This is a genomic window from Caulobacter sp. UNC358MFTsu5.1, from assembly GCF_000712075.1.
Taxonomy (GTDB): domain Bacteria; phylum Pseudomonadota; class Alphaproteobacteria; order Caulobacterales; family Caulobacteraceae; genus Caulobacter.
Genome location: NZ_JONW01000006.1, coordinates 52880 through 277346 on the forward strand (window position 1 = coordinate 52880; position 224467 = coordinate 277346).

The 224467-nt window shown below is 69.9% G+C and carries 206 protein-coding genes, 3 tRNA genes, 1 pseudogene and 2 riboswitches; of the genes and pseudogenes, 130 read left to right on the plus strand and 80 right to left on the minus strand.

Going from position 1 to position 224467, the window contains the following annotated elements; translation table 11 throughout:
- Positions 1-64 precede the first annotated feature (64 nt).
- Positions 65-1543, plus strand: a complete 1479-nt coding sequence (dnaA, locus tag BR39_RS0108980) for a chromosomal replication initiator protein DnaA (RefSeq protein ID WP_029910205.1) — start codon at positions 65-67, stop codon at positions 1541-1543.
- A 178-nt stretch (positions 1544-1721) separates the two neighbouring features.
- Here dnaA and BR39_RS0108985 read toward each other — a convergent pair whose 3' ends face one another.
- Entirely contained in the window at positions 1722-2342 is a 621-nt protein-coding gene (locus BR39_RS0108985; RefSeq protein ID WP_029910208.1) for an alpha-ketoglutarate-dependent dioxygenase AlkB, read from the minus strand.
- Between the two features lie 125 nt (positions 2343-2467).
- Here BR39_RS0108985 and BR39_RS0108990 point away from each other — a divergent pair, with 125 nt between their 5' ends.
- The 6 genes from BR39_RS0108990 to BR39_RS0109015 all read left to right on the plus strand — a co-directional run bounded on the left by BR39_RS0108990 (position 2468) and on the right by BR39_RS0109015 (position 14869).
- Complete coding sequence (locus BR39_RS0108990; protein WP_231499425.1) at positions 2468-5089, plus strand: M1 family metallopeptidase; 2622 nt, start codon at positions 2468-2470, stop codon at positions 5087-5089.
- A 408-nt stretch (positions 5090-5497) separates the two neighbouring features.
- Positions 5498-7396 (plus strand): molecular chaperone DnaK, encoded by a 1899-nt coding sequence (gene dnaK / locus BR39_RS0108995; protein ID WP_029910214.1) that lies wholly within the window; start codon positions 5498-5500, stop codon positions 7394-7396.
- 139 nt (positions 7397-7535) lie between these two features.
- A complete protein-coding gene (dnaJ, locus tag BR39_RS0109000; protein WP_029910217.1) occupies positions 7536-8687 on the plus strand; it encodes a molecular chaperone DnaJ in 1152 nt (383 codons plus the stop codon).
- Between the two features lie 124 nt (positions 8688-8811).
- Entirely contained in the window at positions 8812-9090 is a 279-nt protein-coding gene (locus BR39_RS0109005) for a hypothetical protein (RefSeq protein ID WP_231499426.1), read from the plus strand.
- 170 nt (positions 9091-9260) lie between these two features.
- Positions 9261-11960, plus strand: coding sequence for a DNA mismatch repair protein MutS (gene mutS, locus BR39_RS0109010; RefSeq protein WP_029910221.1), 2700 nt, complete (start codon positions 9261-9263; stop codon positions 11958-11960).
- Between the two features lie 83 nt (positions 11961-12043).
- Positions 12044-14869 (plus strand): [protein-PII] uridylyltransferase, encoded by a 2826-nt coding sequence (locus tag BR39_RS0109015; RefSeq protein WP_029910224.1) that lies wholly within the window; start codon positions 12044-12046, stop codon positions 14867-14869.
- Positions 14870-14875: 6 nt separating this feature from the next.
- On the opposite strand, the gene BR39_RS0109020 is transcribed toward BR39_RS0109015, so the two are convergent.
- Positions 14876-15154: a hypothetical protein gene (locus tag BR39_RS0109020; RefSeq protein ID WP_029910226.1), complete on the minus strand. Its 279-nt coding sequence runs from the start codon at positions 15152-15154 to the stop codon at positions 14876-14878.
- A 309-nt stretch (positions 15155-15463) separates the two neighbouring features.
- On the opposite strand from BR39_RS0109020, the gene BR39_RS0109025 reads away from it, so the two are divergent.
- From BR39_RS0109025 to BR39_RS0109040, 4 genes are all read left to right on the plus strand, one after another.
- Positions 15464-16318 (plus strand): alpha/beta hydrolase, encoded by an 855-nt coding sequence (locus tag BR39_RS0109025; protein ID WP_029910228.1) that lies wholly within the window; start codon positions 15464-15466, stop codon positions 16316-16318.
- A 207-nt stretch (positions 16319-16525) separates the two neighbouring features.
- Positions 16526-18163 (plus strand): murein biosynthesis integral membrane protein MurJ, encoded by a 1638-nt coding sequence (gene murJ / locus BR39_RS0109030; protein WP_029910231.1) that lies wholly within the window; start codon positions 16526-16528, stop codon positions 18161-18163.
- A 253-nt stretch (positions 18164-18416) separates the two neighbouring features.
- Positions 18417-19451, plus strand: a complete 1035-nt coding sequence (gene trpS, locus BR39_RS0109035) for a tryptophan--tRNA ligase (RefSeq protein WP_029910235.1) — start codon at positions 18417-18419, stop codon at positions 19449-19451.
- Between the two features lie 160 nt (positions 19452-19611).
- Positions 19612-21462: an acyltransferase family protein gene (locus BR39_RS0109040; protein ID WP_029910239.1), complete on the plus strand. Its 1851-nt coding sequence runs from the start codon at positions 19612-19614 to the stop codon at positions 21460-21462.
- On the opposite strand, the gene BR39_RS0109045 is transcribed toward BR39_RS0109040, so the two are convergent.
- The gene (locus BR39_RS0109045) at positions 21459-22739 is read right to left on the minus strand and encodes a cytochrome P450 (RefSeq protein WP_029910242.1); all 1281 of its coding nucleotides are present in this window, start codon (positions 22737-22739) and stop codon (positions 21459-21461) included. The two genes, BR39_RS0109040 and BR39_RS0109045, sit on opposite strands and share 4 nt — an antisense overlap.
- A 133-nt stretch (positions 22740-22872) precedes the next feature.
- Between BR39_RS0109045 and BR39_RS0109050 the strand changes: the two genes are divergently transcribed.
- The 16 genes from BR39_RS0109050 to trmB all read left to right on the plus strand — a co-directional run bounded on the left by BR39_RS0109050 (position 22873) and on the right by trmB (position 35895).
- The gene (locus tag BR39_RS0109050; protein ID WP_029910244.1) at positions 22873-23442 is read left to right on the plus strand and encodes a NifU family protein; all 570 of its coding nucleotides are present in this window, start codon (positions 22873-22875) and stop codon (positions 23440-23442) included.
- 131 nt (positions 23443-23573) lie between these two features.
- Positions 23574-24161 (plus strand): malonic semialdehyde reductase, encoded by a 588-nt coding sequence (locus BR39_RS0109055; protein WP_029910248.1) that lies wholly within the window; start codon positions 23574-23576, stop codon positions 24159-24161.
- 181 nt (positions 24162-24342) lie between these two features.
- Positions 24343-24990 carry a DUF1131 family protein gene (locus tag BR39_RS0109060; protein WP_029910250.1) on the plus strand — a complete coding sequence of 216 codons (648 nt, stop codon included), beginning with the start codon at positions 24343-24345 and terminating at the stop codon, positions 24988-24990.
- Positions 24991-24994: 4 nt separating this feature from the next.
- Positions 24995-25666, plus strand: coding sequence for a hypothetical protein (locus BR39_RS0109065; RefSeq protein ID WP_029910252.1), 672 nt, complete (start codon positions 24995-24997; stop codon positions 25664-25666).
- A complete protein-coding gene (gene tsaB / locus BR39_RS0109070) occupies positions 25663-26316 on the plus strand; it encodes a tRNA (adenosine(37)-N6)-threonylcarbamoyltransferase complex dimerization subunit type 1 TsaB (protein WP_029910254.1) in 654 nt (217 codons plus the stop codon). The genes BR39_RS0109065 and tsaB overlap by 4 nt, the downstream gene beginning before the upstream one ends.
- Complete coding sequence (gene rimI / locus BR39_RS0109075) at positions 26313-26765, plus strand: ribosomal protein S18-alanine N-acetyltransferase (protein ID WP_029910256.1); 453 nt, start codon at positions 26313-26315, stop codon at positions 26763-26765. Before tsaB ends, rimI begins: the two co-directional genes overlap by 4 nt.
- A gap of 46 nt (positions 26766-26811) precedes the next feature.
- Positions 26812-27219 (plus strand): Fur family transcriptional regulator, encoded by a 408-nt coding sequence (locus tag BR39_RS0109080; protein WP_029910257.1) that lies wholly within the window; start codon positions 26812-26814, stop codon positions 27217-27219.
- 176 nt (positions 27220-27395) lie between these two features.
- A complete protein-coding gene (miaB, locus tag BR39_RS0109085) occupies positions 27396-28748 on the plus strand; it encodes a tRNA (N6-isopentenyl adenosine(37)-C2)-methylthiotransferase MiaB (RefSeq protein WP_029910258.1) in 1353 nt (450 codons plus the stop codon).
- Complete coding sequence (locus BR39_RS0109090; RefSeq protein WP_029910259.1) at positions 28745-29689, plus strand: PhoH family protein; 945 nt, start codon at positions 28745-28747, stop codon at positions 29687-29689. Before miaB ends, BR39_RS0109090 begins: the two co-directional genes overlap by 4 nt.
- 19 nt (positions 29690-29708) lie before the next feature.
- The gene (gene ybeY, locus BR39_RS0109095) at positions 29709-30167 is read left to right on the plus strand and encodes an rRNA maturation RNase YbeY (RefSeq protein ID WP_197026691.1); all 459 of its coding nucleotides are present in this window, start codon (positions 29709-29711) and stop codon (positions 30165-30167) included.
- Between the two features lie 11 nt (positions 30168-30178).
- On the plus strand, positions 30179-31111 hold the full coding sequence (locus BR39_RS0109100; protein ID WP_029910263.1) for a hemolysin family protein: 933 nt from the start codon (positions 30179-30181) through the stop codon (positions 31109-31111).
- Positions 31108-32688 (plus strand): apolipoprotein N-acyltransferase, encoded by a 1581-nt coding sequence (lnt, locus tag BR39_RS0109105; RefSeq protein ID WP_029910265.1) that lies wholly within the window; start codon positions 31108-31110, stop codon positions 32686-32688. Before BR39_RS0109100 ends, lnt begins: the two co-directional genes overlap by 4 nt.
- A gap of 51 nt (positions 32689-32739) precedes the next feature.
- A complete protein-coding gene (locus tag BR39_RS0109110) occupies positions 32740-33171 on the plus strand; it encodes a helix-turn-helix domain-containing protein (protein ID WP_029910267.1) in 432 nt (143 codons plus the stop codon).
- A gap of 245 nt (positions 33172-33416) precedes the next feature.
- The gene (metK, locus tag BR39_RS0109115) at positions 33417-34640 is read left to right on the plus strand and encodes a methionine adenosyltransferase (RefSeq protein WP_029910270.1); all 1224 of its coding nucleotides are present in this window, start codon (positions 33417-33419) and stop codon (positions 34638-34640) included.
- 3 nt (positions 34641-34643) lie between these two features.
- Complete coding sequence (locus BR39_RS0109120) at positions 34644-35180, plus strand: SMI1/KNR4 family protein (protein WP_029910273.1); 537 nt, start codon at positions 34644-34646, stop codon at positions 35178-35180.
- A 34-nt stretch (positions 35181-35214) separates the two neighbouring features.
- The gene (gene trmB / locus BR39_RS0109125) at positions 35215-35895 is read left to right on the plus strand and encodes a tRNA (guanosine(46)-N7)-methyltransferase TrmB (RefSeq protein WP_029910276.1); all 681 of its coding nucleotides are present in this window, start codon (positions 35215-35217) and stop codon (positions 35893-35895) included.
- A gap of 1 nt (position 35896) precedes the next feature.
- Here the strand turns inward: trmB and BR39_RS0109130 are convergent, their stop codons facing one another.
- On the minus strand, positions 35897-36808 hold the full coding sequence (locus BR39_RS0109130; RefSeq protein ID WP_029910278.1) for a LysR family transcriptional regulator: 912 nt from the start codon (positions 36806-36808) through the stop codon (positions 35897-35899).
- 126 nt (positions 36809-36934) lie between these two features.
- Here BR39_RS0109130 and BR39_RS0109135 point away from each other — a divergent pair, with 126 nt between their 5' ends.
- Positions 36935-37606: a hypothetical protein gene (locus tag BR39_RS0109135; RefSeq protein WP_029910281.1), complete on the plus strand. Its 672-nt coding sequence runs from the start codon at positions 36935-36937 to the stop codon at positions 37604-37606.
- Between the two features lie 78 nt (positions 37607-37684).
- Here the strand turns inward: BR39_RS0109135 and ppa are convergent, their stop codons facing one another.
- Positions 37685-38218, minus strand: coding sequence for an inorganic diphosphatase (gene ppa, locus BR39_RS0109140; protein ID WP_029910284.1), 534 nt, complete (start codon positions 38216-38218; stop codon positions 37685-37687).
- Positions 38219-38363: 145 nt separating this feature from the next.
- Here ppa and BR39_RS0109145 point away from each other — a divergent pair, with 145 nt between their 5' ends.
- The 8 genes from BR39_RS0109145 to BR39_RS0109180 all read left to right on the plus strand — a co-directional run bounded on the left by BR39_RS0109145 (position 38364) and on the right by BR39_RS0109180 (position 47403).
- Entirely contained in the window at positions 38364-38873 is a 510-nt protein-coding gene (locus BR39_RS0109145) for a hypothetical protein (protein ID WP_029910287.1), read from the plus strand.
- A 152-nt stretch (positions 38874-39025) separates the two neighbouring features.
- Complete coding sequence (rimP, locus tag BR39_RS0109150; protein ID WP_029910290.1) at positions 39026-39649, plus strand: ribosome maturation factor RimP; 624 nt, start codon at positions 39026-39028, stop codon at positions 39647-39649.
- Between the two features lie 2 nt (positions 39650-39651).
- Positions 39652-41334, plus strand: coding sequence for a transcription termination factor NusA (gene nusA / locus BR39_RS0109155; RefSeq protein ID WP_029910293.1), 1683 nt, complete (start codon positions 39652-39654; stop codon positions 41332-41334).
- Between the two features lie 67 nt (positions 41335-41401).
- Positions 41402-42052, plus strand: a complete 651-nt coding sequence (locus tag BR39_RS0109160; protein ID WP_029910296.1) for an RNA-binding protein — start codon at positions 41402-41404, stop codon at positions 42050-42052.
- Positions 42053-42240: 188 nt separating this feature from the next.
- On the plus strand, positions 42241-45312 hold the full coding sequence (infB, locus tag BR39_RS0109165) for a translation initiation factor IF-2 (protein ID WP_029910299.1): 3072 nt from the start codon (positions 42241-42243) through the stop codon (positions 45310-45312).
- A gap of 133 nt (positions 45313-45445) precedes the next feature.
- Positions 45446-45958 (plus strand): DUF2939 domain-containing protein, encoded by a 513-nt coding sequence (locus BR39_RS0109170; RefSeq protein ID WP_029910301.1) that lies wholly within the window; start codon positions 45446-45448, stop codon positions 45956-45958.
- A gap of 8 nt (positions 45959-45966) precedes the next feature.
- Positions 45967-46533 carry a hypothetical protein gene (locus tag BR39_RS0109175; protein WP_029910303.1) on the plus strand — a complete coding sequence of 189 codons (567 nt, stop codon included), beginning with the start codon at positions 45967-45969 and terminating at the stop codon, positions 46531-46533.
- A gap of 69 nt (positions 46534-46602) precedes the next feature.
- The gene (locus BR39_RS0109180; RefSeq protein ID WP_029910306.1) at positions 46603-47403 is read left to right on the plus strand and encodes a dienelactone hydrolase family protein; all 801 of its coding nucleotides are present in this window, start codon (positions 46603-46605) and stop codon (positions 47401-47403) included.
- Between the two features lie 11 nt (positions 47404-47414).
- Here BR39_RS0109180 and BR39_RS0109185 read toward each other — a convergent pair whose 3' ends face one another.
- Positions 47415-47843 carry a VOC family protein gene (locus BR39_RS0109185; RefSeq protein WP_197026669.1) on the minus strand — a complete coding sequence of 143 codons (429 nt, stop codon included), beginning with the start codon at positions 47841-47843 and terminating at the stop codon, positions 47415-47417.
- A gap of 224 nt (positions 47844-48067) precedes the next feature.
- Here BR39_RS0109185 and rbfA point away from each other — a divergent pair, with 224 nt between their 5' ends.
- The 4 genes from rbfA (at position 48068) to pnp (ending at position 52156) form a co-directional block, all read left to right on the plus strand.
- Positions 48068-48520, plus strand: coding sequence for a 30S ribosome-binding factor RbfA (gene rbfA / locus BR39_RS0109190; RefSeq protein WP_029910310.1), 453 nt, complete (start codon positions 48068-48070; stop codon positions 48518-48520).
- Between the two features lie 3 nt (positions 48521-48523).
- A complete protein-coding gene (truB, locus tag BR39_RS0109195) occupies positions 48524-49456 on the plus strand; it encodes a tRNA pseudouridine(55) synthase TruB (RefSeq protein WP_029910312.1) in 933 nt (310 codons plus the stop codon).
- A gap of 14 nt (positions 49457-49470) precedes the next feature.
- The gene (gene rpsO / locus BR39_RS0109200) at positions 49471-49740 is read left to right on the plus strand and encodes a 30S ribosomal protein S15 (protein ID WP_029910315.1); all 270 of its coding nucleotides are present in this window, start codon (positions 49471-49473) and stop codon (positions 49738-49740) included.
- Positions 49741-50005: 265 nt separating this feature from the next.
- Complete coding sequence (gene pnp / locus BR39_RS0109205; RefSeq protein WP_029910318.1) at positions 50006-52156, plus strand: polyribonucleotide nucleotidyltransferase; 2151 nt, start codon at positions 50006-50008, stop codon at positions 52154-52156.
- Between the two features lie 256 nt (positions 52157-52412).
- On the opposite strand, the gene BR39_RS0109210 is transcribed toward pnp, so the two are convergent.
- Together BR39_RS0109210 and BR39_RS0109215 are read right to left on the minus strand one after the other, a co-directional pair.
- The gene (locus tag BR39_RS0109210; protein ID WP_051695349.1) at positions 52413-53159 is read right to left on the minus strand and encodes a ribonuclease T2; all 747 of its coding nucleotides are present in this window, start codon (positions 53157-53159) and stop codon (positions 52413-52415) included.
- A gap of 196 nt (positions 53160-53355) precedes the next feature.
- On the minus strand, positions 53356-53988 hold the full coding sequence (locus BR39_RS0109215; RefSeq protein WP_029910323.1) for a LysE family translocator: 633 nt from the start codon (positions 53986-53988) through the stop codon (positions 53356-53358).
- A gap of 19 nt (positions 53989-54007) precedes the next feature.
- A riboswitch (ZMP/ZTP riboswitch) is annotated at positions 54008-54087 on the minus strand.
- Between the two features lie 263 nt (positions 54088-54350).
- Between BR39_RS0109215 and BR39_RS0109220 the strand changes: the two genes are divergently transcribed.
- The 4 genes from BR39_RS0109220 to BR39_RS0109235 all read left to right on the plus strand — a co-directional run bounded on the left by BR39_RS0109220 (position 54351) and on the right by BR39_RS0109235 (position 62212).
- Positions 54351-56735: a TonB-dependent siderophore receptor gene (locus BR39_RS0109220; protein ID WP_029910325.1), complete on the plus strand. Its 2385-nt coding sequence runs from the start codon at positions 54351-54353 to the stop codon at positions 56733-56735.
- Between the two features lie 188 nt (positions 56736-56923).
- Positions 56924-57607 carry a Fe2+-dependent dioxygenase gene (locus BR39_RS0109225; RefSeq protein ID WP_029910328.1) on the plus strand — a complete coding sequence of 228 codons (684 nt, stop codon included), beginning with the start codon at positions 56924-56926 and terminating at the stop codon, positions 57605-57607.
- Between the two features lie 87 nt (positions 57608-57694).
- Positions 57695-60379: a PAS domain S-box protein gene (locus BR39_RS0109230; protein WP_029910330.1), complete on the plus strand. Its 2685-nt coding sequence runs from the start codon at positions 57695-57697 to the stop codon at positions 60377-60379.
- 174 nt (positions 60380-60553) lie between these two features.
- Positions 60554-62212 (plus strand): MFS transporter, encoded by a 1659-nt coding sequence (locus tag BR39_RS0109235; RefSeq protein WP_029910333.1) that lies wholly within the window; start codon positions 60554-60556, stop codon positions 62210-62212.
- 64 nt (positions 62213-62276) lie between these two features.
- Here BR39_RS0109235 and BR39_RS0109240 read toward each other — a convergent pair whose 3' ends face one another.
- A complete protein-coding gene (locus BR39_RS0109240; RefSeq protein ID WP_029910334.1) occupies positions 62277-63155 on the minus strand; it encodes a bifunctional precorrin-2 dehydrogenase/sirohydrochlorin ferrochelatase in 879 nt (292 codons plus the stop codon).
- A 146-nt stretch (positions 63156-63301) separates the two neighbouring features.
- Between BR39_RS0109240 and BR39_RS0109245 the strand changes: the two genes are divergently transcribed.
- From BR39_RS0109245 to BR39_RS0109275, 8 genes and pseudogenes are all read left to right on the plus strand, one after another.
- Positions 63302-63859: a (2Fe-2S)-binding protein gene (locus tag BR39_RS0109245; RefSeq protein ID WP_029910337.1), complete on the plus strand. Its 558-nt coding sequence runs from the start codon at positions 63302-63304 to the stop codon at positions 63857-63859.
- Positions 63856-66048 carry a xanthine dehydrogenase family protein molybdopterin-binding subunit gene (locus BR39_RS0109250; protein ID WP_029910340.1) on the plus strand — a complete coding sequence of 731 codons (2193 nt, stop codon included), beginning with the start codon at positions 63856-63858 and terminating at the stop codon, positions 66046-66048. Before BR39_RS0109245 ends, BR39_RS0109250 begins: the two co-directional genes overlap by 4 nt.
- 133 nt (positions 66049-66181) lie before the next feature.
- Positions 66182-66361: pseudogene (locus tag BR39_RS27430) on the plus strand (response regulator transcription factor); the annotation flags it as partial.
- 124 nt (positions 66362-66485) lie between these two features.
- A complete protein-coding gene (locus BR39_RS0109255) occupies positions 66486-66746 on the plus strand; it encodes a hypothetical protein (RefSeq protein ID WP_029910343.1) in 261 nt (86 codons plus the stop codon).
- Positions 66747-66751: 5 nt separating this feature from the next.
- A complete protein-coding gene (locus BR39_RS26705) occupies positions 66752-66889 on the plus strand; it encodes a hypothetical protein (RefSeq protein WP_197026697.1) in 138 nt (45 codons plus the stop codon).
- A 73-nt stretch (positions 66890-66962) separates the two neighbouring features.
- Positions 66963-67310 (plus strand): hypothetical protein, encoded by a 348-nt coding sequence (locus BR39_RS0109265; protein WP_029910346.1) that lies wholly within the window; start codon positions 66963-66965, stop codon positions 67308-67310.
- A gap of 62 nt (positions 67311-67372) precedes the next feature.
- Complete coding sequence (locus tag BR39_RS0109270; protein ID WP_029910348.1) at positions 67373-67597, plus strand: hypothetical protein; 225 nt, start codon at positions 67373-67375, stop codon at positions 67595-67597.
- Between the two features lie 72 nt (positions 67598-67669).
- On the plus strand, positions 67670-68086 hold the full coding sequence (locus tag BR39_RS0109275) for a hypothetical protein (protein ID WP_029910351.1): 417 nt from the start codon (positions 67670-67672) through the stop codon (positions 68084-68086).
- Between the two features lie 4 nt (positions 68087-68090).
- Here the strand turns inward: BR39_RS0109275 and BR39_RS0109280 are convergent, their stop codons facing one another.
- Complete coding sequence (locus BR39_RS0109280; RefSeq protein WP_029910354.1) at positions 68091-68729, minus strand: NTP transferase domain-containing protein; 639 nt, start codon at positions 68727-68729, stop codon at positions 68091-68093.
- Positions 68730-68758: 29 nt separating this feature from the next.
- Here BR39_RS0109280 and moaA point away from each other — a divergent pair, with 29 nt between their 5' ends.
- The 5 genes from moaA to moaC all read left to right on the plus strand — a co-directional run bounded on the left by moaA (position 68759) and on the right by moaC (position 71601).
- Positions 68759-69793 carry a GTP 3',8-cyclase MoaA gene (moaA, locus tag BR39_RS0109285; protein WP_035018287.1) on the plus strand — a complete coding sequence of 345 codons (1035 nt, stop codon included), beginning with the start codon at positions 68759-68761 and terminating at the stop codon, positions 69791-69793.
- A 2-nt stretch (positions 69794-69795) separates the two neighbouring features.
- On the plus strand, positions 69796-70035 hold the full coding sequence (locus BR39_RS0109290) for a MoaD/ThiS family protein (protein ID WP_029910361.1): 240 nt from the start codon (positions 69796-69798) through the stop codon (positions 70033-70035).
- The gene (locus BR39_RS0109295) at positions 70032-70487 is read left to right on the plus strand and encodes a molybdenum cofactor biosynthesis protein MoaE (RefSeq protein WP_029910364.1); all 456 of its coding nucleotides are present in this window, start codon (positions 70032-70034) and stop codon (positions 70485-70487) included. The genes BR39_RS0109290 and BR39_RS0109295 overlap by 4 nt, the downstream gene beginning before the upstream one ends.
- Positions 70488-70565: 78 nt before the next feature.
- Positions 70566-71117: a molybdenum cofactor biosynthesis protein B gene (gene moaB / locus BR39_RS0109300; protein ID WP_029910367.1), complete on the plus strand. Its 552-nt coding sequence runs from the start codon at positions 70566-70568 to the stop codon at positions 71115-71117.
- A gap of 13 nt (positions 71118-71130) precedes the next feature.
- Positions 71131-71601 (plus strand): cyclic pyranopterin monophosphate synthase MoaC, encoded by a 471-nt coding sequence (gene moaC / locus BR39_RS0109305; RefSeq protein WP_029910370.1) that lies wholly within the window; start codon positions 71131-71133, stop codon positions 71599-71601.
- Here the strand turns inward: moaC and BR39_RS0109310 are convergent.
- Both BR39_RS0109310 and BR39_RS0109315 read right to left on the minus strand, forming a co-directional pair.
- Positions 71598-71855 (minus strand): hypothetical protein, encoded by a 258-nt coding sequence (locus BR39_RS0109310; RefSeq protein WP_051695351.1) that lies wholly within the window; start codon positions 71853-71855, stop codon positions 71598-71600. The two genes, moaC and BR39_RS0109310, sit on opposite strands and share 4 nt — an antisense overlap.
- Positions 71855-72862 carry an XdhC family protein gene (locus BR39_RS0109315; RefSeq protein WP_051695355.1) on the minus strand — a complete coding sequence of 336 codons (1008 nt, stop codon included), beginning with the start codon at positions 72860-72862 and terminating at the stop codon, positions 71855-71857. The genes BR39_RS0109310 and BR39_RS0109315 overlap by 1 nt, the downstream gene beginning before the upstream one ends.
- A 100-nt stretch (positions 72863-72962) precedes the next feature.
- Here BR39_RS0109315 and BR39_RS0109320 point away from each other — a divergent pair, with 100 nt between their 5' ends.
- Both BR39_RS0109320 and BR39_RS0109325 read left to right on the plus strand, forming a co-directional pair.
- Positions 72963-73838 carry a bifunctional regulator KidO gene (locus BR39_RS0109320; protein WP_029910379.1) on the plus strand — a complete coding sequence of 292 codons (876 nt, stop codon included), beginning with the start codon at positions 72963-72965 and terminating at the stop codon, positions 73836-73838.
- A gap of 65 nt (positions 73839-73903) precedes the next feature.
- On the plus strand, positions 73904-74608 hold the full coding sequence (locus BR39_RS0109325; RefSeq protein WP_029910383.1) for a glycosyltransferase family protein: 705 nt from the start codon (positions 73904-73906) through the stop codon (positions 74606-74608).
- 36 nt (positions 74609-74644) lie between these two features.
- On the opposite strand, the gene ald is transcribed toward BR39_RS0109325, so the two are convergent.
- Entirely contained in the window at positions 74645-75757 is a 1113-nt protein-coding gene (ald, locus tag BR39_RS0109330; RefSeq protein WP_029910386.1) for an alanine dehydrogenase, read from the minus strand.
- Positions 75758-75877: 120 nt separating this feature from the next.
- Here ald and BR39_RS0109335 point away from each other — a divergent pair, with 120 nt between their 5' ends.
- From BR39_RS0109335 to BR39_RS0109365, 7 genes are all read left to right on the plus strand, one after another.
- Positions 75878-76351 carry an Lrp/AsnC family transcriptional regulator gene (locus BR39_RS0109335; protein WP_029910389.1) on the plus strand — a complete coding sequence of 158 codons (474 nt, stop codon included), beginning with the start codon at positions 75878-75880 and terminating at the stop codon, positions 76349-76351.
- 83 nt (positions 76352-76434) lie between these two features.
- Entirely contained in the window at positions 76435-77268 is an 834-nt protein-coding gene (locus tag BR39_RS0109340) for a carbonic anhydrase (protein WP_029910392.1), read from the plus strand.
- A gap of 79 nt (positions 77269-77347) precedes the next feature.
- Complete coding sequence (locus BR39_RS0109345) at positions 77348-82393, plus strand: alpha-2-macroglobulin (protein ID WP_029910395.1); 5046 nt, start codon at positions 77348-77350, stop codon at positions 82391-82393.
- Positions 82394-82546: 153 nt separating this feature from the next.
- Entirely contained in the window at positions 82547-84595 is a 2049-nt protein-coding gene (gene pbpC, locus BR39_RS0109350) for a penicillin-binding protein 1C (RefSeq protein ID WP_029910398.1), read from the plus strand.
- A gap of 52 nt (positions 84596-84647) precedes the next feature.
- Positions 84648-85061: an MbcA/ParS/Xre antitoxin family protein gene (locus BR39_RS0109355; RefSeq protein WP_029910401.1), complete on the plus strand. Its 414-nt coding sequence runs from the start codon at positions 84648-84650 to the stop codon at positions 85059-85061.
- On the plus strand, positions 85058-85786 hold the full coding sequence (locus BR39_RS0109360) for an RES family NAD+ phosphorylase (protein ID WP_035018288.1): 729 nt from the start codon (positions 85058-85060) through the stop codon (positions 85784-85786). Before BR39_RS0109355 ends, BR39_RS0109360 begins: the two co-directional genes overlap by 4 nt.
- Positions 85787-85833: 47 nt before the next feature.
- Complete coding sequence (locus BR39_RS0109365; protein WP_029910403.1) at positions 85834-86463, plus strand: hypothetical protein; 630 nt, start codon at positions 85834-85836, stop codon at positions 86461-86463.
- Positions 86464-86468: 5 nt separating this feature from the next.
- Here the strand turns inward: BR39_RS0109365 and BR39_RS0109370 are convergent, their stop codons facing one another.
- The 3 genes from BR39_RS0109370 to BR39_RS0109380 are packed head-to-tail and all read right to left on the minus strand — an operon-like array spanning position 86469 to position 88417.
- A complete protein-coding gene (locus BR39_RS0109370) occupies positions 86469-87095 on the minus strand; it encodes a carbonic anhydrase (RefSeq protein ID WP_029910406.1) in 627 nt (208 codons plus the stop codon).
- The gene (maiA, locus tag BR39_RS0109375; protein ID WP_029910410.1) at positions 87088-87729 is read right to left on the minus strand and encodes a maleylacetoacetate isomerase; all 642 of its coding nucleotides are present in this window, start codon (positions 87727-87729) and stop codon (positions 87088-87090) included. Before maiA ends, BR39_RS0109370 begins: the two co-directional genes overlap by 8 nt.
- 10 nt (positions 87730-87739) lie before the next feature.
- A complete protein-coding gene (locus BR39_RS0109380; RefSeq protein ID WP_029910413.1) occupies positions 87740-88417 on the minus strand; it encodes a fumarylacetoacetate hydrolase family protein in 678 nt (225 codons plus the stop codon).
- 190 nt (positions 88418-88607) lie between these two features.
- On the opposite strand from BR39_RS0109380, the gene BR39_RS0109385 reads away from it, so the two are divergent.
- From BR39_RS0109385 to BR39_RS0109395, 3 genes are read left to right on the plus strand one after another with little or no spacing between them, the layout of a single operon-like run.
- Positions 88608-89486: an ABC transporter ATP-binding protein gene (locus tag BR39_RS0109385; RefSeq protein WP_029910416.1), complete on the plus strand. Its 879-nt coding sequence runs from the start codon at positions 88608-88610 to the stop codon at positions 89484-89486.
- Positions 89487-89496: 10 nt separating this feature from the next.
- The gene (locus BR39_RS0109390) at positions 89497-93108 is read left to right on the plus strand and encodes a M1 family aminopeptidase (RefSeq protein ID WP_029910419.1); all 3612 of its coding nucleotides are present in this window, start codon (positions 89497-89499) and stop codon (positions 93106-93108) included.
- Entirely contained in the window at positions 93105-93542 is a 438-nt protein-coding gene (locus BR39_RS0109395; RefSeq protein WP_029910422.1) for a PaaI family thioesterase, read from the plus strand. Before BR39_RS0109390 ends, BR39_RS0109395 begins: the two co-directional genes overlap by 4 nt.
- A gap of 33 nt (positions 93543-93575) precedes the next feature.
- Here BR39_RS0109395 and BR39_RS0109400 read toward each other — a convergent pair whose 3' ends face one another.
- Complete coding sequence (locus BR39_RS0109400; protein WP_029910424.1) at positions 93576-94175, minus strand: DUF4142 domain-containing protein; 600 nt, start codon at positions 94173-94175, stop codon at positions 93576-93578.
- A gap of 134 nt (positions 94176-94309) precedes the next feature.
- Here BR39_RS0109400 and BR39_RS0109405 point away from each other — a divergent pair, with 134 nt between their 5' ends.
- Both BR39_RS0109405 and BR39_RS0109410 read left to right on the plus strand, forming a co-directional pair.
- Positions 94310-95506 (plus strand): CaiB/BaiF CoA-transferase family protein, encoded by a 1197-nt coding sequence (locus BR39_RS0109405; protein WP_029910427.1) that lies wholly within the window; start codon positions 94310-94312, stop codon positions 95504-95506.
- 1 nt (position 95507) lies between these two features.
- Positions 95508-95921, plus strand: coding sequence for a GFA family protein (locus BR39_RS0109410; RefSeq protein ID WP_029910430.1), 414 nt, complete (start codon positions 95508-95510; stop codon positions 95919-95921).
- A gap of 89 nt (positions 95922-96010) precedes the next feature.
- Here BR39_RS0109410 and BR39_RS0109415 read toward each other — a convergent pair whose 3' ends face one another.
- Complete coding sequence (locus tag BR39_RS0109415) at positions 96011-97936, minus strand: HWE histidine kinase domain-containing protein (RefSeq protein WP_029910433.1); 1926 nt, start codon at positions 97934-97936, stop codon at positions 96011-96013.
- 196 nt (positions 97937-98132) lie between these two features.
- Between BR39_RS0109415 and BR39_RS0109420 the strand changes: the two genes are divergently transcribed.
- The 3 genes from BR39_RS0109420 to BR39_RS0109430 all read left to right on the plus strand — a co-directional run bounded on the left by BR39_RS0109420 (position 98133) and on the right by BR39_RS0109430 (position 99622).
- On the plus strand, positions 98133-98519 hold the full coding sequence (locus BR39_RS0109420; protein ID WP_029910436.1) for a hypothetical protein: 387 nt from the start codon (positions 98133-98135) through the stop codon (positions 98517-98519).
- Between the two features lie 59 nt (positions 98520-98578).
- Complete coding sequence (locus BR39_RS0109425) at positions 98579-98911, plus strand: hypothetical protein (protein WP_231499427.1); 333 nt, start codon at positions 98579-98581, stop codon at positions 98909-98911.
- Between the two features lie 96 nt (positions 98912-99007).
- Positions 99008-99622 carry a superoxide dismutase gene (locus BR39_RS0109430; RefSeq protein ID WP_347349852.1) on the plus strand — a complete coding sequence of 205 codons (615 nt, stop codon included), beginning with the start codon at positions 99008-99010 and terminating at the stop codon, positions 99620-99622.
- A gap of 13 nt (positions 99623-99635) precedes the next feature.
- Here the strand turns inward: BR39_RS0109430 and BR39_RS0109435 are convergent, their stop codons facing one another.
- On the minus strand, positions 99636-100487 hold the full coding sequence (locus tag BR39_RS0109435) for a metallophosphoesterase (RefSeq protein ID WP_029910444.1): 852 nt from the start codon (positions 100485-100487) through the stop codon (positions 99636-99638).
- Positions 100484-101347, minus strand: coding sequence for a diacylglycerol kinase family protein (locus tag BR39_RS0109440; RefSeq protein WP_029910446.1), 864 nt, complete (start codon positions 101345-101347; stop codon positions 100484-100486). Before BR39_RS0109440 ends, BR39_RS0109435 begins: the two co-directional genes overlap by 4 nt.
- 132 nt (positions 101348-101479) lie before the next feature.
- On the opposite strand from BR39_RS0109440, the gene BR39_RS0109445 reads away from it, so the two are divergent.
- The 4 genes from BR39_RS0109445 to BR39_RS0109460 all read left to right on the plus strand — a co-directional run bounded on the left by BR39_RS0109445 (position 101480) and on the right by BR39_RS0109460 (position 103167).
- Positions 101480-101821, plus strand: coding sequence for a glycine zipper domain-containing protein (locus tag BR39_RS0109445; RefSeq protein ID WP_029910449.1), 342 nt, complete (start codon positions 101480-101482; stop codon positions 101819-101821).
- A gap of 84 nt (positions 101822-101905) precedes the next feature.
- Positions 101906-102370 (plus strand): OmpA family protein, encoded by a 465-nt coding sequence (locus BR39_RS0109450; protein WP_029910452.1) that lies wholly within the window; start codon positions 101906-101908, stop codon positions 102368-102370.
- A 324-nt stretch (positions 102371-102694) separates the two neighbouring features.
- Positions 102695-102904 (plus strand): hypothetical protein, encoded by a 210-nt coding sequence (locus BR39_RS0109455; RefSeq protein WP_231499428.1) that lies wholly within the window; start codon positions 102695-102697, stop codon positions 102902-102904.
- 11 nt (positions 102905-102915) lie between these two features.
- Positions 102916-103167, plus strand: a complete 252-nt coding sequence (locus tag BR39_RS0109460) for a hypothetical protein (RefSeq protein WP_029910459.1) — start codon at positions 102916-102918, stop codon at positions 103165-103167.
- Between the two features lie 84 nt (positions 103168-103251).
- Here the strand turns inward: BR39_RS0109460 and BR39_RS0109465 are convergent, their stop codons facing one another.
- Positions 103252-104052, minus strand: a complete 801-nt coding sequence (locus BR39_RS0109465; protein ID WP_029910462.1) for a response regulator — start codon at positions 104050-104052, stop codon at positions 103252-103254.
- A gap of 245 nt (positions 104053-104297) precedes the next feature.
- Between BR39_RS0109465 and BR39_RS0109470 the strand changes: the two genes are divergently transcribed.
- From BR39_RS0109470 to BR39_RS0109490, 5 genes are all read left to right on the plus strand, one after another.
- Positions 104298-104483, plus strand: a complete 186-nt coding sequence (locus BR39_RS0109470; protein WP_028040104.1) for a NepR family anti-sigma factor — start codon at positions 104298-104300, stop codon at positions 104481-104483.
- A gap of 2 nt (positions 104484-104485) precedes the next feature.
- Positions 104486-105091: a sigma-70 family RNA polymerase sigma factor gene (locus BR39_RS0109475; RefSeq protein ID WP_028040105.1), complete on the plus strand. Its 606-nt coding sequence runs from the start codon at positions 104486-104488 to the stop codon at positions 105089-105091.
- Entirely contained in the window at positions 105088-106800 is a 1713-nt protein-coding gene (locus BR39_RS0109480; protein ID WP_029910466.1) for a sensor histidine kinase, read from the plus strand. The genes BR39_RS0109475 and BR39_RS0109480 overlap by 4 nt, the downstream gene beginning before the upstream one ends.
- A gap of 69 nt (positions 106801-106869) precedes the next feature.
- Complete coding sequence (locus tag BR39_RS0109485; protein WP_029910469.1) at positions 106870-107004, plus strand: entericidin A/B family lipoprotein; 135 nt, start codon at positions 106870-106872, stop codon at positions 107002-107004.
- A 290-nt stretch (positions 107005-107294) separates the two neighbouring features.
- Positions 107295-108356 (plus strand): hypothetical protein, encoded by a 1062-nt coding sequence (locus BR39_RS0109490; RefSeq protein WP_029910472.1) that lies wholly within the window; start codon positions 107295-107297, stop codon positions 108354-108356.
- Positions 108357-108359: 3 nt separating this feature from the next.
- Here the strand turns inward: BR39_RS0109490 and BR39_RS0109495 are convergent, their stop codons facing one another.
- From BR39_RS0109495 to chpT, 3 genes are all read right to left on the minus strand, one after another.
- Positions 108360-109172 carry a protein-glutamate O-methyltransferase CheR gene (locus tag BR39_RS0109495; RefSeq protein ID WP_029910475.1) on the minus strand — a complete coding sequence of 271 codons (813 nt, stop codon included), beginning with the start codon at positions 109170-109172 and terminating at the stop codon, positions 108360-108362.
- The gene (locus tag BR39_RS0109500) at positions 109169-109546 is read right to left on the minus strand and encodes a response regulator (RefSeq protein ID WP_197026670.1); all 378 of its coding nucleotides are present in this window, start codon (positions 109544-109546) and stop codon (positions 109169-109171) included. Before BR39_RS0109500 ends, BR39_RS0109495 begins: the two co-directional genes overlap by 4 nt.
- Positions 109547-109629: 83 nt before the next feature.
- Complete coding sequence (gene chpT, locus BR39_RS0109505; RefSeq protein WP_029910481.1) at positions 109630-110307, minus strand: histidine phosphotransferase ChpT; 678 nt, start codon at positions 110305-110307, stop codon at positions 109630-109632.
- Between the two features lie 96 nt (positions 110308-110403).
- Between chpT and BR39_RS0109510 the strand changes: the two genes are divergently transcribed.
- The gene (locus tag BR39_RS0109510; protein ID WP_029910484.1) at positions 110404-110589 is read left to right on the plus strand and encodes a DUF3553 domain-containing protein; all 186 of its coding nucleotides are present in this window, start codon (positions 110404-110406) and stop codon (positions 110587-110589) included.
- Positions 110590-111366 (plus strand): 3'(2'),5'-bisphosphate nucleotidase CysQ, encoded by a 777-nt coding sequence (gene cysQ / locus BR39_RS0109515; RefSeq protein ID WP_029910487.1) that lies wholly within the window; start codon positions 110590-110592, stop codon positions 111364-111366.
- Here cysQ and BR39_RS0109520 read toward each other — a convergent pair.
- Together BR39_RS0109520 and BR39_RS0109525 are read right to left on the minus strand one after the other, a co-directional pair.
- Positions 111363-112313 (minus strand): EF-hand domain-containing protein, encoded by a 951-nt coding sequence (locus BR39_RS0109520; RefSeq protein WP_029910490.1) that lies wholly within the window; start codon positions 112311-112313, stop codon positions 111363-111365. The genes cysQ and BR39_RS0109520 overlap by 4 nt on opposite strands.
- Positions 112314-112372: 59 nt before the next feature.
- Positions 112373-113203, minus strand: a complete 831-nt coding sequence (locus BR39_RS0109525; RefSeq protein ID WP_051695361.1) for a helix-turn-helix domain-containing protein — start codon at positions 113201-113203, stop codon at positions 112373-112375.
- A 123-nt stretch (positions 113204-113326) separates the two neighbouring features.
- On the opposite strand from BR39_RS0109525, the gene BR39_RS0109530 reads away from it, so the two are divergent.
- Entirely contained in the window at positions 113327-114310 is a 984-nt protein-coding gene (locus BR39_RS0109530; RefSeq protein WP_029910497.1) for an alpha/beta fold hydrolase, read from the plus strand.
- A 147-nt stretch (positions 114311-114457) separates the two neighbouring features.
- On the opposite strand, the gene BR39_RS25265 is transcribed toward BR39_RS0109530, so the two are convergent.
- The 3 genes from BR39_RS25265 to BR39_RS0109545 all read right to left on the minus strand — a co-directional run bounded on the left by BR39_RS25265 (position 114458) and on the right by BR39_RS0109545 (position 115918).
- On the minus strand, positions 114458-115033 hold the full coding sequence (locus BR39_RS25265; protein ID WP_051695364.1) for a hypothetical protein: 576 nt from the start codon (positions 115031-115033) through the stop codon (positions 114458-114460).
- Between the two features lie 149 nt (positions 115034-115182).
- A tRNA-Ala gene (locus BR39_RS0109540) sits at positions 115183-115258 on the minus strand.
- Positions 115259-115450: 192 nt separating this feature from the next.
- Positions 115451-115918: a TIGR02300 family protein gene (locus BR39_RS0109545; protein WP_029910500.1), complete on the minus strand. Its 468-nt coding sequence runs from the start codon at positions 115916-115918 to the stop codon at positions 115451-115453.
- A 116-nt stretch (positions 115919-116034) separates the two neighbouring features.
- Between BR39_RS0109545 and aroA the strand changes: the two genes are divergently transcribed.
- The 6 genes from aroA (at position 116035) to mscL (ending at position 122909) form a co-directional block, all read left to right on the plus strand.
- Entirely contained in the window at positions 116035-117366 is a 1332-nt protein-coding gene (aroA, locus tag BR39_RS0109550; RefSeq protein ID WP_029910502.1) for a 3-phosphoshikimate 1-carboxyvinyltransferase, read from the plus strand.
- Positions 117367-117370: 4 nt separating this feature from the next.
- Entirely contained in the window at positions 117371-118021 is a 651-nt protein-coding gene (gene cmk / locus BR39_RS0109555; RefSeq protein ID WP_029910504.1) for a (d)CMP kinase, read from the plus strand.
- A gap of 134 nt (positions 118022-118155) precedes the next feature.
- Positions 118156-119865, plus strand: a complete 1710-nt coding sequence (rpsA, locus tag BR39_RS0109560) for a 30S ribosomal protein S1 (protein ID WP_029910506.1) — start codon at positions 118156-118158, stop codon at positions 119863-119865.
- A gap of 142 nt (positions 119866-120007) precedes the next feature.
- Positions 120008-121975 carry a DUF3857 domain-containing protein gene (locus tag BR39_RS0109565; protein ID WP_029910508.1) on the plus strand — a complete coding sequence of 656 codons (1968 nt, stop codon included), beginning with the start codon at positions 120008-120010 and terminating at the stop codon, positions 121973-121975.
- 144 nt (positions 121976-122119) lie between these two features.
- Positions 122120-122404 carry an integration host factor subunit beta gene (locus BR39_RS0109570; protein ID WP_007676040.1) on the plus strand — a complete coding sequence of 95 codons (285 nt, stop codon included), beginning with the start codon at positions 122120-122122 and terminating at the stop codon, positions 122402-122404.
- Positions 122405-122489: 85 nt separating this feature from the next.
- Complete coding sequence (mscL, locus tag BR39_RS0109575) at positions 122490-122909, plus strand: large-conductance mechanosensitive channel protein MscL (RefSeq protein ID WP_029910513.1); 420 nt, start codon at positions 122490-122492, stop codon at positions 122907-122909.
- A gap of 148 nt (positions 122910-123057) precedes the next feature.
- On the opposite strand, the gene BR39_RS0109580 is transcribed toward mscL, so the two are convergent.
- The 8 genes from BR39_RS0109580 to BR39_RS0109615 form a co-directional block, all read right to left on the minus strand.
- Entirely contained in the window at positions 123058-124290 is a 1233-nt protein-coding gene (locus tag BR39_RS0109580; RefSeq protein WP_029910517.1) for an NAD(P)/FAD-dependent oxidoreductase, read from the minus strand.
- A 25-nt stretch (positions 124291-124315) separates the two neighbouring features.
- Positions 124316-125134 (minus strand): TIGR00730 family Rossman fold protein, encoded by an 819-nt coding sequence (locus BR39_RS0109585; RefSeq protein ID WP_029910520.1) that lies wholly within the window; start codon positions 125132-125134, stop codon positions 124316-124318.
- A gap of 93 nt (positions 125135-125227) precedes the next feature.
- Positions 125228-128098, minus strand: coding sequence for a pitrilysin family protein (locus BR39_RS0109590; protein ID WP_029910523.1), 2871 nt, complete (start codon positions 128096-128098; stop codon positions 125228-125230).
- Between the two features lie 73 nt (positions 128099-128171).
- Complete coding sequence (locus BR39_RS0109595) at positions 128172-129824, minus strand: DUF4166 domain-containing protein (protein WP_029910526.1); 1653 nt, start codon at positions 129822-129824, stop codon at positions 128172-128174.
- 10 nt (positions 129825-129834) lie between these two features.
- Positions 129835-130284 (minus strand): thiol-disulfide oxidoreductase DCC family protein, encoded by a 450-nt coding sequence (locus tag BR39_RS0109600; RefSeq protein ID WP_029910530.1) that lies wholly within the window; start codon positions 130282-130284, stop codon positions 129835-129837.
- Complete coding sequence (locus tag BR39_RS0109605) at positions 130281-130886, minus strand: SRPBCC family protein (protein WP_029910532.1); 606 nt, start codon at positions 130884-130886, stop codon at positions 130281-130283. The genes BR39_RS0109600 and BR39_RS0109605 overlap by 4 nt, the downstream gene beginning before the upstream one ends.
- A 35-nt stretch (positions 130887-130921) precedes the next feature.
- On the minus strand, positions 130922-132862 hold the full coding sequence (acs, locus tag BR39_RS0109610; RefSeq protein ID WP_029910536.1) for an acetate--CoA ligase: 1941 nt from the start codon (positions 132860-132862) through the stop codon (positions 130922-130924).
- Positions 132863-133081: 219 nt separating this feature from the next.
- Positions 133082-133741 (minus strand): peroxiredoxin, encoded by a 660-nt coding sequence (locus BR39_RS0109615; RefSeq protein ID WP_029910539.1) that lies wholly within the window; start codon positions 133739-133741, stop codon positions 133082-133084.
- A gap of 124 nt (positions 133742-133865) precedes the next feature.
- Between BR39_RS0109615 and BR39_RS0109620 the strand changes: the two genes are divergently transcribed.
- A complete protein-coding gene (locus BR39_RS0109620; protein WP_029910542.1) occupies positions 133866-134615 on the plus strand; it encodes a creatininase family protein in 750 nt (249 codons plus the stop codon).
- Between the two features lie 43 nt (positions 134616-134658).
- Here BR39_RS0109620 and BR39_RS0109625 read toward each other — a convergent pair whose 3' ends face one another.
- From BR39_RS0109625 to tsaD, 6 genes are all read right to left on the minus strand, one after another.
- On the minus strand, positions 134659-135441 hold the full coding sequence (locus tag BR39_RS0109625; RefSeq protein ID WP_029910544.1) for a class I SAM-dependent methyltransferase: 783 nt from the start codon (positions 135439-135441) through the stop codon (positions 134659-134661).
- Between the two features lie 58 nt (positions 135442-135499).
- A complete protein-coding gene (locus BR39_RS0109630) occupies positions 135500-136000 on the minus strand; it encodes a hypothetical protein (RefSeq protein WP_029910547.1) in 501 nt (166 codons plus the stop codon).
- 61 nt (positions 136001-136061) lie between these two features.
- Positions 136062-136430: a Rieske (2Fe-2S) protein gene (locus BR39_RS0109635; RefSeq protein WP_029910550.1), complete on the minus strand. Its 369-nt coding sequence runs from the start codon at positions 136428-136430 to the stop codon at positions 136062-136064.
- Positions 136431-136582: 152 nt separating this feature from the next.
- On the minus strand, positions 136583-136864 hold the full coding sequence (locus tag BR39_RS0109640; RefSeq protein ID WP_029910553.1) for a YciI family protein: 282 nt from the start codon (positions 136862-136864) through the stop codon (positions 136583-136585).
- Positions 136865-136963: 99 nt separating this feature from the next.
- Positions 136964-137959, minus strand: coding sequence for an NAD(P)H-dependent glycerol-3-phosphate dehydrogenase (locus tag BR39_RS0109645; protein WP_029910555.1), 996 nt, complete (start codon positions 137957-137959; stop codon positions 136964-136966).
- Entirely contained in the window at positions 137956-139071 is a 1116-nt protein-coding gene (gene tsaD, locus BR39_RS0109650) for a tRNA (adenosine(37)-N6)-threonylcarbamoyltransferase complex transferase subunit TsaD (RefSeq protein WP_029910558.1), read from the minus strand. Before tsaD ends, BR39_RS0109645 begins: the two co-directional genes overlap by 4 nt.
- Positions 139072-139142: 71 nt before the next feature.
- Between tsaD and hemC the strand changes: the two genes are divergently transcribed.
- The 9 genes from hemC to BR39_RS0109695 all read left to right on the plus strand — a co-directional run bounded on the left by hemC (position 139143) and on the right by BR39_RS0109695 (position 150163).
- Entirely contained in the window at positions 139143-140099 is a 957-nt protein-coding gene (gene hemC, locus BR39_RS0109655) for a hydroxymethylbilane synthase (RefSeq protein WP_029910561.1), read from the plus strand.
- 5 nt (positions 140100-140104) lie between these two features.
- Positions 140105-140812: a uroporphyrinogen-III synthase gene (locus BR39_RS0109660; RefSeq protein WP_029910564.1), complete on the plus strand. Its 708-nt coding sequence runs from the start codon at positions 140105-140107 to the stop codon at positions 140810-140812.
- Positions 140813-140855: 43 nt separating this feature from the next.
- Positions 140856-141800 (plus strand): COG4223 family protein, encoded by a 945-nt coding sequence (locus tag BR39_RS0109665; protein WP_029910567.1) that lies wholly within the window; start codon positions 140856-140858, stop codon positions 141798-141800.
- Complete coding sequence (locus BR39_RS0109670; RefSeq protein ID WP_029910570.1) at positions 141797-143356, plus strand: heme biosynthesis protein HemY; 1560 nt, start codon at positions 141797-141799, stop codon at positions 143354-143356. The genes BR39_RS0109665 and BR39_RS0109670 overlap by 4 nt, the downstream gene beginning before the upstream one ends.
- A gap of 95 nt (positions 143357-143451) precedes the next feature.
- Positions 143452-143527 (plus strand) — tRNA-Thr (locus tag BR39_RS0109675).
- Between the two features lie 611 nt (positions 143528-144138).
- Positions 144139-144609 (plus strand): hypothetical protein, encoded by a 471-nt coding sequence (locus BR39_RS0109680; RefSeq protein ID WP_231499429.1) that lies wholly within the window; start codon positions 144139-144141, stop codon positions 144607-144609.
- A gap of 83 nt (positions 144610-144692) precedes the next feature.
- Positions 144693-145952: an outer membrane beta-barrel protein gene (locus BR39_RS0109685; protein WP_029910575.1), complete on the plus strand. Its 1260-nt coding sequence runs from the start codon at positions 144693-144695 to the stop codon at positions 145950-145952.
- A gap of 40 nt (positions 145953-145992) precedes the next feature.
- A complete protein-coding gene (locus BR39_RS0109690; protein ID WP_029910577.1) occupies positions 145993-148209 on the plus strand; it encodes a GumC family protein in 2217 nt (738 codons plus the stop codon).
- A complete protein-coding gene (locus tag BR39_RS0109695; RefSeq protein WP_081916650.1) occupies positions 148199-150163 on the plus strand; it encodes an O-antigen ligase in 1965 nt (654 codons plus the stop codon). The genes BR39_RS0109690 and BR39_RS0109695 overlap by 11 nt, the downstream gene beginning before the upstream one ends.
- Positions 150164-150253: 90 nt before the next feature.
- On the opposite strand, the gene BR39_RS0109700 is transcribed toward BR39_RS0109695, so the two are convergent.
- On the minus strand, positions 150254-150907 hold the full coding sequence (locus tag BR39_RS0109700; protein ID WP_081916652.1) for a sugar transferase: 654 nt from the start codon (positions 150905-150907) through the stop codon (positions 150254-150256).
- A gap of 189 nt (positions 150908-151096) precedes the next feature.
- Between BR39_RS0109700 and BR39_RS26435 the strand changes: the two genes are divergently transcribed.
- The gene (locus BR39_RS26435; RefSeq protein ID WP_156035672.1) at positions 151097-151255 is read left to right on the plus strand and encodes a hypothetical protein; all 159 of its coding nucleotides are present in this window, start codon (positions 151097-151099) and stop codon (positions 151253-151255) included.
- Positions 151256-151451: 196 nt separating this feature from the next.
- Here the strand turns inward: BR39_RS26435 and BR39_RS0109710 are convergent, their stop codons facing one another.
- Complete coding sequence (locus tag BR39_RS0109710; protein ID WP_231499430.1) at positions 151452-152180, minus strand: transglutaminase-like cysteine peptidase; 729 nt, start codon at positions 152178-152180, stop codon at positions 151452-151454.
- A gap of 354 nt (positions 152181-152534) precedes the next feature.
- Here BR39_RS0109710 and BR39_RS0109715 point away from each other — a divergent pair, with 354 nt between their 5' ends.
- The 5 genes from BR39_RS0109715 to BR39_RS0109735 all read left to right on the plus strand — a co-directional run bounded on the left by BR39_RS0109715 (position 152535) and on the right by BR39_RS0109735 (position 161110).
- Entirely contained in the window at positions 152535-153329 is a 795-nt protein-coding gene (locus BR39_RS0109715) for a metallophosphoesterase family protein (protein WP_029910588.1), read from the plus strand.
- 77 nt (positions 153330-153406) lie between these two features.
- The gene (locus BR39_RS0109720; RefSeq protein ID WP_029910590.1) at positions 153407-153991 is read left to right on the plus strand and encodes a polysaccharide biosynthesis/export family protein; all 585 of its coding nucleotides are present in this window, start codon (positions 153407-153409) and stop codon (positions 153989-153991) included.
- Positions 153992-154538: 547 nt separating this feature from the next.
- Positions 154539-155063, plus strand: a complete 525-nt coding sequence (locus BR39_RS0109725; RefSeq protein ID WP_029910594.1) for a hypothetical protein — start codon at positions 154539-154541, stop codon at positions 155061-155063.
- Positions 155064-155089: 26 nt separating this feature from the next.
- Entirely contained in the window at positions 155090-157108 is a 2019-nt protein-coding gene (locus BR39_RS0109730) for a TonB-dependent siderophore receptor (RefSeq protein ID WP_051695370.1), read from the plus strand.
- Positions 157109-157327: 219 nt separating this feature from the next.
- Positions 157328-161110, plus strand: coding sequence for a LamG-like jellyroll fold domain-containing protein (locus BR39_RS0109735; RefSeq protein ID WP_029910599.1), 3783 nt, complete (start codon positions 157328-157330; stop codon positions 161108-161110).
- Between the two features lie 189 nt (positions 161111-161299).
- Here BR39_RS0109735 and BR39_RS0109745 read toward each other — a convergent pair whose 3' ends face one another.
- From BR39_RS0109745 to BR39_RS0109760, 4 genes are all read right to left on the minus strand, one after another.
- Complete coding sequence (locus BR39_RS0109745; protein WP_029910602.1) at positions 161300-161941, minus strand: hypothetical protein; 642 nt, start codon at positions 161939-161941, stop codon at positions 161300-161302.
- Positions 161942-162202: 261 nt separating this feature from the next.
- Positions 162203-164401 (minus strand): 3-hydroxyacyl-CoA dehydrogenase NAD-binding domain-containing protein, encoded by a 2199-nt coding sequence (locus tag BR39_RS0109750; protein ID WP_029910604.1) that lies wholly within the window; start codon positions 164399-164401, stop codon positions 162203-162205.
- A 5-nt stretch (positions 164402-164406) separates the two neighbouring features.
- On the minus strand, positions 164407-165213 hold the full coding sequence (locus BR39_RS0109755; RefSeq protein ID WP_029910607.1) for a hypothetical protein: 807 nt from the start codon (positions 165211-165213) through the stop codon (positions 164407-164409).
- A gap of 18 nt (positions 165214-165231) precedes the next feature.
- A complete protein-coding gene (locus tag BR39_RS0109760; RefSeq protein WP_029910610.1) occupies positions 165232-166437 on the minus strand; it encodes an acetyl-CoA C-acetyltransferase in 1206 nt (401 codons plus the stop codon).
- Between the two features lie 81 nt (positions 166438-166518).
- Here BR39_RS0109760 and BR39_RS0109765 point away from each other — a divergent pair, with 81 nt between their 5' ends.
- A complete protein-coding gene (locus BR39_RS0109765; protein ID WP_029910613.1) occupies positions 166519-167451 on the plus strand; it encodes a phytanoyl-CoA dioxygenase family protein in 933 nt (310 codons plus the stop codon).
- A gap of 15 nt (positions 167452-167466) precedes the next feature.
- Here the strand turns inward: BR39_RS0109765 and BR39_RS0109770 are convergent, their stop codons facing one another.
- The 5 genes from BR39_RS0109770 to BR39_RS0109790 form a co-directional block, all read right to left on the minus strand.
- Positions 167467-167853: a hypothetical protein gene (locus BR39_RS0109770; RefSeq protein ID WP_029910616.1), complete on the minus strand. Its 387-nt coding sequence runs from the start codon at positions 167851-167853 to the stop codon at positions 167467-167469.
- Positions 167853-168224, minus strand: coding sequence for a hypothetical protein (locus BR39_RS0109775; protein ID WP_029910619.1), 372 nt, complete (start codon positions 168222-168224; stop codon positions 167853-167855). The genes BR39_RS0109770 and BR39_RS0109775 overlap by 1 nt, the downstream gene beginning before the upstream one ends.
- A 2-nt stretch (positions 168225-168226) precedes the next feature.
- Complete coding sequence (locus BR39_RS0109780; protein ID WP_029910622.1) at positions 168227-169390, minus strand: acyl-CoA dehydrogenase family protein; 1164 nt, start codon at positions 169388-169390, stop codon at positions 168227-168229.
- Between the two features lie 2 nt (positions 169391-169392).
- Positions 169393-171183 (minus strand): acyl-CoA dehydrogenase C-terminal domain-containing protein, encoded by a 1791-nt coding sequence (locus BR39_RS0109785; protein WP_029910625.1) that lies wholly within the window; start codon positions 171181-171183, stop codon positions 169393-169395.
- Between the two features lie 104 nt (positions 171184-171287).
- Positions 171288-171767, minus strand: a complete 480-nt coding sequence (locus tag BR39_RS0109790) for a MerR family DNA-binding transcriptional regulator (protein ID WP_035018330.1) — start codon at positions 171765-171767, stop codon at positions 171288-171290.
- A 186-nt stretch (positions 171768-171953) separates the two neighbouring features.
- Here BR39_RS0109790 and BR39_RS0109795 point away from each other — a divergent pair, with 186 nt between their 5' ends.
- On the plus strand, positions 171954-172604 hold the full coding sequence (locus tag BR39_RS0109795) for a helix-turn-helix transcriptional regulator (RefSeq protein ID WP_029910633.1): 651 nt from the start codon (positions 171954-171956) through the stop codon (positions 172602-172604).
- A gap of 14 nt (positions 172605-172618) precedes the next feature.
- Here the strand turns inward: BR39_RS0109795 and BR39_RS0109800 are convergent, their stop codons facing one another.
- From BR39_RS0109800 to BR39_RS0109825, 6 genes are all read right to left on the minus strand, one after another.
- The gene (locus BR39_RS0109800; protein ID WP_029910636.1) at positions 172619-172828 is read right to left on the minus strand and encodes a hypothetical protein; all 210 of its coding nucleotides are present in this window, start codon (positions 172826-172828) and stop codon (positions 172619-172621) included.
- Positions 172829-172947: 119 nt separating this feature from the next.
- Positions 172948-173373, minus strand: a complete 426-nt coding sequence (locus BR39_RS0109805; protein WP_029910638.1) for a hypothetical protein — start codon at positions 173371-173373, stop codon at positions 172948-172950.
- A gap of 8 nt (positions 173374-173381) precedes the next feature.
- Complete coding sequence (gene galE / locus BR39_RS0109810; RefSeq protein WP_029910642.1) at positions 173382-174371, minus strand: UDP-glucose 4-epimerase GalE; 990 nt, start codon at positions 174369-174371, stop codon at positions 173382-173384.
- 112 nt (positions 174372-174483) lie between these two features.
- Positions 174484-176139 carry a lysine--tRNA ligase gene (locus BR39_RS0109815; RefSeq protein WP_029910644.1) on the minus strand — a complete coding sequence of 552 codons (1656 nt, stop codon included), beginning with the start codon at positions 176137-176139 and terminating at the stop codon, positions 174484-174486.
- Between the two features lie 172 nt (positions 176140-176311).
- Positions 176312-177949, minus strand: a complete 1638-nt coding sequence (pgm, locus tag BR39_RS0109820; RefSeq protein WP_029910646.1) for a phosphoglucomutase (alpha-D-glucose-1,6-bisphosphate-dependent) — start codon at positions 177947-177949, stop codon at positions 176312-176314.
- Between the two features lie 135 nt (positions 177950-178084).
- Positions 178085-178963: an isoaspartyl peptidase/L-asparaginase family protein gene (locus BR39_RS0109825; RefSeq protein ID WP_029910649.1), complete on the minus strand. Its 879-nt coding sequence runs from the start codon at positions 178961-178963 to the stop codon at positions 178085-178087.
- Positions 178964-179047: 84 nt separating this feature from the next.
- On the opposite strand from BR39_RS0109825, the gene BR39_RS0109830 reads away from it, so the two are divergent.
- The 6 genes from BR39_RS0109830 to BR39_RS0109855 all read left to right on the plus strand — a co-directional run bounded on the left by BR39_RS0109830 (position 179048) and on the right by BR39_RS0109855 (position 185807).
- Positions 179048-180046 carry an NADPH:quinone oxidoreductase family protein gene (locus tag BR39_RS0109830; RefSeq protein WP_029910652.1) on the plus strand — a complete coding sequence of 333 codons (999 nt, stop codon included), beginning with the start codon at positions 179048-179050 and terminating at the stop codon, positions 180044-180046.
- Positions 180047-180252: 206 nt separating this feature from the next.
- Positions 180253-181170 carry a WecB/TagA/CpsF family glycosyltransferase gene (locus BR39_RS0109835; RefSeq protein ID WP_029910656.1) on the plus strand — a complete coding sequence of 306 codons (918 nt, stop codon included), beginning with the start codon at positions 180253-180255 and terminating at the stop codon, positions 181168-181170.
- The gene (locus BR39_RS0109840) at positions 181167-181361 is read left to right on the plus strand and encodes a hypothetical protein (protein ID WP_029910660.1); all 195 of its coding nucleotides are present in this window, start codon (positions 181167-181169) and stop codon (positions 181359-181361) included. The genes BR39_RS0109835 and BR39_RS0109840 overlap by 4 nt, the downstream gene beginning before the upstream one ends.
- Positions 181362-181470: 109 nt before the next feature.
- Positions 181471-182358: an SDR family NAD(P)-dependent oxidoreductase gene (locus tag BR39_RS0109845; protein ID WP_029910663.1), complete on the plus strand. Its 888-nt coding sequence runs from the start codon at positions 181471-181473 to the stop codon at positions 182356-182358.
- 49 nt (positions 182359-182407) lie between these two features.
- Positions 182408-183301, plus strand: a complete 894-nt coding sequence (locus BR39_RS0109850; RefSeq protein ID WP_035018332.1) for a DMT family transporter — start codon at positions 182408-182410, stop codon at positions 183299-183301.
- A gap of 70 nt (positions 183302-183371) precedes the next feature.
- Complete coding sequence (locus BR39_RS0109855; RefSeq protein ID WP_051695372.1) at positions 183372-185807, plus strand: bifunctional diguanylate cyclase/phosphodiesterase; 2436 nt, start codon at positions 183372-183374, stop codon at positions 185805-185807.
- Positions 185808-185813: 6 nt separating this feature from the next.
- Here BR39_RS0109855 and BR39_RS0109860 read toward each other — a convergent pair whose 3' ends face one another.
- On the minus strand, positions 185814-187358 hold the full coding sequence (locus BR39_RS0109860) for a helicase HerA-like domain-containing protein (RefSeq protein ID WP_029910674.1): 1545 nt from the start codon (positions 187356-187358) through the stop codon (positions 185814-185816).
- 131 nt (positions 187359-187489) lie between these two features.
- On the opposite strand from BR39_RS0109860, the gene BR39_RS0109865 reads away from it, so the two are divergent.
- The 4 genes from BR39_RS0109865 (at position 187490) to BR39_RS0109880 (ending at position 196453) form a co-directional block, all read left to right on the plus strand.
- Positions 187490-188635 carry an AI-2E family transporter gene (locus tag BR39_RS0109865; protein ID WP_029910677.1) on the plus strand — a complete coding sequence of 382 codons (1146 nt, stop codon included), beginning with the start codon at positions 187490-187492 and terminating at the stop codon, positions 188633-188635.
- A gap of 269 nt (positions 188636-188904) precedes the next feature.
- A complete protein-coding gene (locus BR39_RS0109870; RefSeq protein ID WP_029910691.1) occupies positions 188905-193746 on the plus strand; it encodes an NAD-glutamate dehydrogenase in 4842 nt (1613 codons plus the stop codon).
- A gap of 82 nt (positions 193747-193828) precedes the next feature.
- Positions 193829-195148, plus strand: coding sequence for an MFS transporter (locus BR39_RS0109875; protein ID WP_029910694.1), 1320 nt, complete (start codon positions 193829-193831; stop codon positions 195146-195148).
- A 75-nt stretch (positions 195149-195223) separates the two neighbouring features.
- Entirely contained in the window at positions 195224-196453 is a 1230-nt protein-coding gene (locus tag BR39_RS0109880) for a DUF418 domain-containing protein (protein WP_029910697.1), read from the plus strand.
- 13 nt (positions 196454-196466) lie between these two features.
- Here BR39_RS0109880 and BR39_RS0109885 read toward each other — a convergent pair whose 3' ends face one another.
- The 10 genes from BR39_RS0109885 to BR39_RS0109930 form a co-directional block, all read right to left on the minus strand.
- Entirely contained in the window at positions 196467-196811 is a 345-nt protein-coding gene (locus BR39_RS0109885; RefSeq protein WP_029910700.1) for a hypothetical protein, read from the minus strand.
- Entirely contained in the window at positions 196808-197272 is a 465-nt protein-coding gene (locus BR39_RS0109890) for a hypothetical protein (RefSeq protein WP_051695375.1), read from the minus strand. The genes BR39_RS0109885 and BR39_RS0109890 overlap by 4 nt, the downstream gene beginning before the upstream one ends.
- 88 nt (positions 197273-197360) lie before the next feature.
- On the minus strand, positions 197361-198116 hold the full coding sequence (locus tag BR39_RS0109895) for a dienelactone hydrolase family protein (protein WP_029910707.1): 756 nt from the start codon (positions 198114-198116) through the stop codon (positions 197361-197363).
- A gap of 120 nt (positions 198117-198236) precedes the next feature.
- A complete protein-coding gene (locus BR39_RS0109900; protein ID WP_029910710.1) occupies positions 198237-199733 on the minus strand; it encodes a phosphomannomutase/phosphoglucomutase in 1497 nt (498 codons plus the stop codon).
- A gap of 61 nt (positions 199734-199794) precedes the next feature.
- Positions 199795-201384: a bifunctional phosphoribosylaminoimidazolecarboxamide formyltransferase/IMP cyclohydrolase gene (gene purH / locus BR39_RS0109905; protein ID WP_029910713.1), complete on the minus strand. Its 1590-nt coding sequence runs from the start codon at positions 201382-201384 to the stop codon at positions 199795-199797.
- Between the two features lie 32 nt (positions 201385-201416).
- A riboswitch (ZMP/ZTP riboswitch) is annotated at positions 201417-201497 on the minus strand.
- A 66-nt stretch (positions 201498-201563) separates the two neighbouring features.
- A complete protein-coding gene (locus BR39_RS25270) occupies positions 201564-203291 on the minus strand; it encodes a PAS domain S-box protein (protein ID WP_035018295.1) in 1728 nt (575 codons plus the stop codon).
- A 103-nt stretch (positions 203292-203394) separates the two neighbouring features.
- The gene (locus BR39_RS0109915; protein WP_029910716.1) at positions 203395-205173 is read right to left on the minus strand and encodes a heparinase II/III family protein; all 1779 of its coding nucleotides are present in this window, start codon (positions 205171-205173) and stop codon (positions 203395-203397) included.
- A gap of 9 nt (positions 205174-205182) precedes the next feature.
- The gene (gene rpe, locus BR39_RS0109920; RefSeq protein ID WP_029910718.1) at positions 205183-205842 is read right to left on the minus strand and encodes a ribulose-phosphate 3-epimerase; all 660 of its coding nucleotides are present in this window, start codon (positions 205840-205842) and stop codon (positions 205183-205185) included.
- Positions 205843-205972: 130 nt separating this feature from the next.
- Positions 205973-207253 (minus strand): RsmB/NOP family class I SAM-dependent RNA methyltransferase, encoded by a 1281-nt coding sequence (locus tag BR39_RS0109925; protein WP_029910720.1) that lies wholly within the window; start codon positions 207251-207253, stop codon positions 205973-205975.
- Between the two features lie 41 nt (positions 207254-207294).
- A complete protein-coding gene (locus BR39_RS0109930) occupies positions 207295-207699 on the minus strand; it encodes a hypothetical protein (protein WP_029910723.1) in 405 nt (134 codons plus the stop codon).
- 98 nt (positions 207700-207797) lie between these two features.
- Between BR39_RS0109930 and BR39_RS0109935 the strand changes: the two genes are divergently transcribed.
- Positions 207798-208013 (plus strand): DUF1674 domain-containing protein, encoded by a 216-nt coding sequence (locus BR39_RS0109935; protein ID WP_029910727.1) that lies wholly within the window; start codon positions 207798-207800, stop codon positions 208011-208013.
- Between the two features lie 50 nt (positions 208014-208063).
- Here BR39_RS0109935 and pyrF read toward each other — a convergent pair whose 3' ends face one another.
- Positions 208064-208753, minus strand: coding sequence for an orotidine-5'-phosphate decarboxylase (gene pyrF, locus BR39_RS0109940; protein WP_029910734.1), 690 nt, complete (start codon positions 208751-208753; stop codon positions 208064-208066).
- An 85-nt stretch (positions 208754-208838) separates the two neighbouring features.
- Between pyrF and BR39_RS0109945 the strand changes: the two genes are divergently transcribed.
- On the plus strand, positions 208839-209534 hold the full coding sequence (locus BR39_RS0109945) for a MarC family protein (protein WP_029910736.1): 696 nt from the start codon (positions 208839-208841) through the stop codon (positions 209532-209534).
- A gap of 80 nt (positions 209535-209614) precedes the next feature.
- Here the strand turns inward: BR39_RS0109945 and BR39_RS0109950 are convergent, their stop codons facing one another.
- Complete coding sequence (locus tag BR39_RS0109950; RefSeq protein ID WP_029910738.1) at positions 209615-210415, minus strand: SDR family oxidoreductase; 801 nt, start codon at positions 210413-210415, stop codon at positions 209615-209617.
- Positions 210416-210600: 185 nt separating this feature from the next.
- Between BR39_RS0109950 and BR39_RS0109955 the strand changes: the two genes are divergently transcribed.
- The gene (locus BR39_RS0109955; protein WP_029910743.1) at positions 210601-211452 is read left to right on the plus strand and encodes a hypothetical protein; all 852 of its coding nucleotides are present in this window, start codon (positions 210601-210603) and stop codon (positions 211450-211452) included.
- A gap of 171 nt (positions 211453-211623) precedes the next feature.
- Here the strand turns inward: BR39_RS0109955 and BR39_RS0109960 are convergent, their stop codons facing one another.
- Positions 211624-212229 carry a flavodoxin family protein gene (locus BR39_RS0109960; protein WP_029910746.1) on the minus strand — a complete coding sequence of 202 codons (606 nt, stop codon included), beginning with the start codon at positions 212227-212229 and terminating at the stop codon, positions 211624-211626.
- A 321-nt stretch (positions 212230-212550) separates the two neighbouring features.
- On the opposite strand from BR39_RS0109960, the gene BR39_RS0109965 reads away from it, so the two are divergent.
- Positions 212551-213762, plus strand: a complete 1212-nt coding sequence (locus BR39_RS0109965; protein WP_231499431.1) for an MFS transporter — start codon at positions 212551-212553, stop codon at positions 213760-213762.
- Positions 213763-213890: 128 nt separating this feature from the next.
- Here the strand turns inward: BR39_RS0109965 and BR39_RS0109970 are convergent, their stop codons facing one another.
- On the minus strand, positions 213891-214328 hold the full coding sequence (locus BR39_RS0109970; protein ID WP_029910754.1) for an Rrf2 family transcriptional regulator: 438 nt from the start codon (positions 214326-214328) through the stop codon (positions 213891-213893).
- Between the two features lie 171 nt (positions 214329-214499).
- Here BR39_RS0109970 and BR39_RS0109975 point away from each other — a divergent pair, with 171 nt between their 5' ends.
- The 3 genes from BR39_RS0109975 to BR39_RS0109985 all read left to right on the plus strand — a co-directional run bounded on the left by BR39_RS0109975 (position 214500) and on the right by BR39_RS0109985 (position 218182).
- Positions 214500-216458: a potassium transporter Kup gene (locus BR39_RS0109975; protein WP_029910755.1), complete on the plus strand. Its 1959-nt coding sequence runs from the start codon at positions 214500-214502 to the stop codon at positions 216456-216458.
- 3 nt (positions 216459-216461) lie between these two features.
- Complete coding sequence (locus BR39_RS0109980; RefSeq protein WP_029910756.1) at positions 216462-216824, plus strand: DUF1648 domain-containing protein; 363 nt, start codon at positions 216462-216464, stop codon at positions 216822-216824.
- Between the two features lie 128 nt (positions 216825-216952).
- Entirely contained in the window at positions 216953-218182 is a 1230-nt protein-coding gene (locus BR39_RS0109985; RefSeq protein WP_029910758.1) for an argininosuccinate synthase, read from the plus strand.
- 54 nt (positions 218183-218236) lie between these two features.
- Here BR39_RS0109985 and BR39_RS0109990 read toward each other — a convergent pair whose 3' ends face one another.
- Positions 218237-219187 carry a hypothetical protein gene (locus BR39_RS0109990; protein WP_029910760.1) on the minus strand — a complete coding sequence of 317 codons (951 nt, stop codon included), beginning with the start codon at positions 219185-219187 and terminating at the stop codon, positions 218237-218239.
- Between the two features lie 228 nt (positions 219188-219415).
- Here BR39_RS0109990 and BR39_RS0109995 point away from each other — a divergent pair, with 228 nt between their 5' ends.
- Positions 219416-220174, plus strand: coding sequence for a hypothetical protein (locus tag BR39_RS0109995; protein WP_029910762.1), 759 nt, complete (start codon positions 219416-219418; stop codon positions 220172-220174).
- A gap of 13 nt (positions 220175-220187) precedes the next feature.
- Here the strand turns inward: BR39_RS0109995 and BR39_RS0110000 are convergent, their stop codons facing one another.
- The 4 genes from BR39_RS0110000 to BR39_RS0110015 form a co-directional block, all read right to left on the minus strand.
- On the minus strand, positions 220188-220574 hold the full coding sequence (locus BR39_RS0110000) for a hypothetical protein (protein WP_029910765.1): 387 nt from the start codon (positions 220572-220574) through the stop codon (positions 220188-220190).
- A 22-nt stretch (positions 220575-220596) separates the two neighbouring features.
- A complete protein-coding gene (locus tag BR39_RS0110005; protein WP_029910768.1) occupies positions 220597-221049 on the minus strand; it encodes a hypothetical protein in 453 nt (150 codons plus the stop codon).
- 60 nt (positions 221050-221109) lie between these two features.
- Complete coding sequence (locus BR39_RS0110010; protein ID WP_231499432.1) at positions 221110-223326, minus strand: penicillin acylase family protein; 2217 nt, start codon at positions 223324-223326, stop codon at positions 221110-221112.
- A 140-nt stretch (positions 223327-223466) separates the two neighbouring features.
- Positions 223467-223542: transfer RNA gene (locus tag BR39_RS0110015), tRNA-Ala, on the minus strand.
- 124 nt (positions 223543-223666) lie between these two features.
- Between BR39_RS0110015 and BR39_RS0110020 the strand changes: the two genes are divergently transcribed.
- Together BR39_RS0110020 and BR39_RS0110025 are read left to right on the plus strand one after the other, a co-directional pair.
- Positions 223667-223996 carry a YggT family protein gene (locus BR39_RS0110020; RefSeq protein ID WP_029910775.1) on the plus strand — a complete coding sequence of 110 codons (330 nt, stop codon included), beginning with the start codon at positions 223667-223669 and terminating at the stop codon, positions 223994-223996.
- Positions 223997-224000: 4 nt separating this feature from the next.
- Complete coding sequence (locus BR39_RS0110025; protein WP_029910780.1) at positions 224001-224303, plus strand: DUF167 family protein; 303 nt, start codon at positions 224001-224003, stop codon at positions 224301-224303.
- Positions 224304-224467 lie beyond the last annotated feature (164 nt).

The window sequence follows — 224467 nt, forward strand, 5'->3', positions numbered from 1 at the left end:
GACGCGGTCGTGCGCCATGGGGGGCGGCGATCGGGGATGACACGACATATCGAGGCGGTGACCGATGACGACCAAAGGCGGGGTAGTGACCCAAGAGTTTTCGGCTGCGTTCTCCACTGTCGCCGGCGAGCCCGCGGGCGTCGTCTGGAACAAGGTGTGCGTCGTGCTGAAACGCGAACTGGGTGACGCCGCCTTCGGTTCGTGGATCGCGCCCGCCGCCCTGCGTGAAGGCCAGGCCGGCGACGTCGTGGTGGTGACTCCGACCGGGATCGCGCGCGACTGGATTCGCCGCAGCGCGTGGCGTCGCGTCAGCGAGCTGTGGGCCGCCAACGACCCGACCGCCCGTCGCCTGGACCTGAAGTCGCGCCTGGAGTTCGAGGCCGCCGGCGGCGCCGTGAGCGCGCCCGCGTCCTATGAAGCCAAGGCCGAGCCGATCGAGATCGTGCTGCCGGTGTCCAGCGACGTGCCCGCCCTGACGCCCGCCGCCGGCGCCAAGGCTTCGCCCGTCCAGGGCCTGCAGGAACGCTTCACCTTCGACACCTTTGTGCCGGGTCCGGCCAACGAGTTCGCCCACGCCGTTGCGCGCCGCGTCGCCAGCTGGGCCGACGGCCACTTCAATCCGGTGCTGTTCCACGGCCCCTACGGCTTCGGCAAGACCCACCTGCTGAACGCCCTGGCCTGGGAGGCCATGCGCCAGGCCCCGACCAAGCGCGTGGTCTACCTGACCGCCGAACGCTTCCTGTCGACCTTCGTCCGCGCGGTGATGGATCGCCAGACCGCGGCCTTCAAGGAAGAGCTGCGCGGCGCCGACCTGCTGATCATCGACGACGTGCACTTCATCGCCGGCAAGCAGTCCAGCCAGGAAGAGCTGTTCCACACCCTGACCGCCCTGGTCGAGGACGGCCGCCGGGTGGTGTTCTCCTCGGACCGCGCCCCGGCGGCGATGACCGAGATGGACGCCCGCCTGCGCTCGCACCTGCAGGCCGGCCTGGTCTGCGGCCTGGAGCCGGCCGACCGCGCCCTGCGCATCGGCATCCTGGAGCGCAAGCTGCAGGCGCTGTCGCGCCAGCACGGCTTCGACCCGACCCTGCGCACCGAGGTGATGAACTTCCTGGCCGACCGCTTCACCGACAGCGTCCGCGAACTGGAAGGCGCGCTGAACACCCTGTCGGCCCGGGCCGGCGAAGGCGTCTCGCGCCTGACCCTGGACGAGGTCCAGGCGATCCTGCGTCCGCACCTGCGGGCCGGCGAGAAGCGGATCACCATCGACGACATCCAGAAGGCCACGGCCGAGCACTACGGCATGAAGCAGGCCGACCTGCTCAGCGAGCGCCGCAACCGCGCCATCGCCCGTCCGCGCCAGGCGGCCATGTGGCTGGCCAAGCAGCTGACCACCCGCTCGCTGCCCGACATCGGCCGGCGCTTCGGCGGCCGCGACCACACCACCGTCCTGCACGCCGTGCGCCGCATCGAGGCCCTGCGCGCCGAGGACCCGGCCCTGAGCCAGGACCTGGAGACGATCACCCGCAAGCTGCGGGGGTGAGGGTTTTCGAACGCTGACATGACAAGGGGCCATCCTTCGGGGCGGCCCTTTTGTTTGTGCGGTGAGCACTTGCCCCCTACGGACCGCTTCGCGGTCGTCTTCCCCCGCAGGGGGAAGAGCGCGAGGCTCCGCCCCCTGCGGGGGCGGACAGGCGGCGAAGCCGCCAGGTGGGGGCAAGTCAGCGAGCCGCCGTCGCCCGTCTCAGCGTGATGTTCACCCGCCCTCCCCCCGGCACGAGGCTCGACGAGCCCGGCAGGATCCGGTCCACCCCGTGGAAGGCCAGCCGCGCCGGTCCCGACAGGCGGCAGACGTCGCCCGACGACAGCCTCAGCGACTTGGTCGGGTCCTTGCGGCTGGTCCCGCCGATCCGGAACACCGCCGTGTCGCCCAGCGAGATCGACAGCACCGGGAAGCGCGGGTCGGCCTCGTCGCGGTCCTGGTGCAGGCCCATGCGGGCGTCGCCGCGATAGAGGTTGATCAGGGCCGAGTCCGGCGGCGTCCCGGGATCGCCCAGCTCCGCCCACAGATCGAGCAGCGCCCGGGGCATGGCCGGCCAGGGCCGTCCGGTGCCCGGATGGCGGTCGGCGTAGCGGTAGCCGGTCTTGTCGCTGGTCCAGCCCAGCGGGCCGAAGCTGGACATGGCCACGCTCATGGCCTTGCCGTAGGCGGTCTCGTAGTGGGCCGGCGGCGCGACGTCGCAGGCCGCCAGGGCCAGGCGCGTCAGATCGTTCTGGGCCTTGGGGTCCAGCAATCCGGGCCAGAGGTCGAAACCCGGTAGAACGCTGATCGGCTTAATCATTACGGAGATTTAATGCGCCAGACGCCGTGGGACAGTGTTGGTTTGCGCCCGGGGGCATCCTGCCGAACAATTTTTGCAATCCAAGGCCGTTCATGCGTCGACTTCTCTCCTCCGCGGCTGGCGCCGTGCTCGTTTTTGCCGCCGGTTCGGCCCTGGCCGCCGCCGCTCCCCCCCAAGCCCCGGCGAAGTCGGCCGTCACCGCCGCCAACGTCACGACCCAGCTGCCGCGCGGCGTGGTCCCGACGCACTATGATCTGGCCTTCACGCCCGACGCCGACAAGCTGACCTTCACCGCCTCGGTGAAGATCGCCGTCGAGGTGGTCAAGCCGACCACCACCATCACCCTGCAGGCCGCCGACCTGGAGTTCGTCAAGGTCGAGATGGCCGGGGTCGGCGCGGCCAAGGTCAGCGTCGACGCCGAGGCCCAGACCGCCACCTTCACCTTCGACAAGCCCGTCAGCGCCGGCGCCCACGTCCTGGCCATCGACTACAGCGGCAAGATCTACAAGCAGGCCGCCGGCCTGTTCGCCCTGGACTACGACACCGACCAGGGCAAGAAGCGCGCGCTCTACACCCAGTTCGAGAACAGCGACGCCCGCCGCTTCATCCCCTCGTGGGACGAGCCGTTCTTCAAGGCCACCTACGACGTCCAGGTGACGGTCCCGACCGGCCAGATGGCCATCGGCAACATGCCCATCGCCAAGACCGAGGAGCTCCCCGGCGGCAAGTCCAAGGTGACCTTCGCCACCTCGCCCAAGATGTCGACCTACCTGCTGTTCTTCGGACTGGGCGACTTCGACCGCGCCACCGCCAAGGTCGGCGACGTCGAGATGGGCGTGATCACCAAGAAGGGCGACCTGGCCAAGGCCGACTTCGCCCTGAAGTCCTCGGGCCCGATCCTGCAGTGGTACAACGACTATTTCGGCGCGCCCTATCCGCTGCCGAAGCTGGACCACATCGCCGCCCCCGGCCAGAGCCAGTTCTTCAGCGCCATGGAGAACTGGGGCGCGATCTTCTACTTCGAATACGCCCTGCTGGACGATCCGGCGATCTCCACCCAGGGCGACCGCCAGAACATCTACACCACCGTGGCCCACGAAATGGCCCACCAGTGGTTCGGCGACCTGGTCACCATGCAGTGGTGGGACGACCTGTGGCTGAACGAGGGCTTCGCCTCGTGGATGGAAAGCCGGGCCACCGAGCACTTCCACCCCGAGTGGAACAGCCAGCTGGGCTCGGTCGCCAATCGTGAATACGCCATGGGCCTGGACTCGCTGGCCACCACCCACCCGGTCGTCCAGCACGTCGAGACCGTCGACCAGGCCAGCCAGGCCTTCGACGCCATCACCTACGAGAAGGGCGAGGCCGTCATCCGCATGCTGGAGGGCTATGTCGGCCCCGAGGCCTGGCGGTCCGGCGTGCGCGCCTACATCAAGGCCCACGCCCACGGCAACACCCAGACCGACGACCTGTGGATCGAGGTCGAGAAGGCCGCCGGCAAGCCGATCACGGCCATCGCCCACGACTTCACCCTGCAGCCGGGCATCCCGCTGATCACGGTCGACGCCGGCGCCTGCGCCGCGGGCAAGACCCCGGTCACCCTGACCCAGGGCGAATTCAGCCGCGACAAGCCGACCAAGACCCCCCTGGCCTGGCGCGTGCCGGTCTCGGCCCAGGTCGCCGGCTCCAGCAGCGTGGCCAAGACCCTGGTGGTCGGCGGCAAGGGCTCGCTGACCGTCGACGGCTGCGGCCCGGTGGTCGTCAACGCCGGCCAGTCCGGCTACTTCCGCACCCTCTACACGCCCAAGGCCTTCGCCGGCGTCTCGGCCAACTTCGCCAAGCTGCCGGCCATCGACCAGCTGGGCGTGATCTCCGACGCCTGGGCCCTGGGCCTGAACGGCCAGCAGGCCGTCACCGACGCCCTGGACCTGGTCATGGCCACCCCGGCCGACGCCGATCCGCAGGTGTGGGGCAAGGTCGCCGGCGTCCTGACCAATGTCGACGGCATGTACGAGAGCGCGCCGGCTGACCGGGCCGCCTTCCGCAAGCTGGCCATCGCGCGCCTGGCGCCGGTGTTCCAGAAGGTGGGCTGGACGGCCCAGCCGGGCGAGGCCGCTCCGGTGGCCACCCTGCGCACCACCCTGATCAACGCCCTCAGCATCCTGGGCGACCCAGCGGTGATCGCCGAGGCCAAGCGCCGCTACGCCGCCGACAAGACCGACCCGACCGCCGTGCCCGGTCCGCTGCGCAAGGTGATCCTGTCCTCGATCGGCCGCAACGCCGACGCGGCCGCCTGGAACGCCCTGCGCGAACAGGCCAAGGCCGAGAAGACCCCGCTGATCCGCGACCAGCTCTACACCCAGCTGGCCTCGGTCCAGGACGAGGCCCTGGCGGCCAAGGCCCTGGACCTGGCCCTGAGCGGCGAGCCCAGCGAGACCCTGGCGGCCAACATGGTCTCCAAGGCGGCGCAGCTGCACCCCGACCTGGCCTTCGACTACGCCGTCGCCCACAAGGACGCGGTGAACGGCAAGGTCGACGCGGCCTCGGCCACCAAGTTCATCCCAGGCCTGGCGCGCGGTTCGGCCGATCCGGCGATGATCGGCAAGGTCCGCGCCTATGCCGAGGCCAACCTGCCGGCCGGCTCGCGCGGCGAGGCGGAAAAGTCGGTGGCCTCGATCACCGACCGCATCAAGTCCCGCAAGGCCGCCCTGCCGGCGATCACCGCCTGGGTCGCCAAGAAGGGCTGAAAACCCTTGGAAACCTCGGGGGCGAACATGGTCCCTGAGTGGATTCAGCGAACGCGAGGTGAGGCTTTCGGGCCGCTCTTGGCGTCTATCTGACGGAAGGGCCGCGCTTTTTCGAGCGCGGCCCATTTCGTCGCAGGTCAAGATTCCCCTTCATTCGCTGCGGGATTGGGCTTGCAGGCTGGCGCCTATCCCCCATATCGGCTTTCGAAGCGGGGTTGACGGGCTCGTCAACTTCGATTGAACGAACGCTTTCCCTTCGTACGTCGTTGTGTAGACGCCGTCTGGAGGGTGAGGATTTGGATCAACCGTTAGAACGCGACCAGACGGGGACGGCTCGAGAAAAACCGGGGCGCTTGCCTTAAGGCCCTTGTCACCGCCGTCCGCCAATCAGGAGCTGCAGGTCTCAACATGAGCAAGATTATCGGTATCGACCTTGGCACCACGAACTCGTGCGTGGCCATCATGGACGGTAAGACCCCGAAGGTGATCGAGAACGCCGAAGGCGCTCGCACCACCCCGTCGGTCGTCGCCTTCCTCGAAGACGGCGAGCGCCTTGTCGGCCAACCCGCCAAGCGCCAGGCCGTCACCAACCCCACCAACACGCTGTTCGCGATCAAGCGCCTGATCGGCCGCAACGCCAGCGACCCGGTGGTGGAAAAAGACAAGGGCATGGTGCCCTACGAAATCGTCAAGGGCCCGACCGGCGACGCCTGGGTCAAGGCCCACGGCAAGGACTACAGCCCGCAGGAAGTGTCGGCCTTCATCCTGCAGAAGATGAAGGAAGCCGCCGAGACCCACCTGGGCGAGCCGGTGACCAAGGCGGTCATCACGGTTCCGGCCTATTTCAACGACGCCCAGCGTCAGGCCACCAAGGACGCCGGCAAGATCGCCGGCCTTGAGGTCCTGCGCATCATCAACGAGCCGACCGCGGCGGCCCTGGCCTACGGCCTCGAAAAGAACGACGGCAAGAAGATCGCCGTCTACGACCTGGGCGGCGGCACCTTCGACGTCTCGATCCTGGAGATCGGCGACGGCGTCTTCGAAGTGAAGTCGACCAACGGCGACACCTTCCTGGGCGGCGAGGACTTCGACCTGCGCGTCGTCGACTACCTGGCCGACGAGTTCAAGAAGGAACAGGGCGTCGACCTGCGCAAGGACAAGCTGGCCCTCCAGCGCCTGCGCGAAGAGGCCGAAAAGGCCAAGAAGGAGCTGTCGTCGACCGCTCAGTACGAAGTGAACCTGCCCTTCATCTCGATGAACGCGTCGGGTCCGCTGCACCTGAACATCAAGCTGTCGCGCTCCAAGCTGGAAGCCCTGGTCGAAGACCTGATCGCCCGCACCATCGGTCCGTGCGAACAGGCCCTCAAGGACGCCGGCCTGAAGAAGAGCGACATCGACGAAGTCATCCTGGTCGGCGGCATGAGCCGCATGCCCAAGGTGCAGCAAGCCGTGCAGGACTTCTTCGGCCGCGAACCCCACAAGGGCGTGAACCCCGATGAAGTCGTGGCCCTGGGCGCCGCCGTCCAGGCCGGCGTGCTGCAAGGCGACGTCAAGGACGTGCTGCTGTTGGACGTGACCCCGCTCACCCTGGGCATCGAAACCCTGGGCGGCGTGTTCACCCCGCTGATCGAGCGCAACACCACCATCCCGACCAAGCGCTCGCAGACCTTCTCGACCGCCGACGACAACCAGTCGGCCGTGACGATCCGCGCCTTCCAGGGCGAGCGCCCGATGGCCGTCGACAACAAGTTCCTGGGTCAGTTCGACCTGCAGGGCATCCCGCCGGCGCCGCGCGGCGTGCCGCAGATCGAGGTCACCTTCGACATCGACGCCAACGGCATCGTCAACGTCCACGCCAAGGACAAGGCGACCAACAAGGAGCACTCGATCCGCATCCAGGCCAACGGCGGCCTCTCGGACGCGGACATCGAGCGCATGGTCAAGGAAGCCGAGGCCAACAAGGCTTCGGACGAGAAGAAGAAGGCGCTGGTCGAGGCCAAAAACCAGGGCGAGGCTATCGTGCACTCGACCGAGAAGGCCCTGGCCGAGCACGGCGACAAGGTCGGCGCGGCCGAGAAGACCGCGATCGAGACCGGGCTCACCGATCTGAAGAGCGCTTTGGAAGGCGAGGACGTCGAGGCCATCCAGGCCAAGACCCAGGCCCTGATCCAGGCGTCGATGAAGCTCGGCGAGGCGATGTACAACGCCCAGCAGGGCGGCGCTGAAGGCGGCGACGAAGCCGCCGCCGATGACGGCGTCGTCGACGCTGAATTCGAAGAAGTCGACGACTCCAAGCCGTCGGCGTGACCATGGGTCGCGGGGCGGTGCGCGTGACTTCGGTTCCCTCCGCCCCCACCTTCGGGGACAAGGCTTCCGCCTGCCGCTTGCGGCCGGGCGGGAGCGCTCCCACCTCTCTTTCCAACATGGCTAGTGATCGACCCTGACGATGCGCGACTATTACGAAGTCCTGGGCGTGGCCCGTGGCTGCGATGACGCCGCCCTCAAGGCCGCCTTCCGCAAGATGGCCATGGAGCACCATCCTGACCGCAACGGCGGTTGCGAGAACGCGGCTGGTCGCTTCAAGGAAATCAACGAAGCCTATTCGGTGCTGTCGGACGCTCAGAAGCGCGCCGCCTACGACCGCTTCGGCCATGCCGGGGTGAACGGTCCGCAGGGCGGGCCCGGCGGCTTCGGCGGCGCCGACGCCAGCGATATCTTCAACGACGTCTTCGGCGACGTCTTCGGCGAGATGTTCGGCGGCGGCCGCCGCCAGTCGAACGGTCCCCAGCGCGGCCAGGACCTGCGCTACGACCTGGAGATCACCCTCGAGCAGGCCTATGCGGGCGCCGAGGTCGAGATCAAGGTTCCGGCCGCCATCACCTGCGAGGTCTGCGACGGCTCGGGCGCCAAGCCCGGCACCAGCCCGACGGTCTGCGGTTCGTGCGGCGGCGCCGGCCGCGTGCGGGCCACCCAAGGTTTCTTCGCGGTCGAGCGCGCCTGCCCCCGCTGCGGCGGTTCGGGCCGCCTGGTGCTCGACCCCTGCCAGAGCTGCCACGGCCACGGCCAGGTGCGCCGCGAGCGCGTGCTGTCGGTGCGCATCCCGGCCGGCGTCGATGACGGCGCCCGCATCCGCCTGGCCGGCGAAGGCGACGCCGGGGCCCGCGGCGGTCCGCGCGGCGATCTCTACCTGTTCCTGTCGGTGATCCCGCACGAGCTGTTCGAGCGCGACGGCCTGGACCTGCTGTGCACCGTGCCGGTGCCGATGACCGTGGCCGCCCTGGGCGGCGAGATCGAGGCCCCCTGCCTGCTGGGCGGCGAGAACTGCGACGGCAATAGCCGCCAGACCGTCAAGGTCCCGGAAGGTTCGCAGACCGGCAAGACCGTCCGCCTCAAGGGCCGCGGCATGCCCTCGCTGCGCAGCCGGCAGCGCGGCGACCTGGTGGTCGAGCTGTTCGTGGAAACCCCGACCCACCTCTCCGCACGGCAAAAGGAGCTCCTGCAGGAGCTGGCCGGCCTGTGCGGCGAGAAGCAGAACCCCAAGTCGGCCAACTTCGTCGGCAAGGCCAAGCGCTTCTGGGAAGAAGTGACGGGCAACTAGCCCGACGCGCGCGACCGACGTCTCCGATACAAATTCGGGTTGCAAAACCTGAAGATGCATACTCCCATGGCGTGCGCATTCGGCGCAGTGTCAAAGGGGTTGTTCAGTGAAGATTCGTCGGAAATTGGCGTTGTTCGGTGTCGCCGTCGGCCTGGCCGCGGGCATGTCCATGGTCAGCGCGCCGGTCGTCGCCGCGCCCACCTACTGCCAGCAACAGGCCTGGTGGTTCTGCGATCCGTCCTACACCCGCGGCACCACGGAATGGTGGGCCTGCGTCGACAACTACATCGCCAACTGCGTCTACAACGGCTGCATCGAGAACGGCTCGAACCAGTGCGTCGCCAACCGCATGCCCAAAGCCCTGCCGCTGCAGAAGCTGAAGAAGCTCCAGAAGGCCGCCTAGGCTTTCGACGGCCGCCGCCCCCGCGGCGGCCGTCACCGCCCTCGACATCGGCGATCACGGGGTCCGCAAGGCCGATCTGGTGGGTTTTCGCGGGATTAGTCCCCAGGGCTTGTGGATATCCCTTGCCGAAGTCTTAACGGAACGCGCGACGCTCTGTACCTTCCGGCCCGATGAACGCCCCCGCCTCCCCCACCGTCCAGACCTATGACGCCACCGGCGCGACGCCGGTGATGCAGCAGTTCTTCGAGATGAAGGCGCGGCAGCCCGACGCCCTGATCTTCTTCCGCATGGGCGACTTCTACGAGCTGTTCTTCGACGACGCCTACAAGGCCGCCGCCGCCCTGGGCATCAGCCAGACCTTCCGGGGCACGCACAACGGCCAGCCGATCCCGATGGCCGGCGTGCCGCAGCACGCGGCCGAGGCCTATCTCTCCAAGCTGATCCGCATGGGGTTTAAGGTCGCCGTCTGCGAGCAGATGGAAGACCCGGCCGAGGCCAAGAAGCGCGGCTCCAAGTCGGTGGTCCGCCGCGATATCGTCCGCGTCGTCACCCCCGGCACCCTGACCGAGGACGGCCTGCTGGACGCCCGGGGCGCCAACCGCCTGGCCGCCGTGGCCGTGCGGGCCGGCCAGGCGGCCGTGGCCGCCGTCGAGCTGTCCACCGGCGAGGTCGAGTGCTTCCTGGTGGCCAAGGACGCCGTGGCGGCGATCCTGGCCGCCCTGGCCCCGTCCGAGACCCTGGTCGCCGACCGCCTGCTGTCGGACGAGCACCTTTCCCAGACCCTGAAGATCTGCGGCGGGCTGATCCAGCCGATGCCCTCGGCCCTGTCCGAGCCCCAGGCGTCGGAGACCCGCGTCAAGCGCCTGTACGGCGTCGACACCCTGGACGGGTTCGGCGGGCTGTCGCCGGCCGAGATCGGGGCCCTGGGCCTGATCGCCGCCCACCTGGAGATGACCCAGGCCGGCAAGCTGCCGGCCCTGCGCGCCCCGCGCCGCGCGGCCGAGGCCGACGTCATGGCCATCGACCCGGCCACCCGTGGGAGCCTGGAGATCGACCGCACCCAGGGCGGCGACCGCAACGGCTCGCTGCTGGCCGCCATCGACCGCACGGTGACCGCCGGCGGCGCCCGCCTGCTGGCCTCGCGCCTGGCCCGGCCGCTGCTCGACCCGGCCGCCATCGACGCCCGCCTGGACGCGGTGGAGTGGTTCGTCGACCACCGCAGCCTGCGCGAACGCCTGCGCGAGGTGCTCAAGGGCGCCGGCGACATGGCCCGCGCGCTTTCCCGCCTGGCCCTGGGCCGGGGCGGCCCGCGCGACCTGGGCTGCCTCAAGGACGGCCTCAAGACCGGCGAGAAGCTGGCCGGCATGGTCGGCGGCTCGGGCGACCCGCTGTCGCCGCCGCCCGCCGAGCTGGAAGGGGCGCTGAAGGCCCTGACCCCGTCGCTGCAGGAGGGCCTGTCGCGCCTGCTGGCCCAGCTGGAGCAGGGCCTGGGTCCCGACCTGCCGGCCCTGGCCCGCGACGGCGGCTTCGTGGCCCCCGGCGTCCGTCCCGAGCTGGACCAGGCCCGCGCCCTGCGCGACGACAGCCGCCGCGTGGTGGCCGCGCTGGAAGCCCGCCTGATCCAGGAAAGCGGCGTGCCGCTGAAGATCCGCCACAACGGCGTGCTCGGCTATTTCGTCGAGGCCACGGCCGGCAAGGCCGATCCGCTGTTCCAGCCGCCGCTGAACGCCACCTTCATCCACCGCCAGACCCTGGCCAACCAGGTGCGGTTCACCACCGTCGAGCTGGCCGACCTGGACGCCCGCATCGCCCAGGCCGCCGAGCGGGCCCTGGCCATGGAGGTCGCGGCCTTCGAGGACTGGCGCGCCGAGGCCGTGGCCCTGGCCGAGCCGATCCAGCTGGCCGCCGAGGCCCTGGCCCGGCTGGACGTCGCCGCCGCCCTGGCCGAGTGGTCGGAAGACGCCGGGGCCGTGCGCCCCATCGTCGACCGGTCCCTGGCCTTCGACGCCAAGGCCGCCCGCCACCCGGTGGTCGAAGCCGCGGTCAAGCGCGCCGGCGACCCCTACACCCCCAACGACTGCCGCCTGGACGCGGCGGGCGACATCGGGGCGCGGCTGTCGATCGTCACCGGCCCGAACATGGCCGGTAAGTCGACCTTCCTGCGCCAGAACGCCTTGCTGGCCATCCTGGCCCAGTCGGGCTGCTACGTGCCGGCCAAAAGCCTGCGTCTCGGCGTGGTCGACCGCCTGTTCAGCCGCGTCGGGGCCGGCGACGACCTGGCCCGGGGCCGCTCGACCTTCATGATGGAGATGGTCGAGACCGCCGCCATCCTGACCCAGGCCAGCCCGCGCAGCCTGGTGATCCTGGACGAGATCGGCCGAGGCACGGCCACCTATGACGGCCTGGCCATCGCCTGGGCCTGCGCCGAGGCCCTGCACGACGTCAACCGCTGCCGCGCCCTGTTCGCCACCCACTATCACGAGCTGGCCACGCTGGAGACGCGGATGGCCCACGTCTCGAACCTCAGCCTGCGGGCCAAGGAGTGGAACGGCGACCTGGTCTTCCTGCACGAGGCCGCCGCCGGCCCGGCCGACCGCTCGTACGGCGTCCAGGTGGCCAAGCTGGCCGGCGTGCCGCCCCAGGTCGTGGCCCGCGCCAAGGAGGTGCTGGACCGGCTGGAGAGCAAGACCGAGTCGCCGGCCAAGCTGGACGAGCTGCCCCTGTTCGCCGCCTCCGCGCCCGTCGCGGCGCCTGTTCAGGCGGCGCCCAGCCGCACGGACGCGGCGCTGGAGGAGCTGGACGTCGACGGCATGAGCCCGCGCGAGGCCCTGGACGCCCTTTACCGTCTTAAGGCTCTGCTCAAGGCTTGAGATCATATAGGTAGGGCGCGGGTCGCCTCGCCGGGTTTTTGGTCGGGTTCGGCGATCGCGTTCCGCAAGCCTATATTGGTGCCATGCCCCGTCGCCTTCGCCCCACCCCGCTGGAACATGTCGTCGACGGCCACGCCCTGCGCGCGCGCCTGTCGGCCGCCGCCCTCGACCTGATCGGCGACGAGGCCGGCCAGCGGGCCCGCGCCATCGAGATCCTGAAACAGGCGCTGTTCCGCGGCCGGATGATCGCCAAGGAGCGGCTGGAGAACGGGGCCGGCGGCCTGGAGACGGCCCGCCTGCTCAGCGGCGTCACCGACGAGGTGATCACCGCCCTCTACGACTTCACCACCGTCCACGTGTTCCGGGCCCGCAACCCCACCGAGGGCGAGCGCCTGTGCCTGCTGGCCGTGGGCGGCTACGGCCGGCGCACCCTGGCGCCGTTCAGCGACATCGACCTGCTGTTCCTGCGCCCCTACAAGCAGACGCCGCACGCCGAAAGCGTGATCGAGTACATGCTGTATGCGCTGTGGGACCTGGGCTTCAAGGTCGGCCACGCCTCGCGCACGGTCGAGGAGTGCGTCAAGCTCTCCAAGGAAGACTACACGATCCGCACCTCGATCCTGGAGGCCCGCCGGCTGACCGGCGACGAGCGCCTGGGCGAGGAGCTGAAGAAGCGCTTCCGCGACGACGTCATGAAGGGCACCGGCGCGGCCTTCGTCGCCGCCAAGCTCAAGGAGCGCGACGACCGCCAGGCCCGGGCCGGCGCCAGCCGCTACATGGTCGAGCCCAACGTCAAGGAGGGCAAGGGCGGCCTGCGCGACCTGCACACCCTGATGTGGATCGCCGAGTACCTGCACCCGGTCGACCGGCCCGAGGACGTGTTCAAGCTGGAGGTGTTCGACCGCCGGGAGGCCAAGGGCTTCATCCGCGCCTTCGACTTCCTGCACGCCGTGCGCGCCCACCTGCATTTTGCCACCGGCCGTCCGGAAGAGCGCCTGACCTTCGACCTGCAGCCCGAGATCGCCCGCCGCATGGGCTACGGCGACCGCGGCGACGCCCCGGCGGTGGAGCGCTTCATGCGCCGCTACTTCCTGGTGGCCAAGGAGGTCGGAGCCCTGACCCGCGCCTTCTCGGCCAAGCTGGAGGCCGAGCACTTCAAGCACGAGCCCCGGGGCATCTCGCGGTTCCTGCCCGGCGGCGGCAAGCCCAAGCGCAAGGCCCTGGACGTGGCCGGCTTCTACGAGGACGGCGGCCGCCTGAACATCGACGGCCCGCAGGTGTTCGAGGCCGACCCGGTCAACCTGATCCGCCTGTTCAAGACCGCCGACGACCGCGATCTGGACCTGCACCCGGACGCCTTCACGGCGGTGACCCGCAACCTGCACCTGATCACCTCGAAGGTCCGCCGCGACCCGCTGGCGACCCGGGCGTTCCTGGACCTGCTGGCCTACGGCAAGCGCAGCTACCGCACCCTGACCCTGATGAACGACGCCGGCGTGCTGGGCCGGTTCATCCCCGAGTTCGGGCGGGTCGTGGCCCAGATGCAGTTCAACATGTACCACTCGTACACGGTGGACGAGCACACCCTGCGGGCCGTGGGCCTCATCGGCGACATGGCCGCCGGCCGCCTGGTCGACGACCACCCGCTGGCCGTCTCCATCATGCCGCTGATCGAGGACCGCGAGGCCCTGTTCCTGGCCATGCTGCTGCACGACACCGGCAAGGGCGGGGTCGGCGGCCAGGAGAAGGCCGGGGCCCGCAGCGCCCGCAGCGCCTGCGAGCGCCTGGGCGTGGAGCGCACCAAGGTCGAACTGGTGGCCTGGCTGGTCGAGAACCACCTGGTCATGAGCGACTTCGCCCAGAAGCGCGACGTGGCCGATCCGGGCACCGTGGCCGCCTTCGCCCGCATCGTCGAGAATCCCGAGCGCCTGCGCCTGCTGCTGGTCATCACCGTCGCCGACATCCGCGCCGTGGGGCCGGGCGTGTGGAACGGCTGGAAAGGCCAGCTGCTGCGCGAGCTCTACAACGCCACCGAAGCGGTGTTCCGAGGCGGTCGCGGCAGCGACGCCGCCGCCAGCGTCCAACGCCACCAGGAGGCCGCCGCCGAGCAGGCCCGCGACGTGCTGGTCCAGGCCGACCCCGCCGCCCAGGGCTGGGCCCAGGCGATGGAGGCGGCCTATTTCGGCGCGTTTTCGCTGGACGACCTGAAGGCCCACGCCGAGTTGGCCCGCCGCGCAGCGATCCAGGGCGGGGCGGCCGCCGAGGGCCGGGTGCCGGCCGGCGCCAACGCCGCCGAGATCGTCATCGCCGCCAAGGACCGGCGCGGCCTGTTCGCCGACCTCGCCCTGGCCATCTCCTCGCTGGGCGGCAACGTCGTCGGCGCCCGGGTCTTCACCTCGCGCCAGGGCCAGGCCCTGGACGTCTTCCATGTGCAGGACGTGACCGGCGCGGCTCTGGGCTGCGAGAACCCCCGGGCCCTGCGCCGCCTGGCCGACGCCCTGGAGGCGGCCGGCCGCGGCGAGCCGGTGGCCGTCGAGCCCCGGCGCGGCGCGGAGCTGTCACGCACCGCCGCCTTCTCGATCGCCCCGACCGTGGTCGTCGACAACGAGGCGTCCAACGAGGCCACGGTGGTCGAGGCCTCGGGCCGCGACCGGCCTGGTTTGCTGCAAGCTTTGGCCCGCACCCTGGCCGACAACGGCCTGTCCATCCAGTCGGCCCACATCGACGGCTACGGCGAGCGGGCGGTCGACGCCTTCTACGTCCAGACGTCCGAGGGCGGTAAGGTCGAGGACGCCAAGAAGGTCTCGGCCCTGAAGGCCGACCTGCTGGCGGCCTTGGAGCAGAACGAGGCCGGCGCGCCGAACACCCGCCCGGGCCTGAAGCGGGCGCGGGCCAGCGTGGCGCGGTAGCAGAGGCTAGACGATCTCGACCGATACGACCTTGAATACGCCGTCGTCGCTGATCTCTCCCAGATGAATAAATGCGGAGAGGCAATCCGAGAACTCGTCGGATAGAGCTAACCCTTCTTTGTCGTAGTCATTTACCGCGACGAGCGTCAGTACGCCGTCGTTGAAGGAACAAGTGACCTGCTGATGCCAGGTCCGTTCCTCGCGAAAATGCTGCTCGATGTCTTGTGCCGCCTCCGGGCCGGCTGCCGCGCTGATGCCCCCGGCGATCATCGTGATCTTGAACATGCTTACCTTTGCTTCGCGCGAGCCAGCATCCGTCCCGGATGAGACCGCGCCTTAAATCCTTGGTGGATCGGAGCTCTGGCGTCTGACCGTGTCAAGGACGACGCCGGCAAACTCGGCTTTCCCTCCCCCTTGTGGGGAGGGTGGACGCGAAGCGGACAGGTGGGGGATCGGTGCAGGGTGGTGGGGAGCTTGAATTGCTGAGCCGGCAGGCCCCATTCGACCCCGGCCGCCAGGGTCACCCTCCCCACGAGCGGGAGGGAAACGCCCAACTTGCTTGCTCAAGCTTGCCGCACCGCTAACATCGCCGCCATGAAGCGCTTCGCTCCCCTGGCCCTGGCCGTCGTCGTCGCCTCCAGCCTGGTCCTGGCCCTGGGGTTCGACGCCCGGGCGCAGATCCATCGGCAGATCTACCCCGCCCCGACCGCGCCGCTCAGCCTGTCGGGCCTGCCCGAGGGGGCGGCGTTCGTGACGGTGACCACGGCCGACGGCGTGGTGCTGAAGGGGATCGAGGTCCCCCCGCGCGACGGCAAGCCGACCTTCCTGATGTTCCACGGCAACGGCTCGGCCGCCTCGCGCAGCATCGACTGGCTGGCGCCGCTGATCGCCGAGGGCTACGGCGTGGTCGCGGCCGAATATCGCGAGTACAGCGGCAATCCGGGCCGGGCCAACGAGACGGGCCTGGCCGCCGACGCGGACGCCTTCTACGCCCGGGCGCGCACGGTGGCCGGCGGCGGCAAGCTGATCGTGGTCGGCCACAGCCTGGGCGGCGGGGTGGCCCTGGGCCTGTCGCGGCGCCAGACCCTGGACGCCCTGGTGACGATCGGCACCTTCTCCAGCCTGAGCGACATGGCTCCGGCCTTCGCCCGCCCGCTGCTGACCGACCGCTACGACAACAAGGGCGCCGTCGCGATGCTGGACGAGCCCTATTACCTGGTCCACGGCGACGCCGACGAGGTGGTGCCCTTCGCCCAGGGCAAGGTCCTGCAGGCGACGGCCGTGGCCGACCATCGCCGGGGCGCGATGTTCACGGTCCACGGCGCCGGCCACGCTCCGGACACGCCGACCGTGGCGGCGATCCTGCGGGCCGTGGTCGCCAAGACCGAGGCGAACGGCGGGGCGATCAAGGCCGAACTGCCCGGTTCGGTGGCGCTGGCGCCGTTCTAGGGTCGGCGGCGCGCCCTCCTGCCCCCACCTGACGGCTTCGCCGTCTGTCCGCCCCCGTAGGAGGCGGAGCCTCACGCTCTTCCCCCTCCCGGGGGAAGACGACCGCGAAGCGGTCCGTAGGGGGCAAGTGGGCGGTGCACGGAAAACCCTCGGCGAATCCCCAAGCCCTCGCTTGACGGCCCACCATCCAGCCCGCAGAAGCCATTCGTGACCGACAGCGCCCCCCCGAACGCCCCCACCCCGCAGACCGCCCCCGCCAAGAAGGCCGGCGGGCTGCTGAAGTCGTCGATGATCTATTCCGGCCTGACCCTGATCAGCCGGTTCATGGGCTTCGCCCGCGACCTGGCGGTCTCGTACCGGATGGGGGCCAGCGCCACCCCGGCGGCCGACGCCTACAACGCCGCCCTGGCCTTCCCGAACCTGTTCCGCCGGTTCTTCGCCGAGGGGGCCTTCGCCGCCGCCTTCGTGCCGGCCTACGCCAAGTCGCTGCAGCGCGACGGCGAGGAGAAGGCCGACATCCTGGCGGCCGACGCCATGGCCACCCTGGCGGCCTCGACGATCATCATCACCGTGATCTGCCAGCTGGCCATGCCCTGGCTGATGATGCTGATCAGCCCCGGCTTCGGCTGGGGCACCGAGAAGTACAAGCTGGCGGTGCTGCTGACCCAGATCACCATGCCCTACCTGCCGTGCATGGCCATCGTGGCGCACCTGTCGGGGGTGCTGAACGCCCGCGACCGCTTCATCCTGTCGGCCGGCGCGCCGATCCTGCTGAACATCTTCACCCTGGCTTTCATCCTGCCGCAGACCAGCGCCGTGGGGGCCGCGACCTGGGGCTCGGCGGGCGTGGTCGTGGCCGGCGTCGCCCAGGCGGCCCTGCTGACCTGGGGCGTCAACAGGTCCGGCGCCCAGGTGCACTGGCGGCTGCCGCGCCTGACGCCCGAGGTGCGCGAGCTGATCGGCAAGGCCATCCCCGGCGCCCTGGCGGCCAGCGCCACCCAGGTCAACATCTTCATCTCCGGCAACCTGGCCAGCCACGTGCCCGGCGGCCGCTCGTGGCTGGCCACCGCCGACCGCCTGTACCAGCTGCCGCTGGGCCTGGTGGGGGTGGCGATCGGCGTGGCCCTGCTGCCGCGCCTGTCGCGGGCCGTGAACAGCGGCGACGGCGACGACGCCCAGAGCGCCATGGACCAGGCGATCACCCTGGCCATGGCCCTGACCATCCCCGCCGCCGCGGCCCTGGTCGCCATGCCCGGCTTCCTGTCGGACGCCCTCTACACGCGCGGCCAGTTCACCCCCTTCGACGCCAGCCAGACGGCGGCGGCGCTGTTCTTCTACGGCCTGGGCACCCCGGCCTTCGTGCTGCAGCAGCTGTATTCGCGGGCCTTCTTCGCGCGCGGCGACACCAAGAGCCCGATGCGCTTCGCCCTGATCTCGGTGGCGCTGAACATCGGCCTGGGCATCGCCCTGTTCAACCTGATGGGCGTGAAGGGCATCGCCGCGGCCACGGCCGTGGCCTCGTGGATCAATGTCGGCCAGATGGCCTTCGGCCTGTCGCGCAAGGGGCACTACAACCCCTCGCTCCAGACCTGGTCGCGGGTGAGCCGCATCCTGGCGGCCAGCGTGGCCATGGGCGGGGCCCTGGCGGCGGCCTCGCACTGGCGGCCGCTGATCGAGGCGCCGCTGCGCGAGCTGGGCCTGCGCGGCCACACCCTGGGCGCCAAGGAGTTCGCCCTGCTGCTGACCGTGCTGGTCGGCGGGGCGCTCTATCCACCCCTGGTCCTGCTGTTCGGCGGCGTGACGCCGTCGGAGGTCAAGGGCCTGCTCAAGCGGGGCAAGGCGTAGGATCGGGGACATGCCCTCGGGCGTGTCCCCAAGTCCTGGCTCGGTGCGCGAACATGGGGACACGCGACGAGCGCATGTCCCCGGCTCGGGCCTTGCCCTTCAAGCCCCGGCCCGGTAACCAGCGTGAATGGCTCCGATCGGTTCTTCCGCGCCGCGATGGCGCAGCTTCCTCTGATCCCGACCGCCGCGTTCCGCACGCGGCTCGCGTTCCCACGCGTCCGCCATACCGCTTTCGATATCCAAGGCTGAAGCCATGACCGACCACACCCCTGTCCCCTACACGGGCCCCACCCGCGTGCTCTCCGGCGTCCAGCCGTCCGGCGCCCTGCACCTGGGCAACTATCTCGGCGCCCTGGTGAAGTTCGCCCGCCTGCAGCACGAGATGGACACCTTCATCTTCGTGGCCGACCTGCACGCCATCACCGTGTGGCAGGAGCCCGAGGCCCTGGCCCAGCAGACCCGCGAGATCGCCGCCGCCTACCTGGCCGCCGGCCTCGACCCGAAGAAGGCGACGATCTTCCCGCAGTCGGCGGTGCGCGAGCATTCCGAACTGGCCTGGATCTTCCAGTGCGTGGCCCGCCTGGGCTGGCTGGACCGCATGACCCAGTTCAAGGAGAAGAGCGGCAAGCACAAGGAGCGCAGCTCGGTGGGCCTCTACACCTATCCGGTGCTGCAGGCGGCCGACATCCTGGTCTACAAGGCCACCCACGTGCCGGTGGGCGAGGACCAGAAGCAGCACCTGGAGCTGACCCGCGACATCGCCGGCAAGTTCAACCACGACTTCGGGGTGCAGGGCTTCTTCCCGCAGCCCGAGCCGCTGATCCAGGGCCCCGGGGCGCGGATCATGAGCCTGCGCGACGGCTCGGCCAAGATGAGCAAGTCCGACCCGTCGGACTACAGCCGCATCAACCTGACCGACGACGCCGACGCCATCGCCGGCAAGGTCAAGAAGGCGCGCACCGACCCGGAGCCGCTGCCCGAGACCCTGGACGAGCTGTCGGCTCGCCCCGAGGCCGACAACCTGGTGGGCATCTTCGCGGCGCTGTCGGGCCGGACGAAGGCCGAGGTGCTGGCCGACTACGCCGGCAAGGGCTTCGGGACCTTCAAGCCGGCCTTGGCCGAGCTGGCGGTCGAGAAGCTGGCCCCGGTCGGCGAGACCATGCGCCGCTACCTGGCCGATCCGGCCGAGATCGACGCCATCCTCAAGGCCGGCGCCGAGCGGGCCTCCGAGGTCGCCGCGCCGACCGTGGCCGAGGTGAAGAAGCTGGTCGGGTTCTGGGGAGCCTGAAGACCGTCACGCGGCAGGCCCAGCTTCAAACCTGGGCGCCGCGTGAAGCTTCCTTGAAATCGCCATGGCCACGCTTGCAAGGCGTGGCCGGGCGCGACTAGGACCTGTCGCAGGGTCGGGGCTTTTTAGCGATCGCGTGAGCGTGTCGCAGGAGCGCTCGATGCTGCATCGTAACGATATCGATGGCCTGCGGGCCGTCGCCATCCTCCCGATCCTTCTCTTCCACGCCGGCCTGACCCAGATGTCGGGCGGATTCATCGGCGTCGACATCTTCTTCGTCATATCCGGCTTCCTGATCACCTCGATCATCGTCCGGGAGGCCAAGACCGGCGCGTTCTCGCTGGCGACCTTCTACAAGCGGCGGGTGGTGCGAATCTTCCCCGCGCTGTTCGTCACCCTGGCGCTGGTGCTGCTGGCCGGCTGCCTGCTGATGCTGCCCAGCGAGGTCGCGCCCCTGGGCGAGAGCGCGGCGGCGGCGGGCGGCTTCGTCTCCAACATCTACTTCTGGAAGACGGCCGACTATTTCGCCGGCTCGGCCGACCTGAAGCCGCTGCTCCACACCTGGTCGCTGGGCGTGGAGGAGCAGTTCTACATCTTCTACCCGCTGATGATCATGTTCGTGCTGCGCTTCCTCAAGCGCTGGCTGGCCCTGGCCATCGGCCTGGTGACGCTGGGCTCGTTCGCCGTGAGCCTGGTGCTGGTGGTGATCGGCCCGAACGCCGCCTTCTACCTGCTGCCCAGCCGGGCCTGGGAGCTGGGGATCGGCGGCCTCGTCGCCGTCGGCGCCTTCCCTGTCCTGCGCGGGGCCTGGCTGCGGGCCCTCGCGCCGCTGCTGGGCGCGGTCCTGATCGCGGCGGGCCTGGCCTTCATCCGCGCCGACAGCCCGTTCCCGGCCCCCTGGGCCCTGCTGCCCTGCCTGGGCGCGGCGCTGATCATCGCCTATGGCGAAGGCTCGTTCGTGGGGCGGGCGCTGTCGATCCAGCCGCTCCGCTGGATCGGCGCGATCTCGTATTCGCTGTACCTGCTGCACTGGCCGATCATCGCCTTCTATCGGCTGCAGACGGGCATCAGCCTGACCCCGGTGGAATCGTCCTGCCTGGTGGCGGCCAGCATCGCGGCGGCGGCCCTGTCGTACTACCTGGTCGAGCAGCCCGTCCTGCGCCGGTTCCGGAGCGGCCCGGCCGGCAAGATCCTGGGCGTCGGGACCGTCGCCCTGGCGGCCGGCCTGGCGGCGTCGGCGGTGGTGGCGGTCAACGCCGACAACTGGCGGACCTATACCCCCGAGGCCAAGCGGATCATGAGCTACGCACGCTATGTCGGCACCGAGGAGCACACCTACCAGTACCGTCCGGACCGGTGCTTCATCGAGAGCACCAGCCGCCGCGGCTTCGATCGGGCCTTCTGCCTGAAGCACAGCCCCGACAAGCCCAACCTCGTCGTCCTGGGCGACAGCCATGCGGCCCAGTACTGGCGGGCGATCGCCCTGCGCTTCCCCGACAAGAACGTGATGCAGGCCACCGCCTCGGGCTGCCGTCCGACCCTGCACACCCAGGGCGAGAAGCGCTGCACCGACCTGGTGGGCTACGTGCTGGGCGACTTCCTGGCCCGGGGCGGCGCCGACGCCGTGGTGCTGTCGGGCCGCTGGAAGGACAGCGACGTGGCCAACCTCGTGGAGACCGTGCGCTTCCTGAAGTCCAAGCACATCCCGGTCACCGTCATCGGCCCGACCGTGGAATACGACGGCGAGTTCCCCGAGATCCTGGCCCGCGCCCTTCTGCAGGACGGGCGCGGGTCGGTCTCCACCCTGCGCCTGACCCAGCCCAAGACCATGGACGAGAAGCTGGCCGCGCTGATGAAGGCCGAGGGCGTGCCCTATGTCTCCGAGCAGAACATCGAGTGCCCCGCCGACCGCTGCATGGCCTTCGCCCCCGGCGAGGTGCCGTTCCACTTCGACTACGGGCACATGCCGCTGAGCGCGGCGCGCTACGTGATCTCCAGGGCCAACATCTAGAGCCGGCCGGGAATCCGCACCGGCAGGCTCTCGTAACCCTTCACGAAGCTGGAATAGACCCGCTTGGGCTCGCCCATGACCTCGATCTTCGGGAAGCGCTTGAGGATCTCCTCCCAGATGATCTTCAGCTGCAGCTCGGCCAGGCGGTTGCCCACGCAGCGGTGGATGCCGAAGCCGAACGACAGGTGGCGGCGGGCCTGCGGGCGGTCGATCAGGAAGGCATTCGGGTTGTCGATGACGGTGTCGTCGCGGTTGCCCGAGACGTACCACATCACGACCTTGTCGCCCTTCCTGATGGTCTTGCCCGACAGCTCGAAGTCCTCGATGGCCGTGCGGCGCATGTAGGCCAGCGGGGTCTGCCAGCGGATGATCTCCGAGACCATGTTGGGGATCAGCGACGGGTCGGCCCGCAGCTTGGCCTCTTCCGCCGGGTTCTGGCTGAGGGCCAGCAGGCCGCCGGTGATCGAGTTGCGGGTGGTGTCGTTGCCGCCGACGATCAGCAGGATGATGTTCCCCAGGTACTCGAACGGCGGCATGTTCCGCGTGGCCTCGCCGTGGGCCAGCATCGAGATCAGGTCGTTGCCCGGCTCGGTCGAATTGACCCGCTGGTTCCACAGCTCGGTGAAATAGGCCAGGCACTCCATCAGCTCGGCCCGGCGCTGCTCCTCGGTGTCGACGATGCCGGCGCCCGGCACGGCGGTGGAGACGTCGGACCAGCGGGTCAGCTTGCGGCGCTCCTCCCAGGGGAAGTCGAACAGGGTGGCCAGCATCTGGGTGGTCAGTTCGATCGACACCTTGTCGACCCAGTCGAAGGTCTCGCCGATCGGCAGGTTGTCGAGGATCCCGCCCACGCGTTCGCGGATCGTGCCCTCCAGCAGCGCCAGGTTCACCGGCGAGACGATCGGGCTGACGGTCTTGCGCTGGATGTCGTGCTTGGGCGGGTCCATGGCGATGAACATCGGCAGGACGAAGTCCTCGTCGAAGTTCCTGATCGTGATGCCGCCGAAGCTGCTGTCCGACGAGAACACCTGGTGGGTGGTGTCGACGGTCATGATGTCGTTGTAGCGGGTGATCGACCAATAGGGGCCGTGCTCGCTCTGCGCGCAGTAGTGCACCGGGTCCTCGGCCCGCAGCCGCTCGAAGAACGGCCAGTGGGCGTCGGCCTGGAACAGGGCGGGATCGGCGACGTCGATCTCCTCCAGGGGCATCGAATAGGCCCGGGCGCGCGCCGCCTCCTTCTGGGCGTCGGCCGACAGATCGATGGCTCCGTCGCTCATGGCGACCTCCCAAGAAAATGAACAAGCAAACAACTGTTTCGAGGATGGAGCCATAACGCGGTTCGTTTGTCACGATGACGCAAGCGGCACCCGGCCTCTTGCCCGGGGGGCGCCGAAGGTCCATTTCTCCGGCATGTTCATCCAGACCGAAACCACGCCCAACCCCGAGGTCCTGAAGTTCCTGCCCGGCCGCGAAGTGCTGGGCGAGGGCGCTCGGGAATTCCGCACCGCCGAGGAAGGCGACGCCTCGCCCCTGGCCGAGGCCCTGTTCCGGCTGGGCGACGTCGACCGCGTGTTCTTCGGCCCGGACTTCCTGACCGTGACCAAGGCCGAGGGCGCGGAGTGGCCGCACCTGAAGGCGCCGATCCTGGCCGCCATCATGGACCACTTCACCAGCGGCCGCCCCCTGCTGCTGGACCAGATCGAGAGCGGCCACGACGAGGACGGGGTCTACGACGAGGAGACCTCGCAGATCGTCGCCGAGATCAAGGACCTGCTGGACACCCGCATCCGCCCGGCCGTGGCCCAGGACGGCGGCGACATCGTGTTCTCCAAGTTCGAGCCGGCCACCGGCGTGGTCTGGCTGCACATGCGCGGCGCCTGCTCGGGCTGCCCGTCGTCCTCGGCCACGCTGAAGGCGGGCGTCGAGAACATGCTCAAGCACTATGTACCCGAAGTGACCCGGGTGGAGCAGACGCTCTAGGACCCTCGGCGTGCGCGCGCCTATCGTGCGCGCCTGGGCAAGGGAATGCGTCCTGGGCGCCTTGCCAGCGCGGTCCCGCGTCCTTATCGTAACTGTATAAGTTGCAATTATATCGCCCATAAGGATCGCTGATGGCCAAGCTCGCCGACACGGCTCTCGACCAACTGTTCACGACCGCCCGCACCCGCAACGGCTGGAGCGACACGCCCATCCCCGAAGCGGTCCTGCGCGAGCTGTACGATCTGGTGAAGTTCGGTCCGACCGCCGCCAACAGCACGCCGGCGCGCTTCGTGTTCGTGCAGAGCCCGGACGCCAAGGCCCGGCTGGCGGCCCTGTCGTCGGGCTCGAACGGGGCCAAGATCCTCAAGGCGCCGGTGACGGTGATCGTCGGCTACGACCTGGACTTCCCCGAGACCCTGCCCAAGCTGTTCCCCAACGCGCCGGGGGCCAAGGACTGGTTCCCCGATCCCGTGACCAAGGAGTGGGGCGCGCTGCGCAACAGCTCGCTGCAGGGCGGCTACTTCATCCTGGCCGCGCGGGCCCTGGGCCTGGACACCGGCCCGATGTCGGGTTTCGACAACGCCGCCGTCGACAAGGAATTCTTCGCCGGGACGAACATCAAGTCGAACTTCATCGTCTCGATCGGCTACGGCACCGAAGAAAACCTCTTCCCGCGCAACCCGCGCCTGGACTTCGAGGAAGCTGCGAAGATCGTCTGATCCCGCTCTGAGCATCCAATCGTTGTCATCCCGGAAAGCGCGGAGCGCTTGTCCGGGACCCAGGTGAGCCGCAAGGCGTCAGCCCAGTCCCCTGGGTCCCGGACAGCCCCTGCGGGGCTTCCGGGATGACAACCGTTTGTGCTGGTGGCGAACCCTCGGGGCTGGGTGCTAGAACGCACCCATGACCCAGCGCCTCGCCCTGATCGCCGCCCCGCTGCTGCTGCTCGCCGCCTGCGGCCCCGCCAAGCAAGCCGACAAGGCCCCGCCGGCCGCCTCGAGCGCCGAAGTCCCCAAGTCCGGCCCCGTCGCCGTCGCGGTCACCCCCTATGTCGGCGGGCCGCTGCACGTGCGCGCCGACGGCGTGGGGCCGATCACCGGCGAGACGGCCTTCGACGAGGCCACCATCAAGGCCCTGTTCCCCAAGGCGGTGGTCAAGAGCGCCTTCATCCACACCGGCGAGGGCCCGCCCGGACCGATCCTCACCCTCGAGCAGGACAACACGCCGCTGCTGGAGATCGGCAAGGGCGCCGAGGGCGGCATCGGCGAGATCCGCCTGGCCGGCGGTCCCGTCGAGGGCCCCAAGGGCGAAGCCCTTCTCGCGAAGTGGGGCGACCTCGGTTTCGACATCGTCCAGTGCCGGGCCGGAGAGGGCCGCACGGTCAACCAGGCCGTCTGCGTGCGCCCCGAGGCCCCGACCGTGGCCTATGTGTTCGGCGTGCCCGGCTGGACCAAGGGCGGCCTGCCGCCGGTCGAGGTGCTGAAGGCCAAGGGCCAGCTGAACGAATTCGTCTGGCGTCCGGCCGAGCAGGCGGCCGTCGGCGCGGCCTGATCCGATGTTCCGACGCCTGATCCTCGCCGCCCCGCTGCTGGCCCTGGTCGCCTGCGGCCCGGCGGGCAACGCCCAAGCCGACAAACCGCAAGCCGGCAAGGCCGCCTCGTCGGCCGCGCCCGCGCCCGCCGTGGTGACGCGCAAGGCCGCCGACGGCGCGGTCGACCGCTTCACGCCCTATGCGGGCGGGCCGCTGGCCCTGGACGAGTTCTCGGTGGGGCCGATCATGGCCCAGACGGAGTTCTCGCTCGACGCCATCCAGCAGCGCTTCCCCAAGGCCAAGGTCACGCCCTGGAACCTGGCCAAGGACCCCGGCGCGCCGTCCTACCTGGCGGCCATCAGGGTCAGGCAGGACGACGGGCTCGTGGAGGTCTCGGCCAATCCCGGCACGCGCACCGTCGGCGATATCCGCATCACCGGCGGCACGCCCCAGGGCCCGCGCGGCGAGACCCTGGGCATGAAGTGGGCGGACGCCGACATGGACTATCCGCGCTGCTGGATGGGCAAGGACCTCGACGCCCACGCCGTGATCTGCACCCAGCCCGGCGAGCCCGTGCTGCGCTACATCTTCGCCGTGCCCGGCTGGACGCAGGAGACGATGCCGTCCGAGGCCGTGCTGCGCGAGAAGGCGACGCTGCGCGCGTTCTTCTGGCGTGGCGGGGCGCCCGTCCAGTGATCCTCTCGATAGACACCTGCCTGGCCGCCAGCTCGGTCGCCATCCTGGACGGCGACACGGTCCGCGCGGCCCGCAGCGAGCCCATGACCCGCGGCCACCAGGAGCGCATCGCCGTCATCGCTCGCGAGGTCGCGACCGAGGCGGGGGTGAAGTTCGCCGGCCTGACCCGCATCGCCGTCACCGTCGGCCCCGGCTCGTTCACCGGCCTGCGGGTGGGGCTGTCGTTCGCCAAGGGCCTGGCCACGGCCCTGTCGATCCCCTGCGTGGGGGTCAACACCCTGGAGGCCCTGGCCGCCTCGGCCCCAAGGGAGAATGGCGTCTCCGGCTTCGTGGCCGGCGTGCTCGACGCCAAGATGGACCAGGTCTATCTGCAGGTCTTCGACGGCGGCACGGCCCTGATGGCCCCCGACGCCCTGGAGGTCGGCGTGGCCGCCGCGCGCCTGGCCGAGCTGTGGTCCGGCGGTCCGGCGACGCTGGTCGGCTCGGGCGCGCCGCTGGTCGCCGAGGTGCTGCCGGGCGCGACCGTGCTGACCCCGGCCTTCGCCGACCCCGTCGCGATCGCCCGCCTGGCCGCCGCCCGTCCCGTCCCGACCCATTCGCCCCGGCCGCTCTATCTGCGCGCGCCCTACGCCGTGGCGCCGGCGGCATGATCCTGCGTCCCGTCGGGCTGGAAGCCTGCTTCACCCTGGCCGACCTTCACGATCGCGCCTTCGACCGGCCCTGGTCGGCGGACGAGTTCGAGAGCCTGCTCAAGAGCCCCGGCGCCTTCGCCGTGCTGGGCGAGGCGGGCGAGCCGGAAGAGGCCAAGGGCTTCATCCTGTGCCGCGCCGTGGCCGGCGAGGCCGAGATCCTGACCGTGGCCGTCGATCCGGCCGCCCGCCGCCGCGGCTGGGGCGCGGCCCTGGTCGAAATGGCCGTCGGCGTCGCCAAGGAGGCCCGCGCCTTCGAGATGTTCCTGGAGGTCGCGGCCGACAATATCGCGGCGATCAAGCTCTACGAAGCCACCGGTTTTGAGCGTGTCGGCCTGCGAAAGGGTTATTATCCCCATCCGGATGGGGCCAAGGACGCCGTGGTGATGCGTCGGGCGCTTAACAGCTAGCGACCAAGCCCCTATCTTGCCCGCGAATCTTGCAGGAGACGCCACAGTGGATCGCCTCGAAAAGCTCTGCATCGAAAAGGGCATGCGCATGACCGACCAGCGTCGGGTCATCGCCCGCGTGCTGTCGGCCGCCACCGATCACCCGGACGTCGAAGAGCTGCACCGTCGCGCCCACGCCGTGGACCCGCACATCTCGATCGCCACGGTCTACCGCACCGTCCGGCTGTTCGAGGAAAGCGGCATCATCGAGCGCCACGACTTCCGCGACGGCCGCTCGCGCTACGAAGAGACGCCCGACCACCACCACGACCACCTGATCGACATGAAGACCGGCAAGGTCGTCGAGTTCGTGGACGAGGAGATCGAGGCCCTGCAGAACGCCATCGCCAAGAAGCTGGGCTACAAGCTGGTGGACCACCGGCTGGAGCTTTATGGCGTGCCGATCGAGGAGTGATCCTCGCACTTGCCCCCACCTGACCGCTTCGCGGTCTGTCCGCCCCCTTAGGGGGCGGAGCCTCGCGCTCTAGGCTCTTCCCCCTCTGGGGGAAGACGACGCGAAGCGGTCCGTAGGGGGCAAGTGTGGCGCCCGCGTCCTTGCATGCAGGGCCCCTCGCGCTCATAACGCCCCGCATGAGCGAGACCCCGAAAAAGCGCCTCTATATCAAGACCTACGGCTGTCAGATGAACGTCTACGACAGCGAGCGCATGGCCGATGTCCTGCGTCCGCTGGGCTATGGCGTGGTCGATGACCCCGAAGGCGCCGATCTGGTGGTGCTCAACACCTGCCACATCCGCGAGAAGGCCACCGAGAAGGTCTATTCGGAGCTGGGCTACATCAAGCAGATGAAGGGCCGCAAGGCCGAGGCCGGCGGCAAGATGACCATCGCCGTGGCCGGCTGCGTGGCCCAGGCCGAGGGCAAGGAGATCATGCATCGCCAGCCGGCGGTCGATCTGGTCGTCGGCCCGCAGGCCTATCACCAGCTGCCCGAGCTGATCGCCCGCGCTCACCGGGCCACCGGCGAGCGCCTGTCGGCCGACTTCGCGGCCGACGAGAAGTTCGACGCCCTGCCGGCCGAGCGCCACGTGACCGGCGTGACCGCCTTCCTTACCGTGCAGGAGGGCTGCGACAAGTTCTGCACCTTCTGCGTGGTGCCCTACACCCGCGGCGGAGAGTGGTCGCGGCCGCCGCAGGACATCGTCGAGGAGGCCAAGCGCCTGGCCGACCAGGGCGTGCGCGAGGTCACCCTGCTGGGCCAGAACGTCAACGCCTATGACGGCGGCGGCGAGACCCTGGCCAAGCTGGTGCGCCGCCTGGCGAAGATCGATGGGCTGGACCGCATCCGCTACACCACCAGCCACCCGCGCGACATGGGCGAGGACCTGATCGAGGCCCACGGCGAGCTGCCGCAGCTGATGCCCTATCTGCACCTGCCGGTGCAGGCGGGGTCGGACAAGATCCTCAAGGCCATGAACCGCGACCACACGGCCGAGAGCTATGTGCGGCTGATCGAGAAGATCCGCGCCGCGCGGCCCGACATCGCCATGAGCGGCGACTTCATCGTCGGCTTCCCCGGCGAGCGCGACGGCGATTTCGAGAAGACCCTGGACCTGGTCCGCGAGGTCGGCTTCGCCTCGGCGTTCTCCTTCAAGTACTCGCGCCGCCCCGGCACCCCGGCCTCGGCCATGCCCGGCCAGGTGGACGAGGCGGTCAAGGCCGAGCGCCTGGATCGGCTGAACGCCCTGCTCGACGAGCAGCAGAAGACCTTCAACGCCGCCCAGGTCGGCAAGGTCCTGGCGGTGCTGTTCGAGAAAAAAGGCCGCAACCCCGGTCAAATCGTCGGCCGCAGTCCCTATCTGCAAGCGGTCCACGCCGTCGGGTCCGATGACCTGATCGGCAAGATCGTTCCCGTCCGCATCGAGTCGTCGGCCAAGATGAGCCTTGGCGGCGTGCTCGAGAGCCAATCCCAGCTGGAGTCCGCTTGAGCCGCACGCCTGAGTTCCTGCCCCTGTCCGACACCGCCGTCCGCGCCGTTTCCGGCCCGAACGGCCGTCACGCCGCCCTGATCGAGGACGCCTTCAAGGTGTTGATCGAGACCCCGGGCGGCGGGGTGACGATCACCGGCGACGTCAAGGCGCGGGCCGGCGCCAAGCGGGCGATCCAGGCCCTGGCCCACCGGGCCGACGCCGACGACGAGGTGGTCGAGGCCGATGTCCGCGTGGCCGTCGGCGAGGCCCACAGCGCGTCCGGCCAGGCCTCGCCCCGCGCCGTGCGCAAGGGCAGCGTCTCGCCCAAGACCAAGGGCCAGGCCCGCTACATGGAGGCCATGGCCAGCCATCCGCTGTGCTTCGGCCTGGGCCCCGCCGGCACCGGCAAGACCTTCCTGGCCGTGGCCCAAGGGGCGGGCATGCTGCTGCGCGGCGAGGTCGATCGCCTGATCGTCACCCGCCCCGCCGTCGAGGCCGGCGAGAAGCTGGGCTTCCTGCCGGGCGACTTGAACGAGAAGGTCGATCCCTACATGGCCCCCGTCTGGGAGGCCCTGACCGACATCATGGGCGCCGACCAGCTGCGCCGCCGCCGCGAGAAGCTGGAGATCGAGGTCGCCCCGATCGCCTTCATGCGCGGCCGCACCCTGAGCCACGCCTTCGTCATCGTCGACGAGGCCCAGAACTGCTCGCGCCTGCAGATGAAGATGGTCCTGACCCGCCTGGGCGAGGGCGCGCGGATGGTGGTGACGGGCGACCCGACCCAGGTCGACCTGCTGAACCCCCGCGACTCCGGCCTGGCCCACGCGGTGTCGATCCTGGAAGGGGTCGAGGGCGTGGCGGTGTCGCGCTTCACCTCGGCCGACGTGGTGCGCCACCCGCTGGTCGAACGCATCGTCAAGGCCTACGACGCCGACGCCCTGCAGACGACGACCCGCTAGAATGACCATCACCGTCGACATCGAGATCGAGGACCAGGCCTGGACCCAGGCCGAGCCGGAGGTCGAGGCCCTGGTCTGGCGCGCCGCCCAGGCCGTGCTGGACGCCCACGAGGACATCGAAGGGCAGGGGATCGTCATCCTGCTGGCCGACGACGGCAGCGTCCAGGCGCTGAACCGCGACTTCCGCCAGAAGGACTACGCGACCAACGTCCTGTCCTTCCCTTCGCCGCCCAATCCGGAAGGCCAGATCGGCGACATCGCCCTGGCGTTCGGGGTCTGCGCCCGCGAGGCGGCCGAGCAGGGCAAGCCTCTTGCGCACCATTTGCAACATCTGGTGGCGCATGGGGTGCTTCATCTCTTAGGATACGACCATCAGGACGACGGCGAGGCCGAGGCCATGGAAGCGTTCGAGCGCGAGATCCTCGCGGGCTTGGACATTCCCGACCCCTATGCCGAACCCGCGTCGACCGAGGGATAACCAAGCAGGGCATGCCCAGCGACGACCAGAGTTCCCCGCCCGCCGGTTCGACTCGCTTGAGTCGGGGCGTGCGGGCGTTCTTCCGTAAGATGCGCAAGGACCTTGCCGGCCGGCGGGTTCCGGGCCTGGCCGAGGCGACGCGTCCGGCCGATCCCGCCCTGGCCCACGAGGTCGACCTGGTCGACCAGGCCGAGGCCTTCCAGAGCCTGCGGGTGGCCGACGTGATGACGCCGCGCGCCGACATCGTCGCCGTCGAGGTGAGCACGCCGTTCGAGGCGCTGGTGGCCCAGTTCACCGAGGCCGAGCATTCGCGGATGCCGATCTACCGCGAGACCCTGGACGACCCGGTCGGCGTGATCCACGTCAAGGACGTGTTCCGCCTGCTGGCCGCCGACGACAGGCGGCCGGGGCCGTCGGACCAGATCCTCCAGCGGCTGCGGCGCGAGGCGCTGTACGTGCCGGCCTCGATGCGGGCCGCCGACCTGCTGCTGCGCATGCGCACCAGCCGCATCCACATGGCCCTGGTCATCGACGAGTTCGGCGGCACCGACGGCCTGGTGACCATGGAGGACCTGATCGAGGCGGTGGTCGGCGAGATCGACGACGAGCACGACGACGCCCAGGTCTCCAACATCGTCGCCCGTCCGGGCGGCCTGTTCGAGGTCGACGCCCGCGCGCCCCTGGAGGACCTGGAGGCCGCCCTCGACACCGATCTGGCCCCGCCGGACATGGAAGAGGACATCGACACCGTCGCCGGCCTGGTCGTGGCCCTGGCCGGCCGCGTGCCGCAAAGGGGCGAGGTGATCGCCCACCCGGCGGGCTTCGACCTGGAAGTGGTCGAGGCCGACCCGCGTCGCGTGCGCCGGGTGCGGGTGCGTCCGGCCGTGGCCCTCGAGTCTGGCGTGGAAGCGGCCGAGCCGCCCGGCCGCGTGGCCGCTTCGTGAACCTGCCGGCCCTGCCGAAGCCGACGCCCTGGCGGGTGCGCGGCCTGGCGCTGCTAGCGGGCCTGGCCGCCGCCCTGGCCCATCCGCCGTTCGGGGTCCTGCCGGGCCTGCTGGGCTACGCGGTCCTGCTGTGGCTGCTCGACACGATCGACGGCCCCCGGCCGCTGCGCTCGGCCTTCCTGCGCGGCTGGCTGATGGGGCTGAGCTATTTCGCCCTCTCCACCTGGTGGATCGCCGAGGCCTTCATGGTCGACGCCGCCAACCAGGGCTGGATGGCCCCGTTCGCCGTGGCCGCCATGGCCGCCGGCATGGCGCTGTTCTGGGGGCTGGGAGCGTTGCTCTACCGCCTGATCCGTCCCGCGGGCGTGCGGCGGGTGCTGGTGTTCGCCGGCGCCTTCGCCCTGCTGGAATGGACCCGCGGCCACATCCTGACCGGCTTTCCCTGGAACCTGCCGGGCGAGACCTGGCGGGCCGGCTCGGCCGTGTCGCAGTTCGCCGGCGTGGTCGGCGCCTACGGCCTGACCTGGATCACCCTGGCCATCGCCGCCGTCCCGGCGGTGTGGCGCGACGGCAAGCGCGGCCGGATCGCGGTCGGCGCGGCCGTCGTCGCCCTGGTCGGGCTGTTCGTCGGCGGGTCGCTGGCCCTGTCCCGGCCGCCGTCCGCGCCGGGGCCGGCCCTGACTGTCCGCGTCGTCCAGGCCGACATCCCCCAGGAGTCGAAGTGGGACGCCCAGCGCTTCGCCCAGATCGTCCAGGCCTATGTCTCGCTGACCGCCAAGCCCTACGCCGGCAAGCCCGCCGACATCGTCGTCTGGCCCGAGGGCGCCCTGCCGCTGGCCATCAACGACTACATGGTCCCCGGCAGCTGGGTGCGGCAGGACATCGTCGCCGCCCTCCGGCCCGGTCAGCTGATGCTGCTGGGCGGCTACCGCTACGAGGGGCCGCCCGATAAGCCGGTCTACTACAACAGCCTGGTCGCCCTGCGCCGCACGGCCGACGACGTCGTCGTGGTCGGGATCTACGACAAGCACCGGCTGGTGCCGTTCGGGGAATATCTGCCCGCCGACGCCCTGATGACCAGGATCGGCTTCAAGAGCATGGCCCACCTGGGCGACGGCTTCGCCACCGGGCCCAAGCCCGCGCCGCTGCGGGTGGCGCCGGACCTGCTGGTGCAGCCGCTGATCTGCTACGAAAGCCTGTTCCCGCGCCTGGCCAAGCCGGTTCCCGGGGTGCGGGCGATCGTCAACGTCTCGAACGACGCCTGGTTCGGAGTCACCTCCGGGCCGCTGCAGCACCTGAACCTGGCCAGCTATCGCGCGATCGAGACCGGCCTTCCGCTGATCCGCGCCACGCCCACGGGCGTCTCCGCCCTGATCGACGCGCGGGGAAGAATTTTGCCCGGCGCCCGCTTGAAACTTGGCGAATCAGGGGTGATCGACGGTAAGGTTAGCGAAGTCGGTTCGCCGACCCTGTTCTCCAAGCTTGGGCACTGGCCGTTCGGACTGCTGCTTTTGGTTTCATTCCTCGCCGCGATTCGCGTTCCAGGAGGTCGAGGCTTGGAAAAAGGTCTAAACTGAAACAGACAAGCTTTCAGATACCCGTGGCTTCCTCCCAGTGATTGAAACGGCATGAACACGATTCCTGAAGAACGTTCCCCCAATCCGGTCGATCTGCACGTCGGCGCCCGGATTCGCATGCGCCGCAAGATTCTCGGCGTCAGCCAGGAGCGTCTGGCGGACGACCTGGGCCTGACCTTCCAGCAGGTGCAGAAGTACGAGCGGGGGGCCAATCGCGTCAGCGCCTCCAAGCTGTACGAGATCGCCAAGAGCCTGCAGTCGTCGGTGTCCTACTTCTTCGAGGGCTTGGCCGATCCGACCGACCTCGAGGGCTTCGAGGAAAACGGCTCGGAGCAGTTCGTGCACGACTTCCTGATGACCCCGGAAGGTCTGGAACTGGCCGCGCTGTTCCCGCGCATCGGCAAGTCCCGCGTCCGTCGCCGCATCCTCGACCTCGTCCGCTCGATGGCCGAGGACATGATCGACGAAGACGCCGAGGCCTGATTTCAGGCCGATCTGGACCTGGGCGGCGCAGGCCGCCAGGGCGTGGTCGCCGGAAGCGCTTGTCGGTTTCGGCGTCCGCCACGCCCTAAAGGCTTGATTCAGGGCCTTTTTGGACGCCTCACGGGGTTCCATGTGAGGCTAAAAGGCTCCGGGGCGTCTTGCGGACATAAACTTATCTTTATATGTTCCGCCTAGTCCCTCGGGCAGACCGTCCGCGTGGGCGACGTCATGTCCGGAGCTGACCCTTGAGCCGTTCTTCCTACATCTTCACCAGTGAAAGCGTTTCCGAAGGCCATCCGGACAAGGTCGCCGATCGGATCAGCGACACCGTCGTCGACGCCTTCCTGTCCGCCGACCCCGAAGCGCGTGTCGCCTGCGAGACCCTGGTCACCACCAATCGCATCGTCCTGGCGGGCGAAGTGCGCGCCGGCAAGCCGGGCGGCGACAAGGCCGCCAACAAGCAGCTGACGAAGGACATCATCAAGTCGCTGGAGCCCAAGGTCCGGGCCGCGATCAAGGACATCGGCTACGAGCAGAAGGGCTTCCACTGGGAGAAGGCCAAGTACGCCTGCTACCTGCACGGCCAGTCGGCCCACATCGCCCAGGGCGTGGACGCTTCGGACAAGAAGGACGAAGGCGCCGGCGACCAGGGCATCATGTTCGGCTACGCCAGCACCGAGACCCCGGAGCTGATGCCGGCCACCCTGCAGTACAGCCACAACATCCTCAGCCGCCTGGCCCAGCTGCGTCACAGCGGCGAGCTGCATGAGCTGGAGCCCGACGCCAAGAGCCAGGTGACCCTGGAATACGACGCCAGCGGCAAGCCGGTCCGCGTCGTCTCGATCGTCGTGTCGCACCAGCACAAGAAGAAGATCGACGGCAAGTCCGCGACCTCCAAGCGCGTGCTGGACCTGATCAAGCCGCACATCCTGCCGATCTTCCCGGAAGGCCTGATCACCAAGAAGACCCAGTGGCTGGTCAACCCGACCGGCCGCTTCGAGATCGGCGGCCCGGACGGCGACGCCGGCGTCACCGGCCGCAAGATCATCGTCGACACCTACGGCGGCGCGGCCCCGCACGGCGGCGGCGCGTTCTCGGGCAAGGATCCGACCAAGGTCGACCGTTCGGCCGCCTACGCCTGCCGCTACCTGGCCAAGAACGTCGTGGCCGCCGGCCTGGCCGAGCGCTGCACCATCCAGATCGCCTACGCCATCGGCGTGGCCCAGCCGGTCTCGTTCCACGTCGACCTGCACGGCACGGGCAAGGTCGATCCGGCCCAGCTGGAAAAGATCCTGCCGCAGCTGATCGGCGGCGCCACCCCGCGCGCCATCCGCGAGCACCTGCAGCTGAACAAGCCAATCTACGCCCGCACCGCCGCCTACGGCCACTTCGGCCGTACGCCGGACAATCAAGGCGGCTTCTCGTGGGAGAAGACCGACCTGGTGTCGGAGCTGAAGGGCCTGGCGTAAGCCATGAGCGGCCCCCGGAGAGAAATCTGGGGGCCGTCCTATACCGAAGCCGAACTCGACGCCGCCCAGGCGCGGTTCGGCTTTTTCTTTCCGCCCGACCTGCGGGCGCTGCTGCTGAAGCACCGGATCGCCGGCGCCCTGGACTGGACCCGCGATCACGAGAAGCTCGCCGAGAGCTTCGCCTGGCCCTACGAAGGCCTGCTGTTCGACGTGGAGGAAAGCGACCTCTGGTGGCCCGAATGGGGCCCGCGTCCCGCTGATCCCGCTGAGCGGGCGGCCGTGCTGCGCCGGGTCGTGGACGCCGCGCCCAGGCTGATCCCCGTCTACGGCCATCGTTACATGCCCGAGACGCCGCGCGAGGCGGGCAACCCGGTCTTCTCGGTCTATCAGGCCGACATCGTCGTCTATGGCCGGGACCTGGACACCTATATCGACCACGAGTTCTTGACCGATCCTCTGGATTTCAATCTGGAGGACGAGGGCAGGACGATCCCGTTCTGGTCGGAGATGGTCCGCCGGGGATATTCGACGGCGCCCTAGCTCCCGGGCCGGTCAGGCGCTAAGACCCCGCCCCATGACCAACCCCCAGCAACCCCACGGGCCGCTGCGCTCGTTCGGCCGCCTGAAGTCGCGGCCGGTGAAGCCGCGCCAGCAGGCCCTGCTCGACAGCCTGCTGCCGACCATCGCCGTGCCCCAGGCCCCGTTCCAGCCGCGCGACCTGATGCCGGAGGCCACGGAAGTCTGGCTGGAGATCGGCTTCGGCGGCGGCGAGCACATGGCCGCCCAGGCCGGCAAGCGCCCCGACGTGCTGGTGATCGGCGCCGAGCCCTTCGTCAACGGCGTGGCCAGCGCCGTGCGCCATGTCGAGGAGCAGGGGCTGAAGAACGTCCGCATCCACGAGGGCGACGCCCGCGACGTGGTGGGCTGGCTGCCCGACACCTCGGTGGACCGGCTCTTCATCATGTTCCCCGATCCCTGGCACAAGGCCCGCCACAACAAGCGCCGCCTGATCCAGCCGGCCTTCGTGGCCGAACTGGCGCGGGTGCTGAAGCCGGGCGCGGCCTTCCGCTTCGCCACCGACTGGGCCGACTATGCCGAGTGGACGGTCGAGCGGGTGCTGGCCGACCCAGCCTTCCGCTTCGCCGACGCGGACGCCGACCGCAACGCCGCCCCGGCCGACCATGTCACCACCCGCTACGAGGAAAAGAAGCTGGGCGACTGCGCGCCGGTGTTCCTGGATTTCGTGCGGACCTAGCCTACCAGCGGTCCAGCCCCGAGCGGTCCGGCGTCTCGCGCATGCTGGCGGTCAGGTGCGGCACGATGAAGTCGATGAAGGCCCGGATGCGCGGGACCTGCCGCAGGTCCTGACGGGTCAGCACCCAGAACGAGGCCTGGCCCGGGATGGTGACCGGCTGGCACCAGACCAGGTCGGGATGGCGGTCGCCCAGGCCCGAGGGCAGGGCGGCCAGGCCCAGCCCCGCCGCCACGGCGTTGACGATGTTGTTCATGGTGCTGCAGCGCAGGGGCCCGGCGCCGCCCGCGGCCTCGCGCAGCCAGGTCAGGGGCGGCAGGTCCTTCAGGGCGCCCTCGCCGTCGACCACGGCGTGGCCGGCCAGGGCCTCGCGGGTGGTCGGCGCGCCGTGCGCGTCGGCGTAGGCCCGGCTGCAGAACACGCCCCAGTAGTCGTCGGCGACCTTGCGGGCCACCAGGCTCGAGGATTCCAGGCCGTAACTGGCGCGCAGGGCGATGTCGGCCTCGCCCTTCTCGATGTCCAGGAAGGCGTCGGTCAGGACCAGGTCGATCTGGATGTCGGGATAGAGGCGGCGGAACTCGCCCAGGGCCGGCACCACGCCGATGGTGGCCAGGGCCTCGCTGGTGGTCAGGCGCACCACCCCGGCCATCTCCCGGCGCCGGGCGGCCAGGCGATGCTCGACGGCGAGGGCGGCCTTCTCCACCGCCTCGGCGTGGGCCAGCAGGTCGGCGCCCGCCTCGGTCAGGTTGGCCCCGGCCCGGTCGCGCTCGAACAGCTTGACCCCGCCGGCGGCCTCCAGGGCGTCCAGCCGCCGCGCGACGGTGGTCTGGTTGACGCCCAGGCGCTTGGCGGCCCCCAGGGTGCTGCCGGCCCGGGCCACGGCCAGGAAGTGGCGAAGATCGTTCCAGTCGAACATCCGGCCATTCTGCGAAATCGCAGAGCCGGTTTGCAAGAACACTGATCGCCGAATGTCGCGCGCGCCGCTAGTGGGACGCCCTTGTTTCCCCCGCAAGGCCGCCCGCCCCGGGCCGCAGGAGCTCCGATGTCCTATCTTCCGGCCCACGCCGCCGCCCACGATCTCTATGGCGCGATCCACAAGGGCCTGCGCTACGCCCACGCCCGCCTGCTGACCCGCCTGGGCGCCGTCGCGCCGGACGACGGGGCGGCCGTGGCCGAGCTCCTGGCCGACCTGCGGGCTCATCTGGGCGCCCGCGCCTGCCAGATCGACTTCGAGCGGCGCGAGATCCTGGTTCCCCTGGAGACCCGCGCGCCGGGCGCGGTCACCGAGCTGGCCGAGGGGCACGCCCGCCGCCTGGCGCACCTGCCGATCCTGGAGACGCTGGTCGCCGAGGTCGAGCTGGCCCGGCCCCGCCAGCGCGACGCCGCCCTGCACGCCCTCTACCTGGCCTTCTCGCGGTTCGTGGCCGAGGACCTCGTCCAGATGGCCGAGGAGGAGGAAGAGTTCTCGCCGGTGCTGCAGGCCCTGTTCACCGACGCCGAGCTGGTCGCCATGGAAGCGCGCATGCGCGGCGCCCTGCGCGACGAGGACCTGATCGACTTGGCGCGGATCATGGCGCCGGCCGCGCGGCCGAACGAGCGCCTGGCCCTGCTGCGGGCGGTGCGCGCGGACATGGTGCGCCGGGCCGACCCGCCGGAGGGCTTCGCCGCGCTGCTGGCCCTGGGCGTGCGGCCCGCCCTGGCCCCCGCCGACTAGGCGGTGCTGGAAGCGGGTCTCGCGGCTTGAGGCGCGCGAACGAAAAAGGCCGGTCCCTGGGGACCGGCCTTTGGTGTCTCAGTAGCTCTCGTCGTGGCGCTTGATCGCGGCGCGGATGATCTCGGCGGTCTCTTCCGGATCGGCCCAGCCGGTGATCTTGGTCGACTTGCCCTTTTCCAGGTCCTTGTAGTGCTGGAAGAAGTGGGCGATCTGCTCGGTCAGGATCACCGGCAGGTCGCGCCAACTGGTCACGCCCGTGTAGAACGGGTGCAGCTTGTCGACCGGCACGGCCAGGATCTTCTCGTCCGACCCGGCCTCGTCGACCATCATCAGGGCGCCGATCGGGCGGCAGCGGATGATCGCGCCGGGCACCACCGGGGTCGGGCCCACGACCATGATGTCGGCCGGGTCGCCGTCGTCGGCCAGGGTGTGCGGGATGAAGCCGTAGTTGGCCGGATAGAACATCGCCGTGTGCAGGAAGCGGTCGACCATCAGCGCGCCGCTGGCCTTGTCGATCTCGTACTTCACCGGCTCGCCGCCTTGCGGGATCTCGATGACGGCGTTCAGGTCGTACGGCGGGTTCACGCCGACGGCGATCTTGGAGAGGTCCATTGTGACTCTTCGTTTGGGAAAGGTCCCGCGGGGAGGCGGGCCTGCGCGGGGGCGCTTATAGGCCACAAGTGCTGCGGTGCGGAAGAGGCGACGAACTTGACGCGAGGCCGGATGCGTCCGAAGCCTTCCGGAGGAGGCGCTGTGGATGATGCTGCGGAGATGTATGGGCTTTGCCTCGGCGATCGGCGTCGTCCTTTTGTCGGATCCTGCGTTTAGTCAGGCGTCGGACTATGTTCGGACCGATCCCCACGTCAGACTGAGAACACAGGCGGGCTTGCCCGTCGCAAGTGCGGTCGGCGATATCCGCATTCTCAACGAGGCCTATCTCGCCGGCGGTGGCGCGAGCAGCCTCGTCGCGCGTCGCGGGCGGTCGGGACGTTGGACGGTGTCGTTTGTCATCCAGAGGCCCGGCGATCCGACCCAGTCCTGGACCTTGGGGCGAACGACAGCGGCCGCCCTGGAAAAGGTGCTGGACGATCCGGGCGCCTTCGCGCCTCAACCTGCCCCCGCCGAGTTCGCCAGCTGCCTGGACCCGCCCTTCACCCGCACGGAGGTGAGCTGGAAGGGGCGAACGGAGGTCATCCAGCAGGACTGCGGGACCTGGGGCGCGGTCGCCCGTATCCAGAATCTTCTGGAATCTGGCATGCCGGACTAGGGGCTTCCAACCGCCCGAACATCGCGCTATATAAGCCCTACATCGTCCGTTAGCGCTGATTGGCGCTTTCGAGCGGCGGCCCGAAAGGCTGCCGCTTTTTCTTTGGCCGCTCGCCAGCTTGAGCGTGTCGGCCCCAGTGAGTTGAGACAAACGTGCGCGGCAAGACGCGGGAAGACCTGGACCTGATCGAGCTGCTCGATCCTGTCGCCGACAGCGTCGGCTACGAGATCGTGCGCCTTCGCCTGATGGGCGGCGCCGAGCAGCGTCGCCTGCAGATCATGGCCGAGCGACCCCTCCTCGAGGATGGGACGGGCGGCGACATGAACGTCGAGGATTGCGCCAAGCTGTCGCGCGCCATCTCCGAGGTGATGGACGCCGCCGACCCGATCGCCGGCGAATACACCCTGGAAGTCTCCAGCCCGGGCGTCGACCGCCCGCTGACCCGGCTGAAGGATTTCGACACCTATGCGGGCCTCGAGATCCGTATCGAGCTGGACCGCGTCGCCGAGGGCCGCAAGCGCTTCAAGGGCGAGCTGGCCGGCGTCGAGGACGGCCAGGTGGGCCTGAACATCGAGGGCGAGGACGACACCACCGTCTATTTCCCGTTCGACTGGATCGTCGAGGCCAAGCTGGTGCTCACCGATCAACTGATGAAGCGGGGCGCCGAACAGCGCGCCGCCCGCGTCAGCGCCGAAGGCGATGACGCCGACCAAGATGATGTCGGAGCCGAGGGCGACGACAGCGATATTGACCTGTCCGAAAGTGAAGAGGACTGACCATGGCCATCGGCATTTCCGCCAACCGCCTCGAACTGCTGCAGATCGCCGACGCCGTCGCGCGCGAAAAGGGCATCGAGAAGGAAGTCGTCATCGAGGCGATCGAGGACGCCCTGCAGAAGGCCGCCCGGGCCCGCTACGGCGCCGAGCACGATATCCGCGTCAAGATCGACCCGCGCACCGGCGAGACCACCCAGAAGCGGGTGATCGAGGTCGTGCCGGACGACTTCGAGCTGGAAGGCGAGATCGGCAAGGTCCAGCTGTCGTCGGCCAAGCGCACCTGGCGCGACGCCGAGGTGGGCAAGATCTACGAAGAGGCCCTGCCGCCGTTCGAGATCGGCCGCGTCCAGACCCAGATGGCCCGCCAGGTCGTCATGCATAAGGTCCGCGAAGCCGAGCGCGAGCGCCAGTACGACGAGTACAAGGACCGCGCCGGCGAGATCGTCAACGGCAGCGTCAAGCGCGTCGAATACGGCAACGTCATCGTCGACCTGGGCCGCGGCGAAGGCATCATGCGCCGCGACCAGTCGATCCCGCGCGAGAACTTCAACGTCGGCGACCGCATCCGCGCCTACATCTACGACGTCCGTCGCGAGACCAAGGGCCCGCAGATCATGCTGTCGCGCGCCCACGGCGGCTTCATGGCCAAGCTGTTCGCGCAGGAAGTGCCGGAAGTCTACGACGGCGTCATCGAGATCCGCGCCGTGGCCCGCGACCCGGGCTCGCGCGCTAAGATGGCTGTGATCTCCAACGACTCCAGCATCGACCCGGTCGGCGCCTGCGTCGGCATGCGCGGCTCGCGCGTCCAGGCCGTGGTGGCCGAGCTGCAGGGCGAGAAGATCGACATCATCCAGTGGTCCGAGGACGAGGCGACCTTCATCGTCAACGGCCTGGCCCCCGCCGAAGTCTCCAAGGTCGTCATGGACGAGGAAGACGAGCGCGTCGAAGTGGTGGTGCCGGACGAGCAGCTGTCGCTGGCCATCGGCCGTCGCGGCCAGAACGTCCGCCTGGCCTCGCAGCTGACCGGCTGGCAGATCGACATCATGACCGAGAGCCAGGAAAGCGAGCGCCGCCAGCGCGAGTTCTCCGAGCGCACGGCCCTGTTCCAGGAAGCCCTGGACGTCGACGAAGTCATCGCTCAGCTGCTGGTCACCGAAGGCTTCGCGGCCGTCGAGGACGTGGCCTATGTCGAGCCGCACGAGATCGCGGCCATCGAGGGCTTCGACGACGAGACCGCCGAGGAACTGCAGACCCGCGCCCGCGAATTCTTGGAAAAGGAAGCCGCCGCCCTGGACGCCAAGCGTCTGGAGCTGGGCGTCCAGGACGAGCTGCTGACCATCGAGGGCGTGACCCTGCCGGTGGCCGTGGCCCTGGGCGAAGGCGACGTGAAGTCGATCGAGGACCTGGCCGGCCTGATCCCGGACGACCTGCGCGGCTGGTTCGAGACCAAGGACGGCGAGCGCGTGCGTGAAGCCGGCATCCTGGACAGCTTCAACCTGTCGCCGGAAGACGCCGAGGCCCTGATCATGCGCGCCCGCATCGTCATGGGCTGGGTCGAGGCCCCGCCGGAACCGGAATACGTCGAGGAAGAGGAAGGCGAGTTCGAGGAAGAGGCGGGCGACGAGCCGGCCGAGGCCTCGGAGGAAGAAGCCCCCGAAGCCGAAGACGAAGCCAAGGAAGACTGATCTGGATCCCGGGCCTCCGACGCAAGTCGGAGGCCCGGCGCCTTTAGAGACCCCCAACCAAGCCCTGATGACCGACGCGACCGCCCCCAAGACCCACGCCGAGGCCAGCCGCCAGCGCAAGGACATCGTCCTGGGCTTGGCGACCGACGAGGCGCGCCTGGTGCGGTTCGTGGCGGGCCCCGACGGGACGGTGGTCCCGGACGTGGCGCGCAAGCTGCCCGGCCGCGGCATGTGGGTGGACGCCACCCGCGAGGCGGTGACGACCGCCGCCAAGAAGGGCCTGTTCTCGCGCTCGGCCAAGGCCAAGCTCACCGCGCCGGGCGACCTGGCCGACCAGGTGGAACGGCTGCTGGTCCGGCGGGTTCTGGACGGGCTGGGACTTGCACGGCGCGGCGGAACGATTATCTCAGGCTTCGAAAAGGTCTCCTCGGCCCTGGCCTCGGGACAGACCGCCTGGCTGATCGAGGCGTCCGACGGCGCCGCTGACGGTCGCCGGAAGATCCTCACCGCGGTCCACAAGGCCCCGAACAGCCCCAAAATCTGCGGGATGTTCACGTCCGACGAATTGGGTTTGGCCTTGGGTGGGGAGAATGTGATACACACGGCGCTCCTTGCCGGGCGCGGCACTGATCGCTGGACTTTGGACGTCGAGCGGTTATCAGGCTTCCGCCCACTCCTTCCCTCGAGTTGGTCGGCGAGTTGGCGCGAGGAGCCCTAGGCCCCTGGCCTCGACGAATGGCTTTCATTCGTCGTCGACAGAGGTCTGGAACTTGAAATGAGGAGCGTGATCCGCTCCTGAGCGAAGGGTCGGGAAACGCGCTTTCTTCGGAAAGTACGTCCAGGCCCCTTTCTCGTATGGATCGAACGTTTTTTGGCCGGCCCCCCGGCGGAAGTACAAGCGAGCGCATGAGCGACGAGAACGATAACGGTCGGCCTGGTTCCAACCCCGGCGGGCGAGCGCCCATCACGCTGAAGCCCCGTCAGGGCTCTGTCAGCGCCGGCGTCGTGAAGCAGAGCTTCAGCCACGGCCGCACCAAGACGGTGGTGGTTGAAACCAAGCGCGTGCGCCCGCACGCGCCGCCGACCGGCAACCTGGCCGCGCCGTCCTCGGCCGAACGCCGGCAAGGCGACGCCCCGCGTCAGCCGTCGTCGTCGCAAGGCGGCGGTTCGGCCGGCGGCCTCTCGCAAAGCGAGATGGTGGCCCGCCAGCGCGCCATCGAGGCCGCCCGCGAGCAGCAGGAGCGTCAGGCGGCCGACCGCCGCGCCGCCGAGGCCCGCGCCGCCGCCGACGCGGCCGCGGCTCGCGAAGCCGCCGCCAAGGCCGCCGCAGCCGCCAAGGCCGCCGCCGCGCCGCCCCCGGCTCCCGAAGCGCCCGCCGCTCCGGTCGCCCAGGCTCCAGCCGCCCCGGCTCCGACCCCCGCTCCGGCGGCTCCCGCGCCGCAAGCGCCGGCGACTCCGGCTCCCGCCGCGCCGCCGGTGCGCGCCGAGGCTCCGCGTCCGGCGCCGGCTCCGGGCCAGACCCGCACCTACGAGCCCAGCCGCGACCGTCGCGACGACCGGGCCTCGACCACCACCTACCGCCCCGGTCCGGGCGCCCAGGGCGATCGCCCGCAGGGCGACCGTCCCCAAGGCGACCGTCCCAGCTTCGCGGACCGGCCGTTCAACCAGCGCGCCCCGCGCCAGGACGGCCCGTACAACCAGCGCACGCCGCGTCCCGACGCCGGCGCGCCGCGTGGTCCGCGTCCCGAGGGCGGCTTCCGCAACGACCGCCCGCAAGGCGACCGGCCCCAGGGCGATCGTCCGCAGGGCGACCGTCCGGCCCAGACCGTGCGCTATTCGGCCCTGGCCCCGCGCCCGGCGCCCGGCGCCCGTCCGGGTCCCGGCGGTCCGCGCGGCGCCCGTCCGGGCGTCCCGGCCTCGGCTCCTGCCACGCCCGAAATCCAGCGCGCCACGCGCTCGGCCCCCCGCCCCGGCGGCGACGTCAGCCGTCGCCCGGACGAGGAGGACGATCGTCGCAAGGCCGCGGCTCCCGGCAAGGCGGTCAGCCGCGCCAAGGGCGCCCCGCAGCGCCGCGAAGGCCGCCTGACCATCCAGACCGTGGCCGGCGACGGGGACTCCGCCGACCGCATGCGCTCGCTGGCCTCGGTTCGCCGGGCCCGTGAACGCGAAAAGGAAAAGCGCCGCGGCGGCGTGGCCGAACAGGCCCGCGTCTCGCGCGAAGTGGTCATCCCCGACGTCATCACCGTGCAGGAACTGTCCAACCGGATGGCCGTGCGCGGCGTCGACATCATCAAGTTCCTGATGCGTCAGGGCGTGATGCTGAAGATCAACGACGTCATCGACAACGACACCGCCGAGCTGGTGGCCACCGAGTTCGGCCACACCGTCAAGCGCGTGTCGGAAGCCGACGTCGAAGAAGGCTTCATCGGCGCCGAGGACATCGACGATCACCTGGAGCCCCGGCCCCCGGTCGTCACCGTCATGGGTCACGTCGACCACGGCAAGACCAGCCTGCTGGACGCGCTGCGCAAGGCCGACGTGGCCGGCGGCGAGCACGGCGGCATCACCCAGCACATCGGCGCCTACCAGGTGCGTCTGGAAAACGGCCAGAAGGTCACCTTCCTCGACACCCCGGGCCACGCGGCGTTCTCGCAGATGCGGGCGCGCGGCGCGAACATCACCGACATCGTCATCCTGGTGGTGGCCGGTGACGACGGCGTCATGCCCCAGACGATCGAGGCGATCAAACACGCCCGGGCCGCCGAGGTCCCGATCATCGTGGCCGTCAACAAGATGGACAAGCCGGGCTCGGATTCGACCCGGGTGACCAACGAGCTGCTGCAACACGAGATCGTCGTGGAAAGCCTGGGCGGCGACACCCAGATCGTCGAGGTCTCGGCCAAGACCGGCCAGGGCCTGGACGAGCTGATCGAGCGCATCCTGCTGCAGGCCGAAGTGCTGGACCTGAAGGCCAACCCCGACCGCACCGCCGACGGCGTGGTGATCGAGGCCAAGCTGGACAAGGGTCGCGGCGCGGTTTCGACCGTCCTCGTCAATCGCGGCACGCTGAAGCGCGGCGACATCGTCGTGGCCGGCAGCCAGTTCGGCCGGGTCCGCGCCCTGCTGAACGAACGCAACGAGCAACTGACCGAAGCCGGTCCCGCCACCCCGGTCGAGATCCTCGGCCTGGACGGCGTGCCGTCGCCGGGCGACAGCTTCGCGGTCGTGGAAAACGAAGCCCGCGCCCGCGAGCTGACCGAGTACCGCATCCGCCTGAAGCGCGAGAAGTCGATGCATCCGGTCGGCGCGGGCGCCACCAGCATGGCCGACATGATGGCCAAGCTGCAGGACAAGAAGCTGCGCGAGCTGCCGCTGGTCATCAAGGCCGACGTGCAGGGCTCGGCCGAGGCGATCATCGGCTCGCTGGAGCAGATGGCCACCGACGAGGTCCGCGCGCGGATCATCCTGTCGGGCGCCGGCGCCATCAGCGAGAGCGACGTGATGCTGGCCAAGGGCGCCGGCGCGCCGCTGATCGGCTTCAACGTCCGGGCCTCGGCCCAGGCGCGTGCGCTGGCTGAACGCGAAGGCGTCGAGATCCGCTACTACGCGATCATCTACGACCTGCTGGACGACATCAAAGGCGTGCTCTCGGGCATGCTGGCGCCGATCCAGCGCGAAACCTTCCTCGGCAACGCCGAAGTCCTGCAGGCCTTCGACATCTCCAAGGTGGGCAAGGTCGCCGGCTGCCGCGTCACCGAAGGCGTGGTCCGCAAGGGCGCCAAGGTCCGGATCATCCGTCAGGACATCGTGGTGCTGGAACTGGGCACGCTGCAGACGCTCAAGCGCTTCAAGGACGAGGTCAACGAGGTCCCGTCCGGCCAGGAGTGCGGCATGATGTTCGCGGGCTTCCAGGACATCAAGGTCGGCGACACCATCGAGTGCTTCACCGTCGAAGAGATCAAGCGCCAGCTGGACTAAGGTCCGCCGGAGCTTTGACGAGACAGAGGGCGCGGACCGCGAGGTCCGCGCCCTTTTTCCTTCTCCCGCGTGGGAGAGGGCCCGCGTGACGCCGGACTGGAAATCGCCCGATTTCAGGCCTAACCCTAGCGCCATGCGCATTCGAGCCCTCTTCGCCGTCGCCCTCGCCGCCGTCTCGCTGTCGGCCTGCGCCACGGCCACCCGCTACGACGCGGCCGGCGACGTGCACGCCCTGCTGGTGGCGATCCGCAACAACGACCACGCCGCCTTCGACGCCCGCGTCGATCGTCCGGCCCTCAAGGCCGAGATCGAGAGCGAGCTGGTGCGCAAGGCGCGCGCCTCGAACCTGGGCGGCTGGCAGGCGGCGGCTATCGCCCTGGCCGGCCCCGCGGCCAGCCTCGCCGGCGACGCCCTGGTCCAGCCCGAGACCTTCCGCTACGCGGCCGATTATTACGGCTACACCCCCGACCGGCCGATCCCCGACCGCATCAGCATCGCCGCCGGCCTGCGCTATGTCGGCTCCGACCAGGTGTGCGCCGCCAAGGACAAGAACGGCCCGTGCCTGCTGACCTTCACCCTCGAGAACGGAACCTGGCGGCTGTCGGGCTTCGATCCCGAGATCGCCAAGCGTCACCTGAAGCTGTGAGGCGAGGGGTGTCGGGGGCGGCCCGCGGGACGGGCCTGAAGGTCGCTCTGGGCCTGGTCGTCGCCTGCCTCGCGGCGGGGACGGCCCATGCCGAGCGCAAGATGTACTCCTATGATCCGGTCTCGGCCGACGCCAAGCGGCTGACCGGGGCGGGCCTGACCGTGCTGTTCGACAAGAAGCTGACCAGCACGCGGGTCCAGAAGGTGATCGCCACGGGCGTGAAGGTGCAGGGCCGGGTGACCGACGGCCGCGAGAAGGACCTGGGCCCGGGCGGGCTGAAGACGGTCCAGGGCGCCGATCCCGACCTGTCGCTGTACGAGATCGATCCCAAGTACGAGCAGGGTCGGATTTTCATCCGCGCCTTCTGTCCGGGCTCCACGCGGCTGTGGCTGAGCTTCAGCCGGCTGGCGGTGTATCGCGACCTGCGCGTCCAGGCGTTCGGCGACGACCCCAAGGGCGGCCCCGCCCGGCTGTGCGGCACGCTGGACTTCTCGTACCGGGGCGAATGGAAGCTGCCGGGCGGCAACCTGCCCGACCCGATGGAGGACTGGACCGGCGGCAACGGGCCGGGCTGAGCCCGTACGGTTTTCTTTGAGAACGGCGTTCGCCCTGTGTCATGCTCGCCAAGAGAGCAGGGGGCGGGCATGGCGAAGATCCACGACGACGCGCTGGCGGGGTTCACGAAGTTCGACTTCCACGACGGGCGCTGGACGCGACCGGTCTACCGCATCGGGTCCGGCCCGGCGGTGATCGTCATCCATGAGATCCCCGGCCTGCACCCCCAGGTGCTGCAGTTCGCCCGCGACGTGGCGGCCGAGGGGATGACGGTGTTCTGCCCCAGCCTGTTCGGCAAGCCGGGCAAGCCCGCCTCGAACGGCTACGTCACCGCCACCATGCTGAAGCTGGCCTGCGTGGGCCGGGAGTTCGCGATCTGGGCGGGCGGCCGCTCCAGTCCCATCGTCGACTGGCTGCGGGCTCTGGCGCGAAAGGCCCACGCCGAATGCGGCGGCAAGGGCGTCGGCGCGGTGGGCATGTGCTTCACCGGCGGCTTCGCCCTGGCGATGATGACCGAGCCGTCGGTCGTGGCCCCGGTCCTGGCCGAGCCCTCCCTGCCGGCGGGCCGCAAGAAGGGCGGCGAACTGGACGTCTCGCCCAAGGAACTGGCCGTGGCCAAGGCGCGGATGGAGGCCGAGGACCTGTCGCTGATCGCCCTGCGGTTCGAGGGCGACGTGCTGGTCCCCTGCGCCCGCTTCCAGACCCTGGAGCGCGAGCTGGGCGCCCGTGTCGAGGCCATCACCCTGCCGGACGCCGTGGCCAAGCAGGGCACGGGCCGCGATCCCCACTCGGTTCTGACCATCCACCTGGACCGCGACGACCCGGCCGGCGAGACGATGAAGGTCCACCGCAAGGTTCTGGACTTCTTCAAGGCGCGGACGGGGGCCTGAGATCCGGAAGCCTATTCAGGCTTGGGCTGCCATAGCTCGATCTTGGTGCCGTCGGGATCGAGGATCCAGGCGAACTTGCCGCTGGGGTCGGTGTCGTCGCGCTTGAGGACGGTCACGCCCTTGGCCTCCAGGCGAGCGAGGAAGGCGTCCAGGTCGTCGACGGCGAAGTCGATCATGAACTCCCGTGTCGACGGACTGGTGTAGCTTGAAGCGCTGGGAAGGGCGTTCCAGGCGACGGCGGGCGGATGTCCCGGTGCGTCGTATCGCAACGCCGCCCCGCCCCAGGGCTCGACCGCGATGCCGAGCACGTCGCGATACCAACGGGCCAGGGCCTTGGGGTCCTTGCTCTTGACGAAGACGCCGCCGACGCCGGTGATGCGTCCGGCGGGCTCGGCGTGAACCGCCGACGACGAGGCAAGCGTGAAGAGTAGGGCTGACAAAATCAGGCCCGCGCGCCGCAACACCATCCTTCGCCCCTCCGACGCAGCTCCCGGCCCAGCCTAGCGCTCAGCGTCCGACGCGTCCAACGGCTGAGAGGCCGCCCGCGGCCAAGACCTTTCCCGCACTGGACTTTTCCGCCCCACGCGCCTAGACACCCCGCCTTCCATTTCTCCCCGCGCTACCGGCGTTCGATCCGCCGGCCGGGCATCGAGGCGACCGCGCCATGAAGCGCCACACCGAAAACAAGAAGGGCGGACCCGTCGGTCCGTCGCAGCGCCAGCTCCGCGCCGGCGAGCTGATCCGCCACGCCCTGGTCGACATCCTGCGCGAGGAGGAGCTGGCCGATCCCGCCCTGGCCGGCGTGTCGGTGACGGTGTCGGAGGTGCGCATGAGCCCCGACCTCAAGCACGCCATCTGTTTCGTCGAACCCCTGGGGGCCGGCGTCACGGGCGAGACCGAGCAGCACATCGACGCGATCATCAAGGCGCTCAACCACGCGGCCAAGTTCCTGCGCGGGCGCCTGGGCAAGTCGATCGACATGAAGTTCACGCCCGACCTGAAGTTCATCCACGACGAGAGCTTCAATTCGGCCGCCTACATGGACCGCCTGTTCGAGGATCCGCGCGTGCAGGCCGACGTGCGCCGCCTGTCCGACGTCATGGATGACGAGGACTAGGCCATGGCCCGCCGCAAGAAGGGCGACGCCGTCTCGGGCTGGGTCTGCCTGGACAAGCCCTACGACCTGACCTCGACCAGCGCCGTCAGCCGCGTGCGCCGGGCGTTCAACGCCCAGAAGGCGGGGCACGCCGGCACCCTTGATCCTCTGGCGACGGGCATCCTGCCCTTGGCCCTGGGCGAGGCGACCAAGACCGTCCCGTTCCTGATGGACGCCGACAAGGCCTATCGCTTCATGATCCAGTGGGGCCGCTCGACCACCACCCTGGACCGCGAGGGCGAGACCACCGACAGCAGCGAGGTGCGCCCCACCCGCGAACAGGTCGAGGCCGCGCTGCCGGCCCTCGTCGGCGAGATCGACCAGGTGCCGCCCAACTATTCGGCCATCAAGGTCGACGGCGAGCGCGCCTACGACCTGGCCCGCGAGGGCGTCGAGTTCGAGCTGAAGACCCGCAAGGTCACCGTCCACGCCCTGCGCGTCACCGCCGCGCCGGACGCCGACCACATCGAGCTGGAGATGGAATGCGGCAAAGGCACCTATGTCCGCGCCGTGGTCCGCGACCTGGCCGCCGCGCTCGGCGCCTGCGGCCACGTCGACCAGCTTCGCCGGACGCGAGTCGGCCGGTTCAGCGAGGATTCGGCGATAGGCCTGGAAACCCTCGAGAATTTAAGCTATGAGGCCCGGCTGTCGGAGGCATTGCTTCCGGTCGAGACCGCGCTGGACGACATCCCGGCGGTGGCCGTGACCGATGAAGACGCCTTCCGGCTTGCGCAAGGACGCGCCATCGTTCTGCTCCCAAGGCAGGTGGAACAGCTGAAAGCCGAGCTCACGCCCGGCGATCGCACCGTTTCCGCCATGTCCGGAGAGAGGTTGGTGGCCTTGTGCGAGATGCGCGCCGGAAAGCTCAATCCGGTGCGGGTCTTCCAACTCACCTGAGCGGAGACAAACCGATGTCGATCACTGCCGAGCGCAAGAGCGCTCTTATCGTCGAGCACGCCCGCACCGCGGGCGACACCGGCAGCGCCGAAGTCCAGGTCGCGATCCTCTCCGAGCGCATCGCCAACCTGACCGAGCACTTCAAGACCCACAAGAAGGACAACCACAGCCGTCGTGGCCTGCTGAAGCTGGTTTCCCAGCGTCGCTCGCTCCTCGACCACCTGAAGAAGTCCGACGAAGGCCGTTACGCGGCCCTCATCGAGAAGCTGGGTCTGCGCCGCTAAGACGCAATTCCGCCGTCCTACTCGCGTAGGGCGGCGGAACGCTTTTCAGGCTTTTGGTTTCGAGACAGGCCGAGACCAACAGTCGATCCGGGTCGCTTCCATTCAGGATAAGCATCCGACGTACGTCCGAGGGTTTTCCATCCTCAAACCCGCCTGTCGAACTGGATGAGGATCATCGGGCCGCTCCAACTGCTTTTGTAAGCACGGCCGTCCGCCCCTGTCCGCCCCCGATGGGAATCCGCCCACGGGAACCGAAAGAAGAAAAATGTTCGACATCAAACGCAAGACGATCGAGTGGGGCGGCAAGACGCTGGTCCTCGAAACCGGTCGCATCGCCCGTCAAGCCGACGGCGCCGTTCTGGCCACCATGGGCGAAACCGTCGTCCTGGCCACCGCCGTGTTCGCCAAGAGCCAGAAGCCGGGTCAAGACTTCTTCCCGCTGACGGTCAACTATCAGGAAAAGACCTTCGCGGCCGGCAAGATCCCCGGCGGCTTCTTCAAGCGCGAAGGCCGTCCGTCGGAAAAGGAGACCCTGGTCTCCCGCCTGATCGACCGTCCGATCCGCCCGCTGTTCGTCAAGGGCTTCAAGAACGAAGTCCAGGTGGTTTGCACCGTGCTGCAGCACGACCTCGAGAACGATCCCGACATCCTGTCGATGGTGGCCGCCTCGGCCGCCCTGGTCCTGTCGGGCGCCCCGTTCATGGGCCCGATCGGCGCCGCGCGCGTCGGTTACGTTGACGGCGCCTACGTGCTGAACCCGACGCTCGACGAGCAGAAGGACAGCAAGATGGACCTGGTCGTGGCCGGCACCGCCGACGCCGTGATGATGGTTGAATCTGAAATCCAAGAGCTCTCGGAAGAGATCGTGCTGGGCGGCGTCAACTTCGCCCACAAGGAAATGCAGACGGTGATCGACGCGATCATCGAGCTGGCCGAGCACGCCGCCAAGGAACCCTTCGAGTTCGAACCGGAAGACACCGACGCGGTGAAGGCCGAGATGAAGGGCATCGTGGGCGCCGACATCGCGGCCGCCTACAAGATCCAGAAGAAGCAGGACCGCTACGAAGCGGTCGGCGCCGCCAAGAAGAAGGCCGTCGCGGCCCTCGGCCTGTCGGACACCAACCCGGCCGGCTACGACCCGCTGAAGCTGGGCGCCATCTTCAAGGAACTGGAAGCCGACGTCGTGCGTCGCGGCATCCTGGACACCGGCCTGCGCATCGACGGCCGCACCGTCGACAAGGTCCGTCCGATCCTGGGCGAAGTCGGCATCCTGCCGCGCACCCACGGCTCGGCCCTGTTCACCCGCGGCGAGACCCAGGCGATCGTGGTCGCCACCCTGGGCACCGGCGACGACGAGCAGTTCATCGACGCCCTGGAAGGCACCTACAAGGAATCCTTCCTGCTGCACTACAACTTCCCGCCCTACTCGGTCGGTGAAACGGGCCGCATGGGCAGCCCGGGCCGCCGCGAGATCGGCCACGGCAAGCTGGCCTGGCGCGCCCTGCGCCCGATGCTGCCGGCCAAGGAAGACTTCCCCTACACCATCCGCCTGGTCTCCGAGATCACCGAGTCGAACGGCTCGTCCTCGATGGCCACGGTCTGCGGTTCGTCGCTGGCCATGATGGACGCCGGCGTGCCGCTGGTCCGTCCGGTCTCGGGCATCGCCATGGGCCTGATCTTGGAAAAGGACGGCTTCGCCGTCCTGTCCGACATCCTGGGCGACGAAGACCACCTGGGCGACATGGACTTCAAGGTGGCCGGCACCAGCGAGGGTCTGACCTCGCTGCAGATGGACATCAAGATCGCCGGCATCACGCCGGAAATCATGAAGCAGGCCCTGGCCCAGGCCAAGGACGGTCGCGCCCACATCCTGGGCGAGATGAACAAGGCCATGGACGCCCCGCGTGAAGAGGTCGGCGACTTCGCCCCGAAGATCGAGACCATCACCATCCCGACCGACAAGATCCGCGAAGTGATCGGCACCGGCGGCAAGGTGATCCGCGAGATCGTCGCCACCACCGGCGCCAAGGTCGACATCAACGACGAAGGCATCGTGAAGGTCTCGGCCTCGGACGGCGCCAAGATCAAGGCCGCCGTGGACTGGATCAAGTCGATCACCCAGGAAGCGGAAGTCGGCGCGATCTACGACGGCAAGGTCGTCAAGGTCGTCGACTTCGGCGCCTTCGTGAACTTCTTCGGCGCCAAGGACGGCCTGGTCCACGTCAGCCAGATCAGCAACGAGCGGGTGGCCAAGCCCTCGGACGTGCTGAAGGAAGGCCAGATCGTGAAGGTCAAGCTCCTGGGCTTCGACGATCGCGGCAAGACCAAGCTGTCGATGAAAGTCGTCGATCAGGAAACCGGCGAAGACCTGTCCAAGAAGACCGAAGTGACCCCGGAGGAAGCCGTCAACACCTGAGGGTGATGGCGTCTCCATCGTGAGGCTTCAGCAGCGGGCGGCTCCGAAAGGGGCCGCCCGTTTTGCGTTTGGGGGCGCTTGCCCCATCTCAACATCCGTCATCCCGGGCCTTGTGCCCGGGACCCCTGGTTCAGCTTGCACGTGAAACGCCATGGCGCGCGGGCGCGCCACCCTTCCGCACTTGCAGCGGACAGAGGGGTTTCGGGCGCAAGGCCCGGAATGAGGGCGAGTAGGAGGGAGCGAAGAAGAAGGGCCCCTAACCCTTCTTCTTCGGCTTCGCGGCGATCGCCGGCGCCATCGGCGTCACCGTCACCACGGCGTCGTCGGCGGCGCCGTTGCCGCCCCGGCAGGCGGCCAGCTTGAAGTCCAGGTCCATGCAGACCCAGACCTCGGTCAGGCGGCCTTCCTTGACGCGCACGTTCAGGCCCTCGGCGGTCATGCCGCGATTGCCCTTCAGGAACGCCCTGCGGATCTCGCCCGCGGTCATCGTGCCCTCGGGACCCGGCTGGAGGTCCGGGACCTTCAGGCCCTGGCGCACCTCGCGGGCCTTCTTGAAATAGGCCTCCGGCGTGTCCCACTGGCAGGCGCCGTGGGCCTGCCACTCGTGCTGCAGCAGCCAGGGCGAGGGGGTCATGCAGAGATTGGCCAGCACGGTCGCCGCGCTCATCGGCGGGCTGGGCTTGCAGTAGCGCGGGTGGATCTTGTCCGGCCCGTTCGGCCACAGGCCGTGCACGGTGAAGCCGAAGCTGTTGGTCTGACACTGGATGATCTTGTTCGACTCCGGGATGCCCGCGCGGCAGGCCTCGGGCGACCAGAACAGGGCTAGCAGATAGGCGGCGGTGGGGACGTCGGTGTGGATCTCGCCGGCGGGCGGCTTCTCGGCGGGCGCCGGGATCACGCTGGGCGGGACCGTGCAGGCCTTCAGGCTGGAGGCGTGGGCGGCGCCGGCCAGGGCCAGCGAGGCAAGGGCGGTGGCGATGACCTGGAAGGCCTTGGACGACATGGCAGAACTCCAGCGCTAGCTGACGCTTCTCTAGCACGGCTTGGCCAACCTAAAACTCCGCTCATCCCGGCGAATGCCGGGACCCAGATCCCTTAGTGGCGAGGGATGATTGGAGGGGCTTGGCGCTCGTGGCGTCAGCCTCGAAGCCATTCCATCTGGGTCCCGGCATTCGCCGGGATGAGCGGATAAAGAGAGATCAGCGCCGCGCCTCGGTGGCCATCCGCACGGCCAGGCCGCCCAGGACCGTGGCCATCAGCCAGCGCTGGATCAGGGCGAAGCTGGGGCGCGTGGCCAGGAAGGTCGCGATGGTCCCCGCCGCCAGGCAGATGCAGCCGTTGACCGTCAGGCTGATGACGATCTGGCTGCCGCCCAGGGCCAGGGACTGGCCGAAGATCGCGCCCCGGTGCGGGTCGATGAACTGCGGCAGCAGCGACAGATAGAGCATCGCGGCCTTGGGGTTCAGCAGGTTGGTCAGGAAGCCCATGCTGATCAGCTTGGCGGGGCTGTCCTTGGGCAGATCGCGCACCTGGAACGGAGAGGCCCCGCCCGGCTTGATGGCCTGCCAGGCCAGCCACAGCAGGTAGAGCGCGCCGCCGAACCGCAGGATGTCGTAGGCGATGGGCGCGGCCATCAGCAGGGCGGTGATGCCCAGGGCCGCGCAGACCAGATAGACCACGAAGCCGGCGGCGGTGCCGACCAGCGACACGATCCCGGCCCAGCGTCCCTGGCAGATCGAGCGGCTGACCAGATAGATCATGTTCGGCCCGGGGGTCAGGGCCATGCCCAGGCACACGAGACAGAAGGCGATCCAGGTCTTGGCTTCGGGCATGGGCGGACTCCGCGTCAGAGGTGGGCGCCCAGGCGAACGGCTCGTGACGTCCGCGCTCCCTCAGGGTGCTCCCTGTGATCGCCAGTCACGCGGACGCCGGTTGTGTACACCGGTTCGCGGTGAAGGTTGAGGCCAGCTTTGCTGAAGGCGGCCGGGACGCGCCCTGACAGGGCCGGGGACATGCCCTTGGCGTGTCCCCTGATCTCGCGGCGCCGGCATTGGGGACACGCGCGAGCGCATGTCCCCGCTCCGCGTATTTCTGCGAATGATTATCATTGCACACTGGCAACGCTCCAGATAAGAACGCGTCGCAATTACGACAAAGGGCCGCGCTCCTCCGACGGCCTTGCTGGGGTTTTTCGATGAACAAGAGTTCCAAGCCCGCCGTCGCCGGCGTCCGCAGCCAGACCCGCGCCGCGCTGGGCGTCGCCGCCGTCGCCGGTCTGGCCGGCCTGTCCCTGGCGCCCGCCGCTTTCGCCGCCGCGCCCGAGGCCGACGCCGCCGCCGACGCGGCGATCGCCACGGCCGGCCCCGCCGACAGCGCCACCGAGGTCTCGGGCGTCAAGGTCGACGGCAAACGCAACGCCGAGGTCCAGTCGCCCAAGCTGACCGCGCCGCTGGTCGACACGCCCAAGGCCATCACGGTCATCCCGCGCAAGATCATCGAGCAGACCGCCGCCACCTCGCTGCAGGACATCCTGCGCACCTCGCCCGGCATCACCTTCGGGGCGGGCGAGGGCGGCCAGCCCCTGGCCGACCGTCCGTTCATCCGTGGCCAGTCCAGCGCCAACGACGTCTTCGTCGACGGCCTGCGCGACAGCGGCGGCCAGACCCGCGAAGTGTTCAACCTCGAGCAGGTCGAGGTCGTGAAGGGCCCCGACAGCGCCTACAGCGGCCGCGGCTCGGGCGGCGGCAGCATCAACCTGACGTCCAAGAGCCCCAAGGCCGACGATTTCGTCCGCGCCTCGATCGCCGGCGGCACCGACAGCTACGTCCGCGCCACCGCCGACCTGAACCACCAGATCAACGACAGCGTCGCCGTCCGCCTGAACCTGCTGGGCACCCAGGGCGACACGCCCGGCCGCGACGCCGTGGACTTCGACCGCTGGGGCGCGGCCGCGTCGATCGCCGCGGGCCTGGATGGTCCGACCCAGATGACGCTGAGCTACTACCACCTCGACAGCAACGCGATGCCCGACTACGGCATCCCGCTGTTCACCAAGGTCCCCGGCGTGCCCCGCACGGACTCGGGCATCCTGGACGTCGACTACAGCAGCTTCTACGGCCTCAAGGCCCGCGACTATCAGAAGACCAAGGCCGACATCGCCACCTTCGCGGTCGATCACGCGATCAACTCGAATCTCGGCGTGCGCCAGGTGGTCCGCTGGTCCAAGACGCTCAACGACTACATCGTCACCAATCCCGGCGACGGCGGCGCGGCCCAGCTGATCGGCGGCCAATGGTGGATGAAGCGCGGCACCAAGACCCGCTGGAACCCGGTCGAGACCATGGCGGCCAACACCGACTTCCACGGCAAGTTCGACACCGGCGCCTTCAGCCACAGCTTCGACCTCGGGATCGAGCTGAGCCGCGAGGAAAACCTCAACGCCACCTATTCGACCTACACCACGTCGGGCTCGGCCTGTCCGGCGGGCTTCAACATGGGCACCAACGCCACCAATCTGGGCCAGGGCGACTGCACCCTGGTCTACGCCCCCAATCCGAACGACCCCTGGACCGGCATCATCAATCGCAGCCCGGCCAACCGCAACGTCTCCAAGACCGCCGCGATCTATGGCTTCGACACCATCAAGTTCGGCGACAGGTGGCTGCTGAACCTGGGCCTGCGCCACGACCATTATGAGAGCGCCGGCTACGACTACGCCAGCTTCACCCAGAACCAGGGCGCGTTCTCGGGCGGCACGATCACCTACCGCCAGGGCGAGTGGGATTTCACCAGCTACCAGGCCGGTCTGGTCTTCAAGCCGACCGAGGACTCCAGCCTCTACATCTCATACGGCACGGCCTCGACCCCGCCGGGCGTCCAGGGCGGCGACCAGAACAGCAACGGCATCACCGGCACGGTCGGCACGACGCCCAACCAACTGCTGGAGCCGGAAGACACCGAAAGCTTCGAGGCCGGCGGCAAGTGGACGCTGTTCAACGACACGCTGGCCTTGTCGGGCGCGGTCTTCAAGACCACCCGCAAGAACGCCCTGATCCAGATCAACAACGGCGTGTTCGCCCAGGTGGGCGAGACGCAGGTCAAGGGCGTGGAGCTGGGCATCTCGGGCAACATCACGCCCAAGTGGCAGGCTTTCGGCGGCTACACCTACATGGACAGCGAGCTGGTTCATGGCGCGGTGACGATCCAGTCGGGCACCGGGGCGATCATCCCCAACATCAACGAGGGCGACCCGCTGGCCAACACGCCCAAGAACAGCTTCAGCCTGTTCACGACCTATCGGGTGACGCGCAAGCTCTCGGCCGGCGGCGGGGCCTACTACGTCTCCAAGATGTTCGGCGGCAACCAGGGCGGCGCGGGCGGCGGGACCAACGCGGTCTACGCGCCCGACTACTGGCGCTTCGACGCCTTCGCCAGCTACGTCGTCAACGACAAGGTCGACCTGCAGCTGAACGTCCAGAACGTCGGCGACGAGCGCTACATCATGCGCACCAACGGCGTCCACCACGCCGACCCGGCCCCCGGCCGGCAGGCGATCCTGACCTTGAACGTCAAGTACTGAGCCTTCTCCTCCCCGGAGTGCTCGTCCTGACGTTCAAAGCCTCGCCCGGGAGCGGCCCCTCCCGGGCGAGGCCATATCTCTGCCCACCATTTATCCTTCGGATAAATGGCGGATTTTCAAAGGTTTAGAGCGCGACGGGCGCCAAAACCGGCTTCCACTTTTGGCTGTCGCGCTCTAGGAGTCGGGTCATGATGATCCAGATCCCCGACGTCCTGACGCCCGACCAGGTCGCCCGCTGCCGCGCGGTGCTGGACGCCGCCGAGTGGATCGACGGCAACGCCACCTCGGGCTTCCAGGCGGCGATGGCCAAGAACAACCAGCAGCTGCCGCAGGACGGGGCGGCCGCCCGCGAGGTCGGGGCGATCATCGTCCAGGCCCTGCAGGCCAATCGCCTGTTCGTCGCGGCCGCCCTGCCACACACCATCCTGACGCCGCTGTTCAACCGCTACGGCGCGGGCATGGGCTTCGGCGACCACATCGACAATTCGATCCGCCGCGACCCGGTCACCGGCCAGACCCTGCGCACCGACCTGTCGATCACCGTCTTCCTCAGCGACCCCGAGGACTACGACGGCGGCGAGCTGGTGGTCGAGGACGCCTATGGCAGCCACGTGGTCAAGCTGGAGGCGGGGGCGGCGATCCTCTATCCGGCCTCCAGCCTGCACCACGTCACCGAGGTGACGCGCGGCGTGCGCACCGCCAGCTTCTTCTGGATCCAGAGCCTGGTGCGCGACGACGCCAAGCGCGCCCTGCTGCTGGACATGGACGTGTCGATCCAGCGCCTGTCGATGGCGGTGGGGACCGACGACCCGTCGGTGCTGTCCCTGACCGGGAGCTACCACAACCTCCTGCGGATGTGGGCCGAGGTCTGACGCACGGTCGGCGAACAATGATCGCCGACGCCAACCATAAGTTTACCCTTGAGCTTCACCATCCGCGCTCCGTCCCTTGGAGCCGCGATGACCTCGCCCCCCAAATCCCCACGGTTGAGCGATGCGGAAAGCGCGCAATGGTTCTTCGACCATTCGCACGACCTGTTCGCCGTGGTGTCGAGGGGGCGGTTCGCCACGGTCAATCCGGCCTGGACCCGGGTGACCGGCTGGACCCGCCAGGAGCTGATCGGCCGGCCGGCCTCCAGCTTCGTCCATCCGGACTCGCGCCAGGACTTCATCGAGACCGCCGGCCTGATCCGCGCCTCGGGCGAGGCCGTCAACCGCCTCAAGGTGACCTGCAAGAACGGCGGCTGGGTGTGGCTGGAGGGGCGCTCGCGCCTGGGGCCCAACGGCGAGATGATCGGCGCCCTGCGCGACGTCACCGCCGACATGGCCCGCCGGGCCGAGATCGCCGCCGCCCGCCAGACCCGCGAACTCCTGGCCTCGTCGGCCGGCATCGGGGTCTGGAGCTACGAACCGCACGGTCAGCACATCGAGTGGTCGCGCGACATCTTCAACGCCACGGGCCTGGAGCCCGAGGACGTGGCCCAGCCCGACCAGTTCTTCGACCGCCTGGACCCCGCCGAGCAGGAGAACCTGCGCGCGGCCTTCGACCAGGCGGTGCGCACCGGCGAAGGCGGCACCATCGAGCACCGGCTGCGCGGCGCCGGGGACCAGTGGTTCACCTACCGCGCCACCTTCCGCACCGAACCGCGGGCCGATGGCCTGTTCGCCCTGAAGGGCATCTCGCAGAACGTCACCGACGTGGCCCGCACCCGCGACGCGGCCGTCTGGGGCGAGCGCCAGGCCCGGCGGCTGGTCGAGGAGGCCCCGTTCGCCGTGGCGCTCTACGACCGCGACCTGCGCCTGCAGGTGGTCAGCCCGCGCTTCCTGGAGATCTTCCAGGCCACCGAGGCCCAGATCATCGGCCGCAGCCTGCACGAGCTGACCTCCGGCAGCCGCCGGCGCTTCGTCCGGGCCGTCGAGCGCGCCCTGACCGGCGAGACGATCGTGCGCCGCGAGGACCAGCTGCACGACGGCCTGGGCCGCAGCCACACCCTGCGCTGGGAGGCCCGCCCCTGGTGCGACGCCCAGGGCCGGATCGTCGGCGTGATCACCTATATGGACGATGTCACGGCCCTGTCGGAGGCCCGCCGCGAGGCGCGCGCCAACGCCCGGCGGCTGCGCGTGGCCCTGGGCGCGGCCCATGCCGGGGTCTACGAGATCGACCACGCGGGCAAGACCTTCTGGGGCTCGCCGGAGTTCCATCGCATCCTGGGCCGCCGGGTCACCTATGACGACGTACGCAGCGCCGTCTGGCCGATGATCCATCCCGACGACGTCACGGCGGTCTACGACGCCGCCGAAAGCTGGCGGGGGAACGAAGGCCATCTGGACTCCCGGGGCCGCTCGTTCGACGTGCGGGTGATGACACCCGACGGCGACGGCAAGTGGATCCGCATCTTCCACGAGGTGCGCAGCGACGCGAGCGGCCGCATCCGCAAGGCCTTCGGCCTGATCCTGGACATCGACGAGAAGAAGCGGGCCGAGCTGGCCCTGGTCGAGGCCGAGCGCGCCGCCCAGGCCGCCAACGAGGCCAAGGCCCAGTTCCTGGCCAATATGAGCCACGAGATCCGCACCCCGATGAACGGGGTGCTGGGGGTGATGCATCTGCTCAAGCGCGAGAAGCTGCCGGGCGAGGCCGACAACCTGCTGGGCGAGGCCCTGGCCTGCGGTCGGATGCTGTCGACCCTGCTGGACGACGTGATCGACTTCTCGCGGATCGAGGCCGGGCGGCTGGACGTCACCCAGGAGCCGGTCGATCCCAGCGAGCTGGCCGCCAGCGTGGCGCGGCTGCTGCGCGGCCAGGCCGAGCACAAGGGGCTGGAGCTGCGGGTCGACGCCCCGGACCTGGGCCTGATCCTCACCGACCCCAGCCGGCTGCGCCAGGCCCTGTTCAACCTGGTCGGCAACGCCGTGAAGTTCACCCTGTCGGGCTCGGTGACCCTGCGGGTCCGCCGGCAGGAGGGACCCGAACCCCGCGTCGCCTTCGAGGTGATCGACACCGGGGTCGGCATCGCCGCCGAGGCCCAGGCGCGGCTGTTCGAACGCTTCCAGCAGGCCGACGCCAGCACCACCCGCCGGTTCGGCGGCTCGGGCCTGGGCCTGGCCATCACCCGGCGCCTGGCCCAGATGATGGGCGGCGAGGTGGTCTTCACCTCGCGCGAGGGCGTCGGCTCGACCTTCCTGCTGACCATCGCCGCCCCGCCGGCCCAGGCCCGCGCGGCCGAGGCCGAGATGGCCGACGGCCTGCTGCAGGGGCTGAAGATCCTGGTGGTCGAGGACAACGCCACCAACCGCCTGGTCGCCCGCCGCATCCTCGAGCAGCTGGGCGCCAAGGTCGAGACGGCCGAGGACGGGCTGGACGGCGTGACCACGGCGGCGCGGGGCTTCGACCTGATCCTGATGGACGTGCAGATGCCCGGCATCGACGGGCTGGAGGCCGCCCGCCGCATCCGCAACCTGCCGGGCCCGGCCGCCAAGACGCCGATCATCGCCCTGACCGCCAACGTCCTGTCGCACCAGCGCGCCGCCTACCTGGCCGCCGGCATGGACGGCGTCGCCGCCAAGCCGATCTCCCCCGCCGCCCTGATCACCGAGATCGTCCGCCTGGCCGGCGGCGAAGCGGCGGACGCGGCGGCTGTGGCCTAGGCGATCCTCCCCCTTTGGGGGAGGCGGCCCAGAGGGCCGGAGGGGGTTTGCCCGGCCGATTGAGCAAGACCCCCTCCGTCGCTTCGCGACACCTCCCCCGGAGGGGAGGATCTGCCTTCCCTCGCCGTCGAAAACCGCTAATGCTCCTCCCCAACAATTGGGGGAAGCCAACGGATGACGGCCCAGGATCAGGCTGAGGATCGCGCGTCCATGCGCACGGTGGTGGCGGCGTCGTCCGCGGGCACCGCCTTCGAATGGTACGACTTCTTCATCTTCGGCAGCCTGGCCCAGGTGATCTCCAAGACCTTCTTCACGGGCCTGTCGGAGACGGCCGGCTACGTGGCCGCCCTGGCCCTGTTCGGGGTGGGCTTCGCGTTCCGGCCCCTGGGCGCGCTGGTGTTCGGCAAGATCGGCGACCAGGCCGGCCGCAAGGGCGCGTTCCTGGCCACCGTGCTGCTGATGGGCGGGGCCACCTTCGCCATCGCCCTGCTGCCCACCTACCAGCAGGCGGGGATCATCTCGCCGATCCTGCTGATCGTCCTGCGCTGCGTGCAGGGCTTCGCCCTGGGCGGCGAATACGGCGGGGCGGCGATCTACGTCGCCGAGCATTCGCCGCCGCACCAGCGCGGCCGCTCGACCGCCTGGGTGCAGAGCTCGGCGTCCCTGGGTCTGTTCGCGGCGTTGCTGGTCATCCTGGCGACCCGCTGGTTGCTGGGCGGCGTCGCCGGGCCGGCCGCCTTCGACGCCTGGGGCTGGCGCATCCCGTTCGCCGTCTCGATCGGCCTGCTGGCGGTGTCGGTCTGGATGCGCCTGAAGCTCAGCGAAAGCCCCACCTTCGCGCGGATGAAGGAGGAGGGCGCGGCGTCCAAGGCGCCCTATGCCGAAGCCTTCGGCCAGTGGAAGAACCTGAAACTGGTCCTGCTGGCCTTCTTCGCGGTCATGTCGGCCCAGGGCGCGGTCTGGTACACGACCTTCTTCTACATCCAGACCTTCATGGAGAAGTTCCTCAAGATCGCGCCGGGCACGATCAACGGGCTGATGATGGCCGCCGCCGCGGTCAGCGCGGTGCTCTACGTGGTGTTCGGCGCCCTGTCGGACAGGATCGGGCGCAAGCCGGTGATGCTGGGCGGCATGGTCCTGGCGCTGGCGTTCTACTTCCCCGGCTTCCATCTGCTGGAGCGCGCCGCCAACCCGGCCCTGGCCGAGGCCTCGGCCCGCGCGCCTGTCAGCGTCACCGCCGACCCCAAGGACTGCGCCCTGCAGTTCGACCCGATCGGCAAGGCCGCCTTCGTCTCGTCCTGCGACATCGCCAAGAGCGCCCTGGCCAACGCCGGGGTGTCCTACGCCAACCACGCCGGTCCGGCCGGCTCGGCGGCGGTGGTCCAGATCGGCGAGACCCGGATCGTGTCGAAAAGCGCCAAGGGCCTGCCCGCCAAGGAGGCCAAGGCGGTGAAGACCGCCGGCGAGGCCGCCATCAAGGCCGCCCTGGCCCGGGCCGGCTATCCGGCCAAGGCCGACCCGGCCCGGCTGAACTGGTGGGGCGTGTTCGGCGTGCTGATGGTCTTCGTCGTCGGCGCCACCGCCCTCTACGGGCCGCTGGCCGCGGCTCTGGTCGAGCTCTTCCCGACCCGGGTGCGCTACACCGCCCTGTCGCTGCCCTACCACATCGGCACGGGCTGGATCGGCGGCTTCGTGCCGTTCAGCGCCTTCGCCATCGTGGCGGCGGTGGGCAATATCTACGCCGGGCTCTGGTACCCGGTGTTCTTCACCCTGATCAGCGTGCTGACGACCCTGTTCCTGCTGCCCGAGACCAAGGACCGGGCTCTGGACTAGTCTCGCATGTTGTCATCCCGGACAGCCTCTACGACGCTTCCGGGATGACAACGGTTGGGTCTCTTTAGATCGCTTCAACGCTGACCGACGCCGCCCCCAGCGCCTGGACCAGGGCCGGGTCGACCGGGGCCACGATCAGCCGGACGATCTGCTTGCCCTCCTGGGCCAGGGTCACCAGCGTCTCCGCGCCGGCCTGGGCCGGATCCAGCCGGTGGACGTCGCGGCGGGCCATGTTGACGATGTCGGGATCGGCGGCCTCGTCGGCGATCAGCACGTCGGCGGCGCCCAGGGCCCGCAGGGCGCGCAGGGTCAAGAGGTCCGAGGGGCCCTTGCCGGCGATGAACCGCACCTTGCCCTCGCGGCCGACGCCCTTGGCCAGGGCCTGGCGGAACAGCTGGCCGGCCTTCTCCATGTCGCCGGCCATGGCCGCCTGGGCGGCCTCGCCGGCCACGGCGTCGCGGAGGAAGGCGCGGCGCTCGTGCATGGCGGGCAGGGCGCCGCGCACCTCGTCCTGGAACTTGCGCAGCAGGGCGGCCACCCGGCCCGAGCCCTCCGGCACCTGGGCCTCGATGTCGTTGCGCAGCTTGGTGGCCAGGGTCGGCGAGGCGCCGCCCGTGCCGACGGCGGCCACCACCTCGCCGCGGTCGATCACCGCCGGGGTGTTGAAATCGCTCATCGTCGGCCTGTCGACCACGTTGACCAGCACCCGGGCCGCGCGGGCCGCGCTGGCCGCGCTCTGCAGGAAGACCTCGTCGTCGCCCGCCACGAAGGCCAGCACCGCCCCGGCGTAGGTCCCCGGCAGGAAGGCCGCGTGGCCGTCGACCCGCACCAGCGTGGCCGGCGAGCCGTCGAACAGCCGCGCCTTGTTGTCGGCGGCCTCGCCGCTACCGGCGATCACGACCTTGCGGCCGGCCAGGGGGAAGTAAGCGGGGAAGGAATCCAAGGGGCGGGTCCTGACGGGAAACAAGCGAACGGCGGTCAGGCTAGCCTGCCTGAACCAAGATTTCACTGGCGGGTTTGGGTCTTAGCAGTGTTAGATTCCGCCGAGCCGGGCCGTCGGACCCCGTTTTTCGCTTGGGAGGCGAAAGCATGACCTCGACGTTGGATATCAACGGCAAGTCGGTCGCCGTGAAGGCCGCCCCCGAGACGCCCCTGCTGTGGGTGCTGCGCGACGAGCTGGGCCTGACGGGCACCAAGTTCGGCTGCGGCATGGCCCAGTGCGGGGCCTGCACGGTCCACGTCAACGGCGACCCGGTGCGGTCGTGCGTGACGCCCATCGCGGCCCTGGCGGGCGCCAAGATCGCCACCATCGAGAGCCTGGGCGGGACCCACCCGCTGCAGCAGGCCTGGGTCAAGCACGACGTGCCCCAGTGCGGCTACTGCCAGTCGGGCCAGATCATGTCGGCCGCCGCCCTGCTGGCCAGCACCAAGTCGCCCAGCGACGCGGACATCGACAACGCCATGAGCGGCAACATCTGCCGCTGTGGCACCTACCAGCGCATCCGCGCCGCCATCAAGGACGCCGCCGGCCTGACCGCCGCGCCCGTGGTCGCCGCGCCAGCCGCCGCCAAGCCGACAGCCTCCAACGACATCGACGACGAGATCGCCGCCGCCTCGGGCTCGACCGGCCGCGGAGTGGGCCAATGAACGGGCCGTTCCGGAAACTCGACCGCCAGGACGGCGTCAGCCGCCGCGACCTGGTGGTCGGCGCCACCCTGGCCGGCGGGGCCCTGCTGGTCGGCTGCTCGCCCGCCGATCTGATGAGCGCGGGTTCGAAGGTGGATGTCGGGGCCTTCGGACCGTTCATCCGGTTCGATCCGGACGGCGCGGTGACCGTGCTCTCCAAGCACATCGAGTTCGGTCAGGGCAATCACGCGGGCCTGGGGGCCATCGTCGCCGAGGAGCTGGACGCCGACTGGAGCCGGGTGAAGGTGCTGCACGCGCCCGCGAACGCCAAGCTCTACGCCAACGGCGGCATGGGCATCCAGCTGACCGGCGGCTCGTCGGCGATCTCCAACTCCTGGGAGCAGCTGCGCAAGGCCGGGGCCGGCGCGCGGGCGATGTTCGTGCAGGCGGCGGCGACGCGCTGGAACGTTCCGGCCGATCAGATCACCGTCAAGGACGGCGTCGTCAGCGGCGGCGGCAAGAGCGCGGGCTTCGGCGAACTGATCGCCGACGCCGCCAAGGTGGCGCCGCCCGAGAACCCGACCCTGAAGGACCCCAAGACCTTCACCCTGATCGGCACCGACCGTGTGCGGCGCAAGGACAGCCTGATCAAGAGCAACGGCTCGGCCCGCTACACCCAGGACGTCCAGCTGCCGGACATGCTGGTGGCCATGGTCGCCCACGCGCCCCGCTTCGGCGGCACGGTGAAGAGCTTCGACGCCGACGAGGCCAAGAAGGTGGCCGGGGTGGTCGATGTCTACGAGATCCCGACCGGGGTGGCGGTGGTCGCCGACAACACCTACGCCGCCCGCATGGGCCGCGAGGCGCTGAAGGTCGAGTGGGACGAGGGCAAGGTCGAGACCCGCGGCTCGGCGACGATCGCCCAGCAGTGGCGCGACATCGCCGCCGGCAAGGGCCCGGCCGACCTGAAATGGGAAGCGTTCGACTCCAAGGGCGATGCGTCCGTCGCCTCGGGCGGCAAGGGGAGCGAGGTCTTCGAGACCACCTACGACTTCCCTTACCTGGCCCACGCGACCATGGAGCCGATGAACTGCGTGGCGATCGTCGACGGCAACAAGGTCAAGCTGATCCACGGCTCCCAGGCCCAGACCCTGGACCAGATGAACGCGGCCAAGATCGTCAAGACCCTGCCGGGCTCGGTCGAGATCGAGACCCTGTACGCCGGCGGCTCGTTCGGCCGGCGCGCCAACTTCCCGTCCGACTACGTGGCCGAATGCGTGACCATCGCCCAGAAGGTCGGCAAGGGCCGGCCGGTCAAGTTGGTCTGGACCCGCGAGGACGACATGCGGGCCGGCTTCTTCCGGCCGCTGGTCCACCACGCCGTGCGGGTCAGGGTGGACAAGGACGGCTATCCGGCCAGCTGGCGCCACCGGATCGTCACCCAGTCGATCATGAAGGACTCGCCGATGAAGGCGAAGGGGCCGGACCAGACGGCGATCGAGGGGACGGCGGGCTCGCCCTATCTGAAGGCCACGCCGATCGTCGACGCCCAGCTGGCCACGCCGGAGGGCGGCGTGCCGGTCCTGTGGTGGCGGTCGGTGGGGGCCACCCACACCGCCTTCGTCATGGAGCACACGATCGACCAGCTGGCGCTGAAGGCCGGCAAGGATCCGGTCGAGTACCGGCGCGTCCTCTACGCCAAGGCCGGCGAGCATGGCGCGCGGCACCTGGCGGCGCTGAACCTGGCGGTCGAGAAGGCCGGGCCGACGCCCACCCCCGGCTTCACGCGCGGCGTGGCGGTGCACGAGAGCTTCGGCTCGGTGGTCGCCCAGGTGGCCGAGGTCAAGCTGGTGGACGGCGAACCGCGCGTCGGCCGCGTGGTCACCGCCATCGACTGCGGCCTGGCGGTCGCGCCCGACCAGGTAGCGGCCCAGGTGGAAGGCGGCACGTGCTACGGCCTGTCGGCGGCCCTCTACGGCGAGGTCACCCTGACGGACGGCCGTGTCGACCAGAGCAATTTCGACACCTATCGGGTGCTGCGGATGAACGAGGCGCCGGTGGTCGAGACCCATGTCGTGCCGTCGGGCAATCCGCCCAGCGGGGTGGGCGAGCCGGGCACGCCGGTCATCGCCCCCGCGGTGGCCAACGCCCTGCTGGCGCTGTCCAAGACCCCGACCGGCCGCCTGCCCTTCGTCCGCGCCCAGGCCTGAGCGTCGCGCGACCGGCGGTGGAGGCCGCTCGGCTTAGCGAAATTCGATGCGGTTTTGATGGGACGCGCCCCGTTGAAGCGCGTTCAGTCAAGTCTTGCTGGACGTAAGGCGAGCCGCGAACCATTTTAGCGGCATGGTGGACTCCGGCGACAACCTGGGCTTCGAGCGTCTGACTCCTCGCGAGCGGGAGATCCTGCGGCTTATCGCCCAGCATCGACAGTCCAAGGAAATCGCCCGCCTGCTGCGGCTCTCGCCCAAGACCGTCGAGATGCACGTGCTCAGCGCACGGCGCCGGCTGGCCGGACTGAACCGCCGCGACGCCGCCCTGGCCTTCGTGGCCTGGGAAACCGACCCCGGTAATGACTACCGTAAGCAATCGGCCGAGCTAGCCACGGCCCAGTCAGAGGTCTTTTCTCGCTTCAACAGCGAGAGCAGCCATGACGAAATCTTCGACCAACACTCCCAACCCGGCCTCGGCCTTCTTCATCGCGAGCTGGCAGTCCCTGGAGGAAGGCCTGACCCTGATGGCGGGTACGCCGGAACGCGGCCGGCTGGTGGCGGAAACGGTTTCGGCGCTGCGCAAGGCGCAGGCGGCGGGCGATCCCCCGGGCAAGCTGCTCCTGAGGGTCCTGGCCGCGACGGCCTTCCTGGCGGACGACACGCCGCTCCGTATGGAAGGAGCTGGCGCGATGACCTGACCCCCTTGCAGTGGCTGGGTCTGATCCTCGCGGTCGCCACCCTGGGCGGTATCCTGCTCGGGACGGTCACGATGGGGGCCCACGAATTCCTCTACGCCCTTCAGCGGTTCCGCGAGGGCTGGAGCCCGCCTCCGGCGCACTGACGCCGACCTTTCCAACAACATTTCATCGACTTGAACGTGCGGGGGGGACCCGTGCGACCGGGAGAGTCATGCCATGAAACGAACCGAAGCCGCCCGTGCCGGCGCTGAAAAGCTGATGCGCGCCGAGGCCGCGATCGACGCCGCCCTGCGCGAAACCGCCGAGCTGATGGGCCTGCTGCCCATGCTGCGGCTCGAGACCAAGCTGTCGGCCGTTCTGGGTCAGGAAGCCGTCGCCAACCTGGGCGAAACCCTGGCGCACATCGTTTCCGCCCGCCGGACGATCATCGAGACCCACAGCGCCCTGGCCACCGTGCGCAGCCAGATCGGTTGCGGCGCCATGGCCGGCGGCGACCTGCCCAAGGGTCCGGAAGAACCGCGCACGAGCGGCCTGCACGCCGTTCCCGGCGGCCTGGCCGCCTGATCCGATTTCACCTCGTCCGTGCACGGCGCGAGCCGCGCCCGACCCATGAAAGATGACGTGCAATGAGCACCGCCCAGACCGTTCAGCAGCCGCAGGACTCGACGGCCGACGAGCTGAAGGAATTCCGCCAGCACCTGCGCACCCTCGGGCCCGTCCAGCGCCGGATCCTGTCCGTGCTGATGCCCCAGCTGGTCGCCCTCGACGAAGCCGGCGACACCGACGGCGCGCTGAGCATCATCGAGGAGGTCAAGACCATCCTGTGGGAAGGCCGTCGTACGCGGCACTGACCATAGGTTGCTGTTCTCCGAACCACGCTTGCGGCATGGTGGCGCTCGAACTTGGTTTCGAGCGCCACGGCCGTGCAGATTCACGCTGTCATTTCCCTGATCCTGGCCATCCTGGTCTGCGGACTGGCGATGTGGCGCGGCGATCGCAGCGCCCGTTGGATCGGCACGGCCTTCCTCGCCGACTGGCTGGGCTCCCTGCTGGTCTATCGCCCCCACGTCCAGAGCGCCGACTACGGCGTGCTGATGATCGACATCGTGACGCTGGCGGCGTTCGTCTGGATCTCGATGCGGACCCGGCGCCTCTGGACGATCGTCGCCTCGGCCTTCATGGCGATCATCGTGGCCTCGCACGTGGCGGTGATGATCGACCTGCGGGTGACCATCAACACGCTGAAGGCCAGCATGGCGATCTGGAGCTACGGGGTCCTGGCGTGCATCGCGTTCGGGACCTGGGCCGGCTGGCGCCGGCAAGGCCACGCCCCCTCCTGAGCGGTCACCGGTCGCGGGCCAGGTCCTCGGGACGGTCGACATCGAACAGCACGCCGTCGTCCGGGCCGTCGACCAGCGCCAGGCGCCCGCCCAGCGCGGCCAGCACCTCCCGCGCGCCGACATCGCCCTCCAGGCGCCGCAGGGCGGGATAGCAGGCCCTTCCGAACAGCACGGGATGTCCGCGCCGCCCCGCGAAGCAAGGCGCCACGGCGTCGACGCCCGGGCGCAGCGCCCGCGCCAGGTCGCGCGCCAGGCCTGGCGGAACACACGGCATGTCGCCCAGGAACACGAAGACGCCGTCCGAGTCCGGAGGCAGGGCGGCGATGGCCGTTCGCAACGAGGCGCCCATGCCTTCGGCGGCGTCGACCGCCACGACGATGTCGAGATCGTCCGGCCGGCCCAGCCGCGCGGCATGGCCGGCGGCCGCCTCGGCCAGGTCCGCGTCGCCGTCGGTGACCAGCAGCACGCGCCGGGCGGGGGCCGCGAAGGCCGCGTCCAGGGCGCCGGCGATCAGCGGCCGGCCCTCGAACGGGGCCAGCAGCTTGCGCCCTCCCGAAGACCCGGCGCCGTGCCCAGCGAAGCGGCGCCCGGCCCCCGCCGCCAGGACCACGGCGTCGCACCGCGCGCTTTTCCTTTCCGCCATCACGTCCCACGCCTATCTTACGGACCGACATGACGCCCTACGACGCCAGCCCCGCGCAAGCGGTCATCCGATCCCCGCGCCTTATCGACGGTTTCGGCCGCGCGGTGACCTATCTGCGCGTCTCGGTCACCGACCGCTGCGACCTGCGCTGCACCTATTGCATGGCCGAGCATATGACCTTCCTGCCGAAGGCGGAGGTCCTGTCGCTGGAGGAGCTGGACCGCCTGGCCTCGGCCTTCGTGGGCCTGGGCGCGCGCAAGCTGCGCCTGACCGGCGGCGAGCCGCTGGTGCGCAAGGGGATCATGACCCTGGTCGAGCGGCTGTCGCGGCATCTGCGCTCGGGCGACCTGGACGAGCTGACCCTGACCACCAACGGCACCCAGCTGGCCGCCCATGCCGCCGACCTGGCCCGTCTGGGCGTGCGGCGGATCAACGTCTCGCTCGACACCCTCAAGCCCGACCTCTTCCGCAAGCTCACGCGGGGCGGCGACCTGGCCAAGGTGCTGGCCGGGATCGACGCGGCCCTGGCCGCCGGCCTGCGGGTCAAGATCAACGCCGTGGCCCTGCGGCACGACAACGCCCAGGAGCTGCCGGCCCTGATCCAATGGGCCCACGGCCTGGGCGCCGACATGACCCTGATCGAGACCATGCCGCTGGGCGAGGTCGAGGTGGACCGCACCGACCAGTACCTGTCGCTGAGGGACGTGCGCCGCGACCTGGCCTCGTTCTGGACACTGACGGACCTGGCCTACGCCACCGGCGGGCCGGCCCGCTACGTCCGGGTCGAGGAGACCGGCGGGCGGCTGGGCTTCATCACCCCGCTCAGCCACAATTTCTGCGAGGCCTGCAATCGGGTCCGCCTGACCTGCACCGGCACCCTGCACACCTGCCTGGGCCGCGACGACGCCAGCGACCTGCGGGCGGTGCTCCGCGGCGGGGCCGACGAGGCCGGCCTGGAGCGGGCGATCTTCGCCGCGATCGGCGCCAAGCCCCAGGGCCACGACTTCCACATCGACGCCGCGCGCCCGGCCGTGGCGCGCCACATGTCGACGACGGGGGGCTGACCGTGGCCCGGGTGCTGCTGTTCGGACGCCTGGCCGACCAGGCCGGCTGGCGCGAGCGCTCCGTCGAGGCCGGATCGCTGGCGTCGCTGCGCCAGGCCCTGGCCGCCGCCGACCCGGACCTGGCCGAGGCCCTCGGCGGTCCCGGCGTGCAGGTGGCGATCGACAAGGCCATCGTCCGGGGCGAGGCGACCCTGGCCGCCGCGACCGAGGTGGCCTTCCTGCCGCCGATGAGCGGCGGATGACCGCCTTCCCCTCCATCAGCCTGACCGCCCATTCGTTCGAGCCTGGGGTCTTGTTGACGAACTTCTGCGCCGGCCGCGACGAGACCGGGGCGGTGGCCAGCTTCGTCGGCCTGGCGCGGGCCGAGCACGGACGGGCGACGGTCCTGGAGCTGGAGGCCTATCCCGGCTTCACCGACGCGGCGATCGCCCGGTTCGCCGAGGAGGCCAAGGCGCGGTTCGACCTGCACGACTACCGCATCGTCCACCGCATCGGCCGCATCGCGCCGGGCGAGGCCATCGTCTTCGTGGCCACGGCGGCGGGTCATCGCCGCGCGGCCTTCGAAGCCTGCGACTTTCTGATGGACTGGCTCAAGAGCCGCGCGCCGTTCTGGAAGAAGGAGCACGGCCCGGACGGCGACCGCTGGATCGAGCCGACGGCTCAGGATAGGACCGACGCCGAGCGTTGGGACTAGCAAGCGTTTTCGAGCGAAGTGGACGCCGGTTCGCGTGAAGAAAACGCGCAAGACCAAAGCGGGATTTGGGAGAACGGAATGTCGGCAGGTCTCACCCCGGGCGGCGGTATCAAGCCGGAGCTTCCGTTCAAGCCGGTGCGGGTGGCGATCCTGACCGTGTCGGACACCCGCGACGAGTCCAACGACACCTCCGGCCAGCTGCTGATCGATCGGGTGAAGGACGCGGGCCATGACTTCGCCGGGCGGGCGGTGGTCCGCGACGACATCGACAAGATCCGCCGGACGGTGCGCGACTGGATCGCGAGCGGCCAGGTCGACGCCGTCGTCACCACCGGCGGCACCGGCCTGACCGGCCGCGACGTCACGGTCGAGGCCCTGGAGCCGCTGTTCGACAAGAAGATCGACGGCTTCTCGGTGGTGTTCCACCTGGTCAGCTACGCCTCGGTGGGCCTGTCCACCCTGCAGAGCCGCGCCACGGCCGGCCTGATCGACGGCGTGTTCGTCTTCTGCCTGCCGGGCAGCAACGGGGCGGTGAAGGACGGCTGGGACAAGGTCATCTCGGCCCAGCTCGACAGCCGCCACAAGCCCTGCAACATGGTCGAACTGATGCCCCGACTCCTGGAACAATAGAGCTGCTGGAACAGTGACCCGCCTGACCCACATCGACGACCAGGGCCGCGCCCGCATGGTCGACGTCTCGGACAAGGCCGAGACCGTCCGCGAGGCGATCGCCGTCGGCTTCGTGCGGATGCGCCCCTCGACCCTGGAGCTGGCCATTTCCGGAACCGGCCAGAAGGGCGACGTGCGCGCCGTGGCCGAGATCGCCGGGGTGATGGCGGCCAAGCAAACATCAAACCTCATCCCGCTTTGCCATCCCCTGGCCCTCAGCAAGGTCGAGGTCTCGGTCGAGCCGGCCGAGGGCGGGCTGGCGGTGATGGCTAGGGTCAAGCTGAAGGGCCAGACCGGCGTGGAGATGGAGGCCCTGACCGCCGTCTCGGTGGCCTGCCTGACGATCTACGACATGCTCAAAGCGGCCGAGAAAGGCATGGTCATCGAGGCCGTGCGCCTGGTCGAGAAGACCGGCGGCAAGTCGGGCGACTGGCGGGCCGACTAGGGTTCGAGACAGGCCCGCGCCATCGCCACCAGCCGGTCGGCGCCGTCCGCGCCCGTGACGTCGATGCGCTCGAAGTCGTCGCCCTCCAGGCGGATGTCGGCGAACAGCCCCTTGGGGTCCTCGTGGAAATGCAGGAAGGCCCGGGACTTGCGGTAGAAGGTCCCGCGCTGCTTCTCGACCAGGCCGGGCAGGGCGCGGATCTGGGCGATCAGCGGCTCCAGCCGATCCAGCGCCTGGGGACCCGCGTGCTTCATCAGGACCGCCGCGCCAGGGCCGGTTGCCCATGCCGCGTGGCCATGATCTCGCCGATCACCGCCACGGCCACCTCGAACGGGGCCTTGCCGCCCAGGTCCAGGCCGATGGGGGCGCGCAGCTTGGCCAGGTCGCGCTCGGCCACGCCCGCCGCGCGCAGGCGATCCAGCCGCTCGCCCAGCCGCCGCCGCGCGCCCAGCAGGCCGACATAGGGCGCGGCCGAGGGCAGGGCGGCCAGTAGGGCCTGGTGGTCCACCACCTCGTCGTGGCCGCAGATCGCCACGGCCGTCCAGGCGTCCAGGCCGACGGCCGCCACGGCGCTGGCGACGTCGTCACGGCGATAGGCCACGCCGGGCAGGGGCGGCGGGGCGAGCGGACCCTTGGGCCGCACCAGGGTGGTCTGGAAGCCCGACTGCGCGCCCAGGCCCGCGACGGCCAGGGCGGTGGGGTCGCCGCCGAACACCACCAGCCGGGGCGGCGGATCGAACCGGCGGGAGAAGGCCTCGGGCCAGGCCTCGACCTCGCCGGCCGCGGGCGCGCAAACCCGCCGCTCGCCGTCGGTGATCCAGACGGCCGGAAGCCGGGCCTGCGCCAGGACCAGCAGGTCGCGGGCCGCCGGGTCGTCCGGGGTGATTCGCTCGACCAGGATCTCGATCCGCGCCCCGCACAGCAGGCGGATGTCGGGCCAGGGGCTGCCCTCGCCATAGACCAGGCGCCGAGGACGGCCGTCGGCGATGCAGGCCCGGGCGTGCGCCTCGACGTCGGCCTCGATGCAGCCGCCCGACAGGAAGCCGGCTCGGCTGTCGACGCCGAACACCATCTGCGTGCCGACCGGCCGCGGCCCGCCGTCTCCGAGATCGATGATGGTCGCCAGGGCCGCCGGACCCCGCGCCAGGGCGTCCGCCAGGGCCGGCCGCATGTCGTCCGCCAAGCCGTGCAGCGGCCAGTCAGACGGCGCGGCGGAGGGCGCGGAAGACACGTCGGCGGCGGCGTGATCGGGCAGGTCCATTGCCAAGCATGTTAACGCCTCGGCAAGTTTCCAGAAACGCCTTCTTCAAACCTTGGGGCGTACGCTGACCGACATTGGTGTTCAGTCCGCACGGATTTCCATGTCGCTTTCCGTTTCCAAGCTCGGTCTCGCCGCCGCCCAGTTCGGACTGGACGGCATGAGCGCGTCGCCGCGCGCCCGATCGCCGGAAACCGAAGCTCGCGACATCCTCAGCATCGCCGCCCGCGCCCGCCTGTCGGTGCTGGACGTGTCGGGCAACTACGGCCGCGCCGAGCAGGTGCTGGGCGACCTGATCCCGCGTCCCGTGCCGTTCCGCGTCACCCTGTCGGCCGCCCGCGCCGATCGCGGTCCCGATTTCGTCGAGGCCGAGGTCCGCGCCTCGCTGCGCCGTCTGGCCCTCGAGCGCGCCGACGCCGTCATCGTCTCCTCGCCGTCGGAACTGTTCGGCCCGCACGGCGCGGCCGTCTGGGACCGCTTGGCCCGCCTGCGCGACCAGGGCCTGTTCGCCAAGATCGGCGTCGCCGCCCACGCCAGCGACGATCCGGTGGGCGTCGCCCGCCGCTTCAAGCCCGACATCCTGCAGGCGCCCGCCTCGCTGCTGGACCAGCGCCTGCTGGCCGACGGCTCGCTGCAGCGCATCGCCGGCATGGGCGTCGAGGTGCAGCTGCGCTCGATCTTCCTGAACGGCCTGCTGTTCCTGCCGCCCGACCGCGTCCCCGCCCAGCTGAAGGGGGCCTCGGGCCGCCTGTCGAAGGTGCGCCGGATGATCGCCGAGGGCCGTTCCGATCCGCTGCAGGCGGCGCTGGGCTTCGCCCTGTCGCGCGTCGAAGCCAGCGCCGTCCTCGTGGGCGTCACCTCGGCCGCCGAACTGTCGGCCGTGGTCGCCGCCGCCTCCAGCCCGCCGCCCGACCTCGACTGGGACGACATGGCCATCGACGATCCGGTGGCCCTGGACCCGCGACGTTGGGTCGCCTGACGACCGGGCGAATCGAAGCTCAGCCTCAAGAAATGAGCTGAGACATAAAGAGGGAGCCGAACGCCATGATCCTCGCCGTCGTCCAGGCCCGCATGGGCTCCAAGCGCCTGCCCGGCAAGGCCGTCGCCACCCTCCAGGGTCAACCGATGATCCTGCGCCAGCTCGAGCGGCTTCGCGCCGCCCGCCGCCTGAACAAGATCATCGTCGCCACCAGCAGCGACGCCGCCGACGACGGCCTGGCCGGCCTGGTGGTGTCGCGCGGCTACGCCGTGCATCGCGGCTCGGGCAGCGACATCCTGGACCGCATCGCCCGCTGCGCCGAGGCCGCCGGCCCGGTCAGCCACATCGTCCGCATCAAGGGCGACGCGCCGTTCGTCGATCCGGCGGTGGTGGACGAGGCCGTCCGCCTGGCCCAGGTCAGCGGCGCGGCCTACACCTCCAACCGCGTGGAGCGCACCTATCCGGCCGGCCTCGAGGTCGAGGTTGTCACCGTCGAGGCCCTGCGCATCGCCGCCGCCGAGGCCCGCGATCCCCTGGCCATGATCTCGCCGACCGCCGCCATCCGCGAACGGCCGGACCGCTTCCGCCAGGCGCACCTGAAGACCCACCGCGACTGGTCGCACTACGACTGGCGGGTGAAGACCCCGGCCGACCTGGCCTTCGCGCGCTCGATCTACGACGCGCTCTATGCGGCCGACCCGGGCTTCTCGATGCACGACGTGCTGGACCTGGTGGAGAGCCACCAGGACCTGGGCCGGTTCGCGGCCTAAAGAAAAACCCTCTCCCAGGGGGAGAGGGTTTGTTGCCTACTTCCAAGCCCCGTACGGATCGACCGACGTCTTGCCCAGCGCCTCGGCCACGGCCGGGTGGGTCAGCTGGCCGTTCAGCACGTTCAGCCCCCGGGCCAGGTGGACGTTGGTCTTCAGCGCGTCCAGGCCGTGGTCGGCCAGGGCCAGGCCGAAGGGCAGGGTAGCGTTGCCCAGGGCTTCCGACGAGGTGCGCGGGGCGGCGCCGGGCATGTTGGCCACGCAGTAGTGGACGACGCCGTCGACCGTGTAGGTCGGCTCGGCGTGGGTGGTCGGATGGCTGGTCTCGAAGCAGCCGCCCTGGTCGATCGACACGTCGACCAGCACCGAACCCGGCTTCATCTTGGCCAGGTGCTCGCGCTTGACCAGCTTGGGCGCGGCGGCCCCGGCGGTCAGCACCGCGCCGATGATCACGTCGGCCTTGAGGATCTCCTCCTCCACGGCGGCGATGGTCGAATAGCGGGTCAGGATGCGGCCCTGATAGAGGTCGTCCAGTTCGCGCATACGCGGGATCGAGCGTTCCAGCACCACCACCTCGGCGCCCAGGCCGGCGGCCATGCGCGCGGCGTTGGAGCCGACCACGCCGCCGCCCAGCACGGCCACCCGGGCCGGGGGCACGCCGGGCACGCCGCAGAGCAGCAGGCCCATGCCGCCGTTGTGCTTGAGCAGGGTCTCGGCGGCCGAGAACACGGCGATGCGGCCGGCGACTTCCGACATCGGAGCCAGCAGCGGCAGGCCGCCCTTGGCGTCGGTCACAGTCTCGTAGGCGACGGCCGCGCAGCCCGAGGCCAGCAGGCCCTCGGTCTGGGCCGGATCGGGCGCCAGGTGGAGGTAGGTGAAGAGGATGTGGCGGGGGGTCAGGCGCTCCCACTCGACCTTCTGGGGTTCCTTGACCTTGATGATCAGTTCGGCGCCCGCGAACACCGCGTCGGCGTCGGGCGCGATGGTCGCGCCGGCCTTGACGTACAGGTCGTCGCCGTAGCCGGCCCCGAGGCCCGCGCCGGTCTGGACCAGCACCGAGTGGCCGTGACCCACATACTCGCGCACGGCGGTGGGGGTGAGGCCGACCCGGTGTTCGCCCGGTTTGATCTCGGAAGGCACTCCAACGCGCATGTTTGTCTCCTCCAAAAGACGTTTGTCGCTGGTTTACGCCTGAGCCAACGCAGGTTCCGGGGGGATTTCGTGCGACGAGAACCGTGATATGCAGGAATCCATCGCCAAGGAGCCTTTGCGTTGAAGAAACCTGCGGCAAACCTCGACGCCTTCGATCGCAAGCTGCTGAACCTGCTCCAGCGGAAGGGCCGGGCCAGCTATGTGGAAATGGCCGAGGCGGTGAATCTTTCCGAGTCCGCCTGCCTGCGCCGGGTGAAGGCGCTGGAGGAGGCGGGCGTGATCGGCCGCTACGCCGCGGTGATCGACGAGCGGGCCGTGGGCCTGCCGCTCAGCGTCTTCGTCACGGTCACCCTGTCGTCCCAGGCCGAGGCGACGCTCAGCGCCTTCGAGAAGGCGATCTCGCACGTGCGCGAAGTGGCCGAATGCTACCTGATGACCGGCGGCTCGGACTATCTGCTGCGGCTGGTGGTGTCCGACGTCGACGACCTGGAACGGGTGCACGCCCGGGAGCTGACGCGCATCCCCGGCGTCGTGCGGGTCAGCTCGTCGATCGCCATGCGCACCGTGGTCAAACGTGTCGAATTGCCGCTCTGAGGCCGACCCAGCGTTGCGTCGTGGTTAACCCTTTCCTGCCAGGAATGGGATCGACCTAACCGCTTTGCTCGTCGGGGGATGAGATGGTTTCGAGACGTCTGCTGCTGGGCGCCCTGGGCGTCGGCCTGGCCGCGCCCGCCCTGGCCTGGGCCGAGGGCGACAATCCCGTGGCCACGCCCTCGGTGCTGAGCCGCAAGGGTCGCCGCACGCGCCGCGCCCTGAAGACGCAAGCCACGGACAAGGCCGAGCTCGACAAGGCCCTGGCCCAGGTCAAGCCGCTGGAGGACCCCAACGCCGTCGAACCGGCCGAGGTCCATCCGCCCGCCGTCAGCCCCGACGAGGCCCTGGGCCGTCTCAAGCAGGGGAACGCCATCTTCTCGCGCGGCGGCGCCAGCATCGCCCTGCCGACCACCGCCCGGATCGCCGAACTGGCCCAGGGCCAGCGGCCGTTCGCGGTGATCGTCGGCTGCAGCGACAGCCGCACCGGCCCCGAGCTGATCTTCGACTGCAATCTGGGCGAACTGTTCGTGGTCCGCGTGGCCGGCTCGACGGTCAGCCAGGAGGGCCTGGGCTCGATCGTCTACGCCGTCGAGCACCTGGGCGCGCCGCTGGTGGTGGTGCTGGGCCACACCAAGTGCGGCGCCGTGGGCGCGGCGGTGGACGTGGTGACCAAGCACGCCGACCTGCACGGCGCCCTGCTGAACATGGTGCTGCCGATCCTGCCCGCGGTGACCGAGGCCCAGGACAAGCATCCGGCCGACCTGCAGGACGCCGCCATCCGCCAGAACGTCCGCGACGTCGCCGCCCGCCTGAAGGTGGCCGACGGGACCCTGGCCGAGAAGCTGTCCGAGGGCCGCCTGAAGATCGTCTCGGCCACCTACGACCTGGCCACCGGCGTGGTGGCGTTCGACGCATAACTTGTTCGGCCGATCCCGTTGACCCCTTGCCCGGCTTAGGTTCAAGTCTCCCGACACGCTAAAGTTGGGGAGATCTGGGATGTCGACGGACGAGACTCCGCCCGAAGGCGGTCGCGGCGCCTCCTCTTCCTGGTCCGATCGTTGGGAAGCCCTCAAGAACAGGATCCCGCCCCAGCTGAAATCCCCGCTCGTCGCCGTGGGCGCGGCGGCCCTGGTCGTCGGTTTCGGCGGCGGCTTCGCCGTGGGCAAGGTCGCCGACCTCGGCTGGTTCGGCCACAAGTCGGCGGTCACCGCCGAGGCGCCCAAGGGCCAGGCCTGGTCGCTGTTCGGCAAGCCGCGCGACAAGAACGCCCCGCGTCGCGGGATCCCCAAGCCCGAGGGCTTCGCCGTCTGGCAGAGCCGCATCGACAGTTCCGGCGCCGAGCCGATGGCCTGCGTGCGGATGAGCAAGCCGCTGGACCCGTCCAAGGCCTATGCCGACTTCGTGCTGATCTCGCCCGACCTGGGCCGCCAGCCGGCCGTGCGGGTCAAGGACGACGAGCTTTGCATCGGCGGTGTCGGCTTCACCGACCATCGCGTCACCCTGCTCAAGGGCCTGCCCGGCAAGGGCGGCGAGACCCTGGCCGCCAACGCCGACGTAGATTTCACGTTTGGTGAAAAGCCTCCGTATGTCGGCTTCGCGGGCGACGGCGTGATCCTGCCGCGCGAGGAATCCGACGGCGTGGCCCTGGAGACGATGAACGTCTCCAAGCTGGCCATCGAGGTCTGGCGCGTGTCGGACCGCAACCTGGTGCGCAAGTCGATCAGCGCCCCCGACCCGACCGGCGAGGGCGACTGGAACAGCGACTACGGCGACGACAGCCCCAACGACGAGGGCCGCCAGGTCTGGAAGGGCGTGATCAATGTCGACGGCGCGGCCGGCCAAAAGGCCACGACCGTCTTCCCGCTGGGCGCGGTGCTCAAGGAGATGAAGCCCGGCGGCTATGTGATCAAGGCGCGCGACGCCTCGGGCGGCCGCGATCCGGACGGCGAGGGCGACCCGTCGCCGGCCCAGGCCCGCCGCTGGATCATGTTCACCGACATGGCCCTGATCGGCTACGACGGCGCCGAATCCCTGGACGTGGTGGTCCGCTCGCTGAAGACCGCCAAGACGGTGTCGGGCGTGCGCGTGGCCCTGGTGGCCAAGGACGGCGAGGACCTGGCCGTGGCCAAGACCGACGCCGACGGCCGCGCCCGCTTCGCCCACGCCCTGCTCGAAGGCGACGGCGCGGCGCGGGCCAAGATGGTCATGGCCTATGGCGACCAGGGCGACCTGGCGGTGCTGGACTTGGACCGTTCGCCCGTCGACCTGTCCAAGCAGGGCGTCGGCGGCCGCACCGAGTCCGACGGCGGCCGGGCGCTCTCCACCGACATCGACGGCTATCTCTACGCCGACCGCGGCATCTATCGCCCGGGCGAGACCGTGCACCTGACGGCCATGGTCCGCGATCGCCTCGCCAAGGCGGTCAACGACCGCAAAGGCTACATTCTCGTGAAGCGCCCGTCGGGCGTGGAGTTCAAGCGCTATCCGTTCAGCCGCGCCGACGCCGGCGCTGTGCTGGCCGACATCGCCCTGCCGAGAAGCGCGCCGCGCGGCCGGTGGTCGGCGGTGCTGAAGATGGAAGGCAGCGACGCCGAGGCCGGTTCGCTGAGCTTCAGCGTCGAGGACTTCGCGCCGCAGCGCCTGGCGGTCACCGCCACGGGCCAGGAGTCCGTGCCGGTCGCGGCCGGCCAGGAGCGCAAGATCGACGTCTCGGCCCGGTTCCTCTACGGCGCGCCGGGGGCGGGTCTACAGACCCAGGGCGAGGCGCGGCTGCGGCTCGATAGCGACCCCTTCCCGCAATACAAGGACTTCGAGTGGGGCGACGACCTGACGCCCTTCGACGAGAAGTTCATCGAGCTGGGCACCACCGTCACCGACGGCGACGGCCACGCGATCCTCAACCTCGGCACCACCGAAGCCGGCGACACCGCCCAGCCGCTGGTGGCGGCGGTGACCGCCTCCGTGTTCGAGCCCGGCGGCCGTCCGGTCCGCGAAGGGCTGGAGCTGAAGGTGCGCGGCAAGCCCGTCTACTACGGCGTCAAGGTCGAGCAGGGCGACGCCGGGCGCGGCGATCCGCCGGTCAGCCTGGAGATGATCGCGGTCAACGCCGCCGGAGCCCGCATCGCCTCGACGGCGACCTACACCCTGATCAGCGAGAACTGGAACTACGACTGGTTCCAGCAGGACGGCCGCTGGCAGTGGCGGCGCACCAGCCGCGACGCGGTGGTGGCCAAGGCCACGGTCAATATCGGGGCCGGGGCGCCCGCGCGCTTCAACCGCCGCCTGGGCTGGGGCGATTACCGCCTGGTGGTCGAGGGGCCGGACGGCGCCAAGACGGTGACCAAGTTCTCGTCGGGCTGGGGTTCGCCGGCCAAGGAGGGCGAGGCGCCCGACTTCGTCCGCGTCAGCGCCGGGACCAAGGCCTACGCCCAGGGCGACACGGTGGAGATCACCCTGAAGTCGCCCTACGCCGGCCAGGCCCAGGTCGCCGTCGCGACGGATCGCCTGATCGATTTCAAGACCCTCAGCGTTGGCGAGAACGGCACGACCGTGCGTCTGAAGACCTCGGCCGCCTGGGGCGGCGGGGCCTATGTGATGGTCACCGTGATCCAGCCGCGCGACCCGGTCAGCTCGCCCAAGCCCAAGCGGGCCCTGGGCCTGATCTATGTCCCGCTGGACCCCAAGGGCCGCAAGCTGACGGTCGACATCGGCACGCCGGTGAAGCTGGACTCCAAGGCCCCGGTCGACGTGCCGATCAAGGTCAACGGCCTGGGCTTCGGCCAGAAGGCCAAGGTGACGATCGCGGCGGTGGACGAGGGCATCCTGCGCCTGACCCGCCAGGACAGCCCCGACCCGGCCAAGTGGTACTTCGGCAAGCGGGCCCTGACCCTGAACTATCGCGACGACTACGGCCGCCTGCTGGACCCGAACATGGGCGCCCCGGCCAACGTCAATTTCGGCGCCGACGAGCTGGGCGGCGAGGGGCTGACGGTGACGCCGATCAAGACCGTGGCCCTGTGGTCGGGCGTGGTCGAGACCGGCCTGGACGGCAAGGCGGTGGTCAAGCTGCCGGCGGCCGACTTCAACGGCGAGCTGCGGATCATGGCCGTGGCCTGGACCGACAGCGCCGTCGGCTCGGGCTCGAAAGCCATGACCGTGCGCCAGCCGGTGGTGGCCGACCTGAACCTGCCGCGCTTCCTGGCCCCCGGCGACAAGCCGATGGCGACGCTGGAGCTGCATAACGTGGAGGGCAAGGCCGGGGCCTATACGGTCGAGGCCAACGCCACCAACGGCATCGCCGTGGCCTTCCGGAAGGTGATCACCCTGGTCCTGGGCCAGCGGATCGCCGAGAAGATCCCGTTCCTGGCGCCCAACGTCACCGGCATCGGCAAGGTCGGTTTCAAGGTGGCCGGACCCGGCTTCCAGACGGCCAAGGACTATCCGATCCAGACCCGCCTGGGCTGGGGCGACGTGGTGCGCACCACCACCGAGCTGCAGCAGCCGGGCATGAGCTACACGCCCGACGCCCAGCTGCTGTCGGGCCTGGCGGCCGGCGACATCACCCTGCAGGTCAGCTACTCGCCGTTCCGGGGCTTCGACCCGTCGGCGATCGCGGTGGCCCTGCAGCGCTACCCGTACGGCTGCACCGAGCAGATGGTCTCGACCGCCTATCCGCTGCTGTACGCCCAGAGCCTGTCCAGCGACCCCAAGCTCAAGCGGAACCCGGAGATCCTGTCGGCGGCGGTGGGCAAGCTGCTGGACCGCCAGACCCTGGACGGGGCCTTCGGCCTGTGGCGGGTGGGCGACGGCGAGGCCGACGCCTGGCTGGGCGCCTACGCCACCGACTTCCTGGTCGAGGCCAAGGCCCAGGGGATCGCCGTGCCGGACGAGGCGATGGACAAGGCGCTGAACGCCATGCGCCAGATCAGCCGTCCCGACGGCTGGAGCTCGGTCTCCTACCGGCTGGAATATCCCGAATGGTGGGGCCGCACGCCCGACGACTCCAAGAAGGCCACCGAGCGCATGCGCCGGCGCGCCTCGGCCTACGCCCTCTATGTGATGGCCAAGGCCGGCCGCGGCGACCTGGCGCGGCTGCGCTGGTGGCACGACGTGCAGATGAAGGACGAGGACCAGCCCCTGGCCAAGGCCCAGGTGGCGGCCGGCCTGGCCCTGATGGGCGACCAGGCCCGGGCCCGCTCGGCCATGCGCCAGGCGGTCAAGTCGCTGGGCTGGCGCGACGACAGCGACTGGTACCAGAGCCCCCTGCGCGACGTGGCCGCGGTGACCGCCCTGGCGGTCCAGGCCGGCCAGGGCGACATCGCCCGCCAGCTGCAGGGCCGCCTGGAGAACGTGGTCCGGGACCCCGACGCCCTGAACACCCAGGAGCAGGCGGCGGTGCTGTCGGCGGCCTACCAGCTGCTGAAGGCGGCCGGTCCGATCGCCATCGACGCCCAAGGCGCCACCGCGCTGCCTCCGGCCGGCGGCGCGCCGCGCTGGGCGGTGGGCAAGCTGTCCGACGCGCACTTCACCAACAAGGGCAAGGGCGCGCTGTGGCGGACGGTCAGCGTGCGCGGCACGCCGGTCGCCGCCCCCGGTGCGGCGGCCAACGGCCTGTCGGTGTCCAAGCGGCTGTTCTCGATGAGCGGCGGCGCGATCGATCCCAGCCAGATCCACCAGGGCGACCGGGTGATCGTGCTGGTCACCGGCCGGTCGATGCAGGCCCGCTCGACCGCCCTGGTGGTCGACGACGCCCTGCCGGCCGGCTTCGAGATCGAGACCACCCTGGGCGCCGACGACGCCCAGAACGGGCCGTTCAAGTTCCTGGGCGAACTGACCAACCCCGACGTCCAGGAAAGCCGCGACGACCGCTACATCGCCGCGCTGGACCTGGGCGGCGAGAAGCCGTTCGCCATGGCCTATGTGGCGCGGGCGGTGACGCCGGGCGAGTTCTTCCTGCCCGGGGCCGTGGCCAAGGACATGTACCGGCCCAGCCTGAACGCGCGGTCGGAGGCCGGGCGGATCATCGTGGCGCCGGGAGGATAAGGGATTGATACTTGCCCCCACCTGACGGCTTCGCCGTCTGTCCGCCCCCGTAGGGGGCGGAGGCCGAAAGCATCGCGCGCTTCTTCCCCCTATGGGGGAAGACGACCGCGAAGCGGTCCGTAGGGGGCAAGTGTTCGCCGCGATGTATTTCCGATGATCACCATCCCCCGCCTCACCCGCGTCCTGGTCGCCTTCATGGCGCTCCAGGTCGTGCTGTTCGCCCTGGGCGCGGCCTTCCCGCCGGACATGGCCCGCGCCCGGCGCTCGTCGCCCGTGGTGCTGGACCATCGCGGCGCCTGGCTGCGGGCCCTGCCGGTCGAGGACGGGCGCTGGCGGGTGCGGGCGGATCTCCAGCGCACCGACCCGACCTTTCAAAAGCGCCTGATCGCCGTCGAGGACGCCCGGTTCCGCCGGCACCTGGGCGTCGATCCCCTGGCCCTGGTCCGGGCGATCGGCTCGGCGGTGGTCCACGGCCACGCCACCTCGGGGGCCTCGACCCTGACCATGCAGACCGCCCGACTGCTTGAGCCCCGGCCGCGCAACCTCCCCTCCAAGCTGATCGAGATGGTGCGCGCCGCCCAGCTGGAGGCCCGGCTGACCAAGGACGAGACCCTGGCCCTCTACCTGACCCTGGCGCCCTACGGCGGCAATCTGGAGGGGGTGCGGGCGGCCAGCCTGGCCTATTTCGGCCATGAGCCGACCAGCCTGACCGACGGCGAGCAGGCCCTGCTGATCGCTTTGCCGCAGTCGCCCGAGGCGCGCCGCCCCGACCGTCATCCCGAGGCCGCCCGGGCGGCCCGCCGCGCGGTGCTGGACAAGATGGTTCGCGCCCACGTCCTGACCGACGCCGCCGCCGCCGAGGCCGACGCCGAACCCCTGCCCAGGCGCGCGCCGTTCCCGGCCCTGGCCTGGCACGCGGCGGGCGAGCTGGCCCTGGCGGCGCCCCCCGGCCAGCCCAGCGTGGTCTCGACGATCGACGCCGACCTGCAGACCCGGCTGGAGCCGATGGCCGCCGCCGTCGCCGCCGCCCAGGGACCGGACGTCACCGCCGCCATCCTGGTGGTCCAGATCAAGGGCCGCGCCGTGCGGGCCCTGGTCGGCTCGGCGGGGCGCGAGCGGCCCGGCGGCTGGATCGACCTGACCCGCGCCGTGCGCTCGCCGGGTTCGGCCCTGAAGCCCTTCATCTACGCCTTCGCCTTCGACGACGGGGCCCTGGCGCCGGACACCCAGATCGACGACGCCGCCACCCGCTTCGCCGATTACCAGCCCGAGAACTTCGACCACGTCTTCCACGACAAGGTCACGGCCCGCGAGGCCCTGGCCTATTCGCTGAACGTGCCGGCCGTGGCCACCCTGGAGAAGATCGGCCCCGACGCCTTCGCCGCCCGGCTGGAGAGCGGGGGCGTGAAGCTGGTGCGGCCCAAGACGGCGATCAAGGCTTCGGGTTTGGCCCTGGCCCTGGGCGGGGCGGGGATCACGCCGCGCGACATGGCCGTGCTCTACGCCGCCCTCGGCGACGGCGGAGCGGCCAAGCCCCTGGCCTTCACCGAGGCCGAGGCCAAGGCGCGCGAGCGCATGGGCGGGACCCGCATCGTCCGGCCCGAGGCCGCCGCCCAGGTGCTGGACATCTTGCGCGAGGCCCCGGCCCCGCGCGGCCGGGCGCCCTCGGCCCTGACCCGGGGCGGACCGGCCATGGCCTTCAAGACCGGCACCTCGTACGGCTTTCGCGACGCCGTGGCGGCGGGGGTGGTCGGCGGCTACGCGATCATCGTCTGGACGGGTCGGGCCGACGGCGGGGCGCGCGGCGGCCTGACCGGCCGCGACGCGGCCTTGCCCCTGCTGTTCGACGTCGCCGACGTGCTCGACGCCCCGACGATCGCGCCCCGGCCCATCGCCCCCAAGGCCGCGCCGGGCGCCCTGCAGCGCCTGCGGCAGGCGTCCGAAGGCCCCCGCCTGATCTTCCCGCCCGACGGGGCGACCGTGCAGGTCGACAGCGTCGGCGCCGGCTCGCGCGGCCTGGTCATGGCGGCGGGCGGCGAGGACCTGACCTGGTACGTGGCCGGCGCGCCTCTGTCGGCCGACCCCGTCAGCGGCAAGGTGATCTGGCGTCCGTCCGCGCCGGGCTTCTACCGGCTGAAGGTGGTGGACGGGGAGGGCCGCGCGGCCTCGGCGCGGGTGCGGATCAAGGCGCCGACCGGCTGAAAGTTGCCATTTGGCAGCTTATTTGCTATATTCTGCCAAAGAGGTAATCCCGATGTCCCTCGTCACCCTGGTCGACACCGAACCCAAGGCCTTCGCGCCCGAGCCGATCTCGGACGCCGAGGGCGCCGCCATGTTCCGCACTGCGGTCAACCTGCTGAAGCTGTGGGGCGTGACCGACGACGAGGCCGCCGTGCTGCTGGACCAGCCGGTGCGCACCTATCGCCGCTGGAAGGCCGGCGAGATCGGGCGGATCAACCGCGACGGCAAGGCCCGGCTTTCGAACCTGATGGGCGTCCACAAGGCCTTGCGGCTGATCTTCCAGGAGCCCCAGCGCGGCTACGCCTGGATCAAGGCCCCCAACGCCGCGTTCGGCGGTCGCTCGGCCCTGCAGGTGATGCTGGGCGGCGAGTTGACCGACCTGATGCGGGTGCGCCGCTATCTGGACGCCGAGCGCGGAGCCTGGTGATCGATCCGCAGGCCATCCCGCGCGCGCCGGTGTCCTGGCGCGGGGCGGTCCGCATCATCCGCAGCGCCTGGCCGCCGATCGACCTGTTCGAGGACATCGCCGATCCCGCCGACTGGCCGCTGCTGATCGCCGCCGAGCAGAAGACCAATCCGCGTCTGATGGAGACGATCGGCAATCTCGACCTCGTGCCCCAGGACCGCTGGGTGGCGGGCGCGGGGGCCAGCTACCTGATGGCGCCGTTCACCCATGTCAGCCCCGACCGGCCCAGCCGGTTCAGCGCCGGGGCGTACGGGGTGCTGTACGTCGCCGACCGCTTCGAGGTCGCCCTGTCGGAGACGATCCACCACCACGGGCTGTTCATGGCCGCCACGGCCCAGGCGCCGGGCTGGACCTCGCAGTTCCGCGAGATCGTGCTGGACGTGCGCGGCGCGCTGCATGACCTGCGCGGCGGGGATCCGGCCTTCGCCCCGGCGCTCGATCCGGACGTCTACGGACCCGGCCAGGCCCTGGGCGCGAGCCTGCGCGCCGCCGGCTCCGAGGGGGTGGTCTATCCGAGCCAGCGCCATCCGGGCGGCCAGTGCGTGGGCCTGTTCCATCCGGACCTGGCCGCGAACCCCGTGCAAGGCCGCCACCTGGACTACCACTGGGATGGCGTCCGCGTGGACCTGATCCGCGAGCCGGCGACGGGGAAGGTGTTCCGGGTGGAGACGGCGAGCGGCCACTGACGAACACAACCCTTGCGGTTTCGGCCCGGGCGCGTAGTGTAATTTACATGCGTAATCAAATCTACCGCTCCATCGTCGCCGCCACGCTGGGTCTCGGCGTCTTCCTGGCCGGCGCCGCCCGGGCGGGCACGGTCGAGACACGCACCCCCTTCGGCAGGATCGAGATGGTCGAGGAGGTGCGCAGGCGCGATCCGGGCGAGCCGCCGATCATGCATGTGGCGACAGAATGGACGAGGCTGCACCTGCGCTGGCGCTCGCTGGACGGCGTGGTCGCCCTCGACGTTGTGGACGACGGGTGGAGGATCAAGGCCAATATCGAGGTGAGGATCGGACAGGCGTCCTGTCTGTCGAGCGCCGACTACCTGCAATACAGCGGGGTGGCGGGCGAATACGACATCGCAGGCGAGGTCCGCGCCCTGATCGCGAGGCTTCCCACGAGCGGATGCGCCTTCTTCTCCCGCGAGGCCTCGGCGGGTTACGTCCGGACGCTGGCGGACGGCGTCCATGACTTCGCCGTCGCCGAGGACGGTCTCCGGGCGCGGGCGGGCGACCTCTTCAAACGGCCCCCGACCCGCTGCCTGGCGCCGCTACCGTCGCCGCGTCCGAAGAAGGGCCAGCCGGAGATCTTCATGGCCCTCGACCCCTTCGAACTCCCGCCTTGCCGGAAGGTGGGCTGACCGCCTCAGCAGGGCCCGCCGACCGCCTTCTGGTAGTCCTCGAGGCTGGAGATCCCGACCTCCAGGTCGGTCACCAGGCCGTTGGACAGCGAATAGACCCAGCCGTGCACCGACAGGGTCTGGCCGCGCGCCCAGGCGTCCTGGACGAAGACGTCGGCGGCGACGTTGCGCACCTGGCGGGCGACGTTCAGCTCGCACAGGCGGTTGAGCATCGACTTCTCGTCGCCGATGGCGTCGAGCTCGTGCTTGTGCTCGGCATGGACCTCGCGGATCGGGTGCAGCCAGTGGTCGACCAGACCCCGGCGCTTGCCGTCGATGGCCGCCGCCACGCCGCCGCAGCCGTAGTGGCCCACGACCATGATGTGCTTGACCTTCAGCACGTCGACCGCGAACTGCAGCACCGACAGGTAGTTGGCGTCCTGCGGCGGGGCCAGGTTGGCGACGTTGCGGTGCACGAACAGCTCGCCCGGGTCCAGGCCGACGATCTCGTTGGCCGGCACGCGGCTGTCGCTGCAGCCGATCCACAGGTATTCGGGGCTCTGCTGGCCTTCCAGGCGCTTGAAGAACTGGGGGTCGGCCTCGGTCTTGCGCAGCGACCAGGCCAGGTTGTTGCTCTTCAGGTCTTCAAGCATGGATGGCGTCCGGCTGTTGGTTGGGGTGGGCGGCGACGAAGGCCGGGTGTTCGAGAGCGCGGGCGGCGACCGCGCGCAGGGCGGGGAACGGCGAAAGGTCGGTCTTGAACCGCTCGGCGTTATAGACCTGGGGAACCAGGCAGCAATCGACCAGGCCGGGCGTGTCGCCGAAGGCGTACTGGCCGCCGTGCTCGATGATCCTCGCCTCCAGGGCCTGGAAGCCGTCGGTGATCCAGCGCTGGATCCAGGCCTCGCGGCCGGGCTCGTCGACGCCCAGGCCGGTCAGGGCCCGCAGGATGCGCAGGTTGTTCACCGGGTGGATGTCGCAGGCGATAACCTGGGCCATGGCCCGGGCCTGGGCGCGGGCCATCGGGTCGGCCGGCAGCAGGGCCGGTTCGGGCCGGACCTCGTCCAGCCACTCCAGGATGGCCAGGCTCTGGGTCAGGACCCGGCCGTCGACCACCAGGGCCGGCACCAGCTTCTGCGGATTGAGCGTCGCGAAGGCCGGGCTCTGGTGCTGGTTGTCGACCAGGCTCACGGGCGCGGTCGCGTAGGCCAGGCCCTTGAGGTTCAGGCCGATCCGCACCCGGTAGGCGGCGCTGGATCGCCAGGCGCCGTGCAGGACGAGCTTCATCGCCGCGCTCCTAGACGAGGGTGAAGGTCAGCCGACCGACGCCCTCGACGGCGCCCTCGACCCGGTCGCCCCGGCCGATGGCGGCCACGCCCTCGGGGGTGCCGGTGAAGATCAGGTCGCCGGCGGCCAGGGTCCACAGCTTGGAGGCCTCGGCGATGATCTCGGGGAGGGTCCAGATCATGTCGGCGATCTGGCCGGCCTGGCGCGGCTGGCCGTTGACGGTCAGGGTGATCGCGCCGTCGGGCTTGGCCTGGGCGGCCGGGACGATGGCGCTGATCGGCGCGCTGGCGTCGAAACCCTTGGCGGCGTCCCAGGGATGGCTCTTGGCCTTGGCGGCGGCCTGCAGGTCTCGGCGGGTCAGGTCGACCCCGACCGCGTAGCCGAACACGTGGGACAGGGCCTCCTCGACCGCGATGTTCGCGCCGCCCGACTTCAGGGCGACCACCAGCTCGATCTCGTGATGCAGGTCGTGGGTGGCGACCGGGTAGGGGACCTTGTCTCCCGTCACCACCGCGTCGGCGGGTTTGGCGAAGAAGAACGGCGGGTCGCGCGTGTCGGCCCCCATCTCGCGGGCGTGGGCCGCGTAGTTGCGGCCGACGCAGAGGATCCGGCGGACGGGGAAGACGGAGTCGCTCCCTTCGACCGGAACCGTGGATTGGGCGGGCGGGGGGAAGGCGAAGTGCGTCATGGCGCCTGATTAGACCCAAACCCGCTTTGCCAAAAGTCACCTTCGCGAGGACATGATCCTGCAACACGCCGGCCATGGGATGTGTCTAAACGTTCTTTCACTTGCCCCGACCTGCGACGACAAGGCATGACGGGTAGGCAATTGTGGCGAAAACCCGCCATGTCGACGTCGAAGGGGCCCGGGACCGACGATGCTGATCATCGAGAACCTGACTCACGTCTACGCCAACGGCGTGAAGGCCCTCGACGAGGTCAACCTGACGATACCTGGCGGCATGTACGGCCTGCTGGGTCCGAACGGCGCCGGCAAGTCGACCCTGATGCGCACGGTCGCCACCCTGCAGGCCCCCACCTCGGGCCATATCCGCTTCGGCGACATCGATGTGCTGAAGTCGCCCGACCAGCTGCGCCGCACCCTGGGCTACCTGCCGCAGGACTTCGGCGTCTATCCGCGCGTCAGCGCCTACGACATGCTCGACCACATGGCCGTGCTGAAGGGGATCGCCGACGGCAAGGACCGCAAGGCGGTGGTCGAGAGCCTGCTCAACCAGGTCAATCTGTGGGACGTGCGCAAGAAGGCCATCGCCGGCTTCTCGGGCGGCATGCGCCAGCGGTTCGGCATCGCCCAGGCCCTGATCGGCGACCCGCGGCTGATCATCGTCGACGAGCCCACCGCCGGCCTCGACCCGGAAGAGCGCAACCGCTTCCTGAACCTGCTGGCCGAGATCGGCGAGAACGTGGTGGTGATCCTGTCCACCCACATCGTCGAGGACGTTTCGGACCTGTGCCAGGCCATGGCGATCATCTGCAACGGCCGGATCGTCAAGGAGGGCGCGCCCGCCGACCTGGTGCGGCAGCTGGACGGCCGCATCTGGAAGAAGGTCATCGACAAGACCGAGCTCGAGGCCGCCAAGGACCGCTATCAGGTGATCTCCACCCGCCTGCTGGGCGGCCGCACGGTGATCCACGTCCTGGCCGACCAGGATCCGGGGGCCGGCTTCACCCCGGTCGAGGGCGGGTTGGAGGACGTCTACTTCTCCACCCTGTCCAACACCCGTCGCGCGGCCTGAGGGCGTCTCGATGTTTGGCAAGATCGCGGGCTTCGAACTCCGCTACCAGCTGAAGTCGCCGGTCTTCTGGGTGGTGGCGGTCATCTTCTTCCTGCTGGCCTTCGCCATCACCACGGTCAGCAACTTCTCGATCGGCCTTGGGCCCAGCGACCACCGCAACGGCCCCTACGCCCTGGCCCAGGCCTGCATCGTCTTCTCGCTGTTCTACATGTTCGTGACCACGGCCTTCGTGTCGAACGTGGTGGTGCGCGACGACGAGACGGGCTTCGGGCCCATCCTGCGGGCCACGCGCCTGACCAAGTTCGATTATCTGTACGGCCGCTTCACGGGGGCGCTGCTGGCCGCGGCGATCTCGTTCCTGGTGGTGCCGGCGGCCATCTGGCTGGGCTCGCACATGCCGTGGGTCGACAGCGAGCTGCTGGGCCCCAACCGCTGGGACGCGTACCTGTTCGCCTACGGCGTGGTGGCGCTGCCGACCCTGCTGCTGACCTCGACCATGTTCTTCGCCCTGGCCACGGTGACCCGGTCGATGATGTGGACCTATGTCGGGGTGATCGCCTTCCTGGTGGTCTGGGTGGTGGCCAACATCGCCCTGAACAAGCCGGAGTTCGAGCACGCCGTGGCCCTGTGGGAGCCGCTGGGCGGCTCCGCCTACGGCCTGATCAGCAAGTACTGGACGGTCAGCGAGCGCAACACGGTGGTCCCGCCCCTGGACGGGGTGCTGCTGTTCAACCGCGTCTTCGTCCTGGCGCTGTCGGCCGTCTTCCTGGTGGCCGCGCATTTCGGCTTCCGCCTGCAGTCGCCCGAGCTGTCGGGCAAGGCGCGCAAGGCCCGTCGCCGCCAGAAGCGGGCCGAGGCCGCGGCCGAGACGGCCCCGGCGACCCTGGCCGGCCCGGTCCTGCCCCGCTTCGACGGCCGCTGGGCCTGGGCCCAGCTGGTGGCCCGCACCCGGCTGGACATGGGCCAGGTGTTCAAGAGCCCGGCCTATTTCGTCCTGCTGGCCCTGGGCCTGTTCAACGCCGCCGGTTCGCTGTGGTTCGCCACCGACGACACCGGCTACGGCGGGTCGATCTATCCGCTGACCCGCATGCTGCTGAACCCGCTGATCGGCTCGTTCACCCTGATCCCGGTGATCATCTCGATCTACTACGCCGGCGAGCTGGTCTGGCGCGAGCGCGACCGCAAGACCCACGAGATCATCGACTCCACGCCCGTCGCCGACTGGGCCTTCGTCGCGCCCAAGGTGGCGGCGATCTCGCTGGTGCTGATCTCGACCCTGCTGGTCAGCGTCCTGGCCGCCGTGATCAGCCAGGCGGCCCACGGCTATTTCGGCTTCGAGTTCGACAAGTACCTGCTGTGGTACGTCGCGCCGATGTCGGTGAGCCTGGTGCTGACGGCCGTGCTGGCGGTGTTCCTGCAGGTGCTGAGCCCCCACAAGTTCGTCGGCTGGGGCCTGATGGTGCTCTACATCGTGGCCGGCATGACCTTCTCCAACCTCGGCTGGGAGCACCGCCTCTACAACTACGGCGGCGGCGGTCTGGTGGGGCCGATGGTCCCGACCTCCGACATCAACCGCCTGGGCAAGTTCTGGATCGGCGCCTGGTGGGTGCGGGTCTACTGGAGCGCCTTCGCCGCCGGACTGGTGGTGCTGGCCTACGCCCTCTGGCGACGCGGGACCGAAACCCGCCTGTGGCCGCGCCTGCGCCGCCTGCCCCAGCGCCTGACCGGCAAGGCCGGTCTGACCTTTTCGGCCGCCATCGTGGTGTTCGTGGCCTGCGGCGCGTTCATCTACGTCAACACCAACGTCTGGAACCCCTACCGCACCCGCATCGACAACGAGAAGTGGCAGGCCGACTACGAGAAGACCCTGCTGCGGTTCGAGAACACGCCGCAGCCGAAGATCGTGGCGATGAAGCTGGACGTCGACCTCTATCCGCACGATCCGCGCATCGACACCAAGGGCGTCTACACCCTGGAGAACCGCAGCGGCCAGACGCTGAAGGAGATCCACGTCCGCTTCGACCGCGACCTGAAGGTCAAGGGGCTGTCGATCGAAGGGGCCCGCTCCAAGCAGACCTTCGACCGCTTCAACTACCGGATCTTCGCGTTCGACACGCCGATGAAGCCCGGCGAGCGGCGGATGATGAGCTTCATCACCGAGCGCGCCCAGAAGGGCTTCCGCAACCGGGGCGACGACACCCGGGTGGTCGACAACGGGACCTTCATCGACAACACCGAGATCGCGCCGATGCTGGGCATGAGCCGCGACGGCCTGCTGCAGGACCGCGCCAAGCGCCGCAAGTACGGCCTGCCGCCCGAGCGCCGCATGCCCAAGCTGGGCGACATCGCCAGCCGCCAGTTCAACGGCCTGCGCCACGACGCCGACTTCGTGTCGTCCGACATCACCGTCACCACCGACGCCGACCAGACCCCGATCGCGCCGGGCTACGAGGTGTCCAACCAGGTCCAGGGCGACCGGCGCACCGCGCGGTTCGTGACCGAAGCCCCGATCCTGCCCTATCTGTCGATCCAGTCGGCCCGCTACGCCGTGGCCCGCGACCGCTACAAGGGCGTGGACCTGGCGATCTATTACGACCCGCACCATCCGTGGAACATCGAGCGGATGAAGACCGGGATGAAGGCCTCGCTCAACTACTACCAGGCCAATTTCAGCCCCTACCAGTTCCGCCAGCTGCGGTTCCAGGAGTTCCCGGGCTACGCCGATTTCGCCCAGTCGTTCGCCAACACCATCCCGTGGTCGGAGAACCTGTTCTTCATCGCCAAGTACGACGATCCCGAGAAGATCGACATGGTCACCTATGTCGGCGCCCACGAGATCGGCCACCAGTGGTGGGCCCACCAGGTGATCGGCGCCGACCAGCAGGGCGGCACCATGCTGAGCGAGACCTTCTCGCAGTACTCGGCGCTGATGGTCATGAAGCGGATGTACGGCGAGGCACAGATCCGCAAGTTCCTGAAGTTCGAGCTGAACAGCTATCTGCGCGCCCGCGGCGGCGACCCGCTGGAGGAACAGCCCCTGGCCCGGGTCGAGAACCAGCCGTACATCCACTACCGCAAGGGCTCGCTGGTCATGTACCGGCTGCAGCACGAGGTGGGCGAGGACACGGTCAACCGGGCCCTGCGCAAGCTGATCGCCGACCACGCCTTCAAGGGCGCGCCCTATCCGACCACCCTGGACTTCCTGGCCGCCCTGCGCGCCGAGGTCCCCGCCGACAAGCAGGGCCTGATCACCGACCTGTTCGAGAAGATCACCCTCTACGACCTGAAGACCAAGACGGCGACCACGCGCAAGCTGGCCGACGGCCGCTTCGAGACCACCCTGACGATCGAGGCCAAGAAGCTGTACGCCCAGGGCCGCGGCCAGGAGAGCGCCGCGCCGCTGGACGAGGTGATGGACGTCGGCCTGTTCTCGATGGAGCCGGGCAAGAAGGGCTTCGGCCCCGACAAGGTGCTGGCCTTCGAGCGGCGGCGGATCAAGTCGGGGACCCAGACCCTGACCTTCGTCACCAAGACCGCGCCCCGCAACGCGGGGGTCGACCCCTACAACTTCGTCATCGACCGCAATGGCGACGACAACGTCGCCAAGGTCCAGATGCGATGAGCGGCGACGGGCCGAGCGCCGAGGCCCTGAGGCTGGACCCGGCGGCGCTGAACGCCTTCCTGGCCAAGGCCTTCCCGGAGGCCGGGCCTTATCTTCCGGTGGTCCTGGAGGCCGAGCCGGGGCGGGTGCTGATGCGCCAGGCCTTCGCCAGCCGGGCCCTGCGGCCGGGCGGGCTGATCTCGGGGCCGACCCAGATGGGCATGGCCGACTCGGCGGCCTATGCGGTGATCCTGGCCCATATCGGCGAGGTGGCCATGGCCGTGACCTCGTCCCTGACCATCCACTTCCTGCGCGGGGCCAAGCCGGGCGACCTCTACGCCGAGGGGACCCTGCTCAAGCTGGGCCGGCGCATCGCCACGGTCGACGTGCTGATCTGGTCGGAATCGCGCGAGCGAGCCGCCGCCAGGGCGACGGTCGCCTACGCTATCCCGTAGAGGGACGGAGCGCGCTTTCGCGCGCTCCTTTCGTTAGTTCACGAAGCCCTTCTTCAGGCCTTCGGCCATGTTCAGGTGCTCCTGCACGGCCGGGGCCGTGGCGGCGGCGAAGGCCTTGATGGCGGCGGTGTCGCCGTCCTGGGCGTAGCGCTGAAGCAGGTTCAGGGCCGCCTGGTGGGCGTCGACCTGGCTGTCGGCGTACTTCTTGTCGAAGTCCTTGTCGTCGGCCTTGGTCAGGTCGTCGAGCTTGCCCTGCAGGTCTTCGGGCAGGGCGGTCGGCGGCGTGATGGCGGCGCCCGAGGCGGCGATGGCGGCCTTCAGGTCCTCGGTGGTCTTGGTGTGGGCCTTTTCCATCTTGGCGGCGAAGGCCTTGACCTCGGCGTTGGTCGAGCGCTTGGCGGCCAGCTTGGCGGCTTCGATCTCGAACATGTCGCTGGCGGCGGCCTTGGCGACGAACACGTCGGCCTTGGTCTCGTCCGACGGGGTCGGGACGGTGGCCGACGGGTTGGCGTCCGGGGTCGCGGCCTGTTCGGCCGGGGTGGCGGCGCCCTTGGTCTCGTCGGGTTTCTGGTTGCAGGCCGCGACGCTGAGGGCCGCGATGGCGGCGCCGACGATGAGAAGCTTACGGGTCATGGCTTTCTTTCCCTGCGCGTTTTTCTAGAACGTTGAGTGTCCGGAGGCGCCGCGCTTGCGCCGAGGCATAGAAAACTTCACGTCGCCGTGATGGTTCCGTGAGCGCCCGCGGGGCGGAAAAGGGGAGTGTGGGCATGGCCGAAGCGCCGCTGAACGGCTTGCGGGTCGTCGAGATGGGATCGCTGATCGCGGGGCCCTTCTGCGGCCAGGTGCTGGGCGATTTCGGCGCCGAGGTGATCAAGCTGGAGGACCCCAAGGCCGGCGACCCGATGCGCCAGTGGGGCCGCACCAAGCCCAAGGGCCATTCGCCCTGGTGGCCCGTGATCGGCCGCAACAAGACCTCGGTCACCCTGGACCTGCGCGCCCCGGAAGGCCGCGAGGTGGCCCGCGCCCTGATCGACACGGCCGACGTGGTGGTCGAGAACTTCCGCCCCGGCACGCTGGAGAAGTGGGGCATGGGCTACGCGGACCTGGCCAAGACCAATCCCGGCCTGGTGATGGCCCGGGTCTCGGGCTTCGGCCAGACCGGGCCCTATTCGCACCGCGCCGGCTACGCCCTGATCGGCGAGGCCATGGGCGGCCTGCGGCACATCACCGGCGAGGCCGACCGGCCGCCGGCCCGGGCGGGCATCTCCATCGGCGACAGCCTGGCGGGGCTGAACGCCGCCCTCGGCGTGATGATGGCCCTGCACGCCCGCCAGCGCACCGGCCGGGGCCAGGTGGTCGACGCGGCGATCTACGAGAGCGTGCTGACGGTGATGGAGAACCTGATCACCGAATACGACCTGTCGGGCTATGTCCGCGAACGGTCCGGCGCGATCCTGCCCGGCATCGCCCCGTCCAACGTCTATCCCACCCGCAGCGGCGAGCTGATCCTGATCGGCGCCAACCAGGACACCCTGTTCAAGCGCCTGTGCGACGCCATGGGCCGGCCCGAGCTGGCGACCGACGAGCGCTATCGCGACCACGCCGCCCGGGGCGTCAACCAGACCCAGCTGGACGCCACGATCGGCGGTTGGACCGTCGAGCACGACATCGAGCACCTGCTGCCCCTGCTGGAGGACGCCGGCCTGGCCGTCGGCCGGGTCTATCGCGCGCCCGACATGCTGAAGGATCCACAGTTCGCCGCCCGCGAATCGATCGTCGAGGTCGCCCACCCGGTGTTCGGCACGGTGAAGATGCAGAACGCCTTCCCCAGGCTGTCGGAGACCCCCGGCGGGGTCCGCTGGCCGGGGCCGGCCCTGGGTCAGCACACGGACGCGGTGCTGCGCGACGTGGCCGGCCTGTCGGACGAGGCGATCGCCGGGCTGCGCACCAAGGGAGTGATCTGAGATGACCGCGCCGCTGCACACCGGGGGCTGCCTGTGCGGGGCCCTGCGCTACGAGGCGCGGGGCGCGCCGCTGTACATGGGCCACTGCTACTGCGCCGACTGCCGCAAGGCCTCGGGCTCGGGTTTCATCCCGTTCATGGCCTTCGCGGCCCAGGACCTGACCTTCAGCGGCCCGACGCGGATCTTCACCAGCGAGTCGGCGCGCGGAACCCCCGCCGTGCGCAACACCTGTCCGGTGTGCGCCAGCCTGGTGTTCGGCGGTCCGGTCGGCGAGACGGACTCCCACACGATCTACGCCGGCTCGCTGGACGACCCGACCGCGTTCCGCCCGACGGTGGCGATCTTCGTCAAGGGACGGCCGGACTGGGCGGTGGTCCCGGAGGGGCTGGAGATGTTCGAGGGGTTGCCGGGGTGACGGGCCGGGGACATGCCCTTGGGCGTGTCCCCAGACAATCGGGTGCGAAACTTGGGGACACGCGCGAGCGCATGTCCCCGGTCGTGCTTCTACCGCCCCGTCACCGAGGCCAGCGCCCGGGCGATCTGGTGGACGTTGTAGGGCTTCCTCACGATCGGGGCGTCGAAGCCCATCGGGGCGGCCTTGTCGGCGTAGCCGGTGGCGAACACGAACGGCCGGCCCTCGCGGCGCAGCACCTCGGCGACCGGGGCCACGGACTGGCCGTTGAGGTCGGCGTCCAGCACGGCGGCGTCGAACGACAGCTCCAGCATCTGCAGCGCCTCGGGCAGTTCGGCGGCGCAGCCCACCACCTCGACGCCGGAGTCCTCCAGCCCCGCCTCCAGCTCCATGGCCAGCAGCAGCGAGTCCTCGACGATCAGCACCCGCAGCCCCGCGATGTCGCCGGCCTTGAAGCTGTCGTCGCCGCCGCCCACGGTCTCGACGATGCGTTCGTCGGGCGCGGGGTCGAGGGGGTTCGGCGCGTCGGGCTCGGGTTCGTCGACCAGGGCGTCGGCGGCGGCATGGATGCGGGCGGTGACGCCGCTGCGCTTGTATTCGACGGTCGCCTGGCCGCCGAGCTCGCGCCCGACCACGTCCTCGATCAGGGTCATGCCGAAGCCGCGGACCTCGGGCGGCGTGGTCATCGGCCCGCCGGTCTCCAGCCATTCCAGATTGAAGCCGCCCCCCGGGGCCGCGCGCCAGACCACCTCGACCCGGCCGCTCTCGACCGACAGCGAGCCGTACTTCACGGCGTTCACCGCCAGCTCGTGCAGGGTCAGCGACAGGGCCGCCGCGGCGCGGGGCGTCAGGAACAGTTCCGGCCCGTCCCAGCGGGTCTGGTTGGGGGCCAGGCCCCCCAGTTCGGCCGCGGCGATCCGGGCCAGGGTGGCGCCGCGCCAGCGGGCGGCGCTGAGCAGGTCGTGGGCCGAGCTCATCGCCTTGAGCCGGCCGTTGAAGGCCTTGAGGAAGCCGTCCAGCGACGAGGCCTTGCGGGCCGACTGGCCGGCCACCGACTGCACGGCGGCCAGGATGTTCTTGATGCGGTGGTCCAGCTCGGTGAGCAGGTTCTCGCGCTGCTCGTCGGCGTCGCGGCGGGCGGTGACGTCCTGGACCACCCCGATCAGACGCAGCGGCTTGCCGGCCGCGTCCTTGACCAGCAGGCCGGCCACCCGATTCCAGATCACCCGGTTCGGGTCGGACGACACGCGCCGGAACTCGACCTCGTAACGCCCCTGGGTCCGCAGCTGGGACTCGACCTCCTCGCGGATCTCGTCGCGTTCGTCGGGGTGCACGAAGCCGTACAGGGCGTCGCCGCCCTCGGCGGGGGTCACGCCCTCGGGAAGCTCGGTGATGCCGGCCATGCGCGCGCTGACCCGGACGGTGTCGGCCACGATGTCCCACACGAACTCGCCCAGGTTGGCGGCGTGCAGGGCCAGGGCGATGCGTTCGCTGTCGAGCGCGCGTTCGGCGACGTTGCGCGCCGTCTCCGCGTCGTGCAGCAGCTCTTCCATCGCCAGGGCGGCCAGGTCGGCCAGGGCGTCGGCGAGGCCGGGGTCGACGGCGTCGCGCGGGGCGGGGTCCTCGACGGTGAGCAGGCCGACGATCTCGCCCGACGCCGTCTTCAGCGGCGCGCAGGCGAAGAAGCGGCTGTCGGCGCACCAGGGGCGCAGGGGCTGGTCGGGGTCGTCGGCGAGGTCGTGGCTGGAGACCACGCCGCTCTCGCGCAGCCGGTCGGACAGGCCGGCGGGGCGCGGCTCCTCGACATGGTCGAAGCCGACCTTGGCCTTCAGGAAGACCCGGTCCTTGCCGATCAGGCGGATGGCGGCGCGGGGGGCGGCGAACAGGCGCGAGGCCAGGCGGACGATCCGATCGAAGCGGGGGTCGGCCGGGTCGCCGTCGAAGGCGCGAAGGGCGTCGAGGGCGCGCAGCCGCCGCGCCTCCTGATCATCTGCCAGCGTTCCGCCCGCATCGTCCATGATTCGAACATAGACCGGGTTCGCGCAGGGCGCGAGATCGATAAAGGCCAAGCTCCCCGATCGCGTCGAAGATCGCCTGTGGTGAAGCTCCAACCTTGGCGCTACAATGGAACTTGTCGCCTCGGCTTTGCGTTGTGCGGGCGCAGCTTCGCGCTGCCCGCCCCCCACAAGCCCGAGCCGCGAACCGGAGATCCTCATGCCCGACAACAGCCTGAACCCCGCCCTGAATGAAGCAAGCAAGGCCTCGTCGAACGCCGGCGCGGCCTTCGATCACGCCGAGCGCAGCTTCGGCGAAGCCGCCAGCGCCGCCCGCGCCAATCTCAGCGAGGCCGCCGCCTCGGCCAAGGCCAACCTGTCCGACGCCGCCAAGCGCATCGAAGCGTCGCTGACCCAGGGCCTCGAGACCCTGCGCGCCCAGACCCGCACCTACACCGACACCGCCGGCCAGTCGGTCGACGAAGCCAGCCGCTATGTCAGCGAGCGCGTTCGCGAGCGCCCGATCACCGCCACCCTGGCCGGCCTGGGCGTCGGCGTTCTGCTGGGCCTGCTGCTGGCCGGAAACCGTAGCGGCCGCGACAAGTGATCTTCGGGAAGACTCTGACGACCCTGGCAGCGGCCGCGGCGATCGCCGCGGCCGCTGCTGTGAGCGTGGTCTCCGCCGCCTTCGCGCTGTTCGCGGTGCTGGCGCCCCATCTCGGCTCGGCCGGGGCGGCGGCGGTGGTCGCCGCGGTGGCCGCGGCCATCGTCGGGATCGCCGGCCTGATCGCGGCCCTCAAGGCCGAGGAACGGTCCAAGCCGGCTCCCGCGCCGGACGCCCTGGCCTTCGCCGAGAAGGCCATCGAGATGGTCAAGGAGCGTCCGATCCTGACCGTCGGCGCCGGCCTGGCGGCCGGGATCATCGCCTTCCGCAATCCGGCCCTGGCCGCGATCGTCGCCAAGGCGTTGCTGGATTCCCAGAAGCCGCCCCCGCGCTGAGGCGGGTCCAGGCGACTTTCGACAAGACGAGCTTTTCCCGCCTCTGGTTTTCTGGGCCTCCCCGCCCATCTTCCGGGGGCGTTTTGCCCTGGAGCGATCATGTTCAAACTCCCCGACCTCCCCTACGCCTATGAAGCCCTGGAGCCGACCATCTCGGCCAACACGCTTCATTTCCACCATGACAAGCACCACGCGGCCTATGTGAACGCGCTCAACGGCCTGCTGCCGGAAGGCGACACGCGCCCGCTGGAAGCGGTGATCCGCGAGGCCAGCCCCGGCAAGGTGTTCAACAACGCCGCCCAGATCTGGAACCACCAGTTCTTCTGGGAATGCATGAGCGCCGACAAGGCCGGTCCGGGCGCCGAGCTGTCGGCGGCCATCGCCGAGGCCTTCGGCGACCTGGCCGGCCTGAAGGAGAAGTTCGTCGCCGAGGGCATTGGCCACTTCGGTTCGGGCTGGGTCTGGCTGGCCGTGCAAGGCGGCAAGCTGGTGGTGATCTCGACCCACGACGCCGACGACACCCTGACCAAGGACGGCATCACCCCGCTGCTGGTCTGCGACGTCTGGGAGCACGCCTACTATCTGGACCACCAGAACAACCGGAAGGGCTTCCTGGAAGCCTGGTTCGACGTCCTGCCCAACTGGGCGTTCGCCGACGCCCAGTTCGCCGCGGCCAAGGGCCAGGGCGCCGTCTGGACCTACCCCGCCTAAGCGGTACCGGATCTCAGACCTTGAGCGGCGCGACCTCGGTCGCGCCGTTTTCGTCTGGGGGCTTGGGGACGCAGCGGCGCGGCACGGACCAGGTTCGGAAGGTCACGAACTCGGTGCGCTCGAAGGCCAGGGCGGTGATGCGGATGTCGACGTCGTTGACCTCGATCACGTTGAAGCCGGGCGGCACGCCGCGCTCGCGCACCGACAGGGTGCCCGAGCCGACCGCCTGGGTGCAGCCGTCCGAGAACGGATAGGGATGCACGAACGGCGCGTGGATATGGCCGGTCAGGACCAGGTCGACGCCCGCCTGGGCGAAGGTCTGGGCGGCGGCGGTGCCGCCGTGCACCTTGGCGGTCATGGGGCCGCCGATCATCTCGATCAGCGGATGGTGGCAGACCACGATCTTCAGGGCCCCCGGCGCGGCGCCCTTCAGGTCGGCGCAGACCTCGCGGACCTGGCGGCGCGACACCGCGCCCTTGGACCAGTTGGCCCGCAGCTGGAAGGCGCGGGCCGAGTTGAGCGTGACCACCGTGGCGCGCGGATCGTCCCAGTCGCTGTTCATCCGCGCGCCGAACCGGTCCTCGTAGCGCCGCCAGGGGGCGACCAGCCGGGTCAGGATCTCGCGCGGGCCGGCGAACGGGACGTCGTGATTGCCGGGCGAGACCAGGCGCGGCTGCGGCAGGCGGTTCAGCCAGGCCAGGGCTGCGTCGAACTCCTCGACCTTGCCGTCCTTGGTCAGGTCGCCGGCGGCGATCACCAGGTCGGGGCGCTCGGCGTGGATGCGCGCGACGGCCGCCTCGACGGCGGCCTTGTGCTCGCCCCCGAAGTGGATGTCGGAGACCTGGACCAGCTTCAGCGGGGTCATTTTGCGGTCGCCGTGGGCGTGGGGACCAAGGCGCGGAAGGCCTTGGGTCGGAAGCGGATGCTGACGGTGTCGTCCAGCCGCGCGGGCTCGCCGTCCAGGATGGCCGGGATCCGCCCGCCGGCCCAGACCTTGCCGATCCGGCAGCGGCCGACGATCACCGACGGGTCGTTGCGCCAGTTGCCGGTCACCGTGTTGACCCCCAGGCGGAAGATGTCGAGGGCGCCGGCGGGGTCCAGGGCGGCCGCTTCCAGGGCCTGGTCTTCGGAATTCAGATCGGTCGACACCAGCGGCGTCATCAAGCTCAGGGCTTCGGTCTTGCCCTTGGGGCGGCCGTCCAGGACGTAGCGCAGGCGGCTGGAAAAGGCGCGGCGCAGGGCCCGCCGGGCCCGCAGCAGGGCCAGGTCGGCCCGTCCGGCCCGCGCCGCCTCGCGGGCGTCGGCCCACAGGGCGGGACTGCCCAGGATAGCGGCGACGAAGAAGAGGCGGCCGTTGATCTCGCCGCCCGAGATCATCCGTTCGTGACCGCCCTTCAGGCAGTCGGCCATCGCCTGCTGCCAGGGCACGGCGCCGTACAGGGCGTGGGGCAGCATGTTCATGGTGCCGCCGGGCAGGGGCGCGACCAGGGGACCTTCGGGGCCCGCCATCTCGGCCGCGGCCCGGGCGGTGCCGTCGCCGGCGACCACCAGCAGGGCGTCGGGCTTGGCGTCGAGGGCGTCGCGCAGGCAGGCGGTCAGCTCGCCTTCGCTGGGGGCGTGGACCCGCCCCGTGACCCCGTGCTCGGCCAGGATGGCCTCGGCCTGGGCCGGGGCGTCCTTGCCCACCGAACCGGAGGCGATGTTGGTGACGACTTCCACACGCATGCGAAATTCCAGAAGGCGCGGCCGTGCGCGGGGAGGCCCGAAGGAAACGGCGGCGCTTGAGCGCGGTTCCCGGAACCGTTGTCGTGGCGAGGTCGTTTGCCTGCTTGGGACAAGCTCGAACGGAGAGCCACGATGAACAAGACTTTGATCGCCCTCTTGGGCGTCGGCGTGCTGGCCAGCGCTTGCACCGCCACGGGAAACACCGAACGCAACGCCGCGGCCGGCGCGGGCCTGGGCGCCCTGGCGGGCGCGGTGGTCGGCAACAATGTCGGCGGCGGTAGCGCCAGCACCGGCGCCTTGGTCGGCGCGGCGATCGGCGGCACGGTCGGCGCCGTGAAGGGCTGCCGCGAGGACGGCGGCTGCGGCGCCACGAACGTCAATCGCCGTCAGTACTATGACGAGCGTGCCGGACGGTATTACTACTATGACTCGCGCAGCGGTCGTTACTACTGGGAAGACGGCAGCCCCCGTTAAGTCGGGCCCGGCCTGAAATCTTCAGAAGGCGGTCGACTCGTGTCGGCCGCCTTTTGCGCGCCGTGACGTCAGAGAGGGCAAACGATGAAGAAAGTCGGATTGGCGATTGTCGGCGTGGCGGTGCTGGGGGTCCTGGCGACGGGATGCGCGAGCAAAAGCCCGTGGCCCAAGTCGAGGTCCCAGATCGTGCAGACGGCGCCGAGCTGCGAGGACTTCTCGGTCCAGATCTATTTCGAGAGCAAGTCGGCCAAGCTGACCAACGAGGCGCGCTCGGTGCTCAAGGGAGCCGACGCCCTGGCCACGGGCTGCAAGGTGGCTTCGGTGCGGGTGATCGGCCTGGCCGACGCCGTGGGCTCGCCGGACGCCAGCCTGGCGGTGTCCAAGCAGCGGGCCGACATCGTGACGCGGGCCCTGGCGAAGATGGGCTACGGGAACGTGGAGTTCGACGTCGGCGCGGCTGGAGACGCCGGCGCCACCACCAGCGACGGCGAGGCCCGTCCCCTGCGGCGACGCGCCGACATCCGGTTCGATCTCGACGGCAAGCTGTAATCGTCGCGGCGACCCCTCTTCGGGCGCTTGAGGGCATCAAAAAAGGCGGATCCGAAAGGGTCCGCCCGAAGGGCAAAGAGGGGGTGCGGAGGCGACAGGCTGGCTTTCACCAGCCTCAAGTCGGGGGGGCGTCGCCGCCTCCGCAAATCGAAAACGTGGCTCCCCCGACCGGGTTCCCGCCGATCGAAACTTTTTTCGCCTTTCCCGCGATTATTTTTTCAGGGGCCCGCGAACCCCTTCCGGCAAGGGCCGAAGGGAACGTCGCCAGGGACGGGACGTTGATTTTCCAGGAGGCCGCCCGGCCTCGCTCTGGGGAGCTACGTCGTGATCCGCACCTATCAGACCGAACACGGTGGACTGGCCTTCGAAAGCACGCTGACGCGCAAGCAGAAGGTCCGGCGCAACCGCGTGGCGGCCCTGGCGGTGATCGCCGCGGTGGCGGCCTCGGCGGCGCTTCTCCAGCGCTTCAACGACAACCTCGCTCCCAGCGGACCGGCGGCGCCGGACGTCGGGACCTATTCCGCCGCCCGCTAAGGAGGCCCTCAATGCCCGCAGACCTCGAACACCCTCATCCCGCCGTCAACGCCACCCGGGCCCGCCAGGGCCGCTGGGGCAAGCATGTCTTCTGGGTGCTGGTCATCTCGACCGTCCTGGCCGCCGCGGCGCTGTTCGGCGCCTGGGGCCTGCGCTCGGGCGACCTGGCGTCGGTCGAACACACCAAGGGCGCCACGACCCAGGGCGAAGCCCAGCAGTATTCGACCGAGCAGGCGCCGGTGAAGCAGACGCCGGCCGGCTGATCCCCTCCGCGTCCAACGACTAGCGCGCACGAAAAAGGCCCCGGTTCGCACCGGGGCCTTGATCGTTTCGGAACCTGACGTGGATCAGGCGGCCTTCTGGGTCCGGCGCGGATGGAAGAACAGCGCCTGGCCGATCGCCGCCTTCACCGTTTCCGGCTGGAAGGGCTTGGTGATCAGGAAGGTCGGTTCCGGACGCTCGCCGGTCAGCAGGCGCTCGGGGAAGGCGGTGATGAAGATCACCGGCACGTCCAGGCGGGCCAGGATGTCCTTGACCGCGTCGATTCCCGACGAGCCGTCGGCCAGCTGGATGTCGGCCAGCACCAGGCCGGGCGTGCGGCGGGACACGGCGTCGACCGCCTCGCCGCGGGTGGCGGCAATGTCGATCACGTCATGGCCCAGTTCGCGGACCAGGGCCTCGATGTCGGCCGCGATCACCGGTTCGTCCTCGATGATCAGGACTTCGGTGGCCAGTTCGGCGTCGATCTCGCTCTGGGCCTCGGCGATCAGGCGCTCGACCTCGGCGAAGTCGCAGTCGAGAATCTGCGAGGCCTCGGTCGGGGTGAAGCCTTCCAGGGCGGTCAGCAGGAACGCCTGGCGGGACCGCGGGGCGATCCGCATCAGGCGCTGCGAGGCGTCGTCGGCGGCGTTGGACTGGTCGTCGCGCCGCGCTTCCAGCTGGGCGCCCGAGGACAGCCAGATGGCGTGGAAGACGCGATACAGGGCGACGCGCGGCGACAGGTTGGCGTCCAGCGACCGCTCGCCGGCCGCCAGGGCCTCGAGCGCGACGCGGACATAGTGGTCGCCGGTCGTCTGATCGCCGGTCAGGGCGCGCGCGTAGCGACGAACGTAAGGCAGGTGCGGCGCCAGCCGGGCAAGAAGACTCATGACCCCTCCCGTGTGAGTGTCTTCGGGTACAAAAAAGCCGGGGGTGCGGTAAAGCTACGCCGTTCGGCCATCCGAACATAAACGCAACCCCCAGGCCCCGGTTCCATGACAGGTTCCGAAGTCCGAAGAATTTTGCCATCATATGCTCAAGCTTGTGGAACCCCATACGGAATCCGACGTTGTCATCCGGCGTACACTCATTCGGCCAAAGGGGGCGGGCGCCGCGTCTTGTCGGCGTCGAGGACATGATCGAACACGTACCCATGGAAGATCACCGCAAAGGGGCGGCCGCGCTGGACGAAGCGCGGCTCCGTCAGCAGGCTATCGGCGTCAAGCTTCGTCAGATGTTCGACGAGGTGGTGAACGAGCCGGTCCCCGACGAGTTTCTGGACATCCTGCGCAAGGCCGAGACGCCTTCGGGAGAGCGGTGAGCATGAGCGAAGCGCAAGTCGGCCGCTCGCCTTTCGACCCGGCCCGCGACGGGACCTTCAAGAAGGAGCTCGTCACGCTCATCCCGCATCTGCGGGCCTTCGCCAGGACCCTGACGGGCGATCCCACCGCCGCCGACGATCTGGCGCAGGACGCCATGATGAAGGCCTGGGACGCCCGCGCCAGCTTCCAGCTGGGCACCAACATGAAGGCGTGGACCTTCATGATCCTGCGCAACCAGTTCTATTCCGAGAAGCGCCGCTCCTGGCGCCAGAGCCAGCTCGACCAGGAAGCCGCCGAACGCACCCTGGTGGCGGTCGACGATCCCGAGGCGCCGGTGGCGCTGGACGAGCTGCGGCTCAGCCTGGCCATGCTGCCGCCCGAACAGCGGGAAGCTCTGATCCTGGTCGGGGCCGGCGGCTTCGCCTACGAGGAGGCGGCCGAGATCTGCGGCTGCGCCGTGGGCACGGTGAAGAGCCGGGTCAGCCGCGCGCGGCGCGCCCTGCAGGCCATTCTCGAGGCCGGCGCCTATGACCGCGACGGCGCCGCCGCCGGCGACGCCATGTACGCCATCCTGGCCGACGCGGAGAGACTGAGCACCCTGCGGTGAAGTCTCTTCTCGGGCGAGGGGCCGGGGCGGTCGGGTCCATTCGGGTCCGACTGGCCGGCGCGCTGTTCCTCGCGCTCTTGCCCGTCCTGATCCTGGGCGTCCTGCAATCGGTGTTCGCCTTCAAGGCCGAGGCCGACTCGCGTCGCCAGAGCCTGGAGCTGGCGGCCGGGCGCAGCGCCGCCATCGCCCGGGCCCGCATTGAGGCCGCCGGTGTCCTGCTCCAGACCCTGGGGCCGGGCTCGGTCGGGCTGGAATGCGCCCAGCGGCTGGACACGGTGAAGGAGCGCCTGCCGGGCTACGCCAACCTGATCCGGTTCGACGCCTACGGCCGGGTGTCCTGCGCCGCCGGCACCACGCCGCCCGATCCCACCCGCGCCAGCCGCCGCTGGTTCCAGCGCCTGGCCGCCGGATCGCACATGGTCGTGGCCAGCATCCCCGGCGTCGACTACGCGGACGAGCCCGCCGTGCTGACGGCGGTGCGGGCCGAGACGCGCGACGGCCGCTTCGACGGCGCCATGTCCGCCGTCCTGACCCTGTCGACGATCCAGCCCGAGACCGCCAACCGCTACCTGCCGGGCGGGGCCGAGGTGGCCCTGGCCGATTCCGAGGGCCATGTCTTCGCCGCCACCAACCGGCGGGCGTTCGGCACGCCGACCATGGCCTGGCGGGAGCAGGCCGTGAAGAGCGGCTCGGCCCTGTGGTCCGGCCGCGACGCCGACGGCCGGCCGCGCGACTTCTCGGCCGCGCCCCTGGTCGGCCAGGAGGTGTTCGTCATCCTGTCGGCCAAGGCCCCGGGAATCGCCTCCTGGGCCTGGCTGAACCCGATGCTGCGCCTGCTGGCCCCGCTGCTGGCGTTCGTCCTGGCCCTGGCGGCCGTGCTCTACGCCACCGAGCAGGCGGTGATCCGCTGGATCGTCTATCTGCGCCGGGTCGCGGCCATCTACGCCCGCGGCCGCTTCACCGTGCGCCCCCTGCAGGCCGAGCGCGCGCCGCCCGAGATCCGCGAGCTGGCCGCCACCCTCGACGACATGGCCGCCGGCATCGTCGCCCGCGACGCCTCGCTGCGCGACAGCCTGGGCGAGAAGGACGCGCTGATGCGCGAGATCCATCACCGGGTGAAGAACAACCTCCAGATCATCTCCAGCCTGCTGAACATGCAGCAGCGGGCCCTGACCGACCCCGCCGCCCGCACGGCCCTGAACGACACCCGCCAGCGCATCACCGCCCTGGCCCAGATCTACCGGGCGCTCTACCAGGGGCCCGACCTCAAGCGGGTGGACCTGCGCCCGTTCCTGGAGGAGCTGACGGCCCTGCTGCTGGCCGGCGACATGTCGACCGGCGGTCCGATCCGCACCGAGGTCCACGCCGACCCCCTGGTCATCGACCCCGACCGGCTGGCGCCCCTGGCCCTGTTCGCGGTCGAGGCCATCACCAACGCCCAGAAGCACGCCCTGGCCGAGCGGGGCGGCACCCTGACGGTCGACTTCTTCGTGCGCGGGGAAGAGGCCGAGCTGGCCATCGGCGACGACGGTCCCGGCGCGCCCAAGGGGCCGGTCGAGGGGGTGGGTCGAACCCTGATGACGGCCTTCGCCCGCCAGTTGCGCGGCAAGCTGCTGTTCGAGACCTCGGCCGCCGGCGGATTGCTGGTGCGCCTTGTGTTCCCAACGCCCGAAGCCCCGTCGGCCGAGCCCGCGACGGCCGGAACCTAGCTGGGCCGCCAACGTTCAAGTGGGGCAACACCTCAGACGCCCAATTGGGGCGATCACCGGAGAAGACCCATGCGCAAGCTCATCGTTCTGGCCGCGATCGCCGCCAGCCTCACCGTCGCCGCCTGCAACACCGTCGAAGGCGCCGGCAAGGACGTCTCGTCGGCCGGCCAGGCCGTCAGCGACACCGCCAAGGACGCCAAGTAGTCCCGAATTCGAGGTCTAGGAGCCGGTTCCGCCGGCTTCGGGATCAAGCCCGTCGGTCCCCAGGATCGGCGGGCTTTTTCGCGCCCGCCGCCCGGGTTATTCTACTTTAGATTTTATTACAGAAATGCAATTTGAAGACGATCCGGAAACGGTCGGCGGGGCTTCGTTACAATCGATCTCAGCCGTGGCGCACCGGTTACAAATCTCGTCCAAATCCAGCCTGGATCGATATCCGCCAGCCAAGCCGAGGCTTCACCTTGGAGGTTCTTTCCACGGGTGAGAGCTCCGATTTGCCGCGTCCGTCCTCAGCGCCGATCTTCGTCCACAGCGGCTGGCGATGCTCCAGCACCTATGTCTGGCGCCGTTTCCGCGCCGTTCCCGAGGTGATGGCCTTCTACGAGCCCTGGCACGAGCAGCTGGCGACCCTGACGCCCGAGCGCATCGCCCGGGAGCGGCCGGAGACCAGCGGCCTGCGCCACCCCACCGACGGCCTGCCCTATCTGCAGGAATTCCAGGACCTGCTGGGACCCGAGGGCGGCGTCCCCGGGTTCGAGACGCGCCTGGCCCTGGACGACTATTTCCTGCCCGTCGATCAGGAGGACCCCGGCCAGGCCGCCTATGTCGAGACCCTGATCGAGGCCGCGCGGCGCGAGGAGCGCACGCCGGTGCTGGCCTGCTGCCGCACCCTGGGCCGGATCGGCTGGCTGCGGCGGCGGTTCGGCGGCACCCACATCGTGCTGATCCGCGATCCCGTGCAGCAGTGGCGGTCGTTCTATTCGCTGCGCAAGCGGCCCCGCCCCACCTATTTCGAGCTGTGCCAGTACGTGATCCTGTCCGAGACGGCCGGCGGCGAGGCCGGGGCCAGGCGGCTGGGCCTGACGGCGGGCAAGGGCGACCTGTTCGAGCGGATCGCGGCCGTGCGCAAGCGACTGAAACGCGCGCCCGCCCGGACCTCGTTCGCCGCCTTCCTGGCCGTCTACGTGCTGTCCTATGTGGCGGCCCTGCCGCGCGCCGACCTGGTGATCGACGTCGACCGCCTGGGCGCCGATCCGCAATACGCCCGCACCATGTCCACGGCGATCGAGGTGCTGACGGGGGTGAAGCTCGACTTCGGCGACTGCCGCACGCCCGCACCGCACGCCGGCAAGCTGGCCGTCGACTACCGCAAGGAAGCCGTGGCGATGATCGAGACGTTGGACCTCTCCGCGGCCCTGACCGCGCCGGGGCCGGTCCAGACCCTCTATCGCAAGCTGGTCAAGGCGCTGCCCGAGCGCGCGCCGGCGACGGTCTGGGATCAGGCGCTGGCGTTCTGGCGCGATCGCGGCGCCAAGCTGGGGACGGCCCGGGCCTGACGATCAGGCCGCGGCGCGGGTGAACAGGCCGGCGCGTCCGGCGATGGCCCGCACGGCGCCGGTGACGCCCTCCAGGGACTCGCCGCTGCCGACCAGCAGCACGCCGTCGTCCTCGAGCCGCGCGGCCAGGCTCTCGATCACCCGGCCGTGCAGGCTGGGGTCCAGGCCGGGCAGGACGTTGCGCAGCAGGATGACGTCGAACTTGCCCATCGAGGACAGGTCGGCCAGCAGGTTAATCCGCCGCCAGCGCACGGCCTGGCGGATGCGCGGGCTGATCGCCCACATCTCGTCCTGGTTCTCGAAGTGCTTGACCAGCAGCCGGATCGGCAGGCCGCGCTGCACCTCGAACTGGGTGTAGAGGCCGCTCTGGGCCTTCTCCAGGCAGCGGTCGGACAGGTCGGAGCCGAAGAACTCGAACCGGGCGCCGGGCGCCAGGTCGCGAGCCTCCTCGGCGGTCATGGCCAGGGAATAGACCTCCTGGCCGGTCGAGCAGGCGGCGCTCCAGATCCGGATCGGCCGCTTGCGCACCAGCTTGGACAGGGTCGGCAGCAGCTCGTCGCGCAGCTGGGCGAAGACCTCGCGGTCGCGGAAGAAGGCGGTCTCGTTCAAGGTCAGGGCCTCGACGACCGCCCAGATCAGCCGCTCCTCGCGGTGGGCGCGCAGGGCGGCGACAATCGCGTCGATCGACTCGAAGCCTTCGCGGCGCGCCAGGGGGTTGAGCCGGCTCTCGACCAGATAGGCCTTGTCGCTCTCGATCCGCAGGCCGGCGCGCTGGCGGGCCAGGGCGGACAGCAGGTCCATGTCCTCGGGCGTCACAGCAGGCCCGCCTCGGCGAATTTCGCCGCGATGATGTCGCCGTCGAACGGTTTCATGATGTATTCGTCCGCGCCGGCGTCCAGCGCCTCGCGGATGGCCTCGATCTTGTTCTCGACGGTGCAGAAGACCACGGTCGGACCCTGTCCGCCCGGCTCCTGGCGCAGATGGCGCAGGAACTCGATCCCGTTCATCACCGGCATGTTCCAGTCCAGGAGCACGGCGTCAGGCATCGCGGCCCGGCACCAGGCCAGGGCTTCCAAGCCATCCGCGGCCTCGGCGATCTCGAAGCCTATGTCTTCCAGGACGCGCCGGGCGACTTTGCGGATCACCCGGCTGTCGTCGACGACGAGACAGGTCTTCACGGCACGCTCCACTCCAATCCCCCCAGCTTGCCGCCGAGGGTGTTAAGGAGCGGTGACGGCGGGGCCGTTCCGAGGGGATTATCGCCAGAAAAAGATCAGGCGGGGACCCAGGCGGCCAGGGTGACCTGGTCCTCGCCCAGCTCGACGCCGATCTGGCCTCCGGCCGCCCGGACCAGGGCGTTCAGATAGGCCGCCTGCACCCAGGGGCCGCCCAGGCCCTCGGCCAGAGGCTCGCCCTTCAGGCCGGCCAGGATTTCGGGACGAAGGCGGGCGCGCGGGCCGGCGGCGTCGGCGGTGATCGCCACCCGGTCGCCCGTGACCACGGCCCGCAGCGTCGCCTTGCCGCCGGCCGGCAGGGCGCTGGCGGCGATCTGGGCGATGTTGAGGATGGCGCGGGCGCTGGCCTTGTTCATGGTCGACGGCGGGATCGCCCACTCCAGCGTCGGGCGCACATGGGCGAACACGCCCTGGGCCAGCTTCTCCAGCTCGCGGGAGTCGAAGTTCTCGGCCGAGGCGGAGGCGCCGAACGCCACCCGCGTGAACTGCAGCAGATCGGCCAGCTTGCGGGCGCTGGACGAGATCAGGCTCATGGCGTCCTCGCGCATGTCCTGGGCCGAGGGGTCTTCCAGCAGGTCCAGGCCCGAGACGATGGCGCTGGCCGGGCTGATGAAGTCGTGACAGAGGCGCGCGGCCACCAGGGCGGCGAAGTCGGGGCCGTTGACGTTCAGCTCGGGAGCGTCAGCGGGAGCGGCAGGGGCGGCGGCGTCGGTCATGGCGCGATCTTTGGCGTGATTTGGCGGTTTGGCAAACGCCGCCGGACGAAACGGGGGCTGGTTTACCGGGGTTCGGCGGCCTATCAGGGGCCCGTCATGGATCCCTTCATCGAACCCGGCGTCCTCGTGCGCCATCCGGACCGCCCCGACTGGGGCCTGGGCCAGGTGCAGTCGGTGATCGGCCATCGCGTGACCGTCAATTTCGAAGACGCCGGCAAGCACACCATCGACGCGACGCGCGTCACCCTGGTCTTTGTCGGCGACGACCCTCGGGGAAGCTGAATGAGCTACACCAACCTGGCCGACTACGGCCGCGACCTGGCGACGATCGTCGAGGCGGCGGCGGAGGTCATACTGCCGTTCTGGCGCACCGAGCTGGACGTGGTCCGCAAGGCCGACGAGAGCCCGGTGACCGAGGCCGACAAGGCCGGCGAGCGGCTGATCCTGGCCCGGCTGGCCGAGCGTTTCCCGGACATCACCGCGATCTCGGAGGAGCACGCCAGCGAGTTCGGCACGCCCGAGTCCGTCGGCCCGCGCTTCTTCCTGGTCGATCCGGTCGACGGCACCAAGGCCTTCGTGCGCGGCGATCCCAACTTCACGGTCAATATCGGCCTGATCGACCACGGTGTTCCGGTGGCCGGCGCGATCTGCGCCCCGGCCACCGGCGAGGTCTGGTTCACTTCGGCGCAGGGCGTGCTCAAGCGCGAGGCTCCTGGCGGCGCCGAGACCCGGGTCCAGGCCCGGCCGTGGCCCGAGGGCCAGGCCCTGGCCCTGGTCAGCCACACCATGAAGGAGGAGCGGGCGGCCGAGCTGGCGGCCCAGTACGGCTTCTCGCTGCGCGCCCCGATGGACAGCTCGATCAAGCTGGTCCGCATCGCCGAGGGCGCGGCCGACATCTATCCGCGCCACGGGCCGACCATGGAATGGGACACCGCCGCCGGCCACGCCATCCTGGCCGCCGCCGGCGGCCGCTTCACCACGCCCGAAGGCGAGGTCTTCACCTACGGCAAGGCCGATCAGGGCTTCCGCAACGGCTGGTTCGTGGCGCGCGGGGCCTAGGCCGTCCGGTTCAGGGCGCCGCCCAGTTCGGAGGCCGTGCGGTCGCTGAGGCTGTCCATGGTCGACCGCAGCAGGCGGGCCAGCAGGATCTCACCGGCCGTCGGCGCTCCGGGGTCGTCGGCCGCGCCCAGCTTGAAGAGCCGCGGCTGCGCCTGGACAGCCGCGCGCAGTTCGTCGACGGACAGCTTCGCGTCGCCGTCGCGATCGGCCGATCGCATCAGGTCGTCGACGGACCCCGTGTCGAGGTCCTGGGCCTTGGCCGCCGCCGCCAGTTCCCCGGCCGACACGCCGCCGTCGCCATCGCCGTCGGCCGCCGCGCTCAGGACGCCGACGGCCTGGCCGGAGTCGCCGATCCGGCGGATTTCCGGCGCCGCGGCGAGCTTGGCCGCCAGCTCGTCGACGGACAGCCGCCCGTCCTTGTCGGCGTCGGTCCAGCCGAACCTGTCGGCGTTGACCTTCTCGACCGGGTCCCAGACCGCCTTGCCGTCCGCGCCGATCCGGCCGGAGCCGACCCTGGTCGAGGCGATGGCGGCGTATTCGTCGAGGGACAGCGCGCCGTCGCCGTCGGCGTCCGCGCGCGAGACCAGCCAGCCCGCGACGCCCTTCTCGTCCTGGACGCCCAGCAGGGTCTGCAGGTTCTCGCGGTCCAGCAGCCTGGACGCGCCGAACTCGCCGACGTCCAGGGCGCCGTCGCCGTTGCGGTCGAACGCCGAGACCAGGGCCTGCTTGTCGGCAAGCTTGTCCTGGCCGTTATTGCCGAGCTTGGCGATCTCGTCCGCCGAGACCTTGCCGTCCTGGTCGGCGTCGAACGCCTTGAACACCTGGTCCTTGACCGCGAGCTGCATAGCCCCGCCGGCGATATCGTAGGCTTTCGGGAGCGAGACCCGGTTTTCGCGCAGGAAGGCCCGCAGGTCGGCGGTCGCCCCGCCGGTGACGCTGATGTCCATCGCTCGTCCTCCTGTCGGGGCGAACGCAGCAAGTTCGGCGCCAGAGGTTGTATCGGGGCCTAGGCGTCCTTTTCCGCCAGGCTTCGGCAGAAGGCCGCCGTCTCGTCGTCGGCCGGGTACATGCACTCGATCCGCAGCTCTTCCAGCGTGATGTCGCGCGAGGTGCCGAAGGTGGTCAGGGTCGAGAAGAAGGTCAGGCGGCGGTCGCCCTTGCGGAAGGTGACGGTCATCAGCGGCAGGGGCGTGGCCCCCAGTTCGCGGTGCTCCCAGCGGGCCGGCACGTCGGGATAGGCCAGCACCTCGTCCAGCAGGGCGCGGGACGTCTTGTCGGTGGCCGCCTCGTGATGCAGGTGGCCGATCAGGTCGCCCGCCACCTCCTCCCAGTTCTCGACGAAGGGCCGCATGTCGGCCGGGTCGAAGACCTGGCGCATGATGTTGCCGTGCGGCTGGGCTCCGTCGCGCAGCCAGCCGAACACCCGCAGCAGGCCCTGACTGGTCATCAGCACGTCCCAGTGCCGGTTCACCACGAAGGCGGGATAGGGCTCGTGCTGGGCCAGGATGCAGTCGATGGCCCGGCGCATCAGCGCCATCTGCGGGTCCGACAGCGGGGTCTCGCGATAGCCGGGCGCGTAGCCGGCCACCACCAGCAGGGCGTTGCGGTCGCGCATGGGCATGTCCAGCGCCCCGGCCAGCAGGGCGACCAGCTCGCGGCTGGGCCGGGCCTTGCCGGTTTCCACATAGCTGAGGTGGCGGGTCGAGATCCCGGCCTCCAGCGCCAGATCCATCTGGCTCATCCGCCGGGCGGCGCGCCACTGGCGCAGCAGGTCGCCCAGCGGGTGTTCGTTCCCGGCGGGGGCGGAGCGGGGCGGGGGCGAGGTCATGGTGTTCATAACCTCACTCTAACCGGCCGGGGCATGATCGCCATAACCTGCCAGGTCATGGAGCCGGTGATCCGGCGCTCCTAGTCCTTCGGCGAACCGGAGCCGCCGCGCTCCCGCCCAAAGGATCGGACCATGCAAAGACGACAGTTCCTGACCGCCGCGACGGGCCTGGCGACCTTGGCCGCAGCCGGCGCCGACGCCGGCGCGGCCTGGGCCGAAGGCGCCCCGCCCCGCGCCGAGGACGACGCCAAGGCCGCCCGCGCCTGGAACGCCGACCGCCGCCGCCTGCCCACAAAGTTCGGCGATATCGCCTATGTCGAGCGCGGGGCCGGGCCGGTCGCCCTGTTCCTGCACGGCTTCCCGCTGAACGGCTTCCAATGGCGGGGCGCCTTCGATCGCCTGTCGCCGCATCGCCGCTGCATCGCGCCGGACTCCCTGGGCCTGGGCTTCACCCGCGTGGCCCCGGGCCAGGGCGTGGCGCCATCCGACCAGGCCGACATGCTGGCGGCCTTCCTCGACGCCCTGAAGATCGCCACGGTCGACCTGGTGGCCAACGACAGCGGCGGGGCGGTGGCCCAGATCTTCGTCACCCGCTTCCCGCAACGGGTCCGCACCCTGCTGCTGACCAATTGCGACGTCGAGCCCGACAGCCCGCCGCCGGCCCTGCAGCCGGTGCTGGCCCTGGCGCGGGAGGGGACCTATCCCGATCAGTGGCTGGTTCCGTGGTTCAAGGACCCCAAGTTGGCGCGTTCGCCGGAAGGCTTCGGCGGCATGTGCTTCTCCGACCCCAGCCAGCCCACCGACGCGGCGATCGCCATGTATTTCGGCCCGCTGGTCGCCACGGCGGCCAGCAAGGCCCTGGTCAACGCCTACACCCTGGGGCTGGACCCCAATCCCCTGGCGGGGATCGAGGCGTCCCTGCGGCGGTGCGCGGTCCCGACCCGCATCGTCTGGGGCATGGCCGACGACATCTTCGACAAGCGCAGCCCCGACTACCTGGCCGCGATCCTGCCGAACGCCAAGGGCGTGCGCCGCCTGCCCAAGGCCAAGCTGTTCTGGCCGGAGGAATATCCGGACGTGGTGGCCGAGGAAGCGTTGAGGCTGTGGGGCGGGTGAACGCCTAAATCCGCTCATCCCGGCGAATGCCGGGACCCAGATCCAATAGCGGTGTGACTGATTGGAAGGGCTCACCGTTCGAGGAACCCGCCTCAAAGCCATTCCATCTGGGTCCCGGCATTCGCCGGGATGAGCGGATAAAAATGCTCAGCGCTTCTTCGGCTTGGCCGCGGGCTTCGCCGCCGCCGGCAGGGTCACGCCCAGCGGGGCCGCCGGCGGCTTGCAGTGCATCTGCAGGCCCACGCCCTTCAGGTAGCCGCGCCGGATCGAGCCGGCCAGGATCGCCGCCTGGACCTCGTTGGCGTTCTTCTCGGCCCCGCTCAGCTTGCGGACCCAGGAACGCAGCGGGGTGAGGCCATGGACCACCGTCTCGCCGATCTCGGTCGCCGACATGCCGGTCTTGAGCTTGGTGGATTCGGCGTCGAGGTCGGGCTGCAGTTCGGCGTCCAGGGCGTCGACCGCGTCGAAGATCGTCTTGCAGCTGAGCGGCGAGGGCAGGGCGTAGGCGTCCTTGCGGGCGTCGATCAGCACCTGCGGGATCTTGTCCTTGATCACGCCCACGTCCTTGAGCGGCGAGGCGGCCACCTTCGAGGCGTCCTCTCCGATCTGCTGGACCTTGGACGGCTCGGTCTGGGCCAGGGCCGGGGTCGCCAGCAGCAGGGCCGCGGCGCAAACGAGAGGGCCGGCGAGGGCGGGACGGGAAAACGGTTTGATAGGTCGCATGAACAGGCCTCCGAACACGGAAGCACTCTGACCGGCAAACCGATGCAGGGCGACGTCGTTTTTTACCGTGGAGGTTGCGTCCGCGATTTCGCCGCCGAACCGGGCGCCGGACATGGAAACGGCCGCTCCCTTTAGGGAAGCGGCCGCTTTGGTGGAGCTAAGCGGAGTCGAACCGCTGACCTCTTGAATGCCATTCAAGCGCTCTACCAGCTGAGCTATAGCCCCAAGGTTTTCCCAAGTTTTCCCGGCGGGAAGCGTTGGTATTCCTCAGTTTCTCCGGCGGTTCCGAGTGGGTGGCCCCCGAAGAGGCGCGGAACCTATGCCGGGAGGATTTTTGGATCAACCCTCCCGGCGAACTTTTTTCGGAAAATTTTTCGGACCGTTGTTCGATCAATTTTCCGAAGAGGGCGGACGACCTCAGTCGTCGTCGTCCGCGCCCGGCAGACCTTCGATTTCGTCGTCGAGGACGTCTTCGTCGTCTTCGTCCTCGAGGAACGGAACGTCGTCGGCTTCGTCCTCGGCGAGATCCTCGTCTTCCGAGAAGTCGACGCCCAGGTCGTCGCCGCCCGGAGCCGGCGCGACGGTGGGATCGCTGTCGTCGTCGTCGGTCTCGACGACTTCCTCGGCGGCCTCGTCGATTTCCGGGGTCTCATCGACCTCGTCCTCGTAGCCGTCGACCTCCTTCGGCGCGACGACTTCCTTCTCGTCGTCGGCGTCGTAGTCCGGCGTGACGGCGCGGGCGCGCACGCGGCGCGACTTCAGGGCCTCTTCAGGATCGAACGTCTCGCCGCATTTGGGGCACACGGCCGGGCGGCGGTTCAGATCGTAGAACTTCGATTGGCAGTTGGGGCAAATCTGTTTTGCGCCCAATTCGGGATTGGCCAAGGCGGCGACCCTTTGATCCAGATGGGAAAAGCGGCCGGTCACTTGCCATGACGAGGGGCCGCTGTCAAAAGCAAACCCCTCGCGAAAACCACCATGACCAAGGAGCCGGTTTCGGCATGACGACGGCTGGACTGAAGAGCACGCCCGGCGGAGCCTTGCGTGGAACCGTTCGGGCCCCCGGTGACAAGTCGATTTCGCACCGTTCGATGATCCTGGGCGCCCTGGCGTCGGGCACCACCACGGTCGAGGGTCTGCTGGAGGGCGCCGACGTCCTGGCGACCGCCCAGGCCATGCGTCACTTCGGCGCGCGGGTCGAGCAGGAGGGCGTGGGTCGCTGGCGGATCGAGGGCCAGGGCGGCTTCGTCGAGCCGTCGGACGTGGTCGACTGCGGCAACGCCGGCACCGGCGTGCGCCTGATCATGGGCGCGGCGGCGGGGTTCCCGCTGTGCGCCACCTTCACCGGCGACAATTCCCTGCGCGGCCGGCCGATGGGCCGGGTCCTGGACCCGCTGGCCCGCATGGGCGCCACCTGGCTGGGCCGCGACAAGGGCCGCCTGCCGCTGACCCTGAAGGGCGGCAACCTGCGCGGGCTGTCCTACAAGCTGCCGATGGCCTCGGCCCAGGTGAAGTCGGCCGTGCTGCTGGCCGGCCTGCACGCCGAGGGCGGGGTCGAGGTGATCGAGCCGGAGGCCACCCGCGACCACACCGAGCGCATGCTGCGGGCCTTCGGGGCCGAGGTGATCGTCGAGGATCGCGACGGTGCGCGCCACATCCGCCTGCCCGCCGGCCAGAAGCTGACCGGAACCCACGTGGCCGTGCCGGGCGACCCGTCGTCGGCGGCCTTCCCGCTGGTGGCCGGCCTGATCGTCCCCGGCTCGGAAGTGACGGTCGAGGGCGTGATGCTCAACGAGCTGCGCACGGGCCTGTTCACGACGCTGCAGGAGATGGGCGCGGACCTGGTGATCGCGAACGTCCGCGAGTCCAGCGGCGAGCAGGTCGGCGACATCACCGCCCGCTACTCCCCGGACATGAAGGGCGTCGTGGTGCCGCCCGAGCGCGCGCCGGCGATGATCGACGAATATCCGATCCTGGCGGTGGCCGCGGCCTTCGCCGAGGGTTCGACCGTCATGCGCGGCATCGGCGAGATGCGCGTCAAGGAAAGCGACCGCATCGCCCTGACGGCGGCCGGCCTGAAGGCCTGCGGCGTCACGGTCGAGGAAGAGCCCGAGGGCATGACCGTCATCGGCACGGCCCGCGCCAACCATCCGGTGCGCGGCGGCGGCAAGGTGATCACCCACGGCGATCACCGCATCGCCATGAGCCACCTGATCCTGGGCATGGCCGCGCAGGAACCCGTCGAGATCGACGAGCCCGGCATGATCGCCACCAGCTTCCCCGGTTTCGCCGAGCTGATGCGCGGCCTGGGCGGCTCGATCGCCGAGGCCTAGGGCGATGGCTTTCGTCATCGCCGTCGACGGTCCCGCCGCCTCGGGCAAGGGCACGGTCGCCTCGCGCCTGGCCGAGCTCTACGGCTATCCGATGCTGGACACCGGCCTGCTCTACCGCGCCGTGGGCGTGCGTCTGCTGGACGCCCACGGTGACCTGGACGACGCTGTCGCGGCCGAGGCCGCCGCGCGGGGCCTGGACCTGGCCGAGCTGGAGAACCCGGCGGTTCGCACCCGCCACGCCGGCGAGGCCGCCAGCCGGGTGGCCGTGCATCCCGGCGTGCGCAAGGCCCTGTTCGACCTGCAGCGCGACTTCGCCCTGCGCGAGCCCGGCAGCGTCATCGACGGCCGCGACATCGGCACGGTCATCGCCCCCGAGGCCCCGGCCAAGCTGTTCGTCACCGCCAGCCCCGAGGTCCGCGCCGACCGCCGCTGGAAGCAGCTGGTCGGCCAGGGCGAGGCCGTGACCTTCGACGAGATCCTGGCCGATATCCGGAAGCGCGACGAGCGCGACGGCGGCCGGGCCAGCGCGCCGATGACGCAGGCTCCCGACGCCGTCTTGCTTGATACGTCGGAAATGACTATATCCCAGGCCTTCGATGCGGCCCGCCGCATCGTCGAGACGGCGCGCGCCCGGTGGGGAAACCCCAAGGGCTAATCCACCGCCCGCCTCGCCGCCGCTCAGGACGCGGTGGTTCGCATCCGAAAAATCTCACAACCCGGAATCCCGAGAACCGTCATCCGACGGCGCTCACCGCAGGGCTTCCCACAACCTAGAGACCAAAGATCAGCATGGCTGACGATATGAGCTTCAACCCCACGCGCGACGATTTCGAAGCGCTCCTCAACGACTCCATGGGCGGCCGCGACTTCGCTGAAGGCACCGTCGTCAAGGGCAAGGTCGTTGGGATCGAGAAGGACTTCGCGATCATCGACGTCGGTCTGAAGACCGAAGGCCGCGTCCAGCTGAAGGAATTCGGCGTCGACGAGACCGGCAAGGCCACCGTGAAGGTCGGCGACACCGTCGAAGTCTTCCTGGAACGCCTCGAAAACGCCCTGGGCGAAGCGGTCATCAGCCGCGAAAAGGCCAAGCGCGAAGAAGCCTGGACCCGTCTGGAAGGCGTCTACGCCAAGAACGAGCCCGTGCTCGGCGCCATCGTCGGCCGCGTCAAGGGCGGCTTCACCGTCGACCTGGGCGGCGCCTCGGCCTTCCTGCCCGGCTCGCAAGTCGACATCCGCCCGGTGCGCGACGTCGGCCCGCTCATGGGCAAGGAACAGCCCTTCGCCATCCTCAAGATGGACCGTCCGCGCGGCAACATCGTCGTCTCGCGTCGCGCCATCCTGGAAGAAGCCCGCGCCGAGCAGCGCACCGAACTGGTGTCGCAGCTGCAAGAGGGTGAAATCCGCGAAGGCGTCGTCAAGAACATCACCGACTACGGTGCGTTCGTCGACCTGGGCGGCATCGACGGCCTGCTGCACGTCACCGACATGAGCTGGAAGCGCGTCAACCACCCGAGCCAAGTGCTCGCCGTGGGCGACACCGTGAAGGTCCAGATCGTCAAGATCAACCCGGACACCCAGCGCATCAGCCTCGGCATGAAGCAGCTGCAGTCGGATCCGTGGGACGGCGTTGAAGCCAAGTACCCGGTCGGCGCCAAGTTCACGGGCCGCATCACCAACATCACCGACTACGGCGCCTTCGTGGAGCTGGAAGCCGGCGTTGAAGGCCTGGTGCACGTCTCGGAAATGTCCTGGACCAAGAAGAACGTCCACCCCGGCAAGATCGTCTCGACCTCGCAGGAAGTCGACGTGGTCGTGCTGGACGTCGATCCGTCCAAGCGCCGCGTTTCGCTGGGCCTGAAGCAGGCCCTGGCCAACCCGTGGGATTCCTTCCTGGAAACCCACCCGGTCGGCTCGACCGTCGAAGGCGAAGTCAAGAACGCGACCGAATTCGGTCTGTTCATCGGCCTCGACAACGACATCGACGGCATGGTGCACCTGTCGGACATCGACTGGAGCGCGTCGGGCGAAGAAGCCATGGCCCGCTACAAGAAGGGCGACATCGTCAAGGCCAAGGTCCTGGACGTCGACGTCGAGAAGGAACGCATCTCGCTGGGCATCAAGCAGCTGGGCGGCGATCCGATGTCGGGCGACACCTACCGCAAGGGCCAGACCGTGACCGTCACCGTGACCGAAGTCACGACCGGCGGCATCGAAGTGCGCTTCGGCGAGGACGACGCCCAGATGACCGCGTTCATCCGCAAGTCGGACCTGTCGCGCGACCGTCAGGAACAGCGCCCCGAGCGCTTCGCCGTGGGTGACCGCGTCGACGCTCAGATCACCAACATCGACAAGGCGGCTCGCCGCGTCTCGATGTCGATCAAGTCGCTGGAAATGGCCGAAGAGAAGGAAGCCATCGAGCAGTTCGGCTCGTCGGACTCCGGCGCTTCGCTGGGCGACATCCTGGGCGCGGCCCTGCGCGAGCGGGCCACCAAGGACTAAGCTTCGCTTACCTGCGAAGACTAGAGCTTAGAGACGGCGGCCGGAGCGATCCGGCCGCCGTTTTCTTTTGCCCGCAAGCTTGCTGCGACGGCTTAAGGTTGTGGTGCGCGCGTACGCGCCGCGTGGCTTTGGGGGCGTCGTCGTGCTGAAATCCTTGGCGGCCGCGGCCGCGATCCTCGCCTGGGGTCTGTTCGGCGCGGGCTCGGCCCTGGCGGACGACAAGCCGATCTACGCCCCGCCGGCCAAGTGGGTGCAGCCGGCCCCGATCCCCGCCGCGCCGGACGAGACCCCGCCGCCGGCCATCCAGACCCTGCTGGACGACAACCAGGCCTTCGCCGACGCCCAGGGGATCACCTACTACAACCGCCGGGTCGTGCGGATCACCAAGCCCGAGGGCCTGGCGTCGTCAGGCTCGCGGTCCATGACCTGGGATCCCGACCGCGAAACCCTGACCCTGCACGGCCTGTCCATCGTGCGGAACGGCCAGACGATCGACCTGCTCAAGGGCGGCAAGGACGTGCTGGTCCTGCGGCGCGAGAAGAACATGGAGCGGGCCATGCTGGACGGACGGATGACCGCCAGCATCCAGCTCAACGACCTGCAGGTCGGCGACGTCGTCGACTGGTCCTACAGCCTCAAGCACAGCGAGCCGCTGTTCGGCGGCGCCAGCAACGATTCCGAGCGCATGGCGTGGTCGGGCGTGGCCTCGCGCTATCGCGTGCGGCTGATCTGGCCCGACGGCGTTCCCATGGCCTGGAAGGTGATGCCCGCCTTCCCCGAACCCAGGCTCCTGGCCGCCGGCAAGACCCACGAGCTGCTGGTCGACGTCGCCAACGCCACCGCGCCCAAGCCGCCGGTCGGCGCGCCGACGCGGTTCCTGCGCGTGGGCCAGCTGGAGGCCTCGACCTTCCGCAGCTGGGACGAGATCTCGGCCCGCATGGCGCCGCTGTTCGCCGAGGCCTCGACCCTGTCGGCCGACTCGCCCCTCAAGGCCGAGGCGGCCGCGATCGCCGCCGCCAGCCAGGACCCCAAGGTCAGGGCCTTTGCGGCCCTGCAACTGGTCGAGGACAAGACCCGCTACCTGTTCCTGGGCATGGGCGACGGCGGCTATCGCCCCACCCCGGCCGACCTGACCTGGTCGCGGCGCTTCGGCGACTGCAAGGCCAAGACCGCCCTGCTCTTGGCCCTGCTGCGCGAGCTGGGCGTCCCGGCCGAGCCGGTGCTGGTGTCGACGGGCGGCGGCGACGGCCTGGACCAGCGCACGCCCAGCGCCGCCCAGTTCAACCACGTCCTGGTGCGGGCCCGCATCGACGGCGCGGTCTACTGGCTGGACGGCACCCGCACGGGAGACCGCGGCGGCCTTTCGACCCTGCGCCCGCCCGGCTATCGTTGGGGCTTGCCCATCCAGGCGAGCGGGACCGGCCTGGTCGAGATCGAGCAGCCGCCGCTGACCGCGCCGGACAGCGATCTGACCTTGCGCATCGACGCCTCGGCCGGCCTCGACGCGCCGGCCCCCACCACGATGACCATGATCGTCCGCGGCGACGCCGCGCGGTCGATGGCGCGGGTGACCGAGGCCGCCAGCCGCCCCGACGTCGAGCGCGCCCTCAAGCAGGGCCTGTCCTCGGGCCTCAGCTGGATCGAGTTCAAGACCGTCGACTGGGCTCGCGCCGACGACGGGACCATGACCCTGACCCTCACGGGCGACGCCACCCTGGACTGGCGCCTCAACGACGACCTGGGCGTGCGCGAGTTCCAGATCCCGGGCACGGGCGACGGCCAGGCCAAGGCCCTGCCTCGCCGCGAGCCGGGGCCGAACAGCGAGGCGCCCTACGCCGTGGCCTATCCGACCTTCTCGCGGACGGTGACCGAGATCGTCGTGCCGCGCGCCGGCGCGGGGTTCAGCGTCAAGGGCCCTAACAGCGACGAGACGATCGGCGGAGCCCGCAGCGTCCAGACCAGCGTGCTGTCCGGCGGTGTGGCCCGGTTCGAGCGGACGACCTCCAGCCAGGTCCGGGAAATCCCGTTCGCCGCGGCCGAGGAGACCAACCGGCAGCTGCGCAAGGCGGCGTCGGAAGCCAAGATCGTCCGGGCGCCGAAGGGGCTTTGAGGTCGCCGTGGCCTGTCGCCTGCCCGACTCAAAAGCCCGCGTTAGGCAAGCTTTCCCCTTGAAGACTCAGGCTTGCTTGGGCAAAGGTCGCACGCGCGTCGGGCCCTCTCCCCCTAGGGCTGCTTTGGCGCGTCGGGGATATCGATGATCAAGTCCGAACTCATCGCCAGGCTCGCGAACGAGAATCCGCACCTGACCCAGAAGGATGTCGAGCGCGTCGTCGGCGTCATTCTCGAACGCATGATCGGTGCGCTGGAAGAAGGGGGCCGCGTGGAGCTCCGGGGCTTCGGCGCCCTTTCGGTGCGCTCGCGCCCGGCCCGCGCCGGCCGCAACCCCCGCACCGGCGAGACCGTCGACGTGCGCGCCAAGCATGTGCCGTTCTTCAAGAGCGGCAAGGAACTGCGCGGCCGCCTGAACGCCGACGAATAGACCCCCACGAGCCGATCCCCGGGCGCTTGACCCCCGGAGGCGAACGCGTTCAGCTCTTCCGACCCCCAGTCGGAAGAGGTTCGGCATGAGCATCGTCAAGGAATTCCGCGAATTCATCGCGCGCGGCAACGTCATCGATCTGGCCGTCGGCGTGATCATCGGCGCGGCCTTCAACTCGATCGTCAAGAGCCTGGTCGACGGCGTGATCATGCCCCCCATCGGCCTGGCGACCGGCGGACTGGACTTCTCGAAGCTGCAGTGGGTGCTCAGGCCCGAGAACCCGGCGACCGAGACGGTCGAGCTGGTGGCGATCCAGTACGGCGCCTTCATCAACACCGTGATCCAGTTCCTGATCGTGGCGCTGGTGGTGTTCCTGCTGGTCAAGCTGGTCAACCAGATCCGCCGCGCCGAAGCCGGCGACCCCGCGCCCGAAGCGCCGCCGGCGCCGACGCCGGAGGAGAAGCTGCTGACCGAGATCCGGGATTTGCTGGCGAAGAAGGGCTAGACCCTTTGATCCGCTCATCCCGGCGAATGCCGGGACCCGGATGGAATGGCTTTGAGGCTGACGCCATAAGCGCTGAGTTCTTCCAACTCGCCACATCGCTATGGGATCTGGGCCCCGGCATTCGCCGGGATGAGCGGAGGTTCGGGTTTTAGACCCCCAACGCCGCCAGCACCTCCCGCGCCGCCCGTTCACCCGTCTCCCACGCCCCGTGGGCCGTCGAGAACGCATGGGGCGAGCACGCCTCGCCGGCGAAGAACAGCCGCCCGTCCACCGGCGCGGCCAGGACGGCGCGCTCGCCGGACCGGCCGGGCAGGGCGTGGGAGTAGGAGCCGCCGGCCCAGGGATCGGACGCCCAGGCGGTCTTGGCCAGCACCGACACCCGGCTTCGCAGGCCCGAGCCGTAGACGCCGACCAGTTCCTCGATGGCGAAGGCGGCCGACGCGCCCGGGCCTTCGGCCTCGAGGGCGCGGGCGTGGGCCCCGCCGAAGAAGGCCTCGATGATCGGCCGCCCCAGCGGGCGCAGGTGATAGGCGCCCGTCGCCGTACGGTCGGGCGCGCCATAGACCATGGACTCGGCCGCGAAGGCCTCGGGCTCGTCCAACTTCAGGAACACCTTGTCGGCCACGCCCAGCGGCAGGCCCTCGGCGGCGGCCAGCTTGGCGGGAAGCTCGGGCAGGATGCGCAGGCCTCCGGCCGCCAGGACGGCCGTGGGGACGCAGATGACGGCCGCCCGGGCCTGGACCACGCCCTTGGGCGTCTCCAGCCTCAGGCGCGGGCCGTCGTGGCGCAGCAGCGACACCGGGCAGCCGTCGAGGATGCGCACGCCCTGGGGCGCCAGGCCGGTGATGCCGGTCCCATAGCCCTCGACCACCCGCCAGTTGACCTCGCTGTCGTCGTAGGCGGCGTAGTCCTTGACCGAGACCAGGTCGAACGCCTCGCCGTTGTAGTAGCTGCTGAAGGCGTTCAGCAGCGGGTTCCAGGGGGCGCCGGGCTCCAGCAGGTCCGAGGCCGGCCGGTCCGCCGGTTCCCGGGCCGCGACCTCCACCCGTTCGTCGAACGCCGCGAAGGCCGCGCCGTAGGCCTGGCGCTCCTCGGCGGTCAGGGTGGGCGTGGCCTGGGGGCTGGCCCAGGGCGGCGGGGTCTTGTCGATGGTCAGGCCCGAGGCGGCGATCGGCGCGACCAGGGGGTTGCGGTCGGCCGAGTGCAGCCACTCGCAGCCCAGGTCCAGGCGCAGGCCGGCCAGGGGCACGGTGTGGGCGCGGCCGCCGATGCGGTCCTGGGCCTCCAGCACCGCCACGTTCAGCGGCGCGGCCGCCAGGGTCCGGGCGGCGGACAGGCCGGCGGCGCCGGCCCCGATGATGGCGACGTCGATGTCTGTCATGGGATTCCCGTCTTGGGGACCTCGGTCACGAAACGGCCGGCTCGGCCACGGGCGCCTGTTCGGGCTCCAGCTCGATGGACTCGCCGGGCTTGAGGCCGCAGGCCAGCAGGCTGGACCACACCGTCTCGGCGCTCTCGGCGAAGCGGAAGAGCTCCAGGTCGGCGGCGTTGATCATGCCGTGCTCGACCAGGGCGTCGAAATTGACCACCGAGCGCCAGTAGGCCTCGTCGAACAGCACGATGGGGATGCGCGGCGCCTTGTCGGTCTGGCGCAGGGTCAGGATTTCGAACAGCTCGTCGAAGGTGCCGAAGCCGCCGGGGAACACCACCAGGGCGTTGGCCCGCATCGCCAGGTGCATCTTGCGCATGGCGAAGTAGTGGAAGCGGAACGACAGGTCCGGCGTGGCGTAGGGATTGGGCCGCTGCTCGTGCGGCAGGGTGATGTTGAAGCCCACCGAGGGGGCGCCGGCGTCGAAGGCCCCGCGGTTGGCCGCCTCCATCACGCCGGGGCCGCCGCCCGTGGCGATGACGTTGTCGTGCACCCCGTCGCTGGCGTGGATGGCCCCGCCGCGCTCGGAGGCGATGCGGCCGAAGCGCCGGGCCTCGGCGTACCAGCGGGCCTGGCTTCCGGGCCCGTCCTCGCGCACTCGGGCGCTGCCGAACACCACGATGGTCGAGCGCACGCCCCAGGCCTTGAGCGCCTCGTCGGCCTTGGCGAACTCCAGCAGGAACCGCACGCCCCGCATGGATTCGCCCAGCAGGAAGTCCTGGTCCAGCGCCGCCAGCCGGTACGACGGCGAGGCCATCTGGTCGGTTGGTTCGGGGATGCTGGTGTGGTCGCTCATCTGGTGCTCCGAACGCGTTGCCCCCCGAAGCCTCCATAGCCCGAGCCGCCCGGTGGGGACATGCCCTTGGCGTGTCCCCACCGGGCTTAGGGGCTACTTTGCCTTCTTCGGCGTCGGAGCCTTCTTCAGCGTCGGGCTGTCCAGGTCCAGCTGGTCGATCGGGATCTGCACGGCGCCGGGCAGGGCCGTCCTGACGTCGGCGCCCATGGTCTTGGCGTCGCCGACCACGATCACGCTGGCCTGGGCCGGGTCGAGCACGGCCTTGGAGAAGGCCTGGACGTCGGCGGCGCTGACCGCCTCGACCTTGCCCGTATAGGCCTGGATCTCGTTCAGCGGCACGCCGTAGATCGCCAGGTTGCCCAGGATGTCGGCCAGGCCGCCCGAGGTGCCCAGGTCGCGGCCGAAGTCGCCCACCAGCACCGACTTGCGGGCCGCCAGCTCGGCGCTCGAGGCCGGTTCGGCGGCCAGGCGGGTCAGCTCGCCCTTGACCAGCCCCACCACCTGGGCGGCGGACTCGTTCTTGGTCTGGACGCTGGCCGAGAAGCCGCCGATGGCCGCGCGCGGCGACAGGCTGGAGCCGGCGCCGTACGACAGGCCGCGCTTGATGCGGATCTCCTGGTTCAGGCGCGACGAGTAGCCGCCGCCCAGCACGCCGTTGGCCACCAGGCCGGCGTAGTAGCGGGGGTCGGCGCGCAGGATGGCCGGCTTGGTCACCGTGACCGCGGCCTGGCCCGTGCCGGGCAGGTCGATGATGACGTTCTTGGCCGTGTAGCCGGTCGGACCCTTGACCGGGGCCGGCGGCGGACCGGCGGGCTTGGCCCAGCCGCCGAACGCGTCTTGCGCCAAGGCGAAGCCCTGTTCGGGCGTGAGGTCGCCGGTCAGCACCAGGATGGCGTTGTCCGGGCGCCAGTTGGCGGCGTGGGTCTTGACCAGGGCGTCGCGCTGGATCTTCGGCAGCGAGTCGGGCGTGCCGCCCGCCACATGGCCGAAGCCCGAGCCGGCGTAGATCACGGTGGGCACGACGAAGCCGGCCACGGCCCCGGGCCGCTGGTAGCTGACCGACAGGCCGTCCAGGGCCTCGGTCTTCACGCGCTCCAGCTCGTCGGCCTTGAAGGTCGGGTTCTGGGCGACGTCGGCCATGATCGCCAGGCCCTGCGGGGCCTTGTCGGCGATGACGCTGAGGGTCAGGGACGAGGCCTCCCAGCCCGAGCCGGCCTCCAGATTGGCGCCCAGGGCCTCGGTGGCGGCGGCCACCTGGGTGGCGGTGCGGGTCTTGGTGCCCTCGGTCAGCAGCTCGGCGGTCATGGCCGAGACGCCCGCCAGGCCGGCCGGGTCCGAGCCCGAGCCGCCGCGCACGGTCAGGTCGGCGGTGATCAGCGGCAGGTCGCTGGACTTGGCGACGATCACCCGCAGGCCGTTGGCCAGGGTCTTCTCGACCGGCGCGGGCAGGACCGGCGACACCGGCGCGCCGGGGGCGGGCGGAGCCACGCGCTGCCCTTCCGGCGCCAGGGCGGTGACCGGCCCGCTGTAGGTCACCGAGGCCACCTTCGGCGGGGCGGGGAACGGGTCGGGCGCGCCGGCCGGCTTGGCCGATTCCGGCAGGTAGCGGACCGTCACCTTGCGGTCGTCGGCCAGGTACTTGGCGGCCACGCGCTGGACGTCGGCGGCGGTCACCGCCTGCAGGGCGGCCAGGTCGGTGTTGGCCCGCTCGGCGTCGCCCTCGGTGCGCAGGGCATATCCAAGCGCGAAGGCGCGGCCGTCGATGGTCTCGCGGCCGCGCACGGCGTCGGCCAGCAGTCCGGCCTTGGCCTCGGCCAGCTCGGCCTCGGTGGGCGGGGTCGTGCGCAGCTTGGCGACCTGGGCGCTCAGCGACGCCTCGCCCTGCTCGACCGTCTTGCCGCCGGCCATGACGGCGCCGACGTAGAACAGGCCCGGCTGGGCGTTGCTGGGCGCGGACGAGAAGATCTGCTGGGCGATCTTCTGGTCGTAGACTAGGCTGTCATAGAGCCGCGACGACTTGCCGGCCGACAGGACGGCGTCCAGCACCGCCAGGGCGGGGACGTCCGGATCGGCGGCGGCCGGGGCCAGCCAGGTCATGGCCACGGCCGGCAGCGGCACGTTGGGACCGTAGGTGGTGACGACCTTGGAGGCGGTGCGGGCCGGCTCGACCACGGTCACCTGTTTGATCGGCGCGGCGGGGACCTTCAGCGGCGCGAAATACTGGTCGATCCAGGCGTTCAGCTGCGCCTCGTCGAAATTGCCGACCACGATCAGGGCGGCGTTGTCGGGGCGGTAGTATTCCTGGTGGAAGGCGCGCACGTCGTCGACCGTGGCCGCGTCCAGCTCCTCGATCGAGCCGATGCCCGGGCGGTGGTAGGGGTGCTTGTCGAACGAGGCCTTGGTGATGTTCAGGGCGAAGAAGCGGCCGTAGGGATTGGCCAGCACCCGTTGGCGCAGCTCTTCCTTGACCACGTCGCGCTCGGACTTGAACACCGCCTCGTCGATGACCAGCGAACCCAGGCGCTCGCTCTCGGCCCACAGCAGCCGCTGCAGGTGGTTGGCCGGCACGACCTCGTAATAGTTGGTGAAGTCGTCGTAGGTGGAGGCGTTGTTGAACCCGCCCACGTCCTCGGTCAGCCGGTCGAAGAACTCGTTGGGCATGTTGCGCGTCGACTTGAACATCAGGTGTTCGAAGAGGTGCGCGAAGCCGGACCGGCCCTCGGGGTCGTCCTTGCTGCCCACCCCGTACCAGACCTGCACCGTCACGTTCGGCGTGGTCGCGTCGCGCGAGGTGTAGACCTTCAGGCCGTTGGCCAGGGTGCGCTGCTTGTAGACGATCGGCGGCACGGCCACGCCGGCCGTCGCCGCCGGAGCCGGCTTGGTCTGGGCATGGACGAGCGGGGAGAGGGCGGTGGTCGAGAGGGCCAGCGCGACGAGGGCGGCCTTGGCGGCGGGACGGATCATGAGGGACGGCGCTCCGGAAACGGCAAGCCGCGACCCTAGCATCCGGTACCGGGGCGCCAAGCTTACCGTCTTGTCATGAAAGCCGTCCGGCATAGCCGAAGATCACGCCCAGCCACGGATGGGCGACCAGGACGCGGAAGCGGTAGACGCCGTCGCGCGCGAAGGTCCGGGCCCGGACGCGCGGCGCCCAGGCGCGGGGCAGGGGAAGGGGCCCCGCCCGCCAGCCGTCGAAGATCCACGAGAAGCCGCCCGGATAGGGCGCGGCGGTGAACCGGAAGGTCAGGGGCGCGACGGTCTCCTCGAAGGTCCAGGGATCGCCCCGGGTCGGCCGGATCACCGAGCCGAAGGTGCGGTCGCCGAACCGGCGGGTCCAGCGCTCGCCGCCGTCCGTCGGCGCGATCGTCACCGTCGTCGCGTGCAGGCCGGCCGGCGGCATGCCCTGCAGCCGGCGGACCAGGGCGGGCAGGCCGGGCGCGCCGCGGCCTCGGGCCTGTCCGGTCAGGGTGACGGGCGCGACGCCGGCATGGGCGTGGCGGACGCCCTCGGGCAGGACCGGCCAGGCCTCGCCCAGCAGGCGGGGGAAGAGGCCCGGCGCGTCCGGGCGCTGGCGCTCCAGCCCGGTGCGGATCGGCAGGTCGCGCAGCGGACGCAGGATGGCCTCGAGATCGACCAGGCCGACGCAGGGCGCGGCGCGGGGCTGACCCAGGCGGCCGTCGAGCAAGGCCCGCAGGACCGCCGCCGCGGGGGCGGCCGGGGTGTGCGGCCCCGCGCCGGCCTCGGCCCACAGGCCCCAGCGCGCCAGGCGATGGATGCCGTCCGCGTCCAGTCCCTCGGCCTCGACCACCATGCCGCCCCGGTCCGAGCCGAGCGGCGCGACCAGGCCCGCCGCCCCGCTGAGCAGGACGGCCAGGGGCTCGAGCGTCGAGACCAGGCCCATCCACCGAAGCCCGCTCAGCGCCCACAGGCCCAGGTGCAGGACGGGCAGCTCCAGCCCGGCCCGGAAGACCGCGTCGCGGCGGACGTGGAACCGGGCGGGCAGCAGGTCGAGGTCGGGCGTTTCAGCCAGGCTGGTCCAGCGTCGGCCCAGGCCCGGGAAGGCGGTGCGGCGCGGGCCGCTCCAGCCGGGGCGGGTGGTCCAGCGCCCCTGGGCGAACACCCGCACCGGCGCCCCGGCCCAGGCCAGGATGGCGCGGACCACCGAGAGTCCTCGGGGAGCTCGCGCGCCCGGTGAGATCGCGGCTTCCACCCGGTCGATCCGGGTCCAGCCGGCGGTCAGGACGTCCAGCGCGGCGTGGCTGAGGGCCGGGGTCGAGCTGGCGCCGGTGATCGCCCAGCGTCCGGCGGCGCGCGCCGCGTCGTCCAGCGCCGCCGGGAAGCCGGCCACGAAGTCGCGGGCGTCGGCCAGGTCGACATAGTGGGCGCGGGCCGCCAGCACGGCGCGAGGGAAGGCGTGGTCCTGGCCCTGGAACGGTCCGGCGGCGTCGATCACCGCCCACGGGGCCAGGGCCGGCAGGCCCCTGGGGTCCAGGCGATCCAGGCGGGCGAGCTCGATCCTCGCGGCGGGCCTGGTTGCGGCCAGGTCGGCGGCCACGGCTTCCAGCCGGGACAGGTCGCGGGCCGCCAGCACCAGGACGATGTCCGGCCAGCGGGCGATCATCGCCGCCAGGCGTCGGCCGAAGACGCCGCTGGCGCCGACCAGGACGATGCGTCTGGACCCGGCGGTCATGACGTCGTCTTCATCGAAGAGGGGGCTCCAGCACGAAGCGGGCCTTCTGCTCGGGCGTGGGCAGCATGCAGGTCGAGCGCTTGCCCATCAGCCGGTAGCGGTTGGCGGCCAGCCAGTCGTAGGCGCCGTCCAGCCAGGACCTCGGCAGGACGCCGACGACCGCCAGCCACGACCAGGGCCAGCCCAGTCGGCGCAGCAGGGCCAGCACCGCCGCGCTCTTCTCCAGCGCCAGGCCGCGATCGAGGAACAGGAAGCTGGTCGGCTGGTCCGGGTCGATGCCGTGCTCCAGGGCCAGCCGCCGCCCGTAGGCCGACTGGATCGGGGTGAAGCGGATCAGGCCCTTGCGGTCGATGGCCAGCACCGCCCGGACCGAGCCCGAGCACAGGTTGCAGACGCCGTCGAACAGCCACAGCGCGTCAGGGATGGGCGCGTCGGGCGCTCCCACGTCTTCTGGACTCATCGCGCCGCCGCCACGCTCTCGCGGCGCAGGGCCCGCAGGGCGGCGGGCACGTCGCGGCGCATGGCCATGGTCGTCACGCCGTTGGGCAGGCCGAAGGGCGCGGTGGCCCGGTTCTCATAGGTCACGCGGGTGGCCTTGCCGCCCTCGCGCGGCTCCAGAAGCCACTGGCCCTCGCAGTCCTTGATGTCGCCCGCCTCGCAGCGGAACGTGATCCGCCGATAGGGCTCCAGGGTCAGGCGCGAGGTCGAGTGCAGGGCCGGCAGCAGGAAGCTCCACTTGACCACGTGCTCGCGCAGTTCCACCCGGTCGCCGGCGTCGCGCGACAGCACCCGGCAGCTCTTGACGCTGGGGGTCATGCGGGCGGCCCGGTCGCAGTCGAGGATGGCGGCCCAGACCGTCTCCGGCGGGGCGGCGATGTCGATCATCGCCCGCACCTGACCGCCCCGGCCGCTGGGGTCGGTGTGGGCCTCCAGCGCGACCTCGCCGCTCTCGATCTTGTGCAGCCAGTCGGGGTTGGGCTCCTGGGCCCTGTTGTCCCGCGCCATGGCGGCCGCGGGGGCCGCCAGGACGAGGAACGCGACGACGAAGGCTCGGCCAAGCATGGGCCGAGCCTAGCCGAGTTTCCCGCCCTAGCGCATCAGGCCTTGGCCCTATTTTTCACCAGATCGTCGACCACCGACGGGTCGGCCAGGGTCGAGGTGTCGCCCAGGCTGCCCAGCTCGTTCTCGGCGATCTTGCGCAGGATGCGGCGCATGATCTTGCCCGAGCGGGTCTTGGGCAGGCCCGGCGCCCACTGCAGGACGTCCGGGGCGGCGAACGGCCCGATCTCCTGGCGCACCCAGAGGATCAGGTCCTTGCGCAGCTGGTCGGTGGCCTCGACGCCCGACTTCAGGGTGACGTAGGCGTAGACGCCCTGGCCCTTGATGTCGTGCGGATAGCCGACCACGGCCGCCTCGGCGACGGTGTCGTGGGCGACCAGGGCGCTCTCGATCTCGGCCGTGCCCAGGCGGTGGCCCGAGACGTTGATCACATCGTCCACCCGGCCGGTGATCCAGTAGTAGCCGTCGGCGTCGCGGCGGCAGCCGTCGCCGGTGAAGTACTTGCCCGGATAGGCCGAGAAATAGGTGTCGAAGAAGCGGCCATGATCGCCGTAGACCGTGCGCATCTGGCCCGGCCAGCTGTCGGTGATGACCAGGTTGCCCTCGGTCGCCCCCTCCAGGACCTTGCCCTCGGCGTCGACCAGCTGGAGCTTGACGCCCGGCAGGGGTTTGGTGGCCGAGCCCGGCTTGAGGGCCGTGGCGCCGGGCAGGGGCGACACGAGGATGCCGCCGGTCTCGGTCTGCCACCAGGTGTCGACGATCGGCAGGCGGTCCTTGCCGACCACGCGGTGGTACCAGAGCCAGGCTTCCGGATTGATCGGCTCGCCGACGCTGCCCAGCAGGCGCAGGGACGAAAGGTCGTTCCTGGTCACCCAGTCGTCGCCCTCGCGCATCAGGGCGCGCAGGGCCGTGGGGGCGGTGTAGAAGATCTCGACCTTGTGCTTGTCGATCACCTCCCAGAAGCGGGCGGGGGTCGGATAGTTGGGCACGCCCTCGAAGATCAGGCTGGTCCCGCCGTTGGCCAGCGGACCGTAGACGACGTAGCTGTGGCCGGTGACCCAGCCGACGTCGGCCGTGCACCAGAAGACCTCTCCGCGGCGGTAGTCGAACACGACCTCGTGGGTCCAGCTGGCCCAGGCCAGGTAGCCGCCGGTGGTGTGCAGCACGCCCTTGGGCTTCCCCGTCGAGCCGGAGGTGTAGAGGATGAACAGCGGGTCCTCGGCGTTCATCGGCTCGGGCTCGCAATCGGCCGAGACGGTGTCCTTGACGTCGTCCCAGACGATGTCGCGGCCGTGGACCAGCGGCACGTCCGCGCCCGTCCAGCGCACCATCAGCACCTTGCCCACCCAGGGGCAGTGCTCCAGGGCCTTGTCGATATTGGCCTTCAGCGGCACGCGCTTGCCGCCGCGACGGCCCTCGTCGGCGGTGATCACGAACCGCGAGGCGCAGTCCTGGATGCGGCCGGCGATCGAGTCCGGCGAGAAGCCGCCGAACACCACCGAGTGGATCGCCCCGATCCGCGCGCAGGCCAGCATGGCCGCGGCCGCCAGCGGGATCATCGGCAGGTAGATGGTGACCCGGTCGCCCTTCTGGACGCCCTCGGCCTTCAGCACGTTGGCCATCCGGCAGACCTGCTCGTGCAGCTCGCCGTAGGTGACCTTGAACGAAACGCCCGGCTCGTCGCCCTCGAACACCAGGGCCACGTCGTCCTTGCGGTGCGGCAGGTGGCGGTCGATGCAGTTGGCGCTGACGTTCAGCACGCCGTCGGCGTACCAGTGGATGCGGAAGTCGTCCTTGGCGTAGGAGACGTCCTTGATCTTCGTCGGGGCCTGGATCCAGTCCAGCCGCCCGGCCAGGTCGCGCCAATAGCCCTCGGGGTCGGCCTCGATCCGCGCCAGCGCGGCCTCATAGCCGGCGGCGTCGATATGGGCCTTGCCCGCCCAGTCGTCGGGAACCGGAAAAACCTGTCCGTCGCTCACGCCGTCTACTCCCTTAGGCTTGTTGCGGCGGAGTTATGCGCGGCGGTGTGGCGGAAGCAAGAAGACCAATAGTGTTTTTCAGCCTGTTCAGGTCCTCCCCCTGTGGGGAGGTGTCGGCGAAGCCGACGGAGGGGGGAGTGATCCGGCCGCTCGGCACTATCCCCCCACCGATCGCTTCGCGATCGCCTCCCCCAGAGGGGGAGGGCCTGGGTGCATGCCTCACCCCGGCTGCTTGGTCGTCCGCAGATAGGGCTTGTGGGTGGTCCAACCCGCCGGGAACAGGCTCTTGGCGTCCTCGTCGCTGACGGCGGGCACGATGATCACGTCCTGGCCCTGATTCCAGTCGGCGGGCGTGGCCACCTTGTGGGCGGCGGTCAGCTGCATGGAGTCGATGACCCGCAGGATCTCGTCGAAGTTGCGGCCCGTGGTCATCGGATAGACCAGGATCAGCTTGATGGTCTTGTCGGGCGCGATGATGAAGACGTTGCGCACCGTGGCGTTGTTGGCGGCGGTCCGGCCGTCCGAGCCGCCCGCTGTGTCGGCCGGCAGCATGCCGTAGAGCTTGGACACCTTCAGGTCGGTGTCGCCGATCATCGGGAAGTTCGGGGCGGTCCCTTGCGTCTCGGCGATGTCGGCGGCCCACTTGGCGTGGTTCTCCACCGGGTCGACCGACAGGCCGATCACCTTGACGCCGCGCCTGTCGAACTCGGGCTTCAGGCGCGCCACGGTTCCCAGCTCGGTGGTGCAGACCGGGGTGAAGTCCTTGGGGTGCGAGAACAGCACCACCCACTTGCCGTCGGCCCAGTCGTGGAAGTGGATCGGGCCCTCGGTGGTGTCCTGGGTGAAGTCGGGCGCGATGTCGCCGAGCTTGAGCGTCATGGCTGTCTCTCCTGGCCGCAAGAATGGGGTCGGCTTCACCCGGGGATGGGCGTAAAGCCGTCCTCAGTTTGTAGGCGCGCGCCCTCCCCAGCGCCGCCCAGGATTTCTCGCGGAGTTTCCAGCCATGCTGCTCGCCCTTTCGACCTGGCCCGAGATCGAGGCTTACCTGGCGACCTCGAAGACGGTGGTGGTGCCGATCGGGTCCAACGAGCAGCACGGTCCCACGGGCCTCCTGGGCACCGACTGGCTGTGCCCGGAGATCATCTCGCACGAGGCTTCGAAGCTTTCGGACACGGTGCTGGTGGCCCCGACCTTCAATGTCGGCATGGCCCAGCATCACCTGGCCTTCCCGGGCACCATCTTCCTGCGGCCCTCGACCTTCATCGCCGCGATCGGCGACTGGGTGCGCTCGCTGGGCGCCCACGGCTTCGAGAAGATCTATTTCCTGAACGGCCACGGCGGCAACGTGGCCTCGATCGAGGCGGCGTTCTCGGAGATCTACGCCGAGTACAGCTTCCGCAAGGAACGCGCGCCCTTCGCCCTGAAGCTGAAGAACTGGTGGGACCTGAAGGGCGTGATGGGCCTGGCCAACCAGCAGTTCCCGACCGGCCACGGCAGCCATGCGACGCCGTCGGAGATCGCGGTGACCCAATGGGGCTATCCCGACACCATCAAGACCGTCGACTATTCGCCGAAGATCGCGCCGACCGGCCCGATCCGCGAGGCCCTGGACTTCCGCGCCCGCTACGCCGACGGCCGCATGGGTTCGGACCCGGCCCAGGCCACGCCCGAGAAGGGCGGGGCGCTGGTGGCCCAGGCGGCCAAGTCGCTGATCGAGGATTTGGCCGAGTTCTCGGCGGAGGCGCGGGTCTAGGTCGTGGATGGGGACAGGCGCATGCGCCTGTCCCCAATCGTATCTACCGCGGGATTTCCGCGATCTTCGTCAGCGCCACCTGGCGGTATACGGCGGTGATCTCGAAATAGCGGCCGAAGGCGTTGAAGAACTGGTCGGTGGCCTGCTTCACGCCCGGGCCGCCGATCTCGCTGATGTCGTGCCAGTAGTCGTCCAGCACCATCATGCCGCCCACGCTCAGAAGGCTGGCGCAGAAGCACAGGTCGATCAGCACGGCCAGGGCCGTGTGGCTGCCGTCGACATAGATCAGGTCGAACTGCTCGCCGGCGGCCAGCATCCTGGGCAGCTCGTAGGTCGAGAAGCCCTTGTGGGCCGTCATCGACCGGAAGCCGGTCTTGGCCATGTTGCGGCGGAAGCGCGGCTCGACCGCGTGGTACTTCTCTTCCGGGTTCAGGGCTTCGTCGAACCAGGGATCGATCACGGTCACGTCCAGGCGCCCGGGGATCAGCCAGTCCATGAAGGCCAGGTTGCGGCCCTCATAGGCCCCGATCTCCAGGTAGCGGATGGCCGCGTCGCCGCGCTTGGCCGCGAAGTCGCGCAGCAGCGGGGTCACGAACGGGATGTTGTTCGAGGCCCAGCCCGAGGTGAACTCGTAGCCGACCGTCTCGCTGTGGGCGTTGAAGGCCTCGACCACGGCGTGGTCGCGCTTGGCCAGCATCGTGCGGGCCAGGGTGGCGGCGAAGCGCGGGTTGATCTTGGTCAGCGAGCGCAGCTTGTCGCCGGCCCCGCGCGCGTCCTCGGCGTCGGTCAGGGCGGCGTCGAAATTCGGATTGGACCCGTCGGCCATGGCGCGGCTTCCCCGTTTGCGTCGGCGGGGACCGTAAGCCCAAGGGGTTAAGGAACGGTCAGGTGAAGCTGGCGATCGGCCGATTCTGCAGGGTGCTCCAGCCGGTGTGCAGCGAGCCCCTGCCCGGCGTGTTGTAGGTCCACAGCATCTCCGAGGGGGCTAGGGTCAGGCGCTCGACGGTCGAGCCGTCGGCCTGGCCCTGCAGCTGGATGTCGGCGATCACCGCGTCGCGCAGGGCGATGCTCAGCGCCAGGGCGCCGTTGCTCACCCGATGCAACCAGGTGGGACGGTCGTGACCTTCGCCCAGGGGTCTGGCCCGCAGGCAGAACTCGTAGAGTTTCACCGACAGGATATCGACCGGCTTGACCACGGTGAACGTCGTGGCCGGCGGCGCTGTCGCGGAGGCGGGGGCCTTCAGGTCCTGGCCGAAGGCGGTCAGCTGGACGCACAGGCTGGGATCGAAGCCGCCGATCACGGCGGCGGGCAGGCCGTCGATCCTGGGATTGGCCGGGGCGTAGACGATGTCCGGATCGCCCGGCTGCAGCAGAATGATGTCCATGGCGCGCCCCCTGTGGCGCGGACCCTAACCTTGGCCGCAGCGTTTGGCGACCGGCGTTCGCTCAGGCGGTGACGACGGCGCCGTCCACCATCCGCACCGGCCAGGGCGTCAGGGCGACGTCCTGGCAGGGACCGGCCACCATCGCCCCGTCCTCGATCCGGAACAGGGCCGCGTGGCCGGCGCAGAGGATCAGGTCGTTCTCGCGGGTCAGGAACCGCCCGTTCGGCCCGGCCAGCGGCCAGCCGGCGTGCGGGCAGCTATCGACATAGCCCACCACGGCCTCGCCGCGCCGGACGACGAAGCCGGCGAACACCGCGTCGTCGGCGCGGAAGCGAAAGCCCCGCGCGCCGGGCGAGGCGATCTCGTCCAGCGGGCACAGCACGGTCCCAGGCGCGGGGCGGGCCGGATTGTCGGGGTCGGTTCGTGACATGGGCTCGTTCAAGATTCCCCCACCCGTTGTCATCCCGGAAGCCCCGGAGGGGCTGTCCGGGACCCAGGGGACTGGGCGGAAGCGGTGCGGTTCACCTGGGTCCCGGACAACGCTTCGCGTTTCCGGGATGACAACCTTTATTGCCAGGGAAGTTAGACCGCGCCCACCGCCAGCCGCCACGGATTGATCGTGACGCTCTCGAAGATGTCGGCCTTGGTGTAGGGGTCGTTGTCGGCCTGGGCCTGGGCGGCCGAGATGTCGTCGGCCTCGACGATCAGGATCGAGCCCACCGGATTGCCGTCGTCGCCCAGCAGGGCGCCGGCCAGCTTCAGGACCTTGGACTGCGCCAGGTATTCCAGATGCTCGGGCCGGGTGGCCAGGCGGGTCTCGAGCGCGTCGGGCTTGTCCCGGCAGACGATGGCGAACAGCGGCATGGTGTTCCTTTCAGGATGGAGGTGGGGACACACACTCTCGCGTCTGTCCTTGCAAGATGATCGGGGATCGTGGGGTGAGTGTGTGTCCCCTGTGTCGTCCTAGGCTTCGGCCTTCAGCGGCCGCGACAGCAGGCCCAGGATGGCGCTGTCGACATCGACCTCGCCGGCCAGGATGGCGGCGACGGCCTCGCAGATCGGGGTTTCGACGCCCAGCTTGCGGGCCAGGGCGCGCACGGCGGGGGCCGAGGCGACGCCTTCGGCCACCGAGACCTTGCCGGCCAGGGCCTGTTCCAGGGTCTGGCCGGCGCCCAGGGCCAGGCCGACGCTCATGTTGCGCGACTGGCTGCTGGAGCAGGTCAGGACCAGGTCGCCCAGGCCGCACAGGCCCGCGACGGTCTCGGCCTTGCCGCCGGCCGCCACGGCCAGGCGGGTCAGCTCGGCGAAGCCGCGGGTGATCAGGGCGGCGTGGGCGTTGCGGCCCAGGCCCTTGCCCTCGGAGATGCCGCAGGCGATGGCCAGGACGTTCTTCACCGCCCCGCCGGCCTCGGCCCCGATCACGTCGGCGGCCCAGTAGGGACGGAAGGTCGGGATGGCGATCGCCTCGACGATCTGCTTGCCCAGCGTCTCGTCCTCGCAGGCCAGGGTGGCGGCGGCGGGCAGGCCCTTGGCCACCTCGGCGGCGAAGCTGGGCCCCGACAGCACGGCGATGGCCACGCCCGGCAGGGCCTCGGCCGCCACCTCGGTCATCAGCTTCAGCGAGCCCTGCTCGACGCCCTTGGAGCACAGCACCACCGGGACGCCGGGCTTCAGGTGCGGCTTCAGGGCGGCCATGGCCGAGCGCAGGTGCTGGGCCGGCGGCACGGCCAGGATCAGGTCGCAGTCGGCCAGGCCGGCCATGTCGGCCACGGCGGTCACCGACGGCTCGATGGCGATGCCGGGCAGGAAGACGCTGTTCTCGCGCCTCGTGTTGATCGCCTCGACCACCTCGGGCTCGCGCGCCTGGATCGAGACCTTCAGGCCGGCCCGGGCGGCGACCTGGGCCAGGGCCGTGCCCCAGGCTCCGGCGCCCACGACGCCGACGTGCTGAAAGGTCATGCCTTGGCTCCCTTGCGACCGAAACTGTTGCTCGGATTGGATAACGCCGCCGCCTCGTCCAACGGCCAACGCGGACGCGCCACGGCGTCCAGATCGTCGGAGATCCCGACCGCCAGCCGCTCGGCCCCGGCCAGGGCGATCATGGCGGCGTTGTCGGTGCAGTAGGCCAGGGGCGGGGCGTCGAAGGTGAAGCCGTTGTCGGCGCAGTTCTTCTGCAGGGCCGCGCGCACCGCGCCGTTGGCCGCCACCCCGCCGGCCACGACGAAGCGCAGGACCTGGCCCGGATAGCGCTCGGCATAGGCCTTCATCGCCCGGTCGGTGCGCTCGGACAGCTGGCGGGCGATGGCGAACTGGACCGAGGCGGCCAGGTCGGCGCGCTGCTGCTCGCCAGCCTGATCATCTGGGATCTTCTCGGCCAGCCGGGCGGCGGCGGTCTTCAGGCCCGAGAACGAGAAGTCGCAATCCTTGCGGCCCAGCAGGGCCCGGGGCAGGTCGAATTTGGAGGGATCGCCGGTCGCCGCCAGCTTCTCCAGGGCCGGGCCGCCGGGATAGGGCAGGCCCAGGCTCTTGGCGATCTTGTCGAAGGCCTCGCCGGCCGCGTCGTCGATCGTGGTGCCCAGGCGCGTGCAGGCGCCCACGCCCGCCACTTCCAGCAGCTGGCAGTGGCCGCCGGAGACCAGCAGCAGCAGGAATGGATAGTCGATCGACGCCCCCAGCCGGGCCGAGACCGCGTGGCCCTCCAGGTGGTTGACCGCCACCAGCGGCAGGTCGCGGGCCAGGGCCACGGCCTTGCCGAACGCCAGGCCCACCATCACCCCGCCCACCAGGCCCGGCCCGGCCGTGGCGGCCACGCCGTCCAGGGCGTCGAAGCCGATCCCGGCCGCGCGCATCGCCTCGGCCGCCACCGCGTCGATGGCCTCGACATGGGCGCGGGCGGCGATCTCGGGCACCACGCCGCCGAACGGGGCGTGCTGTTCGAACTGGGTGCCGACGATCGACGACAGCACCGTAACGCGGCCGTCTTCGTCCCGGCGCACGACGGACGCGGCGGTCTCGTCGCAGCTGGTTTCCAGTCCGAGTACGGTGAGGCCCATTTTCCTTAAGGGGGTCATTCGGTTGCGGGCGCTTCGCCGCTCCTGTAGCAGCGAAGGCGTCTTTCGATCTTGCAGGTAACGTTCGAACCTTGTCCCGGCAACCCATCCGTATCGGCGCGCGCGGCTCCAAGCTGTCGCTGGCCCAATCCGGCCTGATGCAGGCCCGCATCGCCAAGGCCCTGGGTTGGGACGGCGTGAGCGACATCGAGGCCTACGCCCAGCTGATCCCGATCGTCACCAGCGGCGACCGCATCCAGGACCGCCGCCTGATGGAGATCGGCGGCAAGGGCCTGTTCACCAAGGAAATCGAAGAGGCCCTGCTGGACGGCCGCATCGACTGCGCCATCCATTCGCTGAAGGACATGCCGGCCGAACTGCCGCCCGGCCTGGTGCTGGCCGCCACCCCGGAACGGGAAGACCCGCGGGACGCCTTCATCAGCCACGTGGCCGAGCGGCTGGAGGACCTGCCGAAGGGCGCGCGCCTGGGCACCGCCTCGCTCCGTCGACAGGCGCAAGCCCTGCACGTGCGCCCCGACCTGGACGTCGTGATGCTGCGCGGCAATGTCGACACGCGCCTGGCCAAGCTGGAGCGCGGCGAGGCCGACGCCATCCTGCTGGCCCAGTCGGGCCTGAACCGCCTGGGCCTGGGCCACCTGACCCGGAGCTGGCTCGACCCCCTGGCCGCCCCGCCCGCGCCGGGCCAGGGCGCCCTGGTCATCGAGACCCGGGCCGACGACGTCGACTTGCCGTGGCTGCAAGCGGTGCGCTGTCAGGCCACGACCCTGGCCGTCGCCGCCGAGCGCGGGGCGCTCTACGCCCTGGAAGGCTCATGCCGCACGGCGGTCGGCGCCCACGCCAGGCTGGACGGCCTGGCGCTGACCCTGATCGTCGAGGCCCTGACCCCGGACGGCGCCCTGCGCTTCCGTCGCGAGGGCTCGGTCGTGCTGTCCAGCGAGGACGCCGCCGACGAGGCCCGGGCCCTGGGCCTGGAGCTGGGCGCGGCCGTCCGCGCCGAGGGCGGTCCGGCCCTGATCCTCACGGACTAGGGCGCATGGTGATCGCCGCGCCGAGGATCTGGATCACCCGGGCCCTGCCGGGCGCGGAGGAGACGGCCGGGCGGCTTCGGGCCATGGCGCTGCCGGTGCTGGTCGATCCGTTGCTGGCGGTGGTTCCCCTATCGCCGTCGGTCGATCTGGACGGCGTGGCGGCCCTGGCCTTCACCAGCGTCAACGGCGTTGAAGCCTTCGCTCGCCTGAGCGCGGTCCGCGACCGTCCCGTCTTCGCGGTCGGCGAGCGCACCGCTCGCGCCGCGCGCGAGGCCGGCTTCGGCGAGGTGGCCTCGGCCGACGGCGACGTCGGGGCCCTGGCGGCCCTGATCACGGCGCGGGCGTCGGGGATCGGGGGCGAGGTGCTGGTTCCGGGAGCCTTGGAGCCGGCCGGCGACCTGATCACGCCGCTCGTGGCGGCGGGGCTGAAGGCCCGGCGCTTGGCGGTCTACGAGACGGTCGAGCGCGACCCGGCGCCGGAGACCCTGGACCAGCTGGGAAGCCTGGCGGCGGTGCTCCTGCATTCGCCCCGCGCGGCGGGCAAGCTGGCGCGGGTGCTGGAAGCGCGTCCCGCGCCCAGTCTTCGGGCGCTGTGCCTGTCGCCGTCCGTGGCCGCGCCGCTTGAGACGCTCGTGCAAACCGGGCGGCTGGACTCCGTGACGTCCGCGCCGCACCCGACCGAAACCGCGCTGCTGGACCTGCTGACGACCTAAGCTGAACATTGCGCGGCGCGGCGGCGTGGGGCACGAATGGCGCATGACGCTCGCGACCGATCCCGTTGAATCCGACGCCCCGCGCGACCCGGCGCTGTATGGGCGTCGCCGCCTCCTGGGGCCGGGCTTCTGGGCGCTGATCGCCTTCGGCCTGATCTGTGTCGCGGCCGGCGCCGCCCTGGCGCGATTCGGTCCGACCTGGTTCGCCGGCGCCAAGACGCCGCCCGCGGCCCAGCAGCCGGTCGCCGGCTTCGCCCCGCCCGCCCAGACCGGGCCGGGCCAGCCGTCCTACGGCGCGCCCAGCGTCGCGGCGGTCCCGCCGCCGGCGTCCGAGGACGTGGCCCAGCTGGAGGGGCGCGTGTCGGCCCTCGAGACGGGGCAGCAGCGGGCCCTCGACGCGGCCGGCGCGGCCCTGGCCGCCGCCACCCTGGCCGACGCCGCCCGCGGCGCGCGGCCCTTCACCGAGGAACTGGCCGGGATGGAGCGGGTCCTGCCCCTGTCGCCGGACCTGCGCGCCCTGGGGCGCCTGGCCCAGCAGGGCGCGCCCACCCGCGCGGGCCTGGCCGACGAGTTCGAGACCCTGGCCGGCCGCACCGCCGTCGCCGCCCGCGACCCCGGCCGCAACGCCGACTTCCTGGCCCGGCTGCGGCACGCCCTGTCCAGCGTCGTCTCGATCCGCCAGGTCGGCGCGACCCAGGGCAACAAGCCGGACGCCGTCCTGGCGCGGGCGCAGAAGCTGCTGAACGAGGGCGACATCGAAGGGGCGCTCAACACCCTGGAGAGCCTGCCCGTCCCGGCCCAGACCGTGCTGGCGACCTGGCGCGCCGCCGCCGAGCGCCGGATCGAGATCGACCGCCACATCGCCGCGATCCGCGCCGACGCCCTGGCCGGCCTGGTCCAGGCCAGCCACGCCCCGATGGCGCCCGCCCAGGTCCCGTCCTATTCGCCGCCGGTCGCCGTCCCGCCCCCCGCGCCGGTGGCTCCATGATCCGGGCGGCGTTCGTCTTCTTCGTGGTCGCCGCCATCGCGGTGGCGGTGGTGGCCCTGACCGGCGAGCCGGGCGCGGCCAGCCTCGACTGGATGGGCTGGCGCGTCGAGATGACGGCCGCGGCCGCCGCCCTGCTGACCCTGTTCACCGCCCTCCTGGCCACCATCCTGTGGCGCGGCCTGCTGTGGGTGGTCGAGGCGCCGCAGCGCGCCGCCCGCGCCCGGGCCGAGGCCAAGCGCAAGCAGGGCGTCGAGGCCCTGTCGCGCGGCTTCCTGGCCGTGGCGGCCGGCGACGGCTCCGAGGCGCGCCGCTTGGCCCAGAAGGCGTCCGAGCTGGCCGAGGACGCCCCGGCCCTGGTCCGCGTCCTGGCCGCCCAGGCCGCCGAGGCCGCCGGCGACCACGTCGCCGCGCGCCAGGCCTACAACGCCATGCTCGGCTTTCCCGAGATGCGCCTGGCCGGGCTGCGCGGCCTGATGCAGACCGCCCTGGCCGAGGGCGACAAGGCCCTGGCCCTGCGTCACGCCGAGACCGCCTACGGCCTGGCCAAGACCGCCCGCTGGGCCTGGCGCGCCCTGCTGGAGGCGCGGCTGGAGGCCGGCGACTGGACCGCCGCCCTGGAGCTGGTGCGCGGCGCCCTGGACCGCAAGATCGTGCCGCCGCTGGTGGCCGAGCGGGCCCGCGCGGCCCTGCTGGCCGCCTCGGCCGCCGACCTCGAGGATTCCGACGACCCCAAGGTCCTGGCCCAGGCCCTGGACTTCGCGACCCAGGCCGCCAGGCTCAAGCCCGAATTCGCGCCCGGCGTGGTGATGGCCGCCCGACTGCAGGCCGCCGACGGCAAGGCCGCCAAGGCCGGGACCCTGATCGAGACCGCCTGGAAGCAGGCCCCGCACCCGGCCCTGTGGCTGGCCTATCGCGACCTGAAGACCAGCGAGACCCCCAAGCTGCGCGCCGCCCGCCTGGCGTCCCTGGCCAATCTGAAGCCCGAGGCCCGCGAGAGCCGGCTGCTGAAGGTCGAGAGCGCCCTGATCGGCGGCGACCCGATCGCCGCCCGCGCCGCCGCCCGCCTGCTTCCCGAGGAAGAGCTGACCGCGCGGATCGCCGGCCTGATGGCCCGCGTCGCCTATGCCTGCGGCGAGGCCGACGAGGCCCGCGCCTGGGTGGCCCGGGGCGTGGCCGCCCCGCAGGAGCCCGACTGGTCGGACCTGGACCCCGAAGGCCGCGCCTTCGCCTACGCCCGCGACGACTGGGCCCGGCTGACCGTCAGCTACGCCGAGACCGGCGAACTGATCCATCCGCGGTTCGAGCGCCGCGAGCGCACGATGAGCGAGCTGCCGCAGCTGCCCTCGGCCTACGCCGAATCCACGCCGTTCGTCCGAGCGGCCGAGACCGGCGGAGCCCTGATGCCCATCCCCGACGACCCCGGGATCGGGCTGGGACTCGACCCCGCCGGCTTCGACGCGGCCCCGTCTCCGGAGCCCGAACAACCCGCTCCGGCGCCCCGTCGCAAAACGGGCGCACGCCGACGCTTGGCAAGCGGCCCTCGCGCCGCTAAATAGGCCCCTCCTCGCGCCGGGTCGGTGATTTGGCGCCGGGAACACCAGTGTCTTCCGGGCTTCCCGTCTTTCCGGGGAAGGGCCTGGAGACGAAGCGCGCCGCTTTAGCTCAGCTGGTAGAGCACCTCATTCGTAATGAGGGGGTCACAGGTTCGAGTCCTGTAAGCGGCACCACCTTCCCAAAGCTGTGTCGCCGCCGCCCATCCGCCTCGAAAAGCGGCGCTGGGCCTTGGGGATTGCGCCTTTTGTGGAAGGCGTCTCCCGATTTCACGGCCGGCTCGTGATCTGTTGCGGTTCTTCCAAGAAACGTTCAAAAGCTTCTGCTAGTGTGCAGTGCAGCAATCCCTCGCCTGACAGGTGAGCGCCAGGGGCACCTGACTTTCGGGTCGGGTGGCCGGATGCCTGGTTCTTATGGTCAAGCTAGCGGTGTCATCTTGGCATGTTGAGACAAACGACGCCGACATCCGTTGATGGACAGTGGAGAGTCATCGCTCTTCTGTACGAGGCAAAACGTCGGCAGATATGGTAAATTTCGCGCTGTATAATGCTTCAAGTTTAGTCTGACGTCGGTCTTTTGCCTTGGAATGCGTCAAAAAAGCATCGGATAGGCTGTTTCGCGCACCAAGATGCTTAACTGGTCGTAAATAGTGCTGGAGTGTTGGCCGTCACGGCACTATGGTCCGGCGAAATTCAATACCGAGAGGGGCTCCGCCATGTTCTCACGTAAATTTGGCGTTGTTGTAGCCGTAAATATCGCAATGGTTGTGTCCCCGGTGATCGGGGGCGTGGCTTTCGCGCAGGTCGCCAGCGTCGCGACGGCGCAGAGCCTGCAGGGCGTGATTTCCACCGCGGCCCGCACCGCGGCCGCCCAGAGCGGCTTCCAGGCCTTGGCCGCGGATGCGAAGACGGCGGCGATCGTGACTTCGGTCTCGAACGCCCTGTCGCTGAGCGGCGCGTCTTCGGAAGTAATCGCCGACGCGCTCATCCAGGCGGTCGCCGACGGCACCATCAGCGCCGGCGTGGCCCTTTCGGTCGCCGCCGCGGTCGCGCCGGACATGGCCGCCAAGATCGCCGCCGCGCCGGCGGTGGTCGCCCAACTGTCCAGGACCGGCCAATCGGCCACCGTCACGGCGTCGACCAACGCCGCCGGCGGCGTCAGCGTCCTGGTGGGTCTGACGGGCGCGGGCGGCGGTGGCGGCGGGACGGCCGCCTACGATCCGTGCGCCGGCGTCATCGCCGCGTATTGCGGCGGCTAACAACGGCGGTTCGAGCCGGGTCCGCGTGTGTTTGTTGCGGACCCTGAGGGCTTCGCCGACCGAAAAAGGTGGGGATTTAATCGATGAAACTTCTGACTTCCGCTGCCACGGCGGCGTTCTTCATGCTGGTCGTTCCGCATGTCGCGAGCGCCCAGGACCTGGGCTCGAACTTCAAGCGGGACCGCAACGTGACCGTCCGCGAGCGCCCACGCCCGGACTACGAAGCCAAGGGCATCAAGGCCGGCGGCTTCACGGTCTATCCGCGCGTGACCGGCAGCGTCGAGCGCAACGACAACATCTACGCCACGGCGATCGCCGAGCAGGACGACACCATCTGGCGCGTGAAGCCGGAAGTGGCCATCCGTTCGGACTGGTCGCGCCACGCCCTGGGCGCGTTCGCCTCGGCCACGATCAATCGCTATTCCGACTTCGACACTGAAAACACCGAGGAATACACGGTGGGCGTCAACGGTCGCGCGGACATCACGCGCGGGTCGAACGTCACCGGCTCGCTGCAATATCAGAAGCGGACCGAGCCCCGGACCTCGCCGACCTCGCCCCTCGCCGCCGCGACGCCGGTCGAATACAGCCTGGTCACCGGCAGCGTGATCGGCGTCAAGGAATTCAACCGCATCCGCCTGACCGGCCGCCTGACCGACCGGAACTACAACTACGACGACGTGCGCAACATCGCCGGCGGCGTGCTGGACCAGGACGCGCGCGACCGTAACGAAATCTACTACGGCCTGAAGGCGGAATACGCCGTCAGCCCCGACACCGCGCTGTTCGGCTCGATCGTCGGCAACACCAAGAACTACGACCTGGCCACGTCGGGCCGGGATTCGGACGGCTACTCGGCCACCGTCGGCGCCAACTTCGAACTCTCCAGCCTGGTGCGCGGGGAAATCGAGATCGGCTACATGGACCAGAGCTACGACCTGCCGATCTACGACGACATCGACGGCGTCAGCGCCAAGGCCGAGGTCGAGTGGTTCCCCACCCAGCTGACCACGGTCACCTTCGACGGTTCGCGGACCATCGAGGAAGCGGTCGCGACGGGGTCGCAGGGCTACATCTCGAACAACGTCTCGGCCTCGGTCGATCACGAGCTGCTGCGTAATGTTCTGCTGTCGGCGGAAGCCAGCTACGGCAAGGACGACTATCAGTCGATCGATCGTAACGACAAGCGCACCGGCGCCAGCGCCGGCGTGACTTATCTGATCAATCGCAATGTCGGCGTTTTCCTTACGTACACCTATCTGAAGCAAGAGTCGTCCGGCGGACAACGGGGGTCGTCCTTCTCGGACAACAAGTTGGCGGCCTCAATCGCGCTGCAGTTCTGAAATACGTCTCCCGTAGCGGAGACGCCTGTCGAGAGTATCCATGGACGGTTCAGCCTTCGAGACCCGCAGCGCTCCGGCGCCAGAAGCGGAGACCGCGTCGTTTGATCTGAATGTCCTGATCGCGACGTTCCGTAGGCGGCTTCGTCTCTTCGCGGCGGTGGCGCTGGTCGTCGTCGTCGCGGTGATGCTCTACACGCTGCAGGAGACGCCCCGCTACACGGCGACGGCGCAGGTCATGCTGGACGTGCGGACCGAACAGGTCACCGACATGAGCGCGGTCCTGTCCGGTCTGCCGGCCGACTCCTCGGTGGTCGACACCGAGGTCGAGGTCCTGCGGTCCCGGTCGCTGGCCGCCCGCGTGGTCAAGCAGCTGCACCTCGACGAGGATCCGTATTTCAATCCCTACGCCCCGGGCGCCCGCGGCGGTCGCTCGCTGCTGCCGTTCCTGAAGAAGGCGGCGGCGCCGAGCGCCCAGGTCTCGCCGATCGAGCAGCAGCGCCGGGCCGAGATGGTGGTCGACAACGTCCTGCAGGGCCTGAAGGTCCGCCGGTCGGGCCTGACCTACCTGATCGTCATCGACTACACCCACCCCGACGCGGCCCAGGCGGCCAAGCTGGCCAACGCCTTCGCCGACCTCTACCTGACCGAACAGCTCGAAGCGAAGTTCGACGCGACCAAGAGCGCCAACGAGTGGCTCGACGGCCGCGTGGCCGAGCTGCGCGACCAGCTGCAGGAGGCCGAGGCGGCCGTCCAGCAGTACAAGATCGCCAACAACCTGCTGAGCGCCGAGGGCGCGACCCTGACCGAGCAGGAGATCTCGGGCCTCAACACCCAGCTCGCGACCGCTCGCGCCGAACAGGCCGAAACCGACGCGCGCCTGGCCACGGCCCGCAACCAGCTGGCCCGCGGCAGCAACGGCGAGGATGTTGGCGAAGCCCTGACCTCGCCCGTCGTCCAGCAGCTGCGCAAGCAGCGCGCCGAGAAGAGCGCCGAAGTCGCCGACCTCGCCGGCCGCTACGGCGACCGCCACCCCGACCTGCTGAAGGCCAAGCGCGAGCTGGCCGACATCGACAGCCAGATCCAGGCCGAGATCGGGCGGATCATCTCCGCCCTGGAAGCCAAGGCCCAGGTCTCGCGTCAGCGCACGAACTCGATGGCCGGCAGCGTCGCCTCCTCGCGCGGCGCCCTGGCCGGCAACAACCGCGCCAGCATCCGCCTGGGCGAGCTGCAGCGGAAGGCCGACTCGGTCCGCACGCTGTACGAGACCCTGCTGGCCCGCTTCAAGCAGACCTCGACCAACCAGGGCATCGAGCAGGCCGACGCCCGCGTCGTGTCGAAGGCCAAGATCCCGACCCGGCCCAGCTATCCCAAACCCTCGCTCAACCTCGCCCTGGGCATGATCATGGCCCTGGGCGCCGGCGCCGTCGCGGTCGTCCTGGCCGAGGTCCTGGTGGCCGGCCTGTTCACCGAGGACGAGGTCGAACGCCGACTGGGCCTGCCCTATCTGGGCTCGGTGCCGCTGCTGAGCTCGGCGGCCGAGGCCAAGATCTCGCGCACGACCAGCCCGGCCGACTACCTCCTGGCCAAGCCGCTCTCCAGCTTCGCGGAAAGCTTCCGCAAGCTGCGCGCCGCGATCCTGTTCTCGAAGGTCGGCGAGCCGACCAAGGTCATCGCCATCACCTCGTCCCTGCCGGGCGAAGGCAAGACCACGACCACCTTCTCGCTGGCCCGGACCCTGGCCAGCGCCGGCTCCAACGTCGTCATCGTCGATTGCGACCTGCGGCAGAGCGCCATCAACCGCTTCCTGAAGGCGCCGCCCTCCGTGGGCCTGCTGGAAGTGCTCAACGGCGTGGCGACCCTCGACCAGGCGCTGATCGACGACGCCAGCGGCGCCAAGATCCTGCCCTTGGCCAAGGCCGCCTACACGCCGCGCGACGTGTTCGGCTCGCCCGCCATGCACCGCCTGCTGGCCGAGCTGCGCAGCCGCTTCGACCTGGTGCTGCTGGACACCGCGCCGCTGCTCGCCATCGCCGACACCCGGGTGCTGGCGCCGTCGGCGGACGCCGTGGTGATGCTGGCGCGCTGGAAGAAGACCCCGGTCAAGGCCATCCTGTCGGCCCTGTCCCTGCTGAAGGGCCGCGGGATCTTCGTGGCCGGCGTGGCCCTGACCCAGGTCGATCTGAAGGCCCAGAGCCGCTACGGCTACGGCGACGCGAACTACTATTACAAGAGCTATCGCAAATACTATGCCGAGTGACGTCGCCGGCCGCGCGGTCTCCAAAGGCCGCGCGGCCCGTCGTCCTCGCAAGCTGATCCCGTCCGAACGGGCGGCGATCGTCGGCCTGCTGGCGGTCGTCTTCCTGGCGGTGCTGGCGTTCGGCGCCAGCGACGTCGCCACCGCCGCGGTGTTTTCCGGAGTCTACGCCCTGTTCCTGCTGGGCCTGGTGGCCCTCTGCGGCTGGGCCCGGCGCGACGTGGGGCGGCTGGCGGGCCTGCGGATCCAGGCGTCGCTGTTCCTGGTCCTGCTCCTCGCAGTCCTCTGGCCGCTGACCCCCTGGGGACCGGGCGGGCCGCACCCGGTGTGGCGCTACCTCGCGCCGAGCGGCGGCAGCCTGACGATCGACCGCTCGGCGGTCCTGCTCAACATCCTCCAGTTCCTGGGCCTGGCCTGCCTGTTCCTGGCGGCCCGGATCATCGGCAGCTCCGAGCCGAGAGGCCGCTGGTTCTTCCGGATCGCGGTGCTGGTGATCGGCGCCTACGGGGCCATGGCCTTCGTCGACTATGTGGCCCAGCGCGGCGCGCCCCGACTGACGGCGACCCTGCTCAGCCCAAACACGGCCGCGACGGTGTTCGGCGGCGGCCTGCTGCTGGCCCTCGCCGCCCTGGGCAACCGGCTGCGCCGGCTTTCGGGGCTGTCGGCCCTGATGCGCGGCGACATCGAGGCGACGGCCAGCCTCGCCGCCGCGGCGGTGATGGCCACGGCCCTGCTGCTGACGGCGTCGCGGGCCGGCGCGGCCGCGACCCTGGTGGCGGTCGCGCTGTTCCTGGTTTGGGAAGCCATCGCCCAGCGGCAGAAGCTAAAGGTCGCCAGCCTGCTCGGCGGGCTGGCCCTGGTCCTGTTCGTGGCGGGCCTGGCCCTGCGCAGCTTCAACCCGTTGGCCGACCGCCTGGAACTCGCCAACGGCGACGTCGCCGTGCGGGCGGCGATCTTCGCGCCCCACTACGAGGCCTTCCTCTCCAGCCCGTGGTTCGGCTTCGGCCTGGGCAGCTTCGTCAGCATCAACCAGCTGATCACCACCAGCGCCTCGTTGCCGACCCTGTTCAACGTCCGGGCGACGCATAACCTCTATCTGCAATGGCTGGAGGAGGGCGGCGTCGTCGGCTCCCTGGCCATGCTGGCGCTGTTCGTCGCGATCGTCGCGCCCGTCGTGAAGCGCGGCCTGCAGCCCGGCGCGGTCGGCGCCTGGTCGCGCGCCGTCGTCTGCGGGGCGGTGCTGTTCCTGCTGCACGGGATCACCGACTTCGCCCTGCAGGTCCCGGCGGTCCAGGCCCTGGCGGCCATGGTCCTGGGCGTCGCCGTGTCGCTGGGCGCCGGCCGTACGCCCGGGTCTTCCCAAGCGACACGGCCCTGGCCGACCTGGGGAGCCCAGGCCCTGGCCGGCGGCGTCGGCCTGGCCGCGCTCCTGACGGCGCCGCCCCTGCTGGCGGCCAAGCTGGGCGGGGACCTGTCGGCCTGGCCGACCGCGCCCGCCGAGGCCCTGGCGGCCGGCATCGAACGCGGCCTGGCCCAGTCCCCCTCGCCGGCGCGGCTGACGGCGCTGAAGCGTCTGAGCGATCGCGAACTGGACCTGCGGCCGGCCTCGGGCTCGGCCTGGCTGCGCCTGGCGGCGATCGAGGCCGCCCGGGGCGACCAGGCGGCGTCGAACCTGGCGCTGGAACGCTCCTTCGCCGTCGCGCCGCTGCAGAGCAGCCTGTTCACGCGCCGCGCGGTGTTCGCCTACGAGCACTGGGACGTGCTCAGCCAGTCCGCGCGCGAACAGACGGTCTATCAGCTGCGGGCGGAATGGATGCGGGTGCCCTACGCCAAGCCCCTGATCCAGATGGCCAACCAGTTGCGCAATCCCGCCGGCCGCGTCGGCCTGGCCCTGCAGATCGCGGTCCTGCGGATGCAGCATCCGCCGCCGCCGCCGAAGGCGCGGGTTTCGAACTAGAGGATCGCGGAAGGTCGGCGCTCAGGCGGCCGAAGGCCTCGTCCGTGGACGGCGCGACGCGGGCGCGAGCCCTGCGCCGCGCGTGACGCCTCAGTAGGCGTTTTCGGCCAGCAGGAGGTGGGGGATGGTCATCAGCATGATCCGGATGTCGGACATCAGGGTCCAGCTGTCGATGTAGTCGATGTCCGACTTCACCCGGTTGGCCATGTCCTCGATGTCGTTCGTGGCGCCTCGCAGGCCGCGGATCTGGGCCAGGCCGGTCAGGCCGGGACGGGCCTGGAAGCGCAGGTTGTAGGTGGGGATCAGCGTCTCGTAATATCGGTCGTGCGCCTGGGCGTGCGGCCGCGGTCCGACCAGCGACATGTCGCCCTTCAGGACGTTGAGCAGCTGCGGCAGCTCGTCGACGCTGGACGAGCGCACGAGCTTGCCGATGAAGGTGATGCGATCGTCCTGGCGCTGGGCCTGGACCACCTTGTCGCCGTTCTCTTCGCAGCGCATCGAGCGCAGCTTGTAGATGGTGAAGGTGCGACCGTTCAGTCCGCCGCGGGTCTGCCGGAAAAGGGCGGGCCCGGGGGACTCAAGCTTGATCATCGCCGCGACGATCAACAGCAGCGGCGCGAAGAAGATGAGCAGCAAGCCCGCGACCAGAATATCGAAGCACCGCTTAAAAGGGTCCGTGGCCACCGGAGGAGCCATATCAACGCCGTCTCGCTGCAACGCTTCTGTATTAAAACTTCCGGTCATTAATCGATCTCCCGGACGCCGTGTCGATCCTGAAGCTAGCCAACGCCGTATCCCTACCGCACCGCAGCGACATCGTCGCTCATAAACTGGAGCTTAACCATAAAATATAATAAAGATGCGTAAGGGATGTTCGTTCACGGCCTCTTAGCCAGCCTTCTGTAGGGTCAGTGCTAAGAGGAGCATCCACCAATGCCGACGATCGTGGCTGATATCGATATCCGTTCGAGCTCTACGCTGGGCGCGGCCAAGTCGCGCCGGCTTCCGCGTCTGATCGGTCTGGGCGCGGCCGCCCTGGTCAGCCTGGCGCTGTGGTGCGGTCTCTTCGCGATCATCGGCGCGCTGCGCTAGCACGCCGCGCGACCCTCGCGGGTCCTTCGCACAATCAACCTAATTCGAACGCGTCGACGAATCCGTCGGCGCGTTTTTCGTATGCGGCGGTCGCCGCGCCGCGACTCCGGTCGAAACGCGAAACGCCGGCCACGAGGGCCGGCGTCTCCAAGTCATCGTTCGTGCTCGCGCGCGAGGCGCCGGTGGCGGACGAGGATCAGCTGATCGACACCCAGTCGGAACCGCCGGCGGTCTGACGTTCCACCCAGCGATAGTTCAGGTCCTGCCAGGGCGTGGCCCAGGGCGTCAGGTTGTCCAGCACCATGTCGCCGCTCTCCATGGCGACGATCAGCACCGCGTGGCTCTCGCCGCGCGCCGTGACGGCGACGGCCATGGACAGCGACTGGGCCGGCACGCCCGCGGCGATCAGCCGGCGGCGCTTCTCCAGGGCGTAGTCCTCGCAGTCGCCGTACATCTTGCCGTCGATGACCCGGGGCAGGGACCAGTATTCCAGCAGGCCGTAGAGATCGAAGTCGTCGGCCTTCTGGACGTCCTTGTTCACTTCGCGATTTATGATGTTGATCAGGCGAAGCTTGTCCTTGGCCACCAGGCGCGGGCCCGAGGCCTCGGCCAGGGCGACCGGGGCCGTGGCCGGGGCGGCGGGGCGCATCTCGCCGGCCGCCACGAAATCGGCGTCGATCGCGGGGCGATAGGCCGCCAGTTCGCTGAAGGCGAACAGGGCGGGCGCATCCGCGTCGGTTTCCGCCGTGGCTTCGGCCCCGTGCGGGACGCCGCCGCGCCAGCCGCCCAGCGACGAGGTCGCCAGGATCGTCGAGGACGCGAGGGCGGCCGTCTCCTGGGCGCCGGCCGGACCGCACGCGGCGCTGTCGCGTCGGCACAGGTCGAGGAAGCCGGGCGGCGCCGACACGGCGGCCCCCTGAGGCATGAAGGACCGCGAGCCGGCATGAGCCATGCCGGTCGCCAAGACCGCCGCGCTCAAACTCGCGTACTTAACAAGATGTCGCAGCTTCACAACGACCCCCGACAGAAGAATTGCGGGGGTTAATTTGGCTCTAAACTATAAATTAGCGCCGAAATAACTCAGTTGTTTCCCTTTAAACACTTTTGGTAATCTTGAAATTAACAATAATGAATCAATAAATCGCGTGGTTAAACTTCCGTAAAATAGGTCAATAAATCTCGCGTTAATTTGCGCTGTCGGTGGTTGAAGGGTCGGGGCGTGTGGGGCAAGTTGCCGCCGATGATCGCCCGTGACCGCCGGGCGGCGAGTGATCCGGCAATGCCCTTCAAGTTCTTCTCCTCGAAAACGCAGTCGAAGCCTTCGGCGCCCTCCACCGGAGGGCGGCTCGTCTATGCGATCGGGGACGTGCACGGTCACCTGGACCTGCTGGACCAGCTGCTCGACCTGATCGTGCAGGACGCCGCCGCTTCGGGGCGGGACCAGGTCCCGGTGCTGATCCTGGTGGGCGACTATGTCGACCGGGGGCCGGAGTCGCGCGGCGTGATCGATCGCCTGATCGCCCTGGGCGAGGCGGCGGCGAATCTGGGGCGGTTCGAGGCGCGCTTCCTGCTGGGCAATCACGAGCAGACCCTGCTGGCCTTCCTGGAGAGCCCGGAGGGCGGCCCCGCCTGGGCGGAATTCGGCGGCGGCGAGACCCTGGCCTCCTACGGCGTCGCCCCGCCGCCGGGGCGTGGGGACCCCGAGAGCTGGAAGGCCGTCCAGGCCGAGTTCCGCGGCAAGTTCCCGCCGCAGCACGAGGCCTTCCTGCGCCGCCTGGAGCTGTCGGCCCGCTACGGCGACTATCTGTTCGTCCACGCCGGCGTCCGGCCGGGCGTGCCGATCGAGCAGCAGGATCCCGAGGACCTGGTCTGGATCCGGGGGGATTTCCTCTCCGAACCGCACCGGCTGGGCTGCGTGGTCGTGCACGGCCACACGCCGAGCGAGACGCCATTTTTAGGCCCGGATCGCATCAATATTGACACGGGCGCCTACGCGACCGGCGTGCTGACGGCCGTCAAGCTTTCCGGCGAGGCGCCCGTTATTCTTAATGCACGAAAGATCCGCCGCCCTTAAATCGCCGACCTTGTCCTGACCAAGTGTACGTGCGATGAGGCCATTCGAGGGACTTGTATGTTCAGAGACTCGACCAAATGAAAATTGTGCGACTGATCGCCAACAGCGCTCTGGTTTTACTCGCCAGTATTCTGGTCTCGATGCCGACGCTTGCTCTGGCGCAAACCGCGACGCCGCCCGGCGCCGTCATTGACGCCAGCGTCGTGGACTACAAGCTGGGCTCGGGCGACAAGATCCGGGTCACCGTCTACGGCGAGCCGTCCCTGTCGGGCGAGTTCTTCGTCAGCGGAAGCGGCATGACCTCGCTGCCGCTGATCGGCGACGTCAAGGCCGTGGGCCTGACCGTTCGCGAGTTCCAGGACGCGGTCCAGAAGGCCCTGAGCGACGGCTACCTGCGCGAGCCGCGGGTGAGCGCCGAGGTGCTGAACTTCCGGCCGTTCTACATCCTCGGCGAGGTGATGAAGCCGGGCACCTATCCCTACACCTCGGGGCTGACGGTGCTGAATGCGGTGGCGACCGCCGGCGGCTACACCTACCGGGCCGAGAAGAAGCAGGTCTTCATCAAGCACGACGGCCAGACGACCGAGACCAAGATGCCGCTGGAGCCGTCGACCACGGTGGCCCCGGGCGACACGATCCGCATCGGCGAACGCTTCTTCTAGGATCGGATTTCGGTCCAGTACTTCATTCGGGCGCTTCCGCGATCGCGGGAGCGCCCGATGTCGTTTTGGGGCGTGGGCGGATTCGGAACGTCCGCCCGGCGTGGCTTCCCCCAGATTGTCCAGGCCCGGATGCAACCTCGCGACGTTGCGACCCAGCGTCGCGCCGCCTGGTTTCGCCGCGCTGCGACAAAATGTCCGTTGGCGGAGGATTGGACGGCCCCGCTTGGCTCGGCTTCAGAATTTGAAGTCCGCGGAACGTGTCATTTCATCAGAAACCAAAGTCCATGACGGGGGTGATCGCCTTCTCTTTAACTGTTGAAGAACATGTTGCATCGCGATGCGATGCAATTAAATGCGTACTTCCCGAGTGATGTGATCTTCTATACAAGATATATCTTGGTTGTATTGCAGTAATTGCGCCTTTGTCGGCTACATTACATAAGAATATATCGACGTTATCCGATTTCCGGTTATGGCCTTGTTTACGCCTCCCGCGACATCAGCCCCCTCATGAAGCCCGGAAGAATTTCGGGCAGGGGATACAAGAATGTCGAAAAGAAACACTCGGGGCGTTGTCGCGCTCTGTGCACTGGCCCTCGCCGCCGCGCCGCTGAGCGTGGCCCACGCCGACGCCGCCAAGGACGTGCAGGTCGCCGGCCGAGCCCTGACCTTCCTCGAGAACGGCCCGACCGGCAAAGCCGTGCTGGGCGTCGTGTTCGATCCGTCCAAGCCCGCCTCGGTCGCCGAGAAGAACGCCGTGATGGCCGCCATCGGCGGCGGCATGAGCGCCGGCGCCGTGACCCTGACCGCCAAGCCGGTCGAAGCCTCGGCTGTCCCGGGCGTCAGCGGCGTCGCCGCCCTCTACGTCACCACCGGCGTCAACGTCGGCGCGGCCGCCAAGGCCAAGAAGATCATCACCATCGGCTCGGATACCTCGTGCGCCACCAGCGGCGCCTGCGTGATGAGCGTGTCGGCCGACCCGAAGGTCGAGATCGTCGTCAACCGCGCGGCCGCCGCCGCCGTGGGCGCGGTCTTCAAGGCCGCCTTCCGCATGATGATCCGCGAAGTCTGATCCCGTCCGAGCCCAGAGAACCAATCATGAAAAAGACCCTCCTGGCCGGCGTTTCGGCTACCTTCATCCTCTCCATGGCCGCCACGGCCGCCCACGCCCAGTCGATCGACTACGGCGCGATGGAGCAACTGTTCAACGAGCCGGTCACCACCAGCGCCACGGGCTCGCCCCAGCGCTCGACCGAAGTGCCGGTCGCGATGGAGATCATCTCCGCCGACGACATCAAGCGCTCGGGCGCCGTCGACCTGCCGACCATCCTCAGCCGCGTGGCCGGCCTGGACGTGCTGAACTGGGGCGCCGGCGCCTCGGACGTCAGCGTCCGCGGCTATGACCAGGCGATGTCTCCGCGCCTGCTGGTCCTGATCAACGGCCGCCAGGTCTATCTGGACCACTACGGCTACACCGCCTGGGCCACCCTGCCGGTGCAGCTGTCGGAAATCCGCCAGATCGAAGTCGTCAAGGGCCCCAACAGCGCCCTGTTCGGCTTCAACGCCGTGGGCGGCGTGGTCAACATCATCACCCAGAACCCGAAGTTCGACAGCGCAGGCTCGATCAACCTGACGGGCGGCACGAACGGCTACGGCGAACTGTCGGTGGTCAAGTCGGTGAAGCTGGGCGACCGCTTCTTCGCCCGCCTGTCGGCCGGCACGGCCCAGATGGACGAGTACGGCCGAGCCGGCTCGACCGTCCTGGCCAGCCAAGTGACCGATCCCGCCCGGGTCTCGGCCAACCTCGACACCATCACCCAGCTGACCGAGAAGACCGAACTGCGGGTCGAAGGCTCGTGGTCGAACGTCCAGGTCAGCGAGGCGGTCTCCAACTACAGCTACTCGCCCAGCAAGTACGTCACGACCTCGGTCAAGGCGACCCTGGCGTCCGACACCAAGCTGGGCCTGCTGCAGGCCTCGGCCTACGAGACCAACCTGACCGCCAAGCAACTGGTCGCCAGCCAGCAGGCGCGCTTCGAGAACAAGCTGGACGTCGTCAGCGTCCAGGACCTGTTCAAGATCGGCGCGCAGCACACCTTCCGCATCGGCGGCGAATACCGCAAGAACGAGGTCAACACCGCCCCGCTGGCCGGCGGCCAGCTGAGCTACGAGGTCGTCTCGGTCTCGGGCATGTGGAACTGGGCGATCAGCGACAAGCTGGCCGTCACCGCCGCCGGCCGCTACGACGACCTCTCGCTGTCGCGTGAAGGCACGTTCCCGGCCGGCTATCCGGCCGTGACCAACGCCTACTGGGACCGCTCGATCAAGAAGGCGTCCTACAACTTCGGCGCCGTCTATCGTCCGACCCAGGCCGACACCTTCAAGCTCACCGCCGCGCGCGGCGTACAGGTTCCGACCCTGGTCGACCTGGGCGCGGTGCAGCTGCGCGCCACGGCCGGCCCGTACACCGTCGGCGTGATCGGCAACCCGACCCTGGCGCCGTCGATCGTGACCAACTACGAGATCGGTTACGAGCGTCCGCTGCCGGGCCTGGACGCCAAGGCCGGCGTCAGCGTCTTCCGCCAGAAGACCGAGGACGTGAAGGGTCAGCCCACCTCGGGCCAGATCGACGTCATGCCGACCGCGCCGGGCGTCCTGCCGCTGCTCAGCTATCGCAACATCGGCGACAGCAAGATGTGGGGCGTGGAACTGACGGCCTCGGGCAAGATCGAGGGCGGCTTCCACTGGAGCGGCGACTGGACCTTCACCGACGTCGACGACGAGGCCGCCGCCGGCTTCTCGCCGCAGGTCCGCCTGGCCGCCTTCTCGGCCACCACGCCGGAAACCCGCGCCAACGTCTCGTTCGGCTGGGCCAACGCCCAGTGGGCCGCCGACGGCTTCTTCCACTACACCGGCGACCACAAGGCCTATCTGTCGACCGGCGCGCTGGTCAGCGTTGAGGACTACGTGACCCTGGGCGGCCGCGTGGCCCGCACCTTCGACCACGGGATCACCCTGGCGGTCAGCGGCCAGAACCTGACCGACGGCCATCAGCGCCAGACGGCGGGCCTGGAAGTCGAGCGTCGCGCCTTCGTGACCCTCAGCAAGGCCTGGTAAGCGTCTCGCTCACCGGAAACGAGGAGGGCCCCGTCGCAGGACGGGGCCTTTTTTGTTTGGGCCCGGCCCGCAAGGGGCGAGGGCGCGGCCTTTCGCCTCTTGCGGGCGGCGTCAGGAAGCGCGATCACCGGGAATACAAGCAATGACACCGGTTAACCTGGCGGTCGCCAACGGCTGCTAGGACGGGGTCAACAAGATCTGTCTGGGGAGTGACATCAGGTGACCAAGGCGCTTTTCCTGGCCTCGGCCTGTTCCTTGATCCTGGCCGGCGCGGCCCAGGCCCAAGTCCAGGCCAAGCAGCCCGCCCTGCTTTTCCACGTCTCGGCCGACAAGGGGCTGAACGCGGACGTCGCCGTCGGCGACCCGATCCCCAACTTCGCCGACAAGGTCACCCCCATCGCCGACGGCAAGGCCGGCAGGGGGCTGCACGCCGAGGACGACGGCGTCCTGTCGTGGAACGCCCCCGGCAACATCCAGGCCCAGCGCGGCACTTTGTCGTTCTTCTGGCGCTCGGGCTATCCGGTCGGGGTCGCGCCCTTCGTGATCTTCCGCGTGGGCTACGCCGACCACACCAGCTGGGACATGGCCTTCCTGCGCATCGACTGGAACGGCCACGGCTACGACGCCTTCGTCACCGACAACGGCCTGGCCCGCACGCGGGTGTCGTTCAAGCTGGACAAGCCCCCGGCGCCGGACGCCTGGACCCACCTGGCCTTCACCTGGGACGAGACTCAGGGCGTGCAGCTGTTCGTCGACGGCAAGCCGGCGGCCCGTAAGGAGACCAAGGCGGTCTACGACGCGGGCCTGGACCAGTTCGGCATCGCCGGCCGGGTGGTCGCCCCGCACCAGGTGCAGAGCCGCTACAACTTCCTGCGCGGCGGCGACATGGACGAGATCCGCGTCTACGACCGGGCGCTGGACGCCACGGCCGTCGCGGCCCTGGCCCGCAACGAAACGCCGGCGGCCGCGGACCCAACGGTCAGCCTTGACGACCCGGCCATCCGCGCGGCCTGGCGCCAGCGCTACGGCTGGAACCGCTCCGCCGACCTGCCGCCCTACCTGGCCGACGCCTCGACCCGCATCCGCAAGGTCGAGTTCGCCGACGCCAAGGACCTCAAAGAGTGGATGTGGAAGGGGACCGACGGGATCTCCGAGACCACCTGGCCCGGCGTCTACAACCGCTCGCGTCTGCCCGGCCGCAACGACTATTTCCAGCTGCCCGACTGGAACGTCTATGTCGACGGCGGCAAGACCCTGCGCCTAGCCCTGCCCGACGAGCCGGTCAACCGCGTCGAGATCCAGGGTCCGGCCTATGGCGACCTGAGCTGGGCCGCCTCTGACGGTGCGAAGGGCGCCAAGCTCGCCACGCGCGCCAAGGACCAGCAGCGGACCGTGACCAGCTTCGCCCAGCCGCTGAAGGGCGGGGTGCTGAGCTTCACCAACGTGGCCCAGGAGACCCCGATCCAGGAGATCTGGGCCTATGACGTCTCGGCCGGCCAGGAGCCGAAGGACGCCTTCAAGATGACCTACACGGTGCGGGTCGACGCCGCGCCGGACTATCTGAACCTCAAGGACCTGAACGGCTACATCGCCGGCCGCTTCCCGGCGGCCGAGCGCTCGACCGTGGTCGCCCTGCCCGAGGGCGCGCCCAGCCGCAAGCGCGCGGGCGGCGAGGCCAAGGGCCTGCCGATCGTCCACGTCCTGATCCCCTCGGGCTTCGGCGACGCCCCGGCCGCGCAGGCCCTGGCCCGCAACTGGGCCTATGGCTGGGAGAACGCCCGCGACGGCCTGGACGGGATCGCCATCGACATCCCGGCCCTGAAGGTCACGTCTGATGACGGCGGGCTGGTCCCGCTGAACATCCAGGTCAAGGACCCGATCTGGCCGGGCCGCAACATGATCGACGTCAGCGTCTCGGTGAAGCCGGGCGAGGCCCGCACCGTGTGGCTGGACCTGCGCGACCGCATCCTGACCGGCGACAGCCTGTACCTGACCATCGCCGCCGACAGCCCCGACTTCGACGCCAAGGCCCTGGACGGCGCCAAGATCCGCCTGGTGCTGAAGGACCGCGACCAGGCCAAGGCCGAGCACGTCGCCGATCGCCTGAACCAGGTGAAGGACAACTGGGCGTTCCTGGTCGAGGAGCACACCACCTCCAAGCGCCAGGGCCTCTATCGCCGGCTCTACGCCGACATCTCCGACCTGCTGCGCGTCGATCCCGACAACCAGATCGGCCGCGAATACTGGGGCGACATCACCTATGGCAGCCAGGGCTGGCCGGCCTTCGACCAGCCCAAGGCGCCGGCGGGCGTTCCGCTGTGGGCCTTCCGCCAGACGGAAGACCTCAAGCAGGTGACCCAGTTCGTCGACTGGTGGATCGACCAGCGCCAGGTCGAGTACGGCGACTTCGGCGGCGGCATCTCCGACGACACCGACCTGACCCAGCAATGGCCGGGCCTGGCCCTGATGGGCGTGCAGCCGGACAAGATCACCGCCTCGCTGAACCGCCTGACCGACGCCGTCTACAAGAACGGCATGTTCACCAACGGCCTGTCGACCATCGTGACCGACGAGCTGCACGCCTACGAGGAGGGCATCAACAGCAACTCCGAGGCGATGTACGTGAACTACGGCGACCCGCTGGCGGTCGAGCGGCTGTTCACGACGGTCAAGGCCCTGCCGCGGGTGATCGACAAGAACCCGGCCGGTCACGTGCACTTCAACACCAACTGGTACAGCGGCGCGCTGTCGTACCGCGAGGGACCGTGGGAGTGGCAGAAGCCTTACTCGTTCGGCGTCGTGCACCCCGCCATCCTGATCGGCGACTACAACGGCGACCCGACCGCCCGCGACCTGGTGATCGGCCTGGCCGACGGCTACCTGGCCCACGCCAAGCCCGACGGGACCCTGCCCAACGAGATCAACTGGCGCAGCGACGCCGAGCGCGGCGGCACGGTGCTGCAGGGCTCGGGCGCCGACGGCCCGTTCCAGATCTTCTGGTCGGCCTGGCGCATGACCGGCGATCCCAAGTACCTGGCCCCGATCAACTGGCGGATCGCCAAGAACGGGATCAAGTCGCTGCAGAGCATCAACGACAACGCCCTCACCGCCATGAACCTGGGCGAGGCCAACAAGGACGCGATCCTGAAGCAGGCCGCCAAGGGCGGGGCGCTGGAGCGCTACGCCGCCTGGACCCTGACGGGCGACAAGAAATACCTGGAGGCGCTCTACGCCGACGAGATCCAGTGGAACGCCCAGCACATGTACATGCACACGGAGGGCCACTGGTGGTCCGACCGCGTGGAGCTGCCCAGCGACGTCCTGCAGCGCTCGCGCCTGGGCGGCATCGCCAACAAGCGCGGCCAGATGACTCCGGGGCAGGTGGTGTCCTGGCGGTTCGACGGCGCCGACGGCGCGGACGTGGCGGTGCTGGTCAAGGACGCGACCAAGACAGGCTTCAAGGTCTTGGCCTATAACCTGACCGACCATCCGGTGACCGCGACCATGACGGGCTGGAACGTCGCGCCCGGCCAGTGGAGCCTGGCCCAGGGCGTGGACGCCGACGGCGACGACGCCATCGACGGCGCGGGCGAGACCCGCTCGGTCGCCTTCGAGCGCAGCCTGGGGACCAAGGTCGTCCTGGCCCCGCGCCAGACCACGGTCATCGACATGACGCTGGCCACGGCGGGCGACGACCCGGCCAAGCGGGCGGACCTGGGGATCGGCCGCGGCGACGCGGTGGTCAAGGGCGGGACCGTCACGGTCAAGGTGCACAGCCTGGGGGCGCAGGACGCCGCCGCGGCGCGGCTGGAGTTGGTCTCGGCCGACGGCAAGGTGCTGTCCTCGGCGCCCGTGCCGGTCCTGCGCGCGCCCAAGGACCTGATGCCCAAGACCGCCTCGGTGAAGCTGTCGATCCCGGGCGGTAAGGCGACGGGCCTGCGGGTGCGGATCGTCACGACCCAGCCGCAGATCACGGCGCTGAACGACGAGGTCGGGCTCTAGGGCTAGGACGTTGGCGTTTTGAAACTCAAGTCGTCATCCCGGAAAGCGCGCAGCGCTTGTCCGGGACCCGGGTGAACCGCAACCACGTCAGCCCAGTCCCCTGGGTCCCGGACAGCCCCTGCGGGGCTTCCGGGATGACAACCATCTAGGCGTGGATCTTTTCGGGGAGAGGCCGCTTTCCCGCGCGCCCTAGTCCCAGTCCTTGATCTTCTTCTTCCGCCCCAGGGCGAAGAGGCCCGGATAGGGCCCCTTGCCCGTGCGGTAGAGGCACCAGTCGTCGTCCTTCTTGCAGTCGCCGTCGAAGGCCGCCTTCTTGTCGGGGTCGATGGCGGCGTAGAGCGCCGGGCCGTTCTTGTGCCTGGCCCCGATCGCCTCGTTGCAGGCGTCGCGCTCGGCCTTGGTCAGGTGGACGATGTCGGCCTCGGTGCACCCGCTCTCGCGGGCGGCCTGGCGCAGGGCCTCGCCGCCGCCGGTCAGGGTCCCGCGCGCGGTGAAGCCGGGCGGGGCGACGATGGCTCCGGACGCGGCGGGCGCCGGTGAAGGCGCGGGCGCCGGCAGGGACGGGGGCGGCGGCCCCCGGAAGGTCGGGACGTGCAGCGGCGCCGACTGGGGACGAGCGGCGGCGGGATGCTCCGGCGCATGCGCCCGGTCGGGCGCCATCAGCTGGACCACGACGCTGCGCGGCTCGACCAGGACCGGCGGCGCGGGCACCGCGATCAGCAGCGCCCAGCCCAACAGGCCGTGGAAGACCAGCGACGCGCCGCCGACCACCAGCCAGCGTCGCCGGGCGGCGGACTTGGGGCGTCGGCGAGACGGCCGCGTCGCGGGCATGCCGACCTCCTTGGAACCCCCTGGGGACGTCCCGGGGGCGCTCCTCGTCCCGGTCTCCGACGATGATGTCTGTCGAGCCGGTTCTCCGGCGGGATGCGTCAGGGACAGGCTCGATCTCACGGGCCGAGCTCTATCGCCGGCGTGGGGCGGGACCATGGCCGCGACAAGTCGGAGCTGAAACGAACGAAGCCCAACGATCGACGCAAACAAAAAGGCCCGGCGTCGCCGCCGGGCCTTTCCGTTGTCGTCGAAGGCTGACCGCTAGGCGGCGGCCTTCGTCTTGACGCCGAAGCGGCTGTAGAAGGTCTCGCCCTTGGCGGCCATGTCGCGCAGCAGCTGCGGCGGGGCGAAGCGCGCGCCGTACTTCTGGGCCAGGGCGTCGCAGGCCTCGACGAACTTGGCCACGCCCACGCCGTCGATCAGGCTGACCGGGCCGCCGGTCCAGGGCGCGAAGCCCCAGCCCAGGATGGCGCCGACGTCGGCCTCGCGCGGGTCGGTGATGACGCCCTCCTCGAAGCAGCGGGCGGCTTCCACGGCCTGGCGGTAGAGGAGCCGGGTGCGGATCTCCTCGATGCCGGCCTTGTCGACCTCGGCGATCTTGGTCGGCGCCAGCTGGGCCAGACCCGGCCACAGGGTCTTGGGGCCGTTCTCCGGATAGTCGTAGAAGCCCTTGCCGTTCTTGCGGCCGTAGCGGCCCTCGCCCTCGACCATCTTCTCGATGATCGTGGTGAAGGGGCGCTCCTCGTACTTGTCGCCGAGGTCCTTCTTGGTCTGCTGGGCGATCTTGTAGGAGAGGTCCAGCGCGACGTCGTCGTGCATCTCCAGCGGACCGCGCGGCATGCCGGTGGCCCGGCCGACATTGTCGATGATGGCCGGGGCGTAGCCGTCGGCCAGCAGCTCCATGCCTTCCTGCACGAAGGTGCCGAAGCAGCGGCTGGTGTAGAAGCCGCGGCTGTCGTTGACGACGATCGGGGTCTTCTTGATCTTCAGGACGTAGTCGATCGACTTGGCCAGGGCCTCTTGGGAGGTCTGCTCGCCCATGATGATCTCGACCAGGCCCATCTTGTCGACCGGCGAGAAGAAGTGGATGCCGATGAACGAGGCCGGACGGACCGAGGCCTTGGCCAGGCCGGTGATCGGCAGGGTCGAGGTGTTGGAGCCGAAGATCGCGGTGTCGGCCAGCTGGGCTTCGGCCAGCTTGGTGACCGACGCCTTGACGTCGCGGTTCTCGAACACGGCCTCGACGACCAGGTCGCTGCCCTTGACGTTGGCGTAGTCCGACGTCGGGCGGATCAGGGCCAGGATGGCGTCGCCCTTCTCCTGGGTCATCTTCCCGCGCGAGACGGCCTTCTTGACCAGGCCCTCGGCGTAGCCCTTGCCCTTGGCGGCGGCTTCGTCGGTCTGGTCGATCAGCACGGTTTCGATGCCGGCCATGGCTTGGACGTAGGCGATGCCCGCGCCCATCATGCCGGCGCCCAGGACGGCCACCTTCTTGACGTCGTAGTGCGGCACGCCGGCCGGCCGGCCCGAGCCCTTGCCCAGTTCCTGCAGGCTGAGGAACAGGGTGCGGATCATGCCCTTGGCCTGGGGCGACATCATCGTCTTGAGGAAGTAGCGGGTCTCGATCCGCAGGGCGGCGTCGAACGGCACCTGCGTGCCCTCATAGACCGCCTTCATGATGTTCAGCTGGGCGGGATAATTGCCGTAGGTCTGCTTGCGCAGCATGGCGTTGCCCATGATGAACACCTGGCTGCCGCCGGCCGTGTAGGGGCCGCCGCCGGGGAGCTTGAACTCCTTCTTGTCCCACGGCGCGACGGGGTCGCCCTTGGTCTTGATCCAGGTCTTGGCGGCCTCGACCTCGGTCCCGGCCGGCACGACCTCGTGCACGACCTTGTTGGCCAGGGCCTCGGCCGGCTTCATCGACTTGCCTTCCAGCAGGTACGGCGCGGCGGCCATCACGCCCATCAGGCGCGGCAGGCGCTGGGTGCCGCCGGCGCCCGGCAGCAGGCCGACCTTGGCTTCCGGCAGGGCCAGTTGGATCTTCGGATTGTCGGCCACCACGCGGTAGTGGCAGGCCAGGGTGATCTCCAGCCCGCCGCCCATGGCCAGGCCGTTGATGGCCGCGGCCACGGGCTTGCCGCAGGTCTCCAGGGCGCGGAACGCCTTGTTCAGGGCGAAGCCGGCCTCGAAGGCGGCCTTCAGGCCCTCTTCGCCTTGGCCGCCGCCGCCCAGGCCGCCGGAGCCGCCCAGTTCGCCCAGGTCGGCGCCGGCGCAGAAGCCGGTGGTCTTGCCCGAGGTGATCACAGCGCCCTTGATGGCGGCGTCGGACTTGATGGTCTCGACCACCTCGCCGACTTCCTTGATCACCGAGGCGGTCAGGGTGTTCATCGTGCGGCCGGGCACGTCGAAGGTGACCAGGGCGATCCCGTCGCCGTCGACCTCGATCTTGAAGTTTTCCATTGTGGTTAGCTCCGTGTGTTTTCGGAGGCCTTGGCGGCGGCGTGCCACCAGCCATGGCCGGTTGTTTTGTCGGCGAAGAAGCCGTCCAGATTTTCGGTTCGAACCCAGTCTTCGAGAGCGCGGCGCGGGCCGGCGACTAGCGTGAAGAAGCTGTCCCAGTCGACGACGGCCAGGGCGGTCTTGCCCTGGTCGTAGAACGAGACCCGGTCGGACCAGCCCTCCACCTTCGCGACGGGGACGATTTGTCCGTCGTCGAACTCGGGTTGGACCACGACCTCGGCATGACCCAAGCTCTCGAACCAGCGCCGGAGCGCTGGCAGGAGTAGGGGCTGCATCTGACCCTCGGACGGTAGGAACAGGCCCTCCCGTCGAGCAAAGGCCACGAAGGCGTCCCGCTTGATCTCATGTTGCGGGCGAATGGCCCCGATCAGGCTGAGTTGGACCTCGCAGAGTTCCGCCGCTCCGCCGGTTAGGCCGGCGCGCTCTGCCACCTCTTTCCAGGTCACGACCTGGAGATTGGCAGGGTCGCTGATCTCGTCGGGCGAGACCGCCGAACCTGCGTAGAGCAGGCGGCTGTCCGCCTCGAGAGCCTTTGCGACCTCGTCGACAGCGCCGTCGCCCTGGAAGGAGACCAAAGAGGTGTTGCCTTCCGGGATGATCGTTCGACCATCCTCGAATGGGTTGCGCCCTTCCACCCGCGCGAACGGATGGAAGGCCACGAACACCGCCTCGAACACGCCGTCCCAGGTGGTCAGGAACGGCGCGTCATAGGACGGATAGGCCATCAGAGGATCGAAGACCTGCGCGGTCATGACGTGGGTTCGCCGCCTCTAGACGCGTTCGATGACCGTGGCGGTGCCCATGCCGGCGCCGACGCACAGGGTGATCAGGGCGGTTTCCTTGTCCGAGCGCTCCAGCTCGTCGACCATGGTGCCCAGGATCATCGCGCCGGTGGCGCCCAGCGGGTGGCCCATGGCGATGGCGCCGCCGTTGACGTTCATCTTGTCGTGCGGGATGTCCAGCGCCTGCATCATGCGCAGGACGACGGCGGCGAAGGCCTCGTTCAGCTCGTAGAGGTCGATGTCCTTGACCTCCATCTTCAGCTTCTTGAGCAGCTTCTCGGTGACCAGCGACGGGCCGGTCAGCATGATCGAGGGCTCGCTGCCGATCGAGGCCGCGCCCTTGATGCGGGCGCGGGCCTTCAGGCCCAGGGCCTCGCCCATTTCCTTGGTGCCGATCAGCACGCCGGCGGCGCCGTCGACGATGCCCGAGCTGTTGCCGGCGTGGTGCACGTGGTTCATGCGCTCGACCTGCGGGTAGCGCTGGACGGCCACCGCGTCGAAGGCCATCTCGCCCATGCCCGTGAAGGACGGGTTCAGCGAGGCCAGGGTCTGCATGGTGGTGGCGCCGCGCACGGTCTCGTCATGGTCCAGGATGGTCAGGCCCAGCTGGTCCTTCACGCCGATCACCGACTTCTTGAAGCGGCCGTCGGCCCAGGCGGCCGCCGCGCGCTTCTGGCTTTCCACGGCGTAGGCGTCGACGTCGTCGCGCGAGAAGCCGTAGAGGGTGGCGATCAGGTCGGCCGACACGCCTTGCGGCATGAAGTAGGTCTTGAACGCCGAGGACGGGTCCGTCGGCCAGGCGCCGCCGTCGCTGCCCATGGGCACGCGGCTCATGCTCTCGACGCCGCCGCCGATGGTCAGTTGGGCTTCACCGGAAGCGACCTTGGCCGCGGCCATGTTCACGGCTTCCAGGCCCGAGGCGCAGAAGCGGTTGATCTGCACGCCGGCGACGCTCTCGGCGTAGTCGGCGGTCAGGACGGCGGTGCGGGCGATGTCGCTGCCCTGCTCGCCCACGGGGGCGACGCAGCCCAGGACGACGTCGTCGACCTTGGAGGTGTCCAGGCCGTTGCGGTCGCGCAGGTTTTCCAGAACCTGGGTGGCCAGGGACAGGGCCGTGATCTCGTGCAGAGACCCGTCCTTCTTGCCCTTGCCGCGCGGCGTGCGCACGGCGTCGAAAATGTAAGCGTCGGCCATTGTATGGCTCCTTCCTGCGTAGGCTTGGATGGTTCGTTAACCAAAAAGGCGTCTGATTCCGCTGGTTTGGAGATCAGGACGATGACGGCAGCGGAGCGTGCGACGGACGCGGCCCACCCGGCGGTGAGCGACTTCATCGCGCGCGGCTATCATGTGTTCGGCGGCGGCGTGGACCCGGCGGCGGCGAGCGCCCTGCTGGCCAGGATCCGCGCGCTGCGGACGTTCGATGCGGACCTCTTCCTGTCGGAAGCCGAGTTCGACGCCGACCCGCAATATATAGGGGTGAACCCCGCGCCCGGCAGGAACCTGCTGGAGCGTTTCGAGGACGACCTGGCCTTCGTCGAGAAGGATCCGGCCATCGTCGAGGCCGTCACGGCCCTGCTGGGCGACGACTACGAGATCCTGCTCAAGAAGCTGATCTGCGGCGTGCCGGCCAGCGTCGTGCCCGACTGGCTGAAGGCCCGCATCGCCGGCAACCCGGTCAACAACCTGGGCGCCTATGTGAGGCCGCCGTTCCGCGACATCACCTATTTCTACGGCATCGACTTCCACCAGGACCTGATCGACTACAAGGACCGGGAAGCCGATTTCCTGACGCTGTACATCTACCTGCACGACGTGGGGACGCACGACGCCCCGCTGTTCCTGCTGGAGGACAGCCACAAGCTGGGCGGGACGCTGTTCCCGCACGACCTGACGAAGAACGAGGCCGGCTGGCTCTATCGCGACGGGCGCGGCCACGAGGTCCAGACCCGCCAGCACCTGCTGACCGGCAAGACCGGCTATGCGGCCATGTGGCACGCCTGCACCCTGCACGGCACCCAGCCCGACGCCGCCGACAACGAGCGCCTCAGCCTGCGCTACCTGATCGCCCGCAAGCCGGGCGTCGCCGCCCCGGGCATGGACGCGGTCAACGCCACCCTTCAGGGCCCGCTCAGCCTTGAGGCCACGCGCAAGGACCTGGACGCGCGCGGCGCGGCCCAGATCAAGGCGAACAGCGTCAACAAGGCGTAGGGCCAGGCTCATTCCCTATTTCCAGGTGCCGATCGGCGACTTGGCGATCGGCGCGCAGGCCAGGCCGCGGGCCGTGGCCTTGGCGCTGTAGGTGACGCGCTGGCCGAACTCGGGCGCGGGCAGGTAGCAGGCCTTGAAGCCGGGCGTGGTCACCTGCAGCGACCAGTCGGCCACCTTCGAGCGCAGCAGGTTGTTGCACTGGTCGACATTGGCCTTCAGCGGCAGCTCGAAATCGCCGGGGAACTTCGCGCCGGGCTTCTTGCCCACCAGCTTGCCCGAGAAGAACAGCGGGCGCGGACCGGAGGCGCGCACGCAGACGACCGCCGCGCGGGCGTCGGCCGCCGGAGCGGCGGCGTGCTGGGCGGGCGGCGGCTGGGGCGGCGGCGCGACGATCAACGGCATCAGCGGGTCTCCTTGCAGGTCAACGGGCCCAGGAAGCTCTTGCGGTAGATGAAGGTCAGGCGCTCGCCCGGCTTCAGCGGCCGGGTGGGGCGGCAGATCGTCTCGCCGTGATGCTGGCCGCCGCCGACGGACTGTCCGCCGCGGATCACCAGCTGGGGCTTGGCCAGGGTCATGCCGTCGACGTCCGCGCAGCCGGTCTGGCCGGCGTCCACGGCCGGGAACGGGGTCTCGGCCAGGGGTTCGCGATAGTTGAGGCTGGTCCCTTCCAGCTTGGCCGAGGTCAGCTTGGAGCGGCCGTCGCGCACCAGACCGGACACGGCCGTCTCGGTCGCGTTGGTCAGGCACAGGACGACGGCGGCTTCGATCAGCATGCTTAGAGCGTCCTCGCGATCAGCAGCTTCATGATCTCGTTGGTCCCGCCGTAGATGCGCTGCACGCGGCTGTCGCGGTACATCCGGGCGATCGGATATTCGTTCATGAACCCGAAGCCGCCGAACAGCTGCAGGCAGCGGTCGACGATCTTGTTCTCCAGGTCGCTGACCCAGTACTTGGCCATCGAGGCGGTGGCGGCGTCCAGCTTGCCGGCCAGGTGCTGCTCGATGCAGTGGTTGACGAAGACGCGGGCGACGGTGCCCTCGGTCTTGCATTCGGCCAGCACGAACTGGGTGTTCTGGAAGTCGAGGATCGCCTTTCCGAACGCCTTGCGCTCCTTGACGTAGGCGATGGTCAGCGCCAGGGCCCGCTCGATGGTGGCGATGCCCTGGACGGCGATGTTCAGCCGCTCCTGCGGCAGCTGGCCCATCAGCTGGAAGAAGCCCTGGCCCTCGTCGGTCCCCAGGAGGTTCTCGGTCGGGACCTTCACCTCGTTGAAGAACAGCTCGGACGTGTCCTGGGCCTCCTGGCCCAGCTTGTCGAGGTTGCGGCCGCGTTCGAAGCCTTCCGCTCCGTCCGTCTCGACCACCAGCAGCGAGGTGCCGCGCGCCCCGGCGCTCGCGTCGGTCTTGGCCACCACGATGATCAGGTTGGCGGTCTGGCCGTTGGTGATGAAGGTCTTGGAGCCGTTGATGACGTACTGGTTGCCGACCTTCTTGGCCGTGGTCTTGATGGCCTGCAGGTCGGAACCGGCGCCGGGCTCGGTCATGGCGATGGCCGCCACCAGCTCGCCCGTGGCCAGGCGCGGCAGCCAGCGCTGCTTCTGCTCCTCGGTGCCGTAATGGGTGATGTACGGCATGACGATGGCGTTGTGCAGGCTGATGCCGAAGCCGTCGACGCCCTTCAGGCCCAGCTGCTCCATCAGCACGACCTCGTGGCGGTAGTCGCCGCCGGCCCCGCCGTATTGCTCGGGCGTGGAGAGGCCGAGCAGCCCGGCCTCTCCCGCCTTGGTCCACATGTCGCGGTCGACGCAGTGGTTCTTGCGCCATTTCGCGACCGTCGTTTCAGAAGCGTGCTCGTCGAAGAACTTGCCGACCGCGTCCTCGAAGATCGCGATGTCCTCTTCGGCCATGAAGGCCGGCTTTTCGACGTTGAGCACGCTCATGATCAGAAGGCCTCCGCGGGCAGCGCCATCAGGGTCGCCGAACCGGTCTTCAGCTTGGCCAGATGCGCCCCTGCGTCAGGCAAGATGCGCTCGATGAAAAATTTCGCCGTGACGATCTTGGTCGTGAAGAAGGGGTCGGTCGATCCGGCGGCGATCTTGGCGTTGGCCGCCTTGACCATCAGGGCCCACATGTAGGCCAGGCCGGTCAGGCCGAAGAGGTGCATGTAGTCGGTCGAGGCCGCGCCGGCGTTGTCGGGGTTCTGCAGGCCGTTCTGCATCAGCCACATGGTGCCGTCCTGCAGCTGGGCCTTCACCCCGGCCAGGGCGTCGATGAACGGCTTCAGCTCGGCGTCGCCGTCGTTCTCGCCGATGAACTGGTCGATCTCCTGGAAGAAGGTCATCACGCCGCGGCCGCCCTTCGACGCCAGCTTGCGGCCGACCAGGTCCAGGGCCTGCACGCCGTTGGTGCCTTCGTAGATCAGGGCGATGCGGACGTCGCGCAGGTACTGGCTGGCCGGGAAGTGCTCGGTGAAGCCGCTGCCGCCGTGCACCTGCATGGCGTCCGAGCAGACCTGGAAGCCCTTGTCGGTCAGGTAGCCTTTCAGCACCGGCGTCATCAGGCCCATATAGTCCTCGGCCTTGGTGCGCACGGCCTCGTCCGGGTGGCTGTGGGCCAGGTCGCCGTGCAGGGCGGTCCAGAACAGGAAGGCGCGGCCGCCCTCGATCAGGGCCTTGCTCTGCAGCAGCATGCGGCGGACGTCGGGGTGGACCAGGATCGGGTCGGCCGGGCCGTCGGGGTTCTTCGGGCCGGTCAGCGAGCGGCCCTGCAGGCGGTCCTTGGCGAAGGCGGCGGCGGCCTGGTAGGCGGCCTCGGCCTGGGCGATGCCCTGAAGGCCGACGCCCAGGCGGGCCTCGTTCATCATCACGAACATCAGCTTCAGGCCGCTGTTCTCTTCACCGATCAGGTAGCCGACGGCGTCGTCGTACTGCATCACGCAGGTGGCGTTGCCGTGGATGCCCATCTTCTCTTCCAGGCCCACGCACTTGACGCCCTCGTTGCGGGCGCCGACCGAGCCGTCTTCCTTGGGGAAGAACTTCGGCACGATGAACAGCGAGATGCCCTTCACGCCGGCCGGGGCGCCCTCGATGCGGGCCAGCACCAGGTGGACGATGTTGTCCGACATGTCGTGCTCGCCGGCGCTGATCCAGATCTTCTGGCCGGTGATCTTGTAGCTGCCGTCGCCCTGCGGGACGGCCTTGGTGCGCAGCAGGCCCAGGTCCGTGCCGCAATGCGGCTCGGTCAGGTTCATGGTGCCGGTCCACTCGCCCGAGATCATCTTGGGCAGATAGGTCTCTTTCTGCGCGTCGGTGCCGCCGGTGTGGATGGCCGAATAGGCGCCGTGGGCCAGGCCCGGATACATCGAGAAGGCCATGTTGGCCGAGCTCGACATCTCGCTGAAGGCCAGGTTGACGACGTGGGGCAGGCCCTGGCCGCCATAGGTCGGGTCCGAACCCAGGCCCGTCCAGCCGCCTTCGCACAGCTGCTTGTAGGCTTCCTTGAAGCCGTCCGGCGTCTTGACCGTGAAGTCGCTGTTCCAGACGCAGCCCTGCTTGTCGCCGACATGGTTCAGCGGGGCCAGGACCTCGCCGGTGAACTGGGCGGCGGCCTCGAGGATCTGCTCGACGGTCTCGAACGGCGCGTCGGCGAAGCCCGGCAGGTTGCCGTGCTGGTCGATGTTGAGCACGTCGCGCAGGATGAAGGCATGTTCGCGAACGGGCGGCTGGTAGGTCATGAAACGGTCCTGGTGAGTCGGATCAGCGGGGGCGGATCAGTGGGGGAGGAGAGAGGTGGCTCCGCGTCTTGCTCCGGTGTTGGAGGAAGAACGCGGAATCTTGTCTACTTGCCCATTGCCGCGTCGCCGTGACCGTCCAGCCGGGCGCGCAGCACCTGGTCGTAGTCGGCCGCGCGGGGCAGCAGGTCGGGGCGGATCTCGGCCAGGCGCCGCTCGAGGCGGGCGCAGGCTTCGCGCAGTTCGATCAGGGCGCCGTCGATGTCCTCGCGCTGCTGCTCCAGCGCGGTGGCGCGCTCGCGGAACTTCTTCAGCGACCGGGCCATCTGGGCCGCGCCGTCGTCGTTCTCGTCGTAGAGGTCGAGCAGTTCGCGGATTTCCGACAGCGACAGGCCTACGCGCTTGCCGCGCAGGATCAGCTGCAGGCGGACGCGGTCCTTGTGGGAATAGACGCGGTTGAGGCCTTCGCGGGCCGGAGTCAGCAGGCCCTTGTCCTCATAGAAGCGCAGCGCGCGAGGCGTGGCTTTGAACTCGTTGCACAGCTGACGGATTGTAAAGGTGCGCTCTGGGCGTCGCAGGTCTGCCAACATTCGAACCCTCCCTGGGCAGGCCCGACTTCTGCGGCCGAGCCGGTTGGTTATCGTCGATCACCATATGCCCGCGACATTCCGTCGTCAACGTTTACGTAAACGTCAACTTGGCCGTGGCGCGATAGGTTTACTTTCCTAGGGACGAGGCATATTTTCCGGGATCACGGCGAGGAGGCCCAAGCCATGTCGTCTCTGTCGCATACCGAGATCTGGACCGCGATCGACGCTCTGGCCGAGCGCTTCGACATGAGCCCTTCGGCCATGGCCAAGATGGCCGGGCTGGACCCGACGGCGTTCAACCGCTCCAAGCGCGGCGAGGGCGACTCCCGCCCGCGCTGGCCCTCGACCGAGAGCCTGGCCAAGGTGCTGGAGGCGACGGGGGTCGGCTTTTCCGAGTTCGCGGCCCTGACCGAACGGGCGCCTCCCGGGCGCGTGTCGGGGCCCAGTCCGCGCGCCGTGCCGCTGATCGGCTTCGCCCAGGCCGGGGCAGAGGGGCTGTTCGACGAGTCCGGCGCGCCGACCGGCGCCGGCTGGGACGAGATCGATTTTCCGGGTCTGGGCGACGAGGGCGTCTACGCCCTGGAGATCACCGGCGACGCCCTGGCGCCGGTGTATCGCGACGGCGACCGCCTGCTGGTCTCGCCGTCGGTCGAGCCGCGCCGGGGCGACCGGGTGGTGGTCCGCACCACCGGCGGGGACCTGCTGGTCAAGGAATTGGCGCGGATCACGGCCCGCAGCGTGGAGCTGGCTTCGCTGGGCGGCGACGGCCGGGTCCAGGCGCTGGACCTGGCCGAAGTGGTGTGGATCGCCCGGATCCTGTGGGCCAGCCAGTAGGCCCTGGATCTAGATCAGGTGCGCGGGCAGCTGGCGTGCTTGCTTTGCAGCCAGGCGGTCAGATCGCCTTCCCACGGGGCGTCGCACGAGATGTCGACGCGATAGGACTTCCAGTTGTCGTTGTGGGCGGCTTCGACGTGCGCGGCGGGGAACTGGGCGGCCAGTTCGCCGAGCAACGAGTCGAATTCCGAACGGTCGGAAGGGCGAAGGGTGAAGCAAGCCATGAGACTAACCTTGGTTTTGACGCAACCAGACTAGACTCCAAATTGCGGACAGACCCTTAACCGGCAATTTAACTCTTGTTCATCTATCGGGTCACGGTGTCGCAGGCGGCAATACGCGCTCAGGGCGCGGGCGCCGCGGGCAAGATCAACGACCCGGTGGTCAGCAGCGCCGCCACATGTTCGCCGAAGAAGAACAGGACCACGAGCGCGGCCATCGTGAGCGGCCCCAGCACGCGCTCCATCAGGGTCGTCTCCGACCGGTCCCGCACCAGGAACTTGGCCGTCGGGAGGAGGATCATGCAGAGGGGAATGGTGATCAGCCAGCTGTTCGACGCCAGTTGCTCGTGGGCGCTGACGCAGACGTAGCGTCCGTGGTTGACGAGATGGCCGACCGGACAGCCGCTCGGGTCGGCGACGACCGGCTTCGTCCGATACATCAGGCTGAAGAAGCCGAACGTCAGCGGGACCAGCGGCCCGCAGAGGCAGAAGCCGAGGAAGGCGACGTCGCCGAGCGCCCAGCGAAGCCGCTGCGTCCGGTTCGCCACGGCGCCGCTCAGCGCTTCAGGTCCAGCGCGCCGTTGGCGTGCCAGGCCCAGGCGTGCTCGATGATCGCGTCCAGATCGTAGCGCGGCGTCCAGCCCAGCTGTTCGCGGGCCTTGCGGTTGTCGGCCACCAGGCTGGGGGCGTCGCCGGCCCGCCGCCCGGTCAGCTCCAACGGGAACGGCCGGTTGGATCGCCGCTCGATGGCCCCGACCAGCTCGCGCACCGTCGTGCCCGTGCCGGTGCCCAGGTTGAAGACCGCGCTCGCCTTGCCGCCCAGCAGCCACTTCAGCGCCAGGACGTGGGCGTCGGCCAGGTCCAGCACGTGGATGTAGTCGCGCACGCAGGTGCCGTCGCGGGTGTCGTAGTCGCCGCCGAACAGCATGAACTTGTCGCGCTCGCCCCGGGCGGCGGCGATGGCCAGCGGGATGGCGTGGGTCTCGGGCTCGTGCTTCTCGCCGATCCGGCCGGCGGGATCGGCCCCGGCGGCGTTGAAGTAGCGCAGGGCCACCGAGCGGAAGTCCTTGTAGCGGGCCAGGTCCTGCAGGACCTGCTCGACCATCAGCTTGCTGCGCCCGTAGGGGTTCAGCGGGGCCTGCGGGTGCTTCTCGTCCATCGGCACATAGACGGGGTCGCCGTAGGTGGCGCAGGTCGAGGAGAACACCAGCTTGTCGACGCCGGCCCGGCGGGCGGCCTCGATCAGGGTCAGGGTCCCGCCGACGTTGTTCTCGTAGAAGGCGCCCGGCTCGGCGACCGAGAAGCCCACCTCGATGAAGGCGGCGAAGTGGATCACGGCGACGGGCTTGTGCTTGGCGAACACCGCGTCCAGCCGCGCCGCGTCGCGGATGTCGCCGACCTCGAGCGGGCCCCACTGGACGAACGACTCCCAGCCGTTCGACAGGTTGTCGTAGACCACGGGGGTGTAGCCGGCCTCGGCCAGGCGCAGACAGGTGTGCGAGCCGATGTATCCGGCGCCGCCCGCCACGAGAATGGTGTCGCCCAAGATCTGGATCCCCAACTGCCTCGAACGGCGAATGAACGCCCGACGCCCCAGCGTCAATGCGTGACGGCGAAAGGACGGGACGCTCGGGGTCCCGCCGCTCGCCGCGTCAGCGTCAGCCCAATTTTTCCTCGATCAGCGCCGTCGTGCGGTCCAGGCCGAAGATCGCCGCGAACGAGCCGAAGCGGGGGCCCTGGCTCTGGCCCAGCAGCACCTCGTAGAGGGCCTGGAACCAGGCGCGCAGCGGGTCGAAGCCGTGGTCCTTGCCGACCGCGAACACCTCGTTCTGGATCAGCTCGGCGTCCTGGCAGTCGGCCGGCAGGGCCTTCAGGCGGGCCAAGAGGTCGACGATCGCCGCGCGTTCCTTGTCGTCGGGCGCGCGGAACGCCTTCGTCGGCTTCACGAAGTCGTCGTAGTAGTTGATCGCGTAGCCGGCCAGGCGGTCCAGCAGCGGCTGGCTCTCGGGCGTGGCGCCCGGGATGTAGCGCGACAGGAAGCCCCACAGGATCGCCTTGTCCGAGGCGTTGGCCGCCGAGACCAGGTTCAGCATCAGGCTGAACGACACCGGCGAGCCGTACTGCGGCGGGCGGCCCGAATGGACGTGCCAGACGGGGTTGTCCAGCTGCTTGACCGGCTCCTGGCGCGGATAGGCGTCCAGCTGCTGCAGGTACTCGTCCGTCGCCTTGGGGATGACGTCGAAATACAGCTTCTTGGCCGACTTGGGGCTCTGGAACATGTAGTACGACAGGCTCTCCGGCGCGCCGTAGCGCAGCCAGTCCTCCATCGACAGGCCGTTGCCCTTGGACTTGGAGATCTTCTGCGAGTTCTCGTCGAGGAAGAGCTCGTAGTTGAAGCCTTCCGGGGGAACCCCGCCCAGCGCCTTACAGATCTGGGCGCTGGCCTTGACCGAGTCGATCAGGTCCTTGCCGCTCATCTCGTAGTCGACGCCCAGGGCGGTCCAGCGCATGGCCCAGTCGGGCTTCCACTGCATCTTCACGTGGCCGCCGGTCACCGGGACCTCGACCTTGGAGCCGTCCTCGTCCTCGAAGACGATCGTGCCCTTGTCGACGTTGCGCTCCAGGGTCGGGACCTGCAGCACCTTGCCGGTCGAGGGGCTGATCGGCAGGAAAGGCGAATAGGTGGCGCGGCGCTCCTCGCCCAGGGTGGGCAGCATGACCTTCTGGATGGCGTCGAAACGCTCCAGGGCGGTCAGCAGGGTCGCGTCGAACAGGCCGCCCTTGTAGCACTCGGTCGACGAGACGAACTCGTACTCGAAGCCGAAGCCGTCCAGGAACGCGCGCAGGCGGGCGTTGTTGTGGGCGCCGAAGCTGTCGTGGGTGCCGAACGGGTCGCGGACCACGGTCAGCGGCTTGCCCAGGTCCTCGATCAGCGGCTGCTTGTTCTCGATGTTGTCGGGAACCTTGCGCAGGCCGTCCATGTCGTCGCTGAAGGCGATCAGGCGCGTGGGGATGGCGTCGTCGGTCAGGGCGCGGAAGGCGCTGCGGACCATGGTCGTGCGCGCCACCTCGCCGAAGGTGCCCAGGTGCGGCAGGCCCGACGGGCCGTAGCCGGTCTCCAGGATCACCGGTTTGGCCAGGGCCGGAAAGGTCTTCACGGCCTCGTCGGCCTTGCCGCTGTTGATCAGCGTGGAGGCGAGGTCGCGTTCGGCGTCGGACAGACGCAGGCGCAGGATGCGGGCGAGCAGGGCGCGCGCCTGCTCGAACGGCCAGGCGCGAGCGTCGCGGGCGAGGGGGGAGAGGCCTTCAAACATGCCGCGCGGTATAGGGGGAAGTCGCGGCGGTGGCTAGGGCGTGGGAGCTCACCCCCTTGCCCCTACCCGGCGGCTTCGCCGCCTGTCCGCCCCCGTAGGGGGCGGAGCGCTCTTCCCCCTCCGGGGGAAGACGACCGCGAAGCGGTCCGTAGGGGGCAAGGGTTGACCGCCGCTAGCCCTTCAACGCCGTCGCCACGACCTCGCGCGCCTCGGCCTGCACCGTCTTCAGATGATCCGGACCCAGGAAGGATTCCGCATAGATTTTGTAGACGTCCTCGGTGCCCGACGGGCGGGCGGCGAACCAGGCGTTCCTGGTCGTCACCTTCAGGCCGCCGATGGCCTCGCCGTTGCCGGGGGCCTTGGTCAGGATGTCGGTGATCGGCTCGCCGGCCAGGTCCTTGGCGGTGACGTCCGACGGGCTGAGCGCGCCCAGGCGGGCCTTCTGCTCCCGGTTGGCCGGGGCGTCGATGCGGGCGTAGGACGGCGCGCCGTATTGGTCGGTGAGACCCTTGTAGAGCTGGCTGGCGCTCGCGCCCGTCTTGGCCTGGATCTCGGCGGCCAGCAGGGCCAGCAGCAGGCCGTCCTTGTCGGTGGTCCACACCGAGCCGTCTTTGCGCAGGAACGAGGCCCCGGCCGACTCCTCGCCGCCGAAACCCACCGAGCCGTCCAGCAGGCCGGGCACGAAATGCTTGAAGCCGACCGGCACCTCCAGCAGGCGGCGGCCCAGGCCCGCCACCACGCGGTCGATCATCGAGGACGAGACCAGGGTCTTGCCCACGGCCACGTCGGGGCCCCAGGCCGGGCGGTTGGCGAACAGATAGGCGATCGAGGCCGCCAGATAGTGGTTGGGGTTCATCAGCCCGCCGTCGGGGGTGACGATCCCGTGGCGGTCGGCGTCGGCGTCGTTGCCGGTGGCGACGTCGTATTTCGCCCCGCCGGCCATGATGTCGATCAGCTTGGCCATGGCGGCCGAGGACGAGCAGTCCATGCGGATTTTGCCGTCGGTGTCGAGCGGCATGAAGGCCCAGCGCGGGTCGACGGCGTCGTTGACCACGGTCAGGTCCAGGCGGTGACGGTCGGCGATGGCGCCCCAGTAGGCGACGGCGGCGCCGCCCAGCGGGTCGGCCCCGATCCTCACCCCGGCCGAACGGATCAGGTCCAGGTCCAGGATCGTCGGCAGGGCGTCGACGTACTGGGCCAGGAAGTCGTGGCGCTTGGCGCCGGCCAGGGCGCGCTCGAACGGGATGCGCTTGACGTCCTTCAGCCCGCCTTCCAGCAGCTGGTTGGCGCGGGCGGCGATCACCGAGGTGGCCTCGCCGCCGGCCGGACCGCCGGACGGGGGATTGTACTTGATGCCGCCGTCGCGCGGCGGGTTGTGCGACGGGGTCAGCAGGATCCCGTCGGCGCTGCCCGGCGCGCGCCGGTTGTGCTCGAGGATGGCCAGCGACACCGCCGGCGTCGGGGTGAAGCCGTCGCGCGAGTCGATCAGGGTCTCGACCCCGTTGGCGACCAGCACCTCCAGCGTCGTGCGCCAGGCCGGCTCGGACAGGCCGTGGGTGTCGCGGCCGACGAACAGCGGACCAGTGATCCCCTGGCTGGCGCGATACTCCGCGATGGCCTGGGCCACGGCCAGGATGTGGTCCTCGTTGAATGCCGCGTCGAAGCTGGAGCCGCGGTGGCCGGAGGTGCCGAAGGCCACGCGGTGGGCGACATTGGCGGGATCGGCGTGGATCTCGAAATAGGCGCGGGTCAGCGCAGCGAGATCGATCAGGTCTTCGGGTCGGGCCTGACGGCCGGCGTGTTCATGCATGCGGGTACCCTTATCGATCACCGGTCTGTGGTTCAACGCCCGGCGCCGCGTCGGACGCGAACGCGGCGACCGGCGCCGCGTGGCGAGGCAGGGGGCTTGTATCGGAGGCTGATGACGATCGCCCGACGCCGGGCGTCAGAACGCCTCGGCCACGATCGACCCGTCCGGCAGCAGGGCCGCGCGCTTGAGGCCGCTGGAGGCGAAGGGCATGGCGACGTTCCCGTCGCGGTCCACCGCGATCAGGCCGCCGTGGCCGCCCAGGTCGGCGACGCCCTGGATGGCGGCCCGGGCGGCCGCCTCCAGGCTCTCGCCGCCGAAGCGGACGCGGTGGGCGATCTGGGCGGCGACCGCGGTGCGGATGAAGTACTCGCCCTGGCCGGTGCAGGACACCGCCGCATGGCCGTCGGCCCAGGCCCCGGCCCCGATGATCGGCGAATCGCCCACCCGGCCCGGCAGCTTGCCGAACACCCCGGCGGTCGAGGTCGCCGCCGCGAGGCGGCCCTCGGCGTCGCGGACCACGCAGCCGACGGTGCCGGTGGGCAGGACCTCAGGGGCGTGGTTGGCCTCGAAGGCGCCGGCATGGGTGAACCAGGTCGCGGGGTCGTCGATGGTCTTCAGCCCCTGCTCGCGGGCGAAGGCCATGGCCCCCTCGCCGGCCAGCATCACGTGCGGCGTCCTCTCCATCACCGCCCGGGCGGCCAGGATCGGGCTCTCGAAGCCCTGCAGGGCCGCCACCGATCCGGCCTTCAGGGTCGCGCCGTCCATCAGGCTGGCGTCCAGCTCGTATTCCCCGTCGGCGTTGGGCGAGGCGCCCTTGCCGGCGATGTAGAGGCCGCTGGCCTCCAGGGCGACCACGGTCTCGACCGCCACGTCCAGGGCGCGGGCCCCCGCCGCCAGCCGGTCGCGCGCCGCCTCGACCAGGCCGCGCATGTGGGCGATCTCGACGCCGTAGTCATGGCCGCGCTTGGGCCCGGCGCCGCCGTGCAGGGCGAGAGTAAAACGTTTGTTTGACATTCTGCTTCCTTGGCCGGCGGGCGTGCGCTAGCGTCCGGCTCCTTAACGAAGAACGCGCAACGAAGACAGCGGGAGAGAGACGAGATGAAGGCGGTGCTCAGCAAGACCGTGGGCGGACCCGAGACCCTGGTGCTGGAGGAGCTTCCCGATCCCGTCGCCGGTCCGGGGCAGGTGGTGCTGGCCGTCAAGGCCTGCGGCGTCAACTATCCCGACGTGCTGATCATCGAGGACAAGTATCAGTTCAAGCCCGAGCGGCCGTTCGCTCCGGGCGGCGAGGTCTCGGGCCTGGTCACCTCGGTGGGCGAGGGCGTCACCACCCTGAAGGTCGGCCAGCGGGTGCTGGCCTCGACCGGCTGGGGCGGCATGGCCGAGCAGGTGGCGCTGGACGCCAACCGCTGCACCCCGATCCCCGACAACATGCCCTTCGACGAGGCCGCCGCCTTCATCCTGACCTACGGCACCTCGTACTACGCCCTGAAGGACCGCGGCCGTCTGAAGGCCGACGAAACCCTGCTGGTGCTGGGCGCGGCCGGCGGGGTGGGCCTGGCGGCGGTCGAACTGGGCAAGGCGGCCGGGGCGCGGGTGATCGCCGCCTGCTCCAGCCAGGAGAAGGTCGACCTGGCCATCAAGCACGGGGCCGACGCCGGCGTGGTCTATCCGCGCGGCCCGTTCGACAAGGACGGACAGAAGGCCCTGGCCGAGCTGATCAAGGGCGCCTGCGGCCCGAACGGCTGGGACGTGGCCTATGACGCGGTCGGCGGCGACTATTCGGAGGCCACGATCCGCGCCGCCGGCTGGGGCGGCCGCTTCCTGGTGATCGGCTTCCCGTCGGGCATCCCCAAGATCCCGCTGAACCTGACCCTGCTGAAGTCCTGCGACATCGTCGGGGTGTTCTGGGGCGCCTCGGTGGCCCGCGATCCCAAGGGCCACGTCCAGAACGTCCGCGAGCTGATGGACCTCTACGCGGCCGGCAAGATCAAGCCCTACGTTTCCGAGCGCTTCCCCCTGGCCAAGGCCGGCGACGCCATCGCCCACCTGGCCAGCCGCAAGGCCATGGGCAAGGTCGTGGTCGTCAACGAATAACTTGCGACATCTGCGCGCATGTCGATCGTTGTTCGCCGAAGCGGAAGTCTTCGAAGACTACGATCGACATGCGGCGTCAGGACTTTAAATGGTAAATCGTTCTTGAAACGAAATTTCAAGGTTAAGCGTCGCTAAGCATCCTTCTTGGGAAACGGCTAAGCCTGTTCCTGTAGACCTGTGCTCCAAGTCGTCGGAGTCGGGCCAAGATGTTTCTTCCAGCGAGGGACGCATTCTCTCCAGAGGTGCGTCAGAACTTCCGTCTGAACCGCCGCCCGGAAGAGCGGGTGCAGGTTCTCGGCGGTTCGATGGACCTGGTCCGTCCCGAGGAAGTCTTCCACTTCGTGGCCGGCAAGATCGCCGCGCGCGAAAGCGCCGTGGTCGCCAACCACAACCTCCACAGCCTGTACCTGATCCGCAAGGACGAGCGGATCGCCGAGTTCTTCCGCAAGTCCGACCTGATCGAGGTCGACTCGGTGCCGGTGATCTTCTGGGCGCGCATCGTCGGCCGGGCCAGCCGCCGCTTCCACCGCTGCACCTACCTGGACTGGCGCGACGCCTTCTGGGAGCGGGCCATCCGCGAGAACTGGAAGGTCTTCTTCGTGGGCGGCGCCCCGGGCGTCGGCGAGAAGGCGGCCGCCCGCATCCGGGCCGACTGGCCGGGCGCGCAGCTGGCCACCCATCACGGCTATTTCGACGCGACCTCCGGCTCGGCCGAGAACCAGGCGGTGGTCGACGCGATCAACGCCTACCGGCCCGACATCGTGCTGGTCGGCATGGGCATGCCGCGCCAGGAGATCTGGGTCCTGGAGAACCAGTCCAGGCTGGGCGCCTGCGTGACCTTCACGGTCGGCGGGGCGTTCGACTACGAGGCCGGCGTCCAGCGTCCCTCGCCCCGCTGGATGGGGCAGGTGGGCATGGAATGGCTGTTCCGCCTGGCCGTCGACCCCCAGCGCCTGTTCACCCGCTACTGCGTGGAGCCCTGGCACCTGATGGGGCCGGCTATACGCGATTTGGGGAAAGCGATTGCCAGGCAGGCCGCTTCCCGCAAAGGGTCCGAAGCCCCCCGTGCCGAGTATGCGCGGGCGGCGGATTTAGCGCGCTCTGACAGTCTGGGGGGACGATGAGCTTGAAGATCTATCTGCCGCCGGCCGGGAAGGTCGAACGGCCCCGCCTGGCGCAGCGCGTCGCGGCGGTGTTCGGCCTGGCCGGTCTGGTCCTGGCCTGGGCGGTGTTCCTGCTGCCCTGCGCGGTGTGGCTGCTGTTCAGCCTGGCCGCCAGCCGCCTGCAGCCGGCGCTCGCCCGCCAACAAGCCTGAACGCTGTTCACTTATTTCTAGCCATGCGCGCTCCGGCGCGCCAGGATGCTCGCGCCTGACGCAGCGGCCCGTTCCTCGAGAGGTCGCGCGCGGCCAAAGGGAGCGGCGCATGACGGGACGTCTGGACGGCAAGGTTGCGGTGGTCACCGGCGGGTGCTCGGGCATCGGCCTGGGAACGGTGGAACTGTTCGTGGCGCAGGGCGCGAGCGTCGTCGCCGCCGACCTGCAGGCCGAGAAGGGGGCGATGCTGGAGAAGCGTTTCCCCGGCAAGGTCCGCTTCGCGCCGTGCGACGTCACCCACGAAAGCCAGATCGCCGCGGCGGTGGAACTGGCGCAGGAGGCCTTCGGCGGCCTCGACATCCTGTTCAACAACGCTGGCATGGGCGGCGCGCCCAACGGCGTGGCCGACATGACCGCCGAGGGCTGGGACGCCACCTTCGCCCTGCTGCTGCGCGGGCCGGTGCTGGGCATGAAGCACGCCCTGCCGCTGATGCTGGAGCGCGGCGGCGGCAGCATCATCAACACCGCCTCGATCGCCGGCCTGCAGGCGGGCTTCGGGCCCCTGGCCTATTCGACGGCCAAGGCGGCGGTGATCCACATGAGCAAGTGCGCGGCGGCCGAGCTGTCGCCGCTGAAGGTCCGGGTCAACGCCATCTGCCCCGGCCTGATCGCCACCTCGATCTTCGGCGCCTCGATGGGCCTGCCGCGCGAGGTCGCCGACCAGATGGCCGCCCGCGTCGCCGAGGTCGGGCCGAAGATCCAGCCGATCCCCAAGGCCGGCCTGCCCGACGACATCGCCCGCGCCGCCCTCTACCTGGCCAGCGACGATTCAGAGTTCGTCACCGGCACGCACATCGTGGTGGACGGCGGGATCACGGTCGGCGGCCGCCACGCCTGGGACCGCGCCTCGCCCTCGCCGCTGCTGTCGGCCATGGGCATCACGCCGGAACAGGCCGAGCAGATGCGGGCGGCGATGATCGCCTCGCAAACCCAGTGAGCCTGGCCCAGTGAGCGTGATCGCCGCCGGGCGGACGTTCGGGTCCCGCCTGACGCCGAACCTGCGCGGAGCCTTGTGGATGCTGGCCTCGGCGGTGCTGTTCACCGCCATGACCACCCTGATCAAGTATCTGGGAGCGGGCTATCCGGCCGCGCTGCAGACCTTCTACCGGCAGCTGGCGGGGGCGGTGATCCTGCTGCCGCTGGTGGCGCGCGACTGGCGCGGGGCCCTGCGGACCACGCGGCCCGGCATCCTGGTCTTCCGGTCCAGCGCCGGGGTGCTGGCGATGATCCTGGCCTTCTACGCCTATCAGGAACTGCCGCTGGCCGACGCCAACGCCCTGTCGTTCACCCGCACCCTGTGGCTGGTGCCGCTGGCGGGGCTGGTGCTGCGCGAGCCGGTCGGACCCCTGCGGATCGGCGCGGCCCTGGTCGGCTTCGTCGGGGTGCTGGTCATGCTGAAGCCGGGCGGGGCGGGCGCTGCCCACTGGCTGGGCTGGCCGCAGGCGGCGGCCCTGGCCTCGGCCCTGCTGTTCGCCCTGACCATCACCGGCATGAAGGTGATGACCCGCGACCATTCGCCCTTCACCCTGCTGGTCTACGCGGCCGGGCTGGGCCTGGTCTTCTCGATCCCGCCGGCCCTGTTCGTCTGGCGCTGGCCCACCTGGCCGGACCTGGGCCTGCTGGCCCTGATGGGCGTGATCGGCACCCTGACCCAGGGCTGCTACATCAAGGGCATGGAGGCGGGCGAGGCGGCGGTGATGGCGCCGATCGACTATACCCGCCTGGTGTTCGCGGTGGTCGCCGGCCTGGTGCTGTTCCACGAGACGCCCAGTCCGGCCGTGCTGCTGGGCGCGGCGATCGTCGTGGCCTCGACCCTCTTCATCAGCTGGCGGGAACATCAGCTGTCGCGGCGCAAGGGCCTCGCCGAGGCCGTGGACTAGGCCTTCAGAACACGGCCTTATAGCGAAACGCTTTTTTTGCATCTTCCCCGGTATTCATAGGACGAATGCCCTGGGGGACCTGCGCTTGCTGAAGGTTTTGACCTGCCTGACGACGGAGCATGACCTGCGTTTGGTCGTGGTCGCCGGACTGATCTGCTTCGCCGCCTGCTTCACGGCGTTCCGGCTCTATTCGCGCATGCGCGGAGCCAAGGGCGTGGTCCGGGCCGCGTGGCTGCTGCTGACCGGCCTAGTGGCCGGATCGGGCGTTTGGGCCACCCACTTCATCGCCATGGTCGCCTACAGCCCCGGCCTGAAGACCGGCTACAGCCCTTCGGGCACCCTGCTGTCGCTGATGATCGCGGTGCTGTTCATGGCCGGCGGCTTCGCCGTGGCCTCGGCCCAGCGCACGCGGACCAACGACTTCGCCGGCGGCCTGATCCTGGGCATGGGCATCGCCGCCATGCACTACACCGGCATGTCGGCCTTCGTGACCCAGGGCTTCGTGCAGTGGGAGCAGGCCGTCATCGCCCTGTCGGTCCTGGCCGGCGTCGTCGGCGCGGCGGGCGCGCTGCAGCTGGCCGGCCGCGCGCGCAGCCTGCTCAAGCAGCTGGGCGGCGGCGCGATCCTGACCCTGGGCGTCTGCGCCCTGCACTTCATCGGCATGGGCGCGATCACCATCGTGCCCGATCCTTCGATCAACGTGCCCGACCAGATGCTGTCGGGCGCGATCCTGACCCTGGCCGTGACCTCGATCACCGGCATGATCATCCTGGGCGGCCTGGGCGCGGTGGCCATCGAGTCCTCGACCAGCCGCTCGGCCCTGGACCGCATCCGCCGCCTGGCCAACGCCGCCTACGAGGGCATCGTGGTGGTCCAGGACGGCCGCATCAACGACGCCAACGCCGCCTTCTGCGAGCTGGTGGGCCTCGACCTGGACGGCCTGCTGCGCTCGCCCCTGTCCAACCTGCTGACCTTCGACACCGACGGGCCGCCCCGCGAGGGCGTGCGCCGCGAAGGCGTGCTGCAACCGGCCGACGGCGGCCGGGCGATCCCGGTCGAGGTGTTCTCGCGCCTGATGGACGACGGCGCCCGCCAGGAGACCTCGGGCCTGACGGTGCTGGCGGTCCGCGACCTGCGCGAACGCCGCTCGGCCGAGGAGAAGATCCGCTATCTGGCCGAACACGACGGCCTGACCGGCCTGCCCAACCGCAATTCGCTGCAGGCCCGCCTGGCCGCCGCCCTCGACCGCGTCGAGGCCTCGGGCGAGAGCCTGTCGCTGATCTGCATCGACCTTGACCACTTCAAGGAAGCCAACGACCTGCACGGCCACCTTGCGGGCGACGCCCTGCTGGTCGAGACCGCGCGTCGTCTGCAGGACAGCCTGACGGCCCCGTCCTTCGCGGCCCGCCTCGGCGGCGACGAGTTCATCGTCGTCCAGGTGGCCGCCGGCGACCAGCCCGCCGCCGCCGCCGAACTGGCCGGCCGGCTGCTGGAGGCCCTGGCGGCCCCGGCGACCCACGAAGGCCAGGAGCTGGCCATGGGCGCCAGCCTGGGCGTGTCGCTGTTCCCCGACGACGGCCGCACCGCCGAGGCCCTGCTGGCCAACGCCGACATGGCCCTGTACCGCGCCAAGGAAAGCGGCCGCGGCGCCTATCGCTTCTTCAAGCGCGAGATGGACGAGTCGATCCGCGAGCGCCGGACCCTGGCCCGCGAGCTGCGTCAGGCGATCGCCGACGAGGACCTGGTCGTCTACTACCAGCCGCTGGCCAAGGCGGCCGACGGCGAGGTGTGCGGCTTCGAGGCCCTGGTGCGCTGGAACCACCCGGTGCGCGGCATGGTCCCGCCGCTGGAGTTCATCCCGGTCGCCGAGGAGAACGGCCTGATCACCCAGCTGGGCGAGTGGGTCCTGCGTCGCGCCTGCGCCGACGCCGTCACCTGGGAGCGGCCGCTGCGCATCGCGGTCAACCTGTCGCCGCTGCAGCTGAACCAGCCCAACCTGCCGACCCTGGTGCACGAGGTGCTGGTGGCCACCGGCCTGTCGCCCAAGCGGCTGGAGCTGGAGATCACCGAAAGCGCCCTGTTCAAGGACTATCAGCGGGCGCTGGACAACCTGCGCCGGCTGAAGGCCCTGGGCGTGCGCATCGCCATGGACGACTTCGGCACCGGCTTCTCGTCCCTGTCGACCCTGCAGTCGTTCCCGTTCGACAAGATCAAGATCGACAAGAGCTTCGTCGAGAACATCCACCGCCACGACCGCGCGACCGTGATCGTCCGCGCCGTGCTGGGCCTGGGCCGCAGCCTGGAGATCCCCTGCGTGGCCGAGGGCGTGGAGACCCAGGAGCAGATCGACTTCCTGCGCGGCGAGAACTGCGCCGAGCTGCAGGGCTACGCCATCGGCCGCCCGTCGCCCGTCGACGCCATTTCAGCCTGGACCCTGGCCAGCGCGACCTCGGCCTACAAGCCGGAAGCCGCGCCGAAGAAGCCGCGCCGCCGCAAGGCCGCTTAGAGCAGCTTACCGCCGCCGCGACATGCCGCCCAGCAGGCCGCGCATGATCTCGCGGCCGGCCTGGCTGGCGATCGTGCGGACCAGCGAGGTGGCGAACGCCTCGGCCACGGACTGGCGGCTGGACGCCCGGGGACGCGGCGCGGCCCGGGCCTCGCGCGCTTCCTCCCGTTCCCGGACCTTTTCGGCGGCCGCGCGCTGGCGCTCGGCCTCGGCCGCCGTGGCGGCGTCCTGGGCCTGCCGCTGGGCCTGGACCGCGCGGCCCTGCAGGATCTCGTAGGCGGACTCGCGGTCCAGCGCCTGGTCGTAGAGCCCGGCGACCGGGCTCCGGGCGATCAGGGCGGCGCGCTCCTCCGGCGTCAGCGGACCCAGGCGCGAGGCCGGCGGGCGGATCAGGGTCTTCTGGACCATGCAGGGCGCGCCCTTGGCGTCGAGGGTCGAGATCAGCGCCTCGCCCACGCCCAGGGCCTGGATGGTGTCGGCCGTGTCGAAGGCGGGGTTTTCGCGGAACGACTGGGCGGCGGCCTTCAGGCCCTTCTGGTCGGCCGGGGTGTAGGCCCGCAGCGCGTGCTGCACCCGCGCGCCCAGCTGGCCCAGCACGGCGTCGGGGATGTCGGCCGGGTTCTGGGTGACGAAATAGATGCCCACGCCCTTCGAACGGATCAGCCGCACGACCTGCTCGATCTTCTCCAGCAGCGGCTTTTCCGCGTCGTTGAACAGCAGGTGGGCCTCGTCGAAGAAGAACACCAGCTTGGGCTTGTCCGGGTCGCCCACCTCGGGCAGCTCCTCGAACAGCTCCGACAGCAGCCACAGCAGGAAGGTCGAATAGAGCTTGGGCGACTGGATCAGCCGGTCGGCCGCCAGCAGGTTGACGTAGCCGCGCCCGGCTGCGTCGGTGCGCATGATGTCGGCCAGCTTCAGGGCCGGTTCGCCGAAGAAGTTCTCGGCCCCCTGGCTCTGCAGGGTCAGCAGCTTGCGCTGGATCGCGCCCACCGTGGCCGGCGAGACGTTGCCGTATTGCGTGCCGATCTCGGCGGCGTGGTCGGCGACGTATTTCAGGGCCGCCTGCAGGTCCTTCAGGTCCAGCAGCAGCAGGCCGTCCTGGTCGGCGACGTGGAAGACCACGGTCAGCACGCCCTCCTGCACGTCGTTCAGCTCGAGCAGCCGCGACAGCAGCACCGGGCCCATCTCGGAGATGGTGGTGCGGATCGGGTGGCCCTTCTGGCCGAACAGGTCCCAGAACACCACGGGCGGGGCGGACGGGGTCAGGGCCAGGCCCATGGACGCGGCGCGCTCCTGCATCTGGGCGTTCGGCGCGCCGGTCATGGCCACGCCGGAGAGGTCGCCCTTCACGTCGGCGGCGAACACCGGAACGCCCGCGTCGGCGAAGGCCTGGGCCATGACCTGGAGGGTGACGGTCTTGCCCGTTCCGGTCGCGCCGGCCACCACGCCGTGGCGGTTGGAGCGGTCCAGGCGCTGGGTCACCGGCCCGTCGCCGGCCCCTCCCTGGCTGAGCCCGATGAGGATTTCGCCTTCGCCGATCGCCAGGGTCATACGCAACGTCCTTCACATTGGGGACTTAAGCCTAGCCCCGGCCTTGCGCGCCGCCAATCGGCTCGCGCAATGTGGCCCCAGTCTTTATGCAGACGCTCTAGCCGACGCCGACCGAGAAAGAGATATCCCCGATGGCCATTCCCGCGTCGATCACCGGTCGCAACGCCCTGGTGTTCCTGGCGGTCATCGCCGGCGGCGCGGCGCTGTACTGGATGCAGGACATCCTGACGCCCCTGGCCATGGCCGTGTTTCTGGCCGTGATGATCGACAGCTTCGCCCGCGTGCTGATCGAACGGGTGCCGCGCTTTCCCAAGGCCCTGGCCCTGCCCAGCGCCATCGTCCTGTCGATCGGCATGTTCGCCGGCGCGGTCTGGGTGGTGACGTCGAACGGCGCGGAGTTCGTGAGCCAGATCCGCGACTACGCCCCGCGGCTGAACGAGGTGATCGCCAAGGTGGCTTCCCTGGTCGGCATCAAGGTGGCGCCGACGATCGGCGACCTGATCAACCAGCTCAATCCCAGCAAATACGCGGGGGCCGCCGCCCAGAGCCTGCAGAATTTCGCCTCCAGCGCCATCTTGGTGCTGATCTATCTGGGCTTCATCATCGCCTCGCGGCGGGGGTTCAGTCGCAAGATCGTCGCGCTCTATCCCCACCATGCCGAGCGCGACGGCGCGATGCAGCTGTTCCAGCGCATCCGCAACGGGGTGGAGCAGTACCTGTGGATCCAGACCGTCACCGGCCTGATGATCGCCGTCGCCGCCTGGGTGGTGATGATGCTGCTGCGCCTGGACAACGCCCTGTTCTGGGCCTTCCTGATCTTCGTGGCCGCCTACATCCCGATTATCGGCGGCGCGATCGGCTGCATCCTGCCGCCGCTGTTCGCCCTGGTGCAGTTCCCCGACAGCTTCTGGCCGGCCCTGATCCTGTTCGGCTGCCTGGAGCTGATCTTCTTCGTGGTCGGCAACGTGATCTATCCGCGCATGCAGGGCGACAGCCTGAACATGGACCCGACCGTCGTCCTGCTGTCCCTGGCGGTCTGGGGCGCCCTGTGGGGCGTGACCGGCATGTTCCTGTCCACGCCCCTGACCGTGGCGGCGATGCTGATCCTGGCCCAGTTCGACGGCACGCGCTGGATCGCCATCCTGCTGTCGGAAGACGGCGATCCCAGCGGCGACAGCCTGAACCGTCGGGCGCCGGGCGCCTCCGGCAAGCCGCCGTCGGACAAAAAAGCCGGCGCGGAGTCGTCTTCGCGACAGAAGTCGACCAAGGGGGCTTAAAATCCCAAATGGCCTTCCTATCTACATCCTGTCGGCAGCCCCCCATGCCGACCCCGCGCGACGCAGACCGTTTTCCTGGAGCGTCCGACGCGGAATCGCCCGCCTCCCCCCGGCGGGCCCGCGCCGCCGGTTCCCCCCAACCGGCGGCGCTTCCGTGTCCGCCGCCTGGGATTTCCGCCTTGGTAAGATATTCCGTGCTTTTCCCTGGTTAAGGTTGAAACCTGGCCGGGAAGGGCTAGGTTGTCGCCAAAAATTCGCGAGGAAATCCCATGGTCGGTGCAAAACTTGACCCCAAGGCAGCCGCTACCCCTTCGAGCGGCTTGGTTTCGGCCTTCGGCAAGGCCCTGGGGCAGGAGACGCTCACCGCACCGCAGGCCCAGTTCGCCGCCCAGGTCCAGGAGGACTGGTCGGCAGAGGAGCTGCCCGGCTTCGAGGCCGGCGACATCGCCCACGCCCTGGTCGACTTCTGGCGCTTCGGCGAAGCCGCCTGCGAGCCGCTCTGCATCCGCGTCCGCCCGGCGGTCCGGGCCGCCCCTGGCTTGGATGGCGGTACGGACCTGAAGAGCGACCTGTTGGAGATCGTCCAGCCCGACCGTCCGTTCCTGGTCGACAGCATCATGGGCGCCATCGCCGAGCAGGGCTTCTCGGTGCGGGCGATGTTCCACCCGGTGATCGCGACCCCCGCCGGCCGCCGCTCGATGATCCAGGTCTATCTGGCCCCGGTGGGCGAGGACCGTGAGGCCGCCCTGGTCGAGGCCGTCCGCGACGCCCTGGCCGACGTCCAGCTGGCCGTCGACGACTTCGACGCCATGAAGGCCCTGATCCGCCGCACGATCGACGAACTGCGCGCCTCCAAGGCGCCGATCGCCGAGAACCAGCGCGAGGAAAGCCTGGACTTCCTGGACTGGCTGGAGGGCGACCGGTTCGTGTTCCTGGGCGCCCGGGTCTACGAATATCCCCGCACGCCCGACGGCGGCTACGCGGCCGAGGAGCCGCTGTACCAGCCCGAGGGCAGCCTGGGCGTGCTCCGCGACCAGACCCTGACCGTGCTGCGCCGGGGCAGCGAGCCGGCGATCCTGTCGCCCCAGGTCCGCGACCACCTGCTGCTGGGCGCGCCCCTGGTGGTGGCCAAGTCGAACCTGCGCTCCAAGGTCCACCGTCGCGGCTACATGGACTATGTCGGGGTGCGCCGGTACGGCGCCGACGGCAAGCCCTCGGGCGAGGTCCGGTTCGTGGGCCTGTTCACCGCCGAGGCCTACGAGACGCCCGCCCACGAGGTGCCGGTCATCCGCCGCAAGGTGAAGCACGTCCTCAAGGAGGCCGGCAAGGATCCCGAGGGCCATAGCGGCAAGCGCCTGCGCAACATCCTGGAGACCTGGCCGCGCGACGAGCTGTTCCAAATCTCGGAAGACGAGCTGCTGTCGATGGCCATGGGGGTGCTGCACCTCTACGACCGGCCGCGCGTGCGGTTGTTCGCCCGGAACGATCCGTTCGACCGCTTCATCTCGGTGCTGATGTTCGTGCCGCGCGAGCGCTACGACAGCGGCGTGCGCGAGCGGGCCGGCAAGATCCTGGCCGACGCCTACGAAGGCCGGGTCAGCGCCTACTATCCCAGCTTCTCCGACGCGCCCCTGGCCCGCGTGCACTATGTGATCGGCGTGACGCCGGGCAAGCACGGCGAGCCGGACCTGGCCGCGCTGGAAGCCGCCGTCGCCGAGACCGCCCGCACCTGGGAGGACCGCTTCGAGGCCGCCGTCCGCGACGGCGGGGCCCCGGGCCGCGTGGTCCAGACCCTGGCCCGCTGGCAGGCCGCATTCCCGCCGGGCTATCGCGACCAGTACGACGCCGCCGAGGCCCTGGCCGACCTGGCCGTGGTCGACGACCTGGCCGCCGACGAGGCCGTGCGGGTCCGCGCCTTCCGCCGCGCCGACGACGACAAGCTGACCTTCCGCTTCAAGCTCTATCGCCCCGGCGCCGCCGCGCCCCTGGCCGACGTGCTGCCGATCCTGGAGCACATGGGCCTGAAGGCCCTGATCGAGGACGGCTTCAAGCTGACCCCGGGCGGTGAAAAGCTCTGGGTCCACGAATTCGTCCTGCGCGACGAGCGCGGCGAGCACCTGTCGTTCGGCGACATCAAGACCGCCTTCGAGGCCGCCTTCGTCGCCATCTGGACCGGTCGCGCCGAGAGCGACGGCTTCAACCGGCTGGTGCTGGAGCTGGGCGTCGGCTGGCGCGAGGCCGCCCTGGTCCGCGCCCTGGCCCGCTATCGCCAGCAGTCGGGCCTGGACCCCAGCCAGGGCGTGCAGGAGCAGGCGCTGTCGGACAACCCGGGCGTCACCCGCCTGATCCTCGACCTGTTCCGCATCAAGTTCGACCCGGCCGTGCACGCCGACCTGGCCGCCCGCGAGGAGCAGGCCAAGGCGGTGCAGGCCAGCATCGTCGAGGCCCTGCAGGCGGTGGAGAGCCTGGACGCCGACCGCGTCCTGCGCCGCATCGCCGCCCTGATCGGCGCCATTCAACGGACCAACTTCTTCCAGGTCGGCCCCGACGGCGAGCCCAAGCCCTACATCAGCTACAAGATCGCCTCGCGCGAGCTGGAGGACCTGCCGGCTCCCAAGCCCTATCGCGAGATCTACGTCTCGGCCCCGCACGTCGAGGGCGTGCACCTGCGCTTCGGCCCCGTCGCCCGCGGCGGCCTGCGCTGGTCCGACCGCCGCGACGACTTCCGCACCGAGGTGCTGGGGCTGGTCAAGGCCCAGCAGGTCAAGAACGCGGTCATCGTGCCGGTCGGCTCCAAGGGCGGCTTCTTCCCCAAGAACCTGCCGCGCGGCGGCGACCGCGACGCCATCCAGGCCGAGGCGATCCGCGCCTACAAGACCTTCCTGTCCGGGCTGCTGGACATCACCGACAATATCGACGCCGACAACAAGATCGTTCCGCCGGCCGGGGTGATCGCCCATGACGGCGAGGACCCCTATCTGGTCGTCGCCGCCGACAAGGGCACGGCCACCTTCTCCGACATCGCCAACGGCGTGGCCGAGGACTACGGCTTCTGGCTGGGCGACGCCTTCGCCTCCGGCGGCTCGGTGGGCTACGACCACAAGGTCATGGGCATCACCGCCCGCGGCGCCTGGGAAGCGGTCAAGCGCCACTTCCGCGAGCTTGGCAAGGACATCCAGTCCGAGCCGTTCACCGCCGTGGGCGTGGGCGACATGTCGGGCGACGTGTTCGGCAACGGCATGCTGCTGTCCAAGCAGACCCGGCTGCTGGCCGCCTTCGACCATCGCCACATCTTCCTGGACCCCGATCCGGACGCGGCCAAGTCGTGGGCCGAGCGCGACCGGATGTTCAAGCTGCCGCGCTCGTCGTGGGACGACTACGACAAGAGCCTGATCTCCCAGGGCGGCGGGGTCTTCGCCCGCTCGCTGAAGACCATCCCGCTGTCGCCGGAAGTCCGGGCCCTGTTCGAGATCAAGGCCGAGAGCGTCTCGCCGGCCGAGCTGCTGACCGCGATCCTCAAGTCGAAGGCCGAGCTGCTGTATCTCGGCGGCATCGGCACCTATGTGAAGGCCAAGGGCGAGACCAACGCCGAGGCCGGCGACAAGGCCAACGACGCCATTCGCGTCAACGGCGCCGACCTGCGGGTCAAGGTGGTGGGCGAGGGCGCCAACCTGGGCCTGACCCAGGCGGGCCGCATCGAGTTCGCCCAGGCTGGCGGCCACATCAACACCGACGCCATCGACAACTCGGCCGGCGTCGACAGCTCCGACCACGAGGTCAACATCAAGATCCTGACCGGGATCCTGGAGCGCGGCGGCAAGCTGACCCGCGAGAGCCGCAACCAGCTGCTGCCGACCATGACCGACGACGTGGCCAGCCACGTCCTGGCCGACAACTACGACCAGACCCTGGCCCTGTCGCTGATGGAGAGCGACGCGGTCTCGGAGGTGGAGTCCCAGGCCCGGTTCATGGCCGAGCTGGAGGCCAAGGGACGGCTGGACCGCAAGGTCGAGGGCCTGCCCGAGGCGGCGGCCCTGGCCGAACGCGAGAAGGCCGGCAAGGGCCTGACCCGGCCGGAAATGGCCGTCCTGCTGGCCTACGGCAAGATCGACCTGTTCGACGACATCGTCGCCTCCCAGGCGCCCGACGATCCGTGGTTCGAGGCGACGCTGAAGGGCTACTTCCCGCCGGCCCTGGGCCAGTACGGCGAGGCCATGCAGCAGCACCGCCTGCGGCGCGAGATCATCGCCACGGTGCTGGACAACCAGATGATCAACATGTGCGGCCCGACCTTCCCGAGCCGCCTGAAGGCCGCCGCCGGCTGCGACACCACGGCCCTGGTCATCGCCTTCGCCGCGGCCCGCGAGATCCTGGGCGTCGACGCCCTGTGGGACCAGGTCTCGGCCCTGGACGGCAAGGCCTCGGCCGGCGGCCAGCTGGCGCTTTACAAGGCCCTGGCCTACGCCCAGCGCAGCCTGACCTTCTGGCTGGCCCGCCGGGCGTTCAAGGACAAGTCCACCGTCAAGCAGCTGGTCGAGGCCTACGGGCCGTCGGTCAAGGCGCTGTCGGGCCTGGGCACGGCGATCCTGTCGCCGTTCGAGCAGAAGACCGTGGCCAAGCGGGCCAAGGCCTATGTCGCCGACGGCGCGCCCGAGGCCCTGGCTCTGGCCGTGGCGGCCCTGCAGCCGGTGACCACGGCGGCCGACCTGGTCGACCTGGGCAACGCCTCCAGCTGGTCGGTCGAGAACGTGGCCCGCCTCTACCACCAGGTGGGCGCGGCCTATGGCTTCGACCGCCTGCGCTCGGCGGCCGGTTCGTTTGTCGGCGGCGACGCCTTCGAGCGCCTGGCCGTCCGCCGCCTGATCGAGGACATGCTTAGCGAGCAGACCGCGATCACCCAGGCGGTGCTGAAGTTCGCCGCCAACGCCCAGGCGGGCGACGACGAGGCCTCGGCCAAGGCGGCGGTCACCTCGTGGGGCGCCCTGCGCACCGAGGCCGTCCGCGCCGCCAAGCGCACGGTCGAGGACATCGAACAGGCCGGCGGCGGCTGGACCTTCGCCAAGCTGACCATCGCCAACGCCGCCCTGCGGGGCCTGGCGAGCGCGTCGTAGCCCGAATTGGGGACACGCACATGTGCGTGTCCCCAGCCGGAGAAGCTTCGCGTATAAGCGTCTCTCGTTCGGGGGACGCGTGATGGACAGAGGCGATCGGCAGCGGGCCGCGTGGGCGCTCTACGAGTGGGCCCAGCAGCCGTATTGGGCGCTGATCGCCACCTTCATCTTCACCCCCTATTTCGCCGCCGGCTTCGTCGGCGACGCGGCGCGGGGCCAGAGCCTGCTGGGCTACGCGGGGGCGGTCACGGGCCTGCTGATCGCCGTGTTCAGCCCGCTGGTCGGAGCCAGCGTCGACGCCCGGCGCAATCCGCGCGTCTGGCTGATCGGCCTGGCGATCCCGTTCGTCCTGGCCAGCGCCGGCCTGTGGCTGGCCGTGCCGGGCGATGCGAGCCGCATCCTGCCGATCCTGATCTGCCTGGTCGTGGCCGGGCTCTGCGCCGAGCTCAGCGGTTCGGTGATGAACGCCCTGTTGCCCCTGGTGGCCAAGCCCGGCCAGGTGGGGCGGCTGTCGGGCTCGGCCTGGGCCCTGGCCTATGTGGGGGCGCTGGTCAGCCTGTTCGTGGTGCTGCTGGGCTTCTCCCTGCCCAAGGTCCCGATGCTGGGCCTGTCCAAGGCCCTGCACGAGCCCGACCGCATCGTCGGGCCGCTGGTGGCCGTGTGGTTCCTGGCCTTCTCCTGGCCGCTGATGCTGATCGCGCCCCAGCCGCCCAAGATCGCCGGCCAGAAGCCGCTGGCCGAGCTGTGGGCCACGGTGCGCTCGTTGCCGCGCCGCCCCTGGATGCTGCGCTTCCTGATCGGCCGGATGCTGCTGGGCGACGGCATCTCCAGCTTCATCGCCTTCGGCGGCGTGCTGGCCGCCGGCCTGTTCGGCTGGACCACCACCCAGCTGGGTCTCTACGCCATCGCCCTGTCGGTGGCCGCCGGGATCGGCACCTTCATCGGCGGGCGAGTCGACCAGAGGCTGGGCTCGAAGGCCACGGTGCTGATCGCTGCGGGCGTGGTGCTGTTCGGGGCGTTCGGCGTGGGGCTGGTCGGTCGCGACACCCTGGCCTTCGTGATCCGGGTCGCGCCGCCGGTCGCGGGCGGCGGCCTGTTCGCCAGCCTGCCCGAGCGGGTGTTCCTGGGCTTCTCGCTGTTCGTCGGCCTGACCTTCGGACCGGCCCAGGCGTCCTTGCGCGCCTGGATGGCCCAACTGGCGCCGGCGGGCGAGAGCGGGCGGTGGTTCGGCCTCTACGCCCTGTCGGGCAAGGCCACGGCCTTCCTGGCCCCGCTGGTCATCGCCGTCGGCACCCGCTGGATCGGCGACCAGCGCGTCGCCGTGGCGGTCTCGGCCCTGTTCCTGGCGACCGGCGCCGTCATCCTGGCCCGTGTGCCGCGCCAGGGCCCCGAGGCCGCGTAACCCAGGGTTGTCGCCGGCGCGAAGTCGGTCCAGGATCGCCGCCGATTGGCGCGGGTAGGCGTTTCGGGGGCGTGCATGGTCAAGGAACGGATTGGTCTGCTGGACTCGCTGCGGGGTCTGGCGGTGCTGGGCATCCTGTTGTGCAACATCCCGATCGCGGCCGAGCCGCACTCGGTGGCCACCAGCCTCACCCTGTGGCCGCTGGGCATGGAACCCGCGTCGGTGGCCGTCTGGTGGGTCACCCAGGTGTTCTTCCAGCAGAAGTTCTATTCGATGTTCGCCATGCTGTTCGGCGGCTCGATCCTGATGGTCGGCGGCGACGGCGCGGGCGCCGACGCCGGGGAGCGCCGGCGGATCCTGATCCTGCGCCTGGTCAGCCTGCTGGCCATCGGTCTGTTCCATGGGTTCGTGATCTGGCAGGGCGACGTGCTCAACACCTATGCGGTGGTCGGCCTGCTGGTGCTGTGGGCCCGGTCTTGGCCGGCCAAGCGCCTGCTGCAGGCGGGGATCGCCGTGCACCTGTCGCTGTCGGGCTGGTCGGCGTGGAAGCTGCTGCAGCACGCGGCCCAGGGCGGCGCGGACCCCTCGGCGGCCGAGATGGCCAAGTTCCTGGGCAAGGTCCACGCCGACAGCGTCCAGTACGCCGGGACCTTCCAGCAGTCCTTCGTCCAGAACGCCCGGGACTTCTGGGACTTCACCTTCAGTTCGTTCACCACCTGGCCGCAGACCTGGCCGATCCTGGTGCTGTCGCTGATGCTGATCGGCATGGGCCTCTACAAGCTGGGCGTCCTGAGCGGCAAGGCGTCCGGCGGCGTCTACAAGGCCCTGATCGGGGCGGGTCTGGGCGCCCTGGCGATCGTCGGCATGGCCGAGACGCTCTACATGGTCCTGCCCGATCATCCCTGGGCGCCGCGCGCCCTGGCCCGCTGGCTGCAGAGCGCCACCGCGCCCGTGGTCAGCCTGGGCTATGTGAGTCTGATGGTCATGGCGACGCGGACCCGGGTCTGGAAGGCGATCCCCGCCGTCCTGGCCCCCGTGGGCCAGATGGCCTTCACCAACTACCTGACCCAGTCGATCCTGATGACGGCGCTGCTGTACGGCGGACGCGGGCCGGGCCTGTACAACAGGCTCGACCGGCCGGGCCTGGCCGCCGCCGTCGCGACGATCTGGCTGATCCAGATCCTGTGGTCGCACTGGTGGATGGCCCGCTTCACCATGGGGCCGCTGGAATGGCTGTGGCGGCTGGCCTATCGCGGCCCCATGCCCCTGCGCCGGGCGCGCGGGGCGGCGACGGTCCCGGCCTAGCCGGACGTCCCGGTCAGCCTGCCGGGCGCGACTTGAGGAAGGTGTCGATCGCGGTGTTGATCACGCTGACGGTCACCGCGTCGCGCAGGCGCTGGGCCTCGGCCTGGCTGATGCCGGCGGCGGTGTAGCCGGCGATCTCGGTCAGGTCGGTCTCGCCCTTCACCAGGTTCTCGAATTCGGCCTGGGTCAGCTGGCCCGCCGCCAACTGGCCCGTCCAGAGCGCCAGATTGACCTTGGCCTTGTCGAGCGCGGCCTCGGCCATGGCTTTCACCTGGTCGGAATAGCCGTCGAAGCTGTCCTTGCCCAGGACGGTGAGGTTGGCCTTGGCGGCCGCCAGGAAATCGTCGAACTGGCTCATGACGCGCCGCCTTCCTCGGGTTGGCCGCAAGAGGTGGTCTGGGCCTTGTTGGCCTCCAGGCACAGGATGTAGTCGAACGCCCGGCCGATCTGGATCTTCTTCTGGTCGCGGAAAGCCGGACCCAGCGTGCCCTGGCTCTGCCACAGGGCGATCGTGCCGCCGTAGAGCGCGCGGTTCGGGTCGCGCAGCACGTCCCACTGCCGGGCCGACAGGGCGTTGAGCGGATCGGCGGCCGCCGCGCTGGCCGCCGCGTCGATCTTCGCGGTCAGGGCTGTCACCTCGGCGGCGTGGTTGGCGTAGGGATCGCCCGCCACGTCCAGCAGCGACAGGGTCTGGGCCTTCAGGCTGGCGGCGGTGGCCTGGGCGACGGGATTGGGCGGCGGGGCCACGGGCGCGCAGGCGACGGGCGCCAGCAAAAGGGTCAGGACGAGCGCGGACCGCGCTATCGACGCCAGCTTCATGAGAGACCTCCCGCGAGACGACGCAAGCCTGGCACACAATCGCGCCATCCACAATCTTCACGGGAGTGACGTGGGCGCCGGACCGGGCTCAGAGGTTGCGGACGATGCCCAGCGCCTTGGCGAAATAGGTCTGGGTCTGGCTGAACAGGTCCGGGCGGTAGCGGGCCCGCGGGTCATTGGCGCGGTCGTCGTCGAAGGCGTGGGTGGCGTCGGGATAGAAGACCGTGTCCACCGCCAGGCCGTCGCGCTTCAGGCGCTCCAGCGCCTTCTGCGGATATTTCCAGCCGACCACCTGGTCCTTGCCGCCGACCACGGAGAACACCTTCGGGCCCTGGCCCCAGCCGCGGCTGGCGGTGAGGGAGGGGTAGGCCGCGTACGGATAGACCAGCAGGGCGCCCTTGACGCGGGTCCGCAGCTTCAGCGGATCGGCGTCGGCGATCCCGGTGGCGCGGGCGGCGTTCACGCCGATCGCATAGCCGTCCATGATCGACCAGCCGCCATGGCTCCAGCCGGCCAGGAACACGCGCTGGGCGTCGGCCCAGGGCTGGCGCTCCAGCCAGGCCAGCATGGCGAAGATGTCGGCCGAGCGCTTGAGGCCCTGCAGCGTCATGCCCGTGCAGACGAACAGCTTGCCGTCCAGGGTGGACATGCCGCGCGGCTTGAAGCTGTCGACCACCACGGCGGCCCAGCCGGCCTGCACCGCCACCTGGGCGTAGGTCTCCAGGAACGGGGTCTTGCCGCCGCAGCCGTGCAGGATCAGGGCGACCGGAAACGGACCCGGTCCCGCGGGCTTGAAGACCTTCGAGGCGTCGGCGACCTTGGTTCCCCAGTCGGCGCTCAGCATAAGTCGGCGCTCAGCATGCGATCCTACGGCGCCCCCGCGCGAAAGTTCCGGCGGTCAGCATGGTCGAACGGCGGCGGAAACTCAATTTCTTTGGCCGTCTGGGGTCTGCGGCCCGAGACCTCAGATTTCCTGGTTGTACGCGCCGACCCGGTCGCCCAGGCGCGGCTTCACCTCCTGGCGGAACAGGGCGCGCATGTCGTCCTCGGAGCGGGTGCTCTCGACCACCACCACGACCTCGGGCTTGTTGGACGAGGCGCGGACCAGCACCCAGGAGCCGTCCTCCAGCTGGACCCGCGCGCCGTTGACGGTGATCACCTCGGTGATCTTCCGCCCCAGGATCGAGCCGCCGGCCGCGAACAGGTCCTGGTATTCCTTCACCACCTCGTCGACGACGCCGTACTTCGCCTCGTCGGCGCAGCGGGGGCTCATGGTCAGGGAGGTGAAGGCCGTGGGCAGGGCCTTGCGAAGGTCCGACAGCTTCACGCCGCGATTGCGGTCCAGCATGGCCAGGATGGCGGCGGCGGCGCTCAGGCCGCAGTCGTAGCCGCGGCCCAGATCGCCGTTCATGAAGAAGTGGCCGCTCTTCTCGAAGCCGGCCAGGGCCCCCAGCTCGGCGCTCTTGCGCTTGAGGTAGCTGTGGCCGGTCTTCCAGTAGACCACCTTGCAGCCGTGGGCGGCCAGGATCGGGTCGGTGGCGAAGAGGCCGGTGGATTTGACGTCGACCACGAAGGTCGCGCCCGGGTGCAGCGGGGCCAGGTCGCGGGCCAGGATCAGGCCCATCTTGTCGGCGAAGATCTCGACGCCCTCGTCGTCGACCACGCCGCAGCGGTCGCCGTCTCCGTCGAAGCCGAAGGCCAGGTCGGCCCCCTGCGCGCGCACGGCGTCCGCCATCGCGTGCAGCATGGCGGCGTCTTCCGGGTTCGGATTGTATTTCGGGAAGGTGTAGTCGAGCTCGGCGTCCAGGCCGATCACCTCGGAGACGCCCATGCGCCGGAGGCCGTCGACCGCGAAGGCGCCGGCCGTGCCGTTGCCGCAGGCGGCGATCACCTTCAGCGGCCGGGTGAGGCGGACGCGGCTCGCGACGTCGGCCAGATAGCGCTCGGCCTCGCCTTCGACGCGGACCAGCTTGCCGCCGTCGCGTTCGACGAACTGGCCGGAGAGCACGATCGCCTTCACGCGGGCCATCTCGTCGGGGCCGAAGGTCAGGGGCCTCTGGGCGCCCATCTTCACCCCGGTCCAGCCGTTCTCGTTGTGGCTGGCGGTGACCATGGCCACGCAGGGGATGTCCAGGTCGAACTGGGCGAAATAGGCGGTGGGCGATAGGCTGAGGCCGATGTCGTGCACCTCGCAGCCGGCGCTCATCAGGCCCAGGGTCAGGGCCTGCTTGATCGACAGCGAATAGCTCCGGAAGTCGTGGCCGACCACGATCCGGGAATGGCCCAGCTCGTGGATGTAGGTCCCCAGACCCAGACCCAGGGCCTGGACGCCCAGCAGGTTGATCTCGGACCCGAACAGCCAGCGCGCGTCGTATTCCCGAAACCCCGTGGCCTTGACCAGGGGCTCGTTCTCGTAGGCGACGGTGTTGGGAACGAGGTCGGCGCGGGGTGTGGGGAGCATCGAGGCTGCTTCGAAAGTCTTCGTACAGCCCTAGCTACCACACCCCGCCCGCTGTCGCAGACTAGTGTCGGAACACCCGCACGCCGGTGAAGGCCATGGTCAGGCCCAGCTTGTCGGCGGCCTCGATCACCTCGGGGTCGCGCATTGAGCCGCCCGGCTGGATGATCGCCGTCGCCCCGGCCTCGGCGGCCTGGATCAGGCCGTCCGCGAACGGGAAGAAGGCTTCCGAGGCGCAGGCGCAGCCCTTCAGGTCCAGGCCGAAGTCGGCGGCGCGCAGGGCCGCGATCCGGGCCGAGTCCTTGCGGTTCATCTGGCCGGCCCCGACGCCCAGGGTCTGGCCGGCGCGGGCGTAGACGATGGCGTTGGACTTGACGTGCTTGCCGACGGTGAAGGCGAACAGCATGTCGCGCACTTCCTCGTCCGTGGGCTGACGCTGGGTGACGATCTTCAGGTCGGAGGCGGTGATGCGCGCGTCATCACGGGATTGCACCAGGAAGCCGCCGGCCACCGACTTGAAGGTGTCGCCGGTCGACAGGGCGTCCGGCAGGCCGCCGGTGACCAGCAGGCGCAGGTTCTTCTTGGCGGCGAACACGGCGACGGCGTCGTCGTCGGCTTCCGGGGCGATCACCACCTCGGTGAAGATCTCGACCATGGCCTCGGCCGCCTCGCGGGTCAGGCGGCTGTTGACGGCGACGATGCCGCCGAAGGCGCTGGTGGGATCGCAGGCCAGGGCCCGCTCATAGGCCTCGCGCTGGGTCTTGCCGACGGCCACGCCGCAGGGATTGGCGTGCTTGATGATCGCCACGGCCGGGCCCTGGGCCGGATCGAACTCGGCGATCAGCTCGAAGGCCGCGTCGGTGTCGTTGATATTGTTGTAGCTGAGTTCCTTGCCCTGCAGCTGGGTGGCCGTGGCCACGCCCGGACGCGGGTTGGGGAAGGCGTAGAAGGCCGCCTTCTGGTGCGGGTTCTCGCCGTAGCGCATGGTCTGGCGCAGTTCGCCGGCGATGCTCTTCCGGGCCGGGAAGTCCTGACCCAGCTGGGCGGCGAACCAGCCGCTGATGGCCGCGTCGTAGGCCGCCGTGCGGGCATAGGCGCGAGCGGCCAGGGTCTTGCGCAGGACCAGGGTGGTCCCGCCGGCCTTCAGGGCCTCCAGCACTTCGGCGAGGTCCGATGGGTCGGTGCAGACGGCGACATAGCCGTGGTTCTTGGCCGCCGAGCGGATCATGGCCGGGCCGCCGATGTCGATGTTCTCGACGCACTCCTCGTAGGAACCGCCCTTCGCGACCGTGGCCTCGAACGGATAGAGGTTCACGTACAGGATATCGATGCCGCCGATGCCGTGGTCGGCCATGGCCTTGGCGTGCTCGGGGGCGTCGCGCACGCCCAGCAGCCCGCCGTGCACGATCGGGTGCAGGGTCTTGACCCGGCCGTCCATCATCTCGGGGAAGCCCGTCAGGTCCGAGACGTCCTTGACCGGCAGGCCGGCCGCGGCGATGGCGGCCTTGGTGCCGCCGGTCGAGACCAGCTCGACGCCCGCCTCGTGCAGGACCTTGGCGGCCTCGACCAGGCCGGTCTTGTCGGAGACCGACAGCAGGGCGCGCTTGGGGGCGACGAGATCGGGGGCGGACGGATAGTCGGGGGCGGCGGGCACGGCGGACTCCTGGCTGGTCTGGTTGGACGAGAAAACGGAGCCCAGGCGCGCGGCATATGAGGTCCGCGCTCCCCGATGGTTGCCCATCACTAGCGCCAGTCACGCGAACGCGCGGAAAATACGGGGGAGGCGAGAGGAGTCAATCGGGGTCGGGGCCTCCTCCACAGGGGGAGACCGGGCTACCCCAGCCGCACCGGCAGCACCGCCCGCGCGCCGTCCGCCGCGAAGGTCAGTTCCGGCCGGCCGCCCAGGTCGCCGGCCAGGCCGCGCTCCAGCAGGCGGGTGCCGAAGCCCCGGCGTTCGGGGGGGCGCACCGGCGGCCCGCCGCGCTCGGTCCATCTCAGGACCGCCCGGTCCTCGGCCGTCTGCTCCCAGGCGACGTCCACCCGGCCTCCCGCCGCCGACAGGGCGCCGTACTTGGCCGCGTTGGTGGCCAGCTCGTGCACGGCCAGGGCCAGGGACAGGGCGGTGCTGGCGCCCACCCGCAGGGCGGGGCCGCTGACCGCCACCCGGTCGGGATCCTGGTCGTCGACGAACGGCGCCAGGCCCTGGCGGACGATGTCGTCCAGCGCCGCGCCCTCCCAGCTCTCGCGGGTCAGCACGTCGTGGACGGCCGACATCGCCAGCAGCCGCCCGATCAGCCGCTCGCGCACGGCCTCGACCGCCTCTTCCGGCCGCAGGGTCTGGCGGACGATCGACTGGACCGAGGCCAGGGTGTTCTTCACGCGGTGGTTCAGCTCGTTGATCAGCAGGCGCTGACGGGCCTGGGCCGTCTTGGTCTCGGTCATGTCCATCGCCATGCCGATATAGCCCTGGAACTGACCCTGGGCGTCGATCTGCGGCCGGGCGTTGGCGACCATCCAGCGATAGTTTCCGTCGCCTCCCAGGAACCGCGCCTCGAAGCCGTAGGCCGTCGGCCCGCCCTCGGCGGTGCGCGCCGCCGCCCGTCGGGCGCCGACCCCGGGGATGTCGTCGGGATGGATCAGGCCGATCCAGGCGTCGCCCAGCAGGTCGGCCGGCGCCACCCCGGTGTATTCGCCGAAGGCTTCGTTGGCGAAGGTGATCCCGCCCTCCACCGAGGTCATCCACACCGGGGCCGGCGCGGAATCGGCCATGGCGCGGAACCGGGCCTCGCCCTCGCGCAGGCGTTCCTCGGCGCGCTTGCGTTCGGTGATGTCGGTGTGCACGCCGATCCATTCGCGGATCGAGCCGTCGGCCTCCAGGGCGGCGACGGCGCGGATGGCGAAGTCGCGCCACACCCCGTCGTGGCGACGCACCCGATGCTCGAAGGTGAAGGGGCCGCCCCGGGCGACGGCCTCGTTCCACGCCCGGATCGTCGGCTCGGCGTCGTCGGGATGGACGGCGTCGGCCCAGCCGAAGCCCTGATAGTCGTCGTGCGCCTGGCCGGTCAGGCTGGCCCAGCCGGGCTGGTCGCCGACCATCCGGCCCGAGGCGTCGTTGGTCCACAGGATGCCGTCGACGGCGCCGATGGCGGCGCGGAACCGCGCCTCGCTGGCGGCCAGCCGTTCATGCACCTCGACCCGGTCGGTGATGTCGCGGATGAAGCCCAGGAACAGGGGAGCGTCCGGATCGCCGAACGCGGCCAGGGACACCTCGATCGGGATTTCGCTGCCGTTCTTGCGCACCGCCATCAGCTGCGAGCCCTGGCGCGCGGCCGGCGGCTCGGCCAGGGCCAGGCGCTTGGTCAGCAGTTGCCGGTAGTGGGCCTGATGGCGCAGCGGGGCCAGCAGGTCGATCAGGCCCCGGCCCAGGACCTCGTCGCGCGGCCAGCCGAAGGCCGCCTCGGCGCGGGCGTTCCAGTCCAGGATCGCGCCCTTGGCGTCCATGACGATGACGGGGTCGATCGCGGTGTTCAGGATGGGCCGCAGGGCGGCGAGGCTCGACATCTGCCCCTCCCTCAGCCGACGCGGTCGAAAACAGCTACAGGACAGGGTGGGAGCTGTGAATTCCGCGCTCCGACGGGCGCGTGGGACGTAATGTCGCAGGGGATCAGTGATCCGTCGCCCGGGCCAGCTTCCAGCGGATCTTCGCCCCCTTCTCGGGACGGACCTGGCTCTTGAGCACGATGGCGCCGGCGGGGCGGGCGTGGCCGTGGTCGAAATGGGCCGAGGGGGTGATGGCCACATCGACCGCGTCGTTGCGCAACCACCAGCCGACGTTGGACGGCCCCTTGATCAGCACGCTCTTGCCGTCGCGCGCCAGCGAGGCGCGGGCGTCCGGATGCAGGTGGAAGGTGACCGAGAACGGCAGGTAGCGGCGCGGGCCGTCGGGATTGGCCGAGCCGATGGGGATCAGGCTGTCCTCGCCGCGCAACTCGTCGGCCTTGAGGTCCAGGTACAGCCGCCGGGCGTGGGTCAGGCCCAGGCGCCGCCAGCCGTCGTGGACGATGTCCAGCCACACCCCGACGTCGGCGTCGTGGCGCTTGACCTCGACCTCGGTCGCGCCGTCGACCAGCCACGGGCCCAGGGCGTCGGCGCGCCAGCCCGACAGCGGCCGGCCGGCCGAACCGTCGCCCACCGAGACGGTCGAGGCGGCGGACGAAAGCCGGAAGGCGTTGGCGCCGGTCGCTTCCGGACTCCAGCCGCAGCTGGTGATCAGCCGGTCCTTGCCGAACACGATCTCGACCGCGGCCGGCTGGGCGCAGGCGGTGACGCTGAGCACGCCCGTGGCCGGCGGCCCGGCGTCGGCCATCACCTGGAGGCTGCCGCCCTGCATCTTCTGATAGCCGACATGCGGCGCGCTCTGCGGCGGGCGCGGGCCGTGGTCGTCATGGGCCAGGGCCGCGGCGATCCGCTTCGGCTCGATCGCCTCGCCGCCCTGGAACGCGGCCAGATGACCGTCGGCCAGGGCGAAGAAGCGCACCGACGAGCTCAGGCGGTCGATGGCGCGGGTCAGGGCCTCGGGGACGGGACGGCCGCGCTGGCCCAGGGCGTCGTCCAGGGTCAGCAGGTCGAACAGCAGCTCCAGCCCGGCCTCCGGCGAGCGGCTGGCGTGGCCGCCGTCGGGCAGGACGACCAGGTCCAGCAGGGCGTGGACGCGCTTGAGGCCCTGGGCCGTCAGCCGGTCGCTGGCCTTGCCGGTCAGGGCGCAGCCGGCGATGGCCACCACCACGGCCCGCTCCAGCCGGCGCTCGGGCGCGTCGGAGGCCTTGAGCAGCTGGCGCGCGCCGCGGGCGATGTCCTGCGTCATGGCCGAGATCTCGGCGTCGGACGCCTCGGGCGCGAGGGCCTTGGCGGCGCAGGCCAGGTGGAAGGTGCGGCGCTCCAGCCGCTCGCCGCTCCACGAGAAGGCGTTCCAGGTCCCGAACACCCGCCGCCAGTCCTGCAGCAGCCGCAGGGCCAGGCGCGCCGATCCGGGGCCGGCGGCCAGCAGGTGCGGCAGCCAGTCGAAGCCGTGCAGGGCGGTGGCGAACTGGCGGGTCGGGCTGGGCTGGTCGAAGGGGTCGCCGGTCTCGCCCAGCCGCAGGGCGCCGCCGTCCAGCACCAGCAGGCCGTCCAGCAGTTGGCGGCCGCGGTCGGGATCGACGGGACGGGGGTCGTGGGGATGGCCGGCCAGGCCGACCGGCCTGGGCCGGCTGATCGAGGCGCGGTGCGGCGGCGAGCCGAACCATTCGCGTTCCAGGTTGCCCTTGATCGCCGCGCCGAGGGCCTTGAGCGTCACGCCCTTGGTGCGGGCTCCGCGGCCACGGGCTCCAGAGCCACGGGAGGAGGGGCCGCCGGCGAGGGCGGAGGACTTGCGGCTGGAACCTGTCGCGGGAGCCCCCTCCATGCCGCTGGATCAGCCGCCCTTCAGGGCGCGGATGTTGCCGGCATAGGCGGAGGGGCCGCCCTTGAACACCGCCGAGCCGGCGACCAGGGCCGTGGCCCCCGCCGCCACGCACTGCGGGGCGGTGACCGGGGTGACGCCGCCGTCGACCTCCAGGATGATGTCGAGGCCGGCCTTGTCGATCATCCTGCGCAGGGCCTCGACCTTGCGCAGCTGGCCGGGGATGAAGCTCTGGCCGCCGAAGCCGGGATTGACCGACATCACCAGCAGGAGGTCGACGTCCTCGAGAATCCACTCGACGTGGTCGATCGAGGTCGAGGGGTTGAAGACCACCCCGGCCTTGGCCCCCAGCTCGCGGATGCGCTTGAGGCTGCGGTGCAGGTGCGGGCCGGCTTCCGGATGGATGCTGATCAGGTCGGCGCCGGCGGCGCGGAAGGCCTCCAGGTACGGATCGGCCGGGCTGATCATCAGGTGGACGTCGAACGGGATCTTGGCGTGCGGCCGGATCGCGCGAACGACATCCGGGCCCAGGGTGATGTTGGGCACGAAATGGCCGTCCATCACGTCGACATGCACCCAGTCGGCGCCGGCCGCCTCGATGGCGGCGACCTCTTCGCCCAGCTTGGCGAAGTCGGAGGCGAGGATGGACGGGGCGATCAGCGGCGCGGTCATGGGTCCCTGGCTTAGCTGTGTCGGGCTCACGCCACAAGCGAGTGCTTCGCCCGGAAGCTTAACGCACTCATCCGCCTCAAGGTTGTCGTCCGCAAGCGCGGAGCTTGGGCCGGGACGCCGGCTTTCCAGGCTACCGTTTGACGAATCGCGCCGCGAAGAAGCCGTCCAGTCCGCCCTCGCGGTGGTGGGGCAGGATTCGCAGCGTGCCGCGCGCCGTCAGGCTGGCGGCCGGGGCGCCGCCTTCCTCCGGGGCGATGGGGTCCAGGGCCATGTCCGGACGGCGGGCCAGGAAGGCCTCGACCTGGGCCTCGCCCTCTTCCGGCTCCAGCGAGCAGACGCAGTAGACCAGGCGGCCGCTGGGCTTCAGGCGGCCGGCGGCGCTGTCGAGCAGGCGGCTCTGGACGGCGGCCAGGCTGGCCACGTCGCCGGGGCGGGCGGCCCACAGCACGTCCGGATGGCGGCGGAAGGTGCCGGTGGCCGAGCAGGGCGCGTCCAGCAGCACGGCGTCGAAGGTCCGCGCGTCCTCCCAGGCCCCGGCGTCGGCGGCGACCACCTCGGCGGTCAGGGAAAGGCGGGCCAGGTTCTCGGTGACGCGCTGCAGGCGGGCTGCCGAGCGGTCGACGGCCACGGTCTGCGCGCCGGCGGCGGCCAGCTGCATCGTCTTGCCGCCGGGCGCGGCGCAGAGGTCGAGCGCGGTCTGTCCGGCCTTCACGTCCAGCAGGCGGGCGGGGATGGCGGCGGCGGCGTCCTGCACCCACCAGGTCCCCTCGTCGAAGGCCGGCCAGGCCGAGACGTCGCCCCGGCGCTCGGTGCGCAGCGTGCCGCCGGGCAGGATCTGGCCTTCCAGCCGGGCGGCCAGGTCGGCCGCGTCGGCGCCGGGCTTCAGCGACAGGTCGGTGGCCGGCTCGAAGGCGATCTGGCCGGCGACGGCGTCGGCGGTCTCCTTGCCCCAGGCGCCGACCCAGCGGGCGTAGAGCCACGGCGGGGCCAGGTCCTCGGCGGCGTCGGACAGGCCGCCGTCGCGCAGGAGGCCGCGCAGCACCGCGTTGACCAGGCCCTTGAACGGGCGGCTGGTCTTGTTGGCGCCGGCCAGCTCGACGCTGGTGGCGACGGCGGCGAAGGCCGGCACCTCCAGGAAGAAGGCCTGGGTCGCGCCCAGGCGCAGCAGGTTGCGCACGCGCGGCGGCGGCTCCTTGGCCAGCTTACCGGCCAGGGCGCGGTCGATGGGCCCCAGATGGCGCAGGGCGGCCATGGCGAGGGCGCGCGCGAAGGCCCGCTCGCGCGGTTCCAGAAAGCGGAAGGCGTTGGCCGAGGCGGCTTCGTCGAGCCCGCCGCGCCGCGACAGGGCCGCGTCGATGAGGGCAAGGGCGCCTTCCCGTGCCGGGAGGCCGTCGTTGAGTTCCTGAGTCACCCGCTCGCCGTGCCCAAAGGCGACGGCGAGCGCAAGCGGAATCAGGCCGCGGCCGGTTTGCGCACCAGGCTCGTGATCACCGTCACGCCGAACAGCAGGAAGCCGGCGACGGTGCAAAGCCCGCCCACCGCCAGCAGCGGCCCGTAGATCGAGACAGGTCCGACCTGGCCCAGATACATGAAGAGGCCGCTGATCATGCAGATCACGCCCACGTTCGACAGGGTGAAGTTCGTCAGCTTGACCCAGTTGGGCACGTTCTGGCCCAGCAGGGCGTAGAAGGCGCCCATTAGCGCCAGGCTGACCCAGCCCAGCAGGTTCAGGTGGGCGTGGGCGGAATAGGTGGCGTGGTTCTGGGTGATGCTCATCGTCAGGCCCCAGCAGACGCCGATCATGGCGTAGGTGGCGGCGGCGGCGAAGAAGGCGTGAGGCCAGCGGCTGGTGGTCATGGAAACTCCCCCGAGTTGCAGAACGCGGTTATTCGGAAGCCGGGGGTTGAACACCAGAAGGATTTCGCGGGCAAGAGGGACGATGTTAAACCTTGGTCATGTCCGAGCTTCCCTCCCCCCAGCCCGACCTTCCGCCCGGCGCCGCGCCGGACAAGCCGCTGACCCCGGCCGCCCGCCGCGCGCTTGAAGAAGCCGCGGCCCGCCGCGCGGCCGAGCACGCCGCCGCCTTGCCCACCGAGGAGGGCGGCCGCGACGGTCCCGAGCCGACGCGGTTCGGCGACTGGGAGCGCAAGGGCGTGGCGGTGGATTTCTAGGGGCGAAGCCCCGTTCCTCCCCCTGTGGGGGAGGGCCTCGCTGGCGAGCGCTAGTGGCCCGCCATCTCCGCCACCACCTTCAGCGCCGCCTCGCGCGGGTCGTTGGCCGCCGTGATCGGACGGCCGCAGACCAGGTGGCTGGCGCCGGCCTTCAGGGCGTCGGCCGGGGTGGCGGCGCGGGCCTGGTCGTTCTTGGCCGACCAGAAGGGGCGCACGCCCGGCGTCACCACCAGGAAGTCGGGGCCGGCGATCTCGCGGGCCAGGGCGGCTTCCTGCGGGGACGAGACGATGCCGTCCACCCCGCACTCCACCGCCTGGCGGATGCGCCGGGCCACCAGGTCGCGCGCCGAGAAGGCGTAGCCCATCTCGATCAGGTCGGCGTCGGTCAGGCTGGTCAGCACGGTGACGGCCAGGATCTTCAGGTCCGAGCCGGCCTTGGCCTTGACGGCGGCCTGCATCACCTGCGGCTCGGCGTGGACGGTCAGCAGGTCGCAGCCGGCCCCGGCCAGCACCCGGGCCGAGCGCTCCACGGTGGCGCCGATGTCGTGCAGCTTCCAATCGAGGAAGATCTGCTTGCCCTCGCCCTTCAGCTGGCGCGCCAGGGCCATGCCGTCGGTGGCCAGCAGCTCCAGGCCGATCTTGTAGAACGACACCGCATCGCCCAGGGTCTCGACCATTTGACGGGCCTCGGCTGTGCTGGGCAGGTCGAGCGGCAGGATCAGGCGCGGATCGGCGGTCATGGCGGTCCCCTTGGGGTTGGCGCGCGCGTTCGCATCACCCTAAGAAGGATGCGGATCCGCGCGAATTGAAGGCTAAGCACCCCGAATGAGCCAGGCTGAGCTCGCCGTCAACTTCTTCGTCGCCCTGTTCGCCCTGATCGATCCGATCGGCAACGTGCCGCTGTTCGCCGCCGCCACCCTGGGCGCGGCCGCCGCCGGCCGCCGGATGGTGGCGGTCTATATCGGCCTGTTCGTCGCCGCCTTCCTGATCTTCTTCTTCTTCACGGGCGTCAGCCTGCTGGAGTTCTTCGGCATCTCGATGCCGGCCTTCCGCATCGCCGGCGGCATCATCCTGTTCATCCTGGGCCTGGACATGGTGCGCGACGACTTCACCACCATGTTCGCCGACGCGGCCGAGGGCGTGGAGGGCCAGTCGGCCCGGGTCTACGCCAAGCAGCGGTTCGAGCGGCTGATCGTGCCGTTCGCCATGCCGCTGCTGATCGGGCCCGGTGCGATCTCGACCGTGATCATCTACGCCAGCGAGGCCCGGCCCCTGGGCCTGGCGGGCCTGGCCGCCGGCGTCGGGGTGATCGCCGCCGTCTCGGTGGTGCTGGTCGCCGTGTTCTGGGCCGCGCCGGTGATCAGCAAGGTGCTGGGCCGGATCGGCATGAGCATCGTGGTGCGGGTGCTGGGCCTGATCCTCTGCGCCCTGGCGGTGCAGTTCGTGCTGATCGGCGTGGGCGACGCCACGCGGGGCCTGATCCGGGCCGACGCCAAGGCGCCGTACGCCGAGCACAGGTAGCGGACGAAGAAACACGCGCCGCATGGCGTCGGTGTGAAATCGGAGACGGTCGGGAGCGAGCGTGTGTCCCCCGTGTCGTCCTAGACCTTCCGGAACCGGCTTCCCTGGCTGGCCATCAGGGCCAGGGCCCAGTCGTCGGGGACCAGCTTGGCGATCGCCGCGATGGCCTTGTTGGGCGAGCCGGGCACGCAGATCGCGCGATTGGCCTCGGCGGCCTCGTAGCCGGCGGCGGCCACCTCGTCGGCGCCCAGCCACAGCCAGGTCGGCAGGCTCTGGCTGACCTGGGCACGGGTGCCGTTGACGTCGTGGAATTCCGAATAGGTGAAGCCCGGGCACAGGGCGCTGACGTGCACGCCCGCCGCCTGGTTCTCCAGGTGCAGGCTCTGGGAGAACTTCACGAGAAAGCTCTTGGTCGCCGCGTAGAGGGTGTGGCCCGCCGCGCCGGGGGCCAGGCCCGCCAGGGAGGCGACGTTGACGATGCGGCCGAAGCCGCGCTCGACCATGCCCGGCAGCACCTTGTGGGTCAGGCCGCAGACCGAGACCAGCAGCACCTGCAGGAAGGCGCTCTGGTCGGCCCAGGTGGTCTGGGCGTAGGCGCCGGACAGGCCGTAGCCGGCGTTGTTGACCAGGGCGTCGACCACCCGGCCCTCGGCCTCGATCGCCGCCAGCACCTGGTCGACGGCCTCGGCCTGGGCCAGGTCGGCGGCGATCGGATAGGCCTCGACGCCGAACCGCAGGCGGATCTCGGCGGCCAGGGCCTCCAGCCGGTCCAGCCGGCGCGCGGTCAGAGCCACGTCGTAGCCGTGGCTGGCGTAGATGCGGGCGAAGGCGGCCCCGATGCCGGCGGAGGCGCCGGTGATCAGGGCGAGACGGCGGGCCATGCGGCGAGTGTCCAGCGAAACGGTGAAACTTGGCCGGAGTCGAGCACGGGCGGGCGTTTGGTTCAAGGCGGGGCGGCGGCGCCTTGGCCTGATCACGGCCTCGGGGGTCATGACCTCGAATTAAGTCGTCTCCCGCCGGAGCCGTCGCTATCTCTGGCCGCACCCCTTTTCGAGAGTAGTGAAGCATGCGCGCATTTTCGATCCTCGCCGCCGCCGCCGCCGCCCTGGGCCTTGCCGACGCCGCTTCGGCCGCGTCGTCGATCGACATCACCAACGCCGTCGCCCGCGTGACCGTGATCCCCGAGGTGCGGAGCGACGTGAAGGTCGATATCCAGAATTCCAACCCCAGGCTGCCGCTGCAGGTCCGGCCATCGGGATCGCGCATCGTGATCGACGGCGGACTGGCGGGCGGCGTCGACGGCGACCGGATCAAGGGCTGCGACGTCGAGGACGGCAAGCCCGTCGTCGCGGTGCGCGACATCGGCGACGTGGCCTGGGCCGACATGCCGCAAGTGGTGATCCACGCGCCGATGGGCGTCGAGCTGGCCACCAGCGGCGCCGTGTTCGGCGAGGTCGGTCGCACCGACAGCCTGGAACTGTCCAACGCCGGCTGCGGCGACTGGACGGTGGGTGACGTCAAGGGCGCGTTCGAACTGAACCAGGCGGGCCCGGGCGACGCCAAGGCCGGCCGGGCCGGCGAGGCCGAGGTCCACATCGCCGACTCGGGACATCTGACGCTCCAGGGCGTCGACGGCGACCTGAAGATCTTCGTCGCCGGCTCGGGCGGCGTGGCGGCGACCAGCGTGGGCCGCAAGTTCGAGGCCCATGTCGCCGGTCCGGGCCGCGTCAGCGTGGCGGGCGGCCGGTCGACCGAGGTCGAGGTCAGTATCCTGGGAGCGGGCGAGGTCGACTTCAACGGCGTGGCCGGCAAGGTCTCGGCCTCGGTCTCGGGCTCCGGCAGGGTGGTGGTCGCCAAGGCCGAGGGGCCGGTCAGCAAGGCGGTCGCCGGGTCGGGCCAGGTTGTGGTCGGACCGTAGGCCGGCGACGCCCCCTCCGTCACGACGCGTATCCGCGTCGCGCCACCTTCCCCGCTTCGCGAGGGAGGAAGGGGGAGGGGACGCTCGGGCTCAAGCGTCCCCTCGGGCGGCGCCGGAGCGCCGCGGGCCCGTCCTTCGGGCTGGGGGATCAGGAAGGACGGGCGGACTTCGTTACGCCGCTTCGCTGAGCGCCGGCTGGGCGCCGCGCGTCCAGCGGACGGCGGCCTCGGCGATGCGGACGCCGAACAGGCGGGCGGTCTCGCGGTCGCCGGCCGGCGGGGTGATCTCGGGCGAGGCGTTGTCCGACTGGGCGGCCAGGCCGATGAACGAGCCGACGCGGTTCAGCGTGTCGGGGCCGCGTTCGGCGGCGGTCACTCCGGGAGGGGCCAGGCCCAGGTTCACCCAGTTCATGCCGTGCTGGGCGGCCAGGATGGTCAGGCTCTCCAGGGCGTGGCCCTTGTCGCCCGCGAAGCTGTGCGAGTTGGTGAAGCCCGCGGCCAGCTTGTCCTTCCAAGCGCCGGTGAAGAAGACGCCGGCGGTGGCGTCGGCGAACACTTTGAACACGCCCGAGACGTCGCCCATGTAGGTCGGGGCGCCGAACACCACGGCGTCGGCCGCGGTGATCTGTTCGATGATCGAGGCGAAGTCCTGGGCGGCGTTCTCGATCTTCAGCAGCACCGGGGTCTGGCCGGCGTCGCGGACGCCTTCCGCGATCTTGTCGGCGAGGACGGCGGTGTGGCCGTAGCCCGAATGGTAGACGATGGCGACCTTGGTCATTGGAATGAGCCCTAGTTGATGGTTGGTTTCGCAACTGAAACCGTGACGATTACGTATGATCGTCTCGGGCGGTTTCCAGGGGATCGGCAACAGAAGGTGATGCAGTTATTCTGCAAGCCGATTCAGCGCCGGTAGGGTCGGTTTCGGGCGAACGGCGGAATCTGGGGGCTGATCAACGCTTCAACCTTGTGACAACGTTGTCATTATCTTATTTAGCGCGATAACCAGACAACAGCATCAGCTGAAGGCGCGCCGTCCCAAGGCATCCTTGGGGGCGCGTCCCGGGCCGTCCTGCGGCGTGTGTATCGAAAGGCGGCGATCGTGAGCTCCAATCCTGTCCCTGACGTCCAGCAGGTGAAGGTCCATGCGCCGGGCGCGGTGCTGGCGGCCCTGGCCCTGGGCGGGTTCGCGATCGGCACCACCGAGTTCGCCTCGATGAGCCTGCTGCCGGACTTCGCCGCCGGCCTGGGCGTCGACGCGCCGACGGCGGGGCACGCGATCAGCGCCTACGCCCTGGGCGTGGTGGTCGGGGCGCCGGTGATCGCCGTGCTGGCCGCGCGCCTGCCGCGCCGGATCATCCTGGTGGCCCTGATGGCGGTGTTCGCGGTCGGCAACCTGCTCAGCGCCCTGGCGCCGACGTTCGGATGGATGATGGCGTTCCGCTTCTTCAGCGGCCTGCCGCACGGGGCCTATTTCGGCGTCGCGGCCCTGGTCGCCGCCAGCGTCGCGCCGCCGGAGCGAAGAGCTCAATCGGTGGCCATGGTGATGATCGGCCTGACCGTGGCGACCATCGTCGGGGTGCCCATGGCCAATGTGGTCGGCCAGTGGATCGGCTGGCGCTGGGGCTTCGTGATCGTGGCCATCCTGGCCGCGATGACCGCGACGGCCGTCTATGTCTTCGCGCCACGCGCCCCGGCCGACGCGGGGGCCAGCCCCCTGCGCGAGCTGGGCGCCCTGGCCAAGGGCCGGGTGTGGCTGACCCTGGGCATCGGGGCGATCGGCTTCGGCGGCATGTTCTGCGTCTACACCTACCTGGCCTCGACCATGCGCGAGGTGACCCACGCCTCGGCCGCCCTGCCGGTGGTGCTGGCGGTGTTCGGGGCCGGCATGACCGTCGGGACCCTGGCCTGCGCCTGGGCCGCCGACCGCGCCCAGATGCCGGCCATCGGCGGGGTGCTGCTGTGGAGCGCCGCCGCCCTGGCCCTCTATCCGATGGCGACCGGCACCCTGTGGACCCTGATCCCCGTGGTCTTCCTGATCGGCTGCGGCGGCGGGCTGGGCGCGGTGCTGCAGACCCGGCTGATGGACGTGGCCGGCGACGCCCAGACCCTGGCGGCGGCCCTGAACCACTCGGCCTTCAACTTCGCCAACGCCCTGGGCCCGTGGCTGGGCGGCCTGGCCATCGCGGCCGGCATGGGGTGGACCTCGACCGGCTATGTCGGCGCGGCCCTGGCCCTGGGCGGCTTCACGATCTGGGTCGTGGCGGCGCTGGACGTGCGGCGCGAACGCCTGGCGCTGGCGGCGGCGGAGTAAGACACCCTCCCCCCTGTGGGGGAGGCGGCCGAAGGCCGGTGGGGGGGATAAGGGCGGCGGAAGCCTGATCACGCCTCCCTCCGTCGGCTGCGCCGACACCTCCCCCACAGGGGGAGGACCTTAAGCCGCTAAGCCGCGGCCTCGGTCGCCGCGCCGTTCAGCAGGTCGGCCACCGAGATCGTCGACAGGCGCTCGGCCACGGCGGTGTCGGCGGCGATCATCGCCCCGCGGACGGCGTCGGGGATCTTCTCGCCGACAGGGCAGCCCTTCACGCCCTTGGGCGCGACGCCCAGGTGGGCGCAGCCGTTCACGGCCCGCAGCACGACGTCCAGGGTGATGGTCTCGGGGGCCTTCAGCAGCCAGGCCCCGCCGTTGGCGCCGGCGCGCGCGCCGATCAGCCCCGCCTTGCCCAGCATGGCCGTCACGCGACGCACCACGACCGGGTTGGTCGGGACCGAGGCGGCGAGCTCGGCGCTGGCCACGGCGCGATCGGCCGAAAAGGCGCTCTTGTGCGCCAGATAGGCCAGGGCGTGCGCGGCGACGGGGAATTTCTGACTGTCTGACATTTTTCCGTGGCAGGACCCTAAGGGCGTCGTTCGTGCGTTCAACCAAAAACTATCGTTGTTATCCCGCTTCAGGTCGCGATTGAACCGGAGCAGGATTGGGTGTATCGCGCCCCGCTTGATCGATATGGGGCTCCGCACCGCGTTTTGCGAGGGCGACCCCGGAGGGATTGAATGGCTTCCGAAGCCTCTGGCGCTCCTGCTGCAGACAGCGCCGCCCCGTGTGATGTCCCTCCGCAAGCCGGCCATGACCTGAAAGGGCATGGCTTCCTGGCGCTTGCGCTCGGCGCCGTGGGCGTCGTGTTCGGCGATATCGGGACCAGCCCGCTCTACGCCATGCGCGAGGCCCTGGCCCATTCGCGCAGCACCACCGCCACCGAGCACGCCGTGCTGGGGGTGGTGTCGCTGGTGCTGTGGACCCTGACCCTGTTCGTCACGATCAAGTACGTGATCTTCTTCATGCGGGCCGACAACAAGGGCGAGGGCGGCACCCTGGCCCTGATGGCCCTGGCCCAGAAGGCCCTGGGCAAGGCGGCGCGCAAGCGCTCGACCGCCGTGTTCTTCCTGGGCGTGATCGGCGCGGCGCTGTTCTATGGCGACGGCATCATCACCCCGGCCATCTCGGTGCTGTCGGCGGTGGAAGGCATGAAGGACGCGCCGCATGTCGGCCATGCCCTGTCGGCCTACGTCCTGCCGATCTCGGCCGGCATCCTGGTCGCCCTGTTCCTGGTGCAGGCCAAGGGCACGCACCGCATGGCCGCCCTGTTCGGCCCGGTCATGGCCGCCTGGTTCCTGATCCTGGGCGGGCTGGGCCTGTTCCACCTCGTCGACGATCTGTCGATCCTGCGCGCCTTCAATCCCTGGTACGGCGTGCGTTTCCTGCTGGAGAACGGCTTCCTGGGCTTCGTGATCCTGGGCAGCGTGTTCCTGGCGGTGACCGGCGCCGAGGCGCTGTACGCCGACATGGGCCACTTCGGGAAGAAGCCCATCCGGGCGGCCTGGCTGTACCTGGCCTTCCCGTGCCTGGCCCTGAACTATCTGGGCCAGGGCTCGCTGGTGCTGGATCACCCGGCCTCGCGCCACAATCCGTTCTGGGACATGGTCCCGACCTTCGCCTACTGGCCGGTGCTGCTGATGGCCACCGTGGCCACGGTCATCGCCAGCCAGGCGGTGATCACCGGCGCGTTCTCGATGACCCAGCAGGCGGTGCAGCTGGGCCTGCTGCCGCGCCTGGACATCAAGCGCACCTCCGAGACCCAGGCCGGCCAGATCTACGTCCCGGCGGTCAACACCTTCCTGCTGATCGGCGTGCTGGTGCTGCTGATCATGTTCCAGAGCTCGCACAAGCTGGCCAGCGCCTACGGCATCGCCGTGACCGGCGCGATGTTCGTCGACACCCTGCTGGCTTATGTCGTGCTGCGCCTGGTGTGGAAGTGGAGCCTCTGGCAGACCGCCGCCCTGCTGGTGCCGCTGGCCATGATCGACCTGGTGTTCATCGCCTCGAACGCGCTGAAGATTCCCGACGGCGCCTGGCTGCCGCTGGTGTTCGGCGCGGTGCTGGTGCTGATCATGTGGACCTGGACGCGCGGCGCCCAGATCCTGACCGACAAGACCCGCCGCGACAGCGTGCCCCTGGTCGACCTGATGGAGATCCTGCGCGCCCGGGCCCCGCACCGCGCCCCCGGCACGGCGATCTTCCTGACCTCCGACCCGGACATGACCCCGGTCGCCCTGATGCACAACCTCAAGCACAACAAGGTGCTGCACGAGCGCAACGTGGTGCTGACCGTCCGCACCGCCGAGACCCCGCGCGTCGCCGACGAGGACCGCGTGCGCACCCAGGCGATCAACGCCGACTTCAAGAAGGTCGAGATCTTCTACGGCTTCATGGAAAGCCCGAACGTGCCCAAGGCCCTGGCCATCCTGCGCAAGCAGCAGGGGCTGAAGTTCGACATCATGGCCACCAGCTTCTTCCTGGGCCGCCGCTCGATCGTGCCGTCGGCCAACAGCGGCATGCCGCTGTGGCAGGACCGGATCTTCATCTTCCTGATGAAGAACGCCACCAACCCGACCGACTTCTTCAAGATTCCGCCCGGCCGCGTGGTCGAACTGGGCGCGCAGGTGACGGTCTAGGCCATGGAAGCGGCGCTGCGCATCCTGGGCGACGGCCTGTCGATCGCCGCCCTGGCGATCATCGCCTCCACCGCCCAAAGCGCCTGGAAGCGCATCCCCAAGGGCGCGCGCATCCCCATGCAATGGGGGCTGGACGGCCGGCCGACCTGGCGGGCGTCCAAGGGCGTGGGCCTGCTGGCGATCCCGGTCCTGGCGATCCTGATCCTGCTGTCGTTCACCCTGACCCAGCTCACCTATCGGGTGGACGGCGCCAGCGCGGTGATCGTGCTGTGCGTGCGCGCCACCCTGGCCGCCGCCCTGGCGCTGAGCCAGCTGGTGCACCTGCGCAAGGTCATGGAGACCTTGAGCGACGAAGGCGATCTCTAGGGCCGATCTTTGGGATCGGCCAACACGCCGTTTCAATCGTCGTGAAACCGCGCTAAACGCCCCGCGACCCGGTGTTTCTCAGAAGGAGAGACGCTTGCGACTTTGTGTTTCCTCGGAAGGACCCCCTCATGGCCGACAAGTCCGTGAAGAAGGTCGTGCTCGCCTATTCGGGCGGCCTCGACACCTCGATCATCCTCAAGTGGCTGCAGACCGAATACGGCGCTGAGGTCGTGACCTTCACCGCCGACCTGGGCCAGGGCGAAGAGATCGAGCCGGCCCGCGCCAAGGCCCTGGCCGCCGGCGTGAAGCCCGAGAACATCTTCATCGAGGACGTGCGCGAGGAGTTCGTGCGCGACTACGTCTTCCCGATGTTCCGCGCCAACACCGTCTATGAGGGCCAGTACCTGCTGGGCACCTCGATCGCCCGTCCGCTGATCGCCAAGAAGCAGATCGAGATCGCCCGCAAGACCGGCGCCGACGCCGTCAGCCACGGCGCGACCGGCAAGGGCAACGACCAGGTCCGTTTCGAGCTCGGCTACTATGGCCTCGAGCCCGACATCACCGTGATCGCCCCCTGGCGCGAATGGGACTTCAAGTCCCGCGAGGCCCTGCTGGACTTCGCCGAGAAGCACCAGATCCAGATCACCAAGGACAAGCGCGGCGAGGCGCCGTTCAGCGTCGACGCCAACCTGCTGCACAGCAGCTCGGAAGGTAAGGTCCTGGAGGACCCGGCGGTCGAGGCCCCCGAGTTCGTCCACATGCGCACGATCTCGCCCGAGGACGCGCCGGACAAGCCGACCATCATCACCATCGACTTCGAGAAGGGCGACCCGGTCGCCATCGACGGCGTCAAGATGAGCCCGGCCACCCTGCTGACCAAGCTGAACGAGCTGGGCCGCGACAACGGCGTCGGCCGCCTGGACCTGGTCGAGAACCGCTTCGTGGGCATGAAGTCGCGCGGCGTCTACGAGACCCCCGGCGGCACCATCCTGCTGGCCGCCCACCGCGGCATCGAGAGCATCACGCTGGACCGCGGCGCGATGCACCTGAAGGACGAGCTGATGCCGAAGTATGCGTCGCTGGTCTACAACGGCTTCTGGTTCTCGCCCGAGCGCGAGATGCTGCAGGCCGCCATCGACTACAGCCAGGCCAAGGTGGCCGGCCAGGTGCGGGTCAAGCTCTACAAGGGCAACGTCACCGTCATCGGCCGCACCAGCCCCTACTCGCTGTACGACCAGGACCTGGTCACCTTCGAGGAAGGCAAGGTCGCCTACGACCACCGCGACGCCGGCGGCTTCATCAAGCTGAACGCCCTGCGCCTGCGCGTCCTGGCCAAGCGCGACAAGCGCCAAGGCTAAGGCGCGTCCAAATCGGCCTGGCGTTCCCGAGCGGACGCCAGGCCGTCCGGCGTCCTATTTCAGCGGGATGACCGGCATGGCGGTGCCCGGCGACGTGTTGTCGTCGACGTGGTTGTTGCCATACGACAGCAGGTTGGTAGTCGACGAATTGATGCCCACCCCGTTGCCGGTGACCATCGAGCTGCCCACGCGGATGACCGCGCCGGTTCCCGAAAGGTTGACGCCGACGCCGTTGTTCACCGACGCCGAACGGTCGATGTTCAGCGAGACCGCGCCGCTGCCCGCCGTCTGGGCGACCACGAAGCCCGAATAGACGTTGCCGGCCGCCGTGGTGTCGACCGCCGCGGCGGTGATGGCGCCGGTCCCCGCGATGGAGTTCTCCAGCCGCAGCCCCAGCACGTTGTTGACCAGCCGCGTGGTGCTGAAGTCGACCGCCGCCGACCCGGTCCCGGTGGGACGCACCAGCACGCCGCCGCCGGTGGTGCCCGATCCGTTGCTCTCGACCGTGGTGTCCTGGATGTTCACGCGCCCGGCCGTGCTGGGTTGCACCAGGATCCCGTAGTTCGAGAAGCCCGAGATGCTGACGTTCTCGACGCTGAGCGAAGCGCCGGAATTGAACACGATACCGTTCACCCCGGTGCCCACGCCGTTGAACGTGATCCCTCGAATGGTGATCTTGTCGGTGGCCGCGGCGTTTATGACGAAGCCGTTGGTGCCCGCCGCCAGCACGCCGGCTTCCCCGGCGCCGTCATTGGCGATGGTGATCGCCTTGGTGATCGTCAGGGCGCCGAAGCCGCCCGGATCCAGGGTGTTGATCTCACCGCCGGCCGCCGTTTTCGAAATGGCGCCCGCGAAGGTCTTGCAGGGGGCCGTGCGGCTGCAGGGGTTGGCGTCGTCGCCGACGCCCGAGACCCAGGTTCGGGTCGCCTGGGCGCTGGCCGGCGCGACGTGGATCAGGAGCGCCAGGCTCGCGGCGCCGAGTATCGATAGAGCGGATATTTTCATGATCGCCTCCCCGATTGGCAACGATCGTCTCGCCTGTGAACGATCTTCAAGCTCAACCGTTGGGAACAGTACCGTTCCAACTCCCGCAAAAGGCAACTAGTTTCGAACCTAAGCCTTGGATCGAGGGGAACAGTCCGTGATAGGATCGCCCGACAAGCACGGTCGGCGGGGAGGCCGGCGTGCGGGAAAACCATCCGGACACGGAACGATGACACGCGCGAGGTGTGCATGCTGGTTCTGATCACGGCTTTTCCCAAGAGCGGATCGACGTTCTTGTCCTCGGTGATCGCTTCCCTGCCGGGTTTCGGTCGCGCCACCTTCGCCGACTGGGCCGGCACCCTGCCGCTGGTCGCGCCCGACGGCCTGCCCAGTTCCAGCCGCCGCGAGCAGGAGCTGTCCCATCGCCTGATCGAGAGCCTGGCGGGCCAGAACCTGGTGGCGCAGCATCACACCTGCGCGTCGGAATACAGCCTGCGGGTCATCGACGGCTACGCCATCACCACGTTGGTGCTCGTGCGCGACATCCACGACTGCATGGTCAGCCTGGCCGAGCACATCGCCACGGAAAGCCCGGAAATCCCGTGGGCCTATTTCGATCAGAGCATCTGCCAGCGGGACTTCCACTACCGGGTCGACGCGGTCGTCGACCTGGTCGCCGCCTGGTACCTGAAGTTCTACGCGTCCTGGATGAGCACCCGTCCGGCCAACGTCTTCCACTACGAGAACATCGTGCTGGGCGGCGCCGAAGGGGTGCGCGATGTGCTGGATCGATCCGGCCTGCTGGCGCGTGAACCCCAGACCTTCGCGGCCGCCGACCTCGAACAGCGGGTGGCCCAGGCGCGCGGACCCGACAATCGCTTCAACGTCGGCGTCAGCGGCCGGGGCGCCCAGCTGCTCAGCGCCGCCAACCGGGCCGCCATCGAGCGGATGGCCGGCTACTATCCGGAGATCGACTTCCGGCCGATCGGCATCGGCGCCGAGGCCTAGGTCCGGCCGTTCGTCAGCTCGCCGCGGTCCCCGCCGGCTGCACCAGGCTGGGCGCCAGGTTCACGCCGGTCTTGTTGTAGATCACCCAGCCGATCACCCGGAACGTCGCATCCAGCAGCTGCTGGGCCAGGACCAGGGTCATGAACTTGGTGAACTGCAGGGTCTGGTTGAAGGCCAGCTGCTGGTTGCGCATGATCATGTCGGCCGCTTCGGCCGGGATCTGCTGGTTGGTCAGGGCGACCTGGGTCTGCAGCGTCGCCTCGGCCAGGCTGCGCAGGTAGCCGGCCACCACCGACTTGTTGGCGTTCCACCACTGGGTGGACACCCCGCCCAGCTCGTCCTCGAGGGTCGAGACCAGCTGGTCCACGTTGTCGATCCGCAGGTTGGCGAAATCCAGCATCGGTCAGTCTCCCCCTGGGCCTCTAGTTGTTCTTCATGGCGCCGACGGCCTTGGCCGCCTGGTCGCAGCTGACCATCATGGCCTGGGTGGCGCCGGTGTTCGGGACCACGCCGTAGGTCTGGTGCAGTTTCGCCAGGCCCGAGACCTGGGCGCTGCAGCCCTTGATGAAGCCGACGGTCATGTCGCGCGCCTGTTCGGCCCGCTTGCCGGCCACCGGGGCCGAGGCGGCGCGCACGGCCACCACGGCCAGGGCCCCCTGGATCGTGGCGTAGGTGTCGACCGTCGCGGGATAGGTGGCCTTGTCCTGGTAGAGGCCCATCTCGGCCTGGGCCGCCAGCTTGGCCACGCTCTCGTAGGCGCTGGTGGTCTTCTCATCCAGGGTGGCGTCGTAGGGCGGGGCGAACAGCGCGCAGGCGCTCAAGGCCAGCGCCAGACCGGCGACGCCCACGGTGCGGATGGCTTGGGCCAGGTTCATGTCGTGTCTCCCCGAAAGCCAACCATGGGCTGCAATCGCGTTCCGCTCAAGCCGCCTTGCCTACTCGCCCGGCCGGTAGTTGCGTTCGACGTGACCCGTCAGTTGGTCCGGGTAGAAGTAGGCCGGCCGCAGGGCCCCGTCGGCGTAGCGCTGGGCCTGGTCCAGGAAGTGCTTCGACTTCGGATCGCCGCTCTCGCCGCCCGCCGACACCGCCAGGGCCTTCACCCGCGGCCCGAACTCGACCACGGCCACGAAGCTGTTGCCGCTGGTCCCGTAATACTTCTTCGTGCCCGGATAGCGCTTGGCCCCGAACGAGGCCAGCGACCCCCACTGGCCCGAGGCGAAGGGCACCGGGATCGAGGCCTTGGCGTCGTCGAAGGTCTGGACGATGGCGCCGTCGTTGCGCTGGAAGCGGTTGATCGTCCCCCAGGGCGTGCGCCAGTCGCCGAAGTCGGCGCTCAGGCGATCCGAGGCCTCGGCCAGGGCTTCCAGCTTCTGGGCCGGGGTCGTGCGTTCGGCCATGTACTTGTAGACCGAAACGCCCTCCTTCCGGGCCTGGGGCGCCGACTTGGCCCACAGTGCCTCGCCCCAGAACACCGCCAGCGAGGTCTCGGTTGAGGCCGCCGACCACTTCAGGTCCCAGGCCTTCAGCGCCGCCATCTGGGCCGCCAGCCGCGCCTTCGTCGGATCGCCGTCGGGCGTCGCGTCATAGGCCTTGGACAAGGTCGGGATCAGATCGGCGAAGGCGGTCAGGTAGGGGTCGTAGGCGGCCTGGATCAGGGTGGGCAGGGTGAAGTCCTTGCGGGCGCTCAGGACCCGCGTGGCGTGGACCCCGCGCGGCGTCTCGCCGACGCTGTCCATGTAGCGCGGATAGTCGGCCGGCTTGGGGCTGTAGGGACCGGCGGCCGAATAGGGCCAGTTGTTGGTGTTCATCAGCCAGCCGTTGGGCGGGTTCTTCAGGTGCGGCGCCTCGGACAGGGCGTGCAGGCCCTTCCAGTCGGCGGCCGGGTTCGCGCCGTCGACGGGTTTGGTGTAGTCGAAGCGGTCGTCGCGCCGGGGGATGAACTGCGGGTGCAGATAGGCCACCTCGCCCTTGTCGTCGGCGAACAGGGTGTTGTTCGAGGAATTGGCCTTCAGCTCGGCCACCTTCAGGAAGCTCGCATAGTCCACGGCCTTGGTGCGCAGGAACGACTGCTCCAGCGCCTCGACCGGCTTGTACATCATGGCGAAGGCCACCCACTTGCCGTCCGCCGCCCGGACGATGGGACCGTGGTGGGTGCGGTAGGTGGTGAAGCTCTTCTTAGCCAGCGAACCGTCGGCGGCGCGATAGGCGATCTCGACCGCGCGTGTCTCGACCGGCCGCTGTTCGGCTCCGTATTTGTAGAAGAGCTTGCCGCCCTGGCTCTGGATCGTCTCGGCGAACTCGTCGACCACGTCGACCGTGCTGGAGGTGTGCATCCAGCCGGCGTGGGCGTTGAAGCCCTGATAGACGAAGAACTGGCCCCAGGTCGCCGCGCCATACGCGTTCAGCCCCGCGTCGCTGGTCACCTGCAGCTCGGAGCGGAAGAAGAACGAGGTGTGCGGGTTGATCAGCAGCAGGGCGTGGCCGTCCTTGGTGTTGGACGGGGCGATGGCGAAGCCGTTCGAGCCGGTGGGTTCGCGGAACGCCACGGCCTGGGCGAACTCCCGCGCCCGGACCTCGGTCGAGGCTTGCATCCGGGGCTTGCCGTAGAAGGCCTCCAGCTCGCCCAGCGAGATCCGCTCGACGTCGCCGCCGATGCTGCCCTCGGTGAAGCTCAGCGCCATCCACGGCTCGAACCGGGTCAGCACCTTGGGCTTCACGTCCGGATGGGTGGCCAGGTAGTAGTTCAGCCCGTCGGCCCAGGCGTCCATCAGCGCCTTCAGCCAGGCGGGGCTCCTGTCGTAGCGGGCCTGCAGGTCGGCCGGATCGACGAACAGCCGCATCCGCAGATCCTGCCAGACCGCCTTCTCGCCTTCAGCCTCGGCCGTGCGGCCCAGATTGGTCAGGTAATTGGCCTCGATGCGCGGGAAGTCGTCCTCGGCCTGGGCGTAGATCATGCCGAACACCGCGTCGGCGTCGCTCTTGCCGTGGACGTGGGCGATCCCCCAGTCGTCGCGGGTGATCTGGACCCGCTGCGCCGTGGCCTGCTGGCGGGCCAGGTCGCCGGCGGGCTGGGCCAGGGCTGTCGAGGAAAGGGCCGGCCCGGAGAGCGCAGCGCAGGCGGCCGACAACAGAAGCAGTTTTCCGATACGCAAGAGAGGCCCTCCCGATCCAGGGAGCGGAACGTCGGGCGCCGCGCGACCCTTGTCCAGGTCCGCGCGGGCGTGCGACGCGATCCGGCGGACCCCGCGCGAAAAGCGGGCGGGTCGGCGTCAAAGGATGTCTGGAAGGTCCTTGGTGGAGCCGAGGGGAATCGAACCCCTGACCTCCTCATTGCGAACGAGGCGCTCTACCATCTGAGCTACGGCCCCAAGGAAGCGCGGAGATACGTTGGGGCGGCGGCCTCGTCAAGCGCCCGGTTGGCCGATCTGCGGCCTTTGCTTGCCAGGGCCGCCAAGGCGCGGCAATGAAGCGGGACACTCGGACGGGAAGCCCATGGTCGCCATCATCAACTTCGTCTTCTTCATCGCCGGCGCGCTGCTCAGCCTGCTGTGGTGGGCGATCATCATCTCGGCCGTGCTGAGCTGGCTGGTGGCGTTCGACATCATCAACCTGCGCAATCCCTATCTCCGCCAGATCGCCGAGTTCCTCGACCGGGTGACCGATCCGGTCCTGCGGCCGTTCCGCCGCATCATCCCGCCGCTGGGCGGCGTCGACATCAGCCCGATCATCGTGCTGCTGATCATCACCGGCGTGCGGGTCTATCTGCTGCCGGCCCTGCACGACGCCCTGGTGGGCCTGGTCACCGGCGGCAGCTACTACTGATCCCATGTCGTCCAAGGTCCGCCTGGCGGTCCGCCTCACCCCGCGCGGCGGGCGCGAGGCCGTCGACGGCTGGGCGGTGGACGGCGAGGGGCGGCCCTATCTGAAGGTGCGGGTCGCCGCCCCGCCGGTCGAGGGCGCGGCCAACGCGGCGCTGCTGGCCCTGCTGGCCAAGACCCTGGGCTTGGCCAAGTCGTCCCTGTCCATCGCCTCGGGCGCCGGGGCGCGGCTGAAGCTGGTCGAGATCGAGGGCTGCGACGCGTTGTCGCTGGAGCGGGTCCTGGGGCGGCCGCCGGACGGCGTTTCCTGATACGTCCAGGCAAGCCGTGATCACGAATCTCATCCCGCCATCGCCCGCGAGTTGAAAATGCCCCTTCAGGGCGGGAATGCGGGCAGGTTCCGTCCGTGGTCGGTCGAAAACCCCGCGAACGAATCAGGGTCTTTCACCCCCTCTTAGCGACGATGTTTCATGCT

Bases quoted from the DNA above. Each gene is read 5' to 3' on its own strand.
- dnaA (WP_029910205.1), top strand. From the start codon at position 65: ATGACGACCAAAGGCGGGGTAGTGACCCAAGAGTTTTCGGCTGCGTTC.
- BR39_RS0108985 (WP_029910208.1), bottom strand. From the start codon at position 2,342: ATGATTAAGCCGATCAGCGTTCTACCGGGTTTCGACCTCTGGCCCGGA.
- dnaK (WP_029910214.1), top strand. From the start codon at position 5,498: ATGAGCAAGATTATCGGTATCGACCTTGGCACCACGAACTCGTGCGTG.
- dnaJ (WP_029910217.1), top strand. From the start codon at position 7,536: ATGCGCGACTATTACGAAGTCCTGGGCGTGGCCCGTGGCTGCGATGAC.
- mutS (WP_029910221.1), top strand. From the start codon at position 9,261: ATGAACGCCCCCGCCTCCCCCACCGTCCAGACCTATGACGCCACCGGC.
- BR39_RS0109015 (WP_029910224.1), top strand. From the start codon at position 12,044: ATGCCCCGTCGCCTTCGCCCCACCCCGCTGGAACATGTCGTCGACGGC.
- BR39_RS0109020 (WP_029910226.1), bottom strand. From the start codon at position 15,154: ATGTTCAAGATCACGATGATCGCCGGGGGCATCAGCGCGGCAGCCGGC.
- BR39_RS0109025 (WP_029910228.1), top strand. From the start codon at position 15,464: ATGAAGCGCTTCGCTCCCCTGGCCCTGGCCGTCGTCGTCGCCTCCAGC.
- trpS (WP_029910235.1), top strand. From the start codon at position 18,417: ATGACCGACCACACCCCTGTCCCCTACACGGGCCCCACCCGCGTGCTC.
- BR39_RS0109040 (WP_029910239.1), top strand. From the start codon at position 19,612: ATGCTGCATCGTAACGATATCGATGGCCTGCGGGCCGTCGCCATCCTC.
- BR39_RS0109045 (WP_029910242.1), bottom strand. From the start codon at position 22,739: ATGAGCGACGGAGCCATCGATCTGTCGGCCGACGCCCAGAAGGAGGCG.
- BR39_RS0109050 (WP_029910244.1), top strand. From the start codon at position 22,873: ATGTTCATCCAGACCGAAACCACGCCCAACCCCGAGGTCCTGAAGTTC.
- BR39_RS0109055 (WP_029910248.1), top strand. From the start codon at position 23,574: ATGGCCAAGCTCGCCGACACGGCTCTCGACCAACTGTTCACGACCGCC.
- BR39_RS0109060 (WP_029910250.1), top strand. From the start codon at position 24,343: ATGACCCAGCGCCTCGCCCTGATCGCCGCCCCGCTGCTGCTGCTCGCC.
- BR39_RS0109065 (WP_029910252.1), top strand. From the start codon at position 24,995: ATGTTCCGACGCCTGATCCTCGCCGCCCCGCTGCTGGCCCTGGTCGCC.
- rimI (WP_029910256.1), top strand. From the start codon at position 26,313: ATGATCCTGCGTCCCGTCGGGCTGGAAGCCTGCTTCACCCTGGCCGAC.
- miaB (WP_029910258.1), top strand. From the start codon at position 27,396: ATGAGCGAGACCCCGAAAAAGCGCCTCTATATCAAGACCTACGGCTGT.
- BR39_RS0109100 (WP_029910263.1), top strand. From the start codon at position 30,179: ATGCCCAGCGACGACCAGAGTTCCCCGCCCGCCGGTTCGACTCGCTTG.
- BR39_RS0109110 (WP_029910267.1), top strand. From the start codon at position 32,740: ATGAACACGATTCCTGAAGAACGTTCCCCCAATCCGGTCGATCTGCAC.
- BR39_RS0109120 (WP_029910273.1), top strand. From the start codon at position 34,644: ATGAGCGGCCCCCGGAGAGAAATCTGGGGGCCGTCCTATACCGAAGCC.
- trmB (WP_029910276.1), top strand. From the start codon at position 35,215: ATGACCAACCCCCAGCAACCCCACGGGCCGCTGCGCTCGTTCGGCCGC.
- BR39_RS0109130 (WP_029910278.1), bottom strand. From the start codon at position 36,808: ATGTTCGACTGGAACGATCTTCGCCACTTCCTGGCCGTGGCCCGGGCC.
- BR39_RS0109135 (WP_029910281.1), top strand. From the start codon at position 36,935: ATGTCCTATCTTCCGGCCCACGCCGCCGCCCACGATCTCTATGGCGCG.
- ppa (WP_029910284.1), bottom strand. From the start codon at position 38,218: ATGGACCTCTCCAAGATCGCCGTCGGCGTGAACCCGCCGTACGACCTG.
- BR39_RS0109145 (WP_029910287.1), top strand. From the start codon at position 38,364: ATGATGCTGCGGAGATGTATGGGCTTTGCCTCGGCGATCGGCGTCGTC.
- nusA (WP_029910293.1), top strand. From the start codon at position 39,652: ATGGCCATCGGCATTTCCGCCAACCGCCTCGAACTGCTGCAGATCGCC.
- BR39_RS0109160 (WP_029910296.1), top strand. From the start codon at position 41,402: ATGACCGACGCGACCGCCCCCAAGACCCACGCCGAGGCCAGCCGCCAG.
- infB (WP_029910299.1), top strand. From the start codon at position 42,241: ATGAGCGACGAGAACGATAACGGTCGGCCTGGTTCCAACCCCGGCGGG.
- BR39_RS0109170 (WP_029910301.1), top strand. From the start codon at position 45,446: ATGCGCATTCGAGCCCTCTTCGCCGTCGCCCTCGCCGCCGTCTCGCTG.
- BR39_RS0109180 (WP_029910306.1), top strand. From the start codon at position 46,603: ATGGCGAAGATCCACGACGACGCGCTGGCGGGGTTCACGAAGTTCGAC.
- rbfA (WP_029910310.1), top strand. From the start codon at position 48,068: ATGAAGCGCCACACCGAAAACAAGAAGGGCGGACCCGTCGGTCCGTCG.
- truB (WP_029910312.1), top strand. From the start codon at position 48,524: ATGGCCCGCCGCAAGAAGGGCGACGCCGTCTCGGGCTGGGTCTGCCTG.
- rpsO (WP_029910315.1), top strand. From the start codon at position 49,471: ATGTCGATCACTGCCGAGCGCAAGAGCGCTCTTATCGTCGAGCACGCC.
- pnp (WP_029910318.1), top strand. From the start codon at position 50,006: ATGTTCGACATCAAACGCAAGACGATCGAGTGGGGCGGCAAGACGCTG.
- BR39_RS0109210 (WP_051695349.1), bottom strand. From the start codon at position 53,159: ATGTCGTCCAAGGCCTTCCAGGTCATCGCCACCGCCCTTGCCTCGCTG.
- BR39_RS0109215 (WP_029910323.1), bottom strand. From the start codon at position 53,988: ATGCCCGAAGCCAAGACCTGGATCGCCTTCTGTCTCGTGTGCCTGGGC.
- BR39_RS0109220 (WP_029910325.1), top strand. From the start codon at position 54,351: ATGAACAAGAGTTCCAAGCCCGCCGTCGCCGGCGTCCGCAGCCAGACC.
- BR39_RS0109225 (WP_029910328.1), top strand. From the start codon at position 56,924: ATGATGATCCAGATCCCCGACGTCCTGACGCCCGACCAGGTCGCCCGC.
- BR39_RS0109230 (WP_029910330.1), top strand. From the start codon at position 57,695: ATGACCTCGCCCCCCAAATCCCCACGGTTGAGCGATGCGGAAAGCGCG.
- BR39_RS0109235 (WP_029910333.1), top strand. From the start codon at position 60,554: ATGACGGCCCAGGATCAGGCTGAGGATCGCGCGTCCATGCGCACGGTG.
- BR39_RS0109245 (WP_029910337.1), top strand. From the start codon at position 63,302: ATGACCTCGACGTTGGATATCAACGGCAAGTCGGTCGCCGTGAAGGCC.
- BR39_RS0109250 (WP_029910340.1), top strand. From the start codon at position 63,856: ATGAACGGGCCGTTCCGGAAACTCGACCGCCAGGACGGCGTCAGCCGC.
- BR39_RS0109255 (WP_029910343.1), top strand. From the start codon at position 66,486: ATGACGAAATCTTCGACCAACACTCCCAACCCGGCCTCGGCCTTCTTC.
- BR39_RS0109265 (WP_029910346.1), top strand. From the start codon at position 66,963: ATGAAACGAACCGAAGCCGCCCGTGCCGGCGCTGAAAAGCTGATGCGC.
- BR39_RS0109270 (WP_029910348.1), top strand. From the start codon at position 67,373: ATGAGCACCGCCCAGACCGTTCAGCAGCCGCAGGACTCGACGGCCGAC.
- BR39_RS0109280 (WP_029910354.1), bottom strand. From the start codon at position 68,729: ATGGCGGAAAGGAAAAGCGCGCGGTGCGACGCCGTGGTCCTGGCGGCG.
- moaA (WP_035018287.1), top strand. From the start codon at position 68,759: ATGACGCCCTACGACGCCAGCCCCGCGCAAGCGGTCATCCGATCCCCG.
- BR39_RS0109295 (WP_029910364.1), top strand. From the start codon at position 70,032: ATGACCGCCTTCCCCTCCATCAGCCTGACCGCCCATTCGTTCGAGCCT.
- moaB (WP_029910367.1), top strand. From the start codon at position 70,566: ATGTCGGCAGGTCTCACCCCGGGCGGCGGTATCAAGCCGGAGCTTCCG.
- BR39_RS0109310 (WP_051695351.1), bottom strand. From the start codon at position 71,855: ATGAAGCACGCGGGTCCCCAGGCGCTGGATCGGCTGGAGCCGCTGATC.
- BR39_RS0109315 (WP_051695355.1), bottom strand. From the start codon at position 72,862: ATGGACCTGCCCGATCACGCCGCCGCCGACGTGTCTTCCGCGCCCTCC.
- BR39_RS0109320 (WP_029910379.1), top strand. From the start codon at position 72,963: ATGTCGCTTTCCGTTTCCAAGCTCGGTCTCGCCGCCGCCCAGTTCGGA.
- BR39_RS0109325 (WP_029910383.1), top strand. From the start codon at position 73,904: ATGATCCTCGCCGTCGTCCAGGCCCGCATGGGCTCCAAGCGCCTGCCC.
- ald (WP_029910386.1), bottom strand. From the start codon at position 75,757: ATGCGCGTTGGAGTGCCTTCCGAGATCAAACCGGGCGAACACCGGGTC.
- BR39_RS0109340 (WP_029910392.1), top strand. From the start codon at position 76,435: ATGGTTTCGAGACGTCTGCTGCTGGGCGCCCTGGGCGTCGGCCTGGCC.
- BR39_RS0109345 (WP_029910395.1), top strand. From the start codon at position 77,348: ATGTCGACGGACGAGACTCCGCCCGAAGGCGGTCGCGGCGCCTCCTCT.
- pbpC (WP_029910398.1), top strand. From the start codon at position 82,547: ATGATCACCATCCCCCGCCTCACCCGCGTCCTGGTCGCCTTCATGGCG.
- BR39_RS0109355 (WP_029910401.1), top strand. From the start codon at position 84,648: ATGTCCCTCGTCACCCTGGTCGACACCGAACCCAAGGCCTTCGCGCCC.
- BR39_RS0109365 (WP_029910403.1), top strand. From the start codon at position 85,834: ATGCGTAATCAAATCTACCGCTCCATCGTCGCCGCCACGCTGGGTCTC.
- BR39_RS0109370 (WP_029910406.1), bottom strand. From the start codon at position 87,095: ATGCTTGAAGACCTGAAGAGCAACAACCTGGCCTGGTCGCTGCGCAAG.
- maiA (WP_029910410.1), bottom strand. From the start codon at position 87,729: ATGAAGCTCGTCCTGCACGGCGCCTGGCGATCCAGCGCCGCCTACCGG.
- BR39_RS0109380 (WP_029910413.1), bottom strand. From the start codon at position 88,417: ATGACGCACTTCGCCTTCCCCCCGCCCGCCCAATCCACGGTTCCGGTC.
- BR39_RS0109385 (WP_029910416.1), top strand. From the start codon at position 88,608: ATGCTGATCATCGAGAACCTGACTCACGTCTACGCCAACGGCGTGAAG.
- BR39_RS0109390 (WP_029910419.1), top strand. From the start codon at position 89,497: ATGTTTGGCAAGATCGCGGGCTTCGAACTCCGCTACCAGCTGAAGTCG.
- BR39_RS0109395 (WP_029910422.1), top strand. From the start codon at position 93,105: ATGAGCGGCGACGGGCCGAGCGCCGAGGCCCTGAGGCTGGACCCGGCG.
- BR39_RS0109400 (WP_029910424.1), bottom strand. From the start codon at position 94,175: ATGACCCGTAAGCTTCTCATCGTCGGCGCCGCCATCGCGGCCCTCAGC.
- BR39_RS0109405 (WP_029910427.1), top strand. From the start codon at position 94,310: ATGGCCGAAGCGCCGCTGAACGGCTTGCGGGTCGTCGAGATGGGATCG.
- BR39_RS0109410 (WP_029910430.1), top strand. From the start codon at position 95,508: ATGACCGCGCCGCTGCACACCGGGGGCTGCCTGTGCGGGGCCCTGCGC.
- BR39_RS0109415 (WP_029910433.1), bottom strand. From the start codon at position 97,936: ATGGACGATGCGGGCGGAACGCTGGCAGATGATCAGGAGGCGCGGCGG.
- BR39_RS0109420 (WP_029910436.1), top strand. From the start codon at position 98,133: ATGCCCGACAACAGCCTGAACCCCGCCCTGAATGAAGCAAGCAAGGCC.
- BR39_RS0109435 (WP_029910444.1), bottom strand. From the start codon at position 100,487: ATGACCCCGCTGAAGCTGGTCCAGGTCTCCGACATCCACTTCGGGGGC.
- BR39_RS0109440 (WP_029910446.1), bottom strand. From the start codon at position 101,347: ATGCGTGTGGAAGTCGTCACCAACATCGCCTCCGGTTCGGTGGGCAAG.
- BR39_RS0109445 (WP_029910449.1), top strand. From the start codon at position 101,480: ATGAACAAGACTTTGATCGCCCTCTTGGGCGTCGGCGTGCTGGCCAGC.
- BR39_RS0109450 (WP_029910452.1), top strand. From the start codon at position 101,906: ATGAAGAAAGTCGGATTGGCGATTGTCGGCGTGGCGGTGCTGGGGGTC.
- BR39_RS0109460 (WP_029910459.1), top strand. From the start codon at position 102,916: ATGCCCGCAGACCTCGAACACCCTCATCCCGCCGTCAACGCCACCCGG.
- BR39_RS0109465 (WP_029910462.1), bottom strand. From the start codon at position 104,052: ATGAGTCTTCTTGCCCGGCTGGCGCCGCACCTGCCTTACGTTCGTCGC.
- BR39_RS0109470 (WP_028040104.1), top strand. From the start codon at position 104,298: ATGATCGAACACGTACCCATGGAAGATCACCGCAAAGGGGCGGCCGCG.
- BR39_RS0109475 (WP_028040105.1), top strand. From the start codon at position 104,486: ATGAGCGAAGCGCAAGTCGGCCGCTCGCCTTTCGACCCGGCCCGCGAC.
- BR39_RS0109485 (WP_029910469.1), top strand. From the start codon at position 106,870: ATGCGCAAGCTCATCGTTCTGGCCGCGATCGCCGCCAGCCTCACCGTC.
- chpT (WP_029910481.1), bottom strand. From the start codon at position 110,307: ATGACCGACGCCGCCGCCCCTGCCGCTCCCGCTGACGCTCCCGAGCTG.
- BR39_RS0109510 (WP_029910484.1), top strand. From the start codon at position 110,404: ATGGATCCCTTCATCGAACCCGGCGTCCTCGTGCGCCATCCGGACCGC.
- cysQ (WP_029910487.1), top strand. From the start codon at position 110,590: ATGAGCTACACCAACCTGGCCGACTACGGCCGCGACCTGGCGACGATC.
- BR39_RS0109520 (WP_029910490.1), bottom strand. From the start codon at position 112,313: ATGGACATCAGCGTCACCGGCGGGGCGACCGCCGACCTGCGGGCCTTC.
- BR39_RS0109525 (WP_051695361.1), bottom strand. From the start codon at position 113,203: ATGAACACCATGACCTCGCCCCCGCCCCGCTCCGCCCCCGCCGGGAAC.
- BR39_RS0109530 (WP_029910497.1), top strand. From the start codon at position 113,327: ATGCAAAGACGACAGTTCCTGACCGCCGCGACGGGCCTGGCGACCTTG.
- BR39_RS25265 (WP_051695364.1), bottom strand. From the start codon at position 115,033: ATGCGACCTATCAAACCGTTTTCCCGTCCCGCCCTCGCCGGCCCTCTC.
- aroA (WP_029910502.1), top strand. From the start codon at position 116,035: ATGACGACGGCTGGACTGAAGAGCACGCCCGGCGGAGCCTTGCGTGGA.
- cmk (WP_029910504.1), top strand. From the start codon at position 117,371: ATGGCTTTCGTCATCGCCGTCGACGGTCCCGCCGCCTCGGGCAAGGGC.
- rpsA (WP_029910506.1), top strand. From the start codon at position 118,156: ATGGCTGACGATATGAGCTTCAACCCCACGCGCGACGATTTCGAAGCG.
- BR39_RS0109570 (WP_007676040.1), top strand. From the start codon at position 122,120: ATGATCAAGTCCGAACTCATCGCCAGGCTCGCGAACGAGAATCCGCAC.
- mscL (WP_029910513.1), top strand. From the start codon at position 122,490: ATGAGCATCGTCAAGGAATTCCGCGAATTCATCGCGCGCGGCAACGTC.
- BR39_RS0109580 (WP_029910517.1), bottom strand. From the start codon at position 124,290: ATGACAGACATCGACGTCGCCATCATCGGGGCCGGCGCCGCCGGCCTG.
- BR39_RS0109585 (WP_029910520.1), bottom strand. From the start codon at position 125,134: ATGAGCGACCACACCAGCATCCCCGAACCAACCGACCAGATGGCCTCG.
- BR39_RS0109590 (WP_029910523.1), bottom strand. From the start codon at position 128,098: ATGATCCGTCCCGCCGCCAAGGCCGCCCTCGTCGCGCTGGCCCTCTCG.
- BR39_RS0109595 (WP_029910526.1), bottom strand. From the start codon at position 129,824: ATGACCGCCGGGTCCAGACGCATCGTCCTGGTCGGCGCCAGCGGCGTC.
- BR39_RS0109600 (WP_029910530.1), bottom strand. From the start codon at position 130,284: ATGAGTCCAGAAGACGTGGGAGCGCCCGACGCGCCCATCCCTGACGCG.
- BR39_RS0109605 (WP_029910532.1), bottom strand. From the start codon at position 130,886: ATGCTTGGCCGAGCCTTCGTCGTCGCGTTCCTCGTCCTGGCGGCCCCC.
- BR39_RS0109615 (WP_029910539.1), bottom strand. From the start codon at position 133,741: ATGACGCTCAAGCTCGGCGACATCGCGCCCGACTTCACCCAGGACACC.
- BR39_RS0109620 (WP_029910542.1), top strand. From the start codon at position 133,866: ATGCTGCTCGCCCTTTCGACCTGGCCCGAGATCGAGGCTTACCTGGCG.
- BR39_RS0109625 (WP_029910544.1), bottom strand. From the start codon at position 135,441: ATGGCCGACGGGTCCAATCCGAATTTCGACGCCGCCCTGACCGACGCC.
- BR39_RS0109630 (WP_029910547.1), bottom strand. From the start codon at position 136,000: ATGGACATCATTCTGCTGCAGCCGGGCGATCCGGACATCGTCTACGCC.
- BR39_RS0109635 (WP_029910550.1), bottom strand. From the start codon at position 136,430: ATGTCACGAACCGACCCCGACAATCCGGCCCGCCCCGCGCCTGGGACC.
- BR39_RS0109640 (WP_029910553.1), bottom strand. From the start codon at position 136,864: ATGCCGCTGTTCGCCATCGTCTGCCGGGACAAGCCCGACGCGCTCGAG.
- BR39_RS0109645 (WP_029910555.1), bottom strand. From the start codon at position 137,959: ATGACCTTTCAGCACGTCGGCGTCGTGGGCGCCGGAGCCTGGGGCACG.
- tsaD (WP_029910558.1), bottom strand. From the start codon at position 139,071: ATGACCCCCTTAAGGAAAATGGGCCTCACCGTACTCGGACTGGAAACC.
- BR39_RS0109660 (WP_029910564.1), top strand. From the start codon at position 140,105: ATGGTGATCGCCGCGCCGAGGATCTGGATCACCCGGGCCCTGCCGGGC.
- BR39_RS0109665 (WP_029910567.1), top strand. From the start codon at position 140,856: ATGACGCTCGCGACCGATCCCGTTGAATCCGACGCCCCGCGCGACCCG.
- BR39_RS0109670 (WP_029910570.1), top strand. From the start codon at position 141,797: ATGATCCGGGCGGCGTTCGTCTTCTTCGTGGTCGCCGCCATCGCGGTG.
- BR39_RS0109685 (WP_029910575.1), top strand. From the start codon at position 144,693: ATGAAACTTCTGACTTCCGCTGCCACGGCGGCGTTCTTCATGCTGGTC.
- BR39_RS0109690 (WP_029910577.1), top strand. From the start codon at position 145,993: ATGGACGGTTCAGCCTTCGAGACCCGCAGCGCTCCGGCGCCAGAAGCG.
- BR39_RS0109695 (WP_081916650.1), top strand. From the start codon at position 148,199: ATGCCGAGTGACGTCGCCGGCCGCGCGGTCTCCAAAGGCCGCGCGGCC.
- BR39_RS0109700 (WP_081916652.1), bottom strand. From the start codon at position 150,907: ATGACCGGAAGTTTTAATACAGAAGCGTTGCAGCGAGACGGCGTTGAT.
- BR39_RS26435 (WP_156035672.1), top strand. From the start codon at position 151,097: ATGCCGACGATCGTGGCTGATATCGATATCCGTTCGAGCTCTACGCTG.
- BR39_RS0109710 (WP_231499430.1), bottom strand. From the start codon at position 152,180: ATGCCTCAGGGGGCCGCCGTGTCGGCGCCGCCCGGCTTCCTCGACCTG.
- BR39_RS0109715 (WP_029910588.1), top strand. From the start codon at position 152,535: ATGCCCTTCAAGTTCTTCTCCTCGAAAACGCAGTCGAAGCCTTCGGCG.
- BR39_RS0109720 (WP_029910590.1), top strand. From the start codon at position 153,407: ATGAAAATTGTGCGACTGATCGCCAACAGCGCTCTGGTTTTACTCGCC.
- BR39_RS0109725 (WP_029910594.1), top strand. From the start codon at position 154,539: ATGTCGAAAAGAAACACTCGGGGCGTTGTCGCGCTCTGTGCACTGGCC.
- BR39_RS0109730 (WP_051695370.1), top strand. From the start codon at position 155,090: ATGAAAAAGACCCTCCTGGCCGGCGTTTCGGCTACCTTCATCCTCTCC.
- BR39_RS0109745 (WP_029910602.1), bottom strand. From the start codon at position 161,941: ATGCCCGCGACGCGGCCGTCTCGCCGACGCCCCAAGTCCGCCGCCCGG.
- BR39_RS0109750 (WP_029910604.1), bottom strand. From the start codon at position 164,401: ATGGAAAACTTCAAGATCGAGGTCGACGGCGACGGGATCGCCCTGGTC.
- BR39_RS0109755 (WP_029910607.1), bottom strand. From the start codon at position 165,213: ATGACCGCGCAGGTCTTCGATCCTCTGATGGCCTATCCGTCCTATGAC.
- BR39_RS0109760 (WP_029910610.1), bottom strand. From the start codon at position 166,437: ATGGCCGACGCTTACATTTTCGACGCCGTGCGCACGCCGCGCGGCAAG.
- BR39_RS0109765 (WP_029910613.1), top strand. From the start codon at position 166,519: ATGACGGCAGCGGAGCGTGCGACGGACGCGGCCCACCCGGCGGTGAGC.
- BR39_RS0109770 (WP_029910616.1), bottom strand. From the start codon at position 167,853: ATGCCGTTGATCGTCGCGCCGCCGCCCCAGCCGCCGCCCGCCCAGCAC.
- BR39_RS0109775 (WP_029910619.1), bottom strand. From the start codon at position 168,224: ATGCTGATCGAAGCCGCCGTCGTCCTGTGCCTGACCAACGCGACCGAG.
- BR39_RS0109780 (WP_029910622.1), bottom strand. From the start codon at position 169,390: ATGAGCGTGCTCAACGTCGAAAAGCCGGCCTTCATGGCCGAAGAGGAC.
- BR39_RS0109785 (WP_029910625.1), bottom strand. From the start codon at position 171,183: ATGACCTACCAGCCGCCCGTTCGCGAACATGCCTTCATCCTGCGCGAC.
- BR39_RS0109795 (WP_029910633.1), top strand. From the start codon at position 171,954: ATGTCGTCTCTGTCGCATACCGAGATCTGGACCGCGATCGACGCTCTG.
- BR39_RS0109800 (WP_029910636.1), bottom strand. From the start codon at position 172,828: ATGGCTTGCTTCACCCTTCGCCCTTCCGACCGTTCGGAATTCGACTCG.
- BR39_RS0109815 (WP_029910644.1), bottom strand. From the start codon at position 176,139: ATGTTTGAAGGCCTCTCCCCCCTCGCCCGCGACGCTCGCGCCTGGCCG.
- pgm (WP_029910646.1), bottom strand. From the start codon at position 177,949: ATGCATGAACACGCCGGCCGTCAGGCCCGACCCGAAGACCTGATCGAT.
- BR39_RS0109825 (WP_029910649.1), bottom strand. From the start codon at position 178,963: ATGTCAAACAAACGTTTTACTCTCGCCCTGCACGGCGGCGCCGGGCCC.
- BR39_RS0109830 (WP_029910652.1), top strand. From the start codon at position 179,048: ATGAAGGCGGTGCTCAGCAAGACCGTGGGCGGACCCGAGACCCTGGTG.
- BR39_RS0109835 (WP_029910656.1), top strand. From the start codon at position 180,253: ATGTTTCTTCCAGCGAGGGACGCATTCTCTCCAGAGGTGCGTCAGAAC.
- BR39_RS0109840 (WP_029910660.1), top strand. From the start codon at position 181,167: ATGAGCTTGAAGATCTATCTGCCGCCGGCCGGGAAGGTCGAACGGCCC.
- BR39_RS0109845 (WP_029910663.1), top strand. From the start codon at position 181,471: ATGACGGGACGTCTGGACGGCAAGGTTGCGGTGGTCACCGGCGGGTGC.
- BR39_RS0109860 (WP_029910674.1), bottom strand. From the start codon at position 187,358: ATGACCCTGGCGATCGGCGAAGGCGAAATCCTCATCGGGCTCAGCCAG.
- BR39_RS0109865 (WP_029910677.1), top strand. From the start codon at position 187,490: ATGGCCATTCCCGCGTCGATCACCGGTCGCAACGCCCTGGTGTTCCTG.
- BR39_RS0109870 (WP_029910691.1), top strand. From the start codon at position 188,905: ATGGTCGGTGCAAAACTTGACCCCAAGGCAGCCGCTACCCCTTCGAGC.
- BR39_RS0109875 (WP_029910694.1), top strand. From the start codon at position 193,829: ATGGACAGAGGCGATCGGCAGCGGGCCGCGTGGGCGCTCTACGAGTGG.
- BR39_RS0109880 (WP_029910697.1), top strand. From the start codon at position 195,224: ATGGTCAAGGAACGGATTGGTCTGCTGGACTCGCTGCGGGGTCTGGCG.
- BR39_RS0109885 (WP_029910700.1), bottom strand. From the start codon at position 196,811: ATGAGCCAGTTCGACGATTTCCTGGCGGCCGCCAAGGCCAACCTCACC.
- BR39_RS0109890 (WP_051695375.1), bottom strand. From the start codon at position 197,272: ATGAAGCTGGCGTCGATAGCGCGGTCCGCGCTCGTCCTGACCCTTTTG.
- BR39_RS0109895 (WP_029910707.1), bottom strand. From the start codon at position 198,116: ATGCTGAGCGCCGACTGGGGAACCAAGGTCGCCGACGCCTCGAAGGTC.
- BR39_RS0109900 (WP_029910710.1), bottom strand. From the start codon at position 199,733: ATGCTCCCCACACCCCGCGCCGACCTCGTTCCCAACACCGTCGCCTAC.
- BR39_RS25270 (WP_035018295.1), bottom strand. From the start codon at position 203,291: ATGTCGAGCCTCGCCGCCCTGCGGCCCATCCTGAACACCGCGATCGAC.
- BR39_RS0109915 (WP_029910716.1), bottom strand. From the start codon at position 205,173: ATGGAGGGGGCTCCCGCGACAGGTTCCAGCCGCAAGTCCTCCGCCCTC.
- rpe (WP_029910718.1), bottom strand. From the start codon at position 205,842: ATGACCGCGCCGCTGATCGCCCCGTCCATCCTCGCCTCCGACTTCGCC.
- BR39_RS0109930 (WP_029910723.1), bottom strand. From the start codon at position 207,699: ATGACCACCAGCCGCTGGCCTCACGCCTTCTTCGCCGCCGCCGCCACC.
- BR39_RS0109935 (WP_029910727.1), top strand. From the start codon at position 207,798: ATGTCCGAGCTTCCCTCCCCCCAGCCCGACCTTCCGCCCGGCGCCGCG.
- pyrF (WP_029910734.1), bottom strand. From the start codon at position 208,753: ATGACCGCCGATCCGCGCCTGATCCTGCCGCTCGACCTGCCCAGCACA.
- BR39_RS0109945 (WP_029910736.1), top strand. From the start codon at position 208,839: ATGAGCCAGGCTGAGCTCGCCGTCAACTTCTTCGTCGCCCTGTTCGCC.
- BR39_RS0109950 (WP_029910738.1), bottom strand. From the start codon at position 210,415: ATGGCCCGCCGTCTCGCCCTGATCACCGGCGCCTCCGCCGGCATCGGG.
- BR39_RS0109955 (WP_029910743.1), top strand. From the start codon at position 210,601: ATGCGCGCATTTTCGATCCTCGCCGCCGCCGCCGCCGCCCTGGGCCTT.
- BR39_RS0109960 (WP_029910746.1), bottom strand. From the start codon at position 212,229: ATGACCAAGGTCGCCATCGTCTACCATTCGGGCTACGGCCACACCGCC.
- BR39_RS0109970 (WP_029910754.1), bottom strand. From the start codon at position 214,328: ATGTCAGACAGTCAGAAATTCCCCGTCGCCGCGCACGCCCTGGCCTAT.
- BR39_RS0109975 (WP_029910755.1), top strand. From the start codon at position 214,500: ATGGCTTCCGAAGCCTCTGGCGCTCCTGCTGCAGACAGCGCCGCCCCG.
- BR39_RS0109980 (WP_029910756.1), top strand. From the start codon at position 216,462: ATGGAAGCGGCGCTGCGCATCCTGGGCGACGGCCTGTCGATCGCCGCC.
- BR39_RS0109985 (WP_029910758.1), top strand. From the start codon at position 216,953: ATGGCCGACAAGTCCGTGAAGAAGGTCGTGCTCGCCTATTCGGGCGGC.
- BR39_RS0109990 (WP_029910760.1), bottom strand. From the start codon at position 219,187: ATGAAAATATCCGCTCTATCGATACTCGGCGCCGCGAGCCTGGCGCTC.
- BR39_RS0109995 (WP_029910762.1), top strand. From the start codon at position 219,416: ATGCTGGTTCTGATCACGGCTTTTCCCAAGAGCGGATCGACGTTCTTG.
- BR39_RS0110000 (WP_029910765.1), bottom strand. From the start codon at position 220,574: ATGCTGGATTTCGCCAACCTGCGGATCGACAACGTGGACCAGCTGGTC.
- BR39_RS0110005 (WP_029910768.1), bottom strand. From the start codon at position 221,049: ATGAACCTGGCCCAAGCCATCCGCACCGTGGGCGTCGCCGGTCTGGCG.
- BR39_RS0110020 (WP_029910775.1), top strand. From the start codon at position 223,667: ATGGTCGCCATCATCAACTTCGTCTTCTTCATCGCCGGCGCGCTGCTC.
- BR39_RS0110025 (WP_029910780.1), top strand. From the start codon at position 224,001: ATGTCGTCCAAGGTCCGCCTGGCGGTCCGCCTCACCCCGCGCGGCGGG.